Here is a 230,686-nt window from a genome sequence, read left to right on the forward strand (position 1 = left end):
CTGTCGTTTGCGGCGATCATCGGTAAACACGCGTCCGGCGGCGTGGCCGACATGCTGCGATGGTCTCAGGACGTCATCGACCTGGCAGGTGGAGATCCGACTAGGGGCGATCTCATCATCGGCGCACCGTTGGCGTGGGCGCTCGCAACGCGCAGTGTCGCGAGATGGGTTGCGGGGCTACCCGGGTGGCGTGAGGACTTTGATGAGGCGGTGGAGATGGCCCGCCAGGTCGATCCGGTGTCACACACCTATGTGGTCTATGCAACGTATGGCTTGGCGATCCCGTTCGGGGTGCTGTTGGCGGACGACCACGCGCTTGGCGTCATCGACGAGGCGCTGCAGAACGCCCGCGGTTGGGCCGATGATTCGGCGCTGCTCAACGCCCAGATGGCGCTGGGCCTTGCGCTGATGTATCGAGAGTCGCAGGCAGACCGCCAACGCGGACTCGAGGTGCTTGCGCAAGTCCGTGAATCGTCCGGCGACATGACTTTTCTGGCTCCGCTCATCAACTTGTACTTCGCGCGGGCGAGGGCCGACGAGGGCGATCTTGACGGTGCTGTGGTCCTGCTACGGGCCGCAATTGAGGATTCGCTTCGTACGGGGCAGCCCGGCACCTTTGTCTTGACCAGCCAAGTACTCGTGGAAGCGCTCATTCAGCACGGGGATGACAGCGATCTCGTCGAGGCGGCCGCCGCGATCGAGCGAGTCGCGGCCGCGATCGGCGTTGGCAGCCTCACGACGGTCGGTGTCATAGTCCTGCGGCTCCGGGCACTCCTGGCGTATCGGCTCGGCGATGAGGCCGACTATCGCCAGCATCGGCAGCACCACCGCGAGGCCGCCACCTCGATAGGCCTCGAGGGACACATGCAATGGGCCGAGTCGATGCCTGACTCCATTCAAGCCGTAGGACGCCAGAACCCCTGAAAGCCCTGTCCCGCATTGGTGGTGCGGATCGACGAGAGCTGCACGGGGTCACCCGCCTCGACCATGAGGCCGCCACCCACGATCATCGCGACGTGCCCGTCCCAGACGGCGAGGTCTCCCGGACGCAGCGATCCGCGGTCGACCGCCGCTCCGATGTCCTGCTCCTGGGCGAGCCGGGGAATCTCCAGTCCGGCCTCTCGGTAGGCCCACTGGGTCAGCGCGCTGCAGTCCAATCCGACGCCGGGCGTGGTGCCGCCCCAGTCGTAGGGCACGCCCAGCTGAGTCAGCGCGTGCCGAACCGCACTCGCCGCAACGGCGTTGGGCGCGGTTGCCTTCTGCCCGCCGGGCAGCTGGACCTCCGTACCGCTGCCGAACACGCCGGGGTCCGATGGGATCGCCGGCTCGGGGACGCCGCGGCCGATAGCTGTCCCCAGATCCGGTGACCCGCCGAACGGTGCGGCGCTTGCCCCCAAGCCTGTGCCCGAGCCGACGCCCGCGCCCGAACCCAGGCCCCACCCGCGCGCTCCCGGGATCGGCGGCGACATCGCGGTGGGGCCCGCCGGTGCGGCGACCTCGGTGGCGCGCGAGTCCAGTTCGGCGGTCAGCTCATCGACGACCGCGTTCGCCTCGTCGAGCGCCCGCCGCGCCTCGTCGGCGAGTTCCTCGGCGGCACCGGGGGAGTCCAGCGTGGTCTCCAACGCGTCGACGCGGGCCTCGAACTCCTCGATGATCGCGTCGAGCCGGACGCGTGCCCGGGCCACCGCCTCGGCCGCGCGTGCGGCGGTGGTGCCGAGATGTTCGGTGCGCAGTGACAGGGCGTCGATCTCCGCGATGGTCGCCTCGACGAACTCACGTGCCGCGTCGGCAGCTGCTCCGGTCCATCCCGGGCTCGTCGCGTCCCATGACCGCCCCGCGGCGACCGAGACGCCGCCCAGGGCATCGCGCGCATCGGCCAGCGCCGCCACCGTCTCGGACGACGCATCGCCCGTCCCCAACAGCGCCCGCACCTCGCGCAGGGGTGCCGACAACGCCGTCGCCAGCGTGCTCGGCACCGTCAGACCCCGACGGACCCGACGGCATGCCCCACACGCCGGTCGGTGTCGTCGAATGACGACGCGGCGGCGGTGGTCGACCCGCCGGCGGTCGCCAGCCGCTCGCTCAGCTCAGCCACCGCACGCGCGCTCCGCGCCAACTCGTCGCTCATTGCGGCGAGGAAGCGGGCACCGACCGGGCCGAACGCATCGGTCGACGGACTGGCTGCGACCAGCCGGGAAGCGGTGTCGGCGAGATCGGCGGCGTGGCGGGACTGGGCTGCGGCGAGGAGGCGAAGCGCGGAAGTGTCGGCGTGCACGTCGTTATGACGACGTCGGAGGCCAGACGGTTCCATTAGGGTTCCTGCGCATGGACGTCCGGGTCATCGATCATCCCCTCGCCGCGGCGCGGCTCACCACGCTGCGCGACGAGCGCACGGACAACGCGGGCTTCCGGTCGGCGCTACGCGACCTGACCATGATGTTGGTCTACGAGGCCACCCGTGAGGCCGCCGTCGAGTCGATCCCCGTTCGCACTCCGGTCACTAACACCACCGGATCGCGGCTGGCCACACCGCCGCTTCTGGTGCCGGTACTGCGCGCTGGCCTCGGCATGGTCGACCAGGCGCACGCGCTGATCCCGGAGGCCCGGGTCGGGTTCGTCGGTATCGCCCGCGACGAGACAACGCATCAGCCGACGCCGTATCTGGAGTCGCTGCCCGAGGACCTGTCGACACAGCCGGTGATGGTCCTCGACCCGATGCTGGCCACCGGGGGATCGATGGCCCACACACTGCGGCTGCTGCTCGCTCGCAATGCCGTCGACGTCACCGCGGTGTGCGTGGTGTGCGCACCGGCGGGCATTGCGGCGATAGAACGGGTGGTGCCGGGGCTGCGACTGATCACCGCGGCCATCGACGACGGTCTCAACGAGGCCGCCTACATCGTGCCGGGCCTCGGCGACGCGGGTGATCGGCAGTTCGGCCCGCGCTAAAGGCGGACCGGTCAGGGGAGAAGCATGCCGGTTGTGGGGCGTCATCACATGTTGACGACTCGCGGCGCGAGTGCACCCGGAGAGACGGTCCCGCCCTCACCAGCTCTCGACGGCGCCGATCAGCTCGGACATGAGACGTTGCGCCTTGGCGCGTGCGAAAACCAGGTCGTCGCAACGTGTTAGACCAACCTCGATGTAGGACTTGAGTTTGGGCTCGGTGCCCGACGGCCGGACCACCACACGCACGGCCGTGTCGGCGTCGCCGCCCGACAGGATCAGCGCATCGGTCTGGAACTGTCCGCGCCGCAACGAGAGATCCTCGACGGTGACCGGGTAGCCGGCCAGCCGGTCCGGGGGAGCGTCGCGCAGGCGCGCCACGGCCGTCGCGGCCGTGGAGGCGTCGGGGAAGCGGGCCGACACAGCACCCGTCACGTGCAGCCCGTGCCGCTGAAACAGTGCGTCGAGCGCGTCGGGCACCGTGCGGTCGTCGCGGCGTAGCTCGGCGACCAGATCGCACACCAGCACCGCGGCGCTGATGCCGTCCTTATCGCGTACCGCGGCGGGGTCGACGCAGTGTCCGATCGCTTCCTCGTAGGCGTAGACCAGCGTCTTGCCGGGCAGTCCGGCGTCGGCGCGGGCCAGCCACTTGAACCCGGTGAGCGTCTCGACATGCTCGGCGCCGTGGTGGGCCGCGATCGCGGCGAGCATCCGCGATGACACCACGGTGCTCGCCACCACGCAGCTCGAAGTCACGCCGGGATCGACCTGGGTGAGCACGTAATCGCCCAATAGCCAACCAGTTTCGTCACCGGAGAGCATGCGCCACCCGTTCGCGGTCGGGATGCCGACGGCGCACCGGTCGGCGTCCGGGTCCAGTGCGATCGCGACGTCGGCGTTCACCTCGGCGGCCAGCGCGAGGAGCTGGTCGGTGGCGCCGGGTTCCTCGGGGTTGGGGAAGGCGACGGTGGGGAAGTCGGGGTCGGGGTCGTACTGGGACTCGACGACGTGCACGTCGGTGATGCCCGCCTGGCGCAGCGCCTGCAGCGCGATCTCGCCGCCGACGCCGTGCATGGGGGTCAGGGCCACCCGCACGGCGCCGTCACCGCGGCGCACCGAGGCTGCCCGGCGGATGTACTCGTGGATCACATCGGCGCCCGTGGGGTCGACCTCGGCGCGCGCGATGTCGGCTGGCGCGGCCGACATCGCCGCCTCGATATCCCGGTCGGTCGGGCTGATGATCTGCATGCCGCCCGCGGCGAACACCTTGTAGCCGTTGTCGGTCGCCGGGTTGTGCGAGGCGGTGATCTGCACGCCCGCGACGGCGTCGCGGTCCCGGACGGCGAACGCGACCACCGGCGTCGGAACCGCGTCAAGGAGCAGTGTGACGGAGAAGCCCTCGGCGGCAAGGACTTCGGCGGCGGCAAGGGCGAAGTCATCGGAGTGGTGTCGTGCGTCGCGGCCGACCACCACCGCCGATCCGCCCCCGGGATCATCCTTGAGCACCTTGGCCAGTGCCCAGGTCGCCCTCATCACGGTCTCGACGTTCATACCGCCCGGTCCGTCGCGCATGGGGCCGCGCAGGCCGGCGGTGCCGAACGTCAGTGGTTGGTCGGTCATGGGGCTCATTGTGCCGAGCGGGGCTCGGCGTCGGAGCGCTCATCGCCGTCGGCCAGCTTGCGCAGTACCGGCGCGACGAGCATGAGCAGGTCGAACTCGAGGTCGGTCAGGGTGTCGCGCATCGCGGTGTTGAGCCACTGGTCGCGTTCCGCGCGGTCGGCCTCCAGCAGGGACATGCCGTCGGGAGTCACCTCGATGAGTTGGCGGCGCCGGTCGTCGGCATCGGTGCGACGCGCCACCAGGCCCCGCGTCTCGAGTGTGTTGATGGCGTCGGTGAGGGACTGGACACGCACGTGCAGGCGGGTGGCGAGTTCGGCGGGAGTCGTCACCCCGGACCGGCTGACCTCGCCGAGGACCTGCTGCTGGCTGAGGGTGAGGCCGTTGTCGCTGCGGTGCCTGCGGAGTTGCCGGGTCAGGGCCATGATCGACTCCCGCAATTCGGTGGCGTTCTCGGTGCTGGGACGCATTACCAAGTTATACCTTGGTAATAGTTCAAAGAACACCAGTTTGTGATCGTGATTTAGCAAGTGCATACTTTGCACTTATGGGAAGGTGGCTGCTGTTGGTGGTGGTCACGGTCGCGGTGACCGTGCCATTGGAGTTGATCGGCGTTCCCTCGGCCGCACTGTTCGCGGCGCTACTGGTGGGCATCGCGCTGGCACTGCTGTCGCTGGCGCCGGCCGGCGTGCCGCGCAAGGCGGGCGTCGCGGCCCAGGGCGTCTTGGGCGTGTACATCGGCACGATGGTCCATCGCGACGCGATCGACGCCCTGGGCCCGCACTGGCCGATCGTGCTGGGCGTCGCCGTTGCCACGCTCGTCCTCAGCGTGGGTGCCGGCGTGCTCCTCGGTCTGCAGCGTGACATCTCGCCACTCACCGGCTCGCTCGCGATGGTGGCGGGCGGGGCGTCGGGACTGGTCGCCATCGCCCGCGAACTCGGCGGCGATGACCGTGTGGTGGCCGTGGTGCAGTACCTGCGCGTCGCGCTCATCACCGCCTCGATGCCCGTCGTCGTCACCCTGGTCTACCACGCCGAGAAGGCTCCGCATGCCGCCGCGCCCAGCCAAACCGATTCCCTGCCTTGGTATCTCAGCATCGCCATGCTCACGGTCATCGTGCTGGTCGGCGTGCTGGCAGCCCGGTTGATCCGACTGCCCGGCGCCGGGCTACTCGGTCCGATGGCCGTCACCATCGTCCTGGAACTCACGGGTGCGTCGCTGGGGTTGGCGGTGCCGCTGGTGCTGGTGCAGGTCGGTTACGCCGTGATCGGCTGGCAGGCGGGTGTCGCCTTCACCCGCGAGGCGGTGCGGGCCATCGGCCGGGCGTTGCCCGCCGCGATCGGTCTCATCGTGGTCCTCAACGTGGCCTGCGCGGGGCTGGGCGTGCTGTTGTCCCGCGTGGCCGGCATAAGCCTGCTCGACGGATACCTGGCCACCAGTCCGGGCGGCATCTACGCGGTGCTGGCGACCGCAGTGGAGACCGGCTCGAATGTCACGTTCATCATTGCCGCGCAGGTGGTGCGTGTGCTGCTGATGCTCTTCGCGGCGCCATTCCTGGCGCGTGGCCTCGTCTCGCTCAACAGGCGCTTCGCCAAGACGGACTACACGCCGGCGAGCACCTCGCGCAGCAGGGAACCCATTCGGGTCGCCGACTGACGGCCAGCCTCGAGCACCTCGGCGTGCGAGAGCGGCTGGCCGGTCATACCCGCCGCCAGGTTCGTCACCAGTGAGAGTCCCAGAACCTCCGCGCCTGCCGCGCGCGCCGCGATCGTCTCGTGCACCGTGGACATCCCGACCAGGTCGGCGCCGAGTGTGCGCAGCATCCGGATCTCGGCGGGCGTCTCGTAGTGCGGGCCGGGCAGCCCGGCATAGACACCCTCGGTGAGCGTCGGGTCGACCGTGCGCGCGAGGTCACGCAGCCTTGGTGAGTACGCATCCACCAGGTCGACGAACTGCGCGCCGATCAACGGTGAGCGGGCCGTGAGGTTGAGGTGATCGCTGATGAGCACCGGTTGGCCGACCGAGAAGTCCTCGCGCAGACCGCCCGCGGCGTTGGTCAGCACGACCGTCGTGACCCCTGCCGCGCAGGCGGTCCGCACGGGATGCACGACGTGGCGCAACTCGTGACCCTCGTACGCGTGGCTGCGGCCCAACAGCACCAGCACCCGCTTGCCGCCCACGGAGAGAACCTGCACCTGACCGCCGTGACCGGCCGCGGTCGGCGCGCTGAAGCCGGGAAGATCGGCCATGGCGACGACGGCCGAGGGCTCGCCCAGCTCGGCGGCCGCGGGCGCCCAGCCCGAGCCGAGCACCACGGCGACGTAGAACCGGTCGGCCCCCGTGCGGCGACGAATCTCGGCTGCCGCCGCGTCGGCGTCGGCCTGGGGATCCGATGGCACACCAGTCACGGACAGGGAGCCTATCCGTCGGTGAGATACTGCGAGCATGTCCCGTGCCAGCGCGTCGAGCACCGTCGAGGAAACCGTCCGACGTTATCGCGGCGACCTGGTCGAGCTCTCGCACTCCATTCACGCCGAACCGGAACTCGCGTTCGAGGAGCACAAGAGCTGCGCCAAGACCCAGGCACTGGTCGCCGAGCGTGGTTTCGAGATCACCGCGGCACCCGCCGGACTCGACACCGCGTTTCGCGCCGTCTACGGCAATGGCTCGCTGGTCATCGGCGTCTGCGCCGAGTACGACGCGCTGCCCGAGATCGGTCACGCGTGCGGCCACAACATCATCGCGGCGTCGGCGGTCGGTACCGCGCTCGCGCTGGCCGACGTCGCCGGTGAACTCGGCCTGACCGTCGTGCTGCTCGGCACGCCCGCCGAGGAGGCAGGCGGCGGCAAGGTGCTGATGCTCGAGGCGGGTGCCTTCGACGACATCAGCGCCGCGGTCATGCTGCACCCCGGCCCGCTCGATATCGCCCGCGCGCGGTCACTGGCGTTGTCCCAGGTGGCCGTCGGCTACACGGGCCGTGAGGCGCATGCGGCGGTCGCGCCCTACCTGGGCCTGAACGCCGCCGACGCCATCACCGTGGCGCAGGTCGCGATCGGTCTGCTCCGACAGCAGATGGCCCCCGGGCAGATGGCGCACGGCATCGTCACCAACGGCGGCCAGGCGACAAATGTCATCCCCGGCCACACCCAGATGCACTACACGATGCGCGCCAACGACGCCGCGTCGCTGCGCGAACTCGAGGGCCGCATGTCCGACTGTTTCCTCGCCGGCGCGATCGCCACCGGCTGCGATCACCAGGTCGAGGCGGCCGAACCCGCCTATCACGAACTGACTCCCGACACCTGGCTGGCCGATGTGTTCCGCGAGGAGATGGTGCGGCTGGGCAGGACACCCGTCGGTGTCGACGTCGAGGCGGCACTGCCGCTCGGCAGCACCGATATGGGCAATGTGACGCAGCTGCTGCCGGGTATCCACCCGATCGTGGGAATCGACGCCGGGGGAGCGTCGGTGCACCAGCCGGCGTTCGCCGCGGCAGCAGCCGGATCCAGTGCCGACGAGGCCGTTGTCGAGGGAGCAGTGATGTTGGCGCGCACGGTGGTCCGGCTGGCGGAGAACCCCGCAGAACGCGACCGGGTCCTCGCCGCCCACGAACGGCGGGCCGCATCGTGAGCTTCGACCAGTACTCCACCGCATGGCTGGCGGCGCACTTCGACGACCTCGTCGCCTGGCGTCGGCACATCCACGCCAACCCCGAACTCGGGCGTCAGGAATTCGCCACCACGCAGTTCGTCGCGTCGCATCTGGCCAATGCGGGTCTCAACCCGAAGGTGCTGCCCGGCGGCACCGGCCTGACCTGTGACATCGGTCCCGACCACGGGCCACGGGTGGCGCTGCGCGCCGATATGGACGCGCTGCCGATGGCCGAGCTCACCGGTGCGCCCTACACGTCGCTGGTACCCGGTGTGGCGCATGCCTGTGGTCACGACGGCCACACGTCGGTGCTGCTCGGGACGGGTTTGACGCTGGCGTCGGTGCCGGAGCTGCCTGTGGGGGTGCGGCTGATCTTCCAGCCCGCCGAGGAGCTGATGCCCGGCGGGGCGATCGACGCGATCGCGGCAGGCGCGCTGGCGGGGGTGTCGCGGATCTTCGCGCTGCACTGCGACCCTCGGCTCGAGGTGGGCAAGGTCGCCACGATGGTCGGGCCGATCACCTCGGCGGCCGATCAGATGGAGATCACCCTGGCCTCGCCAGGCGGGCACACGTCACGGCCACACCTGACCGGTGACCTGGTCTACGCGCTGGGCACGTTGATCACCGGCGTACCGGGCGTGCTGTCGCGTCGCGTAGACCCGCGCCAGAGCACCGTCATGGTGTGGGGTGCGGTCAACGCCGGCGTGGCGGCCAACGCGATTCCCCAGTCCGGCACGCTGTCCGGAACCATCCGAACGGCCAGCCGTGAGGCCTGGGTCGCGATGGAAGACCTTGTCCGCGATATCGTTTCGTCGCTGTTGGCGCCGCTGAACATCGAGTTCAGCGTGGAGTACCGGCGCGGCGTCCCGCCTGTGGTGAACGAAGAGGTGTCCACGCGAATCCTCACCCACGCCGTCGAGTCGGTCGGCGTCGACGTGCTCGCCGACACCCGTCAGTCCGGCGGCGGCGAGGACTTCTCCTGGTATCTCGAGGAGGTGCCTGGCGCGATGGCGCGGCTGGGCGTGTGGTCGGGTCGAGGGCCGCAGCTGGACCTGCACCAGCCCACATTCGATCTCGACGAGCGGGCGCTCGCGGTCGGGGTGCGGGTGCTGGTCAACATCGTTGAACAGGCTGCCGCGATCGCGGGTTAGGTACCCGGGCCGACGTTTCCGGCCGGACGGGTGCGCAGATGGTGCACGTACTCCTCGGGGGCGCCTGCGATCTCGGCGGCGTCGGCCATCACGCCCAGATAGCGCGCCGAGGGAATGCCGCCCTCCCACGCGTCCACGACGTACAGCCACGCGAGCACGGGATCGGTGCTGGTGTCGGAGGACTCGCGATGCACTCGGCAGCGGATCTTCTTGTGGAAGCCCAGTTCGGACCCCTCCCACCGGTCGAGGTTCTCCTCGTCCTCCTTGGTCATGTCGTACAGGACGACGAAAACCTTCTCCTGCGGGTCCTCGACCAGGGTCGCCAGCGCGCCCTCCCAGCCGATGTCAGCACCGCCGAAGGTCAGCCGCCAGCCATGCAGCCACCCAGTCCCGGCCATCGGAGAGTGCGGGGCTCGCTGAAGCATCTGCTCCGGATGCATGTTCGATCCGTAAGCGGCGTAGAGCGGCACGGGGCAAGCCTAAGGGGTACACAGCACCTCTCGGGGGTAGGAGTCACCTATCGGTGGGCGAGACTTCGAGCACACGGGGTTAGATAGAGCCCGTGGTTACCCGCATCGTGATCATCGGCGGCGGCCCCGCCGGCTATGAGGCAGCGCTCGTCGCTGCGGCCCGCGGCCCAGAGGTTGCGCAGGTCACCGTGGTCGACTCCGACGGGATCGGCGGCGCCTGTGTGCTCTTCGACTGTGTCCCGTCCAAGACGTTCATCGCGTCGACGGGCGTGCGCACGGAGCTGCGGCGCGCCAATGGCCTGGGCTTCGACATCGCCATCGAGGACGCCAAGATCTCCCTTGAGCAGATCCACAACCGGGTCAAGACGCTGGCGAGATCACAATCGGCCGACATAGGGTCCAACCTCCTGAAGGAGGGCGTCACGGTCGTGCAGGGCCGCGGCGAACTCGTCGACGACGTACCCGGCATGGCGCATCACCGGGTGAGAGTCACCACATCCGACGGCAAGGTGGGCGTGTTGAAGGCCGACGTGGTGCTGATCGCGACGGGCGCCCGGCCGCGTGTGCTGCCCAACGCAGAGCCCGACGGCGAGCGCATCCTGAACTGGCGCCAGCTCTACGACCTCACCGAGCTTCCCGAGCACCTGGTGATCGTCGGCTCCGGCGTGACGGGCGCGGAGTTCTGCAACGCCTACACCGAACTCGGGGTCCAGGTCACGGTCGTGGCCAGCCGGGACCAGATCCTGCCGCACGAGGACCGCGACGCCGCGGCCGTCCTGGAGGAGACGTTCGCCGAACGCGGCGTGAAGCTGGTGAAGAACGCCCGCGCCGACTCGGTGACCCGTACCGCCGACGGGGTTCGGGTGTCGCTGGCCGACGGACGCACCGTCGAGGGCAGCCACGCGCTGATGACGGTGGGCTCGGTGCCCAACACCAGCGGACTTGGCCTGGAGCGGGTTGGCATCGAGCTGGGACAGGGCAACTACCTTTCCGTGGACCGGGTTTCGCGTACGTCGGCGTCTGGAATCTATGCGGCCGGCGACTGCACCGGTCTGCTGCCGCTGGCGTCCGTCGCGGCGATGCAGGGGCGTATCGCGATGTATCACGCGCTGGGCGAGGGGGTGTCACCGATCCGGCTGCGCACCGTGGCCGCCGCGGTGTTCACCCGGCCCGAGATCGCCGCCGTGGGGGTGCCCCAAACCGCGATCGACGACGGCACAGTGCCGGCGCGCACGCTGATGCTGCCGTTGACCACCAATGCCCGCGCGAAGATGTCACTGCTGCGGCGTGGCTTCGTCAAGATCTTCTGCCGACCGGCCACCGGCGTCGTCATCGGCGGTGTGGTGGTCGCGCCGATCGCCTCGGAACTGATCCTGCCGATCGCGCTCGCGGTGCAGAACAACATCTCCGTGACCGACCTCGCGCAGACATTGTCGGTGTATCCGTCGCTGTCTGGATCTACCGTCGAGGCGGCCCGCCGGTTGATGGCGCACGACGATTTGAACTGATACGGCTAGCCTGGATGCGTACTGACGAGTAACTAGGAGCTGCTGGCAGTGAGCGAAGCTTCCGAACGACCCATCGGCATCGTCGACCCGATTTCCGGCCCGGGTAGTGGGCAGACCCTCCTTGGCCCTGACCAGCGCGAGGCCGCCTGGGGGCGGCTCAGCCGCGAACAGTTCGACGTCGTCGTCATCGGCGGCGGAGTGGTGGGTGCGGGTGCCGCGCTGGACGCCGCGACCCGCGGGCTCAAGGTGGCGCTCGTCGAGGCGCGTGACTTCGCCTCCGGCACGTCGAGCCGATCCTCGAAGATGTTCCACGGCGGACTGCGCTATCTGGAGCAGCTCGAGTTCGGACTGGTTCGCGAGGCGCTGCACGAGCGCGAGCTCTCCCTCAAGACGCTGGCGCCGCATCTGGTCAAGCCGCTGCCGTTCCTGTTCCCGCTGACCAAGCGGTTGTGGGAACGGCCCTACATGGCCGCGGGAATCTTCCTCTACGACCAGCTGGGTGGGGCGAAATCCGTTCCCGCGCAGAAGCATCTGTTCAAGGCAGGCGCGCTGAGACTGGCCCCGGGCCTCAAGCGCAGCTCGCTGATCGGTGGCATCCGCTACTACGACACCGTGGTCGACGACGCGCGCCACACCATGACGGTGGCGCGCACCGCGGCGCACTACGGCGCGGTGGTGCGGACCTCGACGCAGGTCGTGTCGCTGCTGCGCGAGGGTGACCGGGTGACCGGGGTGAAGGTCCGCGACTCCGAGGACGGCCGGGTCACAGACGTTCATGGGCACGTGGTGGTCAACGCGACCGGCGTGTGGACCGACGAGATCCAGGCGCTGTCCAAGCAGCGCGGCCGATTTCGGGTGCGGGCCTCCAAGGGTGTGCACATCGTGGTGCCGCGTGATCGCGTCGTCAGCGAGGTCGCGATCATTCTGCGCACCGAGAAGTCGGTGCTCTTCGTGATCCCGTGGGGCACGCACTGGATCATCGGCACCACCGACACCGACTGGAACCTCGATCTGGCGCATCCTGCGGCGACCAAGGCGGATATTGACTACATCCTGCATCACGTCAACACCGTGCTGGCGACGCCGCTCACCCACGACGACATCGACGGTGTGTACGCGGGCCTGCGGCCGCTGTTGGCGGGGGAGAGCGAGGAGACCTCCAAGCTGTCACGCGAGCACGCGGTGGCGGTGCCCGCGCCCGGCCTGGTCGCGATCGCGGGCGGCAAGTACACCACCTACCGCGTGATGGGTGCCGACGCGATCGACGCGGCCAGCGAGTTCGTCCCCACCCGTGTGGCACCGTCGATCACCGAGAAGGTGCCGCTGATGGGTGCCGACGGCTACTTCGCGCTGGTGAACCAGACAGAGCACGTCGGAGCGCACTACGGCCTGCACCCCTACCGGGTGCGGCATCTCCTGGACCGCTACGGCTCGCTGATCGGGGAGGTGCTGGCGCTGGCCGACGGCAATCCCGAGCTGCTGACGCCGATCACCGAGGCTCCGGTCTACCTGAAGGTCGAGGCCGCCTACGCCGCCGCGGCGGAGGGCGCACTGCACCTCGAGGACATCCTCGCCCGGCGCATGCGGATCTCGATCGAGTACCCGCACCGCGGCGTGGACTGCGCTCGCGAGGTCGCCGAAGTGGTTGCGCCCGTGCTGGGTTGGAGTGCCGAGGACGTCGACCGCGAGGTCGCCACATATCTGGCAAGGGTGGAGGCCGAGGTGCTCTCCCAGGCGCAGCCCGATGACGAGTCCGCGGATGCGTTGCGTGCCGCCGCACCCGAGGCTCGCGCGGAGATCCTGGAACCCGTGCCGCTGAAGTGAGCCGGCGACCCGCACCACTTCCCGCGCGCGACGGGCTCGGGCCTGCCCGGGTCCGGCTGCGCGGCGGTGCCGTGCTGGTGGAGTTGGCCGACCGCTTCGGCGCGCAGGCCGCCGCGAAAGTATTTGCGGGAGAGGTGGTCTGCGCAGATGGGAGCGTCGTCACCGCCGCCACCGTGCTACCGCCGAACGCACACGTCTACCTCTACCGTGACCTGCCCGACGAGGTTGAAGTCCCGTTCGACATTCCCATCCTGTACCGCGATGACGACATCGTGGTGGTCGACAAGCCGCACTTCCTGGCGACGATGCCACGCGGCGGGCACGTCGCGCAGACGGCCCTGGTGAAGCTGCGGCGATCGCTGGATCTCCCGGATCTCTCACCCGCGCACCGGTTGGACCGGTTGACCGCAGGGGTGCTGCTGTTCACCGCGCGGCCGCAGGTGCGTGGCGCCTACCAGACCCTGTTCGCCCGTGGTGAGGTGGCCAAGACCTACCTCGCGCGCGCTGACGTCGACCCGGCGCTGGAGCTTCCCGTGACCCTGCGCAGTCGAATCATCAAGGAACGCGGCCAGTTACAGGCCTTCACCGAGCCCGGTGAGTCGAATGCTGAGACGCTGATCGAGTTGTTGGACAGCTCGGACGATGAGGGCACCTACCGGCTGACCCCACGCACGGGACGCACGCATCAATTACGTGTGCACATGGCCTCGCTCGGAGTGCCCATCCACGGGGACTCGCTGTACCCGAGCGTCATCGACGTGGCACCCGATGACTTCTCGACACCGTTGCAGCTGCTGGCTCATCGGCTGGAATTCGTCGACCCGCTTACCGGTGGCCGACGGGTGTTCGAGAGCTTGGCTCGGCTCAGATCGTGAAATTGACGCACGCGGTGCACGCCGCGGGGCAAGATGCACAGCAGCGGCCCAAGGAGTGAGCATGCGCAAGGTTTGGCTGTCTGCGGCGATGATCGCGTTGGTCGGCGGGCTGGTGCTGCCGGTGATGCCAACGGCCGGCGCCGTCTGCGGTTCGGTCGGTGGCCGCCACGTCGACGTGAGTGGATGCTCGGATCCGCTGTACGAACTCAACGACGCGCTCGCGCCGCCACCACCGCCACCACCGCCGGGCGAGGAGCCACCTCCACCGCCACCACCTCCACCGCCGGTGTACGTCCCGCCGCCGCCACCGAATGTCAACGTCTGCGCGAATGTGGGACGCCGCATCAGCGTCAGCGGCTGTATCTGATCGACATGAGTAATCGGTTGGAACCCACTCCCGGACAGCTCGCGCAGCTCGCGGCGCGGCCGCCGGATCAGCCGGTCGTGATGGTCAATCTGCTCACGTTCCGCGTGGACGGCGGTAGAGAGCGCTATCTGCGCTACGCCAGCGAGGTGATGCCGCACATTGCGCGGGCAGGAGCGACGGTGCGCTACGCCGGAGTGTCACCTGAGACGGTGATCGGCGCCGGTGAGCGACCGGGTTGGGACGCGATTCTGATCGTCGAGTACCCCTCATCACAGGCGTTCCTGGACATGATCGCCGATCCGGAATACCTCAAGGTGCACGAACACCGGACCGCGGCGCTCGAGCACGGTGACCTGATCGCGACATCGGTCTGGACCATGAAGGACTGACGATCACGGACTAACGGTCACGGCGGTTTCGCACCGTGTTCTACTGACGGGCATGGATCGTGACGCCTTCGACCGCCTCTTCGACATGACCGGCCGCACCGTGATCGTCACGGGTGGCACCAGGGGCATCGGCCTCGCGCTCGCGGAGGGCTTCGTGCTCGCCGGCGCCAACGTGGTGGTGGCCAGTCGCAAGGCCGACGCATGCGAGCAAGCGGCCAAACACCTACGCGGACTTGGCGGCCAGGCCATCGGCGTGCCCACCCACGCGGGCAGCATCGAGGACCTGGACACCCTGGTCGACCGCACCGTCGCCGAGTTCGGGGCACTTGATGTCATGGTCAACAATGCCGCCAACGCGCTGGCACAACCGCTGGGCGAGATGACTGTCGACGCGTGGACCAAGTCCAATGAGGTCAACGTCCGCGGCCCGGTGTTCCTCGCGCAGAAGGCGCTGCCGCATCTCAAGGCAAGCAAGCACGCCGCGGTGCTCAACATGGTCTCGGTCGGTGCGTTCAACTTCGCGCCGAGCCTGTCGCTGTATGCGGCGGGCAAGGCCGCGATGATGTCGTTCACCCGGTCGATGGCGGCCGAATTCGTGGGCGATGGGATCCGGGTCAACGCCATCGCGCCCGGCCCCGTCGACACCGACATGATGCGCAACAACCCACAGCAGGCCATCGACCACATGATCGGCGGAACGCTGATGAAGCGTCTGGCGACACCGGATGAGATGGTCGGCGCGGCACTGCTGTTGTGTTCGGACGCAGGCAGTTACATCACCGGGACCGTCATCATCGTCGACGGAGGCGGCACGCCGCGCTAGCCGCGCCAGTGCCGGTCGAGTTCGCTGCGGACGACCTCGACGAAGTGGTCGACGTCGGCCTCAGTGGTGTCCCACGCGCACATCCAGCGCACCTCGCCGCGGGCACGGTTCCAGTCGTAGAAGCGCACGTGTTCGCGGATCCGATCGGCCGCCTCCGTCGGCAACGTGGCGAAGATCGCGTTCGCCTGCGTCGGTTGAATGAACTCGAGCCCACAGATCGCACCATCGGCGATGCCTGCCTCAAGGGCGCGCCGGAGCCGCCGCGCCATCGCATTGGCGTGTGTGGCGCTGCGCAGACCGAGGTCGTCCTCGAAAAGGGCGAGCAGCTGGGCGGAGATGAACCGCATCTTGCTCGCGAGCTGCATCGTCAACTTGCGTAGATAGATCAGGCCGGTGGTTCTGGTCGGGTCGAGAACCACGACGGACTCCGCGCCGAGCGCTCCAATCTTGGTGCCGCCGATGCTGAGAACGTCGACCCCCGCGTCGGTCGTGAACGCGCACAACGGGACCCCGATCGCCGCGGCCGCGTTCCACAGTCGGGCGCCGTCCATGTGTAGCGCCATACCCTGTTCATGGGCGAAGTCGGCGATCGCGCGCACCTCATCGGGTGTGTACACCGTGCCGAGTTCCGTTGTCTGCGTGATGCTCACCGCGAGTGGCTGCGCGCGATGCTCGTCGCCCCACCCCCAGGCCTCGGTGGCGATCAACTCCGGGGTGAGCTTGCCGTCTGGCGTCGGCACGGTGAGCAGTTTGATGCCCGTCATCCGTTCGGGGGCGCCCGCTTCGTCGGTGTTGATGTGCGCCGACGTCGCCGCGATAACCGCTCCCCAGCGGGGGAGCAGGCTCGTGAGCGACACGACGTTGGCTCCCGTGCCGTTGAATACCGGGAACGTCTCCGCTTGGGTGCCGAAGTGCTGCCGGACGACGTCCTGCAGTTGGGTGGTGTAGGCGTCCTCACCGTAGGCGACCTGATGGCCGCCGTTCGCCGCGGCGATTGCCTCGAGGACTTCCTGGTGGACGCCGGCGTAGTTGTCGCTGGCGAACCCGCGCCAGTCGGGATCGTGGAGCGAGGCGGGGGTCATGTCCGGCTAGGCCTTTCGCTTCGTGAACGCCGCGGCCGCCTCTAGAAGCTCACCGCTGGTGGACGCAAGGATCTGGCTGCGGTTCTCCACCTGCAACGCCGCATCCAGGCTGGGTGCCTCCAGGTTGGCCCACAGCACCTGCTTGGTCGACTCCACCCCGAACTTTCCGTAGCCGCACAGTGTTTCGGCCAGCGCCAGTGCGTCCTCGACTACCGAACCCGCCGAGAGTCGTGAGACGAGCCCGAGCGCGAGCGCCTCGGCGGCATCGACCGTGCGGGCCGTGAGGATCAGGTCGAACGCCTGGCCCGCGCCGACGATGCGCGGCAGTGTGTAGCTCACCCCGATATCGCAGCCGCCCAGGCCCAACTTGATGAACTGTGTGCAGAACCTGGCCGACTCCGAGGCGATGCGAATGTCTGACGCCAGCGCCAGCGCGAAGCCACCTCCGTAGGCCGGCCCATTGACCGCCGCGATCACCGGCTGCCGCAGGCGAGACAACTTCGTGGTCAGCTCGGCGATGCGCTCCTGCCACCGCATACCCGAACGTGGAAACTCCAGGCCACCGGAGGCCGCGTCCGGGGACGGTTCGGTGAGGTCCAGCCCCGAGCAGAATCCGCGGCCCGCACCCGTCAGGACGACGACGCGGCACTGGTCGTCAGCCCGGATGTCATCGAGTGTGGCGTGCAGATCCTCGACCAGGCCGTGGTTCAACGCGTTGAGCTTGTCGGGCCGGTTCAGGGTGAGCACCGCGATGTCCGGACGCGGACGGGACAGTTCCAGTTTCGCCATTGTTTCTCCTCGGTCTGGCCCGACCCTATGCGCGACTCAGGGAGTGCTGCTGTGCCACCCCGTGATGCCGACGACGATGAGGCGCAGCTGCTTGACCGCGGTGCGTCGAACGTCCTCGATGGCGGCCGCGTCCTTGGCGTCCTCAATGGCCTCGGCGATCGAGATCATCGCGTTGACGATCAGTGTGGCCAGGATGTTGAGGTCCTCGCCGGTCCACGTGTGCAGGCCGGGGAAGCGCGTCAGGTCGATCGCCAGTTCAGAGGTGATGAGGCGGATCTCGGTGCGGATGGCGTACCGCAGCACGGTCACTCCGCTGTTGCGTTCGCGGCCGATGAGTCGCCAGTGCTCGCGGCGCTCGTTGACGCTCGCGATCACGATGTCGACCGACGATTCGATGACACGGTTCGGGTCGAGTTTGCCCGCGCGGGCGCCGCGCAGCATGTCGCGCAGCGCACGGAATGACTCGTCGATCAGGACCAGGCCGAGCGCGTCCATCGACTCGAAGTGCCGGTAGAACGCGGCAGGAACGATACCGGCCTCACGGGTCACCTCACGGAGGCTCAAAGCGCTGAAGCTGCGGTTCTCCAGGAGCGCGAGAGCGGCGTCGACGATCGCTCGTCGGGTGACCTCTTTCCGTTCCTCACGTGACAAGCCGTCCCGCCGAGAGCGAGACGACTGTGACTTAGGAGTACGACTGTTCACTGTTTGTGAACCGTACCACAACGTGCGGAAATCCCTTGACGATCTGGACTGACGAGGCGGACGGTATACACATGTTCACCGAAACTTCGAAGCCGCGCCTCCGCGATCGAGTGCTGCGCTCAGCCCTGGTCAGCGTCCTGACCGGACCCCACGGTGTCGACCGCTACACCGAGTTGGTCGAGCCCACCTGGACCCTGGGTGATGCACGCGCCAAGATCGTCGCGGTCCGGCGAGACACCCCGCGCAGCGTCACCCTGACGCTGGAATCGAACGCCGTGTTCACTCAACGCGGCACCCTGGCGGCGGGCCAACACGTCAACCTCACCGTCGAGGTCGACGGCCGCCGACGGACCCGCTGCTACTCACCCGCCAACGCCGAGAACGACCGTCTGATCGAGCTGACCGTCGGCGTACACGACGGGGGACTGGTCTCAGGGCACCTCCACCGCAATGCGCGGCCCGGCATGGTCGTCGGGCTCGAGGCCGTCGGCGGCGATTTCGTCCTGCCCGCCGAGCGGCCCAAGCGCATCCTGTTCGTCTCCGGCGGCAGCGGCATCACGCCGGTGCTGGCGATGCTGCGGACACTCGTCGCCGAACGGCACACCGATCAGGATGGCGCCGAGATCGCATTCATTCACTACGCGCGCACCCCGGCGGACGCCTGCTACGCCGACCAGCTCGCGGCCATGACCGGAGTCCGGGTCCTGCATGGGTTCACCCGGGGCGGCTCGGGAGACCTCGTCGGACGTTTCGACGCCGACCACCTGGCGCTCGCGATGCCGAACCCCGACTCGGTGTTCGTCTGTGGTCCGCCAGCATTGGTCGAGGCCGTTCGGAGGCACTGCCCGGACGCGAGGTCCGAGAGCTTCGTCCCGCCCGTGTTCGCGGCTCCGACCGCGGCATCCGGTGGCACCGTGACCTTCGCGCAGAGTGGCGTCGAGATCACCGACGACGGCCGCTCGCTGCTCGAGCAGGCCGAGGCCGCCGGGCTCACACCCGAGAGCGGATGCCGGATGGGCATCTGCCACACCTGCACCCGCCGCAAGACCAGTGGTGCGGTCAAGAACCTCATCACCGGCGCCGTGTCGACGTCCGACGGGGAGGACGTGCAGATCTGCGTCACCGCCCCGGTCGGCGACGTCGCCCTGGCGCTCTAGCCCAACCGATCTCAACCGAGAAGGAGTTCACCATGACTGCCACACTCGAACGCCCCACGCCCGAACGCCCCACGCTCGAACGCCCCGAACCCAAGACCATCACCAAGACCGTCGCCGGCAAGACCGTCACCATGACGCCCGAGACCGCGGAGGCCTTCGGCCGCGAACTCGACGCCATCAGGGAGCGTGTCGTCGCCGATCTCGGCGCGCGCGACGCCACCTACATCCGGCGCGTCATCAAGGCGCAGCGGGCGCTGGAGGTCGGCGGTCGCGGACTGCTGTTCGCGGGCGTGCTGCCGCCAGCCTGGTTGGCCGGCACCGCCATGTTGGCCGCGTCGAAGATCCTGGACAACATGGAGATCGGCCACAACGTCATGCACGGCCAGTACGACTGGATGGGTGACCCCGCGCTCACGGGCCGCAACTTCGAATGGGACTCGGCGTGCCCGAGCGATCAGTGGCGTCACTCGCACAACTACATGCACCACACCTACACCAACATCGTCGACATGGACCGCGACATCGGCTACGGCATCCTCCGGATGAGCGAGGATCAGCGCTGGAAGCCGTACTTCCTCGGCAACCCCGTCTACGCATTCCTGTTGATGGTGTTCTTCCAGTACGGCGTCGCCCTGCATGAACTGGAGACCGAGCGCATCCGCTCCGGTGAGATCTCGATCGCCGACAAGCGCGAGACCCTCACGGGCATCTGGCACAAGGTCAGCCGCCAGACCGTCAAGGACTACCTGGCGTTCCCGCTGCTCGCCGGCCCGTTCGCGCCATGGGTCTTCACCGGCAACATGACCGCCAACCTGATCCGCAACATCTGGTCGTACTCGATCATCTTCTGCGGCCACTTCCCGGACGGCACACAGGAATTCACCAAGGAGGAGACCGCGAACGAGAGTCGCGGCATGTGGTACTTCCGTCAGATCCTCGGATCGGCGAACCTCACGGGTGGAAAGCTGTTTCACATCATGAGTGGCAACCTGTCATTCCAGATCGAGCACCACCTGTTCCCCGACATCCCGGCGCACCGACACGCCGAGATCGCTCCCCAGGTGCAGGACATCTGCGAGCGCTACGGCGTGCCCTACAACAAGGGTCCGCTGCCCAGGCAGTTCGGCACCGTCATCCGCAAGATCTTCAAGCTGGCCCTGCCGAACTAGGCCCTACCGCCGAACGTGAAGTTGTTGACGAATCCACGCAGGCGTCTCGCCAACAACTTCACGTTCGGCGGTCAGGTCTGGCAGGAGGGGCACCAGAACGCGATGCGATCGCCTGCGTTGTCCGAGTTGATGGAGGTGCCGCACCGTCGACACGGGCGTCCGGCCCGGCCGTAGACCCACAGGTCACGCCCGGGTCGAGTGTCTCCGGTGGTGACTCGATTCACGCGGGACCGGTTGAGCCACAGCATGTCCCGGGCGCGCTGCACCACCCGCAGGGGGTCCTTGACGCGGCCGACCGGCGTGGTGGGCAGGTGTCCCATGATGAAGCACAGTTCGTTGGCGTAGACGTTGCCGATCCCGGCCATCACTCGTTGATCCAGCAGCGTCTCGGCCAGCGGCCGCTGCGGATCGGCCGTCAGGTTCGCCGCGGCGACGCGCGGCTCCCAGGCGTCGTCGAGCAGGTCGGGCCCGAGGTGCGCGACGGCCTCCATGTCGTGCTCGCGTTCGAGGATCTCGAGCACGCCGAGATCGACGCCGACGGCCCGAGTGTCGGCCGTCTCCAGGATGATCCGCACCTTGAACTCGGGTGTCCGGCGAGCCTGGCCGCCGATGAGCCAGGCGCCGTCCATCTTCAGATGCGAGTGGATGCTGGCCCCGGACTCCCCGCCGACACGGATGAAGAGGTGCTTGCCGCGACTGAGGACCTCATCGACGACACCACCCGTCAGGTCCACCGTGGCGAACTTCGGCACCCGAACGTCGCACCGGGTCAGTTCCCGGCCCACCAGCGCATCGCGCAGCTTGGCCGCGGTGCGGTAGACGGTGTCGCCCTCAGGCATGCCGCCACGCTACCGTCCTCACGCCCCGCGGATACGGTCGTGCGCACCGGAAATCGCGCGCGCGGCCTCGTCGGCGATGCGTGCGACCAGGGCAGCGGCGGTGTCGAGTTCGGTGATCAGGTCGACGGCCTCACCGGCCCAGATCGGCATGTAGTCGAGATCGCCACGTTCCACACCCTCGCGGAACTCGACCCTGGCGTCGGCGTCGGCCTGTAACCCGTCCTCGTCGTCGTGCCAGGCGTCGGTGAACCGGTTGCGCAGCGTCCTGGCGGTGAAGCGGGCCGGCCAGGGTGAGTCCCGAACGATGTCGAGCACGCGGTCGCGCACGGTGTCGGCAGCCGTCGCCGCGGTGATCGCCTTGAGTTCCTCGGCGGACAGCAGCGCCTCGGTCGTCACCTCGAAGCGGGTGCCGATCACAGCGCCTGCCGCGCCGAGCACCACCGCGGCGGCCAGCCCGCGGCCGTCGGCGATACCGCCCGCGGCCAGCACGGGCGTCGTGCCCGCCACGTCGACCACCGTGGGTACGAACGGCAGTGTGCCGCGGCCCTCGCCGTGTCCGCCGGCCTCCGCGCCCTGGGCCACAACGACATCGGCACCCAGGTCGAGCGCACGCTGGGCGTCGGCCAGTGTGGTCACCTGGATCATCAGCGGAATACCCGCCGACCGCACCGCGTCGACGAACGGTGTCGGGTCACCGAAGGACAGCATGATCGCTGCCGGCTGCTGCTCGATCGCGCAGTCGATGGCGCCGTGATCCACCGCCCACGACAACAGCCCTATGCCCCAGGGCTTCTCGGTGCCATCGCGCGCGATGGCACACTCGCGCCGCATCCAGTCGCGTGCACCACCGCCGCTGCCGATCATCCCGAGCCCACCGCCCTCGGACACCGCGGCGGTCAGAAGTCCTCCTGCGACACCGCCCATGGGTGCCAGCACTATCGGATGCTCGATGCCGAACATGTCGGTCAGTGCGGTGTGCAATGCCATCCCTGCACTGTAGGCAGGGTGGCACGCGCTCGGTTGGGGGGTCAGGCGGGAATGGAGTCCAGCTTGGCCGCCTTCTCGTGACGGTACTGGCGGTCCACGACGGCGAAGTAGAACGCGTAGGCGAAGGCGCAGCTGGTGAACAGGCTCGCCACGAAGAACAGCCACGGGCGTCGGATGCCGCGTCGGTACCCGTCGACGATCGTGAACAGCGGTAACAGGATCACGTTGATGATGGTGTAGTCCTGGCTCGCCGAGGCGGCCGCGGGATTGTCGTAGCCGAGCACGATGAACTGCTGCCAGCTGCCCGGGCCCCAGATGGGGTTGCCGCCCTCGACCGCGTACGCCGCGACGAACTGGTGGTTGAAGTAGTAGCCGAGTCCGATCGACGCCACGCCGATGACGTAGAAGGCGATCTCCAACGGCGAGAACATCGGACCGCCAGCGGGTCGCGAGAAGACCTGCGGGTTGGCCCGGACAATCCAGGCGATGACGGCGATGCCGAGAACCAGGTGAACGATGAGCGAGACCATGCCGTCAGTATCGCTCGGCCAAACGAAGGTTTTGTCACTTTTGACAAACTTTCGTGTCAGCGGAGGCGTAGGCCCCGCGGAGTGCGGGAGAAACCGCTGCCGATCAGCGCGTCGTGCACCGGGCCGCGCTGGGGGTCGACCCCAGGTTCGAGGACCGGGACGCCGTTGACCCGTTCGACCAGCATGGACTGCAGGTGCCTACCCGACACCAGGCCAGCCAGCGCGGCCGCGGCCGCCGCGTGCGCCTCGGTGTCGTTCGTGAACGACAGCAGCGACCGGCCACCGCGCTCCAGGAACCAGGCCAGCTCCCCGTCCACCAGCACGACCAGGGCGCCCGCCTTGCGGCCGGGACGGTGCCCGGACTCGTCGGTGTCCGACGGCCAGGACAGCGCCGCGCCATACGGATTGGCCGGATCGGCCGCGGCCAGCGCGACGGCGCGGTACGCCCGCCGCCCAGCGTCGACCCCGTCGATGTGGGTGCGCAGGCGGTCGACCGTCGACGCGAGCGCGAACTGCGCCCCGCCCAATGACTCGACGAAGTAGCCGCGCTGGCAGCGGCCGGCGTCCTCGAAGGCGGTCAGCACCTTGTAGAGCATGGCGAAGCCGCCCGGCACGCCCTGCGCCGCGCCCTTCGTCAGCACCCCGTACCGGTTCATCAGGAGCTCGGCGTAGAAGTGCGCGCGAACGGTGGAGGCCGGCTCGGCGGGCGGAAGTGCCGACCAGCGGCCCGCGACGGTCGGATCGGTTGAGCGGGTCTGGGCATGGCTCACGCTGTACCGGCTCAGCCGCGGCGGACGCGATCGCTGCCGATGGGTGCCGCCGCGCCGCCCCGCGCCCGCCAGTTGGGCGCGCACCGGACCGAAGGTGTCACCGGTGACCCAGCCGGCCCAGATCAGCTCCCACAGTGCCTGTTTCGCGTCGGCCTCGGATATCGATCCGTCGGTCAGCTGGCGGAAGAAGTAGCCGCCGCCTGCTCGACCGTCGTTGCCGAGCGTCGCCATGATCTCGCGGTGGGTGTCGGTGAACTCGATCTCGGCGGCCGGGGCCAAGGTCAGCGGTGCGGCGTCGGTGGTGTGGAAGGCGATCCAGCCCTCACCGGTGCCGATCTGCCCGGCACCCGACCACGTGACGTCTCCCGCGGCGAGCAGCTCGTCGAGCATCGCGGGCTGGTAGTCGCGGATGCGCTGCCCGAACACCAGCGGTTCGACGGCCGAGGCCGGGATGGGCACACCCGCGAGTTGCTCGATAACCGCCAGCAGGCCGTCGATCCCCGATGTCATGGCCGACCCGACGTGCTGCCACTCGGGCAGGAAACGCGCGTAGGCGTCGGTGCTGACGGGTTCGACCTGGGCCCGCAATGCGGCCAGGGAGCGGCGCCGAAGGATCCTGAGAACCTCACCGTCACACCATTGTTCGGAGTCCGCATGGTCCGCGAACTCACCGCGCACCAGTTTCCCGTCGACCGCCATCCTGCCCAGGACGTCGCCAGCCACGCGCAGCCCGAGGCCGAACCTCTCGGCGGCCTGCGCGGTGGTGAACGGCCCGCGGGTACGGGCGTAGCGGCCGAGCAGCTCGCCGAGCGGATCTGCGACGGTGCCGGTGAAGCTGGCCGGAACACCGACCGGCACCGGCACGCCCACACCGTCGCGCAGCAGGCCGATGTCCTCGATGGCCACCCACCACGTCTGCCCGGCGAACGACACCGTCAGCGCCCGGCGGTCCGCGCGCAGCCCCTCCAGCCAGCCGCCGACGTCATCGGTTGTGGACCGCGCCGCCACCTCGGCCTCGGTGAGCGGACCCAACAGTCGCAACAGGTCCGCGACCGCCTCGGCGTCGCGGGCGGCTCGGTCCGGCGCGAGGTGCTGCAACTGTGCGACGGTCGACTCGATGACCGCGGGTTCGAGCAGTTCGCGAAGCTCGACGCGGCCGAGCAGCTCGGCCAGCAGAACGCTGTCCAGTGACAGGGCTGCCGCGCGCCGCTCCGCCAGCGGGCTGTCGCCCTCGTACATGAACGCGCCGACGTAGCCGAACAGCAGGGAGGCGGCGAACGGCGAGGGGGTCGCGGTCTCGACCTCCAGGACCCGGATACGACGCTGCGCAACACGTTTCATCAACTCGATCAGCGTCGGCACGTCGTAGACGTCCTGCAGGCACTCGCGCACCGTCTCGAGCACGATCGGGAAGTCGGGGTACTTGCGCGCGATGTCGAGCAACTGAGCCGCGCGCTGGCGCTGATGCCACAGCGGGGAACGCTTGCCGGGGTGGCGCCTGGGCAGCAGCAGCGCCCGCGCCGAGCACTCCCGGAAACGCGACGCGAACAGTGCGGAGCCGCCGACCTCATCGGTGACGATCGGTTCGATCTCGTCGGCGTCGAAGACGAACAGGTCCGCGCCAGGGGCGGTGTCCTCTGTGTCGGGCAGTCGCACGATGATGCCGTCATCGGATGCTGTCGGCTTCTCGTCGATACCGTACCGCTCGCGCAGTCTGCGACCGACCGCCAGCGCCAGCGGACCGTGCACGCGAAGACCATAGGGGGAGTGCAGGATCACCCGCCAGTCGCCCAGTTCGTCACGGAAGCGCTCGACGATGAACGTGGCGTCGGTGGGCACGGTGCCCGTGGCCTGGCGCTGCTCGTCGAGGAGCGCCCAGAGGTTGTCGACGGCGTAGTCATTGAAACCCATGGTGCGACAACGCGCGTCGAAGTCTGCGCGCGGCATCGCCGCGAGCTTGCCGGTGAAGGCGCCGATGGCCTCGCCGAGTTCGGCGGGCCGCCCGACACCGTCACCGCGCCAGAACGGCAACCGCGCCGCCTGGCCCGGTGCGGGCACGACGAGCACCCGATCGTGGGTGATCTCGGTGATCCGCCAACTCGTCGCGCCCAGGGAGATGACATCTCCGGGCCGCGACTCGTACACCATCTCCTCATCGAGTTCGCCCACGCGGGAGGGCTTCTCGGTGTCAGCGTTGGTCGCCAGGAAGACGGTGAACATCCCGCGGTCGGGGATGGCGCCACCCGAGGTGACGGCGAGCCGCTGCGCGCCGGGCCGTGCGGTCAGCGTGCCGGCGTCCCGGTCGTAGACCAGCCTGGGCCGCAGCTCGGCGAACTCTGTGGACGGGTACTTGCCGCTCAACAGATCCAGAGTCGCCTCGAACGCACTGCGCGGCAGCGTCGCAAACGGTGCGCTGCGCCGTACCGCGTCGAACCACAGGTCGGCGTCCAGCGGTTCGAGCGCGGCGGCGGCGACGGTGTGCTGAGCCAGCACGTCGAGCGGATTGGCGGGTACCCGCATGGTCTCGATATCGCCGGACAGCATGCGCTGCACCGTCACCGCGCAGTCGATGAGGTCGGTGCGGTGCTTGGGGAACAGCACACCCTCCGATATCTCACCGACCTGATGTCCAGCCCGGCCGACCCGCTGCAGACCGCTGGCCACCGACGGCGGCGCCTCAACCTGGATGACGAGGTCCACCGCGCCCATGTCGATGCCGAGTTCGAGGCTCGAGGTGGCGACCACAGCCTTGAGCCGCCCGGTCTTCAGGTCGTCCTCGACCTGGGCGCGCTGCTCCTTGCTGACCGAGCCGTGATGGGCCTTCGCCAGCAGTGCGGGCGCGCCGAAGGACTGCCCGCTGGCCATGATGTTCGCGGGCGAACCGCCCCCGACCGCGGGGTTGGGATCATTCGACAGCTCGACGCCCGTGCGCTCGGCGTGAATCTCGTTGAGCCGCGATGTCAGTCGCTCGGCCAGGCGGCGTGAGTTGGCGAACACGATGGTGCTCTTATGCGCCTCGATCAGGTCGACGATCTGTTCCTCGACATCGGGCCAGATGGTGTTGTTCGCCAGGTTGGCCATATCGGGCACCGGCACCCGAACCGACAGATCGAAGGTCTTGGCGGCCTTGGGCGCCACGATGGTGGTCGGTGCGGTGCCGGCCAGGAAGCGGGCCACCTCCTCGGGCGGGCGGACCGTCGCGGACAGGCCGATCCGCTGCGCGGGTGTTGTGAGGATCTGGTCGAGCCGTTCCAGCGACAGGGCCAGATGCGCGCCGCGCTTGGTGGCCGCGACGGCGTGCACCTCGTCCACGATCACGGTCTCGACGCGGGCCAGCGTCTCGCGGGCCGCCGAGGTGAGCATGAGGAACAGCGACTCGGGCGTGGTGATCAGGACATCCGGCGGTTTGGTCAGCATCTCGCGACGGCGCTTGGGCGTGGTGTCGCCGGAGCGCACCCCGACGCTGATGTTCGGCGCCGGCTGGCCGAGGCGTTCGGCGACCCGGGTGATGCCGGTCAGCGGTGTGGACAGGTTGCGTTCCACGTCGACGGCCAGCGCCTTGAGCGGCGAGACGTAGAGGACCCGGGTGGCGGGCTTGTCGGGACGCTCCTGCGATGCCAGCCGGTCGATGGCCCACAGGAACGCCGCCAGCGTCTTACCCGACCCGGTGGGTGCGATGACCAGGGTGTTGTGCCCGTCGGCGATGGCCTCCCACGCCTGCGCCTGAGCCGGGGTGGGGGCGGCGAACGTGCCCGCGAACCAGTCGCGCGTCAGCTCACTGAAACGCGACATGGGGTCGGCGGACTTACGGGCCACCCACCCATGGTGCCCGCCCCCACCGACAACCCCCGCGACTTCGGCGCGCATAGGAGCGCTCACCGCTCCAAAGCGCGCCGAAATCGCTGCTAGCGGGCTCGGCAGGCGGTGGCCAGAGCGTCGGGTATGCCCGGTACGCGCACCACGGCGTCGAGCAGCGCGTGCGAGCACGCGTCGGCGACGTAGTCACGCTCGATCGTCGGGTCGAGGATCCGCTGGCGACACATCTCGAATGTGAACGCGACCCAGCCGTAGATCACCGCCCGCAGGTCACGCTCCAGCGTGGCCTCCATCGGTGCACCGGCCGCCTCGGTGATCCTGCCCATGATGCGGTTGGCCTGGCGGTCGGTGTCGAGATCATCGACGCCACGTAGCACCGGGTCCGAGCGCCCCAGTCCCATGTAGGCGGCCCATGCGCCGTGCGGGTGTTCCTCGTCGTATCTCAGATAGGCGAGCACGCCCGCCCGGAGTTGATCGAGCAGGCTCAGCCCGGGTTCCGGCGGTGTACTGGTGGCCTCGAACAGACGCTCGCCCTCGGCCCGCACGACCGCGGTGAAGAACGCACGCTTGTCGGGGAAGTAGTGGTACATGAGTGCCCGCGACACCCCGGCGAACTCGGCGATCTCATCGATGCGCACCTCGTCATACGGGCGTTGGCCGAAGACCTCGGCGCCGAGCACCAGCAGTTCGTTTCGGCGGTCCTCGGGGGAGAGGCGCCTGCGGGCGGATGTGCGCGCACCCCCGGGGTCAGCCATGGCCACATCCTATTGCTCGACACGTGTGGAACAGCTGTGTTGTCCGATGTCCGGCTGGAATGGACGATGAGACTCGGGGATGGTCAGACTGGTGCGGAGATGAATATGAATCTGCAGAAGATATACACCTCACTGTTCACCGCAGACCTCGCGGCGGCCGAAGGCTGGTACACGAAGTTGATTGGCCGTGGACCGGATCACCGGCCGATGGCCACGCTGGTGCACTGGGAGCTCTTCGACCACGGTGGGTTGATGCTCTCAAGCAGTGCCGAAATCGCCGCCAGGGGTGTGATGTTCCTTTACGTCGACGATGTGGCGGCCGAGCGTCGCAGGCTGCAGGACCTGGGAATCGCGCTCGGGGCCGACATTGAGGGTGACTACTCAACGCTGGCGCAGGTGCGCGATCCTGATGGCAACCTGATCACGCTGGCGTCGCCGCCCTCGCGGCCGTTTCCCTCGGCATAGGCGCAGGGGGTCGATGCGGCTGGTCTTGGCCGTTCAGCCCAGACTGCTCTGGTAGCGCCGCATCCCGGCAAGCCAGCGGTCGTAGTCCGCGCCCTTGCCGCGGTACATGTCGAGGACGACGGGGTGCGGCAGCACCAGGAACGTCCCGGCGCGCACGGCTTCGACGGTCAACTCCGCGACCCGGTCTGGGCCGAGAACCTCACCGGCGTTGCGGACCGCGGCGGCAGCCATCCGTGAGGCCGGGTCCGATGACTCGGTGATATCCGTCAGCAGGGGCGTGTCGACGCCCATCGGGCACACGCATGACACGCCGATACCCTTGTCGCCGTAGGTGATCGAGAGCCATTCGGCGAACCCGACGGCCGCGTGCTTGGTCACCGAGTACCCGGCCGCACCCACCTGAGTCAACAGGCCCGCCGCCGACGCAACGCCGACGAAGTAGCCGCGGCCCCGCGAAACCCATTCGGGCACCAGGACCTTCGCCGCCCTAATGTGTGCCCGAAGGTTGACGTCGATGATGCGGTCCCAGTCGCGCTCGTCATCGCCCAGGCCCGGGGCCCCGATGATGCCCGCGTTGGCGACGAACACGTCGACGGGACCGAACTGGCGGGCCGCGTCGACAAGTGTGGTGATGCCGTCCGTCGTGGCGGCATCGGCCAGGACCGCCGCCGCGGCCCCGCCAGCCGACCGGATGGCGTCGACGGTCGCCTCGATGCCAGCAGGGGCGATATCTCCGGCCACCACCGATGCGCCGGCCGCCGCGAACTGCTGTGCCAAGGCCCGGCCGATGCCTGACCCGGCGCCGGTGACGACGACGACGCTGCCCTCGAGTTCCATAGCTAGCCATCCTGTCAGTCGGGCGGGTCAGCTGCCCAGATGTGCGTTCATCTCGCACACGACCAGCGGAACCGTCAATATGGAGGACGGAGGGTTCCCGTTGGAGGGGGGCGCGGCGCGATGACGACTCCGCTTCTCGATATCGACGGCCGGGTGGTCGGCCGGCGGGAGGAACTGAGCCAATTGCGAGCCGCCGTGGCTGCGGCCGAGCGGGTGGGCGGCGGATGTGTCCTGCTCAGCGGGGCTCCCGGGGTAGGGAAGTCGACGCTCGTGCAGGCGTTCGGCGCCGAGGTCACCGCGCGCAACGGTGTGTTCGCCTACGGGCGGTATCGCGACGGTGCGCCGGCACCCTACGCGGCGCTGGGGGATGCGCTCAGCTCGATCGTCCACACTATGGAGGCCACCGCCCCCGCCGAGCGTGACCGGTGGCGGGCAAGCCTGGAGACCGGCACGTCGTCGATCGCCAGCGTGCTCCGGGAGCTGGTGCCCGATCTGGCGCGAGCCGTCGGCAACGGTTCGCGCGCGGCCGAGCTCGATGCGGCGGACGCCCGGCGCCGGCTGCACCGCGCCGCCACCCGGCTGGTGTCTGCGACCGCGGCCCATCGACCGGTGGTGCTGGCGATCGATGACCTGCAGTGGGCCGATCGCGACTCGTTGTTGCTGCTGTCCGAACTGCTGGCAGTATCGCTGCGCAACGTGTTGGTGGTCGGTGCGTATCGGGTGGGCGAGTTTGACCCGGATGCAACGGGTCTCGCGTCAGACACCCTTCGCGGCATCGAAGTGCGTCCGCTGTCCGGCGCGGATGTAGAGGAACTTCTCGTGGCGGTGAGCGGACGCAGTGTGGAGATGGGCGACGTGGCCGCCGAGTTCCACCACCGAACCAATGGCAATCCCCTGCAGATCCGGCAGCTGCTGTACCGCGCGCAACGGGAGGGCGCCCTCACCTGCGTCGGTGTGAACCGGCACTCGAGCTGGGATCTGCGCGTACTGACCTCGATCGAGGTCACCGCAACCTCCGCGGAGTTCCTCGGTCGCTACCTCGCCCAGCTGAGCCCGATTGACCGAGAAGTATTGACGTCGTTGACGTGTATCGGCGGCGAGTTCGACCTCGATGACGCCACGACCGCGGCTGCGCATCCGCCCGATGTGGTGGCGCACGCACTCTGGTCGGGGCTGGAGCTTCGACTGATCGAGGCGCTCGACAGCCATGGCCAACGGATCGCCAACGCGATCAGCAGGGACGGGCGGTACCGGTTCAGCCACGACCGGGTGGCCGAGGCGGCGGGTGCGGACATGCCAAGCGACGTTCAGCGCGAGACGCATCTGCGCATCGGTCGACGATTGGTTGGACTGGGCGATGACCGGCTGTTCGAGGCCGCCCGACACGTCGGCATCGGCGGCCAGGGGCTGACTGACGACGACGAACGCGTCCGGTTCGTCATGGTGCTGCGGCGCGCGGCGCGAAAGGCCAGGGCCCAGGCGTCATTCCCCCTGGCCCTCGCGTACTGCCGAAACGCATTGGATCTGCTGGGGGAGCAGCGTTGGACCGCGCATTACGAACTGGCCCGGGAGCTGCACCTCGACGCCGCCGACGCCGCGCTGCTGGTGGGTGACTGGGGAGCTTTGCACGCGCTGCTCGACGAGGCCGAGAACGTCTTGCCGGAGCCAGTCGACCGTGCTCGAATCGCGTACCTGCGGCTCAAGGGGCGGGTTGCGCAGAACCGTCTTCAGGAGGCGCTCGAGACCGGGCTGGCCGCGCTCGACGAACTCGGCGAGCCGCTGCCACCGGATCCGGGCAAACCGCGGATGGCCATCGCTCTGATGCGGATGAAGGTCGCGATGCGGCGCTGGACCAACGAACAACTGCTGGCGCTGCCGCCCTGCGAGGATCAGCGTGTCATCGAGATGCAGCGCATCCTCGCCGAGCTGCGCAGTATGGCCTACCTGGTGCGGCCCAACATCTTTCCCCTTGTCGTGCGTAAGCAACTAGACCTCACCCTGGCGCATGGCCACACCCCTTCCTCGCCGCTGGTGCTCGCGAGTTACGGCCTGCTGCTGGCGATTACCGGAGACCACGCGGGCAGCCAGCGCTTTGGCGAGGTCGGCCTGCTACTCAGCGAACGAGAGGAGTTCCGGGAGGCGCGGCCGCAGACACTGTTCCTGCACCTGAACTTCATCCATCACTGGAGTCACCCGCTGCGGGACGGTCTGGGCCAGCTCCGCAACGCCGTCACGGAGGCGCTCGACCAGGGTGACCAGGAGTATGCGGGATTTCTCACCGCGGTCCTGCTCTCGCAATCGTTCTGGGTGGGTCGCCCGCTGGCCGAGATCGATGCGCTGGCCGAGGCCCTCATTCCCCAGATCCGATCCCAACCGGTGCCCACCGCGCTCTGCCAGGCGATGCAGCAGCTCTGCCTCAACCTGATGGGCCGCACCGAGGATATGTACCTGCTTGCCGGTGAGAGTGGCTACGACGAGCGGGAGATACTGCCCGCGGCCCGCCGCGAGGGTGACGAGGTGGCCATGAGCGTGGCCGCGAACGTCAAACAGGGACTGCACTTCTGGTCCGGCGATCATGCCGGTGCGGTCCTGGCCACCGACGAGGCGATTGCGCACATCGACGGCATGGCCGGCACCGCGGTCTCGCTCCTGGTCCACATGATCGGCGCTCTGAGCATGATGCAGGAGGCTCCGGGGGACCGCTCGACCGCACGCTTCGTGCGCAGGGCGTTGGCCATGCACCGAAAGTGCGCGGCCGACGCACCGGAGAACTATGCGGCGTCCTATGCCCTGATTCAGGGGGCGTGGGCGCGATCCCGCGGTCAACACGTCAAGGCGGAGGGCCACCTGCACCGGGCGATCGACCTGGCCGAGGAGTATCAGCTCCCGATGATCGGTGCGCGTGCGCAGGAGGAGGCCGCCATCCTCTACGCCCAGACCGGACGGATGACGCTTCGCGATCACATGCTGCGGTCGGCGTACCAGCGCTGGCTGAGCCTGGGCGTGGTGGCGCGCACGGACTGGCTGGCGCGGGAGCATCCCTGGCTGCTGAGTCGCGATCTCGTTCAGACGAATTCGGCGGGAATAGACCCCGTCGGCGCCCATGAACTGTCACGCGCACTGTCGGGGGCACGTACCCAGGAAGGCCTGGCCAACATCATTCTCGGCTCGGTTGCCGACACCACGGGTGCGGCCCGGGTTCTGCTGCTCACCGGCGACTCCGACGATCTGTCTGTCCATGCCGTCCTGGATCACGGCGACGTTGCGATCGTCGATGGGCCGTGGACCGAGGTCGCTTATGACCGCAGCATCGTCCGCCGTGTGGTGGGCAGCGGATCGCCACTGGTCGTGGTGGCCGACACCTTGCACGCGTCCGCTCTCGTGGTTCCTATCCGTGTGCAGGACAACATCATCGGTGTGGTCTACGCCGAACACGATGATCCGGGTAGGCATTTCAACGCCGACCACGAGGAAGCTGTTGACTTTCTCTGTGCTCAGGCCGCCGCGCCCCTGTGGAACTTCCAGCTGCAGTCCCGGCTACGGGCCGCCGACGAGCACCGACAGTCCCTCATGGACGTGCAGTCGAGGTTCGTGCCCAATGAACTCCTGCGCATCCTCGACATCGACGACCTTCGCCGCGTGCACAGCGGCTATCGGGTCGAACGCGAGATGACAGTGCTGATCAGCGATATCCGTGGTTACACCACCCTGCTCGAGGAAATGGACGTGTCCGAGGCGAGCAACCTGGCGATGGGCTTTCTCCGGGCCGTCGAACTTCCGATCATCAGCTGCAACGGCGTGATCCAGGACGTACGCGGAGACGAGATCGTCGCCGTTTTCGAGTCGGAGCCCGACGCCGTCCGGGCGGGGCTGGCCATGCTGCGGTCATTGCGCGAACACAACCGGGAACGGACGGCGCTGGGCTCTGAGGAGTTGCGCGTTGGAATCGGCATCAACACCGGCGCAGTGGGGGTTGGGCTAGTCGGTGGGGTGAACCGCATGGTGCTGACCATCATCGGCGATGCGGTCAACCTGGCCGCCCGCATCGAGAGCGCCAACAAGCGTTATGGGTCCTCACTACTCATCTCGGACACCACGTGTGGGCGCCTCGCGAAGGCAGGTCAGTTCGACATCCGTCGAATGGAGCGGGTCATGGTGGTCAACCGGCGTCGACCGGTGACGATTCACGAGGTCTACGACGACGACCCGGATTCGCTCCGCGCGGCGAAGCGTTCTGCTCAACCCGTGTTCGACGAGGCCTTCGCGCTGTTCGACACGGGTGAAGTTGACCAGGCTCGTACGGTATTTCAGCGATGCATGAGGTTGCTGCCCGGTGACGCGATCGCGCCGCTGCATGTGGCGCACTGCGACGCGATCGCGCGCGGTGAGCTGTCGGGCGGACAGGATGTGGCGCTGCAGCAGAAGTGAAACGAATTTGAAGTCCGAAACATCGACTACCCACGGGCATGTTCGTCTGCGACAATCTCGAATCAAGATCTACGAGGGGAGTCGTGGGTCTAAAGGGGGGTCTTTGTCATGTACCTGAGCGCCGAGCGAATCGCCCTTGCGAACCAGGCCATTCGAGAGACATTCGAGCAGACCTGTGTTGCCTGGCAGGTCATCCCGCACTGGGATACCGGCGACCCCGCCCAGACCAGGGTGCGCAACGACAATCCGACCAAACCGGGTTTCGTGGACCTGCTACCCAAACAAGCGGACCTGAAGGTGACGCTCGCCGAGGCGATTGCGCCGACCCCGGACGCGCTGCTCGCGAAGGTGATGGCCAGTACCGTAGAACTCGCTGCCGTGGTTGACGACGCCGTCTTCCCCGAGCTTCGGATGGCCCCGCCCGCCGCGGACGTCGTCCAGATGGATGACAAACTGGTGCCGACGATCCTGAACAAGCTCATCGAAGCCCGAGCGAAGGTCGAGACGGCGGGTTACCGGTCCCCGTCGTGTCTCATCACCGAGACGCAGGGCGTCCAGGACATCAGTCAACTCGCCAGCGGATACCCCGTGAAAAAGGCGCTTCTGGATGCGGCCAACGTGTACTCGCTGCATCGGGTGCGGACCATCAAGGATCCCACGGTCAAGACGGATAAAGTCGAAGCGCTCCTTCTGGGCCGCCGCCAGTTGATCGGGAACGGGGGTGCCTCGGGCGCATCGCCGGGTGAGGAGCCGGTGGACATCGCCGTCAGTGTTGCACCCAGCCTGGAAGTCGTTGGCGACACCATCGATAACAATATCGAACTCAGAATCCGCATCAGTTATGCGACGAGAGTCAAGGACGCCGACGGCATCGTCGTGATCGTCAACAAGTAATGACGTCGACACTGCCTCAGGCACAAGCTGTTCCGCACGTCGCGAGCCCGCTCGAGGACTATCTCGCGTTGTGCAAGGAGGCCTGTGATAGCGAGATCAATCGGCTCTATGGTCCCCGTCAACACGGGTCAAGCGGCGGCCTCTACGACCTGATTCTCGACTACCCACTGCGCGGTGGGAAGGCGCTGCGGCCCGCGCTCGGCATCGCCATCTGCCTCGGGCTCGGAGGACACCTCGAGGCGATTCTGCCGACAGCCGCGACACTGGAGCTCTATCACAACGCCTTCCTCATCCACGATGACATCGAGGATGAATCATGGTGGCGGCGCGGCAAACCCACGCTGCACATCGACCATGGCATTCCCATCGCGGTGAACGTGGGCGACGCCATGCTCTCGCTGTCGCTACAACCCCTGCTCGACAACGTCGAACGCGTCGGGCTCGGACCGGCCCTGCGGATTCTGCGAGCCATCGCGACCATGACCCGGCGGACCGTCGAGGGCCAGGCCATCGAACTCGAATGGGTTCGTTCCAATGCCTGGCGGCTCGATGACGCGGACTACCTCGAGATGGTCGAACTGAAGACCAGCTGGTACTCGTTCATCACACCGCTGCAGGCTGGCGCGGTCGCCGCCGGTGCCGACCCAGATCAGTTGGCACAGCTGGAATCCCTCGGGCGACACCTCGGGGCGGCCTTCCAAATCACCGATGACCTGCTTAACCTGCGCGCGGACCCGGAGGACTACGGCAAGGAGATCGGCGGTGATCTCTGGGAGGGCAAACGGACCCTGATGCTCCTGCACGCCTTGCGATCTGCGCAGCCGAGGGATCGGGAACGCGCCGTCGCCATCATCGGCCGACGGCGGCCAAGCGCGACCGGGGAGCTTGGCCTCACCGATCTGCTGGACCGGCTCGTCACCCGCGGCGACCTCTCGTCGGCCGGACGGGTCGAACTCGCGGCTCGGCTGAACGGCGCCCACGCGGAGCCCAAGAGCCTCAACGACATTCGCTGGCTCTACGAGCTGATGCACCAGGTGGGCTCGCTCGACCACGCCAGGCGGATCGCCGCCCACCATGCGCGCGGGGCGGCTGAGGTGCTGTCCGGTATGGGCTGGCTGCCATCCAGCCAACACCGCGACGCATTGGTCGGGCTGGTCGACTACGTGCACGGGCGGACCCGATGACTCCCGAAGCCCTGGTCGGTATGCTGGCCGAACTCGAGCGGATCCGGGAACTCACCCTCGACCTCGTCGAGAGGTCGGCTCCACGGCTGCTTCCCGAACCTCCGGGTGAGTCCACCGGCGCTGAGCGGACGGCGTTCGACCTGCTCCTCGGCGTCCGTCGCGGGGTGCTCGGAAACCCCGCCGCGGCCCGCAGAATCCACGATCTTCTCGTCGCCCAGGGACACCGATACGCCACCACGCCACCCGGTGCGCAGCTGCGCGACGCGCTGATCGCCTCTGAGGCGGTTGAGAACCTCCGTCGCGTCTGGGAGACGGTGAGCCTCAACGTCCTCGACGGTCCCTCGTCGCCGACCGCGGCTCCAATGGCGTGGGCAGAGCTGCTGGCCGACGCGGTCGTCGGCACGGGCCTGGACGACTCCATCCTGGCCGGTCTGCGACCTGAGGGGTTCGGATGACACTCACCGATCCGCGCGAGGAGTTGGCAGAACAGAGCAGCTTCATCGGCTACCTGATGGGTCTGGCGGGCCTGGCCCAGCTGGTTCGCGCGTTGGCGGCCTGCGATGGCGGGCCCCGGCCCGAACCTCGCCCGCACACCGAGGATGCCGACGATTTCGTCTACGCGCTGCTTGGCGTCGCGAGCCTCGGGCAGCAGATCGAGCGCCTCGCCGAATCCGCTGCGGCACAGCAGCGCTGCGCAGCCGTCACACCGGCACCCGCCTCAGCGAACCGGAGGTGGCTGCGATGACCGCGGTGCTCTGCACCAGTGACTTCCTGCGTGCTCCGCTACTGGCGACGGCACGGGCCGAGGGTTTCAAGGAGTGGCATCACTTCGTGGTTCATGGCCGGGGCCGACGGCTCCTGATCAATTTCAGCCTCACCAGCGAGACGTCGCGTGCTAGCGAGCCCGGGCTCGGGCCACGTGTGATCGTGATTGTCGGAGACCAGCGGTGGGCCGGAGCCATCGAGAGGTACGACGACTCCGCGCTTGAGGTGTCGGCCGATCTCGGCGCCGTGAGGATCGGCGGCAACCGGCTGACCGTGGGACCCGACGGCTACCGGGTGGTGGTCGACCTTCCCGGGCACGATATTCGGGGCGAGCTTGACCTCACGTCGGTGAGCCGGCCGTTCGTGGTCAACAACCAGCCGGTGGGAGAGGGCCGGATGTGCTGGCTGTTCGTCCCGCGGTTGCGCGCGCGGGGCTGGCTGCGCATCGGCGCGCAGGAGCATCCCATCGACAACGACCTCGCCTACCACGACCACAACTGGGGTCGATTCTGGTGGGGCGACGATTTCGCGTGGACCTGGGGCACGGTCCTGCCGCAGGCGCCCGATGACCCGTGGTCGCTGGTGTTCCTGCAGATGACGGACCGGCGTCGGTTGCGCACGCTGTCCCAGGCGCTCTACGTCTGGCATCACGACAAGCCCGCGGCGATCTTTCGGCACGCCGCGGTGCGGACCCGCACCGACGGAATGCTCCGTCGCGCCGCGGACTGCACGCTGCCCGCCCCTATGGGGCTGCTTCTGGACGGCGAGGCATCCGGGGTGCCGGAGCGAGTCGAGGTCACAGCGAACCGGGCGGGTGACACGGTCTTCGCCGAGTTTCGCCCGAATTCGTACGCGCGGCTGGCTCAGCCGAGCGAGGTCTGTCTGGACCGCTCGACAGTGCTCTGCGAGACCAGCGGCACCGCTCGGGTGAGTGGCTCGATCAACGGCAGGAGCATCGACTTCCTCGGTGCTGGCGTATTCGAGTTCCTTCATGGCTGAGCGAGTTTCGTCGCTGTTGCGGCGATCGGTCGGGCACCTCGAGGCGGAGGTTCCCGACAGCTACCGCCTCATCCTCGACAAACTCGGGCCGCTGGAGGTCGACCTCGACGTCGACGGCGAACGTTTCACGCTGCGCGGCGGCAACCGGCTCGAGGTCTCCGATGGGGTGGCCAGCGCGGCGGGCGCCCGGATCGCGACATCCCGATCCACGATCCGCGACGTCCTGGATGCGAGGGTCGGGCTCTCCGACGCCGTCGATGCGGACTCGCTACGGGTATTCGGCTCACTGGATGACATCCTGCGTGCACACGACACCCTGCTGGCCTACGTCCACGCCGCAGTCCGGGCGCCATCGCAGCCCGGGCTGCTGGCCGCGCTCAGGGAGGGGTGCGCATGAGTGAGACGATCACGACCCCGGCGTCGTGCGCGCGGCGTCCCACTGTGGCCGTACTCGGAGCCGGTATCGCGGGCCTGACCGCCGCACACGAGCTGGCGGAGCGCGGTTTTGAGGTCACCGTGTACGAGTGGCGCGAGGACGAGCGCAACGGTTTGGATGGCGCGCTGCCCGGCACCTACCCGCCCGTCAAGCTCGGAGGTCTAGCCGCGTCCCAGTACTCGACGGTGGGCACACACGACGGTAGCCGCGCCGAGCTGCGCCCATTCCCCGGGCGGCGGGGCCAACCACGTACACCGGGGCGGGCGGTCGCGGGTGAACACGGTTTCCGCTTCTTCCCGGCGTATTACCTGCACACCTGGGACCTGTTTCAACGCATCCCCGTGTATCAGCGCGTGGAGACGTCGAGCGGAGGGGCCGGCTGGACTCCGACCTCGCGGACCGTCATGGACAACGTCAGGCGGGTCATCACCCAGGGCACCACCGTTAACGGCAAGCCGTCGCTGGTCTTCCCGCGTGAGGCCCCGCGCAGCCCCGCCGAATTCCTTGGGATCCTCAGCCAGCTCAAGAGTTTGGGGTTCACGCTGGAGGATGTGGGGACCTTCATGAGTAGGGTGCTGCGGTACCTCGTCACCAGCCCACTGCGCCGCGCCAGTGAACTGCAGAACCTTTCGGCGTATGACTTCTTCACCGGGCGTGAGAATGCATCGGGGCCCCCTCGGTACTCGTACACGCCGCGGTTCGATGAGTACCTGTTGGAAATGCCGAGGGTTCTGGCGGCGTTCGACTCGCGGTGGGGTGACGCTCGGACGAACCTCACCACCTACCTTCAGCTTCAGCTGCAGATGGATCGTCGTGACAACAAGGCCGACGGGGTCCTCAACGGTCCCACCACCGAATCGTGGTTCGACCACTGGTACCGCCACCTGCTCGCCCTCGGGGTGACCTTCGTCCGGGGCGCCGCCAAGTGCCTCGATGCTCCCGGTGACGACCCGAGTCAGCCACCTCATCTGCGACCCCGGGCACAGATCACGCTGGAGGACGGTACGCGGCTGACACCGGACTACACGGTCGTCGCCGTCGATGCCCCTGCGGCAGAACGGATCACCGAGACGCTCCGCGCGGCGGGCACAGGCGGGACCGTCGCCGGGTTGAACGGCTTCACCACATCGATTCCACCGTCCAACGGTCCGCTGGAGCCCGACGCCGATCGACCACAGGGCCGGCGCGATCCCTACGCGATGGACGAGATGGGACGCGTGCCCTGGGATCGGTTTCAGACGCTTGGTGGCATTCAGTTCTACTTTGACACCGAATTCCAGCTGCTCCGAGGACATGTGTACTTCTCGGGGACCGAATGGGGGCTGTCGTCGATCAACCAGCACGGCATGTGGGAGAGGCGGCCAATCCTGAACCGCGACGGTCACGTCTCGGTGCTGTCGGTCGACATCGGTGACTTCAACAACCCGTCCCGGCACCTGATCGACGGGCTCGGACGCGGCAAGGCCGCGCGCGACTGCACAGCTGACGAGCTCGCCGCAGAGGTGTGGCGTCAGATCGTCTTCGCCTTGACGAGCCAGGTCGACAACGTACCCGAGGCGCTGTTGCCGTGGCCAGCGTGGTACGCGCTCGACCGCGGCCTGGTCCTGTCCGGTGGGTCAGGCCAGGGATCGGGTCGGGTGATTCGCAACGAGACGCCGTACCTGGTTCCCATCGTCGGGGACTGGACGAATCGGCCCGGCGGCGACCCGTGGAACCCGCACGGTAGTTCCTGGGGGACAAGACCGTTCGAGGACGTCTGGCTCGAGGATCTCGAGCAGCGTAATGTCTGGCAGGCTCGGCACGGTGGCTATCAGGTGCACAACAACTCGGTGGTGTTCGCAGGCACCTGGGCCAAGACCTTCACCCGGATGACATCCATGGAGGCCGCGGGTGAGTCGGGGCGCCATGCGGTGAACGCCATTCTCGACCACTACATCTGGGTCGGCTCGGGGGGTGTTGACCGCCGGGAGAAGACCATTCTGAACTGGCAGTTTCCCTTCGGCTTCGTCGATCAGGGGTTCTCGAGCCCGATTCGGATGCCGACACCGGCCGGTGACTACTGCTATGTCTTCGACATCGAGAACAGGGAACCCGCCGACACTCGCGCTCTGCGGGCGCTGGACTCGCAGTACTGCCAGCGGTCGCTGCCCCATCCACTGGACACTCCCGTCCCCCCTTCCATAGGAGGTACACCCATGACCGGAGTTACACCGCCACCGGCCGATCACAACGAGCAGTTGCTCGCCTATCTTGCTGTCTGGCAACAGCTTCTGGAGAAGACGATGGCCATGCTTGGCGGACCATCGGTCATGGCCACTCCCGGTGCGATACCGGGCATGCCAGCCGGGATGTCGTTCCCGCCGCCGATGGCCCCAGGAACTCCCATGCCGACCGTGCCGCCGTCGCCGACGGACTACGCGCAGCAGTTGTTCGGCTACCTGCAGGCCTGGCGGCAGTATCTCGAGCGGGTGCCGGGTGCTACGACGGTGCCGCCGCAACCAGCAGCCGCGTATCCGACGACATCCCCGTCGTCGACTCCATCCTTCGGGAGCCCGCAAGGATATGGCGCACCCGATGGCGGCGGTGGACAGCCGACAGCCGTGGGTGGTTCGGGCGAGCAGACAGTGCCGCCTCCCCGCGGAGAGTCGTTGGCGCGGACCACTCGCAAGCAGTCGACGACCAAGTGGCCGCCGGAGGTCCTCATGCCGGCCACCGAGGCCGGAAGCCAGGTTCCCACCAGCCTCTTCCGGTTGGCCTCCGAGGCCCGCTTGCCGCAGGAACGCGGACCCGGCTACGAGCGCCCAGAGGCCCAGAGACCGCCCTTGAGCGATACGCCCGAGGTGCGGCCGGAGGGGCAGTCACCGCGCGCGTCGTCACTGGCTCGGGTCGAGAACGTCATTCCGGAACGCGGCGAGGGGATCAACGCGGAGGTGCACCCCCGGGACTTCCAGGGCATTCAGGACCTCCGGGGGTAACGACCGCCAATTAGCCCAGACGCTCCCGCAGTTCGCGCTTGAGGACCTTGCCGTAGCTGTTCTTGGGCAACTCGTCGACGAACACATAACGCTTGGGCCGCTTGAACCGGGCGATGCGCTCCAGCAGGTGCGTGTCCAGCGCGGCCGGGTCGGCGGTGCCGACAATGAACGCCACCACCACCTCGCCCCAGTCTTCATCGGGTGCACCGACCACGCACGCCTCGACAACGTCGGGGTGGGTGACGAGCACCTCCTCCACCTCGCGAGGGTAGATGTTGCTTCCTCCGCTGATCACCACGTCCTTGCTGCGGTCGCGCAGCGTCAGGTAGCCGCGTTCGTCGAACGATCCCATATCGCCGGTGCGCAGCCAGCCGTTCCGCAGTGTGGCGGCCGTGGCCTCGGGGTTGTTCCAGTAGCCCGACATGACGACGTCACCGCGGCAGACGATTTCGCCGATCTCGCCAACGGCCGCGGATGTGCCCGCCTCGGTCAGCACGGCAACGTCGACACCGGAGCGTGGGTAGCCGACCGACCCCAGCGTCGCGTCGTCGGCCAACCCATTGCCGGCGAGGTGATCGCGCTGGCGCAGCCCGGTGATCGTCATGGGTGCCTCGCCCTGACCGTAGAGCTGCTCGAAGATCGGACCGAACGCCGCCATCGCCCGCTTCAGGCTCTCCACATACATCGGGCCGCCGCCGTAGATCACGGTGTTCAGGTTGGCGGGGCGCGGTCGTCCCGTCGCGACTAGGCGCGCCACCATGGTGGGGGCCAGAAAGCTGCTGGTGCTCGGGTGATGCCCGCACAGGTCCAGGAACTCGTCGGGCTCGAAGGCGGCGGACTCCGGCACCACCTGCCGCGCACCGCGCAACACGTAGGGGAGGATGTACATTCCGGACCCGTGCGACATCGGGGCGCCGTGCAGCAGGCTGCAGTTCTCGTCGGGATTGTCGAAGTCGGCCAGGTGCGACACCGCCATTGCCATCAGGTTGCGGTGCGAGAGCATCGCGCCCTTCGATCGGCCGGTGGTTCCGCTGGTGTAGAACAGCCACGCCAGGGCAGCCGGATCGGTATCGCGCGGTGCCGCCGCCGGTTCGACATTGAATCGGGCGGTGTACGCGGCACCGTCGAGCGACTCAACCGCTATCGCGGTTGCCGGTGTCAGGCCCTGCGCGATCTTGGGCGACGCGAACACCATTGCCGCGTCGGCGTCCTCGAGGATCTGCACCATCTCGAGCGCGTGCAGCTTGTAGTTGACGGGGACCACGACGCACTCCGCGGCCCACGCCGCGAACATCAGTTCCACGATCTCCGGGCGGTTCTCGGTCGCGACAGCGATGCGCGTGCCCACCGGGTACACCTGGCGAAGCGATGCGGCGAGGCGTAGCGCGCGGTCACGCAGCTCCCGCCAGGTGTGCAGTTGCCGCGTCCCGAGGAATATCGCGCCGCGGTCACCGTGGCGCGTGGCGATCTGATCCAGAATGCCAAACAGGTTCATCTCGCCACCCACTCCGAGGACAACGCGAAGTCCGACAGATACTTCGTCGATGACCAGCCGCCGTCGACGACGATCGTCTGTCCGTTGATGAAACTCCCTCCGGGAGAGCACAGGAACGCGATGGTGCTCGCCAGGTCCTCCACCCGGCCCAGCCGTGGGTACGGCGTCATCTCAGTGTTGATCTTGCGGAAGCGTTCGTCCTCGAGTCGGTGTTCGACCATGGGTGTGACCGTGACGCCGGGTGCCACGGCGTTGCAGCGGATGCCCTGCGGCCCGTACTGGCACGCGATGTGTGTGGTCAGCGCCGTCAGCCCGCCCTTGGCCGCCGAGTACGCGCCGCCGCGCAGGCCGCCGACGACGGCGAAGGTGGACGTCACGTTGATGATCGCCGAACCCGACGCCATGTGCGGTATCACGTCGCGTGCCAACCGGAACGGTGCCCGCAGCATCAGACCGAGGAAGTAGTCCAGGGACTCGTCGTCGGTCTCGTGCAGCGGCTTGGGGCTGCCGACTCCCGCATTGTTCACCAGGAAGTCGATGCGGCCCCACCGCTTCACCGCAGCGTCCACCACGCGGGCGGGACCGTCATCGGCGGTCAGGTCGACGGCGAGTGTGGCGACGCGTTCGGGATCACCGATAGCCGAGGCGAGATCGGCCAGGCGGGCCTCGTCGCGCCCGGTGCCAAGCACCGCGATACCCGACTCGGCCAGTTTGACGGCTGTGCCGAAGCCGATCCCGCTGCTGGCACCCGTGACGATCGCTACCTGCATGTGTTCATCCACCTTCGTTGGTCAGCGTCGCTCGGATGTGATGCTTCAAGACCTTGCCCGCGTCGTTCCTGGGCAGGGCCTCCCAGATCGCCACCTGCTCGGGCACTTTGAACGTCGCGACACCCCGTGCTCCGAGGAATCGCCGAAGGTCGGCCACCGCGGGCCCAGGGGTGCCGTGCGCAGGAACGACCACCGCACACGCGTGCTCACCGGTGCGCGGGTCGGGAAGCCCGACCACGGCTATCTCGGCAATGTCGGGGTGTCCGACGAGAATGTCCTCGACCTCCTTGGGGGAGATGTTCTCGCCGTTGCGGATGATGATGTCCTTCGCCCGGCCCGTCACCACCAGGCAGTCGCCATCCCAGCGTCCGAGATCACCGGTGCGGTAGTAGCCGTCGGCATCGAAGGCGCCGATCTCGTCCTCGGCATGCAGGTAGCCGACCAGCATCTGCGCGCCGCGGGCCACGATCTCACCTTCGGTGGCCGAGTCGTCACCGGTCAGCGCGACCTGCGCGATACCAGGAGCGCCGTCGGTGTCCGCCGCCCGGTCGGCGTCGTGCGGTGAGCCCACAGTAGTCACGGGCACCTCGGTGGAGCCGTACACCCTTGTCACCAGCGCCCGTGCGAAATACTCTGTGGCCCTGCGGATCAGCGACGGCGGTACTGACGCGCCGCCGCAGATGAAAACCTTCAGATCGGGCAGGTCGGTGCCTGCGCGCTCTGCCGCGGCGAGAATCTGCTCCAGGAACGGTGTGGCTCCGGCCATGTGCGTGCAGCGCTGCGCCACCAGAAGCCCGACCGCCTCATCGGCGTCCCAGCGCTCCATCAGCACAGCCGTGGAACGGGCCAGCAGGGGGCACTCGAAGGCGTAGATGGAGCCGCCGATGTGCGCGATGGGGGAGGGGACCAGGAACTTGTCGCCCGGTTCGATCGACCAGTGCCGTCGGATCTGGGTGATCAACGCGTGGATCGAGTTATGGCTGTGTAGAACACCCTTGGGGCGGCCCGTGGTACCCGAGGTGTACATGATCATGCGGACGGCGTCGGGATCGAGTTCGACGACCGGCGCTGGCTGGGAGTCGGTGAGCAAGTCGTCGAAGCTGGTGTGCTCGCGCGAATCGCCGCGCACCACGACCACTTCGGGCGGGCACTGCAATGTGGCCGTCACGCGGGTCAGCATTGCCGCGTAGTCGAAGCCGCGAAACTGCGACGGGACGAAGACCATCCGGCTGTCGGCGTCATCGAGGATGAAGCGCAGTTCGTGATCGCGCAACGACGGAAGGATCGGATTCACCACCATGCCTGCCAGCGTGGCGCCCAGGTACACCACGGCTGCCTCGTGCCAGTTGGGCAGCATGAAGGACACCACGCTGGCGGTTGGCATCCGGTCGCCGAGCGCCGTCGCCAGGGCCGCAGAGCGCCGGTACAGCTCGCGGCAGTCGAGTTCCACATCGCCGTCGACCAGCACGACGCGCTCGGGGGTGTCGCGCGCGGCCAGTCGTAGCGCGTCCGCGAGTGTGCCCCGAATCCAGAGACCGGCATCGTAGGCTTGCGCGGCACGTTCGTCACTCCACCGGATCGACCGTCCGCCAACCGCTTTGCGGCCGTTGCTCACCGACGCGCCTAACCCTTCACTCGCCGCATCGTCATCGAGTACCGGAACCGCGATGAGGGATGCGTGTTCACCGTGACCTGGGCGATCTCGCCGTCGGAGGTCGTGTACGTGCGGCGCATCTCGAGTGCCGCGGTGCCCTCGTCGACCTGCAGTTCCTCGGCCAGAGCTGGTGATGCCAGCACGGCGGCGATCTCCTGGGCCACCTCCACCACGCTGACCCCGAAGAGGTCCTCGACTAGCGGAAAGATCGGACCGGTGTGACGCTGCAGCAGCCGTCCGACAGCGGCGAACGATCGGTTGATGTAGTACTCGGTGCGGCAGATGGGGACGGGGTTGTCGTCGGACTGCCTCGTGCCGCGCACCACCAGCCACTCCGAGCCGACCGGCAGACCGGTGTGCGCAGCGAGGTCCTCGTCGAGGGTCACCATGGCGTTGGACTCGATGGCGAACCGCGCGCCTGCCGCGAACGCGAGCAGATCGTTGATCGACATCACTTCCTGGGCATAGGAATTCGATGCGGCACGGGCGACCACCATGGTTCCGGCCCGTGGCCGCGAGGCGACCAGATTGTCGTCCCGAAGCCTGCGCAGTGCCTCGCGCACGGTGTAGCGACTCACACCGAACCGCTCACACAGTTCGTGCTCGGTGGGTAACTGCGTCCCCACCGGGTAGATCCCGTCGACGATCTCCTTGCGCAGGGTTCGCGCCACCTGCATGTAGCGGTGGTCTGCCGGTACCCCGACCTCGGTACTCATGCGCGATCCCGCTTCGCTTCTCGCTGGGTGCTCATGTGCGATCTCGCTTCAGTGCCATCACGCTGCCCTCACCATCGGCCGAGACGTACAGCGTGCCATCGGGTCCGGCGGCGATACCCGCGAACGGACCCTGCGGCCCGGAGAACGGCGGCATGCCGAGCAGCGGCTTCGGCACGACCCCGGGCGGCGGGCCGACGGGAAGTCCGGCGGCGATCGTCGTGCGTGCACCGGTGCCGAGGTCGACCTCGATGACGGCTTTCTGGCCGGCGTCGACGATGTACAGCGAGCCCTCCAATGCCAGGATGCCCTGCGGCCGCACCAGGCCGTCGACCACGATGTCGGTGCCCGACGGGGTGACTCGCACGACTCGTCCCGCACCCGACTCGGAGACCAGGACTTCCCCGCCCGATGTCACCGTGACGCCGATGGGATCGGCGAGTCCGGACGCGAGCACGCCGACATTGCCCGAGCCGTCGACCGACACGATGTTGCCGGTCCCGAGTTCGGCGGCGACAATACCGCCGGGGGCGAGCGCGACACCGTACAGCTGATCGAAACCGTCAGCGAGAAAGTCAGTTTCATCATGGGCGGGGCGGTAGCGGCCGATCTGGCCGCCCGACGTGGTGACGACGAACCCGCCGGGTCCCGACGGAGTGAGGCCGCGCAGGAAGCCCGGGTAGCCGGGCGAGAACAGCATGCCGACGGTGTCCAGGGAACCGTCCGCGCCGAGCGCATAGAAGTACGTGCCGTCGGCGACATAGAGCCGGCCGTCGCCGCCGACCGCGATGTCCATCGGCCAGTTCAGCCCCCCCGGCAGGGTGGTTCGGGTCTGGCCGCCAGCGAGGACCTCGGTGATCTCGCCGGTGAAGTTCGAGACGAACAGTCGCCCGTCGACCAGGGTGCAGTTGTCCAGACCGGGGTTGAGTTGGGCCAGCACGGTCTGGTCACCCGTGCGGGGGTCGATCCGCAGTACCTGGCCGCTGGCGACCTGCGTCGAGACGATGAAGCCGTCGGCGTCGAACTTGACCGAGTCGGGCACACCGAGACCGGTCGCCACGATCTCGGGCTGGCCGCGGAGAGCCCCGTTGCTCCTCGCGTCCGCGCCAGCGTCGGGGTCGATGCGCCAGATCTCATTGGCGCCCATGACGGGGAAGTACAACAACCCGTCGGGTCCGACCTCCATGGCGTTGGGGGACGGGACGTTCTCGAGCAGGATCCGTGGTGGGCCACCGCCCAAGTCGAACTCCATGAGCCGGCCGCCCTCGCGGCACTCGCCGATGAACAGTCGCCCGTTGTGGAACGTGATGCCGTTGGCCGACGGCACGTCATCGCGCAGCACACGGGTCCGACCGGAGGTGTCGCGCAGGCTGACGCGGCCGTTCATCACCTCGGTGGCGACGAGGTTGCCGTGCGTGTCGAACGCGACGTCGTCGGGCGCGACGATGTCACCGCCCTTGGCGCTGATGGTCTCGACATCGCCCGTGGTGATGTCTAGGGCGCTGATCTGGCTACCCGTGACCTGAGCGATGTAGATGCGGCCATCGGGTCCGGTGCGCAGTCCGTTGGCGCCGAACAGCCTGCTCGGCGCGGTGAGACGTTCGAGTCGCCAGCCCACCGCGACGTCCGGTTGGCAGGCGCCGAGGTAGCGGCTCGGGGTCTGCGAGACAGGGGTTCCGGTCGTCATCGCTCGGACGATAGCAAGCCGCCGTAGTCCAGACAATAAGTTTCGCAGATTGCCGAACGGGCCTTGACGTGCAGCTAGGTTAGAGAGAATCATGCTCTCCAAATGGTGCACACCACTATCTTGTCCGGACAATTAGGAGAACAACGACTGTGGCCGTGAAGGTTTACGAGCGCATCCTGCAGCTGTTCGAGGCTGAGGGCATCAACACGCTCTTCGGCATCCCCGACCCCAACTTCGTGCACATGTTCCACGCCGCCGAGGAGCGCGGCTGGACGGTTGTGGCGCCGCACCACGAGGAGAACGCCGGCTTCATGGCCGAGGCCGTGTCCCGCATGACGGGCAAGCCCGGGCTGGCCATCGGCACACTCGGACCGGGCCTGGCCAACCTCGCCGGCGCCATCATGTGCGCCAAGGTCGAGAACTCGCCGGTCATCTTCCTGGGCGGGCAGCGCGCCCGCATCACCGAGCAGCGGGTCCGCCGCGGCCGCATTCAGTTCGTCTCCCAGGCGCCGCTCCTGGCGCCGTCGGTGAAGTACTCGGCGAGCATCGAGTATGCCGATCAGACCGACGAGATCGTGCGCAACGCGCTGCGGATCGCGCAGACCGGCACCCCGGGGCCGGCCTACATCGAGTACCCCAGCCACGTCATCCTCGAGGAACTCGACGTTCCCGAGCCGCTGCCGCCCGAGGCCTACCGCCTGGTTAACCAGGGTGCCAGCGCGCAGATGATCGAGCGCGCGACCGAACTCATCCGCAGGGCCGAGCAGCCCATCCTGCTCGTCGGTCACGCAGTGCACACCAACCGCGCCGGCGAGTCCGTTGAGGCGCTGGCGAAGCTGATGAACTGTCCGGTGATTCAGACCTCCGGCGGCACGTCGTTCATCAAGGGTCTGGAGGATCGCACCTTCCCGTATGGCTTCTCACCTTCGGCCGTCGACGCCGTGGTGCGCTCGGACCTGGTGGTCGCCATCGGCACCGAGCTCGGTGAGCCCGTGCACTATGGCAAGGGCAGGCACTGGCTGGAGAACGAGGCCAACCGCAAGTGGATCAGCGTTGAACTCGATCCCACGGCCATCGGCGTCAACCGGCGCATCGACGTTCCGCTCGTCGGTGACCTGCGCGCGATCGTGCCGCAACTCGTCGACGCGCTGAAGGACTCGCCGCGTCAGGCCACGCCCGAACTCGCGGGCTGGATAAATGATGACGCAGCTCGGATCAAGGAACTCGCCGAGTCCGCTCCCGGTGGAACACCGCTGCACACCGCGCGTTTCGTGGTCGAGGCCACTCGCGCTTTTGCGGCCTTGCCTCAAGACGGCATCATGGTCCGCGACGGCGGCGCCACGGTCATCTTCCAGTGGACGTACTCACAGGCCAAGCCGCATGACGTGGTGTGGAATCAGAACTTCGGCCACATCGGCACCGGCCTGCCCTATGCGGTCGGCGCATCCGTCGCCGATGGCCGCAAGAAGCCGGTCATGCTGCTCACCAGCGACTCGTCGTTCATGTTCGCGATCGCGGAGCTGGAAACCGCTGCACGGCTGAACCTTCCGCTGGTCTGCGTCGTCGGTGTCGACAACCAGTGGGGTCTGGAGGTCGGTGTCTACAAGCGGACATTCGGCCAGGGCTCGCTGGAGACCGGCGTGCACTGGAGCAAGGACGTGCGATTCGACAAGATCGCCGAGGGCTTCGGCTGTCGCGGCGAGTACGTCGACAAGGCCGAGGATCTCGGTCCCGCGATCGACCGGGCCTACGCCAGTGGCAAGGTCACCGTCATTCACGTGCCGATCGACCCGAAGGTGAACTCGGAGGAGATGCCGAGCTATGACGAGTTCCGGACCTGGTACGCGGAGGGGACACAGTAATGCGGTGCGGACGTGAGGAGCAGTAATGCGGTGCGGACGTGAGGAGCAGTAATGCGGTGCGGACGTGAGGAGCAGTAATGCGGTGCGGACGTGAGGAGCAGTAATGCGTGAGTACCTGAAGTTCTACATTGACGGCCAGTGGGTCGATCCGGTCGAGCCGAGGACGGCTGATATCGAGAACCCCGCCACCGAACAGGTCGCGGGCCACATCTCGATCGGGTCGGCCGCCGACGTGGACAAAGCGGTGAAGGCTGCCCGACGAGCCTTCACGACCTGGTCGGTGACCACGGTCGAGGAGCGGCTCGATGTGCTGGGTGCCATCCTGGCCGAATACCAGCGCCGCGCGGGCGATCTCGCCGAGGCGGTGACCGAGGAGATGGGCGCCCCCGCGGGGCTGGCGTCGGGCCCGCAGGTCGGTCTCGGTCTCGGCCACCTCACCACGGCCATCGAGTCGCTGAAGAACTTCAGTTTCACCGAGCAGCGTGGTGACACGACCATCGTCAAGGAGCCGATCGGCGTGTGCGGGCTCATCACGCCCTGGAACTGGCCGCTCAACCAGATCTCGGTCAAGGTCTTCCCGGCGCTCGCGACGGGCTGCACGTCGGTGCTCAAACCGTCCGAGGTGGCCCCGTTCTCGGCGCAGATCTTCGCCGAGATTCTGCACACGGCAGGTGTTCCCGCGGGTGTGTTCAACCTGATTCAGGGCGACGGCCCTGGCGTGGGCGTGGCGCTGGCCAGTCACCCCGACATCGACATGGTGTCCTTCACCGGGTCCACCCGGGCCGGCGTCGAGGTGGCGCGCAATGCCGCCCCGACCGTCAAGCGGGTGGCTCAGGAACTCGGCGGCAAGAGCCCGAACATCGTGCTCGACGACGCCGCGTTCGCGGGCAGCGTGTCATCCGGAGTCGTCACGATGATGGGCAACTCGGGCCAGACCTGCAGCGCCCCCTCGCGCATGCTGGTGCCGGCCGCCCGGATGGCGGAGGCGAAGGAGATCGCCGCCGCCGCTGCGGCTTCGGTGAAGGTCGGCGACCCGAACAGCGGCGCCACCGTCGGCCCCGTCGTGTCGGGCACGCAGTACGAGAAGATCCAGGCACTGATCGCCAAGGGCATCGATGAGGGTGCCACCCTGGTCGCCGGCGGTACCGGCAGGCCCGACGGTCTGTCGACCGGGTACTACGTCAAGCCGACGGTGTTCGCCGACGTGACCAACGACATGACCATCGCCCGCGAGGAGATCTTCGGTCCGGTACTCGTGGTGATCGGCTATGACGATCTCGACGACGCCGTCGCGATCGCCAACGACACCGAGTACGGGCTGGCCGGCTACGTGTCGGGGGAGGACCTGGCCACGGCGCGCGGCGTCGCGAGTCGAATCCGCGCGGGCTGGGTGGCCATCAACAGTGCCTTCGACTTCAACTCCGCGTTCGGCGGCTACAAGCACAGCGGCAACGGACGCGAGTGGGGGGACATCGGATTCCACGAGTACCTGGAGACGAAGTCGATACTGGGCTACGGGGCGAGCGAAGCGACGGGGAATACGCACGGGGCGAGCGAAGCGACGGGGAATACGCACGGGGCGAGCGAAGCGACGGGGAATATGCACGGGGCGAGCGGATCCTAGATGGCTGACGTGCTTGACCTCAGCGGCCGCATCGTGGTGGTATCAGGCGCCGGCGGTGGAGGCATCGGCACCACGGTGACGCGCATGGCTGCCGAGGCCGGGGCCACCGTGGTCGCCGTCAGCAGGTCCAAGGACAACCTCGACACCCACGTGACTCCGCTTGCGCGGCAGGGTCTGTCGGTCATCCCGGTGTCTGCCGACGCGGCGACCGACGAGGGCATCGAGACGGTGCTCGAGGCGGTGCGCCACGTTGCCGAGACCACCGAGGCGCGGCTGTACGGGCTGGTCAACGTGGCGGGCGGCGCGGCGCCCTCGACATGGATGCCCGCGACAAGGGTCACCCGTGAGGACTGGCGGGCGCTGTTCGCCGCCAACCTAGAGACCACGTTCTTCATGAGTCAGGCTGTGGCAGCCGAACTTCGGGTGAACTCGTCACCCGGATCCATCGTGTCGATATCGTCGATCAGCGGTATCAACACGGCGCCGTTCCACATTGCCTACGGCACTGCCAAGGCCGCGATCGTCGCCATGACACGCACCATGGCCGTCGAACTCGCGCTCGACGGGATCCGGGTGAACGCCGTCGCACCGGGTGTCACGCAGACCGCGGCGTCGGCGACCTATGTCGACGACGACCCAGAGCGCGACCGCACGGCGATCGCGATGGGCAGGCGCGGCACTCCCGAGGAGCAGGCCGGCGCCATCCTGTTCCTGCTCTCGGATCTGTCGGGCTACGTGACCGGCCAGACCCTGCTGGTCGACGGCGGCCTGAACCTGAAGTGGACGCACCTCGGTGCGGACAACACCTCGCTGTTCCTGAAGGACGAGTCCTTCCGCAACTCCATCAAGCGGCCATGAGGAGATGATGCAAGTGACCGATACGCAGCCCGCGCTGACCGAGGAACTCGCGGAGCCGGTGACCATCGGCGTCGAGGCCTACATCTCGCCGGAGTACGCGCGCAATGAGCGGGACCTGTTGTGGCGCAAGGTCTGGCAGCAGGCCGGGCGCATCGAGGACATTCCCGAGGTGGGCAGCTACCTGACCTACGACATTCTCGACGACTCCATCATCGTGGTCCGCACCGGCGAGGGAAGCTCGGGTGACGCCTTTGCGGCGCACCACAACGTCTGCATGCACCGCGGGCGCAAACTCGTGGACACCCCGCAGGGTGGCAAGAACGCAGTGGGCAAGGCGCGCAAGTCGTTCGTCTGCGGTTTCCACGGCTGGACCTACGGGCTGGATGGCACCTGCACGCACATCCGCGAACAGGACGACTGGAAGGGTGCGCTGACACCTGAGCGCACCCACCTGCGTTCGGTCCGGGTCGACACGTGGGGCGGCTGGGTCTTCGTCAACATGGACCCCGACTGTGAACCATTGGCGGACTACCTGTTTCCCGCCGCGAAGATCCTCGACCCGTTCGGGTTGGAGAACATGCGCTACAAGTGGCGCAAGTGGTTGAACTTCGACTGCAACTGGAAGGTCGCGCTGGAGGCGTTCAACGAGACCTACCACGTCTTCACCACCCACCCGGAGTTCAACAAGTTCGGCGAGTTCAAGGGCTGGGCCAAGGCGCAGGGTAAGCACTCCAACATCGGCTATGACGCGCCCAAGGGTATGGACGAGACGAAGTCCAAGATCCGGCTCGGCACGGGGGATCCGCGCATCTCGACCGCGGAGATGCAGATCTACACCATGGAGGAGACCAACGCCACCACGACCAACACGCTGGTCAACGCGGCGAAGCGCCTTGTCGACGAGCTGCCGGAGGGGACACCGGCCGACGAGGTACTGCAGCACTGGCTGGCCTCGGCGCGCCGCGACGACGAGGCGCGCGGTGTGGTCTGGCCGACCATACCCGCTGACATCCTCGGACAGAGCGGGACGGCCTGGCAGATCTTCCCGAACTTCCAAGTGGGCCAGGGGCTTACCAGCGCACTGTGCTACAGCGCCCGACCCGACCCGAGCTATGACCCGAACAAGTGCATCTTCGAGGTGTCGGTGTTCGAGCTGTACCCCAGGGGCGAGGAGCCCGCGACGGAGTGGGCGTACACGCCGGTCGGTGATCCCAATTGGCTCTCCGTCCTGCCGCAGGACTTCTCGAACATGGCGGCCGTCCAGCAGGGCATGAAGTCACTCGGCTTCCCAGGCACTCAACCCAATCCGTACCGGGAACGCAGCACCGTCAACCTGCACTACCAACTGTCGAAGTACATGGGCACCGGTGCCCCGCAGGAACTTGCAGAAGGAGATCGATGACCACCGTCGAGAACTCGTGCGGGCCCACCGACACGCCAGTCGACGTCGACATCCCCGCACTGCGCGAGAAGTACCGCGTCGAGCGGGAGAAGCGGCTACGTCCAGAGGGGGCGAGGCAGTACCAGGAGCTGAAGGGTGAGTTCGCGGAGTTCGCCGAGGTCGACCCGCACACCCCGGTGACTCCACGCGCGCCGATCTCCGAGGACGTCGAGGTGGTGGTGCTCGGTGGTGGTATCGCGGGGCTGCTGGCCGGCTCGTATCTGAAGAAGGCCGGAGTGGAGGACGTTCGGATCATCGAGATGGGCGGTGACGTCGGCGGGGTCTGGTACTGGAATCGCTTTCCCGGAATTCAGTGCGATAACGATGCGTACTGCTATGTCCCGCTGCTCGAGGAACTCGACTTCGTGCCGTCCAAGAAGTTCGCCGACGGGGCCGAGATCTTTGAGCATTGCAGGCGTATCGCCAAGCACTTCGGGCTGTACGACGGTGCGCTGTTCTCGACCCAGGTCCGTGCCGTGCGCTGGGACGAGACGATCGACCGATGGCAGTTGACCACCAACCGCGGTGACGACATCCGGGCGCGCTTCGTGGTCATGGCGCAGGGCTCCTACAACCGTCCGAAGCTGCCCGGCATCCCGGGGATCCTGGACTACGTGAATGCCGGAGGCCACACCTTCCACTCCGCCCGCTGGGACTACGACTACACCGGGGGTGACGCCAATGGCGGCTTGGACAAGCTGCGCGACAAGCGCGTCGCGCTCGTCGGCACCGGCGCGACCGGCGTTCAGCTGGTGCCGCACCTCGGCCGAGACGCCCAACATGTCTACGTATTCCAGCGCACACCATCATCAGTCGACGATCGTGACAACACCCCGACCGATCCGGAATGGGTGAAGTCGCTTCAGCCGGGCTGGCAGGAGGAGCGCAAGCGCAACTTCCACAATTGGTCACCGTTCGTGGGTGTGGTGTTCGGAGCGCCGGACCTGGTCTGCGACTTCTGGACCGAGCTTGGACGCAACATGTCGGCACGCATCGCGGCCAGCGAGGACCCCGCAGCTCTGGGTATCGAGCAGATCATGGCGATCCGAGAGGAGGAGGATTACAAGATCATGGAGCGGCTGCGGCGCCGGATCGGCGGCCTCGTCGACGATCCCGACACCGCCGAGGCGCTCAAACCGTACTACCGGTTCATGTGCAAGCGGCCGTGCTCAAGCGACGAGTACCTCGCGACGTTCAACCGGCCCAACGTGACCCTGGTCGACGTCGCGGAGTCCAAGGGCGTGGACCGGCTGACCGAGCGCGGGATCGTCGCCAATGGCATTGAGTACGAGGTCGATTGCGTGATCTTCGCGAGCGGCTTCGAGATCTCGACGGAGATCAGTCGGCGGTATGCGATGGATGTCGTCGAGGGGCGCGACGGGCTGTCGCTGTTCGATTACTGGAAGGACAGCTACCAGACGCTGCACGGGATCACCACTCGCGGCTTCCCCAACCAGTTCTTCACCGGCTTCATCCAGGGCGGCGTCTCGGCCAACACCACCGCGATGTTCGAGCAGCAGGCCAAGCACATCGCCTACATCATCTCCGAGGCCATCAGCCGTGGCGCGAAGACCGTCGAACCGAGTCAGGAGGGCCAGGACACCTGGGTGAAGACCGTTCGGGATCTCTCGATCGACAACTCGGCCTTCGAACTCTCCTGCACTCCTGGCTATTACAATAACGAGGGTCGCGGTGGTGGTGAGGCCAACGGCGCCTTCCTCGGCGACTTCTACTCGCCGGGCTTCTACGAGTTCGACGATCTGCTGGCCGCATGGCGCGCCAAGGGCGACCTCGACGGACTGGAGTTGAAGACATGACGGCCTCGGTCGCGTTGTCCACCAGGGACATCCATGAGCACATCGGCACCGAGATCGTCGCGGAGAAGGCAGCACTGCTGTCCGGCGAGCACGCGGGCACGATCCGCGACCTCCTGCAGAGCCGCGGTGTGCTCGTCTTTCCGAAGCTCGGCTTCAGCGACGAGGAGCAGATCGCGTTCACCGAGACGCTCGGCACCTTCGCCGCGGAGCACACCGGCGGCAAGCTGTACAAGGTGTCGCTGGACACCGAGGTCAACAAGCAGGCCGACTACCTCAAGGGCTCGCTGTACTGGCATCTCGACGGCACGATGAACGAGGTCCCGATCCTTGCGTCACTTCTGCAGAGCGTCGCACTGGGCAACCCTGACGAAGGTGACACCGAGTTCTGCAACACCTACGCGGCCTATGACGCACTCTCGGATGCGGACAAGGCTGATCTCGAGGGCCTCACCGTGATGCACTCGGCGTGGAACACGCTGTTCTACTACGACCCGGAACCCGACGTTCGGACGCTGAGGCAGATGCAGGCGATCGGCGACCGCGAGCTGCCACTGGTGTGGACACACAGCTCGGGCCGCAAGTCCCTGGTGCTCGGCGCCACCGCCCACCACGTCGTGGACATGGACTACCGCAAGAGTGCGGAACTGCTGGTACGCCTTCGGGACTGGGCCACCGCGCCGCGTTTCGTCTACCGCCACAAGTGGTCGGTGGGCGATCTGGTGATCTGGGACAACACCGGCACCATGCACCGTGCCACGCCGTACGACCCGAAGTCGGGCCGGCTGCTGCAACGCACGAAGCTCGCAGGCGAGGAGCCGTTCGCCTGACATGAGTGAATTCACTGAGCCATCCGACCTGCGATTCGACGGACGCGTCGCCGTCGTCACCGGCGGCGGGCGGGGCCTTGGTCGCGAGTACGCCCTGCTGCTCGCCTCCCGCGGCGCCAGGGTCGTGGTCAACGACGTCGGTGGCAGCCTGACCGGTGAGGGCGGCGACGAGGGTCCGGCGCATCAGGTCGCCGCCGAGATCCGCGCTGCCGGAGGTGATGCCGTCGCCAGCACCGATTCGGTGGCCACCGCCGCGGGCGGTGAGTCGATCATCGCCACCGCGCTCGACCACTACGGCCGCATCGACGTCCTGATCCACAATGCGGGCAACGTGCGCCGCGCGCCGCTCACCCAGATGTCCTACAAGGACTTCGACGCCGTCCTCGACGTTCACCTGCGCGGTGCGTTCCACGTGGTGCGGCCCGCGTTCCCGGTGATGTGCGCGGCGGGCTACGGCCGGATCGTGCTGACATCGTCGATCGGTGGGCTGTACGGCAACCACGGCGTCGCCAACTACGCCGCGGCCAAGGCTGGTGTCCTCGGGCTGACCAACGTCGTGGCACTCGAGGGTGCGGCCGCGGGCGTGCGCTGTAACGCGATCATCCCGGGCGCTGTCACCAGAATGGCTGAGGGACTGGACACGTCGGCCTACCCGCCGATGGACCCCGCTCTGGTGGCACCGACCGTCGGCTGGCTGGCGCACGAGGACTGCACCGTCACGGGCGAGTACTTCGTGGCCATCGCGGGCCGCGTGGCTCGGGCGTTCATCGGCGAGACCCCCGGTGTGTATCGGCCGTCGTGGAGCGTCGAGGACGTCGCCGAGAACATCACCGCGATCCGCGACGACACCTCACCGCTGGTGTTCCCCGTGGTGCCCGACGGGCACGCCGATCACATCCGGTACAGCTTCGGCGCAGGGAGCCGAGAATGACTGAACCGAAGGGCCCGTTGCACGGTATCCGTGTGGTCGATCTGACCGCGATGGTGATGGGCCCCTACTGCACGCAGATCATGGCCGACATGGGTGCTGACGTCGTCAAGGTCGAGCCGCCGGCCGGTGACAACACCCGCTTCATCTCGGTCGGCCCCGCGCCCGGAATGAGCGGCGTGTTCGTCAACGTCAACCGCGGAAAGCGCAGTGTGGTGCTGGATCTGCGCACCGAGGAGGGCGCGGCGGCCCTTCGCTCGCTGATCGTGAGTGCCGATGTGTTCATCCACTCGATGCGGTCGAAGGCGATCGTCAAACTCGGCTTCGGCTACGACGACGTCGCCGCGATCAACCCCGACATTGTGTACACGAACTGCTACGGCTACGGCCGCCGAGGTCCCGAGGCGGACCGGCCGGCCTACGACGACACCATTCAGGCCGAGTGCGGCCTGCCCGCCGTGCAGGAACAACTCACCGGCGAGGCGAACTACGTCGGAACCATCATGGCGGACAAGGTCGCCGGGCTCACCGCGCTGTACGCCACGATGATGGCGCTGTTCCACCGTGAGCGCACGGGGGAGGGACAGGAGGTCGAGGTCGCCATGTTCGAGACCATGGCATCCTTCATGTTGGTCGAACATGCCAACGGCGCCATGTTCGACCCTCCACTGGGGCCGGCGGTGTATCCGCGCACGGTCGCACCGAACCGGCGGCCATATCAGACCAAGGACGGTCAGATCGCTGCGCTGATCTACAACGACAAGCACTGGAACGCTTTCATCGCCGCGGTCCAGCCCGCCTGGACCAGCGAGCTCTACGCCACGCTGGAACGGCGCGCCAAGCATATCGACGTGGTCTACGGCCTGATCGCCGAGACGTTGTTGGAGCGCACCACCGACGAGTGGCTGGCGCTGTTTCGGGAGTTGGAGATCCCGGCCGCGCCGATCCAGACCCCCGATGCGCTGTTCGACGATCCGCACCTGAACGCCGTCGGTCTGTTCGAGACGGTGCAGACGCAACACGGCCCGGTGCGCATTCCCGGTGTGCCGACGTGGTTCTCGCGTACACCGGGCCGGGTGGCCGGCTATGCGCCCGAGCTGGGCGCTGACACGCGGGACGTGTTAGCCGAACTGGACGCCCTGAGCCAGCGGCAACTCGGAGCTGTAGTTGACGGTGTTGGTGGCGCGTCGCATGTAGGCCTTCCACGAGTCGGACCCTGACTCGCGGCCACCGCCGGTCTGCTTCTCGCCGCCGAATGCTCCGCCAATCTCCGCGCCCGAGGTGCCGATGTTGACGTTGGCGATGCCGCAGTCCGATCCGTCGGCGGCCATGAAGCGTTCGGCCTCACGAATGTCGGTGGTGAATATCGCCGACGAAAGCCCCTGCGGTACCGCGTTGTTCAATGCGATGGCCTCGTCGAGATCGTCATAGGTCAGCACGTAGAGGATCGGCGCGAACGTCTCGTCGTGCACCACGGCGGTCTGCGCAGGCATCCGGACCAGGGCGGGCCGCACGTAGAAGCCGCCCGCGTCCACCTCGACATGCTCACCGCCGATGACCTCGCCGCCGTCGGCCCTGGCCTGCTCGAGCGCGCCGACCATGTCGCGGTAGGCGCGCTCATGGATCAGCGGTCCGACCAGGGTGCCCTCGGCCGCCGGATCTCCGACCGGCAGGCTGCGGTAGGCCTGCTCGATACGCTCGACGAGGGTGTCCACCACCGACGTGTGGGCGATCACGCGGCGCATGCTGGTGCAGCGCTGGCCCGCGGTGCCCGCCGCGGCGAACACGATGCCGCGAACCGCCAGATCGAGGTCGGCCGAGGGTGCGACGATCGCCGCGTTGTTGCCTCCCAGTTCCAGAAGCGCCTTGCCGAAGCGCTGTGCCACCCGCGGCCCGACCTCCCGGCCCATCCGCACCGAGCCCGTCGCGCTCAGCAGCGCCACCCGGGCGTCGTCGACCAGCAGTTCGCCGATCTCGCGGGCGCCGAGGACGAGTCGGCTGACGTCACGGGGTGCACCCACATCGTCTGCGGCGCGCTCGATCAGGGCCTGGCACGCGATCGCGGTGAGCGGGGTGAGTTCAGAAGGCTTCCACACCACGGTGTTTCCACATACCAGCGCGACGGCGGTGTTCCACGCCCAGACCGCGACCGGGAAGTTGAACGCGGTGATGACGCCGACGACGCCGAGCGGATGCCACGTCTCCATCAGCCGGTGGCCGGGTCGCTCGGATGCGATGGTCTTGCCGTACAGCTGACGCGAGAGACCAACGGCGAACTGGCAGACGTCGATCATCTCCTGCACCTCGCCCAGTGCCTCGGAGGTGATCTTCCCCGCCTCGACGGTGACGAGCGTGGCGAGATCGCTCTTGTGCTCGATCAGGAGTTCACCGAGCCGGGCCACCAGTGCGCCCCGCACGGGTGCGGGAGTGACGCGCCAGCCGGCGAATGCCGTGGCTGCGGCGGCTATGGCCTCCTGCGCCTGCGCCGAGGTGGTCTCGTCAATGGCGAACAACATGTCGTCGGTGATGGGTGTACGGGCGGGTAGGCCAGAGGTGCCCGGTTCGCGGAGGTCGCATCGCGCACCGATCGCGCCCAGCGCCGCGCGAACCCTGTCGCGCAACTCGTCGGCGGTGGGCAGGGCCGCAGCGGGCGTGGAGGTTGCCATGGTGGTCATGATGCCGCTTTCTCGTAGGGGTCGTCGCGATAGTCTCCGGCCATGACGGACACGGGTGAGGAACTCGATGAGATCGACCGGATCCTGGCGCGCGCTCTCGTGGCCGACGGGCGGGCCACACTGGCGCAGTTGGCATCGGTAGCCGGTCTGTCGGTGTCCGCGGTGCAGTCGCGGGTGCGGCGCCTGGAATCGCGCGGCGTGGTCACGGGGTACCGGGCGAGGATCAACCCGGAGGCCATCGGCAACATGCTGTCGGCGTTCGTGGCCATCTCACCCCTCGATCCGTCTCAACCCGATGATGCGCCTGCCCGGCTCGAACACATTCGTGAGATCGAGTCGTGTCACTCAGTGGCGGGGGAGGAGAGCTATGTCCTCCTGGTCCGCGTCGCCACCGCGCGAGCGCTGGAAGACCTGCTGCAGCAGATCCGAACCGCGGCCAACGTTCGCACCCGAAGCACCATCATCTTACAAACATTTTACGAAGGACGCGACTTCGTGCCGTAATTAATCCTGATATGTGCGGGGAGGGCCGTAAAGAATGCGCTAAGATCGCCGCATGACCGCCGTTCTCCCGTCCCGAACCGATCGCGCATCCGGCCCGGCCATCGGCCCCGACGACGTGCACGAGGTGCTGCGGGCCAGCATCCTCACCGACGGCCTCGACTTCGTGCTCGACGTGCAGCGTTCGTCGGGATCGCAGTTGGTCGACGCGCGCACGGGCGTCCACTTCCTGGACATGTTCACGTTCTTCGCGTCGTCGGCCCTGGGTATGAACCATCCGGCGCTGGCCGAGGATCCCGACTTCCGCGGGGAGCTGGCAGCGGCCGCGATCAACAAGCCGAGCAACTCCGATGTCTACAGCGTGCCGATGGCGCGATTCGTCGACACCTTCAAGCGCGTGCTGGGTGATCCCGCGCTACCGCACCTGTTCTTCGTTGACGGTGGTGCGCTCGCGGTCGAGAACGCGCTCAAGGTGGCATTCGACTGGAAGAGTCGGCTCAACGAGTCCCGCGGGCTTGACTCCTCTTCCTCCTCGCGTCCGGGGCACGCCGAGCTCGGCACCCGCGTGCTGCACCTGCGTGGGGCGTTCCACGGACGCAGCGGCTACACCCTCTCGCTGACGAACACCGATCCCAACAAGGTCGCTCGCTTCCCGAAGTTCGACTGGCCGCGAATCGACGCGCCCTACGTGCGGCCAGGTGCCGACATGGCCGCGCTCGAGGCGGAGTCGCTGCGACAGGCCCGCGCGGCGTTCGAGGCCAATCCGCATGACATCGCGTGCTTCATCGCCGAGCCCATTCAGGGCGAGGGTGGCGACCGGCACATCCGCGCGGAGTTCTTCGCCGCGATGCGTGCGCTGTGCGATGAGTTCGACGCGCTGCTGATCTTCGATGAGGTGCAGACCGGTTGCGGAATGACCGGAACACCCTGGGCCTACCAGCAATTGGGCGTTCGTCCGGACGTCGTCGCCTTCGGCAAGAAGACGCAGGTGTGCGGTGTGATGGCAGGCGGGCGCGTCGACGAGGTGGCCGGCAACGTCTTCACGGTCAGCTCGCGAATCAACTCCACGTGGGGCGGCAACCTCACCGATATGGTGCGGGCGCGTCGCATCCTCGAGGTGATCGAGGCTGACGATCTGATGGTGCACGCCGCCAAGGCGGGCAAGCATCTGCTGGATCGGCTCGAGAGTCTCGCCGAGGAGTTCCCGACCCTCGTGCTCGACCCGCGCGGCCGCGGTCTGATGTGTGCGTTCAGCATGCCGTCGCCCGCGCAGCGTGACGATCTCATCGGCAGGCTGTGGGACCGCCGCGTCATCATGCTGGGCAGCGGCCCGGACAGTGTGCGATTCCGGCCCGCGCTCACGGTGTCGCGCCGCGATATCGACACCGCCGTCGACACCGTGCGCGAGGTTCTCAGCGAGATGGGCTGACCGCCAGGCCGCGGATGATCGAGGCGAGCCGGGTGAGGTCCTCCCCACCAACGAGCACGCAGCCGTGGATCTCGGCGAGGCGCCGAGCCGCGGGCGTGAAGGTGTGGTTGGTGACGACCATCGTCTGGGTGCAGTCCTGCATCGGCGCTCCCGCCACCACCTCCTGAACCGCGCCCGTGCCCACCGGACGGGCTTGGCGCTTGCACTGGATGGCAATCCGATTGGGTCGGTGCCCGACGATGAGGTCGACGCCCCAGTCACCGGTCAGCGGCGTCATGATGACCGGCAGACCACACGTCCGGGCGATCCGCGCGACGTGATCCTCGAACTCGGTGCCCGACATCGCCTGCTTGGCGGCGGCCGGATCCTCCCCGGCCCCCGGGGTGCGCGCTCCGCGAAGCATTCCGACAAGGAACGCGGGCAGCGCCGGCGCGAGGACACCGACAGCCACGCTCAGCGGCACGCTCAGCCCGAACAGGTACGCGCCGAGCCCTGCCGCAACGGCCACCACCACATAGACCCTCCACACGGACCCGAACTCTAGATTCTTGGACCGACACCTCGCCGAACGTGAAGTTGTTTGCGAACTCTCGCGAGTTCTTCGCAATCAACTTCACGTTCGGCGGGAGGCGTAATGCAACTTGGGGGTTGCGCAACTCGTAGGGCAGTGCAACTATGGAGTTGCACATCAGACCAAGAGGGAGAAGACCCGTGACGAGCCTCGACATCACCCGCACGATCGACATCAACGCCCCGGCCGAGAAGGTGTGGGCGGCATTGACCGAACCCGACCTCATCGCGCAGTGGTTCGGCGACACCTGCGAGTTCGACGCCAGCCCCGGCGGAACCGGGGTCTTCGGCTGGAAGGACCACCGCAGCCACGTCGTCGTCGAGCACATCGACCCGCCCAAGACCCTGGTGTACCGGTGGGGCCGCGAGTCCGGGGTCGCCCCCGCGCCGGGGAACTCAACCGTCGTGCGCTTCGATCTCACCGAGATCGCGGGCGGGACCCGGCTATCGCTGGCCGAGACGGGTTTCGAGGAGCTGGACAACCCGCAGGCGGCACACGACGACAACACCGGCGGCTGGCAAGCCGAACTCGCCGAGCTGGTGGAATTCGTGGAATCCCGGTGACCGAGCGCTTCGGCGGCGTCGCGGAGATGCCAGCCGTCCTCGCGGTGCTCGCCGACGAGACCCGATGGCGCATTCTCACCGAGGTGGGCCAGGCCGACCTGTCGGCGAGTGCGCTTGCGGCCCGCCTGCCGGTCAGCCGCCAGGCGATCGCCAAGCACCTCGTCGTCCTCGCTGAGGCCGGGCTGGTGGAGCCCATGCGATCCGGTCGCGAGATCCGGTACCGCGCGCTGGGGGCCCGCCTGAGCGCGCTGGCCAGTGAACTCGACGGTATCGGCAGGCGCTGGGACCAGCGCCTCGCCGCCATCAAGCGCATCGCGGAACGCCCCGACGAGGGGTGACGACAGACGAAGGCCCGGCCGGGGTGTACCCGGCCGGGCCTTCGGACGTGTGTGCGTCAGGGCCGCTGATGTGACTCCTGGCGCTTCTCGGCTGCAGCGGCGCCGGCGCGGGCCGCCTCTGCCTCGGCTTCCTTCTTCGCGGCATCCCGCTGAGCCTCGGCCTTGTCCTGCTGGGCCTGGCCCTCGTTGACGAGGTCGTTTCGCCCCGTGACGGTGCCGATCACTTCCTTTGCCTTGCCCTTGACGTCCTCGACGACGCCCTTGACGGCTTCTTCTGGACCACTGTTGTTGTCGGCCATGATCACCTTTCCGTTGGTGGACTCGCAACGGAGCGTTCCCGGGCTTGCTGGCGGCTAAACGAGGACGGGCGGCGTCGGCCATGGGGTGTCGATCACACTGTCGATCAAGGCCTTTGAGGATGCCTTCTTTGATCACATGCGGGTCGCCTCGGGCGGAAAACCCGTTGGTCGAAACGGGTTTGCGAAGACATGCCGCGGGGCACTCTCGGATTCGACGCGACTTGCGCAATATGGAGGAGGTCAGGGCTTGTCAGCCTCGTTGGATGAGCACGGGGAGGCCTCCGGTCTCTGGCGCCGCGGTGACGGCGAGTACGGTTCCGATTCGGCGCACGCGCGTGGGTCACGAACATCGCATGCACGCCAAGAGAATCGGCAGATTGATCGCCGCGCGGTCGGAGCAACGACTCGCCGGTGTGTTCGTGGTTAGCCGAGACTTGGGCGAGGGTAGTCTCGCGTGGAGATCAGCAGGAGGACGCGTGGCAGACGTTGAGAACAAGGTCGAGTTTCGGGTGGCGGCCAGACTCGAGAACCTCGCAATACTGCGCACCCTCGTTGCGGCGATGAGCACGTTCGAGGACCTGGATTCCGACACCGTCTCAGACCTTCGCCTTGCCGTCGACGAGGCCTGCACGCGACTCATCCGGTCCGCACTGCCCGATTCGATCTTGATTCTCGCCGTGTGCCCGAAGGACGACGAACTCGTCATCGACGCGTCCACCACATGCACGACCGCAGACATCATGGAGCCCGGTAGCTTCAGCTGGCATGTCCTGAGCTCACTGACAGACGAGGTCAGCGCGCACAGCGATGGACAGGGTCCCAATGGGGGACAGGTCGTCGGCATCTCGATGACAACGAGACGAGTGAGATCGCTGAGGTGAAGCGGTCGTCCTCCCAGGGTTCGCAATCTCGCTCGAACTCTGAATACGCGGACGTCATCGACAAGTTCCGCGAACTCGCGGCGCTCCCCGATGACGGGCCCGAATTTCAACGGAAGCGCGACGCCATCGTCGAGCGCTGTCTCCCGCTGGCCGATCACATCGCGCGCCGCTTCGACGGTCGCGGGGAATCGCGCGACGACCTAGTCCAGGTCGCACGCGTCGGACTTGTCAACGCCGTCATCCGGTTCAACGTCGACGCCGGTTCGGACTTCGTGTCGTTCGCGGTGCCGACCATCATGGGTGAGGTTCGACGGCACTTCAGGGACAACAGCTGGTCTGTCAAGGTGCCGCGTCGGCTGAAGGAACTTCACCTGCGGCTCGGAGCGGCCACCGCCGAACTCTCGCAGCGTCTTGGGCGGGCGCCCACACCGACCGAACTCGCCGCGGAACTGGAGATGGACCGCGAAGAGGTCGTAGAGGGCCTCATCGCGGGCAGCTCGTACAACACCATGTCGATCGACGGCGGCGGTAGCGGTTCGGAGGAGGCACCGGCAATCGCCGACACGCTCGGTGACGTCGACACCAACCTGGACCGCATCGAGAACCGGGAAGCGTTGCGGCCGTTGCTTGCATCGCTTCCCGAGCGCGAGCGCACGGTGCTGGTGCTGAGGTTCTTCGAATCCATGACGCAGACCCAGATCGCCGAGCGGGTCGGCATCTCGCAGATGCACGTGTCGCGACTCCTCGCCAAGTCGCTGGCCCAACTGCGCGACCAGTTGGAGTAGTCCTGACCGCGACATCGGCGTCGAGAAGCCCGGCCGTCGCAGGCATCGTGCTGGCCGCGGGTGCCGGGACGAGGTACGGGATGCCGAAAGTCCTTGCCGAGCAAGGGCAGTGGCTGGAGTTGGCGGTCGAGGCGCTCAGTTGCGGAGGCTGCGATGACGTCATCGTGGTGCTCGGCGCAGCCGTGGTCGACGTGCCCGAGCCTGCCCGCGCGGTCGTCGCTGACGACTGGGCCGACGGCGCCAGCGCCTCCCTGCGTGCTGGGCTGGCGGCGGCAGCCGGGGCAGATCTGGCGGTGCTGCGTCTGATCGACACTCCCGACATCGGGGCTGACGTGGTGAGCCGGGTGCTGGCGGCCGCCGCGTCAACGGGCCTGGCCCGCGCCACTTTCGACGGCAGGCCCGGTCATCCCGTCGTTATCGCCGCCCGCCACTGGCCCGCGCTGCGCGCCACACTGCACGGAGACCAGGGCGCGAGGGGATTCCTGTCAGCCCGCGACGACGTGGTGGCCGTGGAGTGCGGCGACCTCGCCGCCGGGGTCGACGTCGACGCGAGGTGAGCGGAACGCGGAACGCTCAGAGCAGGCCGAGACCGGCCACTGCCGCGCGCTCCTCGAGGAGTTCGGTGACCGACTCGTCGATGTGGGTCTGGGAGAACTCGTCGATCGCCAGGCCCTCGACGATCTGCCACGCACCGTCGACCGCGCGGACCGGCAGCGACGCCACCACGCCCTCGGGGATGCCGTAGACGCCGGGGGAGGGCAGCGCCACCGAAGTCCAGTCGTGTGGATCGGTGCCGTCGACCCAGTCGCGCACGTGATCGATGGCGGCGTTGGCGGCCGACGCTGCTGACGACGTGCCGCGTGCCTCGATGATTGCCGTGCCACGCTTGGCGACCGTCGGGATGAATTCCGTTGTCAGCCAATCGGTGTCGGCGGCGTACTCGGCCCCGGGTCGGTCTCCGACCACGGCGTGGAAGATGTCGGGATACATCGTCGGAGAGTGGTTGCCCCACACCGTAACCCGCGACACATCGGTGACGTGGACGCCGGCGTGGGCGGCAAGGGCGGCGACGGCGCGGTTGTGGTCGAGCCGTGTCAGCGCGGTGAACCGCTCGGCGGGGATGTCGGGCGCATGGGCCGAGGCCACCAAGGCATTGGTGTTGGCCGGGTTGCCCACCACCACGATCCGGACGTCGCTGCCCGCCCCCGCGTTGAGCGCCTTACCCGCCTCGGCGAAGATCGCAGCGTTACCGGCCAGCAGGTCGGCGCGTTCCATGCCCTTGCTGCGGGGTTTGGCGCCGACCAGCAGGGCGACGTCGACACCGTCGAACGCGCGGACCGGGTCGTCGTGAATCTCGACGCCGGCCAGCAGGTCGAATGCGCTGTCCTGAAGTTCCATCACGACGCCCTCGGCGGCGCGCACCGCGGACGGCAGCTCCAGCAGCCGCAACGTCACGGGAACGTCCCGTCCGAGTAGCGCGCCGCGCCGATCCGGAACAGTGCGGCGTACCCGATCTGACCGGCGGCACCGGTGACGGTGACGACTTTCGGGCGGGTCATGTGTGAACGCGCAGGTTCAGCACCTCGGATGCGTAGCGCCGCACCGTGTCCTCGGACATCGCCGCGGCGTCCTCGTGGCCCGGTCTCGCGCGGCTGCGCATGAACGCCGTCTTGGGGTCGAGCGTCACCTCGGCGAGCAGTTCACCCGTCGTCGGTTCGCAGACCGCCCACGTGTAGAGCGTGTCGTCCGCCCAGCCGTCCTCGGCGTCGTGGACGTAGTCGAGGTCGGTCTCGCCCAGATCGGCGAGGGCGGGCCGATCGTCGACGCGGTCGTCGTAGCGCAGGCCCCTCAGGTACCACGTGCCGTTGTTGATCTCGACGGGATCCATCGGCCCCTCACCTTCCTCCAGATACGCCGAAACTGCGGGGAGATCGTCGAACTCGAAGGTATCGCGATCTCACCGCAGTCTCGGGGATGGTCTTGCCGGACGCTAGTCCTTGATCTCGGCCAGCACGGTGCCCTGGGTCACCGCGGCACCGGCCTCGATCGACAGCCCGGTGATGGTGCCGTCCTTGTGGGCGATGACGGGGTTCTCCATCTTCATGGCCTCCAGCACCACGATGAGGTCACCGGAAGCGACCTGCTGGCCCTCCTCGACGGCGACCTTGACGACGGTGCCCTGCATGGGTGCGGTGACCGAGTCACCCGAGGCTGCGGCGCCGCCGCCGGCACCGCGCTTGCGTGCCTTGGGCTTCTTGCGGATGACACCGGCACCGGCGCCACCGCCACCGTTGCCGAGCGCGAGATCACCGGGAAGCGAGACCTCGACGCGGCGTCCGCCGACCTCGACGACGACCTTCTGCCGGGGCAGGCTGTCCTCCTCGTCGACCGGCTCACCGGCGGTGAACGGCTCGACGGTGTTCTCCCACTCGGTCTCGATCCAGCGGGTGTGCACCGTGAAGCCGTTCTCGTCGCCGATGAAGGCGGGATCGGACACCACTGCGCGGTGGAACGGGATGACCGTGGCGAGCCCCTCGATGTTGAACTCGGCAAGCGCACGGCGGGACCGATCCAGCGCCTCCTCACGGGTGGCACCGGTGACGATCAGCTTGGCCAGCATCGAGTCGAACTGACCACCGATGACCGAACCGGTCTCCACACCGGAGTCCAGGCGCACGCCCGGACCGGTGGGCGGGGTGAAGGTGGTGACGGGGCCCGGTGCGGGCAGGAAGCCACGGCCGGCGTCCTCGCCGTTGATGCGGAACTCGAAGGAGTGGCCGCGCGGGGTCGGGTCCTCGGTGATGTCGAGCGCCTCGCCGTTGGCGATGCGGAACTGCTGGCGCACCAGGTCGATACCCGCGGTCTCCTCGGTCACCGGATGCTCGACCTGCAGGCGGGTGTTCACCTCGAGGAACGAGATCAGGCCGTCCTGGCCGACCAGGTACTCGACGGTGCCCGCGCCGTAGTAGCCGGCCTCCTTGCAGATGCGCTTGGCGGACTCGTGGATCTCCTTGCGCTGCGCGTCGGAGAGGAACGGCGCGGGCGCCTCCTCGACCAGCTTCTGGAAGCGGCGCTGCAGCGAGCAGTCGCGGGTGCCTGCGACGACGACGTTGCCGTGGGTGTCGGCGATGACCTGGGCCTCGACGTGGCGCGGCTTGTCCAGGTACCGCTCGACGAAGCACTCGCCGCGGCCGAACGCCGAGACGGCCTCACGGGTCGCCGAGTCGAACAGCTCGGGGATCTCCTCGATGGTGCGGGCCACCTTCATGCCACGGCCACCACCGCCGAAGGCCGCCTTGATGGCGACGGGCACGCCGAACTCCTTGGCGAAGGCCACAACCTCATCGGCGTTCTTGACCGGATCCGGAGTGCCCGGTACCAGGGGGGCCTTCGCACGCGCGGCGATGTGGCGAGCGGTGACCTTGTCACCCAGGTCGCGGATCGACTGCGGGCTGGGCCCGATCCAGATCAGGCCGGCATCCAGGACCGCCTGCGCGAAGTCGGCATTCTCCGAGAGGAAGCCGTACCCGGGGTGAATGGCGTTGGCGCCGGACTTCTCCGCGGCGTCCAGCAGCTTCTCGAACACCAGGTAGGACTCGGCCGAGGTCTGTCCGCCCAAGGCGAATGCCTCGTCGGCGAGCCGGACGTGGGGTGCGTCGGCGTCGGGGTCGGCGTACACGGCCACGCTGGCCAGCCCGGCGTCCTTGGCGGCACGGATCACCCGGACGGCGATCTCGCCACGATTGGCGACGAGCACCTTGGAGATCTTCGAGCTGGCGTGACTGGGCACTGGGCCTCCTGGTGGCATGTCTAAGAAACGTCTTTAAGAATGTATCTGGCGCAGTTTATGCCGCGCGACATCTGCCCGGCGAGCCGGTGCTGGTTACCGACGGGTAAGTGCTCAGCCGGTACTCGAACCCCCTGGTACTCAGCGCTTAACGCAGATGCCGCTTGATACGGGTGAGCATCGCAGACATACCCCGCAACCGCAGCGGACTGATCAGGGCAGCCAGTCCGAGATCGGAGTAGAAGTCATCGGGCACCGCGAGGATCTCATCGGCCGAGTGGTCGTCGAGCCCGGCGGCCAGGATGGCGGCGAAGCCACGCGTCGTCGGCGCCTCCGCCGGTGCGCTGAAGTACAACCGGACGTGCGCCCGATCCCCGGCGTCGACGTGCAGGAACAGCGGCGACTGGCACTCGGGCACCGGCTCCATCGCGGCCTCTTCGAGATCGCCGGGCAGCGGCGGCAGCTCATTCGCGAACTCGAGCAGCAGCTGCAGCTTGTCCTGGCCCTGCATGTCGGCGAAGTCCGACACCACCTCAGCCAGTGCGGCCGGCATGGTCATCGGTACATCTTTCGCTCGAAAGCGTCGCTCACGGCGCCTCGCCGGGCTCTTCCCCGACAGCGACGGGCACACGCACCGCGTTGCCCCACTCCGTCCAGGACCCGTCGTAATTGCGCACGCCCGGCAGGCCAAGCAGGTGCGTCAGAACGAACCACGTGTGGCTGGACCGCTCACCGATGCGGCAGTACACGACGGTCTTGTCCTCGGGTGTGAGGAAGTCGTACAGCTCCTCGAGTTCCTCGCGACTGCGGAACTGACCGCTGTCCTTGGCGGCCTTGGCCCAGGGGATCGACTTCGCGGTCGGGATGTGCCCGCCGCGCAGCGCGCCCTCCTCCGGGTAGTCGGGCATATGGGTGCGCTCGCCGGTGTACTCCTGCGGGGAACGCACGTCGATCAGGGGCTGCTCGCCCAGGATGTCGAGGACGTCCTGCCGGTAGGCGCGGATCTCGGAGTCATTGCGCTCGACCACGGGGTAACCGGTGGTCTGCTTGGAGGGCACATCGAGTGTGGTGTCCCGGCCGTGTGAGACCCACAGATCGCGTCCGCCGTCGAGCAGTCGGACGTCGGGGTGGCCGAACAGGGTGAACACCCACAGCGCGTACGCCGCCCACCAGTTGCTCTTGTCGCCGTAGATGACGACGGTGTCGTCGCGGCTGATGCCCTTGCGGTCCATCAGCGCGGCGAACTGCTCGCCGTTGATGTAGTCGCGAACGTGCGGGTCATTGAGGTCGACGTGCCAGTCGATCTTGACGGCACCGGGGATGTGCCCGGTGTCGTACAACAGCACGTCCTCGTCGGACTCGACGATGGCCAGGCCGGGACGGCCGAGGTTGCCGGCCAGCCAGTCGGCGGTGACCAGCCGTTCGGGATGGGCGTAGGCGGTCAGCGTGGGGCTGGGATCTGCAGGCAGTGGCACGAAACCGAGCGTACTCACCCCGAAATGTGGACACGCCAGATGAGGTTCCGACTTGGCGTCGCAACGTCATCTGCTGTAAGAATCTGAGGGATGAGCGGTTTGCCAGCAAAGTTTGACATCGGGATTGTCGGCCTCGGCTACGTCGGTCTGACCCTGGCCACGGTGCTCGCCGAAGCGGGCAACACAGTAATCGGTGTGGAGAAGCGGTCCGACCTGGTCGACCTGACCAACGAGGGAACTCCGCATTTCACCGAGACGGGCCTGCCAAACGCCCTTTCCGGCGTCGTTCGGCACAAGAAACTGGTCGCCGCCGAGGCCTTCGACGACACGTTCACCTGCGACACCTACATCATCACCGTGGGCACCCCGTTGTCAGCGGACGGAGTGGCCCGCGTCGACATGATCGAGACCGCTGCACGCGATATTGCTGCGAATATGCGGGATGGCGCGCTGGTGATCCTGCGCTCTACGGTCAAGGTCGGCACCACGCGCGACATCGTGTCACCGATCCTGGCGGCCAGTGGAAAGCAGTTCGATATCGCGATGTGCCCGGAGCGGACACTCGAGGGCAAGGCATTGCAGGAGTTGCGCGAGCTCCCGCAAATCGTGGGTGCCGACGATCAGGCGGTCGCAGACCGCGCCGCGGCGGTCTTCCGCAAACTCACGAACTCGATTGTGCTGGTCTCCAGCATTGAGACCGCGGAGATCCTCAAACTCGTCAGCAATACCTTCCGCGATGTGCAGTTCGCGTTTGCCAACGAGGTCGCGCGGCTGTGCGATGCGTTCGGTGTCAGCGCACACGAGGTCATCTCCTCGGGCAAGCTCGGCTACAACCGAACCAACATCCCGATGCCGGGTCTGGTCGGCGGTCCGTGCCTCGAGAAGGACCCGCACATCCTGATGGAGAGCGCGCGCAGCCGAGGCATCTCCCTGGAGATCACCTCGGCTGGCCGATTGGTCAACGAGCGGCAGCCCCAGGAGACCGTCTCCTTCATCAGCAGCGAGATCGAGCGTCGCGGTTGGACTGGACCGCTGAAGATCAACCTCCTCGGGATGGCGTTCAAGGGCCAGCCGGAGACCAGCGATCTGCGCGGGTCGATGTCGATCAGGGTTCTCGACGCGCTGAAGAAGGCCCACCCGGACGCGCAGATCGGTATCTATGACCCGGTGACGCCGGAGGACGTGCTGGCCGGTGAGTTCCCGGACGAGAACACGTATTCGCGGTTCGGTGACGCGGTCAGCGGGGCCTCAGTGGTCGTCCTCGGCAACAACCACCCGTCGCTCGGCACCATCTCACCGCGCACGATCAAGGAGTTCATGGCGCCCGACGGCTTCGTGTTCGACTACTGGAACCACTTCAGCCACCTGCCGTCGTCCGAACTGGGTGACTCCTACTTCGCCGTCGGGAACAGCGGATCGGTGCCGGCGAATGGGTAAGCGCGTCGTCGTCACCGGCGGCTGCGGCTTCATCGGCGCTTACCTCGTCAAGCGACTGGTACGCGACGGCTGGGATGTCGCGGTCGTGGACTCGATGGTGCGCGGTGACGCGAGCCGCCTCGCCGAGGTGGCCGACGACGTCGAGCTGTTCACGTCCGACGTCCGCGATCAGGCGGCGCTGGAGAAGGCATTCGCCGGTGCCGAGGTGGTCATGCACCTGGCTGCCATCAACGGCACCGAGAACTTCTACAAGCAGCCCGAACTGGTACTCGACGTCGGCATGCTCGGTGCGCTGGCCGTCGTGAACGCCGGTCGCGCAGCGGGTGTTCCGGATCTGGTCGTGGCCTCGACCGCTGAGGTGTACCAAACGCCCGCGGTGGTACCGACCCCCGAGACCATCCCGCTGATGCTGCCCGACAGCCTCAACCCCCGGTACTCCTACGGCGGCTCCAAGATTGTCAGCGAATTGATCGCCTTCAACTACGGGCGCGATCACTACCGTCAGGTGCAGGTGTTCCGGCCGCACAACGTGTTCGGACCCAACATGGGGTGGAAGCACGTGGAGCCGCAGTTCATCATGCGGGCCCTGGCGGCCAAGGACGCGCTACCGCCAGATGACCCACACGGCAAGGCGCCCTTCGACATTCAGGGTGACGGCACCGAGACGCGGTCGTTCTGCTACGTCGATGACGTCGTGCAGGGCATCCTGACGATGTACGCCAGCGGCGGACATCGCGAGATCTTCCACATCGGAAGCGATGAGGAGATCTCCATTCTGGACTTGGCGGGACGCATCGGCACGATCGTCGGCGTCGATCTCGACATCCGTCCGGGTGAGGCCCCCACCGGTGGCACGCCGCGCCGATGCGCCGACATCACCAAGATGCGATCACTCGGGTGGTCACCCGAGGTGGGTCTGGACGAGGGTCTGCAGCGCACGGTGGCGTGGTATCGCGAGCACCGCGACGACGTGCCTGCCAACGACCTGATGTAGAGCGCTCGCGTTCAGGCGGGGTTGGCGCGCCAGAGCTCGGCGATCGACAGGCCGACCTGATTGAACAGTCGCAGGGTGAGCGGCAGGCCGATGCCGATCACCGCGGACGGGTCCCCGTCGATGCCCTCGATGAACCAGCCGCCGAGACCGTCGAGGGTGAAACCGCCTGCCACGGCGACGGGTTCGCCGCTGCGCGCGTAGGCGGCCAGATCGTCGGACGACGGGCTGCCGAAGCGGACGGTGGTGACCGCATGGTCGGCGGCTTCGGCCACGATCTCGTTGTGTCGCAAGCGAATCACGCTATGCCCGGTGTAGAGCTGGGCCGTGTGGCCGGCCATCGCCTGCCAGCCCTCGATCGCGGCGGCCTCCGAAGTCGGTTTGCCCCACAGTCTTCCGTCGCGGAACAGCATCGAGTCGCAGCCGATCACCACGCAGTCCGACGCAACAGCAGAATCCAGCAGCGGTGCGACGGCCCTCGCCTTGGCCACGGCCAACGCGGTTGTGACGTGCCCGGGACCTGCGTCCCGGGGTTGTGCGGCCTCGATCGCTTCCTCGTCCACGCCTGAGACGATCACATGAGGATCGATCCCCGCGCCTCGGAGCACCTTGCGCCGCCCCGAGGAGGCCGACGCAAGGACAACCCGGGTCATCGACGGATGTGTAGGCGCTCCACGAGCGTCACGCGCTGCAGGCTCGTGATCGAGTAACGCAGCTTGTCCACCGGGTGACCCCACAGGTCGCGCTCCTGCGGACCGGGGTCGACGGGGCCGCTCCCGGACGCACCGGCGAACACCGTGACCAGTGCGGCCAGATCCTCGTCGGTCGGCTGGCCCTTGAGTATCTGGATGACGGGTGCGTGCGCCTCGGCGCCCGCACCGCTCACGGCGTCGTCGGTCTGCTCAGTCACGGCTGCCCCTTCGCTCTCTGCGCTCACAGTGGGATGTTGCCGTGCTTCTTGGGCGGAACCTGGCTGATCTTTCGTTCCAGCAGCCGCAGCGCGGTCGAGACGTAGCCGCGGGTCTGCGACGGCGGGATGACCGCGTCGACATAGCCACGTTCGGCGGCGACATACGGGTTCACCAGAGTGTCCTCGTAGTCCTGCTGCAGTTCCAGGCGCAGCGCGTCGACGTCGGCGCCGTCCTGGGCGGCCTGCTTGAGCTGCGGGCGGTAGACGAACCCGACGGCACCGCCTGCGCCCATGACGGCGATCTGCGCGGTCGGCCACGCCACCACAACGTCGGCGCCCATGTCCTTGGAGCCCATGACGCAGTACGCGCCGCCGTAGGACTTGCGGGTGATGACGGTGATCTTGGCGACCGTCGCCTCGCCGTAGGCGTAGAGCAGCTTGGCGCCACGGCGGATGATGCCGTTGAACTCCTGATCCGTGCCGGGCAGGAAGCCGGGAACGTCGACCAGCAGCACGATCGGGATGTTGAAGCAGTCACAGGTTCGGATGAACCGGGCGGCCTTCTCCGAGGCGTTGATGTCGAGGCAGCCGGCGAACTGGGTGGGCTGGTTGGCGACGATGCCGACGGGCCTGCCGTCGATACGGCCGAACCCGACGAGGATGTTGCCCGCGTAGCCCGACTGGACCTCAAGGAACTCATCGTCATCGAGGATGCGGTTGATGACCTCGTGCATGTCGTACGGCTGGTTGGGCGAGTCCGGGATGAGGGTGTCGAGTTCGACGTCCTCCTCGGTGAGGTTGTCCTCGATGGCGCCCGGGTGCGGAGGCGCGGCGTACCGCGGCGGATCCGCGTAGTTGTTGCTCGGCAGGTAGGACAGCAGGTCGCGGACGTACTCGAAGGCGTCCTGCTCACCGGACGCGACGTAGTGCGCCGTACCCGACTTGGACATGTGGGTGTGGGCGCCGCCCAGCTCCTCCATGGTGACGTCCTCGCCGGTGACGGTCTTGATGACGTCCGGGCCGGTGATGAACATCTGGCTGGTCTGGTCGACCATCACGATGAAGTCGGTGAGTGCGGGGGAGTACACGTGGCCACCCGCGGCGGCACCCATGATCAGCGAGATCTGCGGTATGACACCGGAGGCCAGGATGTTGTTGCGGAAGATTCGGCTGTAGAGGCCCAGGGAGACGACGCCCTCCTGGATACGCGCGCCGGCGCCGTCGTTGATACCGATCAGCGGGCGGCCCGTCTTGATGGCCAGTTCCTGCACCTTGACGATCTTCTCGCCGTAGACCTCGCCGAGGCTGCCGCCGAAGACCGTGGCGTCCTGGCTGAAGATGCAGACATCGCGGCCGTCGATGGTGCCGTAGCCGGTGACGACGCCGTCGCCGACCGGCCGGTTCTCGCCGAGTCCGAAGTTTGTGCTGCGGTGGCGTGCCAGCGCGTCCAGCTCGACGAACGAACCCTCGTCAAGCAGCGCGAAGATGCGCTCACGTGCGGTCAGCTTGCCCTTGGCGTGCACCTTCTCCACGGCTGTCTCGCCGACGGGGTGCAGTGCCTCCTCGGCACGCTTGCGCAGGTCGGCCAGCTTGCCCGCGGTCGTGTGGATGTCGATCTCGTGCTCGCTGGCCGGCTCCGTAACGCTTGTCATGGGTAGGCATGTTATCGACTCCGCGGCGCGACCACTGCAGCGGCCACGCCGAAGCCTCCAGAAAAGATTGCCAGGTAGACCAGGCGATGTTTGCCAGGAGTTGTATGTCACCCGGGTTTGCTGTTTCATGGTTGCAGCAATGGGTACGCCGAGATCGGCAGGCCGTGGAGCCACTGGCCCAATAGTTTCGAAAGGGAAGGGCGGCGTGCGTCCAAAACGCGAGTTCAACGGCATAGATGGGCCGCGGGTCGCGATTGCGCACGATTACTTGACCCAGCGCGGGGGTGCCGAGAAGGTCGTCCTGTCGATGAGTCGAGCATTTCCCAACGCACCGATCTACACGTTGCTGTATGACCCGGCGAACACCTACCCGGAATTCGCTGAGCGCGACATACGAGTTTCCCCGCTCAATGGGCTTGGCGTCTTCCGGAAATATCACCGGGCCGCCCTGCCGATCCTGCCGTGGGCGGCCGGGTCAATGAGTGTCGACGCAGACGTCGTCGTGACGAGTTCGAGCGGTTGGGCGCACGGATTCCGGACCACTGGCCACAAGCTGGTGCACTGCCATTCACCGGCGCGCTGGCTCTACCTCAGCGACAAGTACCTCGGTGAGGACAGCGGGCTGGCCAAGCGCGCCGTGCTGGCCGCCACGTCCACCTACCTGCGGGCATGGGATCGCCGTGCCGCCGCGTCATGCGACCGCTACCTTGCGGTGTCCACGGTCGTGCAGCAGCGCATCGCCGACGCCTATGGGATATCGGCCGACGTGCTGCCCTCACCCGTGGCGATGACGCAGTCGGGTGCCACCGAGTCCGTGCCGGAACTCGACCGCTGGCTTGCCGAACAGGACGAGCGGGTTCCGGACGAGGCGTTCTTTCTGTGCGTTTCGCGCCTCCTGCCCTACAAGAACGTCGACGCCGTCGTGGGTGCCTTCGCCGGCCGACCGCAACGCCTGGTGGTCGTTGGCCGTGGGCCGGACGCCGAACGCATCGCGGCCGCGAAGACGCCCAATGTGTTGATGCTCAGTGATCTCACCGACGCGCAGATGTCGTGGCTGTACGCGCATTGCCGCGCTCTGGTCGCCGCGAGCTACGAGGACTTCGGTCTCACCCCGATCGAGGCAGGCGTCTGGGGCAGGCCGAGTGTGGTCCTGCGCTGGGGTGGCTTCCTGGACACCGTCGCCGAGGGAATCACCGGAATCTACTTCGACACGCCCGATTCGGCTTCGATCGGCGAGGCCATCGACAGGTTCGAGGCCTTGACATTCGACCCGGCGAAGGTCCGGGCCCACGTCGAGCAGTTCACCGAGGAGCGCTACGCCGCGGCGCTGCACGCCGCGGTCGACGACATGGCGGGCCGCCGCATATGACGACAGCGTGCCACCGCACCGAACTCCTTCTGAGGGAAGAGATTGCGGGCGGGTCAAAACCCACGAAGTCATTCCACGAAATCGTGGTTGTTATGGTCGAATCGGACTTGACACAGGAGCGAGACGCGTGATTCCAGAACCGTTCGTTGCAGATCCCGAAGACAGGGCCAGAAAGCTGGCGGCGGCGCCCGGTCTGAAACTGCCGCCGGATCCCGAGTGGGAGTTGGGCCCCGACGGTCGTGTCGTGGACTACAAGATGCAGGGCATGACATTTGCGCGAAAGGCGCGCAATCGGCTCTCGACGATCTTGTTCAACATGATCGTCACCTACATCCCGTCGCACTTCGTCCGGCAGAACTTCCTGAGGTGGTTCGGCAAGTCGACCATCGGCAAGAAGTCCACGCTCATGCGTGGTGTCACGGTGTTCGATCCGGAGTTCCTCACCATCGGCAACTACACCACCATCGGCTTTCGGTGCTTCCTGGACTCGCGGGCGGGAATCTCGATCGGCGACAACGTGAATATCGCCAGCGACACCCACATCCTCGGTGGCGGTCACGACATCAACCACCCGGACTTCCTGCCCATGCCCATCCCGACCGTCATCGAGGACTACGTCTGGATCGCCAGCCGGGCGATGATCCTGCCGTCGCACATCAAGCGCGGCGCGGTCGTGGCCGCACACGCGGTGGTCACCAAGGACATCGAGGCACTCGACGTCGTGGGCGGCATTCCGGCCAAGGTGCTGACGAAGCGCAACCCGGACGCACTCAAGTACAGCAGCCCATACCGCCCGTTGTTCTTCTAATGGCAGTCGACCTCAAGGACTACCGGCTGGTCTACATCGGTCCGCGCAACCACGTCACGGCGATCGGTGACTACACCGAGGATCTGGTCGCGGCATTCCGCCCGCACTTCGGCGATGTCGCCGAGGTGCGCGTCTCGGGTCCCGGTGACGAGACGTGGGCCGATGTCCGGCGGGTCCGCAAGCAGGTGCGCGACCTCGTGGCCTCCTGGCCCGCGGGCAAGGTGCTGGTGCACTCGGAGATCGGCTGCGGCATGCTGTCGCCGTTCTGGTCGATTGCCGGTCTGGCGGGTGTGCCGGTGACGCTGACGGTGCACGATCCGCCGCAGGCGCTGTGGTTCACCGCACGCACGCGGTTCGTCGCCCGGCACAAGCTGCTGATGCACGGCTTCCACTACCCGCTGCGCCCGCTGTCGCGGTGGCTCGAGGGCCGGGTGAACGGCCGTCGCGACATCTTCGCGCTCAGCAGGACCGGTCAGGCGTCGATCGACCGCGTCTACCCGAACACGCACACCCACTACGTGCCCTACCGGGTCGCGGAGAAGACGACCATCAAGCCGCCCGAGGACCGGCCCAAGGCGATCGGATTCTTCGGACTCGTTTACCGCGGTAAGGGATTCGATCAGATCGCGCAGATCCGCAGGGAGCTTCCCGACGACATCCTCATCCGGGTGGCGGGCCGCGGCACCGAGGAGCTGCCGCCCATGGCCGGTGTCGAGATCGTCGGCGGTGTCGACGGTGCCGAGGAGGACGCCTTCTTCGAATCGGTGCGCGCCATCGTGATCCCGTACGGCAAGCGGCACTTCTACGCCGACACCTTCCCAGCCTCGTCGGTGGCAGCGCACGCGCTGGCCTACCGGACGCCGATCATCGCCACCGGCTACGGCTCGCTCGCCGAGTTCGACGCCGAGACCGGTGCGGTGGTGGTGCCGATGGGTTCAGACGACCCCAACGCACTGCCGCCCGGCTTCACGGACGCCATCGCGTCGTTCGTCAACGATGATGCGCGCGTGACCGAACTGGGCAAGACCGCCGATCGCACACGCGCGGAGAGGTCGACACCCAGGACGGCTGAGGCGTTCGCGCAGGCGTGGTCGCAGATCCTGGGTCGTCAGCACGCGAGTGACTGACTCCGCCACGCAGGGCGAGGCCGCCCCGCGCAACATCCTGAAGACCCTTGTCGCCGTGGGCTGGATGTACGGCGGCCGCGGCGTCGGCATGCTGTGGACGCTGGCCCTGGTGGGCAAGCTGAGCGTCGGGGACTACGGCAAGTACGGCATGGGCTTCGCCCTGTCGGCCGTCGTCGGGCCGCCGCTGGACAACCCGTTCAACGTCCGGGCGATGCGGGAGTCCGACCAGCACTTCCAAGCCGAACGGACCAGCAGGTTCCTGCTTGGTCTGGCCCTGATGGTCGCCGGCGCATGCCTGATCAACGTGAACTACATCCTGTGGTTCGGGCTGGTGATCGCAGGCGGCGAGATGGTCTTCAAGTCCTATCAGAGCCAGGCGGCCAGGGACGGCCATCCGCAGGTGACCTGGCGGATGGACACCATCCGTCAGGTGAGCAGCGTAACCATCGCCAGCGCATACCTTTTCGGTGTCGACGACCCCAACCTGTCGGTGGCGAGCCTGCTCTACTGCGCGCCCTATCTGGTGGTGCTGGTCCTGGCGGCACGCCGCGTCTGGGGTCATAGCCCTGGCGTTCCCGGCCCCCCGCGGCTCATCGCCGCACTGATCGGCGAGATGCTCGGCATGTGCATCTACCTTCAGGGGGACGTGCTGCTGCTGGGCTTCCTCACCGACAGCACGACGGTCGGCTACTACGCGCTCACGGTCACCGTGACGGTCGCGTTGGCCGCCATCGGACAGTCGTTCGCCATGACCTACCACGAACCGCTGCGCCGCAGCGGTGGTGATCTGTCGACCGGACCGTCGCTGCGGCACATCGTGTTTCTCGGATTGGGTACCGGGGGACTGGTGCTCATCACCGGAGTGGTGCTGCTCATGACGCCCGCGCCGACCGAACTGGCCGTGGCGATGATCATCATGGCGGCGTTCTGCGCGATGCGGACGATGAGTTCGGTGTTCGCCGTCATCCTCTACGCCCAGCGGCGCGACACCATCCGGCTCGGCGCCAACCTCAGCCTGGTCCCGGTGAAGCTGGGAGCCGTTGCCGCCCTGGCCCAATTCGGCGCGGTCGGTGCCGCGGTCGCCACGGTGGGCGCCGACGCCATCCTGCTGGTCATCTATCTCATTGCCATCTATAGACGAAAGGACCGGGCTAGCGCATGACGGACAGCGAGAAGCGGAGCGGGATCGCGCATGACGGACAGCGAGAAGCGGAGCGGGATCGCGCATGACTAGAGTCGCATTCCTGGTGTCCAAGGACCCCGTGACCGAGCACGGCGGTGACATCGAGCTGGCGCGGGTGGTGCTGCGGCTGGCTGCCGAGGCGTTCGATATCCGCGCCATCTGCCTGTCCGATGAGCCTTCCGGCGAACTCGTCACCGATGTCGTCAAGGGCGGCCTGCGCACGCTGCGGGTGGCTCAGCATCCGGTCGACAAGCTCGGGGTGCTCGCCGGCTCGATCCGCAAGCGCCGCAGCCTCGTGCACGTCAGGTTCGACACCGACGAGCTTCTCGAGGCGATCGAGGCCGCCGACGAGGACGTGTTCTTCTGCGAGCACAGCTATATGGCCGAATCCTTCATCCGGAGCAAGCACTTCGGCAAGAAGGGCTTCGTCATCAACACCATCAACACCGAGTCCCAGGTGTGGCTCTCGACGCGGGGCGTGCTGGGCAAGATCGAGGCGCCCCGGCTGCTTCGCGACGAACTCCGAGTGGCCAAGCTCGCCAACGGTGTTGGCTGCTATGAGATCGAGGAAGCGCAGATGTACCGGGACAACGGTGTCCCCGGGGCGCGATTCATGGAGGTGACCCTGCCGCCGATCGAGCAGATCGACGTGTCGCAGACGGGCCGCCGGCTGGTCTTCCTCGGTGGCCGCGACTGGCCGCCCAATGAGGAGGCCTTCCATATCGCACTTCGGTTGTGGCCGCGCATCGCCGAGGGCATACCCGACGCCGAGCTGTGCATCGTCGGCGCGAAGAAGACGGGGTCGACCGATCCGGTGTACCCCGACCGGGTCCGGGATCTGGGCTTCGTCGACGACCTGCCCGAGTTCCTCAAGACGTGCCGCGCGTTGATGGCACCGATCAGGACCGGCGGTGGAGTGCGGGTGAAGCTGCTCGACGCGGCCAGCCAGGGTCTGCCCGTCGTGGGCAGCGGCCCCGCGGTCGGGTCGCTGACAACGCTGTTCGGGATGTCCACGTTCGACGACGACGACGCCTTCGTGGCCGAGTGCCGGCGCATGTTGCTCGACCGGGATGCGGCCGTCGACGTGGGCAAGCAGCTGTACGAGGTGAACCGAAACCACTGGGAGCAGCAGCGTCCGCTCAAGGCCGTCGAGTCGCTGGTGCACGCCGCGCTCAGGTGAGGACGGCCTTCGCGCCGACCCACGGCTGCCAGGTGATGTAGCCGTGCTGGAAGTTCACCCGCACACCCCAGCCCTGCCGGATCTCATCGGAGAGGGCCAGTCCGAGCTGGGGCGTCCACGCCGCGACGATGCCGCCGCCCACGGCGAACGCCCCCGTGGCCGGTGACCACCACACGCGCATCCCCGTCGGCGAGTCCATGTCCTGATACCCGTCCTTGAACGGTGTCTTCGGGACGACACCGAACTGACGGGCCCGCTCGGCCACCGGATTCGGTGACGCGATGATGCCGGTCGGTGTCTCATACAGCGTGCTGCTGGTTCGGGCCTGAGCCCACACCGTAGGAAGCGCCCGATACACCGGGCTGAGCACCTCACCGTAGGACGGGTCGGTGATCGCGCTGAAGCGTTGGAACTCCGGCGTTTTGGGGATGCCCGCGGCGATGGCAGTCTTCATCGTCTGCTGGCTGGCCTTGGGCGTCCAGTCGGTGCGGAACACGCCGAAGACGTCCTCGGGGTTGGTGCTTCCCGTCTTGCGGTCGCGGGTGGTGTGAATCATGATCGGCCCGGCGTAGGGCATCTCCTGCCACTTGGTCATGAGATCGCCGATGAACGCGGCCTGTGTCGCCTCGTTGGCGGCCGTCATCGGCTCGCCGTACTCGCTGGCCCAGATCTTCTTCGCCCCATCGCCGTTGGCGAGCATGATCTGCCGCATGGCGATGACCTGGTTCATCGGCGAGTTGGCGATCGGGTATCCGTCGGAGAACTTGAGCGTGTACTGATACGGGTGAAACGACAGGGCGTCAAAGAATCCCTTGGCGCCCGCGGCGTACATCTGCTGGGTGAAGCTCACCGGGTTGATCAGCCACTGACCCCAGTCGGTGACCGAACCGAGCACGCCGCCGATCACTGTGGCGTTGGGGTCGGCCGCCTTCACCTTCGGGTAGGCGGCCTTCAGGAGATCGGTGTAGCCGGCCGGATCGGGTTTGGGCGCGAAGAACTGCGCCCCGTTCGGCTCGTTCCAGATCTCATACGCCGACACCTTTCCTGCGTACCTGGTGGCGACCTTCGCGGAGAAGTCACCGTACTGGGCCGGCGATGCGGGGCGTCCGGTGATGGCTGGTGCTCCGGGCACCACCGCCCACGCCGGAGTCGCGTTGATGATGCCCATGACGGCCATGTTCCGGCTGACCGCCGCGTTCACCGTGCGGTCGACGTTGGTCCAGTTCAGCTGTCCCTTAACCTGTTCGACGCCCGCCCAGGGGATCATCAGGCGCACCGCCCGCACACCCGTGCTGAGCATCTTGTCGAACGTCACGTTCACGTCGGCATCCGACATGAAGTAGGTGTCGGGATCGTGGAAACCGATGGTGGTGGGAAGCGGCGAGATTCGGGCGGTCGCCGCGACCTCGACGACGCGGGGCTGTAATGCGGGCAGGGCCAACCAAATACTCGCGACCGTCAGTAACCCGACGGTGAAACCGGCGAGGCATTGGGTGGCAATCCGACGACGCGGTCGGCGTCTGAGTCGTCGCACGGATCACCTCAGACTTCCTGGCGTCACCCAACTCGACGAGATCCGGGAGAATCACTGCAGTTACTGCGAGTATGACGGCTCTTTGGCGAAATCCGTTGGGGACTGCGGGGCGTGTCGTGATCTTTGTCGATCTTGATCGACGACGATCAGGAACACCAGCAGGATCGAGAACATCAGGGTCACCTGCTGAATGGTGGCGACCATGTGATCGAGCTGCAGTGCCACGAAGCACATTCCGATGAAGATGCCGCCGAACAGAGCGTTGGCGGTCGAGTCCGACCGAATGGCCCGCCCGCTCATGATGCAGCCGAGGGCGAGTAGGGCGATGAACACGGCGCCGACGATGAGGCCGCCGCGGTAGATCGTGATGAGCGGCACATTCGCCACGAAGTTCAGCGTGAATGCCGTGCCGCCGTCCTTGAACTCGGGCCGTCCCCAGCCGAGCCCGAACAGCCAGTGGCCCGACATCTGGCCGGGGAACGCGCGCAACGCGTCACCGCGTGCGGAGCTGCCTGCGTCGTCGGCGCCGAACGAACTGAAGACGCGCGCTCGTACGGCCGGCGTGAGCATGGCGGCCGTCGCGACGAGACCGATGGCGCCGATGGCGATACCGCGGTTGCGTGCGCGCATGCTGTGGAACAGCAGCACCAGGAACACGCCGACCAGCACGCTGAAGATGGCTGCGCGGCTCAACGTGAGCACGATGGCGACCGAGAGGATGGTCGCGATGACGATGCGTTGGGAGCCGGTCAGTAGGACGACGGCCAGCGCCAGCCCGATCATCATCCCGATACCGGCCATATTGGGGTCCACCCACAGCCCGCCGAGCCGCATGAATCGCTGAGCGCCCTCCTCGGTGTACACGAATCGGCCGGTGTCGACCGCGCCGTATCCGAACGGGCTGAAGAGCTTGATGAACCTGTGATTGGGGTCGGCCGCCACCACGGCAATGCCGAATACGGCGTTGAGCGTGACGAAGTAGACATAGATCCTGCCGAACTTCGCCAAATCGGCAGGAGGAAACCTCAGCAAAGCCACCACGGCCAACGTGGCAATTGACCACTTCACCAATTCCGCGACGTCGATCAGACTTCGCCCGGTGGCGATAACCGACATCCCCGAGACCAGTACGAAAACGATCAGTACTTTTTCCAGCGGGTGAAACGCTGTCGGTTCACCACGATGCACGACGGCCGCCAGGAGTATGCCGGCAGCAAACGGCAGGTACAGCGGAACGTGGATGCCGGGGAAATATCCGAACGGTAGGAATGCGAGCACCACAGCAAGCCCCCAGGCCAGCCACTGAGGGTGTCGTATGCCCACGTACATGCCGATGGCGACGGCGGCGAGCGCTCCGACGGCCAGTACCACCGGCGTACCGCCCGTGATCGCCAGAGCTGCAACGATCGGACACGCGACTACGATGGCGATGCCAGTTAACAGTTCGGAATGCGACCGCATCGCCCGTCTCACGGCACCAATACTCAACGTTGTGTTCGCTGAATGCAACCTCGCCCAGCGAACTCGCAGTGTGCTTTATCGCGGCACTGCCGCTAAGGTGGCTGCGTTGCGGCAAACTACAAGCGAATGGAGATCCCGTTGGCGATCGGGGATTATCTGCGAGCCTTTCGGCGGTTCTGGTGGCTTGTCCTGGTTACCGCACTCATCGGCGCGGGGATCGGCTACGCCGCCGTCTTCCTGAGCACCCCGCAGTACCAGTCGACGGCTCGTCTGTTCGTCACGACGCAGAGCGGGACCTCGGTGGGCGATGCCTACCAGAACAACCTGTTCTCGCAGGAGCGCGTGGTTTCCTACGCCGGACTGGCCACTAGTGAGCAGGTCGCGGCCCGCGCCGTCGACCAGCTGAAGATGCCCATCGCCCCGGACGAACTGCGGTCGAAGATCACCGCGGCTCCGCTGCCCAAGACCGTTCTCCTGGACATCACTGTCACCGATCCGGACCCCGGTCTGGCGCAGACGTACGCCAACGCCGTCGCCGATCAACTCGTGCAGCTGGTCAGCGAACTCGAAACCTCACGTCGCGGGGGGACGCCCGCCGCTGGCGCGATCCTGCTCGACGACGCGAACTACCCGACAGCGCCGGCCGGAATGGGTTTGCTGACCACCGTCGGCCTCGGCTTCGCGGGTGGTCTGGTGGTCGGACTGCTCCTGGCCGCGCTACTCGCCGCCAGCGACTCGCGGCTACGCGCCCGCGACTCGATCGACGCCATCGCCCGCACGCAGTCGCTGGGAAACCTCGTCGAGTACCCGCAGCGGCCCGACGTCGCGGTGGCAGACCTCCAGGCCGGCGGGCTGGCCGCTGAGCGGCTGCGGGAACTGCGGACCAACCTCCAGTTCGCTCGCACACCGGCTGGGCAACGGCCCAGGGTCATCGCGGTCACCAGCCCCTCGCGGGGTGACGGTCGGTCGACCACCGCGATCGACCTCGCCGCCACGTTCGCCGAGGCCGGTCGCTCGGTCCTCCTCGTCGACGGTGATCTGCTCAATCCCACACTCGCCGACGCACTCGCGCTGACCGAGGCCGATCGGACCCGCGCCGGCCAGCGCGGCCTTGGCACGGCACTGGCCGGCGACCACGACGTCGCCGAGGCCGTCATCAACTCCCCGGGCGGTAATGCGTTCGCGCTGCTGCCCGCCGGCCCCTCACCTGCCACCCGACGGCAGCTGTGGGGCGATGAGAACGCGCCGCGGCTGATCGACTCACTGCGCGGTGCGTATGACTACGTGGTGATCGACACCCCGCCGCTGACGACGTGTTCGGACGGCGCCGCGGTGGCAGCGCTGGGCGACGGCGCCATCGTGCTCGCCCGCATCGGACACACCAAGACCAAACCGCTGCGTGCGGCGCTGCAGGTGCTCGACGCGGCCAACGCCGGTCTGCTCGGGACGGTCGTCACCTGCGAGCCCGGACATCGACGCGAACTGTCGAAGCCGGCGCAGACCGAGGCGAAGTCAGAGGCGAAGGCCCCGAGCGCCGCGCCGAAGCCCGCCGCCGCCGAGACGCGGCAAGCGGGTGACGACGCTGCCGGGGACACCACGGAATCCGTCAACCAGGCCGGATCCACCAATCAGGCGGGGGCGCACCGGATGTCCGGTGCCAAGCGCGAAGGTCTGTGACCTGGTGGCCTGGCGGATGGTGTCCTGCGCGGTAGTGGCCGCGACCCTCGTCGGAGGATGCACGTCCGCCACACCCGAGGCGGCCGCACCGCCGGTGCAGGCTCCCGCTGTGAAGACGTTCGCGCCCCTGTTCGACGGTGCCGCCACGCTCGGCCCCCCGGATCTCACCGATGACGGACCGGGCTCGCTGGTGTCAATCGAGGTGATGCACGGCAGCGAGGAACTCGAGGACGCCGACGCGACGTACGCCCGCATCGTCTACCGCTCCACATCCGGTATCGATGACGCCCCCACGGAGGTGTCCGGTGTCGTGGCGGTCCCGCCGGGAACACCACCCAAGGGCGGGTGGCCCGTCATATCCTTCGGTCACGGCACCACCGGCGTCCTGAACAAATGCGCGCCAAGCCGTTTCCCGACGCTTCCCGGCAACGGTTTCATGATGCAGGCGATGATCCTCAACGGCTTCGCCGTCACGATGACCGACTACCAGGGTTTGGGCGTGCCAGGCTTCTATCACCCGTTCCTTGACGGGAAGACGTTCGGCAACAACATGATCGACGCCGTACGCGCGCTGCGTCGGGTGGGCGCAGACATCAGCACGCAGTGGGTGGCGTTCGGTCACTCGCTGGGCGGTATGGCCGCATGGGCCGCAGCCGACCGAGCCGGCGAGTACGGCAGGGGACTGGACCTGATGGGAACGCTGTCGATGGCACCGGCCGCGGATATGGCCGGACTGGCGGATGCGGCGTGGAACGGCACCATGACCGCGGATCAGCGCGTGGCGATGGTGTTCGTGCTGCAGTCGTTGGCGTGGTCGCATCCCGATCTGGACCTCGACCGCTATCGGCGCGGCTACACGGCGCAGAACTGGGACGCGCTGCTGGACTGCCTGCCTCCGGACCTGGACGACATTCTGCGGGTGCGCTCCAAGATGACGAACGCGGACCTGCGGCCGGAGGCGCCGGCGGACAGAGACCGCCTGCGGGATCTGTTGGCGGAGATGGCTTTACCCCAGCAGAAGCTGACCACGCCGATGATGGTGGTGTACGGGACCGAGGACACGCTCGTCGACCTGCCCTGGTTCGAGCAGGCCGTCTCCCGGGCGTGTGCGCAGGGCGATCACATCCAGATCGAGAAGAGCATCGGCCAGGGCCACAGCGACCTGGACAGTACCTACGGGCTGCCGTGGCTGCGGGACCGGCTGTCGGGCCAGGCCATCCCCAACTCCTGCACGGGCCAGGCGTGAGGCCGCCGGTCGGCGTCCCGCGCGTGCGCGACTACTGGCGCATGCTCGTCCGCAGCTGGCTGGTGATTCTGTGTGCGACTGGCCTTTCCGCGGGTGCCGCCGCCGCAGCCGGAGTGTTCCTGGTGGACCCGGTCTACGCCGCGTCGACGCAGGTGTTCGCCGTCGTGCCCGGGGACGCGCAGACGCACGCGGCCTACGAGGGTAACCGCGGGGCCAGCGTGCGGGCTCAGACCTACGCCGCGCTGGCCACATCCTCGATCGTGACACTGCGGACCATCGACGAACTCGGTCTGCAGGAGACCCCCGCCGAGTTGGCCGAGCGGATATCCGTCCGGTCGGTGCCAGACACTCTCTCGCGGTTCAATTTCCCGGTCTCCGTGCTGATGGGCGTCACGGTCACCGGCGGCGACCCCGATGGCACCGTTGCCGTCGCGAACTCCGTGACGGCCAATCTCATCGCGGCATCGGAGGAGCTGGAGTGGCACGACTCCGCAGCCGGCCCCGCGCTTTTGCTGATCGATGACGCCAAGTCCGCACCCGAGGTCCCCCGCCCCTGGTGGAGGGATGCCGGGACAGGCGCCGCACTGGGTCTGGTGCTGAGCGCTCTGGCGGTTCTCGCGCTTGGGGCGGGACGCGACAGGATCCTCGATCGCGACCAGATCGGCTACCTCGCAACCGGTTCCACCGTCGGCGAGAGGTCGGAGGACGCGCCGTGAGCAGGGCCAGAGCCGCCATCGGCATCCTCGCGGTGATCATCGTGTGCGTCCCGCTGCTCGGCGGCTGCGGACAGCGCACTATGACGCCGGCGCCGCCGGCCACCGACGTATCGAGCATGTCGGGTGTGCCGCTCGAGGGTGACTTCACCGGTTCCGGCGGTGGAACGCTGAAGCTGGCCGAAACGCTGGCCACGGTCGATCGCCGTGTGCTCAAGGTGACGTCGGTGGCAGCACGCATCGAGTACGAGTCGAAATCCGGTATCGACGGCAGCGCCCAACGGGTGTCGGGATCGGTGTTCGTGCCCAAGGGCAACCCGCCCGATGGAGGGTGGCCCATCGTCGCGATGGGGCACGGCACCACGGGTGTGCAACACGACTGCGGGCCCTCGCTGTGGCCGAACCTCCTCGGCGCCTCCGAGGCCGTCGTCACCCTGGTCAACGCCGGGTTCCTGGTCACGATGCCGGACTATCAGGGCCTTGGCCTCGACGGGACCTATCACCCGTACCTGGACTCCACGACCGTCGGCTACAACATGATCGACAGCGTCCGGGCGGCCAGGAAGCTGGTCCCCAGCGCATCCGACCGCTGGTTAGCGTTCGGCTCCTCACAGGGTGGCCAGGCCGCGTGGGCCGCCAATGAGTTGGCGGGAGACTACGGGCAGGGTATGGAGTTGGTCGGATCGGCAAGCGTCTCGCCGGCCGCCAACGTCGTGGGCCTCGCGGATCAGGCCGCCGCGGGTGAACTCACCATGGAGCAGGCCTCTGCGCTGCAGTGGGTGCTGGTGGCCCTGGCGGCCGAACATCCCGACTTGGACCTCGACGACTACCGGCGGGGGATCGTCGCGCAGAAGTGGGATGTCCTGTCGGCGTGCGCCGGTCCGCTCGTCGCGCAGCGGACGGAGATCACCACCAAGGTGACGCCCGATGATCTTCGCCCGTCCAGTCAGGATGCGACCAATCGCCTCCGCGACTACCTCGGCCAGATGAGCCTGCCGAAGACCAGGGCCGCCGCGCCGCTGCTGGTTCTGTTCGGCGAGTTGGACAAGGTTGTCGCACCGCAGTGGACGAGTGAGGCCGTCCGGCGGGCCTGCGAGTTGGGTGGTGTCGTCGAGGCGTATCTGGTTCCCGGACGCGGCCACGACGATATCGACGGTGGGGCCGCCCTGAACTGGGTCAACCAGCGCTTCGCCGGGGTCGAGGCGAAGAGTTCCTGCACGTTGGCCGACGGGCCGGTTCTGCAGCTGAGTCCCAAGCAGTGGTACGAGGAATGACGGCGGGCGCCAACGGGTCAGGTGGCCGGTGACGCGTCGCAAGCCTCTCCTGATCGCGGTGCCGCTCGTCATCGTCGCCATCGTCGCCACGGCGGCAGTCCTGCTGACCGGTCGCGCCGGGGTGGACCGAGCTGGCGATGCACCGGCGCCGGAACCGATTGCGTCCGCTGATCTTTCGGGTGACGGACCTGGCACATTGGTGAGCGCGGTCAAGATGGCCGACTTCGATCGCACGAACTTCGGCCGGTCGATTCGCTCGGCCCGGGTGCTGTACCGGTCCACCTCGGGTGACGACGGCGCGCCCACCGTGGTGTCGGGGACCGTGTTCACACCGATGGGCACCCCGCCGGCCGGAGGATGGCCGATCGTCTCGTTCGGCCACGGCACGCTGGGCTGGCAGGAGCGCTGTGGTCCGTCGCTGTCGGTGACGCTGCTGGGTCAGGTCGAGGCCGTGCAGGGCTTCATCAACCTCGGCTACGCGGTCGCGATGGCCGACTACCAGGGCCTCGGGTCGGAGGGCATTCATCCCTACAGCGACGCGAAGACGGCCGGTCTCAACATGATCGACGCAGTGCGGGCCCTGCGACGAACCTTCGACGGAGTGTCCGACCGGTGGGCCGCGATGGGGGGTTCCCAGGGTGGGGGAGCCGCGTGGGCGGCCAATGAGCAGGCCGCGATCTACGCGCCGGAACTCGATATGGTCGGTGCCGTCGGGATGTCACCCGCCGCCGATGTCACCGGGCTGGTGGACAAGGCCATCGCGGGCACCCTGACGCCGGATCAGGGACCCGTGCTGCAGGGCATCCTGTACTCACTGGCCCGACTGCATCCCGACCTGAACCTCGACGACTACCGGCACGGCGCGGCGACGCGCTACTGGGATGTGTTGTCGGCGTGCGGTGGCGCCGATGTGCACGCACGGGCGAGCGCGACCAGGGAGCTCGGGCCCAATGACTTCACACCCAGCACACCCGAGGCGGCCGACGTCCTGCGCGCCTACCTGCTGGCGTGGGCGCTGCCCCAGCGCCCGCTGTCGGCGCCGCTGTACATCGGGTTCGGCGGGCGGGACACGTTCATCGACCCGGAGTGGACCGTAGCCGCGATCGAGCGAGCCTGCGCCCTTGGCGGAGTGGTGAACTGGCAAGAGGATCCAGCCGCCGGGCACGGCGACGTGGAGTGGACGGACGGACTGCGCTGGCTCGACGATCGATTCAAGGGGAGGCCGGTTGTCAATGAATGCCCGTAGAAATCCCGATGGGGACAGCTCTATCTGGCGGCGGTTGCTCATCGAGGCCAAGTGCACCGTCAAGCGTCGGATCGCCAAACCCGGTATCGCAGTGGACGAGCCGGCGCAGCCCTACCTGGTGGTACCGATCCTGGGGCAGTCCAACGCCTTCGGCATGGGGCTTGGCCTGGATCCCGAGGGTCTCGACCGGGCGCATCCCGCGGTCCACCAATGGGCGATGAGCGGGCCGTCCAAGGGCACAGCGGTCCTCGGCGTCGACCCCCTCTTCCACGAAATCCCGGCTGGGCGAGTCGGGTTCGGTGTCACGTTCGCCAAGCGGCTGGCAGATGAGACCTCCAGGTCGGTGCTGCTGATCCCGGGGGCGCGTGGTGACACGTCGTTCACCCCCAAGAACGGCTACACCTGGGACGGCGAGGACCGCTCGACACGGGTCAATCTGTACCGGCAGGCCGTGGCCGCCATTGACGCCGCGCTGGCCAGGTTCCCGGGCAGTGAGGTGGCCGCGGTCCTGTGGCACCAGGGCGAGACCGACGTGCCGCTGATGCCACCCACCACCTACCAGGGCAAGCTCGATGGTCTCATCGCCGATCTGCGGACGCGCTACGGCGCCGACACGCCCATAGTGCTCGGTCAGATGGTGCCCGAGGAGATGGAGCGCAGCGGCAAACCCTACGACGGGATCGACGCCGTGCACCGTGACACCCCGAATCGATTGCACCGCACCGTCTTCGTTCCCGGGCCGCGGTCCGCGTTCAACAGTGAGACGGACCGGCACTACAGCGCCGCCGGTCTGCGCGAACTGGCCGACCGGATGTGGTCGGCCTACCACGGGATGTGTTCTGAGTCCCTCGCCCGCTACCGGGCCGACGCCCAGGGAATCACAGGGAACTGAGGGGAGAGGTCTGCCGATGCGCCTTCGCCTACTACTCGCGAGTTCGTTCGCCGTCGTCATCGTTGCGACGGGGTGTGGTCAGAGTGCGCCGGCCGAGGCACCCGAGGCCGGCGCCGCCGCAGGTGTGGCGCTGCCGGGCCAGCTGGGCGGCGACGTCGCGGGCTCGCTGCTGTCGGCCAGCACCATGCCGACCCTCGATCGCCGGCTCAGCACGGCAGCGTCCGTCGCGGCCCGGATCACCTATCTGTCGACATCCGGTATCGACGGCAGTATCAGGGAGGTGTCCGGAACGGTGTTCGCCCCGGCGGGTACCGCACCTGAGGGGGGATGGCCGGTGATCGCCTACGGTCACCCGACCACCGGCACGCGCCCGGAGTGCGCGCCGTCGCTGGACCCCATGCTGCTGGGCATGTCGACGACCGTCACGGGTCTGGTCAAGGCCGGCTACGTCGTGGCCGTGTCCGACTACCAGGGGCTCGGTGTCGATGGCAGCCACCACCCCTACCTGGACGCCACCACCGAGGGCTACAACCTGATCGACTCCGTACGCGCCGCACGCAAACTGGTGCCCGCCGCGTCCGGCCGGTGGGCCGCGTTCGGCGGATCCCAAGGCGGCCAGGCGGCCTGGGCCGCCAATGAACTGGCCGCCCAGTACGCGCCGGAGCTGGAACTGGTCGGCTCGGCCAGCTACTCGGCGCCCCTGGCCATCGACGGTTTCGTCGACGCGGCCGTGGATGGAACGCTCACCACTGAGCAACGGATGGTCTTGTTGCAGGTCCTTGGCGCGCTGTCCGACGAGTCGGCCGACTTCAGGCTCGACGACTACCGGCACGGTTTGGCCAAGGACCAATGGGATGTCCTCATGGCGTGCAAGGGCCCGCAGGTGCGGGAGCGCGACGAACTCGCCAACCAGGTGTCGAATGACGACGTGCGCCCCACCGACCAGGCAGCGGTCGATCGGCTTCGAGTCCGGCTTCAGGCGATGTCCCTGCCGAAGGCGCCCGCAACGGCTCCGCTGCTGATTGTCTACGGCGGCCAGGATCAACTGGTGCCGCCGGTGTGGACCGACCGCGCCATCGACGCGGCGTGCCGGCGCGGTGACATCATCGCGATCGAGCTGCAGCCCGACCGCGGCCACGCCGACGTCGACGGCGGGACGGCCTTTCCCTGGATCAATCAGCGGTTTGCTGGTGACCCGGCGCGCAATGACTGCCCGGCGTTCATCGGACCGCAGCAGTAGGGTCGGGGCGATATCTAGGGGATGGGATTGATGCGCAAAACGCTGCGGAGGGTGTTGCTGACACTCACCACTGCGGTCGGGATCATCGCGCTCGGTGTTTCCCTGCCGGTGTCGTGGAAGGCCGCGAACGAGGTGATCGGCCTGCTGTCGAGATCGGGTGCGCAGGCAGTTCCGATCGCGCATGCCGACCTCACCGGAACGGGCCCCGGCGCGCTGGTCTCCGCCGTCACGATGCCGGACCTCGCGGCCACCGTCGAGGGAATGCGTCAGCAGTCGGCGCGTGTGACGTACCGGTCCACGTCGGGGGACGACGGGTCGCCGACCGTGGTGTCCGGTGCGGTGTTCGTCCCCCTGGGACCGCCGCCGTCGGGTGGCTGGCCGATCGTCGCCTTCGGTCATGGAACCACGGGCATCGACGAACCGTGCGGGCCGTCGTTGTCGAGTTCCCTGATGGGTACATCGCCTGTCGTTGCGGGGTTGACCGGCAAGGGTTTTGCCGTGGTGATGCCGGACTACGAGGGGCTGGGTGCGCCCGGTGTGCATCCCTACACCGACGCGCGCACGGCCGGGTTCAACATGATCGACGCCGTCCGCGCGCTGGGGCACACGTTCAAGAACGTGTCGAATAAGTGGGCGGCACTGGGACACTCCCAGGGTGGGGGCGCGGCGTGGGCGGCCGACGAGCAGGCTCGCGAGTACGCGCCGGAACTCGATCTCGTCGGCGCGGTGGCGCTGGCACCCGCCGCCGATGTCAGCGGCCTGGTCGACAAGGCCGCGGTCGGCACCCTGACCCAAGACCAGCGTCTGGCGTTCACGCTCGTGGTCGAATCGCTGGCGCGCCGCTTCCCCGACGTGAACCGCGACGACTACCGACGCGGCGGGGTCGCGCAGTCCTGGGACGTGCTGACCGCCTGTGCGGGAACACTTGTCGAACAACGGCCGGCGGCGTCTGCACGGCTGGCGCCCGCCGACATCAAGCCGGTCACCGGAGAGGCCGCGGCCCGACTGCGCGAGCCGCTGGCACGGTGGGCGTTACCGAAAGAGCCGCTCTCGGCGCCGATGTACGTCGTCTACGGCAGTGCCGACACCCTGATCGACGCGCAGTGGACAACCGATGCGATCGCGCGGGCGTGCGCGCTCGGCGGCACGGTCGAATGGGATCTTCAATCCGGAAAGGGGCACGGCGACATCGACTTCGGCGAGGCGCTGACGTGGATCGTCGAGCGATTCGCCGGCAGACCCGTGGTCAATGAGTGCCCCTAGTCAGGCGGAGCATGTCGCGGCTTAGGCGATGCCTCACAACGGTGCAAGCCCTCGTCGTGGTGCTCATCGTCCTGCTGGTCGACATGGGGATCAGCGGTTATGTGCTGTTCGCGAACGCCAAGGTCGACGAGTTGCAGCGGGTGGACGCCATCATCGTGCTCGGTGGTGAGCACGACGGTCGAGAGCAGTACGCGCTGAACCTCGCGCGCGCCGGATGGGCGCCAACCGTCGTGATGTCCAATCCCTACCGCGCGGGAGACCCCGTGATGGCCCGGGCATGTCGGGAGTCACCCGACATCGAGGTGATCTGCGAGCGTCCCGATCCGATGACCACCCGTGGGGAGGCGATCCTGATGCGGCGGCTGGCGCAGGAGCGCGGCTGGTCGAACATCATGGTCATCAGCTGGCGCTATCACCTACCGCGGGCCAGGCTGGTTTTTCGCCAGTGTTTCTCTGCCGAACCGGGCGCGGCGGTCATGGTCGCGGTACCGCGGCGCTATCACTTGTCGCTACTCGGGTGGGAATACATTTTTACATACCAATGGGCTGGACTCGCGAAAGCGGTCGTGCAGGGCGAATGTTCTTGACCAGGCGATTCACTGAATATGTGGCGTTGTCTGGCAAACAGTGTCATAGTGTTACCTGGCTCGGGGGCCAGCTAACGATTACTATCTTCCAGCAAACAGGAGGTGTGGCGACTCTTGTCGGTGGCAGACGAGATTTTCGCTCCCGCCCGGACACCGTTGAGCGCGGTTAACACCCCGGCCGGACTGCAGTGGCAGCGACGGTACGTCCTCGCGTTGGTCCTCAGTGACGTGATTGTGGTCAGCGTTTCGCTGGCCTGTGCGCAGATGGTGCGCCTTGGTCGACCGATCACCGCGGGGGACCCGGCGTCGATCTACTTCCTCATCTTGTCGATGTTCGTCGCCGCCATCTGGCTCGCACTGCTCGCGGCCTACCGCACCCGATCGCCGCGCATCGTCGGCGCCGGCGTCGAGGAGTATCGGCGGGTGGTCTCCGCGACGCTGGCGACCATCGGCGTCGTCGCGGTCGCCCTGATGATCTTCCGGCCCGAGTACGCGCGTGGATACCTCGCCGTGGCCTTCCCGCTCGGACTCGCGGCGCTGCTGGTGGGCCGCAACGTCTGCAGGAGTTACCTCGCCAGGCAGCGCCGTCGTGGGCGCTGCGTCGTCACGGTTCTGGCCGTCGGTGACATCAGGGCGGTCCGCAGCCTCGTCCAGTCCCTGACCCGGGGCTGGGGATATGGCTACTCGGTCGTGGGCGTGTGCCTCACCGGGCACACCTCGGGCGGCAGCATCGACATCCCCGGTGTCGGCACACTGCCGGTGCTCGGTGACGAGGGCAAGGTGCACGACGCCATCCTCAAGACCAATGCCGACACCGTCGCGCTGACCACCACCGACCATCTCGGTCCCGAGGGTGTTCGCGAGATGTCTTGGAATCTGCACAAACTCGGCGTCGATCTGGTGGTCACCCCGGGCGTCGTCGACGTCGCCGGTCCGCGTCTGACCATGCGTCCGGTGGCAGGCCTGCCCCTGATTCACGTCGAGAAGCCTCAGTACAGCGGAACCAAGAAGGTGCAGAAGCTGGCGTTCGACTACGTCGTCTCGGTTGGTGTCCTGCTCTGCGCGCTGCCTGTCATGCTCGCCTCCGCGATCGCCATCAAGCTCACCAGCCGCGGCCCGGTGTTCTACCGGTCCGAGCGGATCGGCCTCGACGGCAAGCCATTCCAGATGATCAAGTTCCGCACGATGGTGGACGGCGCCGACAAGCAGGTCGACAGCCTGCGCAGCGCCAACGACAGCGTCGGTGGCGTGCTGTTCAAGGTCAAGGACGACCCCCGCGTCACCGCGGTCGGCAGGCTCCTGCGCAAGTACAGCATCGATGAACTGCCGCAGTTCTTCAACGTGCTGCACCGCGATATGAGTGTTGTCGGCCCCCGGCCGCCGCTGCGCCGCGAGGTCGACACCTACAACGATCAGGTCCGCCGCAGGCTTCTGGTCCTGCCGGGTATCACCGGGCTCTGGCAGGTGAGCGGACGTTCGGATCTGTCGTGGGAGGACTCGGTCCGCCTGGACCTGTCATACGTCGAGAACTGGTCGATCACCAACGACGTGCTGATCGCGGTGAAGACCGTCCGTACGGTGGCGACCGGCTCTGGCGCCTACTGACAGCAAATTTCCAGCAACGCTATCGGCGTCCCGATGCGGATAGACGCTGGATTTCTTCGCAAATGGCGTCCAGAAACGTCAATTTGATCTTGTTTACATTCCTATTTCCACGCGTCCTAGGCTAGTGACATGGCCCACGAGTTAGATCGCATCGCGCTGGACGAGACCGCACTGAAAACCGCCTGCGCGATACCGGGTCCGATGTGGCGCCGCCTCGACGTGATCGCCGAAGCCGGATCGACCAACGCCGACCTGATCGCACGCGCATCCGCGGGTGAGGACATCGCGGGAGCGGTGTTGATCGCCGAGCACCAGACCGCGGGCCGTGGCCGCAACGGCCGCACCTGGGCGGGCGTGCCCCGTGCGCAGATCGCCATGTCGATGGGCGTGCCGACCACCGACATACCGGCCGGTGCGTGGGGGTGGGTGCCGCTGGTGACGGGACTGGCCGTCGTCGACGCCGTCGCCGAGGTCGCGGGCGTCACGGCGGGCTTGAAGTGGCCCAACGACGTCCTGGCCGGCCCCGATCGGCAGAAACTCGCGGGCATTCTCGCGGAGGTGGCCTCGCCCGCGTCGGTGATCGTCGTCGGCGTTGGCCTCAATGTGTCGCTCGACGCCGACGAGCTGCCTGACCCGGCGGCGACATCCCTTCAGGTGCTCGGCGCGCACGACCGCGACCGCGCGGCACTGGTCGGTGCTCTGCTGGCGCACATGGCGCGCCGCATCGATGCGCTGCGCACGACCGGGGGAGCCGACGCCCGACTCCTCGAGGAGTACACCGCCCGCAGCCTCACGATCGGTGCACGCGTGCGCGCGACGATGCCCGGGGACCGTGAGGTGGTCGGCGACGCGCTCGCGGTCGACGAGCAGGGCAGGCTGCGCATCGACACCGGCAGTGACGTCGCCGTCGTCTCGGCGGGTGACATCGTGCATCTTCGACCCGTGTAGCGCCGCGCGCTGGGTACTGTCACACCGTGGGATACCCGGACAACGTGTTGGCGGCCGACGAACGCGTCGTGCTGCACCGCCATCCGCACTGGAAGCGGCTGATCGGTCCCGTGCTCATCCTGCTGCTGGTGACGGCCCTCGCGGCGTTCGGCGCAGCTGTGGTGAACAACACCGCCTGGGACCAGATGGCCAAGAACATCGTCATGATCGTCATCGGCGTGATCTGGCTGATCGTCGTGGGTTGGCTCACCGTGTGGCCGTTCCTCAACTGGCGGACAACCCATTTCGTCATCACCGATCGGCGGGTGATGTTCCGTCACGGCCTGCTGACCCGGGCCGGCATCGACATCCCCCTGGCGCGGATCAACAGTGTCGAGTTCCGCCACGGACTGCTCGACCGGATGGTGCGCACCGGCACCTTGATCATCGAGTCAGCAGCTCAGGATCCCCTTGAGTTCCACGACATCCCCCGCGTGGAACAGGTTCACTCACTGCTGTATCACGAAGTCTTCGACACCCTCGGCTCGGAGGAGTCGCCCAGCTGATCACGTCGCACGTGCGGCCGGAGCGGAGTCACCTTGCCGTTCTGCGTGCCAGCCGATTTGCCCAGCTGATGGTGGCGCTCGAAGTCGTCCTCGAGAACCTCGGCGATACCGCCGGCCGTCATCGTCGCCTCGATGGCCTTGTCCGGAGCGCGGCCGAACTCGTCGGGGAACACCCAACGGCGAAACGCCCAGAACCGGAACGCCATCTGCAGCAGATTGCCGATGATGTACGCCGAGATGAAGTCGGCGATGTTCTCGACCGTGAGCGACACCTCGGGCACCCGTAGCCCGAGAACGTAGCTGGAGAAGTACAGCGGGGCCATGGCCAGCACCACCCCGACACCGCTGACCCCGAAGAACAGCAGCGCCTCGTGATGCCGCTCGCGGCCGCCGCGGTCGCGGAAGCTCCATTCCCGATTCAGGATGTAGGACGCGATCACGGCGACGACGCCCGCGATGATCTTGGCCGTGACGGGCTTGGGCTCGAGGATGGTGAGCTTGAGCGTGAAGAAGATCGCGGAGTCGATGATGAACGTCGTCCCACCGACGATCGCGAACTTGATGAGTTCATGGTGCCGCTCGGCGAATGGCCGGATCACGCGGGGTAGCCGCGCAATGGTGGCATCAGCGAAAGACACAAATGGTGAGTGTACGGAAATCACGTGCCCGACGTGTACCCGTGCAGGTCGCGGCCTATACAGCAGGCCGTGCAACGGACCGTCCAACAGGCCGTCAGGATTGCCGTTGAGGGCGTGACACCATTGGCACCGTGAGCGCACCCCCTGTCGTGGCGATGATCGGTGGCGGCCAGCTGGCCAGGATGACCCATCAGGCCGCTATTGCACTCGGCCAGACCCTGCGGGTGCTGGCCGCCACACCCGGTGACCCCGCGGCTCAAGTCAGCCCCGACGTGGTGATCGGCGCCCATACCGATCTCGAGGCGCTGCGGCGGGCCGCCGCCGGTACCGCGGCTCTGACGTTCGACCACGAGCACGTCCCGACCGACCTGCTCGACATTCTGGTTGCCGAGGGCGTCAACGTTGCCCCGGCGCCACAGGCGCTGATGCACGCCCAGGACAAGCTCGTCATGCGCAGGAGGTTGGAGGAGCTCGGAGCGCCGATACCGCGCTTCGCGGAGGTCACCGATCCCGCTGACGTGGACGCGTTCGCTGCCCGTGTCGGCGGCCCCATCGTGGTCAAGACCGCCCGCGGCGGTTACGACGGCCGAGGGGTCACCCTGGCCAAGGATCTCGCCGAGGCGCGGGAGACCGCGCAGCGCTACCTCGCCGACGGTGCGCCCGTGCTGGTCGAGGAACGGGTGGACATGCGGCGCGAGCTGTCCGCGCTCGTTGCCCGGTCGCCGTTCGGGCAGGGGGCGGCCTGGCCGGTGGTGCAGACCGTCCAGCGCGACGGCATCTGCGTCGAGGTCATCGCACCCGCACCGGACCTCACCGGAGATCTGGCTGCCGCTGCGGAGCAGCTGGGTCTGCGGCTGGCGGGTGAACTCGGTGTCGTCGGCGTGCTCGCGGTGGAACTGTTCGAGACGACCGATGGCGGGCTGCTCGTCAACGAACTCGCGATGCGACCGCACAACTCCGGTCACTGGACGATGGACGGCGCAGGCACCAGCCAGTTCGAGCAGCATCTGCGGGCGGTCCTGGACTACCCGCTGGGCACCACCGGGCCGATCGCGCCGGTGACCGTGATGGCCAATGTCCTGGGTGCGCCGCAGGCGCCGACGATGGCCATGGACGAGCGGCTGCATCACCTCTTCGCACGGATTCCCGACGCGAAGGTGCATCTGTATGGCAAGTCGGAGCGCCCGGGCCGCAAGATCGGCCACGTGAATATCCTCGGTGGGGCGCACGGCGCCCTGGACGACGAGGCGTATGTGGCCGACGTGCGGGAGCGGGCGACCCGCGCCGCGCACTGGTTGTCACACGGCATATGGACGGATGGATGGGACCCGCATGGTGAGTAAGGCGCGCGTCGGCGTGATCATGGGCAGCGACAGTGACTGGTCGGTCATGGAGGACGCCGTCACCGCGCTCGCCGAGTTCGAGGTGCCCTTCGAGGTCGGCGTGGTGTCCGCGCACCGCACACCCGGACGGATGCTCGACTACGCGCGCGGCGCCGCGGCGCGGGGTATCGAGGTCATCATCGCCGGAGCCGGCGGCGCGGCCCACCTGCCGGGCATGGTCGCCTCCGCGACGCCCCTGCCCGTGATCGGCGTTCCGGTGCCGCTGGCGCGCCTGGACGGGATGGACTCGCTGCTGTCGATCGTGCAGATGCCCGCGGGCGTTCCGGTCGCGACGGTGTCGATCGGTGGCGCACGCAACGCAGGCCTGCTGGCCGTGCGGATCCTCGGCTCAGCGGATGCGGGCCTGCGCGAGCGCATGGAACGCTTCCAGGCCGACCTTGAGGCGATGGTGTTGCAGAAGGACGCTGCTCTGCGCGACCGCTTGCTCGGTGCGCCCGGCGCAGAGGGTAAAGTTACTGACGAGTAGCTAGGAGTTCACGCATGGCGATTGGCAATCCGTCCTTCGACGTCTTCAAGTTGTCCGACGAGCACAACGAGTTGCGCAGCGTTTTGCGCTCCCTGTGCGAGAAGGAGATCGCGCCGTATGCGGCCGATGTCGATGAGAAGGCCCGCTACACCGACGAGGCGCTCGCGGCGCTGAACTCATCGGGTTTCTCGGCGATCCACATCCCCGAGGAGTACGGCGGCCAGGGTGGCGACTCCATCGCGGCCTGCATCGTCATCGAGGAGGTGGCCCGGGTCTGTGCCTCCTCGTCGCTGATCCCGATCTGCAACAAGCTGGGCACGATGGGTCTGCTGCTGCGCGGCTCGGAGGAACTCAAGCAGCAGGTGCTGCCCTCGATCGGCGCGGGTGAGGCCTCAGCGTCGTACGCGCTGTCCGAGCGCGAGGCCGGTAGTGACGCCGCTGCGATGCGCACGCGGGCCAAGGCCGACGGCGACGAGTGGGTGCTCAACGGCTCGAAGTGCTGGATCTCCAACGGCGGTCACTCACAGTGGTACACCGTCATGGCCGTCACCGACCCCGACAAGGGCGCCAACGGCATCTCGGCGTTCGTCGTGCACGAGGATGACCCCGGCTTCAGTGTCGGGCCCAAGGAACGCAAGCTGGGCATCAAGGGATCGCCGACCACCGAGCTGTACTTCGAGGACTGCCGGATCCCCGGTGACCGCATCATCGGCGACCCGGGTACGGGCTTCAAGACCGCGCTGGCGACGTTGGACCACACCCGTCCGACCATCGGCGCGCAGGCCGTTGGCATCGCCCAGGGCGCGTTGGATGCGGCGATCGCCTACACCAAGGAGCGCAAGCAGTTCCGCAAGGCGATCAGCGACTTTCAGAACACGCAGTTCATGTTGGCCGACATGGCGATGAAGATCGAGGCCGCTCGCCTGATGGTCTACTCGGCGGCGGCGCGCGCTGAACGCGGGGAACCCGACCTCGGCTTCATCTCCTCGGCATCGAAGTGCTTCGCCTCCGATGTCGCGATGGAGGTGACCACCAACGCCGTCCAGCTGTTCGGCGGCTACGGCTACACCGTGGACTTCCCGGTCGAGCGCTACATGCGTGATGCCAAGATCACCCAGATCTACGAGGGCACCAACCAGATTCAGCGCGTCGTCATGTCGCGCGCGCTGCTCAAGTGACCGCCTGCTGACTACGTCAGCTCGGTGGTGACCTTCTCGGTCTGCACGCGTCGATCGCGCTGCCCGGCGTCGGGATGAGCCACCTGTACCAGTGATGCGCCCGCGGCGAACACCGCGAGCATGTTGTTGACGACATCGTCAGCGGTGTCCCATGAGGCGCTGGACAGCACACGATCAGTGCCGGTCCAGCCGCGCGACGCGGCGTGCGCCGTTGCCGCAGCGAGAGTCTCGGTCACCGATCGGCCCGCCAGGGCCGGGCCCGGGTTCGGCTCCGGGGTGATGCCGTCACCGTGCACCCGCACCGACGTGGCGTAGTCGGTGATGCCGAAGGGCAGTCCCTCGACCGGCTTGCCGAACGCGTCCAGCGACAACGCGACCACCTCACCGCCCGGCACCACTGCGGCGTCGGCCTCGTCGAGACGGTCGGCGGTGCAGCAGGCGATATCGCACTCACCACCTCCCAACACGACCTCGGCACCGATGTACCAGATGCCGAACAGGACGCCGACGGTCTGCCAGTGCGCGGGAAGTGCCAGTCCGACACGGGTTCCCGCGCCCGCGCCGAGTTCGTCGCGCAGCAGGTTGCCGGTCTTGGCGGCCCAGTTCGACAGCGTCGCGGCCGAAAGCTCGATGCGCTCACCCGTCGCGTCGTCGTAGTAGGTGATGAACGGTGCTGCGGAATTGGACGCGAGCAGCGGGTCGAGGACCGCGCCGGTGACTGTCAGCTCACGCACGCAGGATCATCCGATCCGGCGGTGAGAACCGGTGATGGCAAAGGTGCCTGGACGGGGGCCTCGCCGGCCGCCTGATCCACCGTCTGGCCGGTGTCATCGGTTCCCAGGCCCGAACCGGGGCCGGTGTAGTCATCGGCGAGCACCACTCGGACCGTTCCGGGGGGCACCGCGGTGTTCTCGACGATCTGCAGGTTGCCCAGATCCCTCGAGACGGCTTGGGCGCCAAGGTCGTCAGACTTCGCGGCCTGCACCTGACTGGTCGGCACACGCTCGGCCTCGTTGTTCCCGACGTGACCCTCGATGAAACCCTTGCCGGTCAGAATGTTCGACACCGCGGCGGCCAGGCCGTTGATGTCGGAGTCGTTGACGACTTCGGTCGTGGTCTTGTCCGGCGAGTAGGCGATGACCTCGGTCTTGCCCTCGTCCTGATCCTTGAGCAGACCGTTCACCCACTCGCGCACCGCATCGGGGTCAACCCGAACGACGCTCTGCATGCCGTCGTCACTCCAGCCGTCCTCCTGCAGAACGGGAATCGTCGCGAAGGCGACGTTGCCCGCCGCCAGTTTCTGCAACTGGTCGACGAACTCCATGATGTTCCAGCCGTCCGAGAGCACCACCGATCGCTGAACTGCCTGCTCGAGACGGTTGAGCGTGGCCGGGCTGGACAGCGTCTTGCTGGAGATCACCTGGTGGGCGAGCGAGGCCATCACCGACTGCTGACGAGTGACACGGTCGAGATCGCCACGCGGGAGGTCATGACGCTGGCGGACGAAGCTCAGCGCCTGGGGGCCGTCCAGCTTCTGCCAGCCGGCGGGGAAGTCCGCACCCGAGAGTGGTTCGTAGACGGGGTCCTTCAGGCACACGTCGACACCGCCGAGGGCATCGGTGATCAGCGAGAAGCCGAGCAGGCCGATCTCGGCGTAGTGGTCGACTGTCACCCCGGTCAAGTCGGCGACCGTCTCGATAAGCGCCTCACGGCCGGCTTCGACCGCCTTGGGCTCGGCAGTCGCCGGATCCTCACCCTCGACCTCGACGAGCTGTTTCATCTCGTCGAGTTTCACCGCGCCGAACACGCCGTTGATCTTCGTCTTGCCGAAGCCGGGCGCCGCCACGTACGAGTCGCGGGGAATCGAGATCGCGGTCGCGGACTTACCGTTGTTCGGGATTCGGATGAGGATGATGGTGTCGGTATTGGTCGCCACGTCGTCACCGGCGCGCAGCGTGGCCAACTCCTCGGGGGACAGCGGGTTGCCGTGTGCGTCGGTGCGGCTGTCCATACCGACCAGCAGGACGTCGATGGCTCCGTCCTCGCCGCCACCGCCGAGCGCCTCCGCGCTGATGTGGTTGATGCCGGACTCGAATGAACGGATCTTGCCCCAGGCGACGCCGGTGCCCACGACGACCACCGACGCTGTGACCACGGCGATGGTGCGGGCAATGCGACCTGACATCAGCCCAGGCTACTGGCGAGGTGCCCGCGAAGTGGTTAGCGCCGACCGGCGTGCCAGACTCGAGTACATGGATCAACGTGTGGTCATCACCGGTGCAGGAGGACTCGTCGGACGGGTTTTGGCAGCTGAGGCGGGTCGCCGCGGCCACGAGGTCCTTGCACTTTCATCATCCGACTGCGACGTCACCGACGCGACGGCCGTCGAGCGTCACATCTCGGCCGGGGACGTCGTGATCAACTGCGCGGCCTACACCAGGGTCGACGACGCCGAGCGTGACGAGGCCAGGGCGACGGCTGTCAACGCGACCGGCGCGGAGAACGTCGCACATGCCTGTGCGCGCGCCGGAGCCGATCTGGTGCACATCTCCACCGACTACGTGTTCAGCGGTGACTTCGGTGATGAGGCTCGTCGCCCCTATGAGATCGATGACCTGACGGGCCCACTGAGCGCCTACGGACGCAGCAAGCTCGCCGGTGAGTTCGGGGTTCTGACCGCCATGCCGGACGCGTTCATCGTGCGCACCGCCTGGATCTTCGCGGGCACCGGTTCGGACTTCGTGGCGACCATGCGGCGAAAGGCGGCGGGTGACGAGACCATCGAGGTGGTCGCCGACCAGATCGGATCGCCCACCTACGTCGGCGATCTCGTCGAGGCCCTGCTCGAGGTCGCCGAGGGCACCATTCGGCAGCCCGTGTTGCATGCCGCCAACCTGGGTGAGGCGAGTCGCTGGGAGCAGGCCCGAGCGGTGTTCGAACTCGCCGGTGCCGATCCGGAGCGTGTGCGACCCGTCGACAGCGAACGCCACCCGCGCCCCGCGCCACGGCCGCCTTACTCGGCGCTCGGGTCGCAACAGTCGACCGAAGCGGGCCTGACTCCGTTGCGGCACTGGCGTGAGGGGCTGGCAGACGCCATGTCGATGCCGCTGTCGGAGTAGCTGAAGCGTCGCGGTCACCGCGCCCCGACTCCGGTAGGTTCGTCAGCATGAGTCGACTGTCGGCAACTGTCCGCAAGCGCTTCACGGTCGGCTTCGCGGCCATTCTCGTGGCGGCGATGGTGACACCCAGCGCCAACGCGGCCCCGCCCGCGGTCCCGGCAGGGGGCTACGGCTTCGGGGACGGTGCCCAGATGACATGGCTGGGCTCTGCCGACGTCAACCGTGAACTCGATGCGGTCGCCAAGACCTCCGCAACCTGGCTTCGCGTCCTGATCCCGTGGACCAAGATCGAGACAGCCAAGGGGCGCTACGACTGGGGTCAGACCGACCTGGTGATCAACGCCGCAGCGGCGCGGGGGCTCAAGGTCCTCGGCGTCATCGCCTTCTCGCCGGACTGGGCCCGCCCGGGCGGGTCGTACTTCACCGCGCCGCCCAATGACGTCGCCGATTACGCCGACTTCTCGACGGCTGTCGTCAACCGGTACGGCGGGAAGGTGTCGAGCTGGCAGCTCTGGAACGAACCGAACCTGCCGCTGTTCTTCGGCTTCACCCCGCACAACGCGCCGCGCTACACCGAACTGGTGAAGGCCGCGTATCCGGCGATCAAGGCCGCACAGCCCAACAGCACCGTCGTCCTGGCCGGGCTCAGCAGACTCCCCGGTGACGAGTCTCCACCGGCGTTCATGGAGAAGATGTACGCGGCAGGGGCCAAGGGCAGCTTCGACGCCGCCGCGGCCCACCCCTACGTCTTTCCCTCGGGTCTGGCCGCCAACCCGGAGAACGGGTTCTCCGACCTCGCGGCGATGCACGACGTGATGGCCGCCAACGGCGACGGCGGCAAGCGGATCTGGATCACCGAGATGGGCGCCCCGACGAGTGAGGACTCCGACGGCGTCAGCCAGGAAGAACAGGCCAAGCAGATCACCGACGTGCTGTCCGCGGTCGCCGCAACGTCCTACAGCGGTCCGGCGTTCATCTACAGCATCCGAGACACCGACACGGCCAACCGTGGCGACCGCGAATCCAACTTCGGCGCGCTCCTGACGTCGGACTGGCAGCCGAAGGTCACGGCCGGCGTTCTGGCCCGCTGAGTCGACGACGCGACACGCGCTGGGTCCACGCCTATTCGGGCCGCTACCCTCAACGCCGTGAGTGGTGAATTGGTGGCCTTCGCGTGAGCGATGAAATGGTGGCTGTCGCGTGAGCGATGAAATGGTGGCTGTCGCGTGAGCGATGAAATGGTGGCTGTCGCGTGAGCGACGAGATAGTGGTGGTGACGGTGACGTACTCGCCGGGCTCGCACCTCGATCGGTTCCTCGCGACGCTGTCGCATGCCACCGACCGTCCCGTCACCGTCGTGATGGCCGACAACGGGTCCACCGACGGTGCGCCGGAGGCGGCCCTCGAGCGCTACCCCAACGTTTCACTCCTGCGGACCGGCGCGAACCTCGGCTACGGCGGCGCGGTGAACAGGGCCGTCGACTCCTATCTGCGCGATCCGTCCTACTCGGGCGACGCCGAGTTCTTCGTGGTGGCCAATCCCGACGTCCAGTGGGGCCCGCACAGCATCGACGAGATGCTCGAGGCCGCCGCCAGGTGGCCACAGGCCGGCGCACTCGGACCGCTTATCCGTGACCCCGACGGCACGGTCTATCCATCGGCGCGCCACCAGCCGAGCCTGATCCGCGGAGGCATGCACGCCGTCGTCGGTCCGTTCTGGAAGCGCAACCCGTGGACTGCCGCGTACCGCCAGGAAAGACACGAGCCCAGCGAACGCACTGTCGGCTGGCTGTCGGGATCGTGCCTTTTGCTACGGCGGGCCGCCTACGATCAGGTGCAGGGCTTCGACGAGCGCTACTTCATGTACATGGAGGACGTCGACCTGGGAGATCGTCTCGCCGCGGCGGGTTGGTCGAACGTCTACGTACCGTCGGCGGAGATATTGCACGACAAGGGACATGCGACCGGACGCGACCCGGCCCGCAACTTGGCTGCCCATCACACCAGCACCTACACTTTCCTGGCCGATCGGCACCCGGGTTGGTGGCAGGCGCCGTTGCGATGGAGCATCCGGTCGGCGCTCGCCGTGCGAGCGGGTCTGGTGGTCCGCAACTCTCGGCGCAAACTGGCGAAAGGACTGCGTTGACCGTGGCAACTCCCGTAGATCCCGCACAGACGGACGCCGTCATCCTGGTCGGAGGGCAGGGCACCCGCCTTCGGCCGCTGACGCTTTCGGCGCCCAAGCCCATGCTTCCCACGGCAGGTCTGCCGTTCTTGACCCATCTGCTGAGCCGTATCGCCGCGGCGGGCGTCAAGCACGTCGTGCTCGGGACGTCGTACAAGGCCGAGGTGTTCGAGGCCGAGTTCGGCGACGGATCGGCCCTGGGCCTGGACATCGACTACGTCTTCGAGGAGGACCCGCGCGGTACTGGCGGTGGCATCGCGAACGTGGCACCGAAGTTGCGCTACGACACCGTGCTGGTGTTCAACGGCGACGTACTGTCCGGAGCCGATCTGAACGCGTTGCTGGCCAGCCACCACGAACGCAAGGCTGACGTGACGCTGCATCTGGTTCGCGTCGGTGATCCACGCGCATTCGGTTGTGTGCCAACCGATACCGATGGCGTGGTGACCGCGTTCCTGGAGAAGACGCAGGATCCGCCCACCGATCAGATCAACGCCGGCTGCTATGTCTTCCGACGCGAGGTGATCGACCGGATTCCCACCGGGCGGTCGGTGTCGGTCGAGCGCGAGGTGTTCCCTGCGCTGCTGGCCGACGGTCTCAAGGTCTGCGGCTACGTCGACGCCACCTACTGGCGCGATATGGGTACCCCGGAGGACTTCGTCCGCGGTTCGGCTGATCTGGTGCGCGGTATCGCGCCGTCACCCGCGCTCAACGGACACCGCGGCGAGGAGCTGGTGCACGAGGGTGCGGCCGTCGGCCCCGGCGCCCTTCTCATCGGCGGGACGGTCGTCGGGCGCGGAGCGGAGATCGGCCCCGGGGCCCGCCTGGACGGTGCGGTGATCTTCGACGGTGCCCGCATCGAGGCCGGCTCCGTCATTGAGCGCTCCATCATCGGGTTCGGCGCCCGCATCGGGCCGCGCGCCCTGATCCGGGACGGCGTCATCGGCGACGGCGCCAACATCGGTGCGCGCTGCGAATTGCTGCGTGGTGCGCGGGTGTGGCCGGGAGTCACCATTCCCGACGGTGGCATTCGCTACTCGACGGACGTCTGAGATCGCACGTCGCGGCGTGCGGCGGCGACCAATTGGGTCAGGCCGTAGTCCGATCCCTCGGGTAACGCGTCCAGACTCCACCACCGCAGGTCCAGTGACTCGTCGCTGCGCGTGATCTCTGCGCCTTGCGGCGCATGGACGACGAACTGCATGTCGAGGTGGCGGGTCGGCACGCCAAGCGAACAGGTCAACGCGTGCACGTGCATCGCGGTGGGCATCGCCTCGATGGTCAGCCCCGCTATCCCGGACTCCTCGGTCGCCTCCCGCAGTGCGGCGGCGGCGATATCGGGATCGCCGTCCTCGCAGTGCCCGCCGAGCTGCACCCAGCGGCCGAGTCGGGGGTGAAGCGTCAGCAGGGTGCGGCTGGCGGTGTGGTCGAGCACGAGGGCCGAGGCCGTGATGTGTCCCGGTTCGCACGACCGCAGGCAGGCATCGGGACGCGCGAGGACGAACGCCATGATGGCGTGCCGCAGCGAGTCCTGTGCCGGATCGGCTGGGGACCAACGGCTCAGCGTGTCGACCACCGACCCGTGCAGGCTCATCGGATTACCAGCAGGCCGTCGGTGGGGACCGGTGACCGCGGTGTGGTCGGCTCGGCGGGGTGGCCGATCGCGATGGCACCCAAGGGCTCCCAGTCGTCGGGGACCTCGAGTTCGGCGCGCACCAGGTCCGCGGCGAATATCGTTGACCCGATCCAGCAGCTGCCCAGGTCTCGGACGGCGAGCGCAACCAGCAGGGCCTGCACCGCCGCACCGACCGCGACCGTGAACATGGTGTGCTCGGCGGCGGTCCGTTCGGCGTCGGGGTAGTCGTGAGCACCGTCGGGCACCATGAACGGTATGACGAGTTCGGGTGCGTCATAGAGGATCTGGCCACGTGCGACGCGACGCTCCACGGCGTCCGTGGGTCGGCCGTCGCCGCTCAGGTCGGCGCGCCACTTCTGGCTCATCCTGTCCAGCAGGCGGTGGCGCCTCTCGGTGTCACGGACCCACACGAACCGTACGGGCCGGGTGTGGTGCGGGGCAGGTGCGGTCAGCGCCTCGCCGATGGCGGCCTCGATGGTGGCTTCATCGACCGGCTCGGCGGCGAAGCTGCGCACCGACCGGCGCATCAGCTGCGCCTGTGTGCGGCCCAGCGCCAGTGCCTCCTCGGTACCGAGCCAGAACAGGTCCTCCTCGCCGGCGCGCACCAGCGTGCGGCCGTTGGACCCGTCGTCGGCCGGGTTCAGTCCGCGGACCACCGCCACCGGGATCGCGGTCAGCTTGCCCTTGACCAGATCGGCGGCGGCGGCGATCTCGTCGGCGACAGCGACCTCGGTCACCACGAGTTCATTTCCGTGCGCGTCGCGGGCGCCGGCATAGCCATGCAGCACCGCCAGCCCCGCCGCGCCGATCGCCACGTCGGTCTGGCCGTTGCGCCAGGCGCGTCCCATGGTGTCGGTGATCACGATGCCCACTGTGACGTTGAGCATGTCGCGCAACCGGTCTCGTAGGGTCGCGGCGCTGCCGTCGGGATCGGTTGGCAGCAGCGCAAGTTCGCGTGCGTCGACATTGGACCCGTCGACTCCGGCGGCGGCCTGTACCAGACCGATCGCGTTCTCGGTGATCAACGTCTTGCCCTTGCGTGCCAGCACGCGCACCGCTTCGGCGTCGATCAGCCTGCGCCGCAGAGCATCGCGCTCCTCGGGGTCGGTCGGCGCGGGGACGATCCTGCCCTCACTCTTCGACAGCACCTTGCTGGTGACCACCACCACGTCGGCATCGCGCAGCCACGGCGCCGCGCCTGCTATCGCCGCCGCCACGTCGTCGCCGGGCCGGAATTCGGGAAGCCCCGTGATGGGCAGGATCTCGACGGCCCCGGCCGTGCCGTGATCGACGGTCACCGCTCGTCCATCGAGATGCCGGCCAGCTCGAGACCGCTGCGCACCATCTCGGCGGTCACGCCGGGTTCGGTCATCAACAGCGGTATGGATCGCACGTCGACGCCCTCCACCGTCGCGTTATCGCCCTCGTCGATCAGCCAGCCATCCAGGATCCCGGTGCCGCTGCGTGCACCGAAGTGCGCGCCGACGGCCTCCGAGCTGGTCTCGACGTCGATCACCGAGAGGCATTCGTCGGCCATGCCGCGCAGGGCGCGACCTGCGACGATGGGGGAGTAGCCGATGACAGGCGCGGCGGTGGAGCGCAGCGCGCCACGGATACCGGGCACGGCCAGGATGGCACCGATACTGACCACCGGATTGGACGGCGCGATCATCACCACGTCCGCCTCGGCGATGGCCTCGAGCACGCCGGGAGCGGCCGCCGCCTTGTCCGCGCCAACGAACGCGAAGCCGTGCGTGGGTATCTGCGCGCGGTAGCGCACCCACCACTCCTGAAAGTGGATGGCGCGTCTGCCGCCGTCGGCGTCTTCGGGATCCGTTACGACCACGTGGGTTTCACTGCGGTCATCGCTGGCGGGCAAAAGGCGGGCGCCGGGCTGCCAGCGCGCGCACAATGCCTCGGTGACTTGCGAGAGCGGATAACCCGCGCGCAGCATCTGGCTACGAACCAGGTGCGTTGCCAGATCGCGATCGCCGAGTCCGAACCAGTCGGGCTGCACACCGTAGGCCGCCAGTTCCTCCTTGGCGTTCCACGTCTCGTCGCGGTGGCCCCAACCCCGTTCCGGGTCGATGCCGCCACCCAGGGTGTACATGCACGTGTCCAGGTCGGGGCATATGCGCACGCCGTGCATCCAGGCGTCGTCTCCGACGTTCACCACCGCCGTGAGGACGTGCTCGGCGGACTCGTCAGAGGATTGCTCAACGGGTGGTGAGCTACTGAACTGGCCGAGCCCCAGCAAATGTTGAACCCCCAACAGGAAGCGCGCGCCACCCACCCCGCCGACCAGAACCGTCACCTTCACATCGACCGACACTAGGCGTTGACGCCTCTTGGCCGCCTCCCGCGGGGGGTATGTGACCGACACGCCGGATTACCGACGCGCCGAACTTTGGTCACAGGATGATATGAATTCCTGTCCTGGCGCTTGACCAGCGCAGCTAACTCGGTGTCTAATCACATCAGTGTCATTTCGCGGTTGGCCGGCCGGTTCCGGTGTCGCAGACCGAGATTCGATCACTTGTTCGAATTGATTTGGCCGCACTTGCAGGGGGTGGGGCTCCAATGAGCGATCTACGAGACCAGGTGAGGAGGCGAGAAATGTCTTATGAGCGCGTCGATTTCGACAGCAGCATTCGTTTTGACAGTCGGATGCTCGGCTCAGTAGGCAACGAACCGCACACCAATACGGGACCGGCCCAGCACGTGATACCGGGTCGTCCCCAGTTGAGTTTGGTGCCGGAGCGGATGGATGCCGAACGGTCGACCATCGAAGACGAGGAATGGCAAGAACGCGCCTTGTGCGCGCAGACGGACCCCGAGGCGTTCTTCCCCGAGAAGGGCGGCTCGACCCGTGAGGCCAAGCGCATCTGCCAGGGATGCGAGGTCAAGGACGAGTGCCTTGAGTCCGCACTGGCCAATGACGAGCGTTTCGGCATCTGGGGCGGGCTGTCCGAGCGCGAGCGCCGTCGCCTCAAGCGCGGCATCATCTGAGTTTTGAGCCCGCGAGGGCTCACCTCGGAAATGACGCTGTCGGCGCGATCGCTCATCGCGCTTCAGCGGCTCAGTCGTCGTCGATCGTCGGGTCAATGATCGACGGTTCGACTCCCAGGTAGGTGGCTACCTGCGCCACCAACACTTCATGCAACAAATCGGCGAGATCGTCGGTGTCCTTGGCTCGCCGCTCAATCGGCTTGCGGAACACCACGATTCGTGCTCGTGTCGCATTTCCCCGCGTGTCCACGCCCGCCGGGATCAACCGGGCCAACGCGATGGGGCCGTCGGCGATCACCTCGGGTGGCCACTGCACGCTCTCGGGATCCCGCGGTGAGATCCGCGGAATCTCATCGACCGCGACGTCAAGGGTCGACACCCGCTCGGTCCACCGGCGCTCGATGGGCTCGTACGCCTCCAGGACCGCCATGTCGAATCGTTCGGCCCGGCTGCGCCAGCCCGGCACCGTGGCGGGCAACAGTGGTCCGCGCATCTCCCTACGGCGGCGCGGCCCCAAACGACTGGACTCGGCCATTGGTCGATCGTAACGGTTGGAGATCGGCCGACCCCTGGCGCGCGTGTCCGTCTGCTCGCGACGGCGTCCCGCGATAGCCTCTGCTTCGTGAACGTTCCCCGTCGCTGCTGCAGGCCTGGGTGCCCGCACTATGCCGTGGCGACGCTGACCTTCGTCTACTCGGACTCGACTGCGGTCGTCGGACCCCTCGCCACCGTTTCCGAGCCGCACTCCTGGGATCTGTGCGTCGTCCACGCCGGCCGCATCACGGCGCCGGTTGGATGGGAGCTGGTTCGGCACGCAAGCCCGTTACCCGCGCACAGCGACGACGATGACCTCGTCGCGCTCGCCGACGCGGTACGGGAGGGGCGCGACGGCGGCCTTCAGGTCAACGGTGTCGTGGCCGGATTCTCCGACCCGACCACCGGGGTCCAGGGCGGTGCGCTGATGGCGCCCCCGGCCCAGCGCCCGGAGCAGAACGGCCGCAGGCGCGGCCACCTCCGCGTGCTGCCCGACCCCGCGGACTAGTTTTCGGCGGGGTCGGAGCGAAGCGACCCGGGATCGATTTCGGCAAACGGATTCGCAGCGGCCCGGTGTGACCGGCAGCACCAGACTTCGCTAGCCGATAGGCTGACCCCAGGTGCATTCCCGCGAGGGGATGCGGAGACCGTTACGGGAATCAAGGAGCTCTATGTCTCGGCCCGCTGCGGCTGTAAACCGTGTGATCAAGGCCTACGACGTGCGCGGGCTGGTCGGCGAGGAGATCGACGAGCAGTTCGTGTTCGACGTCGGCGGCGCGTTCGCCCGGCTGGTGCGTGACGAGTCCGCTCCGGGTGCGCGCCAGGTCGTGATCGGCTACGACATGCGGTCGAGTTCGCCCTCGCTGGCGACCGCGTTCGCCGAGGGTGTGGTCGCCCAGGGTCTCGACGTGGTCAGGATCGGGCTCGCCTCCACCGACCAGCTCTACTTCGCGTCGGGCCTGCTCGACTGTCCGGGCGCCATGTTCACCGCGAGCCACAACCCGGCCGCCTACAACGGCATCAAGCTGTGCCGCGCCGGCGCGAAGCCGGTCGGCAAGGACACCGGGCTGACGACCATCAGCGATGAGGTCATCAACGGCGTGCCCGCCGCGGACGGTGCTGCGGGCACCATCTCAGATCGCGACGTACTGGCCGAGTACGCCGACTTCCTGCGTTCACTGGTGAACATCGAGAGCGGCAGGCCGTTGCGGGTGGCCGTCGACGCCGGTAACGGCATGGGCGGTCACACCACCCCGGCGGTCCTCGGCACCATTCCCGGGATCACCCTGCTGCCGTTGTTCTTCGAACTCGACGGCACGTTCCCCAACCACGAGGCGAATCCGCTCGACCCCGCGAACCTGGTCGACCTGCAGGCGCACGTGCTGGCGACCGGAGCCGATATCGGGCTGGCATTCGACGGCGACGCCGACCGCTGCTTCGTCGTCGACGAACTGGGCCAACCGGTGTCGCCGTCGGCGGTGACCGCACTGGTGGCCGGCCGCGAACTGGGCCGCGAGATCGGCGCCACCGTCATCCACAACCTGATCACGTCGCGGGCGGTGCCCGAGCTGATCGTCGAACGCGGTGGCACAGCCGTGCGTTCGCGCGTCGGTCACTCCTACATCAAGGGGTTGATGGCCGAGACCGGCGCGATCTTCGGCGGCGAGCACTCCGCGCACTACTACTTCCGTGACTTCTGGGGTGCGGACTCCGGCATGCTCGCGGCGCTACATGTGCTGGCCGCGCTCGGCGAACAGGATCGGCCGCTGTCCCAGATCATGGCCGACTATCAGCGCTACGAGGCATCCGGCGAGATCAACTTCACCGTGTCGGATGCCGCCGCACGCGTGGACGCGGTCCTGCAGTCCTACGCGGGCAACATCGTCGCCATCGACCACCTCGATGGCGTCACCGTCGATCTCGGCGAGGGCAGTTGGTTCAACCTGCGGACGTCCAACACCGAACCGCTGCTGCGGCTCAACGTGGAGGCGCGCACCACCGCCGAGGTCGACCAGATCGTCGCGCACGTGGGTGCGCAGATCTCGGCGACGCCGGGTCCGGGCGGGTCCACCCCGTGAATGCGGACTCGCGTTCGCGCGCGGCCGGCATTGACCTCGACGACGTCGACGGCCTGATCGACGCCGACCGCGACGGTCTGCTTCGTGCCGCCGCCATGGCAGGTGCCCAGATGCGGGCGACCGCGGCGGCGCTCGAGGAGGGCGTGTTCGAACCGCTGCGGTCCGGGCAGCCGCCGCGCACCGTGATCTGGGTGGCCAGCCACGGCGCCGCGGAGTCAGCGGGAGAGATCCTGGCGGCTGTACTCGGCGGCTCCACGGCCGCGCCGATCGTCATCGCCCCCGAGGTGCCACCGTGGATCGGGGCGCTCGACGTACTGGTGGTGGCCGGTGACGACGCCGCCGACCCGGCACTGGTCGCCGCGGCCGCCACAGGTGTCCGGCGCGGGGCGAGGGTTCTGGTCGTCGCACCCGAGGAGGGCCCGCTGCGCGATGTCGCGGCCGGTCGGGCGGTGTTGCTGCCGCCGCGGCTGCGGGTTCCCGACGACTTCGGTCTGGCCCGCTACCTGGCCGCGGGGTTGGTCGTCCTGGACGTCGTCGACCCGGGCATGAAGGTCGATGTCGCGGCGCTGGCCGACGAACTCGACGCCGAGGCGCTGCGCAACAGCGTCAGCCGCGAGGTGTTCACCAACCCCGCCAAGACCCTGGCGGACCGGATGTCCGATGGCACCGTCGTGCTGGCCGGCCATGACGCGTCCACGCTGGCTCTGGCCCGCCACATCAGTGCGGTGCTGCTGCGGGTGGCGCATCTGCCCGTCGCGTCGGTGAGCCTGTCCGACGTCATGGTCGTCCTGCACGCCGGGGTGACCGGCGGCGCCAACTACGAGACCTCCCTGTTTCACGATGAGGAGATCGACGGCCCGCTGCCGGCTCGGGTCCGCACCATCGTGTTGACCACCGACGGGGACCGGCCCGGCATAATGACAAGGCTGGGTGGTTTCGACGACGCGACCACGATCAGCGCCGAGGACATCGGGGATGTCGCGGCGCCGCCGCCGAGCGGACGTACCGAACAGCAGTTGGCGATGTTGGCAGTGCGGCTCGAGATGGCGGCCGCATACCTGAGACTTGTTCGAGGTTAGGCGAGTGGACCTGCTACGTGGCGCGGTGCGGACCTATGCGTGGGGTTCGCGCACCGCGATTGCCGATTTCACTGGAAGGCCAAGCCCGACAGCGCATCCCGAGGCTGAACTGTGGCTGGGCGCGCATCCGGCGGATCCGGCCTACCTCGACGGCGATGGCACCGAGCACTCGCTGCTGGACGTGATCAGCGCCGACCCGGAGGGGGAGCTGGGGGCCGCCACCCGGCAGCGCTTCGGCGACGCGCTGCCGTTCCTGGCCAAGGTGCTGGCCGCCGACGAACCACTGTCCCTGCAGGCCCACCCGAGTGCGGATCAGGCCGCGGAGGGATTCGCTCGCGAGGATCGTCTCAACCTCCCGATCAACGCACCCAACCGCAACTACCGCGACCGCAGCCACAAGCCCGAGCTGATCGTGGCGATCGGGCAGTTCGAGGCGTTGGCCGGGTTCCGGCCGGCCGCGGGCAGCGCCGAACTCATGGCTGCGTTGGACGTCCCCGAACTCGACCCGTACATCGGCCTGCTGCTGGGGCAGGCGGATGCCGATGGCCTGCGCACGCTGTTCACCACCTGGATCACCGCGCCCCAGCCCGATCTGGACGTGCTGGTGCCCGTGGTGCTCGATGGAGCGATCAACTACCTCCGTTCCGGCCAGACCACGTACGAGGCCGAGGCGAAGACGGTGCTGGAACTGGGGGAGCGCTACCCCGGTGACGCGGGCGTGCTGGCCTCGATGCTGCTGAACCGGATCAGCCTCGCGCCGGGTGAGGGCATGTACCTGCCCGCGGGCAATCTGCACGCCTACCTGCACGGCATGGGCTTTGAGGTTATGGCGAACTCCGACAACGTCCTTCGCGGCGGCCTGACGCCCAAGCACGTGGATGTGCCCGAGCTGTTGCGGGTGCTTGACTTCACCCCGACCACGGAGTCGTTGATCGTCCCGCGCGAGATCGGCGACGGCCTCGAACTCGTCTATGACACACCGGCACCGGAGTTCGCCGTTTCGGTGCTGAGCGTGGACGGCGACCACCTGGGCCACCAGGTCGACGCGCCGTCCCGGCACGACGGACCGCAGGTGCTGTTGTGCATCGAGGGATCGGTTGCCGTGCATGCGAAGTCGAACATCCTGACCCTGGACCGGGGTTCCTCCGCGTGGGTGGCCGCTGACGACGGGCCGATCCGACTGGTTGCCGAACGGCCCAGCAGATTGTTTCGGGTCACCGTCGGCGTCTAGCGCGCAACCCGTTTCTCGGCGTGGCCGGGACCCTACTCAGTAGGGTTCGTTCACACGGCCAGAGAAGGCGGGGAGTCATGACGGATCGGTGGCGGATCAAATCGGTCGAGCAGTCGATCGCTGACACCGACGACCCCGACACCCGCCTCCGCAAGGACCTGACCTGGCGCGACCTCACCGTCTTCGGGGTATCCGTCGTCATCGGCGCGGGCATATTCACCATCACCGCGTCGACGGCCGGCGACCTGACCGGGCCCGCCATCTCGGTGTCCTTCGTGATCGCCGCGATCACCTGCGGCCTGGCGGCGCTGTGCTACGCCGAGTTCGCCTCGACGGTGCCCGTCGCGGGCAGCGCCTACACGTTCTCCTATGCCACCTTCGGTGAGTTCACCGCGTGGATCATCGGCTGGGACCTGATCCTCGAGTTCGCGGTCGCCGGTGCCGTCGTCGCCAAGGGGTGGTCGTCGTATCTGGGCACGGTGTTCGGCTTCTCCGGCGGAACCATGGACCTCGGACCCGTCACCCTGGACTGGGGCGCGCTGCTGATCATCGGGGCCCTATGCCTGCTCCTGGCGCGCGGCACGAAGGTCTCGGCCAACTTCAGCCTTGCCATCACCGCGATCAAGGTGGCGGTGGTCCTGCTGGTTGTCATCGTCGGGGCGTTCTACATCAAGGCGGCCAACTACTCGCCCTTCATCCCGCCGGCACAGTCCGGCGGTGAGGCCGGCGGAGGAATCGATCAGTCGGTGTTCTCCCTGATCACCGGCGCCGAGGGCAGCACGTATGGCTGGTATGGGCTGTTGGCCGGGGCATCGATCGTGTTCTTCGCCTTCATCGGGTTCGACATCGTGGCCACCACGGCGGAGGAGACCAGGAACCCGCAGCGTGACGTGCCGCGCGGCATCCTGCTGTCGCTGGCCATCGTGACGACGCTCTACGTCGCGGTGTCGGTGGTGCTGTCGGGCATGGTGCCCTACACCGAACTCACGACCGGACCGGACGGTCAGGCCAACCTCGCATCAGCGTTCTCCGCCAACGGCGTGGAGTGGGCGGCCACCGTCATCTCGATCGGGGCGCTCGCCGGGCTCACCACCGTGGTGATGGTGTTGCTGCTCGGTCAGATCAGGGTGCTCTTCGCGATGTCGCGCGACGGGTTGTTGCCGCGCGGGTTGGCCAAGACCGGACCGCACGGAACGCCGGTGCGCATCACCGTGCTGGTTGGCGTGGTGGTCGCGGTGGCGGCGTCGGTGTTCCCGATCGAACGGCTCGAGGAGATGGTCAACGTGGGGACGCTGTTCGCGTTCGTGTTGGTCTCGGCGGGCGTCATCGTGCTGCGCCGCACTCGGCCCGACCTCAAACGCGGGTTCCGGGCCCCGTGGGTTCCGGCGTTGCCGATCGTGTCGATCATCGCCTGTGTGTGGCTGATGCTGAACCTGACGGGCCTGACGTGGATCCGGTTCGGCGTCTGGATGGTGCTGGGCGTGTTCGTGTATTTCCTATACGGCCGGCGTCATTCACTGCTGGGGCGGCGTGAGGCCGCAGCGGTCGAGTCCTGATCGTCGATCTCGTCCTCGGCGATCCAGTCGTCGAGCCGCTTCTTCCAGCCTGCGGCGACCGGCAGCAGTCCGCGGGGCACGGCGATGATCATCAGCAGCAGGATCAGCCCGAGCACAATCAGCCGGATATCGGGCCAGCTCTGCAGCCGGGCCTGCACGAACGTCATGATGACAGTCCCGACGATCGGGCCCATCACCGTGCCGAGCCCGCCCACCACGAGCATGGTGACCAGAAGCGTCATCGGGGCCAGTCCCATCAGGCTCGGTGAGACCACGCCGAACACGTACGCGTACAACGCCCCGGCCACGCCCGCGAAGAAACCGGACAGGCCGAACACCACCATCTGATACGTCCGGGGGCTGATCCCGCGGGCGGCCGCGAGCTGTGAGTTGTCGCGCAGGGCGACCAGGCCGCTCCCCAGCGGGGAGCGCACCACGAAGTACAGCGCGACGCCGGTGAGCACCGCCACGCCGAGAGCGATCCAGTACGACGCCCGTTCTCCTGCGACGCTGTCGAGACCCTGCAGACCGAATCCGGGGTAGCCGGACAATCCGTACGAGCCGCCGGTGACCCCGCTCTGGTCGGAAATGATCAGCAGCCGTACCACTTCGGCGAAGCCGAAGGTCATCAGCGATACGTAGATGCCGCGAAGGCGCAGCGCAGGCAGCGAGAGCAGCACTGAAACCGCAAGTGCGGCGAAGCCGCCCAGAAGTATCGAGGCCACCGCGGGTAGTGAGGTGTGCAGGCTCAGCACCGCTGCGACGTAGGCGCCGATGGCGTATATCGCGAGTTGGCCGAAGTGCCAGACGCCGGAGAATCCGAGCACCAGGTTCCAGCTCTGGTTCAGCGTCAACCAGATCGCCCCGAGCGTGGCGACCACGACCCAGCTGCTGTTGGGCACGATGAACGGCAACGCGACCGCGGCCAGCAAGCCAACGGCAAGCGCGATTCGTTGTGGCCGTGGCCATCCCATCGTGGTGGCGGACCATGTGCGGGCCTTGGCGGTGGGGTTGGTGGTGGCGGGGGTGGTCTCCGTGCTCACAGCCGTGCCTCCTGGGGTTTGCCGTCGATACCCCAGGGGCGGAAGACGAGGACGACGAGGATCACCGCATACAACACGGGCAGCGCATAGGTCGAACTCCAGTAGATGGAGACGGCTGCCTGCACGAACCCGATGATGTAGGCGGCGATGATGGTGCCGCGCACACTGCCAAGGCCCGCGAAGATCGCCACGATCAGGGCCTGCAGCAGTGGCAGGTCACCGGAGTTGGGGTAGACGAAGTAGATCGGCGCGAGCAGCACCCCGGCGATGCCGGCCAGCGCGGCGGCCAGCCCCATGGCGATGACATAGACCCGGCGGGCCGGAATGCCCATCAGGCGTGCGGCATCGATGTTCTGTGCGACGGCCGTGATCGCCAGGCCGTAGCGCGAGCGGGTCAGGAAGAGCCCGAGACCCAGCAGCATCGCGATGGCAAGTGCCGCCATCAGCAGCGAGTGATAGGTGATCGACACGCCGGCGAAGAGGTCGAGTCGGCCGGTGATGAGTTCAGGGAACGGCTTCTGCCGCGGACCGAAGATCGCCAGCACGACGCTCTGGACGATGGTGGCGATCGCGAATGTCGAAATGAACGCGGTCATCTCGAAATCCACCCCGGCGCGCCCCAGTAGTGGACGCACCGCGCTGTAGAACGTGAGCACACCGAGCAGGAAGGCGACGAACGCCGCCAACACCAGAGCCGCCCACACCGGTAGCCCCAACTGGGCGACGAACACGTAGGCGGCCATACCGCCGACCATGACCATGACGCCCTGGGCCATGTTGAGCACCCGCAGCGTGCCGTAGACCAGGCTCATGCCGATGGTGATGAGCGCGAGCATGGACCCCTGCACGACGGTGCTGACTAGGGTCTGAAGCAGCAGATTCACGAGTCCACTCCGAGGTATGTGGCCGCTACGGCCGGGTCGGACAGCACCTCTTTGACGGTCCCGGTGGCGCGCACCGCGCCGTTCTCGACGAGGGTCAGCCGGTCGGCCAGCTCGCGGACACGCGAAAAGTTCTCCTCGACAAGCAGAATCGTCATACCGGACCGGTGAATCGCGGCGATCTGCCGGTACACCTCGTCCACCAGCACCGGTGCCAGTCCGAGGCTGGGTTCATCGATCATCAGCATCCGGGCGTCGGCCATCAGGCCGCGCCCGATCGCCAGCATCCGGCGTTCGCCGCCGGACAGGGTGCGGGCGCGCTGGCTGGACCGCTCGGCCAGTCGGGGGAAGATGTCGTACACCCGGTCGAGGTGCTGAACGCGTTCGGCCCGCCCGCCCTTGCGCAGGAACGCACCGAGTGTGAGGTTCTCCAGCACCGTCATATCCGGGAAGAGCAGGTCGCCCTGCGGGATGTGCACTAGGCCGCGCGCGGCGATGTGCTCGGTGCGCAGGCGCGTGATGTCCTGTCCGGCAAGGCTTATCTTGCCCGAAGCCGGTGTGATGAGCCCGCTCACCGCGCGCAGGATCGTCGTCTTGCCATGGCCGTTCGGCCCGATCAGGACCGAGAACTCGCCGGGGTTCACGCGCAGGTCCACCCCGTGCACGACTGTCGTCGCGTCGTAGCCGGCGTGCAGGCCGGCGATATCGAGCAGTGCGTCAGGCATCGGCGGTACCGTCCTCGGCGGTGGGGGCCTTGGCATCCGCTGGAGCCTCGCCGAGATAGACCCGGACGACCTCCTCGTGCGCGACGACCTCGGCGGGTGTGCCTTCGAAGAGGGTCTTGCCCTGGTTCATGATGAGCACCCGGTCGGACAGCGTCATCAGCGCGCGCATGACGTGCTCGATGAGCACGATTGTCACCGAGCGCTCCTTGATGGCGGTGAGCAAGGCGATCAACTCGTCGATCTCGGCCAGGCTCAGACCGCCGAAAGGTTCATCCAGGAACAGCATTTCGGGCTCGGTGGCGAGCGCCGAGGCGATCATCAGCTTCTTCTTGTCGAACACCGGCAGCGGTCCCGCCAGGCGGTCCGCCTTGTCGGCAAGCCCGACGAACTCGAGTTCGCTCCAGGCGCGCTGCAGTGTCTTCGGATCCTTGCGCAGCGCCGACCACCAGCGCCTGCCGTCGCCGAACTGCGCGCCGACGACGGCGTTGGCAAGCACCGTCTGCGTGTCGAAGACGGAGGGATGCTGGAACGTGCGGGCAATGCCGCAGTGGCAGATCTGGGTGACGCTGGCGTGGGTGACCGACTCGCCGCGGAACCGGACCTCGCCCGAGGTGCCCTTCGTCATGCCCGTGACGACGTCGAAGAACGTGGTCTTGCCTGCGCCGTTGGGCCCGGCGATGCCGAAGACCTCACCGGCGTTCACCGTGACCGACACACCGTCCACCGCGGTCAGGCCGCCGTATCGTTTTGTGACCGAGACGGTTTCGAAGATGGGTGCGGTCATGTGCTCAGCGGACCCACGTCGGCAGGGCGAAGCTGCCCTTGCTGTAGGGCTGCGGCGACAACAGCACCTGCTTGCCGTCCTGAATCTGGTAGGTCAGGTGCGGCATGGCCAGGCTGGGGTCGTCCACTTTGTCCGGGTAGGGGAGCGCGGTGAGTTCCTTCTGGTCGAACCGGTAGGTGCCGACGACACCGCGGAAGATGCTGGCCTTCAGGAACTCCGTGACCTTCGCGAAGTCGTAGGGATCGCCGGCCTGGGCGGCGGCGCGGGCCCACAGTCGCACGGTGTCGTACTGCGCGCCCGACTGGCTCATGCCGGGAACGGCGTCGAAGGTCCGCTCGTAGCGGCCGCGGAAGTCATCACCCATGGCGTCGGGCAGCGTGCCGATGGTCGTCGACCACAGCACCCCGTTGGCCGCTCCCTTGGCCAGGTCGAGGTACTCCGGCACGCTCGGGCCGTACTGCTGATACAGCAGTGAAGGGGTTGGGCCGCTGGCGAACTGCGTGGCGAAACTGGCCAGGTCACCGGCGAGGTAGTCGGTGATGAAGATCAATGCCGGCGGATTGGCGCGGATGCGGGCCAACTGGGGACCCCAGTCGGCGTTCGGCGCGGTGACCTCGTCGTACAGCGTGACGTCCCAGCCGAGCTTCTTGATGCCGTCCTGGAAGACCCGGGCGATCGAGACGCTGTAGGAGTCATTGCTGGAGATGACTGCGGCGGTGTTGGAGTGTGGCGTCCACGCCTTGGTGCGGATCCACTCCTGCATGAGCTGGATGAATCCCTCGGCGTACCAGACCTCGGTGGGGCAGCACTGGAAGATGTTGGTGATGCCCTTGTCGACGACGAAGTCGGTATTGGCCTGCAGGGTGTTGGTGTGCAGCAGTGGCACACCGGCATTCGCGTAGATGTTGTACTCGGCCGACGTGGTGGAGGTGTAGCCGGCGAACGCCGCGGCCACCCGTTCCTGCGAGATCAGTCGCTGCGCGGCCTGGATGAAGTTCTCCGGTGCCTGATCGGCGATGTCCGCGGTGACCAGCTCGACCGGCCGGCCTGCCAACCCGCCCGCGGCGTTGATGTCCTCGATCGCCAGCTGGGCGCCGCGCACCATCTCCAGACCGTCACCGGAGTACGGCCCGGTGATGGGGGCGACGCTGCCGATTCTGACGGTCTCGCCGGATCCGCCCGCCGACATGCTGGCACCGCCTTGGGGCTTCATCACCCAGGAGGCGGCTCCGCCGACGACGACGCCACCGGCGCCCGCCGCCGTCAATCCCCGGACGAAGTTGCGTCTGGAGACTCCGCGCGGCCGGCCGGGAACGGGCGTGTCCGACATGTTGGTCTCCTTCGTATACAGGGCATCGCCGCAGTGCTAACAGCGGCTGTCAGTACAGCGAACGGGTGCGATTCGTGCATCCGTCATCTGACGGACAGCCCTGCCGGGGCGGAAGACGGACAGCCCCTGCCGGGGCGGAAGAGAGATCGGGCGTCGCTACTCGGCAACGCACCACGACGGCATGCGAAACCGTGCCAACGACCCGAACGGTTCCGGCGACAGCGCGCGGTGGGTGCCGTCCTGGATCTGGTAGATCATGTGCGCCTGTCCCATCGACGGGTCCGGGGTGGCGTCGGGATAGGACAGCGTGGCGTGGTTGCGCTCGCCGAAGTAGTACACCCCGTTGACCCCGCGGTGCGGCCAGCGCCGCAGGTAGCGGACGACGTCCTCGGTGCCACGGGTCGCCGTCGCCGACCATGCCGCGGCAAGCAGGTTGACCTGGTCGTAGGCGGCACCGGCCTGCGACCAGCCCGGTGGCCGGCCGAAACGGGCCGAGTACTGGCTGCGGAAGCGCTGACCCAACACGTCGTCGTAGGTCCCGGTGGTGGTGGACCAGATCACCCCGTCGGCAATGGTGCCGAGGGTGGTCTGGAACTGCGGGATCGACGGGCCGTACACGCAGTAGACGAGGGCGGGCAGGCCCAGGGTGACGAACTCGCGCTGGAAGGCGGCGACCTCCTGGTCGAGGAAGTGGGTCACCATCACCACCTCGGGTTCCAGCCTCGCCACCCGCGCCGCGACACCGGACCAGTCGGTGGTGCCGATCGGTACCCGGATCAGGTCGTCGACCGACCACTGGGCGCTTCCCGCGATGGCCAGGAAGTGCTCGTTGGTCACCCGGGTGCTCGACGTGGCCGCCTCGATGCTGACGATCCGGCGCGTGCGCGGCTGCCACAGCCCACGGGTCTCGAGGTCGGTGAGCAGCCGCATCAGCCCCACGCCGTAGGCGGTCTCCGAGGCGCACGTCTGCAGCACCGCGCCGAAGCGGGTGGGGTCGGCCTCGGTCTGCTCGACCTGCTCGGCGAACGTGGCGGTGTGCAGGAACGGCTTTCCGTAGTCGGCGGCGAGGTCGATGACCGCGGAGTGTTCCGCGCTGGCGTAGCTGGTGGTGATCGCGTCGACCTCACCGGCGAACAGTCGGTCCATACCGCGTTCCACGCTGTCCCAGCTGAACACGTCGACGTCGGCGGTGACCAGCTCGACGCGGCGGCCGGAGACACCACCGGTGGCGTTCAGTTCCTCCACGGCCAGGGTGGCTCCGTGCAGCACCTCGACACCGTCGGCGCGTGCGGCCCCGGTGGGAATCAATGTCCCGACCAGGAATGGCCGCTTCCGTGGATAGGCGGGCCGCAGCGGGGCCACCTCGGTGCGCGGCACCGCGTTGGCTATCGACTCCAGCTCGACCACCCCGATGCCGGGCCTGCCGTCCACACCACCGGGTATCGGCAAGCGCAGCAGACCGGAGTCGACGGCCAGAGCTGCCAGCCCGCCGCGGGTGTCCTGGTCGAGTTTGGTGAGCAGTCGCTCGATCTGTGTGGACAGGGTCCGGGCGCTGGTGCCCAGCCGCTCGGCGATCCCCGAGTTGGTCAGTCCCAGCGCCAGCAGCGTCAGCACGTCCACCTCGCGGACGGTGATGCCGCGTGGCATCTCGACCTCGGCGACGCGCAACGACACCCGTTCGCCTGCGGCCGAGCCAGGCGACCCGCGAGCCCCGGAGCTGGAATCGGTGGCGCACCGCTGGCGGACGAGGTGAACGGCCAGCCAGGTGTCGTCGTGGCGGTAGAGGAAGCGCAACGACTCGCGGGTGCTCAGGAAGAACGCCCGCCCGTAGCGGATCACGTCCGGCGGCACCGTGCCGTCGGCGACAGGCACGCGTGATCCCGGCTCGAGCGTGAGCTCAGCGACGACCCGCGACATCTGTCTCCATCCAGCGGTTAATACCAGGGCAGACGCAAAGTCCCTGGTAGCCGGAGTTTACGCCCACGCCTCGGTGTAGTCGCGGAGCAGCCAGCGGCCCTGGCATGGATTGCCGACCGAGATGTGCGCCCGGCGGTGTGCGGGGTCGAAGATCACCCCGGTTGCCGTCGTCCACCGGTCGATTGGGTCGGCGTCGGGATCGGGATGACAGCAAATGCCCGCCGGGTCACCTGCGTGGTCGGCCAGGATGCGCTGCCAGTCGGCCACCCCGCCGTTCGGGCTGGCGTGGACCAGATCCCTTATCCGCTGCAGCCGGAACAACGAGTCGGCCATCAGCTTCAGCCCCATGTCAGTGCCGCCCAGGTCGCGCAGCGGCGCCACCGAGAAGTGGTTGGTGTGCAGCAGCAAGCCGTTGTCGTCGGGCAGCTGCCACGAGATGGCGTCGAACTCGCCGGGGCGGGTCTCGGCGTCCACGGCCAGGCCGTCACCACTGCCGATCAGGTAGTTCGCCGACGATGAGCGCGGTACCGATTGCAGGAGCGTGGCCGCCGCAGTCGGGGTACGGCAGTCCAGCAGCGCCCGCAACATGACGTGGTAGGGCACCCCGGGTGCGCCGGTGTCGGTGGCGGACACCAGTGCGTTGGTGGCGATCACCAGGCCAGACGAGTTCATGCCGAACTTGGCGAGCAGCCCGGCCTCGACGACCGTCATGAAACTCGGGCCGTCATCAGGCGTGGCCTCGACCAGCACGACGGTGTCGGCCGAGAACGTCAGCCAGTCCCAGTTCTGGCCGAATAATCGCGTGCCATCGTCGGACACCGCCGAGAACGACGTGCACTCCAGCACCGGCGGCAGCTGGGCGCCTGCGGCGCGCACCTTGGCGGCGAACAGGATCTCGGTGCGCAGGTTCATCGCCAGCACGTCGGCGAACTCCAGGCCGCTGCCGTCGGCGATACCGCGCATTTCCTCGAGCGAGGCGGGATGGAAACTCTCGATCGGTGCGACGAACGCCTGCGCCTCATCGCGCACCCGGTCCCAATCCCAGGTGGCGTAGTGGGCGTAGACTTCGGCGTAGGCGTCCCGGGTGCGGTGCACCCGCGTCGGCGCCTGTTCGCCGTACTGGGCGCCGCGTTCGCGTGCGCCGCCCCTCACGGTGACGATGGGAAGGTCAGCCTGATTACTCATGACGCGAGATAGCCTCCGTCGACGGTGATTTCGGTTCCGGTGATGTAGCTGCTGTCGGATCCGGCCAGGAACAGGCAGGCCGCCGCGACCTCATCGGCGGTGCCCAACCGGCCCAGCGGCAACCGGCCCAGCAGTGCGTTCGCCGCGTCCGGGTTCGACGTCACCGTGGTCATGGCGGTGTCGATCACGCCGGGCACCACACTGTTGACCCGGATGCCCGCCGGGCCCCACTCGACGGCGAGCTGGCGGACCAGCGCGGACACCGCGCCCTTGCTGGCGGCGTAGGCGGCACCGGGTTCGGTCAGGTCGCCGCGCCCGGCGCCGACCGAGCCAAGCACCACGATCGACCCGGGGTTGCCCGCGGCGATCATCCGTGCGGCGACGGCCTGCGCCGCCAGGAACGTGCCGCGGGCGTTGACGCTCATGGTGTGGTCCCAGTCGGCGGGGTCCACCGTGACGGTGGGCGCAACTCGGTAGATCCCCGCGCAGTGCACCAGCGCATCCGGTGCGCCGCCCCAGGACGAGGTGATCGCATCCATCGCCGACGACACCTGGGCAGCGTCGGTGACGTCGGCGATGTGGCCGGCGCCGAGTGTCCGGTCGATCCCGGCGACCGTCCAACCCAGGTCGTGGGCCCGACGGGCCACCGCGAGGCCGATCCCCGAGCCTGCGCCCGTGACTACGATTCTGCGCATCAGTTCACCTGTACCCCGCCGTTGACGCCGATCGTCTGACCGGTGACATACGCGGCGTCGTCGGACAGCAGCCAGGCCACGGCACCGGCCACGTCGGCGCCATCGCCGTGTCTGCGCAGCGGGACCTCGGCCCGCAGTGCCAGCAGTCGCTCGTCGGCGCCCACGCCGGCGGCCCGCGCCTGCGCGGCCACTTCCTCTTCGTGCATCTTGGTCATCATGTAGCCGGGTGCCACGGTGTTGACCGTGATACCGCTCGGGCCGAGTTCCAGAGCCAGGCACTGTGACAGGCTGCGCAGCGCCGCCTTCGACATGATGTAGGGGCTGCCGCCGACCACCGGCCGGTCGGCGAACAGTGAACCGACGTTGACGATGCGGCCCGACCTCTGCTCCTTGAGGAGCGGGATCGCTGCGCGGCACAGTCGTATCGGCCCAAGCAGATTCACCTCGAGGGTGCGCTCGACATCGGCCATCTCGATGGCATCCAGATCGCCGCTCGGTCCGCCGACACCGGCGTTGTTGACCACGGCGTCGATCCTGCCGTAGGACGCCATCGCAGTACGGACAAGCGCGTCGCCGGCCTCGGCGGCGGCGATGTCGGCGACGGTGGCGCGTACCCGGCCGTCGAACGCGCCTGCCGTGAAGATGTCGCCGACGGCAGGGCTGATATCAGCGGCCACGACACACCACCCGTCGGTGAGCAGACGCTCCGCGATGTCGCGGCCGAGGCCGTCGGCGGCGCCGGTGACGATGGCGCAACGGTGCGCGGTGCCGGTCACGGGACCAACCGCGCGACGTCGCGGGTGGGCGCGATCCACGCCCCGGTGTTGCGCATATCGGTCAGCAGCCGGTCGAGCAGAGCCAGCCGTGACGGACGGCCGATGAACTGCGGATGCATCGTGAGCATGTAGTGCGCACCGAGTGCGGCTATGCCGTCGAGCTCGTCCTTCCACAGCTCGTAGACCTCGCCGACGGTGCGGATGGTCTTGTTCCAGGTGTCCCCGGCGAACCAGAAGTGCGGCGCGTCGTCGAGCAGCCAGGACACCGGAACCTCGACGATGCCAGCCGGATGGCGGTACGGCCGGATGTCATCCATGAGGTTCGACGAGTACTCGAATCCGTGCGCCGCCAGCAGGTTCAGGGTGTGCGGGCTGAAGTCCCAGGATGGCGACCGGTAACCGACAACGTCGGCGCCCAGCCCGCGCAGCACCTCGAGACCGCGGATCAGCTCTGTCTCCTCCTCGTCGCGGGTCAGCGCGGTCGGGGAGCGGTGGGTGTAACCGTGGTGGCCGATCTCGTGGCCGGCGGCGATGATCTCCCTGACCCGGTCACCGTGGCGCTCGGCGTCGCCGCCGGGAACGTAGAAGGTCGCGGTGACCTGGTGTCGTTCGAGCAGATCGAGCAGCAACGGGATAGCCACCTTCGGCCCGTAGGTGCCCTGCGAGAGCACACCGGGCCGGTTCGCGTTCGCCGGATCCTCGCCGATCCACACCTCCTCGGCGTCGAAGTCGAACGTGATGCTGGCGCCGTAGGGGGCACCGTCGGGCCATTGCGGCAACGGTCGTGCTGACATCCCGCGATTGTCGTCGGCAGCTCGCAGGCGGTCATGCGTCATTCGACGTAGCGGGTCGCGGTCGACGGCTCCGTCGAATGACGCATGACGATCCAGCTACCGCTCGGCTGTACTGGGGGCAGCGGCGATCCGGCCGCTGCAACCGAGAGGTGGCGCAGGTGAATCGAACACAGCAGCAACCCCAGTGGACCGTGAGTATCGACGCCGGGGGGACGTTCACGGACGCCGTCGCGCGGGCCGATGACAGCCGGGTGCTGGTCGCCAAAGTGGCGTCTACGCCCGATGATCCGTCGCGAGGTCTGGCGAACGCGGTCGCCGCCCTGGCAGCTCAGGGGATGCCGGTCGGCGACGTCTCGCTGCTGTGCCACGGGACGACGGTCGCCACCAACGCCATTCTCACCGGCAATCTCGCACGGGTGGGTTTGGTCACCACTCGCGGGTTTCGCGATGTCATGGGGTACCGGCAGTCGAGCCGGCCCAACGTCTACAGCCTGACCCCCGAGCGTCCGGACGACCTCGTGCAGCGGCATGCCCGCATCGAGGTCGACGAACGCCTCACCAGCACGGGCGAGGTGGTGGTGGCCCTCGACGACGCCGAGATCGACCGGGTGGTCGCCGAAGTCGCCGCGTTGGAGGCGGAGGCCATCGCGGTCAGCCTGTTGTTCAGCTACCTCGACGACACCCACGAACGACGGCTCGGTGCGGCGCTGCGGCGCGCGCTGCCGGGCACGCCGGTCACGCTGTCCAGCGAGGTGGCCCGCGAGTTCCGGGAGTATCCGCGGACGGCGACCACGGTCATCAACGCCGCCCTGCGCCCCGTCATCGGCGGCTACACCGACCGGGCGGCCGACGCGGTGGCCGCGACGGGGCTGCGGGCGCCGTTTCTGGTGATGCAGTCCAACGGCGGCAGTGTGCCCGCGGGCCGGGCCGAGGAGCACGCGCACAGGTTGGTGCTGTCCGGTCCGGCGGGCGGTGTCGCGGGGCTGGTGGCCACCGCCGCGCAGCACGGGCTCGACAACGTCATCAGCCTGGACATGGGTGGCACCTCGACCGACGTGTGTCTGGTGCGGGAGCAACGGATTCCGTTCACCACCACTCAGGAGGTGCGCGACCACGTGCTGCTCGCGCCTGCTGTCGACATTCACACCATTGGGGCGGGCGGCGGCAGCATCGCCTGGACCGACCAGACCGGCCGTCTGCGGGTCGGCCCGCAGTCGGCCCGCGCGGTGCCCGGCCCGGCGTGCTACCTGCGCGGCGGCACCGAACCCACCATCACCGATGCGCACGTGGTGCTCGGCACCCTTGGCACCGGTGAACTGGCCGGCGACCTAGTGCTCGACCGGCCCGCCGCGGCGGCCGCGGTGGATCGCGTCGGCGCGGTGCTCGGGATGTCGACCGACGATGCGGCGGAGGCGATCCTGGCGATCGGCCTTGCGCACATGGTGCGGGCGGTCCGCAAGGTCAGCGTCGAGCGGGGCTTGGACCCCCGGGAGTTCACCCTGGTGCCGTTCGGCGGGGCGGGCCCACTGCACGCCGGGCTGCTGTTGCGTCATCTGGGCCTGCGCAGCGTGCTGGTGCCGAGCCGGCCGGGGTTGCTCTCCGCCGACGGCCTGCTGGTCGCCGGGCTGCGCCTCGACCACGCCCAGACGGTGCTTACTCCGTTCGGGCCGGACGCGGTGCCGGGCATCGCCGACTGGTTCCGTGACGCTGCGGAGACGGCGACCAAACAGATCGTCGAAGACGGTGTGCCGAGCGCCGACGTTGTGGTCAGCGCCTCGGTGGACTGCCGCTACCTCGGCCAGGGGTACGAACTCAATGTGGCGCTCGACGACTGGGATGACGTTGCCCTGCAAGCCATCCCGGATCGATTCCATGCAGCGCACGAGCAGCTCTACGGTCACGCCAACCGCGACGAACCGGTCGAGGTCGTGACTCTGCGCGTCGCCGCGGTCGGCGCGCAACGGGGTCCCGAGTCGGCCGCCGGCGAGCACGGTGGCGGCGAGCGCACCGACGCCGTGCTGGCCCGCCGGACGGTGCGGATCCCGGGTTTCAGTCCCCAGGAGGTGCCCGTCTACCAGCGGTCGTCGCTGCGGTTCGGCGATGTGTTCGACGGTCCGGCGATCGTCGCGCAGATGGATTCCACGACGGTGCTGTGCGCCGGTCAGCGCGCCGAGGTCGTCGCCGGCGGCGATCTCCTCATCACGGAAAGCGAAGTGGCATGAACCCCGCAACCTTTGACGTCGACACCGTCACCTTCGAAGTGGTTGCGGCCGCACTGCATTCGGCGGCCGAGGAGATGGGCAGCGTGCTGAAGCGGTCCAGCTACAGCCCGATCATCCGGGACATGGACGACTTCTCCTGCGCGCTGTTCACCGCGACCGGTGACCTGGTCGCCCAGGCCGACTACATCCCGGCTCAGCTGGGCGCGATGTCGCTGGTGGTCAAGGCGACCCTCGACCGCTGGCAGGGGCGTATCCGGCCCGGGGACGCCTACATCTCGAATCACCCCTACATGGGGGCGATGCATCTGCCCGACGTCAACGTGATCGCCCCGATCTTCCTGGGCGATGTGCTGGTCGCGTGGTCGGGCACCGCGGCCCACCACATCGACGTCGGTGGGGTGAACCCGGGCAGCGAGGGCCCCGAACTGGAGGACCTGTTCGGTGAGGGTCTGGTGCTGCCGCCGGTCCGGCTGTCGATCGCCGGGGTGGAGAACGAGGACCTGATCGCTGTCATCACGCAGAACATCCGCGACCCGCGCAGCACGGTCAGCGATCTTCGCGCCCAGCGCGCGGCGTGCACCCTCGGTGACGCGCGGGTGGCAGAACTCGCGGCGCTGTACGGCGCACCGGCGGTGCTCGAGGTGATGCAGCGGATGCTGGACTCGGTCGAGCGCGGGGTGCGTATCGCCCTGCGGGAACTGCCCGACGGGACCGGCGAGGCCGAGGGTTTCCTCGACGACGACGGCCGCGGCGGGGCGCCGACTCGGGTGCACGTGCGGGTCACCAAGACCTCCGACCAGCTCGCGATCGACCTGTCGGGGTGCGACCGTCAGGTGGCCGGGGCGATGAACGTGCCGTGGGCCAGCGCGCGGGCGGGCATCGTGTACGCCGTGCGCGCTGTCGTGGCTCCCGACCTAGGCGCCAACGACGGGCTGCTGCGCGCGGTGGACGTCAACGCACCGCTGGGTATCGTGCTCAACCCGGAGTCGCCGGCCGCGGTGTCGGTGCGGCACAACACCTGTCAGCGTTTCGCCGACACCCTCATCCGGGCGATGGCCGCCATCTGGCCGGACAAGAGCGTGGCCAGCAGCACCGTCAGCTTCTTCTGCATCAACGTCGGATCGGTGAGTCCGGTGACCGGCCGTCCCTCGGTGATGGCCGACGTGGTGGGCGGCGGTACCGGTGCCACGTCGTTCTCCGACGGGGTGGACGGGGTTGACACCTACATGTCCAACGTTGGGGTCATGCCGACCGAGGTGGTTGAGACCAACTACAGCGTGCGGGTGCTCAAGACCGAGTTCATCCCCGGCTCACAGGGTCTCGGCACCTTCAACGGTGGTCTCGGATTGCGCCGCGAGTATCAGATCATCGGCGTCCCGCAGCGGGTCACGTTCTATTCCGAGCAGACGCACGAGGACTTCGCGCCGTGCGGGGCACACGGTGGTGGCGACGCCGTCGCGACCCGGGTCACGGTCATCGCGCCGGACGGCACCGAGCTGACCGGCCTGCCGGACAAGGCGTCGCTGACGCTGCAACCGGGCACGGTGGTGCGGGTCGAGACCGCAGGCGGCGGTGGCTACGGCGATCCCGCCGGGCGCTCGGCGCAGGCCCGCGGCTACGACGACCGCAACGGGAGGGTGTGACGCCACCCCGCCTCTTTACAAAACCTGCCTCAATGTCTAGACACCGTACAAAGTCGGCTCTATAGTCAACTCCAGATAGTGATCGCACTCACGTGGAGGTGACTCGAACATGACCGCACAGGTCGACGTCGACGCAGGCGTCCCGGTTGAACAGTGGCGCGACAAGAAGCGCTACCTGTGGTTGATGGGGCTGATCGCGCCGACGGCGCTGTTCGTGATGCTGCCGGTGGTGTGGGCGTTCAACCACTGGGGGTGGCACGCCGCGGCCCAGGTGCCGCTGTGGATCGGCCCGATCCTGCTCTACATCGTGTTGCCGGCGTTGGACATGCGGTTCGGGCCCGACGGGCAGAACCCGCCCGATGAGGTGATGGAGCGGCTGGAGAACGACAAGTACTACCGGTACTGCACCTACATCTACATCCCGTTCCAGTACGCCAGCGTGATACTCGGCGCCTACCTGTTCACCGCGTCGGACCTGAGCTGGCTCGGATTCGACGGCGGTCTGAGCTGGCCGGCCAAGATTGGCCTCGCGCTGTCGGTCGGCATGCTCGGCGGGGTGGGCATCAACACCGCTCACGAGATGGGCCACAAGAAGGACGAGCTCGAACGCTGGCTGGCCAAGATCACGTTGGCCCAGACCTGCTACGGCCACTTCTTCATCGAGCACAACCGCGGTCACCACGTCCGGGTTGCCACACCGGAGGATCCCGCGTCGGCGCGCTTCGGCGAGACGTTCTGGGAGTTCCTGCCGCGCAGTGTCTGGGGGAGTCTCAAGTCGTCGTGGGAGATGGAGGCCGCGCGCCTGCGCCGGGCCGGCAAGTCGCCGTGGCACTGGTCCAACGACGTGCTCAACGCCTGGGCGATGTCGGTGGTGCTCTACGGCGCGCTCATCGCGATCTTCGGTGTCGCACTGATCCCGTACGTGGTGATCTCCGCGGTGTTCGGGTTCGCGTTGTTGGAGACCGTCAACTACCTCGAGCACTACGGCCTGCTCCGGCAGAAGACCGCCAGCGGACGCTACGAGCGCTGCGCGCCCGAGCACAGCTGGAACTCCGACCACATCGTGACCAACCTGTTCCTGTACCACCTGCAGCGGCACAGCGATCACCACGCCAACCCGACGCGGCGCTACCAGACGCTGCGCAGCATGGCGGGGGCACCGAACCTGCCCAGCGGGTACGCGTCGATGATCGGCCTGACCTACTTTCCGCCGCTGTGGCGCAAGGTGATGGACCACCGGGTGCTGGCGCACTACGACGGTGACATCAGCCGGGTGAACATCCATCCGCGGATGCGCGAGCGGGTGCTGGCCAAGTACGGCCCAGCCGACGAGCGCTCGCGCGAGGAGCAGACGGGCGCCGACGAGCGCTCGCGCGAGGAGCAGACGGGCGCGGCCAAGTGAGCGCCTACCACTGCCCGGGCTGTGACTATACCTACGACGAGGCGAAAGGCGCTCCGCGGGAGGGGTTTCCGGCGGGCACCACGTGGGACCAGATTCCCGAGGACTGGTGCTGCCCGGACTGCGCGGTGCGGGAGAAGGTCGATTTCGAAGAGACGGGAGTGAGGAAATGACTGACTACAAGTTGTTCGTCTGCGTGCAGTGCGGATTCGAGTACGACGAGGAGAAGGGCTGGCCGGAGGACGGCATCGCCCCGGGCACGCGGTGGGATGACATCCCCGAGGACTGGAGCTGCCCGGACTGTGGCGCGGCCAAGGCGGATTTCGAGATGATCGAGGTCGCCAGGTCGTGACGGCCTTGGCGCCGTCGGCGGTGCGACGAGCTAGTCTCGCGCGTGTGAGCAACCCGAGTGAGAGGCGTTCGGCATCACGAGTGCCCTATGCCGAGGCCTCGCGGGTGCTCCTGCGTGACTCGATCCTGGACGGCATGCGCGACATGCTGCTGGCCAGGGACTGGTCGTCGATCACGCTGTCCGACGTCGCCCGCGCCGCAGGCATCAGCAGGCAGACCATCTACAACGAGTTCGGCTCCCGGCAGGGCCTCGCCCAGGGGTATGCCCTGCGACTCGCCGATCGCCTGGTCGACGCTGTGGCCGACGCGATCGTCGGGAACGTCGGCAACATCCACGCGGCGTTCCTGGAGGGTTTCCGGGCGTTCTTCGCAGAGTCGGCGTCCGATCCGCTGGTGATCTCGCTGCTGACCGGTGTGGCCAAGCCCGATCTGCTCCAAATCATCACCACGGACAGCGCGCCGATCATCTCTCGCTGCTCCGAGCGCCTGACCGCGACCTTGATGAACAGCTGGGTGCGGGCCAGTGAGGAGGACTCCGGCGTGCTGGCCCGGGCGATCGTCCGGCTGGCGATGAGCTACGTGTCGATGCCCCCGGAAGCCGATCACGATGTGGCCCGTGACCTGGCCCGGCTCATGACGCCGTTCGCCGAGCGCTACGGTGTTATCGATACCCCTTAGCTGTCAGAGCGCCTGAGCGCCTGTCCCGCGAGCCCGCAGGCTATGGGTATCTGCATGGGTACCTGCACTGCTGTCGCGACGCGCGTATCCGTGCCCTCACAGGCAAATGACGAATGAAAAGGGGCTCTACATGACTGAGCTGAAGGCGGACGTCCGCAACGGCATCGATTTCAAGGTTGCCGATCTGTCCCTCGCGGAGTTCGGCCGCAAGGAGATCCGGCTGGCCGAGCACGAGATGCCGGGTCTGATGGCACTGCGCCGGGAGTACTCCGAGGTGCTGCCGCTCAAGGGTGCGCGAGTCTCGGGCTCGCTGCACATGACGATTCAGACCGCGGTGCTCATCGAGACCCTCGTGGTCCTCGGTGCCGAGGTCCGCTGGGCGTCGTGCAACATCTTCTCCACCCAGGATCACGCCGCGGCCGCGACTGTCGTCGGCCCGCACGGCACCGTCGAGGAGCCCAAGGGCGTCCCGGTGTTCGCGTGGAAGGGCGAGAGCCTCGAGGAGTACTGGTGGGCCGCCGAGCAGATGCTGACGTGGCCCGGCGAGCCGGCCAACATGATTCTCGACGACGGCGGTGACGCCACCATGCTGGTGCTGCGCGGCGCGCAGTTCGAGAAGGCCGGTGTCGTGCCTCCCGGCGAGGACGACGACTCCGATGAGTACAAGGTGTTCCTCGCGCTGATCCGTGAGCGCTTCGAGACCGACAAGACCAAGTGGGGCAAGATCGCCGAGTCGGTCCAGGGCGTCACCGAGGAGACCACCACCGGCGTGCTGCGCCTGTACCAGTTCGCTGCCGCGGGCGAGTTGGCCTTCCCGGCCATCAACGTCAACGACTCGGTCACCAAGAGCAAGTTCGACAACAAGTACGGCACCCGGCACTCCCTGATCGACGGCATCAACCGCGGCACCGATGTCCTGATCGGTGGAAAGGCCGCGCTGGTCTGCGGTTACGGCGACGTCGGCAAGGGCTGCGCCGAGGCGCTCAAGGCTCAGGGTGCCCGCGTCGCGGTCACCGAGATCGACCCGATCAACGCGCTGCAGGCGCTGATGGACGGCTTCGAGGTCAAGACCGTCGAGGAGGCCATCGGCTGGGCGGACATCGTCATCACGGCGACCGGCAACCAGGGCATCATCACCCTCGAGCACATGAAGTCGATGAAGCACCAGGCGATCCTGGGCAACATTGGCCACTTCGACGATGAGATCGAGATGGCGCGGCTCGAGCGCGACGGCGACGTCCGCCGGATCAACATCAAGCCGCAGGTCGACGAGTTCGTCTTCCCCGACGGCCACTCGATCATCGTGCTGTCCGAGGGACGCCTGCTGAACCTGGGCAACGCCACCGGCCACCCGTCGTTCGTGATGAGCAACAGCTTCTCCAACCAGGTCATCGCACAGATCGAACTGTGGACCAAGAACGACGAGTACGACAACGAGGTCTACCGACTGGCCAAGCACCTCGACGAGAAGGTCGCCAAGATCCACGTCGAGGCGCTCGGTGGTTCGCTGACCAGGCTCACCAAGGAGCAGGCCGAGTACATCGGTGTGGATGTCGACGGCCCGTACAAGCCGGAGCACTACCGCTACTAGAGCTTTACCCGAGCAGTCACAGAATCGCCCATTTCCGTATGGATTTGGGCGATTTTGTGACTGCTGACGAAGGGGTGCGACGCAACGCGTAGCGCGAGAACTCGGCACAACCAGGATTCATCCGATTGTGCCGAACGCGTGCCTCACGGCCGAACGGCCATTAACATAATGCCCTGGGTCAGTGTTTCTGCAGGTTGGCGTGCGAGCCGGGGAGTCGCCATGGACGTGATCGAGAGTCTGCGCAGACTGTTGCGTGTCGAGTTGACGATTGCCGAGTGGATCGGGACGGCCGCGATGCTCGGCGCCCCGTATCTCGTCCTCGGTGTCGCCTACGTCGCCACCCACGTCAGCCGGTTCAGCGGGCTCGACGGGCTGCACCTCGTGGTGTCGGTGATCGGAAGTGTGCTCGCCTGGCCGCTGCTGCTGTTCGTTGACGCGTGTGCGGTCTAGGGGGCGACGTGTCGGTCAACCCGCTCGGTGAACTGTCACTACAGGATTGCCGCATCACCGCGCGGCGACGCACCGCCCGCTGGACCGACGATGAAGTCGCCGCGTCGGATGCGATGGACTTCTGGGCGTTCGCCGGGGGAGCAGCCAACGTCATCATGCAACTGTCGTTACCGCCGGTGGGGTACGGCGTCGTCGAGAGCAAGGTCGACTCGGGAAATCTACTGAAGCATCCGTGGAAGCGCGCTCGGACGACGTTCCAGTACCTCGCGGTGGCCGTCATCGGGTCGGACGACGACCGCGCCGCGTTCCGGGCGGCGGTCGACGGCGCTCACCGCCACGTGAAGTCGACGGCCGACAGTCCGGTGCGCTACAACGCCTTCGATCGCGACCTGCAGATGTGGGTGGCGGCATGTCTGTTCGTCGGTCTCGAGGACACCTACCAGCTCCTGCGGGGTGAGATGACCGCCGAGCAGTCCGAGCAGTTCTACCGCTCGGCGTGGCCGCTGGGCACCACCCTGCAAGTCACTGAGGAGCAGTGGCCGGCGACCCGGGCGGATTTCGACACGTACTGGACTGCCGCGTGCCGCCGCGTCAGCATCGATGCGACCGTGCGCGGCTACCTGATGGATCTGATCGGTCTCAAGATGATCAATCCGATTCTGCGGCTGCCGTTTCGGCCGTTGCTGAAGTTCCTCACCGCGGGCTTCCTGGCCCCCGTCTTCCGCGACGCACTCGGGCTCTCCTGGGGGAGGGGTCGGCAGTGGTGGTTCGAGCAGCTGTTCCTGTTCGTCGCCTTCGTGAACAGATTCCTACCCGTCTTCGTGCGACAGGGCGGTAGCTACGTGCTGCTCGCTGACGTGCGGCGGCGGGTCCGTGCCGACCGAAGTCTGGTGTGAGACATGGTGACCCGGGAGCGCCGCCAACCCGTTCGGGCGCGCGTGCGCCGGCTGCTTGGTCGCAAGGTCAGCATCGAGGCGATGATCGAGTTCGGGCTGTGGATGGCGATCCCACACATCCTGATCGGCGTGGTGTGGAGCTTCTTGAACTACGAGACGGTGACCGCGATCGAGAAGCAGCTGGAACCCGTGTTGCCCGCAGGCGCGGACCTGATGGCGTTCGGCCTGACCACGGGGCTGTGGCCGTTGCTGCTTCTCACCTCGGGGTTGTGCGGAGTGTGAGGCGAAGACCTCGGCCGCGCAGGCGATCTCCGAGGTTGTCATCGAACCGACCACATACCGTGGCCCATTTGTTACTGTTCGCAAATGGGTCGGGGGATGCGGTCGCTCGCTGTGCTCGTTCTTCTCGCTCTGGCAACGCTTTTCGCGCCTGCGGCACCCATGGCCCACGCCGAACCCGACCCGACCAATGACGTCCGCGACCCGAAGTACAACGAGGACGAGTACGTCGCGTTCTACACGCCACCCGAGCCGCTCGGGCCAGGACAGCCCGGCGATCTGATCCGCACCGAACCGTCCCGTCTGGTACTCGAGCCATCCGGTCAACTCGGCGCGATCATGGCCACGGGTACGCGAATCATGTACCGCAGCATCGATGCTCGCGGCAACCCGATGGCCGTCACGGGAACCTACTTCGAGCCCTACAACGACTGGCCCGGTCAGGGGCCGCGGCCCCTGATCGTCTACGGCCCGGGCACGCAGGGGCAGGGGGACCAGTGCGCGCCGTCGCGGCAGTTCAACCAGGGCATTCACTTCTCGCCCTATCTCGACATCGCGTTCAACTACGAGGAGCTGTTCGTCGCGACGATGGTGGCGCGCGGGTTCGCCATCGTGATGACCGACTATCAGGGCCTCGGCACGCCCGGGTTGCACACCTACGTCAACCGGGTGGCTCAGGGCAACGCCATGCTCGACGCCGGTCGGGCGGCCATGCGATTGCCGGACACCACTCTGGATCCCGATGGCCCGCTGGCCTTCTGGGGTTACTCGCAGGGTGGGGGCGCCGCGGCGGCCGCAGCCGAGCTGGCGCCGTCCTACGCGCCCGAACTCAAGGTGGTGGGTTCCTATGCGGGCGCGCCGCCGGCGGATCTCAAGGAGCTGTTCCCCTACGCCGACGGCAGCGCTCTGGTCGGGGTGGTGGCCTATGCGCTGAACTCCGTGATCACCACCTATCCCGAGTTCGAGGATGTCATTCGGGCGAAGCTGACTCCGCGCGGTGTGGATCTGCTGCAGAAGGTGCAGGATCAGTGCATCGCCGAGACCATCACCAAGTTCATGTTCCGGCATCTGCAGCCCTACTTCACCGAGGACATCTTCGAGGTGGTCAACCGGGAGCCGTTCGCGACGTTGTTCGACATGCAACGCATCGGCAAGCTCAAGCCGACGTCGCCGGTGCTGATCAACATCAACCGGTACGACCCGCTGGTGCCGTGGACCGGCGCAAACCAACTCGGCCGCGACTGGTGTGCCCAAGGTGCGGACGTCGAGTTCCGCACCAACGAGCAGCCGCCGTTCCTGAACAAACTGGTGGTCAACCACGCCCTGCCGATGCTGGTCGACGGGGAGCCTGCGATGCAGTGGATCGCAGACCGGTTCAACGGCCTGCCGACCACGCCGAACTGCGGGACGTACTAGCGCTATCCGTGCGAGTGTTGCGTTGGGGCGGTGAAGAGTTCGTAGGTATGTCCGTTGTCGGCATCGCGGACGTAAACCCGGCGTCCGCCGTCGAGGGTGGTGGCACTTCGATCCCAACCCCCGTCGGGGCCGGAGCCGTAGTCGACGGCCGGCCATTTTGAGAGGCGGTCCAGCACGGCCTGGAATGTGTCCTCGTCGACGAGGAAGCCGTAATGGCCCGCGAGGGTCTGGCCACGCTGAGCGAAATCAAAGGTCAGCGACTCATTGACGGCGACTTGAACAAACGGTCCGCTGGGCGGTGACACCGACAACCCCATCACCTCCGCGAAAAACGTTGCTGCCGAATGGCTGTCATTCGCCGTCACGATCGTGTGGTCAAGAATGATGGTCATTGCGCACTCCTGTCTAACCAGATTGCTTGCGATGCGCATACAACAATACATGCAAATCGCATATAATTGCCGTCATGTCACCCGCTATCGACGGTCATCCGCGGCGTGCGGCCTCGCCATCGGCGCAGGGCCGCATCGAGGACGGAGGCCCAGCGCTGTTCCGGCTGGTGCGCTACTGGTCCCGCCGATGGATCAATCAGGCTCTCGCGGGCGCGCCTGGGCCGCCAGAGGCTGAGATGCGCCGTATTCAAATCATTCAGGTCATCGAGGCGGTTGCCGCCAGCTCGGACGCGTCCGACGAGGTCACCGTTAGCGCGGTCGCGTCCCAGCTTGGGCTGGACCAGTCCGGGGCCAGCCGAATGATCAAGGACGCCCTCGCATCGGGTTACCTCGCTCGCATTGACTCTGCGCGGGATCGGCGACGGGTGGTTGTGAAGCTCACCGCAGAGGGTCGGTCGCTGCACGCTGAGGCGCTGCGCTGGCAGCGGCAGTGCTTCGACAGGCTCACCGCGACGTGGAACGACAATGATCGGCGCCAGTTCGCCGTCTACCTTCAACGGCTTGCCGACGAAACCGCCTGATTCGCCGAGGTGCGCCCTTGACCGGGTGCTGAACGTGCGTTTAATCTACCGAACGGGCGTTCAATCGACGTGATGGTCGGCCGCTCGTTTCCCGGGGGGCGTGGTCAGCGGCGTCGTCACTAGCTCGAACGGCTCGAACGGATGGATAACCACATGGCGATGACAGTGCCGAACTTCACCCCGCTGCAGGCGAGCCTGTGGCTGACGCTGTGTGGCAGAGCGCTCGACAACCGCTTGCCCCACCCCATCCTGGGCGACGAGATGGCCGACGAGATCGTGCGGAAAGTCGACTACGACTACAAGAAACTCGGCATCCCCACTAGCAGCGCGATCTACATCGCGCATCGGGCCAAGAAGCTCGACGAGATCGCTCAGCGGTTCATTGACCGCCACCCGAACGCGGTCGGCCTGGACCTCGGCGCCGGGCTGGACAGTCGGGCGCTCCGCGTCACCCTGCCGCCCGCCGCGGACTGGTATGACATCGACTTTGCGGAGGTCATCGCCGCCCGACGGCAGCTGTTGCCCGATCGTGCCACTCCGCATGGCATCGGAGCCGACCTGACCGACTCCACCTGGCTAGAGGCCCTTCCCGCCGACAGGCCCGCCGTCGTGGTGGCCGACGGTCTGATCGCGTTCCTCTCCGAGGAGGAGATGATCTCCCTGGTGAATCGGATCATCGACCACTTCCCCAGCGGGGAGATAGCCTTCAACGGCTACAGCAAGTTCGCCGTCTGGGCCCAAAAGCGCTTTGGCGGTGCCGAATCCATCAGGGATATCACCAAATTCCCCGGATTCGACGACCCGCGGTATCCCGAACGCTGGAACCCCAAGCTGAAGCTGGTCAAGGAGATCCTCTGCACCCGCGAGCCGGAGGTTGCCGAGTTTCCCCTCGGCCTGCGTCTGATGAACCGCCTGACCGCACCCAGTGTCGCCGTGTCCCGAAGGGGGAATGTGGTCCTTCACTACCGGTTCTAGTCTGAACCCGCCGCCGATCTCGCACTCGATCGCTACGCTCGCGGCGTGCCTATTGCGAACGTGAGGCACCCGGCCACCGACGTGCGGCTCGCGCGTCGCCGATCACGATCGGAGGGGGCATGACCGCCACACGTGAAGCCGCTGATTCCGTGCTCACCGGGCTGTCTGGGATCCGGAACTGGCAGGAGGACTTCTATCGCGATCTGCACGAGCACCCCGAGCTGTCGCATCAAGAGTTCGCCACGGCAGGCACCGTCGCGGAGCGGCTGCGCGGATCGGGATTTCAGGTGCACGACGGGGTGGGCGGGACCGGCGTCGTCGGGATACTCGCGAACGGGCCGGGTCCGACTGTGCTGCTGCGTGCGGACATGGACGCGCTGCCCGTGTTCGAGAAGACCGGGCTGGACTACGCCAGCACCGTCCGGGTCACTGACGCCGACGGCAATGACGTGCCGGTGATGCACGCGTGTGGGCACGACGTCCATGTGACCGCTTTGCTCGGGGCCGCGCAGCTGCTGGCCGAAGGGGCCGAGCACTGGGGCGGCACCCTGGTTGCGCTGTTCCAGCCGGCAGAGGAGACCGCCGACGGTGCCCGTGCGATGGTCGACGACGGTCTGGCGGCGCTGCTGCCGACCGTCGATGTCGCCTTCGGACAACACGTCTTGCCGGTGCCGGCGGGCATGGTGGGCATCCATGCCGGCCCGTTCCTGGCCACTGCCGACAGCATGCGGATCACCGTGCACGGCCGCGGCGCACATGGATCGATGCCCCAGTCCGCCGTCGATCCGGTGGTGCTCGCGGCCATGATCGTCATTCGGTTGCAGACCGTCGTCGCACGGGAGATCGCTCCCGTCGAATCAGCGGTGCTCACCGTCGGCAGCATTGCGGCCGGCAGCAAGAGCAACGTCATACCTGACCACGCCGTACTGCAGCTGAACATCCGCACGTACAACGAGCAGACCCGCACCACAATTCTCGATGCGATCCGCCGGATCGTGACCGCGGAGTGTCAGGCGTCGGGTTCGCCGCGCGAGCCAGAGTTCGAGTTGTTCGATCGATTTCCCTTGACTGACAACGATGTTGACACCACGAAACGTCTAGCTGAGGCATTCTCCACGTTCTTCGGCGATCGGAGCATAGAGCTGCCGCAGGGCATGGGCAGCGAGGACTTCAGTGAGATTCCCAACGGGTTGGGTGTGCCGTACTCGTACTGGGGCTTCGGTGGAATCGACGCGGCAGCGTTCCAGAAGGCCGCCGAACTGGGCCGGATCAATCAGGACATTCCGGTCAACCACTCGGCGACCTTCGCCCCGGTGATACAACCCACGCTGGATACCGGCACACAAGCCCTCGTCATTGCCGCGATGGAGTGGCTGGCCCGCTGACCGGGGTCCGTTGTCGCAGCGGGGTGCTCGCGCTCCTCGAGCCTAGGATCGACCCAGGATCCGGTGATGCAGGAGGTTTCGGTGACGGCAGCGCCCAACGACGTCGATGCGGTGGTTCACATCGCCGAAACCCACATCGCGGCAGGCAATCACCGGCAGGCCGAGGAGACGGTCCGGGCGGCGCTGGCCGTCGACCCGAATCATCCGCGGCTGTTGACGGCCTACGCTCGCGCCAAGCTGGGGCAGTCCGACTACGCGGCGGCCGCGAGCACCGCGCACACTGCTCTCTCGGTCACCCCGGACTACGAGCACGCGATGCGCGTCTACAGTCGCGCGCTCGAATTGCTGGGCCGGATTCCCGATGCGCTCTGGATGGCGTGGCGAACGGCGACGGCACATCCACACAGCCATCTGGCGCACCACAACTACGCGCGCCTGCTGGCGGGCACAGGGCGCCCGGCCGAGGCGATGACGGCCATCAACGAGGCGCTGCGCCTGAATCCGTCCGACGGTGACGCGCTGAACCTCCGCGGGGACATCCACGTCGCCCTCGGCCAGGTCGATCTGGCTGAGGCCGATTACCGGGAGGCGTTGCGGCTGAATCCCGAAGATGCCAGCGCCGTCCACAATCTGGCGATGCTCACCTACTCGCGGGGCGGGCGATGGAACGCGGTCCGCGGCTTTCTCGGGGCAGGACGGCTCGACTCGGCCTACGGCGAGGTGGCGCGCCAGAACGTGGGTGTGGTGCTCACCGGTGTGCTGCGCCGGTCGACCTGGCTGGTGTTGATCGTCGCGATCGCGGTGATCGCGACGTACAACCTGCGCGACGACGGGGGCGCCACGGTCATCCCACGGATCGTCGCGGGTGTGGGGGCCGTACCGCTCCTGGTGGTCTTCGCGCGGATGATTCGCGAGGTACCGAGACAGACGCTGACATCGGTTCTGCGGCAACGCCAAATCCTCGCGATCAGGATCCTGCAGCTGTCAGCTGGCGTTGTGTTCGGTGTGCTCACCGCTGTCCTCGGCGCGATGACGGTGCCAGCGGTGGCGGCGTCGATCCTGCTTCTGTCGCTGCCCGTCGTCGTCATCGTTGGTGGTCTGACGACTGAGCGGCTGTGGTGAGCGACGGACGCGGGGTGGCGCCGGTGCTGCGCCTGTGCGTGGCTAGCGGCGAGGCTCGCTGACCTCGGAGACGTCCAAACATCCATAGGCTTCAAGCTTTCCCGTGCGGACCATGCTCGAGTGTTGAACCATCTATTCGCCACGGGTGTGAAGAGCAGGCCGACTTAGTTCAGGCCGAGGGCCTCGTAATACGACGCTGCGCCCGCAAGTGCGCGATGTGCTTTGCCTGGGTGATGGTTCCGTTGACGACATCGAGAAGGCGGCCGAGGCCGGGATCCATGTCATTGACGATGAGTCATTGTCCCTCGTGGACGACGGGGGCTTGTGCAGGTCGTGGAAGTGAAAGCTGATGTCACGTGGGGTCTGGACTTCGTGTCTCGTCAGTGGGCTGGTTGTCCAGGGGCAGCTCTTCGACGTGCTCGACCACCTCGGCCAACTCCGAAACCGGTGCCCCGCCGAGTACTTCATACTTGTCGGGACGCTCCATGCTAGGTAGGTCAGAGACTTCGTCGAACTGCCTGCCGAGGTAGAAGAGGTCGGCCATGCCTCCGGCAATGACTCCAACTCGAAACGGATGGCCACGCCACACGCAGGTCGTCTCCACAGTAATTAGGCGCTGAATGGCGCCCATGTTGACGATCGCTTCACCTCTTACCCAACTCTTCTTGGAGATCTGAAAATCGGGAGGCAGCGGATCGTCGTCGGACAGGAGGCGAATGCGATCCCGCAGGCGGTGTGCAAGGTAGACACGCCCGTCGTATGTGGCGTAGGTGCCGCTTGCGTGGAGTCCGTGTCTTGTGTTCTCCACGGTCATACGCTCCTTCCTGCTTGCAGTGGCGTGGCGAGGAATGCCTATGTGGGGCCGATCGCCCTCGCGAGCAGCTGACTGTAGGACAGCCGACCCAGCAGTTGGAAGCACGCGTCTGATTCAGTGGCTAGTCGGACCAAGCCGTTCTTGTTACCTCGCTCGTACCAGTAGACCTCCCAGGCGCCGTCCGAGGACTGCTCGACGCACCACGAATAGTCTGCGTGGCCACCGAGCGCCAAGACCTCCGAGGCGATACCGATCGTTGCGAGAACCCGTGCCAGCTCAGTCAGATTCACAGCGGAACCTCTCTTAGCTCAGCGGATGCGGGAGCCGCGTCGACGGGCGCCGTTAGCAACTTTCGCAAGACCTAGCTCTTACGCACGCCGCGTCTCCTCCACTCGAATGTCTTTCAGGTCCTCAGGAGCGAATAGGCCGGTCCAACCCATATAAGGTTCCCCGTCCAATCCGAGTTCCTTGGCCACGGCGGAAGGGCCGACGAACTCCACCCCAATCCGGCCGTCCGGCAATTGCTGATGCAGCGATACCGTATGGCCGCCGAGGATCCCGGAGACGACAACATCGACTACACCATCGAGAACGGAGATCGGTACTTTCGCCCACGGTTCGCAGTGCCCCTGTCCCGCTGGCGACTCGCCTCGAGCGAATGCGTCTGGCATGTCGACTTCGGCCTCGGCGCACAACGCCACCCAGTCGTTGCCGCCGAACAAGATCCGAAAACGCATGCCTCGGTACTCTGCGATTGCTCCGGTTACTGGCACCGCGTTCATTTGGTCCCCTGCCGCTATTGAACGTTGTCTGAAACGGCCCTTTGCAATCGATCAACTGCCTCGATTCACGGGTTCCGCTACCTCGGAACGCCGCGATCTGAACCGGGCTTCATGAATAGTCTCTGATCTTGTTTGCGATCACGGCACGATTCCACGAACTCCACTGCCTGGGTTGGATCACCGAGAAAGCGCTCGTATTCGTCGTCGGTCAGCTTGTAGTACTCCATGTAGTCCACTAGTTGATTGCTAACCGGGATCGCTGCGTAGTGCAATCCTGACTGCGTCTCTACGCCCAGGGAGTACCTATCTTCCCTTGATACGAAGGCTTTTTCGAACTTCATCGTGTCACTCTCAGTCCATATCCGTGATCGTCAGATCATCTGGTGGTACCTCAGCGCCATCAATAACAGCTTCCGACGTTCCTGTCGGCAAGAACCCGCCAGGAAGCCATTGGTCGCTGGCGCCGGCCTCGTTGCCTGACGGAACCCTCAGATCGTATTCACCCGGATCGGGAATGTCGACGCGCACCAGGCCATCGGTGTCGAAGAACCCCGTAGGTAGACCGAGAGCTTCCTCCAAGGCGCGGCGGTCGCCTCCGGTTGATTGCATCAAGGTGTCGAGTTCACGGGTGGGGAACACGAATGTGGTGCCATCTCGGTGTCCAATGCCGAAATCCTCCAGAGCTTCTGAAGTGGTGAATCGACTGGCGCCTGCATCGAACTTTTCGAGGTGATGTTCGATGAACTCGCTTGGTAGATATTCTGAAGGCTCGGGCCGACTGCCCTTGTCGATTGCCAGAATCTCGTCGCGCTGTTCGTCGGTCAGGACATTGTGGTCCCAAGGAGATGATTGGTCGCCGGTGTGCCCGTGGCCCTCGGTGGGGCCATCTGCTGATCGATGGGAAGCGTCGGTCGGGTGATCGCGATCGGATGGTCCGTCTTGGTGCTCGCCGGTCCCCGAGGGTTCTCCGTTGCCAGCAAATTGCTCTCCAGCGTCGCGGAGGGGAGGCGGCGGTTCGTGTGTGCCGCCGGGCTCGTGACGCCGCCCGTCGTCATGTGTTGTCGGTGATTGCTCAGGGGGATGGTCGCCCGTCGCAGGTCGATCGTCCGAACGCCCGTTGTAGCCATCGGAACTGGGCCGGTGACTCTCACTCTGCGCACTCGGCGTCTCGAGGCCGCCTCCACCGCCGCTCTGTTGCCCAGTCGCGTGCCCGTTTCCGGATGCCTCCGGAGTCGTCGGCGTGTGGCTCGGCGTAGCGGGCGCTGACGGATCCGAGATACGCGGCGAGTCAACAGAACTCGGACCAGCTGACGACGCAGGGCTGGTCGGAGAATCCACACGTCCCGGTCCTGGTCCAGAGTCCGACGGACTGACGGGCTGCCCTGGCGAATCAGGCGGCGGACCATCGCCGCCACCGGACCCAGGTCCGTGACCATTGCCGCCAACGGGGGTGCCGGACGGTCCCGGCGGATCAGACGGCCCGGTCGGGACACCGCTACCTGAGCCAGGTGGGTTTGTCGGCGCGTCAACACCATTGGGCATGGACGGGCCGACGATCGAGTCGGGGACGGCCCCAGGTCTGAACTCGGGAGCCCCCGGAAGCCTGGACCCCGCCCCGGGGAGGTCGTCCAATCCGGGCAGGGCGCGGTTGCCGCCCCCGACACCCGGCAGATCCCCGAGCCGGGGGAGTCGACCCTCCTCGAGCAGGCGGTTGGTGTACCGCAGACCCTTGGCCACGGTGCCCGTCTTCGACAGCGCACCGCCGGGGACGAACAGCGACCCGATGTTGAACGCCGCCTCGCCCGCGGCCCTGCCCGGATGGTCACCAGACCACTTGTCCCAGGCCACGAACTCCTTGCCCATGTTCGCCAGCACGCCGGGCAGCGACGAGGGATCCTGGGCCACCGACAGGGCCACGTCGGCCATGCCCTTCCACGTGTCGGGGTCGGCCATCGACACCACCCCCGAGACGGTGTTGATCAGACCGGTGGCCACGCCGACCTGGAAGTCGGTGTACAGCGTGACCGTGTCGGCGAGCGTGTTCCCCACGTCATCGCCGAAAGTCTCGACCAGGATTGGCCGTATCCACTTCTGGAATGCGGTCGCTGCGTCGCCAATGAGGGTCGCCAGCTCTCCGAGGAGTCCGACCACGCCCTTGACCTGGTCCTGGAAGTTCTCCAGCACATCGCCGACGTCCCGGGCGACTTCGCGAAGGATGTCGTCACCGTCGCCGGTGAGGAACCCCGTCACCGTGTCCCACAGGCCGTCGAGCGAAATCCGGTCCAGCAGCCGGCGGATGGCGTCCTGAGTGTTCTGCACGCCGGTCGCGAAGTCGTCGACCGACGTCGCGATTGTCGACGCAGATTCGGACATTGACGACACGTAGTCACCGAGGTCTGTGAGGGCCTGAGCGATACCGCCGCCCTCGGGGATGTTCTGCGCCGACGTTGCGGCCTTGATGGCCGCGATGTCGTCGTCGAACGCCGACAGGCCGGTCGCGAGGTTGCGCCACTGCGCGGCGGTCAGACGCAACAGTGACGGATCGCCGGACGGCCACGTCATCGCCGCGCTGGCGAACAGCCCGAACCCGGGAATCATCCGCAGAAACGGTTGAATCAGCGTCCATTTGGTCGGCGGGGAGACGTTGGCCGAACTCGGCCCCATGGGGGCGCTGCCCGCCGTCGTCTTGCTGGGCTCGGAACCCACGCCACCCGTGGGCCCAGATCCGCCGATGGTCGACGCGGCATCGGCGTTCTGGTAGTTGTAGCCCGTCGCCTCCAACATGTAGCCGACAGCCTTGAACGAGTTGGCGGCGTCGGCCAATGCGTCGGCGAAGCCCTGCGCCTGACGCCCGTAACTCATCCCGAAGTTGGCCCCAGCCGGATCCATGCCGGAGGCGATCCCGCTGCCCAACGCCGCACCCAATGCGTCGGACAGCATGCCCAGCTGCGCACCGATCGACCCCATCCGCTGGCCAGAACGAAGCAGGACCTCCGGCTCAACCTCGATGCGGCCGCCGGCGCCGGCTACTCCCACATCTGCCCGTTCTTGCTGACCGCGTCCGAGTAGTTCGTGTGCGCGGCCTGGGCGATCTTCCTCAACTGCTCCAGCGCCGTCTTCATCTGCTCGGCACCCGTCTCCCACTGCTGCTGCGCCTGCGCTTGGGAATCCGACGCCTCCCCATGCCATGTCGCCCGCAATGCCGCCATGGTGTGGTCGATGTCGTCGAGGCACTCGGAGACGTCCTGCTCGAATCTCGTCATGTGATCGATGGCCGCCTGCAGCTGCGCGAAGTCCACCACCAGCATCGTCATCGCCTCCTACTCGCCAGGCCGCTCATCGTCGTGTTCGTTCTCGGCATCCTGGGCGGCCTGCTGCGCCAGCCCGGTCGCCAACTGCACGGCCTGCTGCGCCAGCCCTGCGACGGCCTGCCCGGCCTGTGTGAGTGGTGCGACGGCGGCCTGACCGAGCTGCGAGGCCGACGACATCGCCTGCTGCGCCCCACCGCCGGACTGTGCCGTCGGATTGGCACCACCAGCACTGCTCGCGCCATCGCCCTGCCCGACCACGCCCTGAGCTGCGCCCGGGTCACTCGCTGCGCCAGCGCTCTGGCCACTCGCGGCGCCACTTCCGCCCGCCGACCCACCAGATCCCTGCATGGTCGAGCCGAGCGCCTCGGCGCCCGACTCGTCGGTCTTGGCGTACTCCCTGCCTGCGATCGTCAACAGCTCCGACATCCGCTGCAAGCCCTCCACGACCTGCTCCGCGCCGCCGTGCCACTGCTCCCACGCGGGCCCGTAGGCCGACGCGGCCCCGCCCTTCCACCCCGAACCCAGCAACTGCGTCGTCTCGTCGTCCACGCTCGACAACCCGTCCTGCAGCCGCTGTGCGGCGTCCTCCAGACGTGCTGATGCCGAGTTCAACTCCGAGACGACAACTTCGACCGACTGCCCCACCCGACAGACCTCCCAGTCCCTTGACGGTCAGCTGATCAGAGCCTATCGGCGGTGAAGGGGGGGTCGGATGCACCAGTTACGCTTCCCGGCGTGCTCATCGTGATCGAGGGCGTCGACGGTGCTGGCAAGCGCACGCTCACTGACGGGCTGCGCTCGAGCTTCGAGGCGGACGGCAAGACCGTCACGACGCTGGCGTTCCCGCGCTACAAGCAGTCGGTCCACGCCGACGTCGCCGCCGAGGCCCTGCACGGTCAGCACGGTGACCTGTCGGAGTCGGTGTACGCCATGGCGATGCTGTTCGCGCTCGACAGGGCCGACGCCCGCGACCAGATCGCACAGCTGCGCGCCGACTATGACGTCGTCATCCTCGACCGCTACGTGGCCTCCAATGCGGCCTACAGCGCGGCCCGGTTGCACCAGGGCGTCGACGGCGAGGTGGTCGAGTGGGTGCGCAATCTCGAGTTCGACAGGTTCGCGCTGCCGACGCCGGACTGGCAGGTGCTGCTTGCGGTGCCGACCGAGCTGGCCGCCCAACGAGCGGAGCGTCGGGCCGAGCTCGAGGCCGACCGGGCCCGTGACGCCTACGAGCGCGACGACGGTCTGCAGCGCCGCACCAACGAGGCGTACGCCGCGCTCGCCGAGGCTGGCTGGTGCGGTCGGTGGGCTGTCGCGGGCCCCGATACCACCCCCGCCGAACTCGCCCGGGAACTCGCGCGCTGATCAAACGGGCAAAACACCCGGTGTGGTAACCGAGGTTTATCGCGATCTGGTGACAACATGGACGCCATGAGGCAAAGGATTCTGGTCGTCGACGACGATCCATCGCTGGCCGAGATGCTGACGATCGTGCTGCGCGGTGAGGGATTCGACACCGCGGTCGTCGCCGACGGCACCCAGGCGCTCACCGCGGTACGTGAGTTGCGGCCGGATCTGGTGCTGCTGGACCTGATGCTGCCCGGCATGAACGGCATCGATGTGTGCCGCGTGCTGCGCGCCGACTCCGGTGTGCCGATCGTCATGCTGACGGCCAAGACCGACACCGTCGACGTCGTGCTGGGCCTGGAGTCCGGTGCCGATGACTACGTGATGAAGCCCTTCAAGCAGAAGGAGCTCGTCGCACGGGTGCGCGCACGGCTGCGCCGCAACGACGACGGTCCCGCCGAGATGCTGTCGATCGCCGATATCGACATCGACGTGCCCGCGCACAAGGTGACTCGGGCCGGTGAGCAGATCTCGCTCACCCCGCTGGAGTTCGACCTGTTGGTGGCGTTGGCGCGCAAACCACGGCAGGTGTTTACTCGGGATGTGCTGCTCGAACAGGTGTGGGGCTATCGTCACCCGGCTGACACGCGCCTGGTGAACGTGCATGTCCAGCGGCTGCGGGCCAAGGTCGAGCAGGATCCCGAGAACCCGCAGGTGGTGCTGACCGTTCGAGGAGTGGGATACAAGGCCGGACCCCCGTGATCTGGGGCTCGAGGCGGCGCATCCGCGGCCGTTGGGGGCCATCCGGCCCGCTTCTGCGCGGAATGGGTGCGCTGAGTCGGGCACTTGGATTCGCATGGCGCCGCTCGTTGCAACTCCGGGTGGTGACACTGACGCTCGGGCTGTCGCTGGCGGTCATCCTGGTGCTGGGTTTCGTGCTGACCAGTCAGATCACCGATCGCATCCTCGAGGTGAAGGTCCGCGCCGCGACCGAGGAGATCGATCGCGCCCGGACCACGGTGAGCGGGATCGTCGGTGGCGAGGAGGCCCGCTCGCTCGACAGCAGCCTGCAGTTGGCCCGCAACACGCTCATCGACCGCAAGGCCGACTCGGGTGCCGGTCTCGCCGGTGCCTTCGACGCCGTCCTGGTGGTGCCCGGCGACGGTCCCCGCGCGGCGACTGCCGCGGGACCCATCAGCCAGATACCCGAACCGCTGCGCGACTTCGTCAAGGCCGGCCAGGTCAGTTACCAGTACGCCACCGTGAGCGCCGACGGCTTCTCGGGTCCTGCCCTGATCGTCGGCAGCCCGACGTCGTCGTCGGTGACCAATCTCGAGCTGTACCTGATCTTCCCGTTGAACAACGAGGAGAACACCATCGCGTTGGTGCGCGGCACCATGGCCACCGGTGGCGTCGTGCTGCTGGGCCTGCTGGCCGCCATCGCCCTGCTGGTGGCCCGCCAGATCGTGCTGCCGGTGCGGTCGGCGTCGCGGATCGCCGAGCGGTTCGCCGAGGGGCACCTGACCGAGCGCATGCCAGTGCGCGGCGAGGACGACATGGCGCGATTGGCGGTGTCGTTCAACGATATGGCCGAGAGCCTGTCGCGGCAGATCACTCAGCTCGAGGAGTTCGGAAATCTGCAGCGACGCTTCACGTCTGACGTCAGCCACGAGTTGCGCACGCCGTTGACCACGGTGCGCATGGCCGCCGACCTGATCCACGATCACAGCGACGACCTCGAGCCCGCCCTGCGCCGCGCCACCGAGTTGATGGTCAGCGAGCTGGACCGATTCGAGACGCTGCTGGCCGATCTGCTCGAGATCTCGCGACACGACGCCGGTGTGGCCGAGCTGTCAGTCGAGTCCGAGGATCTGCGGTCGGTGGTGGAGAGCGCGCTGGACAACGTCGGCCATCTCGCCAAGGACGCCGACGTCGACCTCATCGTGGACCTGCCCGCCGAGGCGGTCATCGCCGAGGTCGACGCGCGCCGTGTGGAACGGATTCTGCGCAACCTCATCGCCAACGCCATCGATCACGCCGAGCGCAAGCCGGTGCGGATTCGGATGGTCGCCGACGAGGACACCGTCGCCGTCACGGTTCGCGACTACGGTGTCGGGCTGCGCCCGGGCGAGGAGAAGTTGGTGTTCAGCCGATTCTGGCGATCCGATCCGTCCCGGGTGCGCCGCTCCGGGGGCACCGGGCTGGGCCTGGCCATCAGCATCGAGGACGCCCGGCTGCACCAGGGCCGGCTTGAGGCGTGGGGCGAGCCCGGCAAGGGCGCATTGTTCCGGCTCACCCTTCCGCTGGTGCGCGGGCACAAGGTCACCACCAGCCCGCTTCCGCTCAAGCCCACGGGCCCGGACCGGCCACCGCGCCGACCGGCCCGGGAACACCAGGACGTGGGGGAGCGCACGTGACGCGGCTGCTGGCGGCGGTCCTCCTGCTGGCCACGACAATGCTCGCGGGCTGCGCTGGTGTGCCGAGTTCCTCTGCGCCGCAGGCGATCGGGACGGTCGACCGACCGGCCCCGCCGAGCCTGCCGACGCCCACCCCCGGCATGGACCCCGACGTCCTGCTGCGCGAATTCCTCAAGGCCACCGCGGATCCGGCGAATCGTCACCTGGCCGCGCGTCAGTTCCTCACCGAGTCGGCGTCGCAGTCCTGGGACGACGCGGGCAGCGCGCTGCTGATCGACCGCGTCGTGTTCGTCGAGACCCGCGGACCCGAGCGGGTGACGGTGACGATGCGCGCCGACATCCTCGGCTCCCTGTCGGACATGGGGGTTTTCGAGACCGGCGAGGGTGCGCTGCCCGACCCCGGCCCGATCGAGTTGATCAAGACGCCCGGCGGCTGGCGCATCGACCGGCTGCCCAACGGGGTCTTTCTGGACTGGCAGCAGTTCCAGTCGACCTACAAGCGCAACACCCTGTACTTCGTCGACCCGACCGGCAAGACCGTCGTGCCCGACCCGCGCTACGTCGCGGTGTCCGATCCCGACCAGTTGGCCACCGAGTTGGTGACCAAGCTGGTCTCCGGGCCCCGCCCGGAGATGGACAACACCGTTCGCAACCTGCTCGCCGCGCCGCTGCGACTGCGTGGTCCCGTCACCCGGGCCGACGGCGGCAAGACCGGCGTGGGCCGCGGCTACGGCGGCGCCAGGGTCGACCTGGAGAACCTCTCGACCACCGACCCGCACAGTAGGCAACTGCTTGCCGCCCAGGTGATCTGGACGCTGTCCCGGGCGGGCGTCAACGGGCCCTACGTCATCAACGCCGACGGTGCGGCGCTCGACGACCGGTTCGCGGAGGGCTGGAGCACCTCCGACGTGGCAGCCACCGACCCGGGCGCCGATCCGGGGGCCGCCGCCGGTCTGCACGCACTCGTGGGCGGCTCGCTGGTGTCACTCGACGGACAGCGGGCGCCACGAGTGCCCGGGTCGTTCGGCCAGATACCCGACCAGAAGGCTGCAGCACTGTCACGCAGCGGCCAGGAGGTCGCGTCGGTGGTGACGTTGCGGCCGGGCGCCCCCGACATGGTGTCGTCGCTCTGGGTCGGCGCGGTGGGATCCGATGCCGCCCAAGCCATCGACGGACGCATGCTGACGCGGCCCAGTTGGTCTCTCGACCTCGCGGTCTGGGTGGTCATCGACGGCGCCAACGTCGTGCGCGTCATCCAGGAGGCCGCCTCGGGTCAGCCCGCCCGCATTCCCGTGGACGCCGCCGCCGTCGCCACGCGCTTCCCCGGCCCGATCAACGAACTCCAGCTGTCGCGCGACGGCACCCGTGCGGCGATGGTGATTGAGGGCCAGGTGATTCTCGCCGGCGTCGAGCAGACCCAGGGCGGGCAGTACGCCCTGACCTATCCGCGGCGGCTGGGCTTCGGGCTCGGCACCACCGCGGTGTCGTTGGCCTGGCGCACCGGCGATGACATCGTCGTCAGCCGCACCGATCCCAAGCACCCGGTGTCCTACGTCAACCTCGACGGGGTGAACTCCGACGGCCCCAGCCGCAATCTGCTGGCCCCGGTGTCGACCGTGGCGGCCAACCCGTCGACGGTGTACGTCGCCGATCAGCGTGGTGTGCTTGCCCTTTCGGGTTCGGCAGCCGAGGGTGACCTGGCGTGGGCCGAGGTGCGGCCGCTGATGACGCCCGGCGCGATACCGGTCCTGCCGGGCTGACCTCGGCGCGGCGGGACTACCGGGCTTCTTGCGCGGCTCGCTGCCTGTCGACGAACTTGATCGACATCCGCTGCAGGAACCCCGGTGCGAAACGTGCCACCCGCCATGCGGTGCGGGCCTGCCGCGGCCACACCAGAAGCGCCTTGTTGCGCTCGATGGCCGTCAACGTGTCGCGCGCCAGATCGTCGGCCGAGGCGAATGTCGCGCTGCGCTGTCCCATCCGGTAGAAGTCGCGGCCCACGAACCCGCCGATCGCACCCTTGTCCAGGATCGGGGTCTCGACCGCGGTGGGGCAGATGGCGAGCACGCCGACGCCGCGGCCCGCCGCCTCCGACCGCAGGGCCAGCGACAGCCCCACGACGGCGTGCTTGCTCATGACGTAGCTGGTGATCTGACCGGCGGCGGCCAGGCCCGCCATCGAGGCGGTGTTGACGATGTGCCCGTGGCCCTGGGCGACCATCACCGGGTAGGCCGCCGCCACGCCGTGCACGACTCCGCGGATGTTCACATCGATGACGGCGTTCCACTGGTCCAGGGTCAGCAGCTCGGTGTCGCCGCCGAACGTGATCCCGGCATTGTTGAACATCAGGTCCAGCCGCCCCGCACGGCTCACCACCTCGTCGACGGCGGCCTGCACCGCGACCGGGTCCGTGACGTCCAGCCGCGCCGACCGGGCACCGAGCGCTTCAGCGGTGCGGGCGGCGGCGTCACCGTCGATATCGGTGCACACCACCTCCGCACCCGCACCGGCCAGCGCTCGGCACAGGGCCGCACCGATGCCGGATCCGGCGCCGGTGACGATGGCCTGTTTTGCTCCTCGCGTCCGCGCCGCCTGCCTGGCGTGAAACGAACGTTTCACGCCGTGCCCATCAACCGCTTCACGTGACCCATCACGTCGGGGTAGCGCTTCATGTGAGCGCCGCCGTTGATGTCGAGCACCTCGCCGGTGATCCAGGACGCCTTCTCCGAGCACAGGAAGACCACCGCGTCGGCGATGTCCTCCGGCTGGCCCGCCCGTCCCAGCACGGTGTTCTCGATGTACTCATCGACGACGCCGGGCACCATGGCGGCGCCCTCGGTCAGCGGGGTGTGCACGAATCCGGGCGCGATCGCGTTGACGCGAATCCCGCGCGCCGCCAGCTCCATCGCGGCCACCTGCGTCAGCATCGACAGCCCTGCCTTGGCCGCACAGTAGGCGCTCATACCGACCGCCGGCTGGCGGCCGTTGAGCGATGAGATCCACACCAGCGCACCGTTGTCGACCAGGTGCCGGCCCGCGTACTTGGCCACGATCAGCGATCCGGTCAGGCACACGTCGATAACCGACCGGAACTGGTCGACGGGCATGTCGACGATGAGGCTCACGTTGGAGAACCCTGCGGTGGTGACGACGACGTCGAGCGGTCCGGCCGCCTCGAACAGCGCGGCCACCGAGTCCTCGTCGGTGACGTCGACGGTGGCCGACGTGTGGGGGGCGCCGAGTTCCTCCACCCGCGCCGCGGCACCGTCGCCATTGAGGTCGGCCAACACGATCCGGTAGCCCTCGGCCGCCAGCGCCCTAGCCGACGCCCAACCGATGCCCGACGCGCCGCCGATGACTAGCGCGGTGCGCCCGCCGTTGTTCCCCACTGTGCCTCCATGTAGTCGATCTAAGGAATTCGCAACTGTAAGTCGTACAGCATCGCCTGCGGACCGGTTCTCGCCGATGGGTGTCAGACGCGGTCGCCACACTGCTCCCATGCTGGCCGACCTGGTCCTGCCCCTGGAGTGCGGCGGATGCGGCGCGCCGTCGACCCGGTGGTGTCGATCGTGTGCGCACACCATCGCGACCAGGGCCACCGAACCCGTCCTGATCACCCCACGACTGGACCCGGGCGTGCCGGTCTTCGCGCTCGGGCGCTACGCGGGCCCGCGGCGCCAGGCCATCCTGGCCGTCAAGGAGCACGGGCGCACCGACCTCCTCGGCCCGCTCGGCGACGCGCTGGGCGCCGGGTTGCGCAGGCTGCTCATCTGGGGCGTCGTATCCACGCCGCTGGTCGCGGTGCCCGCGCCCACCCGGGCGACTGCGGCTCGCCGGCGTGGCGGGGATCCGGTGGCCCGAATGGCGCGGGTCGCCGCCGCACCGGGTGTCACGATCGTCGACGCCCTGCGGATGCGGGCCTTCACCAAGGACTCGGTGGGCCTGTCCGCGGGTGCTCGGCAGCGCAACGTCGACGGTCGAATCCGGTTGCGAAAGTCGGCGCTGGGCGAGGGTTTGGGCGAGGTAGTGCTCGTCGATGACGTCGTCACCACGGGTGCCACCGTGACCGAGAGTGTCCGTGTCCTGCAAACGACCGGCGCGCGCGTCGTGGCTGTTCTCGCCATCGCCCATGCCTGAGTGTCGACCGTGCCGTCACGGCGGCGTCAAGCGCACGTGAAGAACTCGAAACAGGTATGCGAAATTTGTGGCACTCATGGGTGAACTCGGACTACCGTCGGTGCCAACCAACCGTGAGTGGTTCACGGCGGCGTTGAGCAGATACAGCGCCACATCGCGTACAGCGGTAGGAGGTGAGAATTCGACACCTTGCGCCGGTGGGCGACGACCTACTGAACCCGTCCGGCGCGTTTCCCGACTAGCCCACACGTCCTCATGCGTGCGATGCGAAGAGAAACGAGTTGCTAAGTATGTCAATACATTCCGTGCAATCCAGCCAATCGACGATGGTTGTCGACGATGACCCGCCTGTGGCAGCGCCCAGCGCTGAGGTCGTGGTCAAGGGACGCAACGTCGAGATACCCGACCACTTCCGCACCTATGTCGCCGAGAAGTTGGCACGACTCGAGCGCTTCGATCGCACCATCTACCTGTTTGACGTCGAACTCGACCACGAGCGCAACCGGCGTCAGCGGAAGAATTGCCAGCACGTGGAGGTCACCGCCCGGGGCAGAGGTCCTGTGGTTCGGGGCGAGGCATGTGCGGACAGCTTCTACGCTGCGCTTGAGGCAGCGGTCTCCAAACTCGAGAACCGACTTCGTCGCAGCAAGGACCGGCGCAAGATCCACTACGGCGACAAGACGCCGGTCTCGGTCGCGGAGGCGACCAAGATCATCGCGCCGGAGGCCTTCCTTCCCCCGGAGTCCAGCGAGCCGTCAAGTGAGCGCGACGGTGCCGCCGTCGACCACGAACCCGGCCACATCGTGCGGACCAAGGAGCACCCGGCCAAGCCCATGAGCGTGGATGACGCGCTCTACGAGATGGAACTCGTCGGACACGACTTCTTCCTGTTCCACGACGAGCAGAGTGACAAGCCCACGGTGGTGTACCGCCGCCACGCCTACGACTATGGGCTGATCCGCCTGTCCTGATCCCGACCAGACACAAAGGTCCCCGGCACTCAGGTGTCGCGGGACTTTTGTGTCTGGTCGCGCGGTGAATCCGCCGACGGCGGCGAGTCACCTACGATGGATGGCGTTTGACGAAACACGTGGTCCATTGTGGAGGCCGCCGAACCCGCAGGGGATATTGCTGTGCTGACGAAGTTGCTCCGAATCGGCGAAGGCCGCATGGTCAAGCGTCTCAAGAAGGTCGCCGACTACGTCAATTCGTTGTCCGATGACATTGAGAAGCTGACTGACGCGGAGCTGCAGGCCAAGACCGCCGAGTTCAAGAAGCGCATCGCCGACGGCGCGGAGCTCGATGAGCTGCTGCCCGAGGCCTTCGCGGTTGCCCGTGAGGCGGCGTGGCGCGTGCTGGGCCAGCGCCCATTCGACGTGCAGGTCATGGGTGCTGCCGCGCTGCACTACGGCAACGTGTCGGAGATGAAGACCGGTGAGGGCAAGACCCTGACCTCTGTGCTGCCCGCCTACCTCAACGCACTGGGCGGCAAGGGCGTGCACATCGTGACCGTCAACGACTACCTGGCCAAGCGCGACCGCGAGATGATGGGCCGTGTTCACCGGTTCCTCGGGCTCGAGGTCGGCGTGATCCTGTCGCAGATGACACCCGACGAGCGGCGCGCCGCCTACGCCGCCGACATCACCTACGGCACCAACAACGAGTTCGGCTTCGACTACCTGCGCGACAACATGGCGCACTCCGTCGAGGACATGGTGCAGCGCGGCCACAACTTCGCCGTCGTCGACGAGGTCGACTCGATCCTCATCGACGAGGCCCGCACCCCGCTGATCATCTCCGGTCCCGCCGACGGTGCGTCGAACTGGTACCTCGAGTTCGCGCGGCTGGCTCCGCTGATGGAGAAGGACACGCACTACGAGGTCGACATCCGCAAGCGCACCATTGGCGTGCACGAGGCGGGTGTGGAGTTCGTCGAGGATCAGCTCGGCATCGAGAACCTCTACGAGGCCGCCAACTCGCCGCTGGTGAGCTACCTCAACAACGCCATCAAGGCCAAGGAACTCTTCTCCCGCGACAAGGACTACATCGTCCGCAACGGTGAGGTCATCATCGTCGACGAGTTCACCGGTCGCGTGCTGGTGGGGCGCCGCTACAACGAGGGCATGCACCAGGCGATCGAGGCCAAGGAGCACGTCGAGATCAAGGCCGAGAACCAGACGCTGGCCACGATCACGCTGCAGAACTACTTCCGTCTCTACGACCGGCTCTCGGGCATGACCGGCACCGCCCAGACGGAGGCGGCGGAACTGCACGAGATCTACGGCCTGGGCGTGGTGTCGATTCCCACCAACAAGCCGATGATCCGCGCCGACCAGTCCGACCTCATCTACAAGACCGAGGAAGCCAAGTACATCGCCGTCGTCGACGATGTGAGCGAGCGCTACGAGAAGGGCCAGCCGGTCCTGATCGGCACCACCAGCGTGGAGCGCTCGGAGTACCTGTCCAAGCAGTTCACCAAGCGGCGCATCCCGCACAACGTCCTCAACGCGAAGTTCCACGAGCAGGAGGCCGGGATCATCGCCGAGGCCGGCCGGCGCGCCGCGATCACCGTGGCGACCAATATGGCGGGTCGCGGTACCGACATCGTGCTCGGCGGCAACCCCGACTTCCTGGCCGACAAGCGGCTCCGCGATCGTGGCCTCGACCCCGTCGAGACCCCCGAGGACTACGAGGCTGCCTGGGACGAGGCGCTGAAGCAGGTCAAGGCCGAGGTCGAGCGGGAGGCCGAGGAGGTCATCGAAGCCGGTGGCCTCTACGTGCTGGGCACCGAACGCCACGAGTCGCGGCGCATCGACAACCAGTTGCGCGGCCGCTCCGGACGCCAGGGCGATCCGGGCGAGTCGCGGTTCTACCTGTCCCTGGGTGACGAACTCATGCGGCGCTTCAACGGCGCGACGCTGGAGTCGCTGCTGACGCGGCTGAACCTGCCCGAGGACGTGCCGATCGAGGCGAAGATGGTGACCCGCGCGATCAAGAGCGCGCAGACCCAGGTCGAGCAGCAGAACTTCGAGATCCGCAAGCAGGTCCTCAAGTACGACGAGGTGATGAACCAGCAGCGCAAGGTCGTCTATGCCGAGCGCCGGTTGATCCTCGAGGGTGAGGACGTGCAGGAGCAGGCCCACCGGATGCTCGTCGACGTCATCACCGCCTACGTCGACGGCGCCACCGCGGAGGGGTACTCGGAGGACTGGGACCTCGAGGCGTTGTGGACAGCGCTGAAGATGCTCTACCCGGTGGGCATCGACCACCACGATCTGATCGACTCCGGCGCCGTCGGCGAACCCGGTGAGCTGACCCGCGAGGAGCTGCTGGACGCGCTCGTCAAGGATGCCGAACGCGCCTACGCGGTGCGCGAGGCGCAGTTGGTCGAGATCGGCGGCGAGACCGCGATGCGCTACCTCGAGCGCAGCGTGCTGCTGAGCACCATCGACCGCAAGTGGCGCGAGCACCTCTACGAGATGGACTATCTCAAGGAGGGCATCGGGCTGCGCGCGATGGCCCAGCGCGACCCGTTGGTCGAGTACCAGCGTGAGGGCTACGACATGTTCATGGCCATGCTCGACGGCCTCAAGGAGGAGTCGGTCGGCCTGCTGTTCAACGCCCAGGTGCAGCCCGGCGTCGGCGAACCGGCCAACCAGGTCGCGCCCGTCGCGCCACCGCCGAACCTCGCCCAGTTCGCGGCCGAGGCCGCGGCCAAGGCGCAGGAGTCCGCTGGCGGAGGCGTGGCCACCAAGGAGGCGCCACCTGCCTTGCGCGTCAAGGGGATCGACGATGGCGACTCGCGCCCCATGACCTACGTTGGCCCGTCCGAGGACGGTTCGGCCGAGGTCCAGCGCCGGGGCGGCGGCAAGCACGCGGCTCCCGAGGGCACCACTCGGCGCGAGCGTCGCGAAGCTGCTCGCAAGCAGGGTCGCGGTGGCCCCAAGGCCCGCCGGGGCTGACTCAGCCAACTTGAAGCGCCACGACGACCCACCGGCCGCCGACCACCTCGACACGACCGGCGATGGCCCGTACCCGGTCCCCGCGCGTGTAGGTGGCGAACACCTCGGCCGCAGTCGTCTCACCGTCGGCGACGGCCACTGCCTGTAACCGAACTCGCCGCAGCACGGCAGCACCGTCGACCGGGCGGGTGCGGGTCAGCAGCGCCACGGTGTCGACCAGCGACGGCGTGAGCACCGTACGCAGCTGAGTGACGGGCCGGCGCCGGTCGGCCACCTCAAGGACCCGGCGAAGTGCACCAGCGGCGAAAACCGCAGCCGCCCTGGGCGGCCCGATGTCGGGCGCGGGCACAGGTGCTGGCCGCAAGTGTCGTGGCGTGCGTCGGTGCAGAGCGGCCGGCGACGGCGGGGGACAGGCGCCTGGCACCACCGGCGGTGGCTCATAGTCGATGACGGGCGACGTCAACGGTGTGCGTCGGGTCGGGATGCGCGATGTGGTCACGGCAGCTCTCCAGCAGTCGGTGCAACAGGGACGGCATCTGCTGGAGAGTCGCAGATACCCTTATGATCCCACGATTGACAGGCACGCCGACGCGCCTTTGTACTGCGCACAGGGGGATTCGGCCGCTACCGTTGCGATGGTTCGTCCGATCCGTTCGTGCGAGACAGACATGGGGAGGTCGGCGCTGCCAATGGTGACCAGGTTGTCGGCCTCCGATGCGTCGTTCTACCAATTGGAGAACACGTCGACGCCCATGTACGTCGGGACGCTCTCGATCCTGCGCAAGCCCCGCAACGGGCTGAGCTACGAGACGCTGCTCGAGACCGTCGAGAAGCGCCTGCCGCAGATCCCCCGCTACCGGCAGAAGGTGCGCGAGGTGTCGCTCGGCCTGGCGCGGCCGGTCTGGGTCGACGACCGCGAGTTCGACATCACCTATCACATCCGACGGTCGGCGCTGCCGACTCCGGGCAGCGATGCGCAGTTGCACGAACTCATCGCCCGGCTGGCGTCACGGCAGCTCGACAAGTCCCGACCGCTTTGGGAGATGTACCTCGTCGAGGGGCTGACCAAGAACCGCCTCGCGATCTACACCAAGACCCATCAGTCGCTCGTCAACGGCATGACGGCACTCGAGATCGGCCACGTCATCGCCGATCGCACCCAGAGGCCGCCGGAGTTCGGCGAGGACATCTGGATTCCGGGGCGTGAACCGGGCGACACGCAGTTGCTCCTCGGTGCGGTCGGGGAGTGGATCACCCGGCCGACCGCTCAGATGGCCGCGGTGCGCTCCGCGGTCACCGACGTCGTCACCAATACCGGGGCGCTGGTTCAGGCGGGTCGGCGATTCGCCGACGTGGCGCGCACATTCGCCCGCGGTACCGCACCGAACAGCCCGTTGAACGCCACCGTCTCACGCAACCGCCGCTACACCGTGGCCAGCCACCAGCTCGAGGACTATCGCCAACTACGGGCGCGCTACGACTGCGATGTCAACGACGTCGTGCTCGCCGTCGTGGCGGGTGCACTGCGCAGCTGGCTGATGTCGCGGGGCGAGCCCGTGACATCGGCGCTGACGGTCCGTGCCATGGCGCCGACCTCGGTGTACCCCGACGCCGAGATCGACGCGGTCGGGCCAGGTCAGGCCATCAGCGAGGTGGCGCCATTCCTGGTGGACCTGCCGGTCGGCGAGGGTAACGCGGTGGTGCGGCTTTCGCAGATCTCCCATGCCACCGAATCGCACTCGACGGCCGCCAGCCTGGTGGACGCGAGGACCATCGTCACGCTCTCGGGATTCGCCCCGCCGACGTTGCACGCCATGGGAATTCGGGTTGCCACAAGTTTCTCGGCCCGCCAGTTCAACCTGTTGATCACCAATGTGCCCGGTGCGCAGAAACAGATGTATGTCGCGGGCACCAAACTGCTGGAGACCTACGCCGTGCCGCCGCTGCTGCACAATCAGGGACTGGCGATCGGCGTGACGTCGTATAACGGCATGCTCTACTTCGGCATCAACGCCGACCGCGACGCGATGAGCGACGTCGACGTTCTCCCGGATCTGCTGCGCGAGTCACTCGACGAATTGCTGGAGTCATCGCGATGACATAAGCCCGTTGTGTTCAACTGGCTTAGTGGCTACTGAAAAGAACGCCCCGAAATCCGCAGACAATCCCATCGCAGCGAGTATGAAGTCAGCGACTGGTGAGACGATCCCGCACCCGATTCTCGACATCGAGGTCGACGAGGAGGCGCAGAACCGGCGCCGCGGCGTCGACTGGGTGGTATTCGGTGTCACCGCGGTCCTTGCCGTCGGGTTCCTGGTGTGGGGCGGGATCAGCACGGCATCGCTGGCCTCGGCATCGGGTGGCGCGCTGGACTGGGTGATGAACAACATCGGCTGGCTGTTCGTCCTGACCGCATCCGGTTTCGTGCTGTTCGTGCTGTGGCTGGCGCTCAGCCGGTTCGGCAACATTCCGCTGGGCCGCGACGACGAGGAGCCGGAGTTCCGGACGGTGTCGTGGATCGCCATGATGTTCAGCGCGGGTATGGGCATTGGCCTGATGTTCTACGGCGTTGCCGAGCCGCTGACGCACTACGTCACCCCGCCGCCGGGCACCGGAGCGCCCGGAAACGAGGACGCCGCGCAGACGGCGATGGCCACCACCCTGTTCCACTGGACGTTGCACCCGTGGGCGATCTACGCCGTCGTCGGGCTCGCGATCTCCTACGGCGTCTACCGCAAGGGCCGCCTTCAGCTGATCAGCGCGGCCTTCGAGCCACTGCTGGGACCCCGCGTCAACGGTGGGTGGGGCAAGGTCATCGACATGCTGGCGATCTTCGCCACGCTGTTCGGCTCGGCGGCGTCGCTGGGGCTGGGCGCGCTGCAGATCAGCAGTGGTCTGCAGATCGTCGGCGGCATCGGCGAGACCGGCAACGCCGTCCTCATCGGAATCATCGCCATCCTCACCGCGGCGTTCGTGTTGTCGGCGGTGTCGGGCGTGGCCAAGGGAATCCAGTGGCTGTCCAACATCAACATGGTGCTGGCGCTGACGCTGGCACTCTTCGTTTTCGTCGTCGGTCCGACGGTGTTCATCCTCAACCTGATTCCCACGTCGGTGGGCAGCTACTTCCAAGACCTCGCGATGATGTCGGCCCGCACCGGCGCCGAGGGTGGCGACGTCGACACCTGGCTGCAGAGCTGGACGATCTTCTACTGGGCCTGGTGGCTGTCGTGGACGCCATTCGTCGGCATGTTCATCGCCCGGATCTCCCGCGGCCGCACCATCCGTCAGTTCGTCGCCGGCGTGCTCCTGGTCCCGAGCGTGGTGTCACTGATCTGGTTCTGCGTCTTCGGCGGAGCGGCGATTCGCGAGCAGCAGTCCGGTGTTGACCTGGCCGGTCAGGGCACCATCGAGGGTCAGTTGTTCGCTCTGCTGGAGCAGTATCCGCTGGCCACCGTCACCAGCGTCCTGGTGATGGTCCTGGTGGCGATCTTCTTCGTGTCCGGTGCGGACGCGGCGTCGATAGTGATGGGTTCACTCTCAGAGCGTGGCTCCATCGAACCGTCGCGTCGCACCGTGGTGTTCTGGGGTGTGGCCACCGGCGCGGTGGCCGCGGTCATGCTGCTGGTCGGCGGCTCCGACGCACTCAACGGCCTGCAGACCATCACCATCATCGCGGCGGTGCCGTTCGTGTTGGTGATGGTGGGTCTGGCAGCTGCGCTGGTGAAGGACCTGCGGGTCGACCCGCTGATGGTGCGCAGGCGCTACGCGTCGGAGGCCGTCGACAGTGCGGTCGTCGCGGGTGTCATCGAGCACGGCGACGACTTCCGCATCGCGGTCGAGAAGGACCCAGGCGACCACTGAACTCGTGTGAGCGGGCCGGCACGTCTACCCTCACGAGGTGCGCGTCTACATTCCGGTGACTCTGGCCATGCTGCAGGGACTGGTCGCAGACGGGACGTTGCACGCGCGCAGCGGGACGGCCTTCGCGGTGACCCCGACGCTGCGGGAGTCCTACGCCGAGGGTGACGACGACGAACTCGCCGAGGTCGCGCTGCGCGAGGCGGCTCTGGCGTCGTTGCGTCTGCTCGCCATCGAGGGCACCGAGTCGGGGTTCCCGGTGCGTCGCGCGGTGCTCGTCGCCGACGTCGCCGATGCCACCGACCGGCCCGATCTCGATGACGCGGTGGTTCGGCTGGCCGGTCCGGTGAGCATGTCCGATGTCGTGGCGGCCTATGTCGACAACTCGACGGCGGAGCCGGCGGTCGCTGAGGCGGTCGAGGTCATTGACGACGCGGATCTGGGCGACGAGGATGCTGAGCTGACTGTCGGGGATGCGCAGGACCATGACCTGGCCTGGTACGCCACCCAGGAGCTGGCATTCCTGCTCGAATTGCTCTGACACCTAGCTACGGGACCGTAAGTTACGGTACCGTAGGTTAACCGTGCGGGAGCCGAGGATCTGGTCCAGGAACTCCGCACATCGCAATCGTGAGCATGGAGCCGAAATGGCCAAGAACACCATCAAGATTTCGGCCAATGTGGTCGACACCGCCCGTCCCAGCGTGGCCGGCGCGAAGGAGCGGCCGGGATGGCACGCTCTGCGGACCATCGCCGCGCGCATCACCACGCCGCTGCTTCCCGATGACTACCTCAAACTCGCCAACCCGTTGTGGTCGGCGCGGGAGCTGCGTGGTCGCGTCCTCGAGGTGCGCCGCGAGACCGTCGACTCCGCGACGCTCGTCATCAAGCCGGGGTGGGGTTTCTCCTTCAACTACGAACCGGGCCAGTACGTCGGCATCGGCGTGCTTGTCGACGGACGCTGGCGGTGGAGGTCCTACTCGCTGACCTCCAGCCCCGTGCACGGAGCCGACCCGGCAGCGGCATCCAAGTGGGGTGGGCGCACCATCACCATCACGGTCAAGGCCATGCCGGAGGGCTTCCTGTCGACTCATCTGGTCGGCGGGGTTGAGCCCGGCACGGTCGTGCGGCTGGCCGCCCCGCAGGGCAACTTCGTCATGCCCGATCCCGCACCGGCATCGGTGCTGTTCCTCACCGCAGGGTCTGGCATCACACCGGTGATGTCGATGCTGCGGACCCTCGCCAAGCGGAATCAGCTCGGCGATATCGTCCACGTGCACTCGGCGCCAACGGAATCCGACGTGATGTTCGGTGCCGAGCTGGCCGCGCTGCACGATGCGCACCCGGGCTACCGGCTGCAGGTCCGCACGACGCGGACTGAGGGCCGGCTGGATCTGTCCAAGCTCGACGACGTGGTGCCTGACTGGCGGCAGCGCCAGACCTGGGCGTGCGGCCCGGAGGCGATGTTGAACGACGCCTCGCAGACGTGGGCCGCCGAGGGTGTCGAGGTGAACCTGCACCTCGAGCGGTTCGCCGCTTCGAGGGCGGCCGCACACGGCGCGGGCGGTGTGGTCACATTCGAGCGCAGCGGCAAGACCGTCAGCGTCGACGGGGCGACATCGCTGATGGACGCCGGCGAGGACGCTGGGATCCGGATGCCGTTCGGCTGCCGCATGGGGATCTGCCAGTCGTGTGTCGTGAGCCTGGTCGACGGACACGTCCGCGACCTTCGCACCGGTGCCGAGCACGAACCCGGCACCCGGGTGCAGACCTGTGTTTCCGCAGCTTCTGGGGATTGCACGCTGGATGTCTAGGATTTACTGGCTAGTAACCTACGGGGCCGTAGGTTACGCTATCGTAGGTAATTGGAAGGAGGTGCCGAATGGCAATCACTGATGTGCCGGAATTTACGCATCTGACCGACGCTGACATTGAGAGTCTTGGTGTCGAGCTCGACGCGATCCGCCAAGACATTGAGGACTCCCGCGGTGAGCGGGACTCGCGCTACATTCGCCGCACCATCGCCGCCCAGCGGGCGCTGGAGGTCGCGGGCCGGCTGACGCTCGCCGCGAGTTCGAAGCGCTCGGCGTGGTGGGCGGGGACTGTGACCCTGGGCGTGGCCAAGATCATCGAGAACATGGAGATCGGCCACAACGTCATGCACGGCCAGTGGGATTGGATGAACGATCCCGAGATCCACTCCTCGACGTGGGAGTGGGACATGAGTGGGGCCTCCAAGCACTGGCGGTTCACTCACAACTTCATGCATCACAAGTACACGAACATCCTCGGGATGGACGACGACGTGGGCTACGGAGTCATCCGGGTCACGCGCGATCAGCGGTGGAAGCCGTTCAATCTCTACGGCAACCTGCTGTTCAACACGCTGCTCGCCATCGGGTTCGAATGGGGAGTCGGGTTGCAGCACTTGGAACTCGGCAAGATCTCCAAGGGCCGAGACGATCGCAAGGCCACGCTCAAGCGCGTGCAGGAGTTCGGTGTCAAGGCCGGCCAGCAGGTCGCCAAGGACTACGTGTTCTATCCGGCGCTGACCTCGTTGTCGCCGGGCGCCACGTTCAAGTCCACGTTGACGGCCAACGCGGTCGCCAACGTGATCCGCAACGTGTGGGCGAACGCCGTGATCTTCTGTGGTCACTTCCCCGATGGCGCAGACAAGTTCACCAAGACCGACATGGTGGGCGAGTCCAAGGGGCAGTGGTACCTGCGGCAGATGCTCGGCAGTGCCAACTTCGACGGCGGTCCTGCGCTGCGCTTCATGAGTGGCAACCTGAGCAATCAGATCGAGCATCACCTGTATCCGGACCTGCCCAGCAATCGGCTGCACGAGATCTCCATCCGAGTGCGCGAAGTGTGCGACAAGTACGACTTGCCCTACACCACAGGACCTTTCCTGGTTCAGTATGCAAAGACTTGGCGCACCATCGCCAAGCTCTCGTTGCCGGACAGGTTCCTGCGGGACACCGCCGACGATGCGCCGGAGACCCGCAGCGAGCGGATGTTCGCCGTGCTGGAGCCGGTGGACAACGGGCAGCGGCGTGGGCTCAAGTCGGCGATCGCGGCAGTGCGCGCGCGTCGCCGGGGCAAGCGGTCCGCGCAGCAGGGTCCGCACGTGGCTGCCTAGTCACCCAGGACACGATTCACCCTCGAGACTGCGGGGAGATCGCGATTCTCAACGAATCGACGATCTCCCCGCAGTTTCGTTTCTGGGGGAATTCCCAGCATTCCCACGCAAAGGGTCCAGTGCGCTTTCAGGCACCAGTTCTACGTTTGGCCGATGAACAGGACTGGCGTCCTCGCGCTGAGCGCGCTGTGCGCATCGTTGGTGTCGATGGCGACGTTCGGAGCCGGCACCGCGTACGCGGACGACTACGCGGGACAGAAGTACAGTGACGTGTCGGCGGCGCTCAGCAAGGCGGGGCAGACCGGCGTGATCGCGACGCGCTCCGGTGACGAGCTAGCCGACAGTGACTGTGTTGTCACGCATTCCGAGAAGGCGGCGTGGCTCAAGGGCGATTCCTTCGCACCCGTCACGGGCACGGTCCTGCTGTTCTTGAACTGCAACGCCGATGTCGCGAGTGCGACCAAATCCGGAAACTCGGCCGCGTCACCGGAGGGCCGCGCGGCAATCGCCAAGGCCAAGCAGGACGCCGCTGCCGCTGCGGCGAAGCAGAAGGCCGCGACCGCCAAGTCCTGACCCCAGTGTCCGAACCCGCTCGGATCAGTCCGCGATGTAGTCGAAGGTGTCCGGGTTCGGGCCCTGACGCCCCTTCTCACCCCGGTCCAGCATGGTGATCGCGTGCGCGTCATCGGGGCTCAGCTCGAAGTCGAACAGGTCGAAGTTCTCCTTGATGCGTTGCGCAGAAACCGATTTCGGGAACACCACGTCACCCCGCTCGATATGCCAGCGAAGCACCACCTGCGCCGGTGTCTTACCGGTCGCCTTGGCGATCCCATCGACCACCGGGTCGTCGAGGACCTTGCCCCGCGCGATCGGCGACCAGGCCTCGGTGATGATGTTGTGCGACGCGCCGTAGCGGCGCACCTCGGCATTGCCGAAGTACGGGTGCAGTTCGATCTGGTTGACCACCGGCACGGTGTCGGTCTCCCTGGCGAGGCGTTCCAGGTGCGCGGTCTGGAAGTTCGACACCCCGATGCTGCGGGCCCGGCCGTCACGCTTGAACTCCTCGAGCGTGCGCCAGGTGGAGACGAAATCGCCGCCGTACCGGGTGGGCAGTGGCCAGTGAATCAGGAACAGGTCGACGTAGTCGGATCCGAGCGCTGCCAACGTGGCGTCGAATGCGCGGCGAGCGGCGTCGGGCTCGTGGGATCCGTTGTTGAGCTTGCTGGTGACGAATACGTCTCCGCGGGCGAGGCCTGCGTCGCGGATGCCCTGGCCGACACCGGCTTCGTTGCCGTACATCTGGGCGGTGTCGACGTGCCGGTACCCGACCTCCAGCGCCGTCCGCACCAGGCCGGCGGTCGCGTCGGGCTCGATCTGGTAGACGCCGAATCCGAGCTGGGGGATGTTGGCGCCGTCGTTGAGTTCAATCATTCCTACGTTGCTCACACGTCCAGCCTGCCCCATCGCACGCGACTACAAAACGGGTCAGTCCGGTTTCCTGGCGTTCAGGTGGTCCACTCAGGCGTCCGCAGCACGGCAAGCAGCCGTCGCGCGGCGATCACGCGGTCTGCGGCGGGTCCGGTGAGCGCGTCCAGTGCACACTCCGGGTCGGCGGGCGGGCCGGCGTGCCCGCATCCGCGCGGGCAGTTCTCGATGGCCTCGGCCAGGTCGGAGAACGCCAGCATGACATCGTCGGGCTTGACGTGGGCCAGGCCGAAAGACCGCACGCCCGGGGTGTCCACCACCCAGCCCGACGGCGGCAACGGCAGCGCCACCGACTGCGTGGAGGTGTGCTTGCCCTTGCCGACGCCGGACACCACACCAACGGCGCGGCCCGCCCCGGGGATCAGGCGATTCACCAGCGTCGACTTGCCGACACCGGAGTGGCCGAGGAACACGGTGACCTTCCCGGCGAGCAGCTCCGCGACATTGTCGATCCCGTCACCGTGCCCCGTCGTGACCACGGTCAGGTCCAGGCCCCGAAACTGTGCCGCGAAGGGCTCCGGGTCGGTCAGGTCGCTCTTGGTGAGGCACAGCACGGGTGTCAGGCCTCCGGCGTAGGCCGCGATGAGGGAGCGCTCGACGAAGCCCGTCCGCGGGGGAGGGTCGACGAGCGCCACGACGATGAGCAGCTGATCGGCGTTGGCCACGACGACGCGCTCGGTGGGATCGGTGTCATCGGCGGTGCGGCGCAACACAGTTCGCCGTTCCCCGCGCCGCACGATGCGCGCCAGGGTGTCGGGCCGCCCCGACAGGTCCCCGACGATGTCGACCTCGTCCCCGACGACTATTGGCGTACGCCCGAGCTCGCGGGCCCGCATCGTGGTGACGACGTGCTCGGGGTCGCCGCCGAGCGCGCACCCCCAGCGGCCGCGGTCGACAGTGACCACCATCGCCGCTTCGGCGTCGGCGTGATCGGGTCGGGTCTTGGTGCGCGGCCGTGAGCCCCGTCCCGAGCGCACCCGGACGTCTGACTCGTCGTAGTCGCGGCCTCTCAAGGAGTCTCGCGAATCTGGCCGGTCAACATGTCCGCCCACATTCGGGGGAAGTCGGGCAGTGTCTTGGCGGTGGTGGCGATGTCCTCGACCTCGACGCCGGGCGTGCGCAGCCCGACAATGGCGCCTGCGGTAGCCATCCGGTGGTCGGCGTAGGAGCGCCACACGCCGCCGTGCATCGGCCGGGACACGATCGCCAACCCGTCGTCGGTCTCCTTGCAGTGACCGCCTAGGCGGTTGATCTCGGCCGTGAGCGCCGCCAGCCGATCGGTCTCGTGGCCGCGCAGGTGCGCGATGCCGCGCAATCGTGACTCCGATCCCGGGGTGGCCAAGGTGGCGATGGCCGCAACCGAGGGCGCCAGTTCGCCGACCTCGTGCAGGTCGGCGTCGAAGCCGCCGATGACGTCGGGGCCCGTCACCTCGAGATGGGCATCCGTGCGGCGCACGGTCGAACCGATCTTCTCGAGCAGCTCGATGATGGCCGCCGCGGGCTGCACGCTGACACTGGGCCAGCCCGTCACCCGCACCGCGCCACCGGTCACCATCGCGGCGGCCAAGAACGGTATTGCGTTGGACAGGTCTGGCTCAATGGCCCAGTGCCGTGCGGCGATCGGGCCGGGCGCGACACGCCATCGGTTGCCCTGGCTGTCGTCCACATCGACACCCGCGGCGCGCAGCATCGACACCGTCATCGCGACGTGCGGTGCGGAGGGCACTCGGTCGCCGGTGTGCACCACGGTCAGTCCGTCGGTGAACGTGGCACCAGAGAGCAGCAGACCCGACACGAACTGTGACGACGCGGACGCGTCGATCTCCACGGTGCCGCCCGGTACGACCCCGGTGCCGCGTACGGCGAACGGCAGAGCGTCGCCGTCGAGTTCGACGCCCAGCAGGCGCAGCGCGTCCAGCAGGGGAGCGATGGGCCGGGAGCGGGCCTGCTCGTCACCGTCGAAGGTGACGTCGCCAGACCCGAGTGCGGCGAGAGGGGGGACGAAGCGCAGCACCGTGCCGGCCAGGCCGCAGTCGATCTGTGCACCCGAAGGCGGGCTGATGGTGCCGCTCACCGTCAAATCGGCGCCGGGACCGTCGACGCTCACCCCGAGCGCGCGCAGGGCCCCGATCATCAGGTCGGTGTCCCGACTGCGCAGTGCGCCGGCGATGGTCGAGGTGCCCTGGGGGGTGGCCAGAGCGGCGAGTACCAGCGCGCGGTTGGTCTGGGATTTCGATCCCGGCACGGTCACTGTCGCCCGCACAGGGGCCGGGACGGTCGGTGCAGGCCAGTTCGTCACGGTGACCATCCTGCCCTGTCGGCGTTCTCTGCCACCATGGGATACATGTGTGGGCGATTCGCAGTGACGACCGACCCGGCGTTGCTTGCCGAGAAGATCAAGGCGATCGATGAGGCGACGGCGGCGGCCAACGAGAAGAGCAAGGACAAGAGCGGCGACACCAGCGCCAACTCCAGTGCCAACTACAACGTGGCTCCCACGACGACCATCAGCACCGTGGTCAAACGCCACACCGACCCCGACGACGAGTCGACGCGGCGTATCCGGCTGATGCGGTGGGGCCTCATCCCGCCGTGGGCCAAGACCGCCGACGACGGCGGCCCCGACACCAAGGGCCCACTGCTGATCAATGCCCGATCGGAGAAGATCACCACGTCACCGGCGTTTCGCACGTCGGCGAAGTCCAAGCGCTGTCTGGTGCCCATGGACGGCTGGTATGAGTGGCGGCCCAACGGGGAGTCAACCGCGAGGAAGAAGGCGGCGAAGACGCCGTTCTACATGTACGCCGGCGACGGTGAGCCGTTGTTCATGGCGGGGCTGTGGACCACGTGGCGACCCAAGGACGCGCCGAGGGACGCCGCGCCCCTGCTGAGCTGCACCATCATCACCACCGATGCCGCGGGACCGCTGGCCGACATCCACGATCGCATGCCGCTGACCATCAGCGAGGCCGACTGGGACCGCTGGCTGGACCCTGATTCGCCCGTCGACGAGGGCCTGTTGCGCGGTCACGGCGACCTCGACCGGATCGAGATTCGTGAGGTGTCGCGGCTGGTCAACAGCGTCCGCAACAACGGTCCGGAACTGATCGAGCCCGCCGAGCCGGAGCAGCCGACGCTGCTCTAAGGCGCCGCGAACAGTTTCTGCATCTTCGCGGAGATCCACTCGCCAGCGATCACCGTGTTCAGCTGCTGCTCGTCGCGCCGCTGTCCGGGCGGCGTCATCGGTTCGACGACGGCATCGTGGTTGGGTTGGTAGAAGAACGGGATGGACAGCCGGGATGAGGTGTCTCCGGGCTGGGGGTTGATCACCTGATGCATGGTCGACACCCACTGCCCACCGGTCCACAGGGCCATCAGGTCGCCGATGTTGACCACGAAGCTGCCCCGGATGGCGGGGACGTCACGCCACTCGCCGGTGGGCAGTCGAACCTGCAGGCCGCCGAGGTCGTCCTCCTGGTACAGGACGGTCAGCCCGCCGAAGTCGGTGTGCGGCCCGCGTCGCATCTGGCCCGTGTGTGGGGCCGTGACCTGGGGGTAGTAGTAGTTGGCGGTGAGCGAGGACACGTGGCGGTCGAACTTGTCCTCGAAGAACCCCTCGTCGCACCCGAGCGCGATGGCGAACAGGCGTGTCAGGTTGGCAGACAGCTCGGTCATCATGTTCGTGTACTCGTGCCAGGTGTCTTTGAAGTCCGCGGGTTCGGAGGGCCAGATGTTCGCGAGTTTCCAAGAGGCCCAGTAGTTTCCGAGTTCGGCGCGTCGCTGTTCGCTGAGGTCTCCGGTGACGTGTGTGCTGAACCCCTCGCACAGGTCTGGCGGACTCTGTTGGTCGATGCTCTGCGCCGTCGTGCCACTGAAGCGCCGGAACCCGGACACTCCCGGGCGGTTGGCGACGAGGTCCTTCGCGGCGTCGTCGAGAGTGAAGAACGCGTTCGTCGTGGCGTACATCTGATCGACTAGTTCGGTCGGTACGCCGTGGCCGACCACGATGAAGAATCCGGAGTTCTCACACGCCTGGCCGATCGCGCTGGCCAGGGCCCGGCGGTCGGTGCCGCGCTGACCGACCGATAGATCGATGACGGGTACGAAACCGTCGACCATGGTGACTGCCTGCCCTTTGTCCATCTCGAGTCCTGCTCCTCTGCGCTTGTCAGCGATCCTATCGAACGCTGTACCAGCCATCGAACGATGTTCGATAACTAGATCAACGTACTACACTTCACCTGCCGGTCGCGGGGATCGACGCTTGATGAGGTGGTGCGCAGCTAATGGCCGAGGACGACCCAGGGAGCGACACCGAAGTCCGCAGCGTCTGGTTGCGGCGTCGCCGCACGGCGCGGGGCGAGCAGCCGCTCACGCTTCCCCGCATCGTGGAAGCAGCCGTCGACCTACTCGACGACGAGGGGATCGACCGGCTCACCATGCGTCGGCTCGCCGAGCGACTCCAGGCCGGCGCGCCATCGCTGTACTGGCATGTTGACACGAAGGACGACGTCATCGACCTAGCGGTGGACGCGATCTTCGGTACGGCGTCACCAGCCGGGGCCGGGGGCGGGAGATCCTGGCGCGACGAGGTCACCGAGGTGCTCACCGGCTGGCGGGCCGCATTGCTTCGCCATCCGTGGGCTGCGGCGTTGCCGGCCCGGCAGCGGCCGACGATCGGCCCGAACTTCCTCGCCGGGATGGAGGCCCTGCAGGCGGCATTGACGCGAGCGGGATTTGAGGGACGCGGTTTATCGGCCGCGACCTGGGTGCTCTACAACCACGTCATGGGATCCGCGGCGTCTCAGTCAGCGCTGCGGATCTCGCCCGAGGAGCGGCGGGTGGGGCAGGAGCAACTGCTCGCCCAGCGTGACCGCTACCCGACACTCGCAGGCAACGGCTACCTCTACGACGACGATTTTGACGGCAGCTACCGGACCGGTCTGGACTACCTTCTCGACGGGCTCGAGGCGCAGCTCGACCGGTAGCAGCGGTGCTCGGCTATGGACCGGTGTAACCGGGAGGGTTGGGCGTATCCACCCACAGGTCGACGCCGAGGTCGGAGCCAGGCACGCAGTCGTACACCGACAGGTCGGTGACGCCGGAGTCCAGCAGCACGTCCTCGCACAGCAGGCTCTGGCCGGTGTACTCGCGGGCCGGCCTGGTGATGACGGCGTACGCCGCATCGGAGTACACCTCTGGCTTGCGAGCCCGGGCCATCGCCTCGTCGCCGCCGAGTAGGTTCTGCACGGCCGCGGTGGCCACCAGAGTGCGGGGCCACAGGGTGTTCGACGCGATGCCTGCCTCCCGCATCTCCTCGGCAATTCCCAAGGCGCACAGGGTCATCCCGAACTTGGCCATCATGTAGGCCGTCGGTTTGAGCCATTCGGATTCCAGCCGCAGCGGCGGCGAGAGCGTCAGGATGTGTGGATTGTCCCGACCCTTCATATGAGGGATGCAGGCCTGCGACACGGCGTACGTGCCGCGGACCTGGATGCCGTTCATCAGGTCGAATCGCTTGAGCGGTACCTCGTCGATCGAGCCGAGGTTGATCGCCGAGGCGTTGTTGACGCAGATGTCGATACCGCCGAACTGCGCGACGGCCTGGGCCACCGCATCGGCCACCGAGTCGCCGTCGCGCACGTCGCCCACGATCGGCAGCGCCTGGCCGCCGGCCTGCTCGATCTCCTTGGCGGCCGTGTAGACGGTGCCCTCCAGCTTGGGGTGTGGTTCGGCAGTCTTGGCGATCAGCGCGATGTTGGCACCGTCGGCCGCGGCACGCTTGGCGATCGCCAAGCCGATTCCCCGGCTGGCGCCGGAGATGAACATGGTCTTCCCAGAGAGCGACATGAGCTCACCCTAGAACTATCCGGATGCTCGAATGTCGGCGATCGCGGCATCGGTGAGGCCAACGAGATCCTGCGGCGCGAGCGCGACGTCCCAGCCCCGCTTACCCGCACTGCACAGCACGCGGTCCCACTGCAGCGCCGACGCGTCGATCACGGTGGGTAGCGGTTTGCGCTGGCCCAGCGGTGAAATACCGCCGACGACGTATCCGCTGGACCGCTGTGCGGCGGCGGGTTGCGCCATCGTCGCCCTGGGTGCCCCGAGCGCGGCCGCGGCGGCCTTGAGCGACAGCTTCGCCGGTACGGGCAACACCGCCACCGCCAGCCCGGTCGGCAGCTCGATGATCAGCGTCTTGAGGATCTGATCGGCCGACACCCCGGCCATCGTCGCCAGTTCGGCGACCGCCTCGTCGCCGAACGACGTACTCCTCGGGTCGTGCTGGTATCGCAGCACCTCATGCGCGGCACCCGCCGCGACCAGTGCCGAGATCGCCGGCGTCGCTGCCCGTGCCACGTCGTACACCCTAATCGGGGCGTGGGAACAAGCACCCCGGCACCTGCTGTTATCTCGATGTGGCCGACACAGTCCGGCACGCCCTCGGATCCAGGCCCTAGGATCGACGGAAGGAGCCAAACGTGGCCATTGCTTGCCTCGAACGACCGGTGGGGATGGTTGAGCTGTTCGGTGCCGCGAGAGAAGGGACGGTTTCCATCGCGATGACCGATGTCGACGGGGCGGGGCCCGCCGTCGAGGAGACGGACGCAGAGCTGACTGCGCGGTTCGAGCGGGACGCCATACCGCTGCTCGACCAGCTGTACGGCGGCGCTCTGCGGATGACACGCAATCCCGCGGATGCCGAGGATCTGCTGCAGGAGACCATGGTCAAGGCGTACGCCGGCTTCCGGTCGTTCCGCGCGGGCACCAACCTCAAGGCCTGGCTGTACCGGATCCTGACCAACACCTACATCAACAGCTACCGCAAGAAGCAGCGTCAGCCCGCGGAGTACCCGACTGACGAGATCACCGACTGGCAGCTGGCGGCCAACGCCGAGCACACGTCGACGGGCTTGCGGTCTGCCGAGGTGGAGGCTCTCGAGTCGCTACCAGACACGGAGATAAAGGCTGCCCTGCAGGCCCTTCCGGAGGATTTCCGGATGGCGGTCTACTACGCCGACGTCGAGGGCTTCCCGTATAAGGAGATCGCAGAGATCATGGACACCCCGATCGGAACGGTCATGTCCCGGCTTCATCGTGGTCGCAAGCAGCTTCGTGAGCTGCTCGCCGATGTCGCACGAGATCGCGGGTTCCTGCGCGGAGAACGGCTCGACACAGCGACTGAGGAGGTGTCGTCGTGAGCGAGGATTTCAATCGCCCAGAGGATCAGACCTTCCGACCGCCGGTTGGACCCGTGGATCCCGAGCACCCGGAGTGCGCATCGGTGATCGCCGAGGTCTGGACGCTGCTGGACGGTGAGTGCACCGCCGAGACGCGCGACAAACTGCGCCATCATCTCGAGGAATGCCCGGCCTGCCTGCGCCACTACGGCGTGGAGGAGCGGGTCAAGACACTGATCGCCAACAAGTGCAGTGGTGAGAGGGCGCCGGAGGGCTTACGTCAACGGCTGCGCATCGAGATCAGCCGCACCACGATCATTCGAGGTTAGGGATCATTCGAGGTTAGGCGCCAGGGCAAGCCCTGGCGCCCGGCCATCAAGCGTTGGGACGCTTGCCGTGGTTGGCCTTCGAATGCTTACGGTCACGCTTCTTGCGGCCTCGCTTGGCCATGATGGTCCTCCATTGACTGAGTTTGGTTACTGACATTGTGTCATGGCACCGGTAGTGCATTACAAACCCGGTGTTGTGGTTCGATGGACCCCCAGGCAGTGCGTAGTCCCCGGACACGCCCCAGACGAGCGGAGTGAAGATGGCCGAGGACGTTCGCGCGGAGATCGTGGCCAGTGTGCTTGAGGTCGTGGTGAGCGAGGGCGATCAGATCGGCGAGGGAGACACCCTGGTGCTCCTGGAGTCCATGAAAATGGAGATTCCGGTGCTCGCCGAGGTCGCGGGCACGGTGACGTCGGTCAGCGTGTCGGTGGGCGACGTCATCCAGGCCGGCGACCTCATCGCCGTGATCGGCTAGGCGGCGCCGGCTCCGCCGTCGCGAAGGGCGCAGCGTGTCCACTCTCGGTGACCTGCTCGCCGAACACACAGTCCTGCCCGGCAACGCCGTCGATCACCTCCACGCTGTGGTGAGCGAGTGGCAACTCCTGGCCGACCTGTCCTTCGCCGACTATCTGATGTGGGTGCGCCGCGATGACGGCGTGCTGGTGTGCGTGGCTCAGGTGCGGCCCAACACGGCGCCCACCGTGCTGCTCGCCGACGCCGTGGGCACGGAGAGCGATGCCGACGTCATGCCCGTCGTCGCGGCAGCCTTCAGATCCGGTCACATCGGTCGCGAGAGCGATGTCACACAAGGGGTTTCGCACGACGGCAGCTGGCTCAACGTGGAGGCCGTACCGGTCCAGCACGGTAACCAGGTGGTCGCCGTCCTCACCCACCAAACGGCCTTGGCCGACCGCCGCAAGGCCAGCCCGCTGGAACGGGCCTACCAGGACTGCGCGCGCAACCTGCTGCACATGCTGTCGGAGGGCACCTTCCCCAATGTGGGAGACCTGGCGACGTCGCGGTCCAGCCCGCGCGTCGGCGACGGATTCATCCGCCTCGACGTGAACGGCAACGTCGCCTTCGCCAGCCCCAACGCGATCTCGGCGTACCACCGGATGGGCCTGGCGGCCGAACTCGAGGCGCACAACCTCGTCGCCGTGACGCGACCGCTGATCGGTGACCCGTTCGAGGCGCAGGAACTGGCCGACCACGTGCGGGACTCGCTGGACGGCGGCTCGAGCATGCGGATGGAGGTCGACGCAGGCGGCGCCACAGTGCTGTTTCGGACGCTGCCACTCGTGGTGCACGGTTCGGCGGCAGGCGCTGCGGTGCTGATTCGAGACGTCACCGAGGTGAAGCGGCGCGACCGCGCCCTGCTGTCCAAGGACGCCACCATCCGTGAGATCCATCACCGCGTGAAGAACAACCTGCAGACCGTTGCGGCCCTGTTGCGGCTGCAGGCGAGACGCACGAACAACGCCGAGGGGCGTGAGGCCCTGATCGAGTCGGTCCGTCGCGTGTCGTCGATCGCGCTGGTGCACGACGCCCTGTCCATGTCGGTGGACGAGGAGGTCAACCTGGACCAGGTGGTGGACCGGATCGTGCCGATCATGAACGACGTCGCGACCGTTGACACCCCGATCCGGATCGTGCGGGAGGGGGATCTCGGCGTGCTCGACGCCGATCGGGCCACCGCGATGGTCATGGTGATCACCGAGCTGGTGCAGAACGCGATTGAACACGCCTATGACTCGAACACTGGCGAGGGATCCGTGACGATTCGGGCGGAACGGTCGGCCCGGTGGCTCGATGTCGTGGTGCACGACGACGGGCGCGGTTTACCGGACGGTTTCAGCCTGGAGAAGTCCGACCGACTGGGGTTGCAGATAGTCCGGACGCTGGTGTCCGCCGAACTCGACGGCTCGCTGGGTATGCACCAGGCTCCCGATGGTGGAACGGACGTCGTGTTGCGCGTGCCGATCGGCCGAAGGACAAGACTTCAACAATAGGAATTGCGTGAATTCGAACACATTCCACACAGACTTACGGCCCCGGTTTTCACCGGGGCCGTAAGTCTGTGTGTCGTCTGTGTATGCGTTTTAGACGCTGGTGCGGGTCTTCGTCCGCGCATTGCGCCGCTTGAGTGCGCGGCGCTCGTCCTCGCTCATGGCGCCCCAAACGCCGGCGTCCTGGCCGGAGTCCAATGCCCAGGTCAGGCACTCGGTCGTCACTGGGCAGCGGTTGCAGACGAGCTTCGCGTCGGCGATCTGTGCGAGTGCCGGGCCGCTGTTCCCCACGGGGAAGAACAGTTCCGGATCCTCGTCACGACAGACCGCATTATGCCGCCAATCCATGCTCTAACTCCTTACCGTGTGCGCGGCAAAGCGCACTAGATTTGTTGTTCGGCTGTTAACTCGTGCAACTGAATGTTTCTGCACTGTTGCAATCGATCGTTTCACAGGCTGAACAGATGTCAATAGAGGCGCGTTAACACGTGGTCAATGTCACTGCGACCCCGGGTTACCGGGACCATCACTCCGTTGTACTACACTCACACTCAGGTACGCCCTGAATCGGTTCCTTTGAGAGTGAATCCGCAGGTCATGGGCTTTTCGCCGGGGGAGCGACGACGGCCAACGCATCCGGCACCGACACGAATCGCATCCTTTCGCGCAGTCCGACGTAATCACCGTCGATCTGACATGCCGCAGGAGTGTCGGCCGTCACCTCGATCCACGGCAGGTCGTCGTCACGCACCAGATGCGGTGCCTCGATGCGCGGCTTGCGGGACACCATTCGTCCGACCAGGCGCAGATTGGACCAGATGTTCATGCTGGTCGTCGCGAACACCCCGAGGCCGGTCTCAAAGGTCGTCGTGGGATTCGTCCACACCGGCCGGGTGTTCGCATACGTCCACGGGCTGGAGTTGGACACGAATGCGAAGTGCACGCCCGTCACGGGAGCACGGTCCGGCAGGTGCAGCGTCAGGGTGGGGTGCTTGCGGGCACTGGTGAAGAACTCGCGGATCGCGACGCGGATGTAGCGCGCAGCGGTCACCTTGCGCCCCTTCTCGCGCTGCGCCTCCACGGCGGCCACAACGTCGCCGTCCACGCCCATGCCTGCGGTGAACACCGCCCACCGCTCACCGCAGTCCATCAGCCCGATCCGCCGCCACGGGGCACCGCTGCGTCGCGCCGTGAGGAGGTCGACGAGCTGATTGGTCGCCTCGATGGGGTCGGGGCTGATGCCAAGGGCGCGGGCGAAGACGTTGGCTGAGCCACCGGGCACGATTCCGACGGCGGGCCCGGGGGCGGCCGGGTCAGGCCAGGGGCCGCCACACTCGCCGAGCAGGCCGTTGACGACCTCGTTCACCGTGCCGTCGCCGCCGTGCACGATCACGACGTCGAAGCGGTCACGGGCCGCCTGTTGGGCAATCTCGACGGCATGGCCGCGGTGATCGGTGTGGGCGACGGTCAGGGTGACCCTGCTCTCCAGCGCGTGAGCCAGCAGATCGCGCCCGGCAGGCGTTGTCGAAGTCGCATTCGGATTGACGATCAAGACGGCGCGCACGGGGTCTGAGCCTATCCAAGTGGCGCCGATGAAGCCCTCTACGCTGGCCACCGTGATTGTTCCCTCCCCGACAACGGTGCGTCAGGCTGCTGCGATTGTGACGCTCGAGGGCGTTGCCGCGATGGTGATAGCGGTGGTCGAAGCGGTGGGGTACTTCCGCGGATCGGGCTCGATCGCGGGGTTCAACCCGCTGGGTACCGCGGGCTGGTTCGTCATCATGGGTTCGGCCGTGCTCGCGGCAGGGTGGGCCCTGTGGACGGGGCGCCGCTGGGGTCGCGGAATCGCGGTGTTCGCCCAGCTGCTGCTGTTGCCGGTCGCGTGGTACATGGGCGTCGGGTCGGGGCAGTGGGTGCTGGCGGTGCCCGTCGCGCTCGCCGCCGTGCTCACCCTTGGGCTGTTGTTCAGCCCGTCGGCGTTGGAGTGGCTGGGTCAGGATTCGGCGAGTGCCGACAACTCCGGGCCCGACACGCGATAGGTGATCCACTCGCTCTGCTGCTTGCCGCCGACGGCGTCGTACAGCGCAATGGCGTTGACGTTCCAGTCGAGCACCGCCCACTCCAGTCGGGTGTATCCCGCCGAGGCGCATTCGCGGGCCAGTGTCGCCAGCAGTCCGCGCGCCACGCCGTGGCGCCGGAACTCCGGGCTCACGAAAAGGTCCTCCAGGTAGATGCCCGCTACACCATCCCAAGTGGAGAACGTGCGGTACCACAGCGCGCATCCGGCGGGGGCGCCGTCGACCTCGGCGATGTGCGCCGACGCGCTCGGTTGGTCGCCGAACAACGCTGCGGTGAGCTGAGTTTCGGTCACGGTGCACTGGTCGGCGGACTTCTCGAACGCGGCCAGCGCGTGGATCATCGAGAACAGCTCGCTCTCGTCCCCTGGCCGTGCCGGCCGGATGGTTAGTGCCATCTCTCGACTCCCAACGCCGTCAATATGGTCTTGAACTTCGTGATGGTCTCGGCGACCTCGTCGTCGGGATCGGACTCGGCGACGATGCCCCCGCCGGCACGCGCGATGGCCGTGCCCCGGTCGGCCGACAGTTCGGCACACCGGATCGACACCACCCACTTGCCGTCACCGCCCGCATCGCACCAACCTACCGCCCCGGCGTAGAAACCCCGATCGCCCTCCAGCTGGTTGATCAACGCCGCCGCGGCAGTCGAGGGCACCCCGCCGACGGCGGGTGTCGGGTGCAGGGCGAGCGCGAGATCCAATGCGGTGAAGGACTTCTCGCGGATCCGCCCGCTGATCGGTGTGCTCAGGTGCCACACCGCCGACGTGCTGCTGAGCTCGGGCCGCGGTGCGATGCGCAGGTCGACACACAGTGGTTCCAGCGCCTCACGCATCTGGTCGACGACGAGTTGGTGCTCGTGCAGGTTCTTCGCCGATGCCGCCAGCGCGGCACCGTTGGCGGCATCGGTCGTGGGGTCGGGGGAGCGCGGCGCCGATCCCGCGAACGGTCGGCACGTGACTACCTCGCCGCGCCGGGCCACCAGCAGTTCCGGACTGGCGCCGATCAGCGCCGTACCCGCGAACGCCGCACCGGCGGCGGTCAGATCGACGAGATACGCACTGGCAGTGTGGTCTCGGGCCAGTCGTCGCAGTAGGACACCAACGTCGATGGGTGCGTCGGCCTCGAGTGCAAGCGCCCGCGCCAACACCACCTTGTGCAGTTCGTCGGCGGGATCGGCGAGGCGGCGCAACGCCTCGGCGATTCGGGCCCGGTGCACATCGGGAGACGGACGCTGCCCGGTGATTCGGATATTGGGGAGGTCGCCGTGAGACTCGTCGGGCAGCGCTGTCGTGAACCGCACCGACTCAGGTCGCATCAGGGCCGCGGGATGGTTCAGGTCGAACGGCAAGGCGCCCAACACGATCGGAGTATCACCGGAGGCCAGCGCGGCCCTGGCGTCGGCGAGTCGCGGGTACGGGGAGTGCACACCGTCGGCGATGACAGCGCCGTCGGGGCCCGCGAGCACGAACGACGGCTCACCCATCACGCGGGCAGACACGGGTTGGTGTGACCGGTCAGGCCGAGTGCGCTGATCTGGCGGATGCCGTGCTCATGCCCACACACCGCGATCGATGCGGGCACCATTGAGACCCGGATGCCTTGGGGCACTGGTAGTTCCACCCATCTGGCCAGCATGGCGCGGGAGAAGTGGCCGTGGCCGACGAAGATGACGTCACGGGACACCATGTGCTCGCGTGCCAGCCCGATGGCACGGTCGGCGCGCACGGTGATCTCCTCGACGCCCTCGCCCCCCGGGCAGCCGTGTGTCCACACCAGCCAATCGGGCACCTGCTCGCGGATCTGCGGTGTGGTCAGGCCCTCGTAGTCGCCGTAGTCCCACTCGGAGAGCAGCGGGGTGACCTCGTCGACCCTGAGGCCTGCGAGTTCGGCGGTGACCAGCGCGCGGTGGCGTGGGCTGCAGATCACCAGGGGATCGCGCAGGCGCAGATCGGCCAGGGCATCGGCGGCGAGCCTGGCCTGATCGCGGCCGACGTCAGTCAGCTCCAGGTCGGTGCGTCCGGTGTGGCGGCCCGAGAGGGACCATTCGGTCTCGCCATGACGCAGTAGCAGCAGGCGATGCCGATCAACAGTCACACCCGCGATTGTGCCGCACGCCCGTCCCGGGGGTTTGCGTGCTTGGATGGACGACGTGACTCGGGTACTTGCAGTCGCCAATCAAAAGGGTGGGGTTGCCAAGACAACGACGGTGGCGTCGTTGGGTGCGGCAATGGTCCAGAGTGGTCGACGGGTGTTGCTCGTCGACCTCGACCCGCAGGGCTGTCTGACGTTCTCGCTGGGCCAGGACCCCGACAAGCTCGCCGTGTCGATCCACGAGGTGCTGCTCGGGGAGGTGGAGCCCGGCGCGGCCCTGGTGCCGACGGCCGAGGGTATGACGCTGCTACCCGCCAATATCGACCTGGCCGGCGCCGAGGCCATGCTGCTCATGCGCGCCGGACGCGAGTACGCGCTCAAACGGGCCCTGGCCAAGATCGCGTCCGACTTCGACGTGGTGATCATCGACTGCCCGCCGTCGCTGGGCGTGCTCACGCTCAACGGGTTGACCGCCGCCGATGACGTCATCGTTCCGCTGCAGTGCGAGACGTTGGCGCACCGGGGTGTCGGGCAGTTCCTGCGGACCGTCGACGACGTCCAGCAGATCACCAACGCCGACCTCAAGATGCTCGGTGCGCTGCCCACGCTGTACGACTCGCGCACCACCCACAGTCGTGATGTGCTGCTCGACGTCGCCGACCGCTACGGCCTCGTGGTGTTGAGTCCGCCGATCCCGCGCACGGTGCGGTTCGCCGAGGCCAGCGCCTCGGGCGCGTCGGTGCTGACGGGGCGGAAGAACAAGGGCTCCGATGCGTATCGGGAACTCGCCAACTCCCTGCTCAAGCACTGGAAGACGGGCAAGGCGTTGCCTGCATACACGCCGGAGGTGTAGCGGGCGCCGGTCAGCCGACCAGGGCCACCAGCGTGCCGCCGCGCTGTTCGAGCAGCGTCGCACCCGCGACGTCGGGCACCACGGGATCCTGCTGCGGTTGGCGGATGAGCTCGATGTGACGTTCGCCCTGCCCGGTCTGCGGGTCGAAAACGTCGTAGCCGCGGGTCACGGGCACCAGCAGCCTGCCCGCCATCATCGTCGCCGGGCCCACGGGAGCCTGTCCGTCGACGGCGTTGACGGTGAACTTGTACCGCAGGGCGTTGGCGTCGAACACCATCACGCTGTCACCGGTCCACCAGGTGATCAGGTCACCGGTGCGGGTGGTGGTGGCCTGCGGGGAGGCCGGCTTCGGCAGCAGCGTGCTCGCGATGGTCGTGCCGGTCTCGTCAATGACGTTGACCGTCGGCTTCGGCGTCGGCAGGTAGACGGCCGTCAGCGTCTCCGACACGGCGATCACCTGGGCGTTGGAGTCGACCGGGACACCGGGCAACGGCACGGTCTTCGTCTCGGGCTGATCTTCCTCGTCGGCGGGCCGCAACAGCGTCAGTCGCATGTCGGTCTCCCGGGGGCAGTCCTCGATCACCGATACGGCAGAGGAGCTGGCTGCCACCGAGGCCAGACGGCACAGGGGCTGGGCAGGCACGTTGGGCTTGATCCGGGCGTCGAGCTCGCCGTAGCTGATCATCCGGACCATGTCGGACCGCCACAGCTCAAGCCGGTTGTCGCCGGCCGACAGCACCGTGGTGCCGTCGGATGACAGTCTGACCTCGGGGTCGGCGTAGGCGGTGCGGGTGGCATCGCGGCGGCCGGTTTTACCGTTGATGGTGGTGACCTGACCGCAGCCGCGGTCGTCGGGGTAGACCGCCACCGCGTTCTGGTACACCGACGTCACACCGCACAGGTCGGCGCCACGGGAGTAACTCCACAGCACGTCTCCGGTGGCGGGGTCGCGCCCGTCCACCTGGCGTCCGTCACCGGTCACCACTGACCCGCCCGCCAGCACCGGCTGGGTTGTCCGTGGGCTGGCCGCAGTCCAAGCCTGCCGCAGGGTGGTCGGTACGTCGCGGGCTGACTTGAGCGCGGGCACCGCGGAGGCGGCCGGGCGGCTCTCGGTGGCCCGCGCGTCGCTGGTCCACCAGATCATTCCCGCGGCGATGGCGATCACCGCGGCAATCGCGACGGCCGCCAGCACGTCACCTCTCGTGCGTCGTTCCGGTTTGACCATCGGTCAGTGCGCGCTAGCCGGCGCTTGGCGCGGCGGCGTTGCTGCGACGGCGACGCCTGCGGCGGCCACTGCTGCGGCTGGCACCGGCTGCCGACTCGTCGGATGACTCGGCTGCGGGCGCGCCGTCACCGGAGGCCTCCGCCTGCTCGACGTGACCCGATGCGGTCTTGCCCGCGCGGGTGCGCTGACGGGTGCGGTCGCGGTTGCGTGCGGGCCTCTCGGCGGCCGCGTCGCGCTCGCGGGGCTCGCGCTTGGGCCTGTCGGTCGCGCGCGTCGCCTTGCCGATCGATCCGGTCGCGTCGGCGGGAATCTTCAGCTCGGTGTACAGGTGCTCCGAGCTGGAGTAGGTCTCGACGGGGTCGGGGTTGTTCAGGCCCAGTGCCTTGTCGATCATCGTCCAGCGGGGCAGCTCGTCCCAGTCGACCAGTGTGACCGCGATACCGGTCTTGCCTGCGCGCCCGGTGCGGCCGATGCGGTGCACGTAGGCCTGCTCGTCCTCGGGAATCTGGTAGTTGATGACGTGCGTGATGTCGTCGATGTCGATACCGCGGGCGGCGACGTCGGTGGCGACGAGTACGTCGACCTCACCGGTGCGGAACGACTTGAGTGCCTTCTCGCGGGCGCCCTGGCCGAGGTCACCGTGCACCGCGCCGACCTTGAACCCGCGCTCGGCGAGTTCGTCGGCGACCTTCTGGGCGGTGCGCTTGGTGCGGGTGAAGATCATGGTCGCGCCACGGCCGTCGGCCTGCAGGATGCGGCTGACCATCTCGACCTTGTCCAGCGCGTGGGCGCGGTAGGCGAACTGCTCGGTGCTGTCGTGGGTGGCCGCCGAGTGCGGCGCCTCGGCACGAATGTGCGTCGGCTGGTTCATGAAGGTGCGTGCCAGCGTGATGATCGGGTCGGGCATCGTCGCCGAGAACAGCATGGCCTGACGCTCGGCGGGGATCTGCTTGAGGATCCGCTCGATGTCGGGCAGGAAGCCCAGGTCCAGCATCTCGTCGGCCTCGTCGAGTACCAGCATGCTCAGCCCGCCGAGCTGCAGGTGGCCCTGTTGGGCCAGGTCGAGCAGGCGGCCGGGGGTGCCGATGACGACGTCGACGCCCCTCTGCAGGGCCTCGATCTGGGCCTCGTAGGGGCGCCCGCCGTAGATGGAGGTGACGGACAGCTTGCGGTCACCGGCGCGGAGGTACTTGGCGGCCCCGGCGATGTCCTCGTAGACCTGCAAACAGAGTTCACGGGTGGGAACGACGACCAGCGCTCGCGGGATGCCGCTCAGTTCGCGGTTGGTGTCGGTGGTGATGCGCTGGAGCATCGGCACACCGAACGCAAGGGTCTTGCCCATACCGGTGCGGGCCTGACCGATGAGGTCGTCGCCCGCGAGCGCCATGGGCATGGTGAGTTCCTGGATGGCAAAGGGGTGTTCCTTGCCGTCTTCGGCCAGGGCCCGGACAATCTCCTCGCGGACGCCGAGGTCGGCAAAGGATGCTTGGGATTCGGGTGTGGTGTCCGGCGTGGTTTCCGGTGTTTCTGGTGTGGTTTCAGTCATGGGTGTTCGACAGAGCCTTTCGGGGTCAAAACTCGTAAGTCCTCGCGGGGTGTTCACGCGCGCACGAGTTTCGACGAAGGAGCACCGGGGCCCTGGCCTGAGGGAGGCGGGCCAACTGCGTGCACGCACATTTCTTTGGTCGCGTCCCGCGCTTCGCAGGTCGCTTCCGCCTACATCATAGCTGGTCGCGTTCGCGATCCGTCCCGTCCGGCGCCGCCGTCTACAGTTGGCGCATGACTCCGACGCAGCCCGCGGCGACACCAGAGCAGGCGGCAGACTCCAATGATTCGGGTGTTTCGGCGCTGCATCCGGGCGTCACCGAACTCTTCGCGCTGCTCGCCTACGGCGAGGTGGCGGCGTTCTACCGGTTGACCGATGAGGCGCGGATGGCGCCGAATCTCGCGGGCCGCATCAACATGGCGAGCATGGCCGCCGCGGAGATGAACCACTACGAGGTGCTGCGCGACGCGCTGGAGCGCCGCGGTGTCGACGTGGTGCGCGAGATGACGAAATATGCACCGGCGCTTGAGAATTACCACCGATTGACCACTCCGAGCACGTGGCTCGAGGCGTTGGTCAAGACCTACATCGGCGATGCGCTCGCCGCTGACTTCTACCTCGAGATCGCCGACACGCTGCCCGCCGAGGTGTCTGACGTCGTGCGCTTGGTGCTCGCGGAGACCGGGCATTCGCAGTTCGTGGTCGCCGAGGTGAAGGCAGCGGTGACCGCCAGCGACAAGCAACGGCACCGGCTGGCGCTGTGGTCACGCCGTCTTCTCGGTGAGGCGATCACACAAGCGCAGTTCGTCCTCGCCGACCACGACGAACTGGTCGATCTCGTCGTGTCCAGTGGCGAGGGTCTCGGCCAAATGAGCGAGTTCTTCGATCGGTTGCAGAACACCCACAACACCCGGGTGCGCGAACTCGGCTTGGCGTGATCTCAACGCGCAGCGCGATCTCAACGCGCTGACAAAGCGCTACCTGGTGCAGGTGGCGATCATCGAGTTGTTGTTCTGCGCCGCGATCACCGCGCCAGCCCCGTCGGCGATCGAGCAGTTCAACTGGCCGGTGATGCTGGTCGCGGTCACCGAGCTCAGGGTGACGCCGGGATCGAGGATCACGGTCTTGTGCCACGGCAGCGCCACGTTGAGGTCGGTCTGCAACGCGCCCTGCTGGTCGGTGTAGATCACCGTGACCAAGTCGATCAGCGAGCGATTCCCGGTGACCGAGTAGGTCACGGCGTTGGGCACCGGCGCTGCGATGGCCGGAGCCGGAGCGGGTGCCGGTGTCGGTGCCAGGGTCGCCGAAGGTGTCGGTGCGACGGTGGTGATGGTCTCGAGCGGTAGCGAGGCGCTGGGCGCGGGGCGCGCGGTCGAGAACGAGGGCTCCGGGAGTCCGGTCGACGTCGCGGGCGCGCTGGTGGTGGCCGCAGGCGGATTGACCGTCGCTGACACTGCGCCGCTGTCGCCCCCACCGAGGATGACCACTGTGCAGATAACCGCGATGAGCAGGATGGCGCCGGCCACCCCGGCTACCCAGATCCACCGGCGGTCGATGGGCTCGTAGTACTCGTAGATCTCGGAATCGTCGTAACCGTCGTCATACGTGTCGCCATAGGCGTCGTCGTATGAGGCGCCGCGGCGATCGTCGTAGGCCGGGTCGGCGCCGGGCCCTGCGTAGCGGCTCTCGTCGATCAGCTGTGTGGTCTGCTCGGAACGGCCATATCGCGAGCTGTAGGACCCGTACGAGCCATACGACCCGTACGCGCTGTCACCTGAGCCGCCGGGCGAGCTGCCGTAGTCGCCATACCGCTGGTCGAGCTGCTGGGGCGTCGACCGTGAGGACGCGTGTGACGTGGAGCGTGACGCGGTGGTCGAACGGCGTGTGCGCGGTGGATATGACCTGCTCATGGCCCTTCCCGGGGTTGGCTCGTCCTGGTGGGATCGTTGCTTTGTCTGATGCTAACGAGACAGAAGTGACGCCTGAGGTTGACGCGCCTGCGCCGAGGTCACGGTCCGGACTCAGTTGGCTCGGGGTGCCGGACGGGCCGTGGGTCGGGCCCCGGATCAGCGGATGAGGGGGTGTTCGCGGAGCGCGAAGCCACCGGGGCGCCGAGGATCCCGTTCGTCCACTAGCCTTCTCGGCAGACAACGCATTCGAACGGAAGGGTTCAGCGGTGGAGGTAAAGATCGGTGTTGCCGACAGTGCGCGCGAGCTGGTATTCAGCAGCGCGCAGACACCCAGTGAGGTGGAGACGGCGATTACTGATGCGCTGGGCAAGGACTCCGGCGTGTTGAGCCTGACCGATGACAAGGGTCGGCGTTTTCTCGTCCAGACCTCGAAGATCAACTACGTCGAGATCGGTGTCGCGGACTCGCGCCGGGTCGGCTTTGGTGTCGGCGTCGTTGGCGCCGAGGCCGTCAAGGGCGAGTAGCGCTCAAGAGCGGGTGAGTGGCACGTGTGACAGTCCGCCCCAGGCGAACTGCACCGTGCCCTCGACCGCGGCGTTCTTGGAGATCGGCCGGTCGCTGTTGAGCCAGTAGCGGGCGCAGTCGACGCTGATTGAGACCAGTCCGACGGCGATCATCCTGGCGCGATGGGCCTCGAGGCCCGAATCGCTGCTGATCAAGTCGAATACCGCATCCGTGCAGGACTCAGTGGCCGTGCGGACCTGCGCGGCGACCTGCGGTTCGGTGACGTAATCGTTCTCGAAGATCAGCCGGTAGCCCTGACCGTCGTGCTCGATGAAGTCGAAGAACGCGCCAACCGCCGCGTGGAGGCGTTGGCGATTGTCGGTGGTGGTGCGCAGCGCCTGCCGCACGCCGGACACCAGGTTGTCGACGTGGCGCTGCAGCACCGCGAGGTACAGCTCGAGCTTCGACGAGAAGTGTTGGTAGAGAACCGGTTTGCTGACGCCGGCGCGATCGGCGATTTCGTCCATACCCGCGGCGTGATAGCCGCGGTCGACGAAGACCTCGCTGGCGGCGATGAGCAGCTGACCGCGACGTTCGTCGCGCGGCAGCCGGTTGCCGCGCCGATTACCGCTCGGGGGTCGGCTCGCACCGTCACCGTTGCCGGGTTGCGAGGATCTCCTCTCGGCGGTGTTGGCGAGATCGCTCATCACGTCCTCAATCTGCGGCCACTGGACGTGCCCGTGGTTGGTTTGGTTGGTCCATGATCGGTGGGCCCTAGACCTGCCCGATCATCGCTCCGACACTACTACCCCCGCGCGGACCATCGCGTGAACTACCACCGTGGCGCCACCGGGGTGGCGCGCCGAAGCCATCTGTCTCCTGGTCTGTGCCATTCTGGTTCGGTGACCTACGACCCGGGGCGTCGCGGGGGCGGTCGCGCCCCCGCCGTGCGCAACGAGTGGCGAGAGCCGCTGCGCGCCCAGCGCGACCCGGTCGCCGGCGACTCCGGACGCGTTCGCTCAAACCGCGACGAGCATCAGCAGCTGCGCAAGCAGACGTGGCTGGGCCGCTTCATCTCCACCTACGGCTGGCGTGCCTATGCACTGCCGGTTCTCGCGCTGCTGACCGTCGTGGTCCTCTACCAGACCATCACCGCTCCGCCGGCGGTCGAGAACGCGGAGGCGGAGGGCCCGCTGCAGGGGCCGCCGACATTCGACACGGCCAGCACCGCGATCGTCGGCGCACCGCCGAAGGGGCTGACCCAGTTCGACGCCAATCTGCCGACCGGCATCCTGCCCGACGGAGGGCCGTTCACCGAGGCCGGCGCCAAGACCTGGCATGTCGTGCCGGGTACCTCGCCTCGGGTGGGCGAGGGCACGACACGGGCCTTCACCTACACCGTCGAGGTCGAGGACGGTATCGACACGGCGTCGATCGGTGGCGACGAGGCGATCGCGCGAATGGTCAGCGAGACGTTGGCCAATCCCAAGAGTTGGACGCACAACCCGCAGTTCTCCTTCGAGCGGGTGGATGCGAGCCACCCGGGTGAGCCGGACTTCCGCGTCTCGCTGACCTCGCCAATCACCGTGCGGGAGGGCTGCGGGTACGACATTCCGCTGGAGGCGTCGTGCTACAACCCGGCCTACCTGCAGTCACAACCCCGCGTCTTCCTCAACGAGGCGCGGTGGGTGCGCGGCGCCGTGCCCTTCCAGGGTGACATCGGCTCCTACCGGCAGTACCTGATCAACCACGAGGTCGGCCACGCCATCGGATATCAGCAGCACGAACCCTGTGGTGCCGACGGCGGGCTGGCCCCGGTGATGATGCAGCAGACGTTCTCCACCAGCAACGATGACGGTGCCAAGTTCGACCCGGGCTCGGTCCCGGCTGACGGCAAGACGTGCCGTTTCAACCCGTGGCCCTATCCCATCGCCTGATCGACCCGATCCCCCGGGAAGGTCTGCCATGCGATTACCGTTGAAGGTCAATGCCTGGTGTGATGGTCATCAGGTTTGTGACTTCGATACAAGGAGTTTCCGGTGTCCACATCGCTGCCGCCGCTGGTGCAACCCGCGGCAGAGCTGACCCGCGAAGAGGTCGCGCGCTACAGCCGTCACCTGATCATTCCCGACCTCGGCGTGGACGGGCAGAAACGGCTGAAGAACGCTCGCGTCCTGGTGATCGGCGCCGGCGGCCTCGGGTCGCCCACCCTGCTGTACCTGGCCGCCGCCGGTGTCGGCACCATCGGCATCGTCGATTTCGACGTGGTCGACGAATCCAACCTGCAGCGCCAGATCATTCACGGCCAGTCCGATATCGGCCGGTCCAAGGCTCAGAGTGCCCGCGACTCCGTCAAGGAGATCAACCCGCTGGTCGAGGTGCGGCTGCACGAGGTCCGGCTGGAGCCGGAGAACGCCGTCGAACTGTTCTCCCAGTACGACCTGATCCTGGACGGCACCGACAACTTCGCGACGCGCTATCTGGTCAACGATGCCGCGGTACTGGCGGGCAAGCCGTATGTGTGGGGCTCGATCTACCGGTTCGAGGGCCAGGTCTCGGTGTTCTGGGAGGACGCCCCCGACGGACCCACCGGAGAGAAGCAGGGACTCAACTACCGCGACCTCTATCCCGAGCCGCCACCGCCGGGAATGGTGCCCTCGTGTGCCGAGGGCGGGGTGCTGGGCATCCTGTGCGCCTCGATCGCCTCGGTGATGGGCACCGAGGCCATCAAGCTGATCACCGGTATCGGCGAACCGCTGCTGGGCCGGTTGATGGTCTATGACGCGCTGGACATGACGTACCGCACGATCAACATCCGCAAGGATCCGGCGACGCCCAAGATCACCGAACTCATCGACTACGAGGCGTTCTGCGGGGTCGTCTCGGATGCGGCCGCCGAGGCCGCCTCCGACTCCACCATCACCCCGCGCGAGTTGCGCGATCTGATGGACTCGGGCAAGAAGGTGGCACTCATCGACGTGCGTGAGCGCGTCGAATGGGATATCAATCACATCGAGGGCGCCGAACTCATTCCGAAGTCGGCGATCGAGGCTGGCGAAGGCCTGGCTCGGCTGCCACACGATCGAGTCCCAGTCCTCTACTGCAAGACCGGCATCCGGTCGGCCGAGGCGCTAGCTGCCGTGAAGAAGGCCGGTTTCACCGATGCGCTGCACCTGCAGGGCGGAATCGTGGCATGGGCGCGGCAACTCGAACCCGACATGGTGATGTACTGACCGCGAGTTAGCCGGTCAACGGCCTAGGCTGACCCCTGTGACTGTCGACGGCCCGCCCGATCATGTGCTGACGGCGTTCGGCCTAACCGGGCTTCGGCCGGTCCCACTCGGTATGAGTTGGGAGGGAGGCTGGCGCTGCGGCGAGGTCGTGCTGTCCATGGTCGCCGAGCCCGCCCGCGCCGCATGGTCGGCCAAGGTCCGCGAAACCCTGTTCGTTGACGGCGTGCGGCTGGCGCGTCCGGTCCGCTCCACCGACGGCCGGTACGTCGTCGCCGGGTGGCGCGCCGACACATTCGTGACCGGCAGCCCCGAGCCCCGCCACGACGAGGTCGTCTCGGCCGCGGTGCGTCTGCACGAGGCGACGGCGAAACTCGAACGCCCACGGTTCCTGACCCAGCCGCCTGCGGTGCCGTGGACCGAGGTCGATGTGTTCATCGCCGCCGATCGCGCCGCATGGGAGGACCGTCCGCTGCACGCGCTGCCCCCCGGCGCGCAGGTGGCACCGGGATCGGCGGACGGGCAGCGGTCCGTCGAACTCATCAAGGCGCTCGCCGCGCTGCGCAAGCCCACCCGCGCGCCGAGCCAGCTCGTGCACGGGGACCTTTACGGCACGGTGCTCTTCGCCGGCACCGCAGCCCCCGGCATCACCGACATCACGCCGTACTGGCGGCCGGCGTCCTGGGCGGCCGGTGTCGTCGTGGTCGACGCGCTGGCCTGGGGTGAGGCCGACGACGGTCTGGTGGAGCGGTGGTCACCGCTACCGGAGTGGCCGCAGATGTTGTTGCGTGCATTGATGTTCCGACTCGCCGTTCATGCGCTGCACCCGCGTTCGACGGCGGCGGCGTTCCCGGGCCTCGCCCGCACCGCGGCACTCGTCCGATTGGTGTTGTAGACCGTCAGAACTCATGGCGGACGTCGCGCAACGGCACCCGGCCGTCGTGGGCGAGCACACCCTCGGCGCGCAGCAGCTCCAGCTGCCGGGTGCTCAGATGTGGCGCCGGTCTGCCCGACGCGGTGATGACCCGGTGCCACGGCAGGTCCGAGGAGTCGGTGCGCATGATCCACCCGACGATCCGCGGACTGGAAAGCCCTGCCGCGTCCGCGATGTCACCGTACGTCGACACCCGGCCCGCCGGGATCGACGCGACCAGCGCGCGGACCTGCTCGATCTGCTCGTCGGTGATCGCGGCCATATCAGCCCAGGTGCTCGCGGATCAGCGTCGCCGTCTCGGCTGGCAGTGCCAGCGGGACCATGTGGTCGCAATCCCATTCCAGCAGTGTGAAACCCGAGCCCACAGCCCCGTCCAGCGTGGCGATCAACTCGTCTCCTGCATATGGCGGTGCGGTGCGCTTCGCCCGGACGAGTGTCATCGGAGTGCCGTGCCGCGGCAGCATGGCCGGTCGGGTCAGCTCACTCCAGTAGGACAGCATCGCGGGCACGCTGAGGCGCCAGCCGACGCGTCCGTTCGGAAGGTCGATCAGATGCTCGTCGAGTTCGCGGTCGAGTTCTGTCGGCGCGACCTCACCCCATGAGCCGTCCACCTTCTCGGCGCGCGCCTCATCGCGGTCGGTGTAGTCGGGGGAGGCGTACATGTCATCGGCGATCTCGCGCATCCACCGGCCGTCCAGGCCAACGGCGGGGTCCAGCAGCACCAGGGCGCCGACCAGATCGGGTCGTGTGGCAGTGAGATTCAGCGCTATCGCCCCGCCGAAGGAGTGCCCGACCACCACCACCGGACCTGATGCCCGGGTCTCGAGCAGGGCGGCCAGCCCGGCGACGTTGGCGTCGATCGTCCACGGCGCATCCCATGACGAGCGGCCGTGGCCCAGCAGGTCGGGGGCCAGCACGCCGACGTCCGGTAGGTGCGTGTCGGCCAGGCTCTCCCAGCGCCGCCCGTGGCCTGTCAGGCCGTGGATGAGAAGCACCCGGACCTCGTCGGCGGGTCCGAAGTGGTAGGCGTGCAGGGGCGTGGTCACCCCTCGATGCTGCCAGCCTGCACCGAAGCGAGATTGTCGGACCCCCGTGGTGTCATTTCCTCGTGCACGCCTCCCACACCGCCCTGACGCCCGACGCGTTGGCCGATCCCGGTCTGCGCGGCACCGTGCGGATCCTCGGCGGCCCCGGCACCGGTAAGAGTTCGCTGCTGGTCGGCACGGCGGCGACACACATCGGTGCGGGCACCGAACCGGAAGGCGTTCTGCTGCTGACGGGTTCGGCCAGGCTCGGCGCCACCGCCCGCGCCGCGGTGACGGCCGCGCTGCTGGGCGGCGGCGGTCGAACGGCGGTGCGTGAGCCGCTCGTGCGTACCGTGCACTCCTACGCGTTCGCGGTGCTTCGGCTGGCGGCGCAGCGCAACGGCGATCCGCCGCCGCGGCTCATCACCAGCGCCGAGCAGGACGGCGTGATCCGAGAGATGTTGGCAGGCGATGTCGAGGACGGCGACTCGGCCTCCGTCGACTGGCCCGCGACATTGCGCCCCGCGCTGGGCACCCTGGGTTTCGCCACTGAACTGCGCGACCTGCTGTCACGGTGCACCGAGCGCGGTGTCGATCCCATTGCGCTGCAGCGTCTGGGCAGGCGGGCCGGCCGGCCCGAGTGGGTGGCCGCGGGTCAGTTCGCCCAGACCTACGAGCAGATCATGCTCTTGCGCTCGGCCGTCGGCATGGCGGCGCCGCAGGCCACGGTTCCGGCGCTCGGGGCGGCCGAACTGGTCGGTGCGGCTTTGGACGCCTTCGCGGCCGACGCTGAGCTGCTCGCCACCGAGCGGGGCAGGATCCGGCTGCTGCTCGTCGACGACGCGCAGCACCTCGACCCGCAGGCAGCCCTGCTGGTGCGCGTCCTGGCTGCGGGCGCCGAACTCACCGTCATCGCAGGCGATCCCAACCAGTCGGTGTTCGGCTACCGCGGCGCCGATCCCGCGCTGCTCGACGTCGGTGCCGATCCCGCCATCGTGCTCACCGAGTCGCATCGCTGCGCACCCGCGATCGCCCGGGCGGTGACGGGTATCGCCGCTCGCCTGCCCGGCGTTGACGAGGGCAGACAACTCACCGCAGCCGAGGACCGCAGCGGCTCGGTCGCGGTGCGTATCGCGGCGACCGCACACGCCGAGTCCGGCATCGTGGCCGATGCTCTCCGTCGCGCGCATCTGGTCGACGGCGTGCCGTGGTCACAGATGGCGGTGATCGTGCGATCGGTTCCGCGGGCGGGGGCAGCGCTGGCGCGGGCGCTGACCGCTGCCGGGGTACCCGTGGAACAGGTGACCACGTCCGTTCCGCTGTCTGAGCACCCGACGGTGGCCGCGCTCCTGACGGTGCTCGACACCGTCGCGGGCGGGCTCGACGGCGATGCGGCGCTGGCCCTGCTGACCGGCCCGATCGGCCGCGTCGACCCGGTGTCGCTGCGACAGCTGCGCCGTACGCTGCGCCGCGCCGACAACCACACGCCGCCCCGCGACTTCGGCGAGCTGCTGGTGGCCGCCCTCGACCAGCACGCTCCCGATCTGCCCGATCAACTCGCCCGTCCGGTACAGCGGGTGCGCGCAGTCCTGGCCGCGGCCAGGCGCAGTGACCGCGCGGGGCAGGATCCGCGGTTCGTGCTGTGGCAGGCCTGGCATCACTGTGGTCTGCAGCGCCGGTGGCTCACCGCGGTCGAACGCCGGACGGCCGCGGGCGCGCAGGCTGGCCGCGACCTTGACGTCGTCACGGCACTGTTCGACGTTGCCGAGCAGTACGTCACGCGCACCACGGGAGCCTCGGTCACCGGCCTCGTCGATCACGTCCGAGCGATGTCTCTGCCCGCCCCCGTCCGTGACGACGGCGGCTCGGGTGAAACGGTCGCGATGCTGAGCGCGCACTCGGCGCTGGGCCGCGAGTGGGAGTTCGTGGTCATCGCCGGACTGCAGGAGGGGCTGTGGCCCAACACCGTTCCACGCGGCGGGGTGCTCGGGACCCAACGGCTCGTCGACATCCTCGACGGTGTGCTCGATGCGGGCGAGGAGCGGCCCGCGACCCGGGTGTCGGCCACCGCGCCGCTGCTCGCCGAGGAACGCCGACTGCTGGTGGCCGCCCTGGGACGGGCCCGTAGCCACGTCCTGGTCACCGCGGTCGACAGCGACGAGGGCGATGAGGCGATGCTGCCGTCGTCGTTCTGCGACGAGCTCATCGCGCTGGCCACCGAACGCCCGGACGTCGACGCCGAACCGGTGCGCGCACCCCGGGTGCTGGCTCCCGCGGCGCTCATCGGCAGGCTACGTGCCGTGACGTGTGCACCGGCCGACGCCGTGGACGCGCATTCCCGTGCCTGTGCCGCAACGCAACTGGCTCGCCTCGCGGAGGCAGGCCTGCCGGGAGCGGGCCCCGCGCAGTGGCAGGCCGCCACCTCACTTTCGACCGACGCCCCGCTGTGGGACGGCGAGGACCACGTCGTGACGCTGTCACCGTCGACGCTGCAGACCCTCACCGACTGCCCATTACGCTGGCTGCTGGAACGACACGGTGGGCAGGACGGGCGCGACGTGCGGTCGGCGCTCGGGTCGGTTGTGCACGCCCTGGTTTCCGATACGACCAGGAGCGAGGACCAGATGCGCACCGAGTTGGAGACCCTGTGGTCGTCGCTGCCGTTCGAGGCGCAGTGGTACTCCGACAACGAACTCGGGCGGCACCGCGAGATGCTGTCGGCATTCACGCAGTGGCACGCCCGCACCCGCGGTGAGCTCACCGAGGTCGGCACCGAGGTCGACGTGGACGGTGTCATCGCCGATGCCGACGGGTCCGGGCCGGCGGTGCGGGTCCGTGGCCGCGTCGATCGGCTGGAACGCGACGCCGAGGACCGGCTCGTCGTCGTCGACGTCAAGACCGGCAAGTCCCCGGTCAGCAAGGACGATGCGCAACGTCACGCGCAGCTGGCGACCTATCAGCTGGCCATCGCGGAAGGCTTGCTCCCGGAAGGTGATCAGGCCGGCGGGGGACGCCTGGTCTACCTCGGCAAGATCGGAGCGTCGGGGCCCGCCGAGCGCGATCAGGATCCGATGTCCGATGATGGCCGAGCACAGTGGCAGGAGTCCGTGCAGGATGCCGCCGCTGCGACCAAGGGGCCGCACTTCGTCGCCCGCGTGAACGATGGCTGTGCGCACTGCCCGGCGCGGGCGATGTGTCCGGCCCGCGCCGCGGTGGAGGGCCGGGAGTGACGCCGCGCTTCAGCCCGTTCGAACTCGCCGACGCGCTGGGCATCTTCGCGCCCACCGAGGAGCAGGCGGCCGTCATCGCCGCACCGCCAGGGCCGCTCGTCGTGATCGCCGGTGCGGGCGCAGGCAAGACCGAGACCATGGCGGCGCGGGTCGTCTGGCTGGTGGCCAACGGCTACGCCACGCCGGGTGAGGTGCTCGGCCTGACCTTCACACGAAAGGCCGCCAGTCAGCTGCTGAGGCGGGTGCGGACTCGCCTGGCCCGGCTGGCGGGCGCGGGCCTGGTTCCCGGTGGGGCGGGCGCCGACGAGCACGCGACCGTGAGCACCTATCACGCCTTCGCCGGCACGCTGCTACGCGAGCACGGACTGCTGCTGCCGGTCGAGCCGAGTACCCGCCTGATCAGCGAAACTGAGCTGTGGCAGTTGGCGTTTCGGGTGGTGTGCGAGCATCCCGGTGAGCTGGAGACGGAGAAGTCGCCCGCGGCCATCACCGCGATGGTGCTGCGACTGTCGGGGCAGCTGGCCGAACACCTCGTCGACACCGCCCAGCTGCGCGACACCCACCTGGAGCTGGAACGGCTGGTGCACACCCTGCCTCCGGGTCCGCGGCAGCGCGACACCGGCCCCAACCAGTCGCTGCTCAAGATGCTGGCCACCCAGACCGAGCGCACCGATCTGATCCCGCTCATCGATGCGCTGCACGCGCGGATGCGCGCCGACAACGTCATGGACTTCGGCATGCAGATGGCCGCCGCGGCGCGCCTCGCGGCGGGGTTCCCCCAGGTCGGGACCGAACTGCGGGCGCGCTACCGGGTCGTGCTGCTCGACGAGTACCAGGACACCGGACACGCTCAACGCGTGGCGCTCTCGGCGCTGTTCGGTGGCGGTGTCGACGATCAGCTGGCGCTCACCTCGGTCGGCGATCCGATCCAGTCCATCTACGGCTGGCGTGGCGCCTCGGCCACGAACCTGCCGCGGTTCACCACCGACTTCCCGCGCTCCGACGGCACGCCCGCGCCCACGCTGGAGCTGCGCACCAGTTGGCGCAATCCGCCCGGCGCGCTGCACCTGGCCAACGCGGTCTCCGCCGAGGCTCGCCGGCGCTCGGTGTCGGTGCGTGAACTGCTGCCGCGGCCCGACGCACCCACGGGTGCCATTCGGTGCGCCCTGCACGCCGATGTGTCCGTCGAACGCGATTGGGTGGCAGACCAATTGGCGAGGGTCTACCACGATGCCAGGGAGACTGGCGACGCCGCGCCCACCGCGGCGGTGCTGGTGCGCCGCAACGCCGATGCCGTGCCCATGGCCGATGCGTTGACCGCGCGGGGCGTACCCGTCGAGGTGGTCGGTCTGGCCGGTCTGCTCGCCGTGCCCGAGGTGGCCGACGTGGTGGCGATGCTGCGACTGACCGCCGATCCCACCGCGGGCACCGCCGCGGTGCGGGTGCTGACCGGGCCGCGGTGGCGACTGGGTGCCGCAGACCTGGCTGCGCTGTGGCGGCGCGCGGTTGAACTCGACCGCGCCGACCATGGCGCCCAGATCGGGTCGGTGGAGCAGATCGTCGCGGAGGCCGCTCCCGACGCGGACCGGGCAAGCCTGGCAGACGCCATCAGCGACCCGGGTCGCGCCGAGCGCTACTCGGCCGAGGGGTTCCGGCGCATCGTCGCGCTCAGCCGCGAGCTGACGGTGCTGCGAGGGCAACTGCACCATCCGCTTCCCGATCTCATCGCCGAGGTCCGCCGGATTCTGGGAGTTGACGCGGAAGTTCGCGCCGTGCAGCCCATCTCGGCAGGGTGGACCGGCGCTGAGCACCTCGACGCGTTCGCGGACGTGGTGGCCGGATTCGGGGCGCGGTCCGCGACGACGGTCGCCGCACTGCTGGCCTACCTCGATGTCGCGATGGATGTGGAGAACGGTCTGGCGCCCGCGGATATCGTCGTCGCTCGGGACCGGGTGCAGATTCTCACGGTGCACGCCGCTAAGGGGCTGGAGTGGCAGTTCGTCGCCGTGCCGCATCTGAGCGCCCGGGTGTTCCCCTCGACGGCCCTGGCGAGGACCTGGCTGAGCGATGCCGGTGACCTTCCGCCACTGCTCAGAGGGGACCGTGCGACGCTGTCCGAGCACGGTGTGCCCGTCTTGGACACCACCGACGTCAACGATCGGAAGGCGTTGTCGGACACCATCACCAGTCACAAGCGCACCCTCGACCAGCGGCGCACAGACGAGGAGCGTCGCCTGCTCTACGTGGCGCTGACACGTGCCGAGGACACCCTGCTGCTGTCGGGTCACCACTGGGGTGCCACCGAGTCCAAGCCGCGGGGCCCGTCGGACTTCCTGCTCGAGATCAAGGACGTCATCGAGGCCGCAGACCGCGACGGCACCCCGTGCGGTGTCATCGAGCACTGGGAACCGCAGCCCGCCGATGGCGAGCCGAACCCGTTGCGCGACCAGGTCGTCGAACGGCAGTGGCCGGCCGGACCCGTCGGATCGGATGGGCTCGAGATCGGTGCGGACCTGGTCGACCGCGCCATATCGGGCGAACTCCCGGACGTCGCGCGCGAGGAGGCCGGGCACGTTGAGGACCTCGACGGGTGGGCGGCCGATGTCGACGCGCTGCTCGCCGAGCGTGAGAGAGCGGCGCATCGACCCCCGCCGGCGCTGCCCGCTCAACTCTCCGTCAGTGCGCTGGTGGACGTCGGACGTGATCAGGACGGGGCCCTGCGCCGACTGCAGCGTCGGGTACCGAGTCGGCCCGATCCACATGCCTTGCTGGGCACCGCGTTCCACGACTGGGTGCAGCGGTTCTTCCGCGCCGAGCGGTTGTTCGACCTCGAGGATCTGCCCGGCGCGGTGGACGGCGAACTGGGCCGCGCCGAGGCGGAGCAACTGGCCGAACTGCAGGCCGCGTTCACACTGTCGGCGTGGGCCGCACGCACACCGACGGACGTCGAGGTTCCCTTCGACATGGTGATCGGCGCGACGGTGGTGCGTGGCCGCATCGACGCGGTGTTCCTCGACGAGGACGGTGGCTTCACCGTGGTGGACTGGAAGACGGGTGACCCGCCTGGATCCGAGGAGGAGCTACGGCACAACGCCGTTCAGCTCGCTGTGTACCGACTCGCCTGGGCCGCCACGCACGGCGTGGCACCAGAGTCGGTGCGCGCGGCGTTCCACTACGTGCGCAGTGGCAGGACGGTGGAACCGGAGGCGCTGCCCGACGCCGACGAACTCGCCGCGCTGCTCGTCGTCCCCTAGCGTCCTGCCCTAGCGCAGGCGTCTAGCGAGGTGCGTTGCGGTAGGCCTTGAGCGCCTGGGTGATCATCGGGAACTGCAGGGGTAGCCGCGCGATCATCGCGATGCGGGCCGGCCAACCCTTGTTCCAGAACACCCGGATGCTGTTGATGTTCGCCGGGTAGACGGCGAGAAACAGCGCCACGGCCGCGGCCGCACCGATGCGACGCGTGCGCGGTACGAGCAGCAGGGCGCCGGTCGCCACCTCGGCGACGCCCGATGCATGGGTGTAGAACCGCGCCCCGCCGGGCAATTCGGCGGGAACGATGGTGTCGAACGGCTTCGGCGCGACGAAGTGCAGCGCCCCCATGCCGATGAGCATTGCGCCCATGCGTTGGGCGGGAAGCTGGCTGGGGGTGTCGCCGAGCGATGGTGTGAGTGAGGTCATGGTTACATTGTGCTGTGCTAAGCCACAGCGCGATGGTGGGTCCTCGTGGCCAAGGGTAGGTTGCGTCGCCGACTGGCGAGGCTCGACCAGAACCTGACGTCGCGGCCGGACTCCGACCTCGTCGAGATCCTCAACATCCCCGAGCCGTTCGTCAGTCCGGCGCGCAGGATCGCCATGCGTGTCGTCTACGCGCTCGGCGCGCTGTTCGCAGCGGTGCTGATCGTGTACCTCGACCGGCACGGCTACCGCGATATCGAGAGCGCCCCGGACGCCAACGACCCGCTGTCGTTCCTGGACTGCCTGTACTACGCCACGGTCTCGCTCTCGACCACCGGCTACGGCGACATCACCCCGGTCACCCCGTCCGCGCGGCTGGTCAACGTCCTGGTGATCACGCCGTTGCGGGTCGCGTTCCTGATCGTGCTCATCGGTACCACCGTCGAGACGCTGACCACGCAGTCGCGCCAGGCACTCAAGATCCAGCGTTGGAGGAAGTCCGTGCGCAATCACACCGTCGTCGTCGGCTACGGCACCAAGGGAAGAACGGCCGTGGCCGCGATGATCAGCGACGGGGCCCTGACCAAGGACATCGTCGTCGTCGACGAGGACGCGGCCTCGCTGGAACGCGCCAAGGGCGCCGGTCTGGTGACCGTGCGCGGCACCGCCACCGACAGCGAGGTGCTGCGGCTGGCCAGCGCACAGCACGCCGAGACCATCATCGTCGCCACCAACCGGGACGACACGGCGGTCCTGGTCACGCTGACCGCGCGTGAACTGGCGCCGAAGGCCAAGATCATCGCCGCCGTGCGCGAGGCGGAGAACCAGCATCTGCTGCAGCAGTCCGGCGCCGACACCACCGTGGTCACCTCCGAGACCGCGGGCCGCCTGTTGGGTATCGCCAAGAAGACTCCGAGCGTTGTCGAGGTCATGGAGGACCTGCTGACGCCGGAGGCGGGCTTCGCGATCAGCGAGCGCCCCGTCGAGGCCAAGGACGTTGGGGCGTCGCCGCGGCACATGCGCGACATCGTGTTGGGAGTGGTGCGCGACGGCAAGCTGATCCACGTCGACGATCCGAAGGTCGACGCCGTCGAATTCGGTGATCGGCTCCTGGTGGTCAAGACCGCGGACTCGGACCACTGAGCAGGCCATGACGGGAACAAAGCGATGACCGACTTCGAACTGCGTAACGTCCCGCTACTGTCGCGGGTCGGAGCCGACCGCGCCGACGTGTTGCGCACCGACGTCGACGCCGCGGTGGCGGGATGGTCCGACGCGTTGTTGCTGCGGGTCGACCACCGCAGCCAGGTGCTCATCTCGGGTGGCCGAGTGGTGCTGGGACAGGCCGCGAAGTACGCCGCGAAACCGGATGATCACGCGGTGTTCCTTGGGCGTCTCGAGGACGGCAGGCACGTCTGGGCGGTGCGGGCGGCACTGGAGGCGCCCGAGGATCCCGAAGCCGAATCCGAGGTACTTGACCTGCGCCGGGCGGGCTCCGTATTCGATGACGTCAGTGCCCAACTGGTGTCGACCGCGACCGCGCTGCTGAACTGGCATGACCAGGCGCGGTTCAGCGCAGTCGACGGGTCGGCGACCAAGTCGACCAAGAGCGGCTGGTCGAGAGTCAATCCGGTCAACGGACACGAGGAGTTCCCGCGGATCGACCCCGCCGTCATCTGCCTGGTGCACGACGGTCACGACCGGGCGGTACTGGCCCGCCAGACGATGTGGCCCGAGCGGCTGTTCTCGTTGCTCGCCGGGTTCGTCGAGGCGGGGGAGTCCTTCGAGTCCTGCGTGGTGCGCGAAATCGCCGAGGAGGTCGGGCTTTCCGTGCGCGACGTGCGCTACCTGGGCAGCCAGCCCTGGCCCTTCCCGCGGTCCCTGATGGTCGGATTCCATGCGATCGGCGATCCGGAGCAGGAGTTCTCGTTCAACGACGGCGAGATCGCCGAGGCCGGCTGGTTCACCCGCGCGGAGGTCCGCGCCGCACTGGCTGACGGCGACTGGAGCAGCGACTCGCCATCACGGCTGTTACTGCCGGGGTCGATCTCGATAGCCCGGGAGATCATCGAGTCCTGGGCGGCGCTGGACTGAGCCGGCCGCCGTGACCGACGTTCTACGCCGAGAGCTTGGCCCTGACCTCGCGCGCGCTCGGGTTGGTCAGCGTCGAACCGTCGGCGAACTTCACCGTCGGCACCACGTGATTGCCACCGTTCACTGAGCCCACGAATTCGGCTGCCGCGGGGTCGGCCTCGATGTCGACCTCAGTCCAGCGGATTCCCTCGGACTTCAGGGCCATCTTGAGGCGGGAGCAGAAGCCACACCAACTCGTGGTGTACATGGTCAATTCAGCGCTCATAGGTCCTTCAACATATCGGAGGCCGCGAACATGCCCGACATGGCCGGTGCCGGGCGGAATGTGTCGCATCACCCTGCCAAGATGGTCGGCATGCCCAGTGAGGTTTCAGAGGCGTCCCCCGACGCCTCGGCGACTGATCCCTCGGCGACGGCGCGTGCGGTTCCCCTGAGCGACCTCGACGACGAACAGCGCGAGGCGGTCCAGGCGCCGCGCGGTCCCGTCTGCGTGTTGGCAGGTGCCGGTACGGGCAAGACCCGCACCATCACCCGGCGCATCGCCCATCTGGTCGCGGCGGGTCACGTGGCTCCCAGTCAGGTACTGGCCGTCACGTTCACCTCGCGTGCCGCGGGCGAGATGCGCGTCCGGTTGCGTGCGCTGGACACCGAGGCGGGCGGTGTGGGGACCGGAGCAGTGCAGGCCATGACGTTTCACGCCGCCGCGCGCCGGCAGCTGCAGTACTTCTGGCCGCGCCTCGTCGGTGACACCGGCTGGGAGCTGCTCGACAGCAAGTTCGCCGTCGTCGCCCAGGCGGCAAACCGGGCGGCCATGCAGGTCAGCACCGATGACGTCCGCGACCTTGCGGGTGAGATCGAGTGGGCGAAGGCATCGTTGATCAGCCCGGAGGGCTACCCGGCCGCCGTCGCCAAGGTGAGCCGCGACATCCCGTTCGACGCTGCCAAGGTCGCCACCGTCTACGCCGGCTACGAGAAGGCCAAGGCGCGCCGCGAGGGCACCACACTGCTCGACTTCGACGACCTGCTGCTGCACACCGCGGCCGCCATCGAGAACGACGCCGCCGTGGCGCAGGAGTTCCGGGACCGTTATCGCTGCTTCGTCGTGGACGAGTACCAGGACGTCACGCCGCTACAGCAGCGGGTGCTCGACGCGTGGCTGGGGGAGCGCGATGACCTGACGGTGGTGGGTGATGCCAACCAGACCATCTACTCGTTCACCGGTGCCACCCCGAACTACCTTCTCGACTTCTCCCGGCGCTTCCCGGACGCCACCGTGGTGCGGCTGGAACGCGACTACCGGTCCACGCCCCAGGTGGTGTCGTTGGCCAACCGGGTCATCGCGGGGGCGCGGGGCCGGATGGCGGGCAGTCGGCTGCACCTGATCGGGCAGCGCGACGCGGGCCCGGAGCCGTCGTTCAGCGAGCATTCCGACGAGGTCGCCGAGGCCACCGCCGTCGCGAAGAAGATCAAGAAGCTCATCGAAACCGGCACACCGCCTTCGGAGATCGCCGTGCTGTATCGGATCAACGCGCAGTCGGAGGTCTACGAGGAGGCGCTCACCGAGGCGGGTGTGGCCTTCCAGGTCCGCGGTGGCGAGGGCTTCTTCAGCAGGCAGGAGATCCGGCAGTCGCTGCTGGCGCTGCACCGCGCCGCCGAGCGGGGTGTCGAGATGAGCGGCGCCGACCTACCGCCAACGGTGCGCGAGCTCCTCGAGCCGCTCGGCCTCACCGCCGAACCGCCACCGGGCACCAAGGCGCGGGAGCGCTGGGAGGCGCTCACGGCGCTCGCCGAACTCGTTGACGAGGAAGTGGTGCAGCGGCCAGCACTGGATCTGCGCGGGCTGGTTGCCGAGCTGCGGCAGCGCGCCGACGCGCGGCACGCCCCGGTGGTTCAGGGCGTGACACTGGCGTCGCTGCACGCCGCCAAGGGCCTGGAGTGGGACGCGGTGTTCCTGGTTGGCCTCGCCGACGGCACGCTGCCCATCTCGCATGCACTGTCGAAGGGCGCGGACAGCGAGGCCGTTGAGGAGGAGCGTCGCCTGTTCTACGTCGGCATCACCCGAGCCAGGGTTCACCTGGCATTGAGTTGGGCGCTGGCGCGCGCACCGGGCGGCAGGCAGGGCCGCAAGCCGTCGCGGTTCCTCAACGGTGTTGCCCCGCAGGCCTCCGCCGACGTCGTAGCCGGCAAGCCGCGTCGGCAGCGCGGCCCGGCACCACGGTGCCGCGTCTGCAATTCCGCGTTGAGCACGCCGGCGTCGATCATGCTGCGCCGCTGCGAGGACTGCCCGTCGGATATCGATGAGGCGCTGCTGGCCGAACTGAAGGACTGGCGGCTGCGCACCGCCAAGGAGATGGGCGTGCCTGCCTACGTGGTGTTCACCGACAACACGCTGATCGCCATCGCCGAGACGTTGCCCGCCGACGATGCGGGTCTGGTCGCGATCCCCGGCATCGGTGCGCGCAAGCTCGAGCAGTTCGGCCCCGACGTTCTGGAATTGGTGCGATCGCGGTCCTGAGGCCGGCGCCTCAGCCAGACTCTCCCGCCGAGACCGACGAAACGGCGCCTCCCGGCACCCCGACAACAGCCATTTCGTCAGTCTCGCCACTGGACGTGCTCCCATTACTGCCAGCTTTCGCAAAGATCATGCCAAAACTGCTGGTCAGAAAATCGCTTGTCAGTTTCCAGTGCTAGCCTCTAACCTCGAGAGGCACCCTGTGGGGTGCACTACCGAGCACGTGCGAGAGGAGGTCCCGAATCATGATTGACAGCAACGCATTCAGCGGCGTAAGCATTTCCGGCGTTTCGTGGGCTTCCCATGCGCCCGCAGCGGCGCGCGCCGCTGCGGCGGCGGTTGCGCCGCGTAAGCGCCGTAACGCCGCTGCGACGCTCGCGTCCGTGAATCGGGGCTCCACCTAGGACTGCCCACGACATGCCTCATGGCCACGGACCCGAACTCAACGGATCCGTGGCCATAGTTATTCGGGAAGCCGAATCACCTGGTCGGCGGATCCATCAACACAGATGACCGCCGAATTACGACCAGGAAGCAGGAGAGTCATGTCGGACCGAACATGCCGCGAGAGGCTGTCGGTGCCTTGTCACGAGGAAGAACCTGATCTGTGGTTCGCCGAGAGCCCCGTGGAGTTGGAGCGGGCCAAGGCGTTGTGCACGGGTTGCCCCCTTCGGCGGGAGTGCCTCGATGCCGCCCTGGAACGGCAGGAGCCGTGGGGCGTTTGGGGTGGGGAGATTATCGACCGCGGGACCATAGTGGCGCGCAAGCGTCCGCGTGGCCGTCCGCGCAAGCACCCCGTGGCTGCCTGATCGACCCGAGGCTGACCCGTCCAAAGACGTTGGCCGCCTGGCGCTTCAAGCGCTAGGCGGCCTCGTCGGCGAAGCCTGGGATGAGATCGGTGGCGATCGCCCGGACGGGAACGGTCGCGTCGAGCTGGCAGGACATCGCGACCACCGAGGCGATCACGCGCATCGGGATCGCCAGCTTGGGCGGGATGTCCATCTGGCGTGCGGTCTTGATCTGTGCCACCGCGCGGTCCATGTTCGCCGCAGTCAGCCTCTGCAGCCACTTGCGGGTGTAGTGGAAGGACTCCACCGAGATGGGTTCGACGTACTGGCGCAGCATCTCGTCGAGTTCACGGGTGGACACCTGCTCACCCTTCTGGATGAAACCGACCCGCTCCATGGTCGTCAGCAGATTGTCGTAGTCCTTGGCCGCGCCATAGCGCAGGGCATAACCCAGCTCGATCGGCAGCCCACCTGGTAGCGGCGCCACCGCACCGAAGTCGATAACGCCCATCTTGCCGCCCGGCATCAGCATGAAGTTGCCCGGATGCGGGTCGCCGTGCATCAGCTCCAGTCGTCTGGGGGCGTCGTGGGTCAGCTCGAACAGCCTGGTGCCCAAGAGATCTCGTTGTTCTTGTGTGCCACTGCGGATGATCTGCGACATCGGGATGCCCTCGATCCACTCCGCGATCACCACCTTGGGTGAGCTGGCGACGATCGCGGGCACCACGAAGTGTGGGTCATCGCGGTAGGCCTTGGCGAAGGCACGCTGGTTGTCGGCCTCGAGCCGGTAGTCGAGTTCCATCTCGGTGCGTTCGATGAGTTCGTCGACCACACCCTGGATGTCGACGCCGGGGGCCAACTGCTTGAACACCGAGACCATCCGCTTCATGGTCTTCAGGTCGGCGCGCAGGGCCCCGTCGGCGCCGGGGTACTGAATCTTGACGGCGACCTCGCGGCCATCGGACCACACGGCCTTGTGCACCTGGCCGATGCTGGCCGATGCGACGGGGTCGTCGTCGAACGATGTGAAGCGCTCACGCCACTTGGTGCCGAGCTGGGAGTCCAGCACCCGGTGCACCTTGTCGGCGGGCAGCGGGGGAGCCTCGCGCTGCAGCTTGGTCAGGGCCTCGCGATAGGGCGCGGCGAACTGCTCGGGGACGGCGGCCTCGATGACCGACAGCGCCTGGCCGACCTTCATGGCCCCACCCTTGAGTTCGCCAAGGACGGTGAACAGCTGATCGGCCGCCTTCTCCATCAGTTCAGCGGTGACCTCGTCCTTCGATGAGCCGGTGAGTCGCCTGCCGAGGCCCAGAGCGGCCCGGCCAGCGAAACCGACGGGGAGCGAAGCCAGCTTGGCGTTGCGGGCCGCCCGCCCGCGCTTGATCTCTGACACCCGACCATCATCCATGACGACGCTGAGTTGCCACTCCGGCGTGCCGAACATCGGGCAAAAGTGGCAACGCTTGATGTCAACATTCGCAGTGCGGGTGCCGAGACCACCGGCGGCTGATGGTCGATCCGGTGTGAACATCGAGTTCCAGGGTGGTGTCCAGCGTCGGTGGTGGTTCGCCTGCCAGGCGTGTGTCGCCCGCGTTGCGGTGGACGGCGTCGATGACGCGGTTGACCTCGTTGAGTGCGAGCGCGGCGGTGGCCAGCATGGTCGCCCGATCGGCGCTGCCGACGGCGTGCCGCAACTGCGCGGCCACCGCGGGCCATGCGGCGTCGCGATCGCTACGGTGCAGGTCGGCGCAGTGCAGGCAGCTTGTCAGCCCGGGGATGACGAGTGGCCCCACCAGCCCCGAGCCATCGCGGATCCGGACCGGCAGGTGCGGCACCCGCGCGTCGTGCAGATCCCGGACGACCTGCGGGTCGGTGACCAGATAGTCCGACAGAACGACCAGATCGGTGCTTCCGGGCCGCACACCAGCGTGACTGAGGTTGCTGCGCCGCACGCGCGTCCCGGAGCACCGCAACGCACCGGCCAGCAGGTCCGACAGCGGCCCGCGCCCGTGGATGCGGATGGATGCCGAGCGCGTCTGGGGTGTGTCGACCGTCACAATCCCGGACTGCGTCAGCGACGTGAGGAGGTCGGCGACCCCGACATCGTCGACGGCACCGCGGTTGCGGGCCAGCGACATCAGGTCGGGCAATCCGATGCCGGACTGCATGGCGCGCAGGAGGTCGGCCAGCGCGGCGGCAGACAGACCGTCCGGTGGGCGGACCAGGATTGCGCGACGCGGATCCCATCCGACCTGGACGGCGCCATCGGGCCGCATCAACACCGGCATGACCGGATTGAGCGTGTAACGCTGCACCCGCCGACTGTGTCACGGTCGGCGGTAGAGCCGCTTTAGTTATCCACAGGCGGTGGGCCGGTGCCGTTGTCGGTGTCACGGTCCTTGCCGAGGTCGGCGATCGCCTGGTCGATGGCATCGGTGTCACCGCCGATGATCCGGTCGATGAACCCGGCGGGCTCGTCGAGGTCGTCGGCTCCTGGCAGCAGGTCGGGGTGCTGCCACACCGCGTCGCGGGCGTCGGCGCCAACGGCGTCGGTCAGTCGCTGCCAGAGTGTGGCGGCCTCGCGCAGCTTGCGGGGCCGCAGCTCCAGTCCGACCAGCGTCGCGAATGTCTGCTCGGCGGGGCCGCCGGTACCGCGGCGTCGACGCAGCACCTCCGACAGTGCCGCCGTGCCCGGGATGCGGTCGCCGAGGGCCGCGGTGACGACGGTCTGGACCCAGCCCTCGATCAGGGCCAGCATCGTCTCGAGCCGTTCGAGGGCGACAACCTGCTCGGGTGTTGCCTTGGGCTCGAACATGCCCTGGCTGAGCAGTTCCTCCATCTTCGACGGGTCGGTCAGCGCCGAGGGGTCGATGCCGCGGGCGAGGTCCTCGATGGCGCTGGTGTCCACCTTCATGCCCTTGGCGAACGCCTCGACGGCGTTGAGCAGCTGGCTCGACAGCCACGGCACGTGACTGAACAGGCGATGGTGGGCGGCCTCGCGCGCCGCCAGGAACGTCATGATCTCGCTGCGCGGCTGCTCGAGTCCCTCGGCGAGCGCCTCGATGGCATCGGGCATGAGCGCGGCGACGCCCTTCGGTCCCAGCGGCAGCCCGATGTCGGTGGAGGTCAACACCTCCTTGGACAGCGTGCCGAGGGCCTGTCCGAGCTGCGACCCGAAGGCCATCCCGCCCATCTGCGACATCATCGCCATCAGCGGTCCGGCCATCGCCCTGGCCTCCTCGGGCAGCGTGGACGCCCACACCGACGCCATCTGTTGGGCGACGGGATCACACAGCCGCTTCCAGGTGTCGAGGGTGTTGTCGATCCAGTCGCTCGGCGTCCAGGCCACCGCCCTGGTGGTGCCCGCCGGGAGCGGGGTCGCACCGTCCAGCCAGGTCTCGGCGAGACGGACGGCGTCCGAGATCGCGCTGGTGGTCTGCTCGGGTATCGGCTTGACGAAGCCGATCGAACTGGACGCCAACTGGCGGGCCAGGTCGTAGTTCACGGGACCCGACTGCGCGCCGCCGCCCATCCCGCCTGCGCCACTGAACATCTCGCCGAGCTTGGAGAAGATCTGGCCCAGGTCGGACATGTCGAATCCGGCGCCGCCGAACCCGAACGGATCCGCCCCCGCAGCAGAATCGGGGTCCTTCTTGGGCTTATCACGGTCGGGGTCGTCTCCGGAGTTGAACCCGAAGGGCAGGTCAGCCATGCCTTCAACCGTACTCACCGTGACCACACCACGCGGGTAGGCGGGTCACGCTGAGAGTGAACCAACCACAGAGCCCTAATGTGGGCAGCGTGAACAGGCGGATTCTGACCCTGGTGGTGGCGCTGGTGCCGATCGTGGCGTTCGGCTTGCTGCTGTCCGCCGTGACGGTTCCCTTCGTCGGGTTGGGTCCCGGGCCGACGTTCGACACCCTCGGTGAGGTCGAGGGCAAGGAGGTCGTCGACATCGAGGGCACGGTGGTCCACGACACCACCGGGCACCTCAACATGACGACGGTGTCCCAGAGCGACGGCATCACGCTCGGGCAGGCGCTGGCGTTGTGGATCTCGGGCCGCGACCAGCTCGTGCCCAGGGCCCTGGTCTACCCGCCGGACAAGTCCAAGGACGAGATCGATGACGCCAACAACAAGGACTTCAAGCGCTCCGAGGACAGCGCCGAGTACGCCGCGCTGTCCTACCTGAAGTACCCGTCGGCGGTCACTGTCGAGTCGGTCACCGACCCGGGACCGTCAAAGGGGAAGCTGCAGGCCGGAGATGCCATCGACATGGTCAACAACAAGAACGTGGCCAACGTCGAGGAGTTCACCACGATGCTGAAGTCCACCAAGCCCGGTGACCAGTTGATCGTCGACTACCGGCGCAAGAACGAGCCGGCGGGCACCACCACCATCACCCTCGGTGACAATCCCGACCGGGACTACGGCTACCTGGGCGTCGGCGTGCTCGACGCGCCGTGGGCCGAGTTCAAGATCGACTTCAACCTGGCCAACATCGGCGGACCGTCCGCGGGGCTGATGTTCAGCCTCGCCGTCATCGACAAGCTGACCACCGGAGAGCTCAACGGCGGCAAGTTCGTCGCAGGCACCGGCACCATCAGCGATGACGGCAAGGTCGGCTCGATCGGCGGCATCACCCACAAGATGCTGGCGGCCCGCGAGGCAGGCGCAACGGTGTTCCTGGTGCCCGCCGACAACTGCGCCGAGGCCCGCACGGCGCATCAGGATGGCCTCCGACTGATCAAGGTGGACACCCTCAGCACGGCGGTCGACGCGTTGAAGACCTATTCCGCTGGTGGCGAACCCCCCGCATGCTGAGAAGTCTCTTCGGACCCAGTGCGTAGAGTTGGGGCACGTCGACTGGTCGACGCCACCAAACATGTACAAAGCATGGCCTTGAAGTACTGAGACTGGAGTTGACGAGTGGGGATGCGGCCCGCGGCAAGGATGCCCAAGCTGACGCAACGTAGCCGGATTCTGATTGGCGCAGCGCTGATCGCTGTCGTGCTGCTGTTGATCGGGCCGCGCTTCATCGACGCGTACGTCGACTGGCTGTGGTTCGGCGAACTCGGCTACCGCTCGGTGTTCACCACCGTGCTGGTCACCCGGTTGGTCGTCTTCGTGGTGGCGGCGCTGGTGGTCGGACTCGTCGTGTACGGGGCGCTGACGCTGGCCTATCGCACCCGGCCCGTTTTCGTGCCTGCCGCAGGACCCAATGACCCCGTCGCCCGGTACCGCACCGCGGTGATGTCGCGGATGCGGCTGTACACGATCGGCTTGCCGGCGTTCATCGGTCTGCTCGCCGGTGTTGTCGCGCAGACGTACTGGGTGCGGGTGCAGCTATTCCTGCACGGCACCGCGTTCGGCGTCTCGGATCCGCAGTTCGGTCTCGACCTCGGCTTCTACGCTTTCGACCTGCCGTTCTACCGCCTGGTCCTGAGCTACCTGTTCGTCGTGACGTTCCTGGCGCTCATCGCCAACCTGCTCGGGCACTACCTGTTCGGTGGTATCCGGCTGGCCGGCCGCACCGGCGCACTGAGCCGGGCCGCCCGCATCCAGCTGATCTCGCTGGGCGGCACGCTGATCCTGCTCAAGGCCTTCGCCTACTGGCTCGACCGCTACGAACTCCTGAGCCACACCCGCGGCGGCAAACCGTTCACGGGCGCCGGTTACACCGACATCAACGCGGTGCTTCCGGCCAAGCTCATCCTGCTGGCCATCGCTGTGATCTGTGCGGTCGCGGTGTTCTCTGCGATCTTCCTGCGGGACTTGCGCATCCCGGCGATCGGCGTGGTGCTGCTGCTGCTGTCGTCGTTGATCATCGGTGCGGGCTGGCCGCTGATCGTCGAGCAGTTCAGCGTCAAACCCAATGCTGCGCAGAAGGAATCGGAGTACATCAGCCGCAGTATCACGGCCACCCGGCAGGCCTACGGCCTGACCGACGAAACGGTGACGTACCGCGACTACAGCGGCGTCTCCAACACCTCCGCCGAGCAGGTGGCGGCCGACCGGGCGACGACCTCCAACATCCGGTTGCTCGATCCGACCATCGTCAGCCCCGCGTTCACACAGTTCCAGCAGGGCAAGAACTTCTACTTCTTCCCCGATCAGCTGGCCATGGACCGCTACGTGGGCCCGGACGGAAACCTGCGCGACTACGTGGTCGCCGCACGTGAGCTGAACCCCGACCGCCTCATCGACAACCAGCGCGACTGGATCAACCGTCACACCGTCTACACCCACGGCAACGGCTTCATCGCCTCGCCTGCCAACACGGTGCGCGGTATCGCCAACGATCCCAACCAGAACGGCGGCTACCCGGAGTTCCTGGCCAGCGTGGTCGGTGCGAACGGCAGTGTGGTCTCGCCTGGTCCGGCTCCGCTGGATCAGCCGCGGATCTACTTCGGCCCGGTGATCGCCAACGCCGCCGAGGACTACGCGATTGTCGGTAAGAACGGCATCGACCGCGAGTACGACTACGAGACCAACACCGAGACCAAGAACTACACCTACGGTGGCTCGGGCGGCGTCCCGATCGGCAACTGGATGACGCGCAGCGTCTTCGCGGCGAAGTACGCCGAGCGCAACTTCCTGTTCTCCAACGTGATCAACGAGAGCAGCAAGATCCTGTTCAATCGGGACCCGGCCAAGCGCGTCGAGGCGGTGGCCCCGTGGCTCACGACCGACACGAGCATGTATCCCGCGATCGTCAACAAGCGGATGGTGTGGATTGTCGACGGCTACACCACGTTGGACAACTACCCGTACTCGGAGCTGACGTCGCTGTCGAGTGCGACCGCGGACTCCAATGAGGTCGCGTTCAATCGGCTGGTTCCCGACAAGCAGGTGTCTTATATCCGCAACTCGGTGAAGGCCACCGTCGACGCCTACGACGGCACTGTGACGCTGTACGCCCAGGACGAGACGGATCCGGTGCTGCAGGCGTGGATGCAGGTCTTCCCGGGCACGGTGCAGCCCAAGGCCGACATCAGCCCCGAACTACAGGACCACCTGCGCTACCCCGAGGACCTGTTCAAGGTGCAGCGGGCGCTGCTGGCCAAGTACCACGTCGACGATCCGGTGACGTTCTTCTCCACATCCGATTTCTGGGATGTCCCGCTCGATCCGAACCCGACCGCGAGCAGCTACCAGCCGCCGTACTACATCGTCGCCAAGGACGTTGCCGCGAACGACAATTCGGCGGCATTCCAGCTGACGAGTGCGATGAACCGGTTCCGGCGTGACTTCCTGGCCGCCTATATCAGCGCCAGCTCGGATCCCAAGAACTACGGCAAGCTCACCGTGTTGACCATCCCGGGACAGGTCAACGGTCCCAAGCTGGCGTTCAACGCGATCAGCACCGACACGGCGGTCAGCCAGGACCTCGGCGTCATCGGCCGGGACAACCAGAACCGCATCCGTTGGGGCAACCTGTTGACCCTGCCGGTGGGTGCCGGCGGCCTGCTGTACGTCGCGCCGATCTACGCCTCGCCGGGCGCCAGTGACGCGGCCTCGTCGTACCCGCGCCTCATCCGTGTGGCGATGATGTACAACGACAAGGTCGGTTACGGACCCACCGTCCGCGACGCCCTCGACGAGATCTTCGGTCCCGGTGCGGGTGCGACGGCCACCGGCCCCGCCCCCGCGGTAGGGCCGCCGGGCAGTACACCACCGCCGGCCTCGCAGCAGGGCAACGCCGCACCGCCGGCCGCCACGCCGCCTGCACCGGACGGCCGCCCCGAGGTGCCAGCACCGGCTGCCGTACCGCCGGGTGGTCCGGTGCAGCTGTCGGGTGCGAAAGCCGCGGCGCTTCAGGAGGTCAATGCCGCGCTGGACGGTGTGCAGAAGGCGCAGCACGACGGCACCTTCTCCGAGTACGGTGAGGCGCTGCAGCGGCTGGATGACGCGATGGCCAAGTATCGGGACGCCAAGTAGCCAAGTAGCTGTAGCTTGCGGATTGGCGCGCTTTAAGCTGCGCGAGTGCGTTATCGCTTGCTGGGGCCGCTGCGCGTAACGCGTGGTGACGTGCCGGTGGACATCGGTCCGCCCAAGCAACGGGCCGTGCTCGCGGTACTGCTGCTGGCGCAGGGGCGCGTCGTGTCGGTCGATCGTCTGATCGATGCGGTGTGGGGCGAGGACGTCCCGGGCAGCGCGACAGCCAGCCTGCAGGCGTATGTCTCCAACCTGCGCAGGGCGCTGCGCGGTGGTGCCGAAGCCTCCGACGTGGCGTCGCCGATCGTGCGGCAGTCGCCGGGGTACTACCTCGACGTCGCGCCCGAGGACGTCGACGTCGCGGAGTTCACCACCCGCTGTGCCCGGGCTGGTGCGGCGATCGACGAGGCGCGCTGGGACGACGCGCTGTCGCAGGCCGACGCCGCGATCGCGCTCTGGCGCGGCCCGTTTCTGGCGGATCTGCGGGACGAGGAATGGGTGGGTCGTGAGGCGGCCCGCGTCGACGAGTTGCACAGAGACTGTCTGGACAGCAGGATCACGGCGCTGCTGGCGCTCGGGCGGGCGCCTGCCGCGCTGGCGGAGGCAGCGGAACTCAGTGCGGCCCATCCGTTGTCGGACCGCGCATGCTGGCTGCACGTGCTGGCCCTTTACCGGTCGGGCCGGACCTCGGATGCCCTCGGGGCGTACACGCGTCACGCCCGCGTGCTCGACGACGAACTCGGCCTGGAGCCCGGGGCGGAGCTGCGCGATCTGCAGACTGCCGTTCTGCGTCAGGCACCCGAGCTCGCCGCCTGGCCGCGGTCACCGGAGTGGACGGGTGCCGTCGAGCTCAACGCCACGCCAACCCCCGCCGTGCCCTCGGCCCCGGTGGCGGCGAGTGCTCAGCCGCAGTTGACGCTTATCGGTCGGCATCGCGAACTGGCCACGGTGGCAGAGGTTCTCGCCGATGCGGCGGGCGGGGACACGCGCTGGCTGGTGCTGTCCGGTCCGCCCGGTATCGGTAAGACCAGACTGGCTGAGGAGGCGGTGGCGCTCGCGGCGGCCGGCGGTGGGCAGACGATGTGGGTCAGCTGTCCCGATGAGCGCGCCACCCCGCCGTGGTGGCCGATGCGCCAACTGGTGCGTGCGCTCGAAGCCGACGTCGACGAGGTGCTGGAGATCGCCGCGCACGCGGACCCGGACACCGCGAGATTCCAGGTGTACGAACGGATTCAGCGTCTGGTGGAGTCATCGTCGGGGTTACGTGCCATCGTGGTCGACGACGTGCAGTGGGCGGACTCGGCCTCGGTGAGCTGTCTGGCCTATATCGCTGGCGCCCTGCGCGATCACCCCATCGTGATGATCCTGACGATGCGAGACGGCGAGCCGACACCCGAACTGGGGCGGCTGTTGGGGACAGTGGCCCGCGGTGCGCGCAACCGCCATGTGGAGGTGCCTGCGCTGTCCACGCGCGAGGTCGCTGCGCTGGCCACCCAGATCGCCGACGAGGTCGTCACCGATGCCGAGTCGGCGATGCTGGCCGAACGCACGGCAGGCAACCCGTTCTTCGTCTGCGAGTACGCCCGCCTGCCGCGTGACGAGCGAGCGGGCAGTGAGATTCCCATGGCTGTGAAGTCGGTGCTGGATCGGCGGCTGGCAGGCTTGGACCCGGCTGTGTTGCAGGTGCTCCGAACCGCGGCCGTGATCGGCGACGCGGTCGATGTGCCGGTACTGGCGGCGTCCACGCGGTTGGACATCGACACCCTTGCCGACTATCTCGACGAGGCAGCCGACGAGCGCATCGTGGTGTCCTCGCACGCCGGCGACGGTTACGCGTTCGCGCACGGTCTGCTGCGCCAGCAGTTGGTGGACAGCATGCCCGCGCTGCGCCGACAACGCTTGCACGCCAAGGTCGCCGAGGTGCTGGCCGATAGTGCCGAGGACGGGGCCGTGACCCGTCGCGCGCAGCACCTGGTGTCCGCGCAGCCCCTCGTCGAGCCGGTTGTGGTGGTCGACGCATGCCGTCGGGCAGCGGAGGAGGCAACCCAGCGCTGGAGTTCGGACATCGCCGGAAAGTGGTGGCAGGCGGCGCTGGACGCCTATGACCGGCTGCCGGCCTCGGCGCGTGACGACGGTGAGCGCGACGCCATGACGGTGGCGATGCTCGATGCCTACTCGCGCGCTGGCCGGGGTCGGTTGGTGCTGGCCGCTGTCGAGCGCTACCTGGTGGAGGCGTTGCGCGCCGAGCGGGCCGTGACGGTGGGCCGGGTGGCCAGTGCGTTGTTGCGTGCCAGTGGGGGCTGGCCGTGGTTGGCGCCCGGGCACGACCCGGGCAACCTGCTGGTGCTGCTGGAGCGTGCGGCCGTCGTCGCCGAAGTCGATGCCGGTGCGGGCGCGCGGGTGCTCGCGACATTGGCCGTCGGGCACTGCTATCACCCCGACCCGGCGGTGGCCGCGGGCTACCTGCAGCGGGCCGAGGAGTTGGCGGGGTCGGCGGGTGACGCCGAGGTGCTGGCCGACGTCCTGATGGGGCGTCTCATCACCTACTCCGGGGTGGCGACCCTCAGTCAAGAGACGCTGGTCTGGGCTGACCGTCTGAATGGGCTGCGGCACAGCAGGTTTCGGGAGGATGGCGTGATCGCCAACTCGGTCAGCACCATGGCCGAGATGAGTCTCGGGGACGTCGACGCGGCGGCCCGTCGGCTGGCGGCGGGCATCGAGGGCAGCGAGGATCTGCAGCTGCCTGTGCTGCGCGCCCAACTGCGGTGGATGGAGGCAGTGTTGGCCGGGTGGCGCGGCGACTTCGCCGAGGCCGAGCGCCATCACGGCATCGCCGCGCACGTGCACGAGCAGACCGAGCTCTACGAGGCGGGGAGCGGTCTGTTGGCGGCGGTGTCGTTGCTGCGGGATAAGGGTGGGCCGGTTGACCCGGCCTGGCCGACCGTCGCCGCACCCGCCGAGAGCGGCGGCCAGGGCATCGTGGGACTGGTCAAGACGGCGTTGATGACGGTGAACCGGGACGGCCCGCGCGCCGACGACGCGGCGGTGGAGATCCTGGAGGCCTGGGTCGCCGACCGCGGCCGCCCGCACGCGTGGACGACGCTGGGCCATGCGGTACTGCTTGCCCATCTCGCCGCGGACCGGCAACTGGCCCGGTTCTGCGTGCCGCTGCTCGAGGAACTGGAGCCTTTCGGTGACCGCATCGCGGTGATCGGTCAGGTCGGCACCGCGGGGCCGGTCGCGTTGGCCACCGCGCGGCTGCGTGCGCTGGCCGGGGATCGTGAGGGTGCCCGGGATGACCTCGAGCGCGCGGTGAGTATCGCGAAGCGCACGGGCGCGGCGCCGACGCTGGTGCGATGTGCGCTGCTGTCGGCCGAGCTGATCGAGGACGACGCGCAGCGGCGCGCGGCGGCTGCGCAGGTCGCCGTCGAGGCACGTCGCCTCGGCATGGTCGGGATGGCCGAGGCCGCCGACAACCTGGTCTGACGCCGACTTGGGCATTCCTTGGCCGATCGGCGGCGGGCGGGCCCCAGGACGCCAAGTTTTCACCAAGTGCGCTCGGTGATGCTTGCCGCCAATGTCAACCGACTTGGTGAGAGGGCTCTCGACGACCGTGACAAACACAGAACAGGCCACCACAGCACAGACCGGCACCGAACCCAGTGTGGAGGAGGCCCTCTACGGCTCCCTGGACGGGCTGCGGGAGTGGGTCGCAGCACCCGTCGCGTTACCCGGTGAGCGGGTGTACGAGCGGGCCATGCCCTGGAATCTCGCTGTGCCCGTGCACCCGGCTGCGGTGGTGCTGGCAAGTTCGGCGACTGACGTGGCCGCCGTCATGCGATTCGCGGCGGCGCGGGGCTTCCGCGTGGCGGTGCAGGCCACGGGGCACGGCGCGGTGGGGATTGGTGCCGACACCATCCTGGTGCTCACCTCGGGGCTGTCGGGCTGCGTCGTGGACGTTGTCGAGCGCACGGCACGGGTCGGGGCCGGGGTCATCTGGCAGCAGGTGATCGACGCTGCGGTCCCGCAGGGGCTGGCGCCGCCGTGCGGATCGGCACCGGGGGTCGGTGTCGTCGGCTACCTCACCGGCGGCGGGATCGGTCCGCTGGTGCGGACCGTCGGGCTGTCATCTGATCACGTGCGGGCGTTCGAACTGGTCACCGGCGCGGGGGAGGTGCTGTGGGTTACGCCCCATGAGCACGCCGACCTGTTCTGGGGTGTACGCGGCGCCAAAGCGATGCTGGGCATCGTGACGTCCATCGAGTTCGAGTTGCTGCCGATCACCGAGTTCTATGGAGGCGCACTGTACTTCGACGCAGCGGACACGGCCGCCGTGCTGCACGGGTGGCGGCAGTGGTGTGGCGACCTACCCGAGACGGTGAACACGTCGATCGCTCTGCAACAGCTGCCGCCGCTGCCTGGGATTCCGGAACCGTTGGCGGGCAAGTACACCGTGGCGCTGCGCTACACCGCACTCGGTGACCCGGCGGAGGCCCAGCGACTGCTGCAGCCGATGCGCGAACTGGCCACCCCGGTGATGGACACCGTCGGCGTCCTGCCGTTCGCGGCGATCGGCATGGTGCACGCCGACCCGGTGGACCCGATGCCGACCAACGAGGACCAGGCCCTGCTGCACGAGCTGACGGCCGGGGCGGTGGATGCCATCCTGACCGCGGCAGGCCCGACGTCGGGGTCGCCGCAGACGATTGTGGAACTGCGTCTGCTGGGCGGGGCGTTCGCCCGCGAACCGGACCACCGCAGTGCGTTCTGCCACCGCGACGCGGCCTACTCGCTGTCCGTGATCGGGGTGCTGGCTCCGCCGGTGGCCGACAGCGTGCCCGCGCACGCCGCGGCCCTGGTGGCCGACGTCGCGCAGTGGTCCACCGGTGGGCAGATGCCGAACTTCGCGCCGTCGAGCGATCCGGACCGGGCGGCCCGCTGCTACGGCCCGGACACACTGCACTGGTTGGCTGCGCTCGCCAAGCTCTACGATCCGGCCGGAATACTGGCCTGAGCACCCGATTTGGTGTGGCCCTGCGTCTTCTGTAACCTTGTATTTACCCGACGCGGGGTGGAGCAGCTCGGTAGCTCGCTGGGCTCATAACCCAGAGGTCGCAGGTTCGAATCCTGTCCCCGCTACTAGGTGATGTCGCAGGACATCGGAATAGCCGCGGACCTACTTCAGGTCCGCGGCTTTTTCGATTTGGGTCCTTTGGGTGCGCCGGTGGGTTGGTAGTCCCTGGTGGGGTCGAGGGTGAAGTCTCGTAGGACTCCTCTGGTGGCGACATTGATGACGGTGGTGTGGAGGTCCTGGATCAGGATCAGGACGCGGGTTCGGTGGTGGTGGCGGCCGACGGCGATGTGGTGCAGTCGGCCGTTGACGCGCAGGGTGATTGCTCCGGCTTGGTCGACGCGGTCGGTGCGGACGCGGTTGTGGGTGTCGATGCGTGTGGTGGGGTTGGCTTTGAGGCGGCTGGTGTAGATGACCGCTGGGGTGGCTTTATGCGGTAGGGAGCGGTGTGGGCGGTGGTGGTAGTCGTCGACGGAGGCGTTGAGTTGGTCTTGGAGTTCGGCGACGGTGCTGGCGCCGGGGTTGTCTGGTGAGTCATTTCTTCAACGTTGGGTGGAAGCGTCCGCCTTTTCCTCCGGCCAGGCGGGTTATGAAGACCATGCCGTTGTCGGTCGGTGTTGAGTAGGGGATGCCATGTTGGGCAACGGTTTTGGTGAACTCGTTGACGACGGCGATGCACGTCTGGACCGCGATAATGGAAGGGCGTGTCACATGGTCTGTGTAAGTCCTGTTGAGGCAAGGATTGCAGGACGTGACGACAGGCAAGGATGTGGATTCATCGCTGGTTGAGGCGGGTTCCACCGTGGAGATGGCCGAGGCGCTGCGGGCCTCGAGTGCGGTCGATGATCTGCTGGCTCAGATCGATACCGGCGAGGTAGCTCTGACCGGTGAAGGCGGGTTGCTGCCGGGGTTGATCAAGTTGGCCCTGGAACGCGGGCTGGCTACTGAGCTGACCGATTACCTCGGATACGAGAAGGGCGACCCGATCGGGCGGGCACTGCCCAACGCCCGTAATGACTCCTCACCCAAGACGGTGCAGCCCGGTGCCCTGGACGTGCCCCGGGACCGCGACGGCTCGTTCACCCCGCAGCTGGTACCCGCGGTCGGCGCTCGGAAGATCCTACGACCACGCCCTGGCTGCGGGCGCAAGCCTCCGCTCGTGTCAAGGCCAGGACCGCACTCGTGATTGCTGTTGTCAGCGGTCACGAGTGCGGTCCGTTGAGTCAAACCGATGAGCGGGCGGGGCCGAGGGAGCTACGCCGACGCTGCGCGCATGTGCCAGGACGGAAGCAGCAGCAGTCCGGTGAGGAAGGACAGAATCGCGAATGAGTAGAAGAGCACCTCCGGACCGAAGAAGCCTGGGATGAGTCCGCCGAGCACCGAACCGACGGCACCGAGCCCATTCACGAATCCCACGGCGGCACCGGCATGCTCCTTGGTTCCGAAGTCGACTGCGGCAGCACCGGAAATCACGGAGTCGGCGGCGTACATCGAGAGTCCGATCACTCCGAGCATGATGGCGATCATCGCGACGTTCCCCGTCGACGTGAGCGGGATGAAGGCTGCCGCCGCGATTCCCAGAATGACCGTGCTGATGACCGTTGCGGGGATGCGACGCGATTGGAACAGACGATCCGAGACCCAACCGACGAGAATGGGGCCGACGACGCCACCTACACCGAACGCGACCGGAACGATGATGGCCTGGAGGTTGCTGACCTGCGGGGCTCGCTTGAGAACGATGATGGGCCCCCACAGGAGAATCGCGTACCTGGACGGCTTGAGCAAGAAGTACGCGATGCCCAGTCGGAGCACCATCTTATCGCGCGCGGCGACCATGAAGGAATCACGAATACCCCGAAGCAATCCGACCTTTGCCGGTTCCTCCGTGATGATCGATTCGTCGGGTCCGTCGACGATCACGACCGTTGGATCGATCACGGCGGCCGTGGGTTGTCCTTGGCGTTGTGCTACCCACTCATCAAGGTCGACGTCGCCCACGCCCGCAGCCTCCGGGGTATCGCGCTGGGCGATCGCCGTGATGACAAGGACGACGGCTACGACGACAGCCGTGGAGATGAACGATGCGCGCCACGTGTGGAAGACGCTGTAGGACCACCATCCGGCGAAGGGGCCCGCGACCAGTCCGCCCAGCGCATAGTTCGTCGTCCACCAGCCAAACACCCGACCGCGCTCGCTGACGGCGAAGAACGCAGAAACGTTCTTGCACAGGGGAGCCCAGCCCGACGACTGCGCCAATCCTTGAGCGACCATGAGGAACGCGAAGCCGATGATGGCCGTCGTCACGCCGAGCAGTGCAGCGGCTGCCGCCGATACCGCCAGCCCGACGAGCAGAACACGGCGCGGCCCGTAGCGGTCCGCCAACGTTCCCCACACGAACTGGCCGACGGCGTACGCCGTCAAGTAGGTGGCGTCGAGGACGCCCATCACCGGTTCCGTCATTGCCGCCATGGTCGGATCGGCGAGGATGCCGACCTTGGCAGCGGAAAACGCCTGCCGGGTGAAGTACAGAGCGAAGTACACGAGCCAGGTGATCGCAAAGATCTGGATACGCCAGCGGCGCAATCGATCTACGGTCGTGTTGATGATCTGTTGCGGGTGGGACGACGTTGTCATGGAAAGCCCCTTATTAGTTGGTTGATTGGCGGTGACACGGGTCGTGACGTCGGGTCGACCAAGGCAAACCCCGGACTACGAGCACCGGGCGACGTACTGAGACCACGCGAGGTACTTACGCCCCAGCGCGCACGAGGCGAGCTGAGATTGCTTCGAGTCGCCACGCGACGGAAGAACGATCGGATAGCTTCCGCCTACGACCAGCCCCGCAATGGTCGTTCCGGGTTGACGTGCCGCCATCTTCACGATGCCGTTTGCGGACTCGATGTTCGGGCACACGACGAGATCAGCGGCTCCGGCCACGGGTGATTCAATACCCTTGATGGAGGCCGCATCTCGAGATAGCGCGACGTCGAGTGCGACGGGACCCAAGGTGTCGGCTCGGGCGCTGATGCGCTCACACACGACGGCTGCCTCGACTGATGACGGCATGGATCGATTGACCGTTTCGGCTGCCGAGAGCACCGCCACCTTGGGGCGCTGTATGCCCAGCGCCTGGAGGAGGTCGATCGCGTTGTTGGCGATCACCTCCATCAGATCCGGTGACGGAGCGACGTTGATCGCTCCGTCGGTCACGTAGAGCGTCTTGTGGTAGCTCGCTTCGGGCATGTAGATCGCAAAGACATGACTGAGACGACCTGACTCCTCCGAGGAGCATCGGTTGCGGAGGACGGCACGCATCAGGACATGTGTCTTGACGTTGCCCTTGATCACCAGCCCGACGTCCCCTGCCTCGGCCATCGCCGCCGCCCGATCGGCGGCAGCGGCGTCGTCGTCGACGTCGTGAAACACCCAGTCAGGCGGTTCGATACCGGAGCCTCGCAAGAGGTTTGTGAATCGTCGCCGGTCGCCTATGACGACGGGGGTGATCAGACCAGCCGCGTACGCACCATGAACGGCGTGCAGTGACGTCGCGCTGAGCGGCTGCACTACTGCTGCCATGGCCGGACCGAGATCCACCGGCGGGGGATCTTGCAGTGGCGTCGGCCCGCTCGATGCCGTCATGCCAGATCAGCTTGGGCCCGCGTGACCCAAACTCGATGTAGGACTGCTTCGTATGACGACAGCTCATCGGTGACTGCGGTCCCATCCTTCGCGGCATCGTCCCAACGCCGGAGTTGGGCTGCTTCTTCGTGGAACGGTTGGGATTGAAACTCCGCTACCTCCGCTGGTGTCATGGGCCCACCCTGGCGAGCGAGCGACCGGACCGAGGCGGGGCTGAGGCTGTCGCCGTAGGTGGGGTCAGTCGCGACGAGGTAGCGCTTCGCCGGAACGTGTTGACCGACCAGGTAGGCCGCACGCTCTGAGATGTGTTCGGCGCAGAACAACCCGCCGATGCGTTCGTGCACACCATCGCCGTAGTGCGCGAGAACGGCTGGTGCACGGCCGATGTCGTGCAGGAGGGCCGCGGCGATCATTACGTCGTCGCGGCCGTCGTCTCGCGCGCGCTGAGCGGTTTGCAACGCGTGCTGCAACTGGTTGACGGCTTCGTCTTCATAGGGGCTTTCCTCGGCGAGCCGCAAGATGTCGACGGTGGCGGTAACCGAGAAGTGTGGGCTGGACAATGGATCTGGCCTCTCTGTGGCGGGGAACACGCACACACTTAACTCGCACCAACTTGACTAGTCAAGTGTGGAAGTCACTTCGCCTGCGATGCGCAGAAGTTCCGCACGGGAGGACATCGCCCGACTGATAGACCGGCCGGCCGCGAAGAATGTCCGAGGGCGCCGCCTTGCGCGCCCACCTCGATCGAGTGACCGGATCGGAGTGTGGATCGAAGTCGATTGCGTCGCGCCACTGGGCGGCACTCGTTGGATGCGTACGGACGTCGTCAAGCCGAGCGGATCCTTCGACGTTGCCCGTGCGGTAAAATCTCGCCCGAGTCGCGAGGCCTGCCGGGCAATGAGAAGGTCGGCGCACGGGGTGGCTCGTGGACTGTCACGGCGCGGAGTTGCAACAGAGGGGTGTCAGTTGGCCGACGGAGCCTTGCCGCGGTATCAAACGATCGCGAATCTCCTCGAGCAGGAGCTGGCACTCTTGGACCCGGGGTCGCAGGTCGCGTCGGAGAACGAGTTGGCGAGGCGCTTCGCGGTGAATCGGCTTACTGCTCAGTCCGCTCTGGAGGAGCTGGAGCGCAGATACGTCGTCCGGCGCAGCAAGGGCAAGGGAACGTTCGTGGCGCGCCGGCTTCCGTATGTCGTCAGCCCAGGGTCCTCGCCGAGTTGGAGCGCAAGCGTCAGGGCTGCGGGGGGTGATCCGAGCATCTCCACGATCTCCCTACGCGAGCGCCCAGCCTCGCAGGCTATCGCCGATCAGTTGAGAATCGAACGGGGTCAGCGGGTATTCATTCTCGTCCGACGGCGGTTCGTCGACGGACTGATCGCGGCGTGCACCACCAGCTATCTGCCCGGCGATCTGTTGCCGCGCTTCCGTTCACGGCTTGAGGACGGTGCCTCGTTGCACGGTGTGCTCGCGGATTGCTACGGCATCGAGCCGATCCGAGCCTGGGTCAAAGTGGAATTGAGGCCAGCGCCCTCCGACGTGGCTGTGCATCTCGAGCTGCGCGGGGCGCCGATGATTCATCGACTGTCGGCCGTCCTGGAAGAACCCCGTTCGCGAGGGCGAGTGATCGAGTTCGGTGAAACGTGGCTACGACCCGACACGGTGGACCTCATCATCGAGATGAAGTGAGCGTCCACCGCCGAGATGGGTCGGCCGCGACGTTGAAGTGCTCGGTCTTCCGGTGCCTGCGGGACGAACCGCGTGCGGGGACCGAATCACTTGTTAGAGGTGTCTCGGTTCGGTTTGCTGAATAGTGGAAAGCTCGTCCGTTCGAGGCGCTGTCGAAAGCAGTTGCTCGCCGACCGCGCACGTATCCGTCCATCGCCGGCGTGGGAAGGCGCACGGGGCGTGGGGCCGGGAGAGGTGCTCTTCGTCCTCGATTCGCACGGCCCCGTTGATATCACGATCCCTCGGTGATTGGGAGTCTTCTGAATGCCTAGTGCGACGACAAGCACCCGCCGTTCCACTTGATTAGTCAAGTATGGCACGCTAGCGTTGTCATCTCCGGCTGGCGGTCGGCCGGCGCCGCTCCTGCTGAACGGTAGCCGTCCAGGGGCCGCTGAAACAAGAGGACGAGTTGCTGATGACGTCGCAAGATCCAAACGTCGCACTGGTTGGGCCCGGAGCCATCGGCACGACCGTGGCGGCGGCGCTGCACGAGGTCGGTCGTACGCCGACGATCTGCGGACGCACGGCGCACGGACGTTTAGAACTGCGCGATGACGACGGATGTGTCGTCGTGCCAGGCCCCGTCCGGATAGATCCGACGGAGGTCAACGATACCTTCGACCTGGTGTTCGTCGCGGTGAAGTCAACTCAGGTGGAAGCAGCAGCTCCCTGGTTGTCGGCTCTGTGCACTGCCAAGACCGTTGTGTGCGTGCTGCAGAACGGTATTGAACAACGATCGCTCGTCGAGCCGCTGGTGGCAGGCGGCCCGGTGCTGCCCGCGGTCGTGTGGTTTCCTGCCCAACGAGGACCCGATGCCTCGGTGTGGCTTCGCAGTGAGCCGCGCCTGAGCCTGCCGGACACGGCAGCGGCGAACGTCGTGCTCGCCGCCCTCCGCGGCACTCGAGTCTCGGTCGACGTCGCCGCGGACTTCGCATCGGTTGCATGGCGAAAGCTTCTTCAGAACGCGGTCGCTGGCCTGCAGGTTCTCACCGGGCGTCGTGCCGGCATGTTCGCCCGCACCGACATCACCGCGCTGTCCCTGGCCTACCTGAAGGAATGCGTGGCCGTTGCACGTGCCGAGGGTGTGTCACTGGGCGACGAAGTGCCCCAGGAGATCGTCGACAAGTTCCACGCTCTTCCAGCCGACATGGGCACCTCCATCCTGGCCGACCGGGAGGCGGGCCGGCGTCTCGAATGGGACAGCCGGAACGGAGTCGTGCAGAGGCTCGGGCGCTCCCACGGTATTCCCACACCGATCAGCGATCTGCTCGTGCCGCTCCTGGCGGCTGCCAGCGACGGGCCCGGCTAGTCGCGGACCCTTCTTGCCCGTCAATCACACTGAGTAGGGTCAGGAGCCTGCATTGAATCTCGACCTCACCGGCCGTGTCGCCCTCATCGCGGGAGGCAGCAAGGGAATCGGCCGCGCGATCGCCTTGGAGTTCGCCGGGCTCGGTGCGTCGGTCGCCATTGGCGCGCGCGGTCGAGAAGCGTTGGAGGAGACGGCAAGTGAGATCGGAGACGTCGCTGGAGATCCGTACGTCTTCCAAGGCGACCTGTGTGCGACGGCAAGCATCGAACAGATGACGGACGAGGTCGCCACGCACTACGGTCGCATCGACATCCTCGTCAACAACGTCGGGGACTCGATCATGGGCCACGACTGGCGCACCGGAGACGACGAGTGGTCCGCCATGCTGGAGACCTCGCTCATGAGCACCGTCCGCTGTTCACGGGCCGCGATCCCGCACCTGCTGAAGAGCAAGTACGCGCGGATCGTCAACATCTCGTCGGTCAACGGGCACCAGCCACCGGCCGGCCGCGGTGACTACAACGCCGCCAAGGCGGCTGTGCTCGCGTTCTCCAAGACCATGGCCAATGAGTTGGCTCCCACGGTGACCGTGAACAGCATCTGCCCGGCCCGCATCGACACGCCGCTATGGCGGCGGATGGCCGAGACCATGGTGGACGACTCGCGGACGACGGTTGACTCAGTATTGGCCAGCGTGGCCAAGGTGGACATTCCGATGGGCCGATTCGGGATGCCAGAGGAGGTCGCGGCACTGGCAGCCTTCCTCGCATCAGATCACGGCGCGTGGATCACCGGCGTGGCCTACAACATCGACGGAGGCTACACCAAGGCAGCGGTCTGAGTCATCCGACGGCGGTAGGCCCACACGCGGTTCTGCCCTCCCAGAACATAAGTGGTCGAGGCAAGCGCACCGCAACCGTGGAGGACGCGTGGTGGGACGGAGTGGAGGTGCGTGCGAGCCATGCCTCCATGCGGGAGTTAGCCGAGACGGCGCATACTCGGAGTCACATGAACGACACCGTGGTCACCTTGCATTCCCGTCGCGCGCTGGTAGGTGGGCGGGAGATGGCGTACCCGTTCGTGACCATTCGCGGCGGCATCGTCGAGGAAGTGTCGCGACACAGCCCCCGCCGCAATCAGGTCACCGAGATTCGATCACTCGATCTCATTCCCGGTGTCATCGATCTGCACAGCGACACCCTCAGTCGGAGGCGACAACCCCGACCAGGCACTCGGTTCCCCCTCGGATCCACCGTCGCGCAGGCTGACACGGAGGCGATCTCTAACGGAGTGACGACACAGTGCCTGTGCGTCACGATCGATCGAGACCTGACCGTGTGGGGAGACGTCGCAGATCCCCTGGAATGGCTAAACGCCCTTGAAAGCCAACGAAGTCGGCTCAGGACGGATTGCTATCTGCACGTGCGGTTCGAACTCAGCGCGGAGCTACTCCCGCTACCCGGACGACTCCTCGACAGCGGAGCTACCCGGATGGTCTCCTACATGGTTCACGCTCCCGGCGTCGGGCAGTACGCCCATGACCGCTTGGCGTGGCAGGAGCTCTACCTGCGCTCGCACCCTGGTGCCCCCGAAGAGAGAGCACGCCTAGCCTCCGCGCGCCGGGTGCGCGCCCAGGACACCTCTGCTGCGAGATTGCGTGTTGCCGAGGCCGCACGCACCGCCGGGATCCCGCTGGCATCGCACGACGACGTCACGCCCGCTGATGTCGTGGCGGCAGCAAGCGTGGGGGCCTCGATCTCGGAATTCCCCCTGACCATCGAGGCGGCGATCGAAGCTCGCCGGCTCGGCATGTCGGTGGTGGTCGGAGCCCCGAACGCATGGCAGGGCCGGTCGCACCTCGCCTGGCTGTCTGCGCGCACGGCAGTCCGCGCGGGCATGGTCGACGCAATGGTCTCCGATTACCATCCAAGTTCGATGCTGGAGGCTGCGTACAGCATCGTGCGAGACCAATGTGTCTCTTGGGCTGATGCGCTCAACCTCGTGACCCGGGGACCGGCGCGACTCGCCGGGTTCAGCGACCGTGGCGAGATCGCCGAGGGTCTTGTCGCCGACATCGCCGCGGTGGATGTCACAGCAGGCACGCCGTTGGTACGACAGGTGTGGCGCAACGGGGCTCCGCAACTGGGACTCGTATGAGAACACCTCACCCACCTGCGAGAACCGGATGACGGCTCGCTCTATGCGGTTTCGACTATGGCGCCGATAGGCAGATGACGGGTTCTGCGTGACCGCGATCACGGGCAGTGTGCAATGTGACACCATTCACGTAGCCATCAGGAGAGCCCAACGTGGGATCGACCTCGTTCACCGTCAACGGTCGCACTTACTCAGCGCCCGAGTCGCCGGCCGTCGTCATTTGCATCGACGGCAGCGAGCCTGACTATCACGTCGCGGCGATGAAGGCCGGACGCATGCCGTGGTTGACCCGCACGCTGGATGGACCCTCGAGCAATTGGCCTGCGCACTGTGCGATGCCCGCGTTGACCAACCCCAATAATGTCTCGATCGCCACTGGGCATCCACCGGTCGTGCACGGCATCAGCGGCAACTACCTCTTCGACCCGGAGACCGGTGAGGAGACGTTGATGAACGACAAGCGTTTCCTGCGTGCACCGACCATCTTCGCCGCTGCCAACGAAGCCGGGCTCGACGTCGTCGTCGTGACGGCGAAGAACAAGCTCCGACGAATCCTCGGCGCGGGCTTGGTCGAGGAGGGACCGAGCCTTGATGGCGGTCCGGGGTTCGTGGCACCGTCACGGACTGGCATCTGCTTCTCAGCAGAGAGCGCCGACGACGCGACCTTGGCGGAGAACGGCATAACGGACGTGCCTGCCCTCGTCGGCAAGCCCCAACCAAGCGTCTATTCAGCTGATCTGAGCGAGTTCGTCCTTGCGGCGGGCGTCGCTATTCTCGCTTCACGACCCGTCGATCTGATGTTCCTGTCGCTCAGCGACTTCGTCCAACACAAGCACGCACCGGGTACCGACGTCGCCAATGACTTCTACGCGATGATCGACTCCTACGCCGCACGACTCGATGAGCTCGGGGCGACGGTGGTGCTCACCGCCGACCACGGCATGAGCGCCAAGAGCGACGACGCAGGCCACCCTCGCGTCGTGTACGTCGAGGACGAAGTGCGCCGAATCTTGGACATTGCAAGATCTTCCAGCGATGGCGAGGGCGACGACGGAGTGCGTGTCATTCTGCCGATCACGGATCCGTACACGGTTCACCATGGCGCGCTCGGCTCATTCGCCAGTATCTACGCGCCCGTCGGCGCGGATCGCAACTCGCTGATCACCGCCCTCCGCGCCCTGGGCGGCATCCAGGCGGTACATACCCGGGACGAGGCTGCCCGTCTGTATGCCCTTCCACCCGATCGGATCGGCGACATCGTGGTGCTGGCCGAGGCCGGAACGGCTCTGGGGCGGTACGCAGAATGGCATGACCTGAGCGGTCTCGACGCCCCCCTGCGCTCGCACGGTGCGTTGGGGGAGTTGCAGATTCCCTTCATCGTCAATCGCGAACTGCCGAGACCGCCCGCACTCGACGAGCCTTACGGCGACCTCGCCTACGTGCACAACTACGACGCCTTCTGGGTGGCGACCACCCTCACCGCACAGCAGCAGAAGACAACATCCCCCGTCGAAGCAATGGTCAGCACTACAGAGGATCGGTGAAACAACGATGTCCAGCACGTTCCAGAAGCCCTCGGAATTCGATCCTGTCGAAGTATCCGAACAGACGTACTCGCGCCTCAAGTGGCGCATGCTGCTGGCCGCGATGTTCTGTTACCTGTTCTTCTACACGGGCAGACAGACTTTCGGGTTCGCCATCCCTGGCCTCCAGGCGGATCTGGGGCTCAGCAAGACCACGCTCGGCGCAATCAGTGGCGCCATGCTGTGGTCCTATGCGCTCGGACAGATGATCAACGGCAACCTCGCGGACAAGTGGGGCGGCCACCGCCTGATGACCGCGGGCGCGGTGGTTTCGACGATCCTGAACTGGTGCACGAGTTTTGCGGTCGGCGCCAAGACGCTCGCGGTGCCGTGGGCAGCTAACGGATTCGTCCAGGCAGCAGGCTGGCCGTCCGGTGGTCGCGTCATCTCCAACTGGTGGGGGTCGCACGAACGCGGAAAGAGCTTCAGCTTCTACACCTTCGCAGCCGGCATGGCGTCGGTTCTCGCTTTCGTCACCTCGACCCTCGTGGTCGACACCTTCCACCTCTCGTGGCACTGGATCTTCCGAATCCCGGTCCTGCTCATGCTCGTCGGCGGCATCACCTTCTATCTCGTTGCCCGTGAGAGTCCGAAGGCCGCCGGTGTCACGCCGCCGGCGTCGCACACGGCGCGAGATGTCATCGACGAGGAGCCACAGGTCGATGGCGAGGATCAGGAGCGGTCGCTGACCCGGTACCGGTTGGTACTACGCAACCGGAAAATCTGGTCCACGGGCGTCGCGATCGGTTTCCAGAACGCCGCGCGTTACGGATTGTTGATCTGGGTGCCGGTGCACTTCCTGGGTTCCGACTGGAAGTCGGGCGACGGCGGGATCAGCCCGCTGTGGATCACGGTGGCACTGCCTTTCGGTATGGCCGTCGGGGCGTTGACGAACGGCCAGTTGTCCGACCGGTTCTTCGGCTCGCGACGCGACCGGCCCATCATGCTGTTCATGCTGGCCGGCGGCATCTGTGCCGTGACCCTGTGGCTGGCCGACCTGGGCACCTACGGCGCAATGGTGGTGCTGTTCCTCGCCGGATTCTTCGTCTATGGACCGCAGTCGTCGTTCTGGGCTCTGTGCCCGGATCTCGTGGGCAAGCGGATGGCCGGCACGGCCACCGGAGTGGTCAACTGCTTCTCGTACGTCTTCGCAGGCGCCGCCGAGCCGCTCATCGGTCACCTGATCGACGGCACCAAGGACACCTCACTGGTCTTCCCCATCGTCGCCACCAGCTGTGTGCTGAGCGCTGCCGCCGCATTCACGATCAGACGGTGACCCGCTCGACGGCGCGACCACGCCAAACAATCAGTTTCACAACAGATGCCGCGACCGTGTTCCGGACATCCACGACAGTTTCAACCGAGGAGAGAAGTACATGCCCGTAGTGCCCTTGAACGCGATTCTCAAGCCCGCGTTCGACGAGAGGTACGGCGTCCCCGCGATCAACGTGTTCAACGACTTGACGATGGAGGCGGTGCTGGCCACGGCCGTCGCGGAACGTTCTCCGCTCATCGTGCAGACGTCGGTCAAGACCGTCCGCAGCGCCGGAGCCGCGACCCTGTTCGCGATGTGGGAGGCGATGACCGCGGGCATCGAGGTGCCGGTGTCGCTTCATCTCGATCACTGCCCGGACCGCACGGTGATCACCGAATGCCTTGAACTCGGCTGGAACTCGGTACTCTTCGACGCATCCGAGCTTCCGGTGGCCGAGAACCGGCGTCAAACGATCGAAGTCGTCGCCGAAGCCCGCCTGCACGGCGCTCACGTCGAAGGCGAGATCGAGTCGATCACCGGAGTCGAGGACGACCACGGGTCCGACGAGGAGGGTCAACGCCAGACATTGGAAACCGTGCTCGACTTCATCGAGGGCACCGGTGTGGACGTCTTCGCCCCCGCCATCGGGAACGCGCACGGCGTGTACAAGCAGGAACCCGTACTCGACTTCGCGCGCGTGGAGGACATCGTCGAGGCGACGAGCGTCCCCATCGCACTGCACGGCGGCAGTGGGCTGACGGAGCCCGACTTCACCCGCTTGATCTCGCTCGGGTGCGCGAAGGTGAACATCTCCACGGCCCTGAAGATGACGTACATGCGGGCCGGCC

General features: G+C 67.4%; 214 protein-coding genes, 1 tRNA gene and 3 pseudogenes (2 of these 218 only partly in view). 130 read left to right on the plus strand and 88 right to left on the minus strand.

The window, feature by feature from the left end; all coding sequences use genetic code 11:
- Nucleotides 1-924, plus strand: the 3' portion of a protein-coding gene (locus tag ABIA65_RS25625; RefSeq protein WP_354525303.1) for an ATP-binding protein. Its footprint begins 2,187 nt before the window's first position; the window shows 924 of its 3,111 coding nt (coding positions 2,188-3,111); its start codon lies beyond the left edge, outside the window; its stop codon occupies nt 922-924.
- On the opposite strand, the gene ABIA65_RS25630 is transcribed toward ABIA65_RS25625, so the two are convergent.
- Complete coding sequence (locus ABIA65_RS25630; RefSeq protein WP_354525304.1) at nt 897-1,976, minus strand: C40 family peptidase; 1,080 nt, start codon at nt 1,974-1,976, stop codon at nt 897-899. The two genes, ABIA65_RS25625 and ABIA65_RS25630, sit on opposite strands and share 28 nt — an antisense overlap.
- 2 nt (nt 1,977-1,978) lie before the next feature.
- Nucleotides 1,979-2,275: a hypothetical protein gene (locus ABIA65_RS25635; RefSeq protein WP_354525305.1), complete on the minus strand. Its 297-nt coding sequence runs from the start codon at nt 2,273-2,275 to the stop codon at nt 1,979-1,981.
- 50 nt (nt 2,276-2,325) lie between these two features.
- On the opposite strand from ABIA65_RS25635, the gene upp reads away from it, so the two are divergent.
- The gene (gene upp / locus ABIA65_RS25640; protein WP_354525306.1) at nt 2,326-2,949 is read left to right on the plus strand and encodes a uracil phosphoribosyltransferase; all 624 of its coding nucleotides are present in this window, start codon (nt 2,326-2,328) and stop codon (nt 2,947-2,949) included.
- A 96-nt stretch (nt 2,950-3,045) separates the two neighbouring features.
- Here upp and ABIA65_RS25645 read toward each other — a convergent pair whose 3' ends face one another.
- Both ABIA65_RS25645 and ABIA65_RS25650 read right to left on the minus strand, forming a co-directional pair.
- Nucleotides 3,046-4,566: a phospho-sugar mutase gene (locus ABIA65_RS25645; RefSeq protein ID WP_354525307.1), complete on the minus strand. Its 1,521-nt coding sequence runs from the start codon at nt 4,564-4,566 to the stop codon at nt 3,046-3,048.
- Between the two features lie 5 nt (nt 4,567-4,571).
- Nucleotides 4,572-5,033, minus strand: coding sequence for a MarR family winged helix-turn-helix transcriptional regulator (locus ABIA65_RS25650; protein WP_241400538.1), 462 nt, complete (start codon nt 5,031-5,033; stop codon nt 4,572-4,574).
- A 77-nt stretch (nt 5,034-5,110) separates the two neighbouring features.
- On the opposite strand from ABIA65_RS25650, the gene ABIA65_RS25655 reads away from it, so the two are divergent.
- Complete coding sequence (locus tag ABIA65_RS25655) at nt 5,111-6,220, plus strand: AbrB family protein (RefSeq protein WP_354525308.1); 1,110 nt, start codon at nt 5,111-5,113, stop codon at nt 6,218-6,220.
- Here ABIA65_RS25655 and ABIA65_RS25660 read toward each other — a convergent pair.
- Nucleotides 6,166-7,011, minus strand: coding sequence for a purine-nucleoside phosphorylase (locus ABIA65_RS25660; protein WP_354525309.1), 846 nt, complete (start codon nt 7,009-7,011; stop codon nt 6,166-6,168). The two genes, ABIA65_RS25655 and ABIA65_RS25660, sit on opposite strands and share 55 nt — an antisense overlap.
- On the opposite strand from ABIA65_RS25660, the gene ABIA65_RS25665 reads away from it, so the two are divergent.
- Complete coding sequence (locus tag ABIA65_RS25665) at nt 7,010-8,194, plus strand: M20 family metallopeptidase (RefSeq protein WP_354525310.1); 1,185 nt, start codon at nt 7,010-7,012, stop codon at nt 8,192-8,194. The genes ABIA65_RS25660 and ABIA65_RS25665 overlap by 2 nt on opposite strands.
- A complete protein-coding gene (locus ABIA65_RS25670; protein ID WP_354525311.1) occupies nt 8,191-9,366 on the plus strand; it encodes an amidohydrolase in 1,176 nt (391 codons plus the stop codon). Before ABIA65_RS25665 ends, ABIA65_RS25670 begins: the two co-directional genes overlap by 4 nt.
- Here the strand turns inward: ABIA65_RS25670 and ABIA65_RS25675 are convergent.
- The gene (locus ABIA65_RS25675) at nt 9,363-9,836 is read right to left on the minus strand and encodes a gamma-glutamylcyclotransferase family protein (RefSeq protein ID WP_241400534.1); all 474 of its coding nucleotides are present in this window, start codon (nt 9,834-9,836) and stop codon (nt 9,363-9,365) included. The two genes, ABIA65_RS25670 and ABIA65_RS25675, sit on opposite strands and share 4 nt — an antisense overlap.
- A gap of 92 nt (nt 9,837-9,928) precedes the next feature.
- On the opposite strand from ABIA65_RS25675, the gene ABIA65_RS25680 reads away from it, so the two are divergent.
- The 6 genes from ABIA65_RS25680 (at nt 9,929) to ABIA65_RS25705 (ending at nt 15,622) form a co-directional block, all read left to right on the plus strand.
- The gene (locus tag ABIA65_RS25680; RefSeq protein WP_241400533.1) at nt 9,929-11,344 is read left to right on the plus strand and encodes an NAD(P)H-quinone dehydrogenase; all 1,416 of its coding nucleotides are present in this window, start codon (nt 9,929-9,931) and stop codon (nt 11,342-11,344) included.
- 78 nt (nt 11,345-11,422) lie between these two features.
- Nucleotides 11,423-13,168: a glycerol-3-phosphate dehydrogenase/oxidase gene (locus ABIA65_RS25685; protein ID WP_241405800.1), complete on the plus strand. Its 1,746-nt coding sequence runs from the start codon at nt 11,423-11,425 to the stop codon at nt 13,166-13,168.
- Complete coding sequence (locus tag ABIA65_RS25690; protein ID WP_354525312.1) at nt 13,165-14,043, plus strand: pseudouridine synthase; 879 nt, start codon at nt 13,165-13,167, stop codon at nt 14,041-14,043. The genes ABIA65_RS25685 and ABIA65_RS25690 overlap by 4 nt, the downstream gene beginning before the upstream one ends.
- Nucleotides 14,044-14,104: 61 nt before the next feature.
- Nucleotides 14,105-14,410: an RNA-binding protein gene (locus ABIA65_RS25695; RefSeq protein ID WP_354525313.1), complete on the plus strand. Its 306-nt coding sequence runs from the start codon at nt 14,105-14,107 to the stop codon at nt 14,408-14,410.
- 5 nt (nt 14,411-14,415) lie between these two features.
- Complete coding sequence (locus ABIA65_RS25700) at nt 14,416-14,799, plus strand: DUF1330 domain-containing protein (RefSeq protein WP_354525314.1); 384 nt, start codon at nt 14,416-14,418, stop codon at nt 14,797-14,799.
- 52 nt (nt 14,800-14,851) lie between these two features.
- The gene (locus tag ABIA65_RS25705; protein WP_354525315.1) at nt 14,852-15,622 is read left to right on the plus strand and encodes an SDR family NAD(P)-dependent oxidoreductase; all 771 of its coding nucleotides are present in this window, start codon (nt 14,852-14,854) and stop codon (nt 15,620-15,622) included.
- Here ABIA65_RS25705 and ABIA65_RS25710 read toward each other — a convergent pair.
- From ABIA65_RS25710 to ABIA65_RS25720, 3 genes are read right to left on the minus strand one after another with little or no spacing between them, the layout of a single operon-like run.
- Entirely contained in the window at nt 15,619-16,704 is a 1,086-nt protein-coding gene (locus ABIA65_RS25710; RefSeq protein ID WP_354525316.1) for a threonine aldolase family protein, read from the minus strand. The two genes, ABIA65_RS25705 and ABIA65_RS25710, sit on opposite strands and share 4 nt — an antisense overlap.
- Nucleotides 16,705-16,710: 6 nt before the next feature.
- Nucleotides 16,711-17,493, minus strand: a complete 783-nt coding sequence (locus ABIA65_RS25715; protein ID WP_354525317.1) for an enoyl-CoA hydratase/isomerase family protein — start codon at nt 17,491-17,493, stop codon at nt 16,711-16,713.
- Nucleotides 17,494-17,529: 36 nt separating this feature from the next.
- Nucleotides 17,530-18,195 (minus strand): TetR family transcriptional regulator, encoded by a 666-nt coding sequence (locus ABIA65_RS25720; RefSeq protein ID WP_354525318.1) that lies wholly within the window; start codon nt 18,193-18,195, stop codon nt 17,530-17,532.
- 71 nt (nt 18,196-18,266) lie between these two features.
- Between ABIA65_RS25720 and ABIA65_RS25725 the strand changes: the two genes are divergently transcribed.
- Both ABIA65_RS25725 and ABIA65_RS25730 read left to right on the plus strand, forming a co-directional pair.
- Nucleotides 18,267-19,352, plus strand: a complete 1,086-nt coding sequence (locus ABIA65_RS25725) for a ferredoxin reductase (protein WP_354525319.1) — start codon at nt 18,267-18,269, stop codon at nt 19,350-19,352.
- 32 nt (nt 19,353-19,384) lie between these two features.
- Nucleotides 19,385-20,521: a fatty acid desaturase family protein gene (locus ABIA65_RS25730; protein WP_354525320.1), complete on the plus strand. Its 1,137-nt coding sequence runs from the start codon at nt 19,385-19,387 to the stop codon at nt 20,519-20,521.
- Between the two features lie 71 nt (nt 20,522-20,592).
- Here the strand turns inward: ABIA65_RS25730 and nei2 are convergent, their stop codons facing one another.
- The 5 genes from nei2 to ABIA65_RS25755 all read right to left on the minus strand — a co-directional run bounded on the left by nei2 (nt 20,593) and on the right by ABIA65_RS25755 (nt 28,218).
- Complete coding sequence (nei2, locus tag ABIA65_RS25735) at nt 20,593-21,360, minus strand: endonuclease VIII Nei2 (protein WP_354525321.1); 768 nt, start codon at nt 21,358-21,360, stop codon at nt 20,593-20,595.
- 18 nt (nt 21,361-21,378) lie between these two features.
- A complete protein-coding gene (locus ABIA65_RS25740; RefSeq protein WP_354525322.1) occupies nt 21,379-22,347 on the minus strand; it encodes an NAD(P)H-dependent flavin oxidoreductase in 969 nt (322 codons plus the stop codon).
- Between the two features lie 41 nt (nt 22,348-22,388).
- Nucleotides 22,389-22,877 carry a DUF2834 domain-containing protein gene (locus ABIA65_RS25745; RefSeq protein ID WP_241400522.1) on the minus strand — a complete coding sequence of 163 codons (489 nt, stop codon included), beginning with the start codon at nt 22,875-22,877 and terminating at the stop codon, nt 22,389-22,391.
- Between the two features lie 56 nt (nt 22,878-22,933).
- Complete coding sequence (locus ABIA65_RS25750) at nt 22,934-27,439, minus strand: ATP-dependent helicase (RefSeq protein WP_354525426.1); 4,506 nt, start codon at nt 27,437-27,439, stop codon at nt 22,934-22,936.
- Between the two features lie 113 nt (nt 27,440-27,552).
- Nucleotides 27,553-28,218, minus strand: coding sequence for a TetR/AcrR family transcriptional regulator (locus ABIA65_RS25755; protein ID WP_354525323.1), 666 nt, complete (start codon nt 28,216-28,218; stop codon nt 27,553-27,555).
- Between the two features lie 105 nt (nt 28,219-28,323).
- Between ABIA65_RS25755 and ABIA65_RS25760 the strand changes: the two genes are divergently transcribed.
- The gene (locus ABIA65_RS25760) at nt 28,324-28,683 is read left to right on the plus strand and encodes a VOC family protein (protein ID WP_354525324.1); all 360 of its coding nucleotides are present in this window, start codon (nt 28,324-28,326) and stop codon (nt 28,681-28,683) included.
- Nucleotides 28,684-28,716: 33 nt separating this feature from the next.
- Here the strand turns inward: ABIA65_RS25760 and ABIA65_RS25765 are convergent, their stop codons facing one another.
- The gene (locus tag ABIA65_RS25765; RefSeq protein ID WP_354525325.1) at nt 28,717-29,520 is read right to left on the minus strand and encodes an SDR family oxidoreductase; all 804 of its coding nucleotides are present in this window, start codon (nt 29,518-29,520) and stop codon (nt 28,717-28,719) included.
- Nucleotides 29,521-29,640: 120 nt separating this feature from the next.
- Between ABIA65_RS25765 and ABIA65_RS25770 the strand changes: the two genes are divergently transcribed.
- The 8 genes from ABIA65_RS25770 to ABIA65_RS25805 all read left to right on the plus strand — a co-directional run bounded on the left by ABIA65_RS25770 (nt 29,641) and on the right by ABIA65_RS25805 (nt 41,201).
- The gene (locus ABIA65_RS25770) at nt 29,641-33,948 is read left to right on the plus strand and encodes an AAA family ATPase (RefSeq protein ID WP_354525326.1); all 4,308 of its coding nucleotides are present in this window, start codon (nt 29,641-29,643) and stop codon (nt 33,946-33,948) included.
- 108 nt (nt 33,949-34,056) lie between these two features.
- On the plus strand, nt 34,057-34,842 hold the full coding sequence (locus ABIA65_RS25775; RefSeq protein ID WP_354525327.1) for a hypothetical protein: 786 nt from the start codon (nt 34,057-34,059) through the stop codon (nt 34,840-34,842).
- The gene (locus ABIA65_RS25780; RefSeq protein ID WP_354525328.1) at nt 34,842-36,026 is read left to right on the plus strand and encodes a polyprenyl synthetase family protein; all 1,185 of its coding nucleotides are present in this window, start codon (nt 34,842-34,844) and stop codon (nt 36,024-36,026) included. Before ABIA65_RS25775 ends, ABIA65_RS25780 begins: the two co-directional genes overlap by 1 nt.
- Complete coding sequence (locus ABIA65_RS25785) at nt 36,023-36,481, plus strand: hypothetical protein (protein WP_354525329.1); 459 nt, start codon at nt 36,023-36,025, stop codon at nt 36,479-36,481. Before ABIA65_RS25780 ends, ABIA65_RS25785 begins: the two co-directional genes overlap by 4 nt.
- Entirely contained in the window at nt 36,478-36,771 is a 294-nt protein-coding gene (locus tag ABIA65_RS25790) for a hypothetical protein (protein WP_354525330.1), read from the plus strand. Before ABIA65_RS25785 ends, ABIA65_RS25790 begins: the two co-directional genes overlap by 4 nt.
- Nucleotides 36,768-37,790: a hypothetical protein gene (locus tag ABIA65_RS25795; RefSeq protein WP_354525331.1), complete on the plus strand. Its 1,023-nt coding sequence runs from the start codon at nt 36,768-36,770 to the stop codon at nt 37,788-37,790. Before ABIA65_RS25790 ends, ABIA65_RS25795 begins: the two co-directional genes overlap by 4 nt.
- The gene (locus ABIA65_RS25800; protein ID WP_354525332.1) at nt 37,783-38,187 is read left to right on the plus strand and encodes an SCP-2 sterol transfer family protein; all 405 of its coding nucleotides are present in this window, start codon (nt 37,783-37,785) and stop codon (nt 38,185-38,187) included. Before ABIA65_RS25795 ends, ABIA65_RS25800 begins: the two co-directional genes overlap by 8 nt.
- Nucleotides 38,184-41,201, plus strand: coding sequence for an FAD-dependent oxidoreductase (locus ABIA65_RS25805; protein ID WP_354525333.1), 3,018 nt, complete (start codon nt 38,184-38,186; stop codon nt 41,199-41,201). Before ABIA65_RS25800 ends, ABIA65_RS25805 begins: the two co-directional genes overlap by 4 nt.
- A 10-nt stretch (nt 41,202-41,211) precedes the next feature.
- Here the strand turns inward: ABIA65_RS25805 and ABIA65_RS25810 are convergent, their stop codons facing one another.
- The 5 genes from ABIA65_RS25810 to ABIA65_RS25830 are packed head-to-tail and all read right to left on the minus strand — an operon-like array spanning nt 41,212 to nt 47,520.
- Nucleotides 41,212-42,696 (minus strand): acyl-CoA synthetase, encoded by a 1,485-nt coding sequence (locus ABIA65_RS25810; protein ID WP_354525334.1) that lies wholly within the window; start codon nt 42,694-42,696, stop codon nt 41,212-41,214.
- A complete protein-coding gene (locus tag ABIA65_RS25815; protein WP_354525335.1) occupies nt 42,693-43,466 on the minus strand; it encodes an SDR family NAD(P)-dependent oxidoreductase in 774 nt (257 codons plus the stop codon). The genes ABIA65_RS25810 and ABIA65_RS25815 overlap by 4 nt, the downstream gene beginning before the upstream one ends.
- 4 nt (nt 43,467-43,470) lie before the next feature.
- Nucleotides 43,471-45,045, minus strand: coding sequence for an AMP-binding protein (locus ABIA65_RS25820; RefSeq protein WP_354525427.1), 1,575 nt, complete (start codon nt 45,043-45,045; stop codon nt 43,471-43,473).
- Nucleotides 45,046-45,089: 44 nt separating this feature from the next.
- On the minus strand, nt 45,090-45,836 hold the full coding sequence (locus ABIA65_RS25825; protein ID WP_354525336.1) for a GntR family transcriptional regulator: 747 nt from the start codon (nt 45,834-45,836) through the stop codon (nt 45,090-45,092).
- 31 nt (nt 45,837-45,867) lie between these two features.
- Complete coding sequence (locus ABIA65_RS25830) at nt 45,868-47,520, minus strand: SMP-30/gluconolactonase/LRE family protein (protein WP_354525337.1); 1,653 nt, start codon at nt 47,518-47,520, stop codon at nt 45,868-45,870.
- 149 nt (nt 47,521-47,669) lie between these two features.
- On the opposite strand from ABIA65_RS25830, the gene ABIA65_RS25835 reads away from it, so the two are divergent.
- The 8 genes and pseudogenes from ABIA65_RS25835 (at nt 47,670) to ABIA65_RS25870 (ending at nt 58,097) form a co-directional block, all read left to right on the plus strand.
- Entirely contained in the window at nt 47,670-49,382 is a 1,713-nt protein-coding gene (locus tag ABIA65_RS25835) for a thiamine pyrophosphate-binding protein (RefSeq protein WP_241400506.1), read from the plus strand.
- Nucleotides 49,383-49,485: 103 nt separating this feature from the next.
- A pseudogene (locus ABIA65_RS25840) lies at nt 49,486-50,910 on the plus strand (aldehyde dehydrogenase family protein); the annotation flags it as partial.
- Nucleotides 50,911-51,006: 96 nt separating this feature from the next.
- Nucleotides 51,007-51,864 carry an SDR family NAD(P)-dependent oxidoreductase gene (locus ABIA65_RS25845; RefSeq protein WP_354525338.1) on the plus strand — a complete coding sequence of 286 codons (858 nt, stop codon included), beginning with the start codon at nt 51,007-51,009 and terminating at the stop codon, nt 51,862-51,864.
- Between the two features lie 7 nt (nt 51,865-51,871).
- Nucleotides 51,872-53,266, plus strand: a complete 1,395-nt coding sequence (locus ABIA65_RS25850) for an aromatic ring-hydroxylating oxygenase subunit alpha (protein ID WP_502919616.1) — start codon at nt 51,872-51,874, stop codon at nt 53,264-53,266.
- Complete coding sequence (locus tag ABIA65_RS25855) at nt 53,263-55,122, plus strand: flavin-containing monooxygenase (RefSeq protein ID WP_354525340.1); 1,860 nt, start codon at nt 53,263-53,265, stop codon at nt 55,120-55,122. Before ABIA65_RS25850 ends, ABIA65_RS25855 begins: the two co-directional genes overlap by 4 nt.
- The gene (locus ABIA65_RS25860) at nt 55,119-55,949 is read left to right on the plus strand and encodes a TauD/TfdA dioxygenase family protein (RefSeq protein WP_241400501.1); all 831 of its coding nucleotides are present in this window, start codon (nt 55,119-55,121) and stop codon (nt 55,947-55,949) included. The genes ABIA65_RS25855 and ABIA65_RS25860 overlap by 4 nt, the downstream gene beginning before the upstream one ends.
- 1 nt (nt 55,950) lies before the next feature.
- Nucleotides 55,951-56,880: an SDR family NAD(P)-dependent oxidoreductase gene (locus tag ABIA65_RS25865; protein WP_354525341.1), complete on the plus strand. Its 930-nt coding sequence runs from the start codon at nt 55,951-55,953 to the stop codon at nt 56,878-56,880.
- Complete coding sequence (locus ABIA65_RS25870; protein ID WP_354525342.1) at nt 56,877-58,097, plus strand: CaiB/BaiF CoA transferase family protein; 1,221 nt, start codon at nt 56,877-56,879, stop codon at nt 58,095-58,097. Before ABIA65_RS25865 ends, ABIA65_RS25870 begins: the two co-directional genes overlap by 4 nt.
- On the opposite strand, the gene amaB is transcribed toward ABIA65_RS25870, so the two are convergent.
- Nucleotides 57,999-59,552, minus strand: a complete 1,554-nt coding sequence (amaB, locus tag ABIA65_RS25875) for an L-piperidine-6-carboxylate dehydrogenase (protein ID WP_354525343.1) — start codon at nt 59,550-59,552, stop codon at nt 57,999-58,001. The genes ABIA65_RS25870 and amaB overlap by 99 nt on opposite strands.
- A gap of 42 nt (nt 59,553-59,594) precedes the next feature.
- On the opposite strand from amaB, the gene ABIA65_RS25880 reads away from it, so the two are divergent.
- Nucleotides 59,595-60,056 (plus strand): Lrp/AsnC family transcriptional regulator, encoded by a 462-nt coding sequence (locus ABIA65_RS25880; RefSeq protein WP_241400497.1) that lies wholly within the window; start codon nt 59,595-59,597, stop codon nt 60,054-60,056.
- 52 nt (nt 60,057-60,108) lie between these two features.
- Nucleotides 60,109-61,482 (plus strand): L-lysine 6-transaminase, encoded by a 1,374-nt coding sequence (gene lat, locus ABIA65_RS25885; protein WP_354525344.1) that lies wholly within the window; start codon nt 60,109-60,111, stop codon nt 61,480-61,482.
- On the opposite strand, the gene ABIA65_RS25890 is transcribed toward lat, so the two are convergent.
- Nucleotides 61,466-62,011, minus strand: a complete 546-nt coding sequence (locus tag ABIA65_RS25890) for a restriction endonuclease (protein WP_354525345.1) — start codon at nt 62,009-62,011, stop codon at nt 61,466-61,468. The two genes, lat and ABIA65_RS25890, sit on opposite strands and share 17 nt — an antisense overlap.
- Nucleotides 62,012-62,193: 182 nt before the next feature.
- Between ABIA65_RS25890 and ABIA65_RS25895 the strand changes: the two genes are divergently transcribed.
- Both ABIA65_RS25895 and ABIA65_RS25900 read left to right on the plus strand, forming a co-directional pair.
- Nucleotides 62,194-62,616, plus strand: coding sequence for an SRPBCC domain-containing protein (locus ABIA65_RS25895; RefSeq protein WP_354525346.1), 423 nt, complete (start codon nt 62,194-62,196; stop codon nt 62,614-62,616).
- A 26-nt stretch (nt 62,617-62,642) separates the two neighbouring features.
- Complete coding sequence (locus ABIA65_RS25900) at nt 62,643-62,954, plus strand: ArsR/SmtB family transcription factor (protein WP_241405796.1); 312 nt, start codon at nt 62,643-62,645, stop codon at nt 62,952-62,954.
- A 56-nt stretch (nt 62,955-63,010) separates the two neighbouring features.
- Here ABIA65_RS25900 and mbp1 read toward each other — a convergent pair whose 3' ends face one another.
- Entirely contained in the window at nt 63,011-63,253 is a 243-nt protein-coding gene (gene mbp1 / locus ABIA65_RS25905; protein WP_241400493.1) for a microaggregate-binding protein 1, read from the minus strand.
- Between the two features lie 476 nt (nt 63,254-63,729).
- Here mbp1 and ABIA65_RS25910 point away from each other — a divergent pair, with 476 nt between their 5' ends.
- The 3 genes from ABIA65_RS25910 to ABIA65_RS25920 are packed head-to-tail and all read left to right on the plus strand — an operon-like array spanning nt 63,730 to nt 65,476.
- A complete protein-coding gene (locus ABIA65_RS25910; RefSeq protein WP_354525347.1) occupies nt 63,730-64,134 on the plus strand; it encodes an ATP-binding protein in 405 nt (134 codons plus the stop codon).
- Nucleotides 64,131-64,919: an RNA polymerase sigma factor SigF gene (locus ABIA65_RS25915; RefSeq protein ID WP_241400491.1), complete on the plus strand. Its 789-nt coding sequence runs from the start codon at nt 64,131-64,133 to the stop codon at nt 64,917-64,919. The genes ABIA65_RS25910 and ABIA65_RS25915 overlap by 4 nt, the downstream gene beginning before the upstream one ends.
- Before the next feature lie 2 nt (nt 64,920-64,921).
- Nucleotides 64,922-65,476, plus strand: coding sequence for a nucleotidyltransferase family protein (locus ABIA65_RS25920; RefSeq protein ID WP_354525428.1), 555 nt, complete (start codon nt 64,922-64,924; stop codon nt 65,474-65,476).
- Between the two features lie 16 nt (nt 65,477-65,492).
- On the opposite strand, the pseudogene ABIA65_RS25925 reads toward ABIA65_RS25920, so the two are convergent.
- From ABIA65_RS25925 to ABIA65_RS25945, 5 genes and pseudogenes are all read right to left on the minus strand, one after another.
- A pseudogene (locus ABIA65_RS25925) lies at nt 65,493-66,478 on the minus strand (malate dehydrogenase).
- The gene (locus ABIA65_RS25930; protein WP_241400488.1) at nt 66,475-66,807 is read right to left on the minus strand and encodes a hypothetical protein; all 333 of its coding nucleotides are present in this window, start codon (nt 66,805-66,807) and stop codon (nt 66,475-66,477) included. Before ABIA65_RS25930 ends, ABIA65_RS25925 begins: the two are co-directional and overlap by 4 nt.
- 102 nt (nt 66,808-66,909) lie before the next feature.
- Nucleotides 66,910-68,709, minus strand: a complete 1,800-nt coding sequence (locus ABIA65_RS25935; protein ID WP_241400487.1) for an acetyl/propionyl/methylcrotonyl-CoA carboxylase subunit alpha — start codon at nt 68,707-68,709, stop codon at nt 66,910-66,912.
- A 145-nt stretch (nt 68,710-68,854) separates the two neighbouring features.
- Nucleotides 68,855-69,265: a SufE family protein gene (locus tag ABIA65_RS25940; RefSeq protein WP_241400486.1), complete on the minus strand. Its 411-nt coding sequence runs from the start codon at nt 69,263-69,265 to the stop codon at nt 68,855-68,857.
- 28 nt (nt 69,266-69,293) lie between these two features.
- On the minus strand, nt 69,294-70,181 hold the full coding sequence (locus ABIA65_RS25945; RefSeq protein WP_241400485.1) for a sulfurtransferase: 888 nt from the start codon (nt 70,179-70,181) through the stop codon (nt 69,294-69,296).
- A gap of 99 nt (nt 70,182-70,280) precedes the next feature.
- On the opposite strand from ABIA65_RS25945, the gene ABIA65_RS25950 reads away from it, so the two are divergent.
- Together ABIA65_RS25950 and ABIA65_RS25955 are read left to right on the plus strand one after the other, a co-directional pair.
- Nucleotides 70,281-71,618, plus strand: a complete 1,338-nt coding sequence (locus ABIA65_RS25950) for a nucleotide sugar dehydrogenase (protein ID WP_371746844.1) — start codon at nt 70,281-70,283, stop codon at nt 71,616-71,618.
- The gene (locus tag ABIA65_RS25955; RefSeq protein ID WP_241400483.1) at nt 71,611-72,612 is read left to right on the plus strand and encodes an NAD-dependent epimerase/dehydratase family protein; all 1,002 of its coding nucleotides are present in this window, start codon (nt 71,611-71,613) and stop codon (nt 72,610-72,612) included. The genes ABIA65_RS25950 and ABIA65_RS25955 overlap by 8 nt, the downstream gene beginning before the upstream one ends.
- Before the next feature lie 11 nt (nt 72,613-72,623).
- Here ABIA65_RS25955 and ABIA65_RS25960 read toward each other — a convergent pair whose 3' ends face one another.
- The 3 genes from ABIA65_RS25960 to ABIA65_RS25970 are packed head-to-tail and all read right to left on the minus strand — an operon-like array spanning nt 72,624 to nt 75,171.
- Nucleotides 72,624-73,262 (minus strand): Maf family protein, encoded by a 639-nt coding sequence (locus tag ABIA65_RS25960; protein ID WP_354525348.1) that lies wholly within the window; start codon nt 73,260-73,262, stop codon nt 72,624-72,626.
- The gene (locus ABIA65_RS25965) at nt 73,259-73,519 is read right to left on the minus strand and encodes an acyl-CoA carboxylase subunit epsilon (RefSeq protein ID WP_371746843.1); all 261 of its coding nucleotides are present in this window, start codon (nt 73,517-73,519) and stop codon (nt 73,259-73,261) included. The genes ABIA65_RS25960 and ABIA65_RS25965 overlap by 4 nt, the downstream gene beginning before the upstream one ends.
- Nucleotides 73,520-73,542: 23 nt before the next feature.
- On the minus strand, nt 73,543-75,171 hold the full coding sequence (locus ABIA65_RS25970; RefSeq protein ID WP_241400481.1) for an acyl-CoA carboxylase subunit beta: 1,629 nt from the start codon (nt 75,169-75,171) through the stop codon (nt 73,543-73,545).
- Between the two features lie 205 nt (nt 75,172-75,376).
- Between ABIA65_RS25970 and ABIA65_RS25975 the strand changes: the two genes are divergently transcribed.
- The 5 genes from ABIA65_RS25975 to ABIA65_RS25995 all read left to right on the plus strand — a co-directional run bounded on the left by ABIA65_RS25975 (nt 75,377) and on the right by ABIA65_RS25995 (nt 80,838).
- Nucleotides 75,377-76,540, plus strand: coding sequence for a glycosyltransferase (locus ABIA65_RS25975; RefSeq protein ID WP_241400480.1), 1,164 nt, complete (start codon nt 75,377-75,379; stop codon nt 76,538-76,540).
- A gap of 127 nt (nt 76,541-76,667) precedes the next feature.
- On the plus strand, nt 76,668-77,348 hold the full coding sequence (locus ABIA65_RS25980; RefSeq protein ID WP_241400479.1) for an acyltransferase: 681 nt from the start codon (nt 76,668-76,670) through the stop codon (nt 77,346-77,348).
- Nucleotides 77,348-78,475, plus strand: coding sequence for a glycosyltransferase family protein (locus ABIA65_RS25985; RefSeq protein ID WP_241400478.1), 1,128 nt, complete (start codon nt 77,348-77,350; stop codon nt 78,473-78,475). Before ABIA65_RS25980 ends, ABIA65_RS25985 begins: the two co-directional genes overlap by 1 nt.
- Nucleotides 78,468-79,637, plus strand: coding sequence for a lipopolysaccharide biosynthesis protein (locus ABIA65_RS25990; protein ID WP_241400477.1), 1,170 nt, complete (start codon nt 78,468-78,470; stop codon nt 79,635-79,637). Before ABIA65_RS25985 ends, ABIA65_RS25990 begins: the two co-directional genes overlap by 8 nt.
- Nucleotides 79,638-79,701: 64 nt before the next feature.
- Nucleotides 79,702-80,838: a glycosyltransferase gene (locus tag ABIA65_RS25995; RefSeq protein WP_354525349.1), complete on the plus strand. Its 1,137-nt coding sequence runs from the start codon at nt 79,702-79,704 to the stop codon at nt 80,836-80,838.
- Here ABIA65_RS25995 and ABIA65_RS26000 read toward each other — a convergent pair.
- Together ABIA65_RS26000 and ABIA65_RS26005 are read right to left on the minus strand one after the other, a co-directional pair.
- Complete coding sequence (locus tag ABIA65_RS26000; RefSeq protein WP_354525350.1) at nt 80,831-82,372, minus strand: cellulase family glycosylhydrolase; 1,542 nt, start codon at nt 82,370-82,372, stop codon at nt 80,831-80,833. The genes ABIA65_RS25995 and ABIA65_RS26000 overlap by 8 nt on opposite strands.
- A gap of 60 nt (nt 82,373-82,432) precedes the next feature.
- Complete coding sequence (locus ABIA65_RS26005) at nt 82,433-83,845, minus strand: O-antigen ligase family protein (RefSeq protein WP_354525351.1); 1,413 nt, start codon at nt 83,843-83,845, stop codon at nt 82,433-82,435.
- 114 nt (nt 83,846-83,959) lie between these two features.
- Here ABIA65_RS26005 and ABIA65_RS26010 point away from each other — a divergent pair, with 114 nt between their 5' ends.
- The 12 genes from ABIA65_RS26010 to ABIA65_RS26065 all read left to right on the plus strand — a co-directional run bounded on the left by ABIA65_RS26010 (nt 83,960) and on the right by ABIA65_RS26065 (nt 97,069).
- On the plus strand, nt 83,960-85,510 hold the full coding sequence (locus tag ABIA65_RS26010) for a tyrosine-protein kinase domain-containing protein (protein WP_354525352.1): 1,551 nt from the start codon (nt 83,960-83,962) through the stop codon (nt 85,508-85,510).
- Nucleotides 85,488-86,756: a lipase family protein gene (locus ABIA65_RS26015; RefSeq protein WP_241400472.1), complete on the plus strand. Its 1,269-nt coding sequence runs from the start codon at nt 85,488-85,490 to the stop codon at nt 86,754-86,756. Before ABIA65_RS26010 ends, ABIA65_RS26015 begins: the two co-directional genes overlap by 23 nt.
- Nucleotides 86,753-87,472, plus strand: coding sequence for a YveK family protein (locus ABIA65_RS26020; RefSeq protein ID WP_354525353.1), 720 nt, complete (start codon nt 86,753-86,755; stop codon nt 87,470-87,472). Before ABIA65_RS26015 ends, ABIA65_RS26020 begins: the two co-directional genes overlap by 4 nt.
- Nucleotides 87,469-88,743 (plus strand): alpha/beta hydrolase, encoded by a 1,275-nt coding sequence (locus tag ABIA65_RS26025; protein WP_241400470.1) that lies wholly within the window; start codon nt 87,469-87,471, stop codon nt 88,741-88,743. Before ABIA65_RS26020 ends, ABIA65_RS26025 begins: the two co-directional genes overlap by 4 nt.
- A gap of 28 nt (nt 88,744-88,771) precedes the next feature.
- Entirely contained in the window at nt 88,772-89,989 is a 1,218-nt protein-coding gene (locus ABIA65_RS26030; RefSeq protein WP_354525354.1) for a lipase family protein, read from the plus strand.
- Complete coding sequence (locus ABIA65_RS26035) at nt 89,976-90,881, plus strand: sialate O-acetylesterase (protein ID WP_354525355.1); 906 nt, start codon at nt 89,976-89,978, stop codon at nt 90,879-90,881. Before ABIA65_RS26030 ends, ABIA65_RS26035 begins: the two co-directional genes overlap by 14 nt.
- 16 nt (nt 90,882-90,897) lie before the next feature.
- Entirely contained in the window at nt 90,898-92,121 is a 1,224-nt protein-coding gene (locus ABIA65_RS26040; RefSeq protein WP_354525356.1) for a lipase family protein, read from the plus strand.
- A gap of 30 nt (nt 92,122-92,151) precedes the next feature.
- The gene (locus ABIA65_RS26045) at nt 92,152-93,384 is read left to right on the plus strand and encodes a lipase family protein (RefSeq protein WP_354525357.1); all 1,233 of its coding nucleotides are present in this window, start codon (nt 92,152-92,154) and stop codon (nt 93,382-93,384) included.
- Nucleotides 93,385-93,425: 41 nt separating this feature from the next.
- Nucleotides 93,426-93,971 (plus strand): YdcF family protein, encoded by a 546-nt coding sequence (locus ABIA65_RS26050; protein ID WP_354525358.1) that lies wholly within the window; start codon nt 93,426-93,428, stop codon nt 93,969-93,971.
- A 120-nt stretch (nt 93,972-94,091) separates the two neighbouring features.
- Nucleotides 94,092-95,576, plus strand: coding sequence for a sugar transferase (locus tag ABIA65_RS26055; protein ID WP_241400464.1), 1,485 nt, complete (start codon nt 94,092-94,094; stop codon nt 95,574-95,576).
- Nucleotides 95,577-95,705: 129 nt separating this feature from the next.
- Nucleotides 95,706-96,524, plus strand: coding sequence for a biotin--[acetyl-CoA-carboxylase] ligase (locus tag ABIA65_RS26060; RefSeq protein WP_502919617.1), 819 nt, complete (start codon nt 95,706-95,708; stop codon nt 96,522-96,524).
- 26 nt (nt 96,525-96,550) lie between these two features.
- Complete coding sequence (locus tag ABIA65_RS26065; protein ID WP_241400463.1) at nt 96,551-97,069, plus strand: PH domain-containing protein; 519 nt, start codon at nt 96,551-96,553, stop codon at nt 97,067-97,069.
- On the opposite strand, the gene ABIA65_RS26070 is transcribed toward ABIA65_RS26065, so the two are convergent.
- Nucleotides 97,024-97,707, minus strand: a complete 684-nt coding sequence (locus ABIA65_RS26070) for a GtrA family protein (RefSeq protein WP_241400462.1) — start codon at nt 97,705-97,707, stop codon at nt 97,024-97,026. The two genes, ABIA65_RS26065 and ABIA65_RS26070, sit on opposite strands and share 46 nt — an antisense overlap.
- A 131-nt stretch (nt 97,708-97,838) precedes the next feature.
- Here ABIA65_RS26070 and ABIA65_RS26075 point away from each other — a divergent pair, with 131 nt between their 5' ends.
- The 3 genes from ABIA65_RS26075 to ABIA65_RS26085 are packed head-to-tail and all read left to right on the plus strand — an operon-like array spanning nt 97,839 to nt 100,754.
- Nucleotides 97,839-99,050 (plus strand): 5-(carboxyamino)imidazole ribonucleotide synthase, encoded by a 1,212-nt coding sequence (locus tag ABIA65_RS26075; RefSeq protein WP_354525359.1) that lies wholly within the window; start codon nt 97,839-97,841, stop codon nt 99,048-99,050.
- Entirely contained in the window at nt 99,040-99,576 is a 537-nt protein-coding gene (purE, locus tag ABIA65_RS26080) for a 5-(carboxyamino)imidazole ribonucleotide mutase (RefSeq protein WP_241400461.1), read from the plus strand. Before ABIA65_RS26075 ends, purE begins: the two co-directional genes overlap by 11 nt.
- 14 nt (nt 99,577-99,590) lie before the next feature.
- The gene (locus tag ABIA65_RS26085) at nt 99,591-100,754 is read left to right on the plus strand and encodes an acyl-CoA dehydrogenase (protein WP_354525360.1); all 1,164 of its coding nucleotides are present in this window, start codon (nt 99,591-99,593) and stop codon (nt 100,752-100,754) included.
- Between the two features lie 11 nt (nt 100,755-100,765).
- On the opposite strand, the gene ABIA65_RS26090 is transcribed toward ABIA65_RS26085, so the two are convergent.
- Nucleotides 100,766-101,488: a TIGR03089 family protein gene (locus ABIA65_RS26090; RefSeq protein WP_241400459.1), complete on the minus strand. Its 723-nt coding sequence runs from the start codon at nt 101,486-101,488 to the stop codon at nt 100,766-100,768.
- Nucleotides 101,476-102,939: an LCP family protein gene (locus ABIA65_RS26095; RefSeq protein WP_241400458.1), complete on the minus strand. Its 1,464-nt coding sequence runs from the start codon at nt 102,937-102,939 to the stop codon at nt 101,476-101,478. The genes ABIA65_RS26090 and ABIA65_RS26095 overlap by 13 nt, the downstream gene beginning before the upstream one ends.
- A gap of 67 nt (nt 102,940-103,006) precedes the next feature.
- Here ABIA65_RS26095 and rfbD point away from each other — a divergent pair, with 67 nt between their 5' ends.
- The 4 genes from rfbD (at nt 103,007) to manB (ending at nt 107,110) form a co-directional block, all read left to right on the plus strand.
- Nucleotides 103,007-103,873: a dTDP-4-dehydrorhamnose reductase gene (gene rfbD / locus ABIA65_RS26100; protein ID WP_241400457.1), complete on the plus strand. Its 867-nt coding sequence runs from the start codon at nt 103,007-103,009 to the stop codon at nt 103,871-103,873.
- Between the two features lie 47 nt (nt 103,874-103,920).
- On the plus strand, nt 103,921-104,964 hold the full coding sequence (locus tag ABIA65_RS26105; RefSeq protein ID WP_354525361.1) for a cellulase family glycosylhydrolase: 1,044 nt from the start codon (nt 103,921-103,923) through the stop codon (nt 104,962-104,964).
- Nucleotides 104,965-105,125: 161 nt separating this feature from the next.
- Nucleotides 105,126-106,019 (plus strand): glycosyltransferase family 2 protein, encoded by an 894-nt coding sequence (locus ABIA65_RS26110; RefSeq protein ID WP_241400455.1) that lies wholly within the window; start codon nt 105,126-105,128, stop codon nt 106,017-106,019.
- A gap of 2 nt (nt 106,020-106,021) precedes the next feature.
- Nucleotides 106,022-107,110, plus strand: coding sequence for a mannose-1-phosphate guanylyltransferase ManB (gene manB / locus ABIA65_RS26115; RefSeq protein WP_241400454.1), 1,089 nt, complete (start codon nt 106,022-106,024; stop codon nt 107,108-107,110).
- Here manB and ABIA65_RS26120 read toward each other — a convergent pair.
- From ABIA65_RS26120 to cofD, 3 genes are read right to left on the minus strand one after another with little or no spacing between them, the layout of a single operon-like run.
- Nucleotides 107,092-107,652, minus strand: a complete 561-nt coding sequence (locus ABIA65_RS26120; protein ID WP_241400453.1) for an NUDIX hydrolase — start codon at nt 107,650-107,652, stop codon at nt 107,092-107,094. The two genes, manB and ABIA65_RS26120, sit on opposite strands and share 19 nt — an antisense overlap.
- Complete coding sequence (locus ABIA65_RS26125) at nt 107,649-108,992, minus strand: coenzyme F420-0:L-glutamate ligase (RefSeq protein ID WP_354525362.1); 1,344 nt, start codon at nt 108,990-108,992, stop codon at nt 107,649-107,651. The genes ABIA65_RS26120 and ABIA65_RS26125 overlap by 4 nt, the downstream gene beginning before the upstream one ends.
- The gene (gene cofD / locus ABIA65_RS26130; protein ID WP_241400451.1) at nt 108,989-110,014 is read right to left on the minus strand and encodes a 2-phospho-L-lactate transferase; all 1,026 of its coding nucleotides are present in this window, start codon (nt 110,012-110,014) and stop codon (nt 108,989-108,991) included. The genes ABIA65_RS26125 and cofD overlap by 4 nt, the downstream gene beginning before the upstream one ends.
- 443 nt (nt 110,015-110,457) lie before the next feature.
- Here cofD and ABIA65_RS26135 point away from each other — a divergent pair, with 443 nt between their 5' ends.
- Nucleotides 110,458-110,703, plus strand: a complete 246-nt coding sequence (locus ABIA65_RS26135) for a WhiB family transcriptional regulator (protein WP_241405792.1) — start codon at nt 110,458-110,460, stop codon at nt 110,701-110,703.
- Nucleotides 110,704-110,773: 70 nt separating this feature from the next.
- Here ABIA65_RS26135 and ABIA65_RS26140 read toward each other — a convergent pair whose 3' ends face one another.
- Nucleotides 110,774-111,196 carry a metallopeptidase family protein gene (locus tag ABIA65_RS26140; protein WP_241405791.1) on the minus strand — a complete coding sequence of 141 codons (423 nt, stop codon included), beginning with the start codon at nt 111,194-111,196 and terminating at the stop codon, nt 110,774-110,776.
- A gap of 129 nt (nt 111,197-111,325) precedes the next feature.
- On the opposite strand from ABIA65_RS26140, the gene ABIA65_RS26145 reads away from it, so the two are divergent.
- The 5 genes from ABIA65_RS26145 to ABIA65_RS26165 all read left to right on the plus strand — a co-directional run bounded on the left by ABIA65_RS26145 (nt 111,326) and on the right by ABIA65_RS26165 (nt 117,181).
- Entirely contained in the window at nt 111,326-111,745 is a 420-nt protein-coding gene (locus tag ABIA65_RS26145) for a DUF3499 domain-containing protein (RefSeq protein WP_241400450.1), read from the plus strand.
- 163 nt (nt 111,746-111,908) lie between these two features.
- The gene (locus tag ABIA65_RS26150) at nt 111,909-113,315 is read left to right on the plus strand and encodes a phosphomannomutase/phosphoglucomutase (RefSeq protein ID WP_354525363.1); all 1,407 of its coding nucleotides are present in this window, start codon (nt 111,909-111,911) and stop codon (nt 113,313-113,315) included.
- A complete protein-coding gene (locus ABIA65_RS26155) occupies nt 113,312-114,394 on the plus strand; it encodes a TobH protein (RefSeq protein WP_354525364.1) in 1,083 nt (360 codons plus the stop codon). Before ABIA65_RS26150 ends, ABIA65_RS26155 begins: the two co-directional genes overlap by 4 nt.
- 4 nt (nt 114,395-114,398) lie before the next feature.
- The gene (gene manA / locus ABIA65_RS26160; RefSeq protein ID WP_354525365.1) at nt 114,399-115,625 is read left to right on the plus strand and encodes a mannose-6-phosphate isomerase, class I; all 1,227 of its coding nucleotides are present in this window, start codon (nt 114,399-114,401) and stop codon (nt 115,623-115,625) included.
- 77 nt (nt 115,626-115,702) lie between these two features.
- Nucleotides 115,703-117,181: an amino acid permease gene (locus ABIA65_RS26165; RefSeq protein WP_241400446.1), complete on the plus strand. Its 1,479-nt coding sequence runs from the start codon at nt 115,703-115,705 to the stop codon at nt 117,179-117,181.
- Here ABIA65_RS26165 and ABIA65_RS26170 read toward each other — a convergent pair.
- From ABIA65_RS26170 to ABIA65_RS26215, 10 genes are all read right to left on the minus strand, one after another.
- On the minus strand, nt 117,136-118,224 hold the full coding sequence (locus tag ABIA65_RS26170) for a branched-chain amino acid ABC transporter permease (protein WP_354525366.1): 1,089 nt from the start codon (nt 118,222-118,224) through the stop codon (nt 117,136-117,138). The two genes, ABIA65_RS26165 and ABIA65_RS26170, sit on opposite strands and share 46 nt — an antisense overlap.
- Nucleotides 118,221-119,108 (minus strand): branched-chain amino acid ABC transporter permease, encoded by an 888-nt coding sequence (locus tag ABIA65_RS26175; protein ID WP_354525367.1) that lies wholly within the window; start codon nt 119,106-119,108, stop codon nt 118,221-118,223. The genes ABIA65_RS26170 and ABIA65_RS26175 overlap by 4 nt, the downstream gene beginning before the upstream one ends.
- Nucleotides 119,105-119,830 (minus strand): ABC transporter ATP-binding protein, encoded by a 726-nt coding sequence (locus ABIA65_RS26180; protein ID WP_354525368.1) that lies wholly within the window; start codon nt 119,828-119,830, stop codon nt 119,105-119,107. The genes ABIA65_RS26175 and ABIA65_RS26180 overlap by 4 nt, the downstream gene beginning before the upstream one ends.
- Nucleotides 119,823-120,614, minus strand: a complete 792-nt coding sequence (locus ABIA65_RS26185) for an ABC transporter ATP-binding protein (RefSeq protein WP_354525369.1) — start codon at nt 120,612-120,614, stop codon at nt 119,823-119,825. Before ABIA65_RS26185 ends, ABIA65_RS26180 begins: the two co-directional genes overlap by 8 nt.
- A 4-nt stretch (nt 120,615-120,618) precedes the next feature.
- Complete coding sequence (locus ABIA65_RS26190; RefSeq protein ID WP_241400441.1) at nt 120,619-121,944, minus strand: ABC transporter substrate-binding protein; 1,326 nt, start codon at nt 121,942-121,944, stop codon at nt 120,619-120,621.
- A 156-nt stretch (nt 121,945-122,100) separates the two neighbouring features.
- The gene (locus tag ABIA65_RS26195) at nt 122,101-123,861 is read right to left on the minus strand and encodes an ABC transporter substrate-binding protein (RefSeq protein ID WP_354525370.1); all 1,761 of its coding nucleotides are present in this window, start codon (nt 123,859-123,861) and stop codon (nt 122,101-122,103) included.
- 57 nt (nt 123,862-123,918) lie between these two features.
- Nucleotides 123,919-125,046, minus strand: a complete 1,128-nt coding sequence (locus ABIA65_RS26200) for a C45 family autoproteolytic acyltransferase/hydrolase (RefSeq protein ID WP_354525371.1) — start codon at nt 125,044-125,046, stop codon at nt 123,919-123,921.
- On the minus strand, nt 125,043-125,741 hold the full coding sequence (locus tag ABIA65_RS26205; protein ID WP_354525372.1) for an SDR family NAD(P)-dependent oxidoreductase: 699 nt from the start codon (nt 125,739-125,741) through the stop codon (nt 125,043-125,045). The genes ABIA65_RS26200 and ABIA65_RS26205 overlap by 4 nt, the downstream gene beginning before the upstream one ends.
- Complete coding sequence (locus ABIA65_RS26210; RefSeq protein ID WP_354525373.1) at nt 125,741-126,517, minus strand: SDR family NAD(P)-dependent oxidoreductase; 777 nt, start codon at nt 126,515-126,517, stop codon at nt 125,741-125,743. The genes ABIA65_RS26205 and ABIA65_RS26210 overlap by 1 nt, the downstream gene beginning before the upstream one ends.
- Entirely contained in the window at nt 126,514-127,311 is a 798-nt protein-coding gene (locus ABIA65_RS26215; RefSeq protein WP_241400436.1) for a polysaccharide deacetylase family protein, read from the minus strand. Before ABIA65_RS26215 ends, ABIA65_RS26210 begins: the two co-directional genes overlap by 4 nt.
- A gap of 158 nt (nt 127,312-127,469) precedes the next feature.
- On the opposite strand from ABIA65_RS26215, the gene ABIA65_RS26220 reads away from it, so the two are divergent.
- The 11 genes from ABIA65_RS26220 to ABIA65_RS26270 all read left to right on the plus strand — a co-directional run bounded on the left by ABIA65_RS26220 (nt 127,470) and on the right by ABIA65_RS26270 (nt 138,236).
- Nucleotides 127,470-129,533, plus strand: coding sequence for a hydantoinase/oxoprolinase family protein (locus ABIA65_RS26220; RefSeq protein WP_354525374.1), 2,064 nt, complete (start codon nt 127,470-127,472; stop codon nt 129,531-129,533).
- Nucleotides 129,530-131,176 (plus strand): hydantoinase B/oxoprolinase family protein, encoded by a 1,647-nt coding sequence (locus ABIA65_RS26225; RefSeq protein WP_354525375.1) that lies wholly within the window; start codon nt 129,530-129,532, stop codon nt 131,174-131,176. The genes ABIA65_RS26220 and ABIA65_RS26225 overlap by 4 nt, the downstream gene beginning before the upstream one ends.
- A gap of 109 nt (nt 131,177-131,285) precedes the next feature.
- Complete coding sequence (locus ABIA65_RS26230) at nt 131,286-132,578, plus strand: alkane 1-monooxygenase (RefSeq protein ID WP_354525376.1); 1,293 nt, start codon at nt 131,286-131,288, stop codon at nt 132,576-132,578.
- Entirely contained in the window at nt 132,575-132,748 is a 174-nt protein-coding gene (locus ABIA65_RS26235) for a rubredoxin (RefSeq protein WP_241400432.1), read from the plus strand. The genes ABIA65_RS26230 and ABIA65_RS26235 overlap by 4 nt, the downstream gene beginning before the upstream one ends.
- Nucleotides 132,745-132,927, plus strand: a complete 183-nt coding sequence (locus ABIA65_RS26240; protein WP_241400431.1) for a rubredoxin — start codon at nt 132,745-132,747, stop codon at nt 132,925-132,927. The genes ABIA65_RS26235 and ABIA65_RS26240 overlap by 4 nt, the downstream gene beginning before the upstream one ends.
- 134 nt (nt 132,928-133,061) lie before the next feature.
- Nucleotides 133,062-133,604 (plus strand): TetR family transcriptional regulator, encoded by a 543-nt coding sequence (locus tag ABIA65_RS26245; RefSeq protein WP_371747133.1) that lies wholly within the window; start codon nt 133,062-133,064, stop codon nt 133,602-133,604.
- A 130-nt stretch (nt 133,605-133,734) separates the two neighbouring features.
- The gene (ahcY, locus tag ABIA65_RS26250) at nt 133,735-135,195 is read left to right on the plus strand and encodes an adenosylhomocysteinase (RefSeq protein ID WP_241400430.1); all 1,461 of its coding nucleotides are present in this window, start codon (nt 133,735-133,737) and stop codon (nt 135,193-135,195) included.
- Nucleotides 135,196-135,414: 219 nt separating this feature from the next.
- Nucleotides 135,415-135,645: a hypothetical protein gene (locus ABIA65_RS26255; RefSeq protein ID WP_241400429.1), complete on the plus strand. Its 231-nt coding sequence runs from the start codon at nt 135,415-135,417 to the stop codon at nt 135,643-135,645.
- A gap of 8 nt (nt 135,646-135,653) precedes the next feature.
- Nucleotides 135,654-136,541, plus strand: coding sequence for an oxygenase MpaB family protein (locus ABIA65_RS26260; RefSeq protein WP_241400428.1), 888 nt, complete (start codon nt 135,654-135,656; stop codon nt 136,539-136,541).
- Nucleotides 136,542-136,544: 3 nt separating this feature from the next.
- Complete coding sequence (locus tag ABIA65_RS26265; protein WP_241400427.1) at nt 136,545-136,823, plus strand: hypothetical protein; 279 nt, start codon at nt 136,545-136,547, stop codon at nt 136,821-136,823.
- An 84-nt stretch (nt 136,824-136,907) separates the two neighbouring features.
- On the plus strand, nt 136,908-138,236 hold the full coding sequence (locus ABIA65_RS26270) for a lipase family protein (RefSeq protein ID WP_502919618.1): 1,329 nt from the start codon (nt 136,908-136,910) through the stop codon (nt 138,234-138,236).
- Nucleotides 138,237-138,238: 2 nt separating this feature from the next.
- Here the strand turns inward: ABIA65_RS26270 and ABIA65_RS26275 are convergent, their stop codons facing one another.
- Nucleotides 138,239-138,628 carry a VOC family protein gene (locus tag ABIA65_RS26275; protein ID WP_354525377.1) on the minus strand — a complete coding sequence of 130 codons (390 nt, stop codon included), beginning with the start codon at nt 138,626-138,628 and terminating at the stop codon, nt 138,239-138,241.
- Nucleotides 138,629-138,702: 74 nt separating this feature from the next.
- Between ABIA65_RS26275 and ABIA65_RS26280 the strand changes: the two genes are divergently transcribed.
- From ABIA65_RS26280 to ABIA65_RS26295, 4 genes are all read left to right on the plus strand, one after another.
- Nucleotides 138,703-139,209, plus strand: a complete 507-nt coding sequence (locus tag ABIA65_RS26280; RefSeq protein WP_354525378.1) for a MarR family winged helix-turn-helix transcriptional regulator — start codon at nt 138,703-138,705, stop codon at nt 139,207-139,209.
- Between the two features lie 153 nt (nt 139,210-139,362).
- Nucleotides 139,363-140,184 (plus strand): class I SAM-dependent methyltransferase, encoded by an 822-nt coding sequence (locus ABIA65_RS26285; RefSeq protein WP_241400424.1) that lies wholly within the window; start codon nt 139,363-139,365, stop codon nt 140,182-140,184.
- Nucleotides 140,185-140,303: 119 nt separating this feature from the next.
- Nucleotides 140,304-141,569: an amidohydrolase gene (locus ABIA65_RS26290; RefSeq protein ID WP_354525379.1), complete on the plus strand. Its 1,266-nt coding sequence runs from the start codon at nt 140,304-140,306 to the stop codon at nt 141,567-141,569.
- A gap of 81 nt (nt 141,570-141,650) precedes the next feature.
- The gene (locus tag ABIA65_RS26295; protein ID WP_354525380.1) at nt 141,651-142,691 is read left to right on the plus strand and encodes a tetratricopeptide repeat protein; all 1,041 of its coding nucleotides are present in this window, start codon (nt 141,651-141,653) and stop codon (nt 142,689-142,691) included.
- Between the two features lie 352 nt (nt 142,692-143,043).
- Here ABIA65_RS26295 and ABIA65_RS26300 read toward each other — a convergent pair whose 3' ends face one another.
- The 7 genes from ABIA65_RS26300 to ABIA65_RS26330 all read right to left on the minus strand — a co-directional run bounded on the left by ABIA65_RS26300 (nt 143,044) and on the right by ABIA65_RS26330 (nt 148,243).
- Nucleotides 143,044-143,505, minus strand: a complete 462-nt coding sequence (locus ABIA65_RS26300) for a hypothetical protein (protein ID WP_354525381.1) — start codon at nt 143,503-143,505, stop codon at nt 143,044-143,046.
- 38 nt (nt 143,506-143,543) lie between these two features.
- The gene (locus ABIA65_RS26305) at nt 143,544-143,795 is read right to left on the minus strand and encodes a hypothetical protein (protein ID WP_241400420.1); all 252 of its coding nucleotides are present in this window, start codon (nt 143,793-143,795) and stop codon (nt 143,544-143,546) included.
- A gap of 78 nt (nt 143,796-143,873) precedes the next feature.
- Nucleotides 143,874-144,242: a hypothetical protein gene (locus ABIA65_RS26310; RefSeq protein ID WP_354525382.1), complete on the minus strand. Its 369-nt coding sequence runs from the start codon at nt 144,240-144,242 to the stop codon at nt 143,874-143,876.
- 122 nt (nt 144,243-144,364) lie between these two features.
- The gene (locus tag ABIA65_RS26315) at nt 144,365-144,628 is read right to left on the minus strand and encodes a hypothetical protein (protein WP_241400418.1); all 264 of its coding nucleotides are present in this window, start codon (nt 144,626-144,628) and stop codon (nt 144,365-144,367) included.
- 10 nt (nt 144,629-144,638) lie between these two features.
- Nucleotides 144,639-147,323 carry a WXG100-like domain-containing protein gene (locus tag ABIA65_RS26320; RefSeq protein WP_354525383.1) on the minus strand — a complete coding sequence of 895 codons (2,685 nt, stop codon included), beginning with the start codon at nt 147,321-147,323 and terminating at the stop codon, nt 144,639-144,641.
- Nucleotides 147,314-147,601 carry a WXG100 family type VII secretion target gene (locus ABIA65_RS26325; RefSeq protein WP_241400416.1) on the minus strand — a complete coding sequence of 96 codons (288 nt, stop codon included), beginning with the start codon at nt 147,599-147,601 and terminating at the stop codon, nt 147,314-147,316. The genes ABIA65_RS26320 and ABIA65_RS26325 overlap by 10 nt, the downstream gene beginning before the upstream one ends.
- A gap of 6 nt (nt 147,602-147,607) precedes the next feature.
- A complete protein-coding gene (locus ABIA65_RS26330; RefSeq protein WP_354525384.1) occupies nt 147,608-148,243 on the minus strand; it encodes a WXG100 family type VII secretion target in 636 nt (211 codons plus the stop codon).
- Between the two features lie 90 nt (nt 148,244-148,333).
- Between ABIA65_RS26330 and ABIA65_RS26335 the strand changes: the two genes are divergently transcribed.
- The 4 genes from ABIA65_RS26335 to lpqB are packed head-to-tail and all read left to right on the plus strand — an operon-like array spanning nt 148,334 to nt 153,122.
- Nucleotides 148,334-148,963, plus strand: a complete 630-nt coding sequence (locus ABIA65_RS26335) for a dTMP kinase (protein ID WP_241400414.1) — start codon at nt 148,334-148,336, stop codon at nt 148,961-148,963.
- Nucleotides 148,964-149,020: 57 nt separating this feature from the next.
- A complete protein-coding gene (gene mtrA, locus ABIA65_RS26340; protein WP_241400413.1) occupies nt 149,021-149,707 on the plus strand; it encodes a two-component system response regulator MtrA in 687 nt (228 codons plus the stop codon).
- A complete protein-coding gene (mtrB, locus tag ABIA65_RS26345) occupies nt 149,704-151,362 on the plus strand; it encodes an MtrAB system histidine kinase MtrB (RefSeq protein ID WP_241400412.1) in 1,659 nt (552 codons plus the stop codon). Before mtrA ends, mtrB begins: the two co-directional genes overlap by 4 nt.
- On the plus strand, nt 151,359-153,122 hold the full coding sequence (gene lpqB, locus ABIA65_RS26350; RefSeq protein ID WP_354525385.1) for an MtrAB system accessory lipoprotein LpqB: 1,764 nt from the start codon (nt 151,359-151,361) through the stop codon (nt 153,120-153,122). Before mtrB ends, lpqB begins: the two co-directional genes overlap by 4 nt.
- Nucleotides 153,123-153,138: 16 nt before the next feature.
- Here lpqB and ABIA65_RS26355 read toward each other — a convergent pair whose 3' ends face one another.
- Together ABIA65_RS26355 and ABIA65_RS26360 are read right to left on the minus strand one after the other, a co-directional pair.
- Nucleotides 153,139-153,981, minus strand: coding sequence for an SDR family NAD(P)-dependent oxidoreductase (locus tag ABIA65_RS26355; RefSeq protein ID WP_241400411.1), 843 nt, complete (start codon nt 153,979-153,981; stop codon nt 153,139-153,141).
- On the minus strand, nt 153,978-154,751 hold the full coding sequence (locus ABIA65_RS26360) for an SDR family NAD(P)-dependent oxidoreductase (protein WP_354525386.1): 774 nt from the start codon (nt 154,749-154,751) through the stop codon (nt 153,978-153,980). Before ABIA65_RS26360 ends, ABIA65_RS26355 begins: the two co-directional genes overlap by 4 nt.
- 112 nt (nt 154,752-154,863) lie before the next feature.
- Between ABIA65_RS26360 and ABIA65_RS26365 the strand changes: the two genes are divergently transcribed.
- From ABIA65_RS26365 to secA, 3 genes are all read left to right on the plus strand, one after another.
- A complete protein-coding gene (locus tag ABIA65_RS26365; protein ID WP_354525431.1) occupies nt 154,864-155,499 on the plus strand; it encodes a ComF family protein in 636 nt (211 codons plus the stop codon).
- Between the two features lie 290 nt (nt 155,500-155,789).
- Nucleotides 155,790-156,470 carry a ribosome hibernation-promoting factor, HPF/YfiA family gene (gene hpf, locus ABIA65_RS26370; RefSeq protein ID WP_241400409.1) on the plus strand — a complete coding sequence of 227 codons (681 nt, stop codon included), beginning with the start codon at nt 155,790-155,792 and terminating at the stop codon, nt 156,468-156,470.
- A 162-nt stretch (nt 156,471-156,632) separates the two neighbouring features.
- Nucleotides 156,633-159,461, plus strand: coding sequence for a preprotein translocase subunit SecA (gene secA, locus ABIA65_RS26375; RefSeq protein ID WP_241400408.1), 2,829 nt, complete (start codon nt 156,633-156,635; stop codon nt 159,459-159,461).
- A gap of 1 nt (nt 159,462) precedes the next feature.
- Here the strand turns inward: secA and ABIA65_RS26380 are convergent, their stop codons facing one another.
- Nucleotides 159,463-159,960 carry an Rv3235 family protein gene (locus ABIA65_RS26380; protein WP_241400407.1) on the minus strand — a complete coding sequence of 166 codons (498 nt, stop codon included), beginning with the start codon at nt 159,958-159,960 and terminating at the stop codon, nt 159,463-159,465.
- Nucleotides 159,961-160,150: 190 nt separating this feature from the next.
- Between ABIA65_RS26380 and ABIA65_RS26385 the strand changes: the two genes are divergently transcribed.
- The 6 genes from ABIA65_RS26385 to ABIA65_RS26410 all read left to right on the plus strand — a co-directional run bounded on the left by ABIA65_RS26385 (nt 160,151) and on the right by ABIA65_RS26410 (nt 167,034).
- Nucleotides 160,151-161,560: a WS/DGAT/MGAT family O-acyltransferase gene (locus tag ABIA65_RS26385; protein ID WP_354525387.1), complete on the plus strand. Its 1,410-nt coding sequence runs from the start codon at nt 160,151-160,153 to the stop codon at nt 161,558-161,560.
- 82 nt (nt 161,561-161,642) lie between these two features.
- Complete coding sequence (locus ABIA65_RS26390; RefSeq protein ID WP_354525388.1) at nt 161,643-163,322, plus strand: BCCT family transporter; 1,680 nt, start codon at nt 161,643-161,645, stop codon at nt 163,320-163,322.
- 37 nt (nt 163,323-163,359) lie between these two features.
- Complete coding sequence (locus ABIA65_RS26395; protein WP_502919619.1) at nt 163,360-163,860, plus strand: DUF6912 family protein; 501 nt, start codon at nt 163,360-163,362, stop codon at nt 163,858-163,860.
- A 106-nt stretch (nt 163,861-163,966) separates the two neighbouring features.
- A complete protein-coding gene (locus tag ABIA65_RS26400; RefSeq protein WP_354525389.1) occupies nt 163,967-165,133 on the plus strand; it encodes a ferredoxin reductase in 1,167 nt (388 codons plus the stop codon).
- A gap of 68 nt (nt 165,134-165,201) precedes the next feature.
- Nucleotides 165,202-166,461: a fatty acid desaturase family protein gene (locus ABIA65_RS26405; RefSeq protein ID WP_354525390.1), complete on the plus strand. Its 1,260-nt coding sequence runs from the start codon at nt 165,202-165,204 to the stop codon at nt 166,459-166,461.
- Nucleotides 166,462-166,614: 153 nt separating this feature from the next.
- Entirely contained in the window at nt 166,615-167,034 is a 420-nt protein-coding gene (locus ABIA65_RS26410) for a hypothetical protein (protein ID WP_241400402.1), read from the plus strand.
- A 24-nt stretch (nt 167,035-167,058) separates the two neighbouring features.
- Here ABIA65_RS26410 and ABIA65_RS26415 read toward each other — a convergent pair whose 3' ends face one another.
- Genes ABIA65_RS26415 through aroA form a run of 3 tightly spaced genes read right to left on the minus strand, consistent with a single transcriptional unit; the run spans nt 167,059 to nt 170,254 of the window.
- On the minus strand, nt 167,059-167,907 hold the full coding sequence (locus ABIA65_RS26415; protein ID WP_241400401.1) for an aldo/keto reductase: 849 nt from the start codon (nt 167,905-167,907) through the stop codon (nt 167,059-167,061).
- Between the two features lie 59 nt (nt 167,908-167,966).
- Nucleotides 167,967-168,959 carry a ribosome small subunit-dependent GTPase A gene (gene rsgA, locus ABIA65_RS26420; protein ID WP_241400400.1) on the minus strand — a complete coding sequence of 331 codons (993 nt, stop codon included), beginning with the start codon at nt 168,957-168,959 and terminating at the stop codon, nt 167,967-167,969.
- Nucleotides 168,956-170,254 (minus strand): 3-phosphoshikimate 1-carboxyvinyltransferase, encoded by a 1,299-nt coding sequence (gene aroA, locus ABIA65_RS26425; protein WP_354525391.1) that lies wholly within the window; start codon nt 170,252-170,254, stop codon nt 168,956-168,958. Before aroA ends, rsgA begins: the two co-directional genes overlap by 4 nt.
- Nucleotides 170,255-170,290: 36 nt before the next feature.
- Between aroA and ABIA65_RS26430 the strand changes: the two genes are divergently transcribed.
- On the plus strand, nt 170,291-171,091 hold the full coding sequence (locus tag ABIA65_RS26430) for an SOS response-associated peptidase (protein WP_354525392.1): 801 nt from the start codon (nt 170,291-170,293) through the stop codon (nt 171,089-171,091).
- On the opposite strand, the gene ABIA65_RS26435 is transcribed toward ABIA65_RS26430, so the two are convergent.
- Entirely contained in the window at nt 171,088-172,089 is a 1,002-nt protein-coding gene (locus ABIA65_RS26435) for an isopenicillin N synthase family dioxygenase (RefSeq protein ID WP_354525393.1), read from the minus strand. The genes ABIA65_RS26430 and ABIA65_RS26435 overlap by 4 nt on opposite strands.
- Nucleotides 172,090-172,232: 143 nt before the next feature.
- Between ABIA65_RS26435 and ABIA65_RS26440 the strand changes: the two genes are divergently transcribed.
- The gene (locus ABIA65_RS26440; RefSeq protein WP_354525394.1) at nt 172,233-172,934 is read left to right on the plus strand and encodes a TetR/AcrR family transcriptional regulator C-terminal domain-containing protein; all 702 of its coding nucleotides are present in this window, start codon (nt 172,233-172,235) and stop codon (nt 172,932-172,934) included.
- A gap of 13 nt (nt 172,935-172,947) precedes the next feature.
- Here ABIA65_RS26440 and ABIA65_RS26445 read toward each other — a convergent pair whose 3' ends face one another.
- Nucleotides 172,948-173,796 carry an SDR family oxidoreductase gene (locus ABIA65_RS26445; RefSeq protein WP_241400395.1) on the minus strand — a complete coding sequence of 283 codons (849 nt, stop codon included), beginning with the start codon at nt 173,794-173,796 and terminating at the stop codon, nt 172,948-172,950.
- 15 nt (nt 173,797-173,811) lie between these two features.
- Nucleotides 173,812-174,306, minus strand: a complete 495-nt coding sequence (locus ABIA65_RS26450) for an aminoacyl-tRNA deacylase (protein WP_241400394.1) — start codon at nt 174,304-174,306, stop codon at nt 173,812-173,814.
- Nucleotides 174,307-174,509: 203 nt separating this feature from the next.
- On the opposite strand from ABIA65_RS26450, the gene ABIA65_RS26455 reads away from it, so the two are divergent.
- Nucleotides 174,510-175,148, plus strand: a complete 639-nt coding sequence (locus tag ABIA65_RS26455) for a sigma-70 family RNA polymerase sigma factor (protein ID WP_241405785.1) — start codon at nt 174,510-174,512, stop codon at nt 175,146-175,148.
- Nucleotides 175,145-175,456, plus strand: coding sequence for a mycothiol system anti-sigma-R factor (gene rsrA / locus ABIA65_RS26460; RefSeq protein WP_241400393.1), 312 nt, complete (start codon nt 175,145-175,147; stop codon nt 175,454-175,456). The genes ABIA65_RS26455 and rsrA overlap by 4 nt, the downstream gene beginning before the upstream one ends.
- A gap of 46 nt (nt 175,457-175,502) precedes the next feature.
- On the opposite strand, the gene ABIA65_RS33530 is transcribed toward rsrA, so the two are convergent.
- On the minus strand, nt 175,503-175,577 hold the full coding sequence (locus ABIA65_RS33530; RefSeq protein WP_011728008.1) for a 50S ribosomal protein bL37: 75 nt from the start codon (nt 175,575-175,577) through the stop codon (nt 175,503-175,505).
- Nucleotides 175,578-175,716: 139 nt separating this feature from the next.
- Here ABIA65_RS33530 and ABIA65_RS26465 point away from each other — a divergent pair, with 139 nt between their 5' ends.
- Both ABIA65_RS26465 and ABIA65_RS26470 read left to right on the plus strand, forming a co-directional pair.
- Complete coding sequence (locus tag ABIA65_RS26465) at nt 175,717-175,932, plus strand: biotin/lipoyl-binding carrier protein (protein ID WP_241400392.1); 216 nt, start codon at nt 175,717-175,719, stop codon at nt 175,930-175,932.
- 34 nt (nt 175,933-175,966) lie between these two features.
- Nucleotides 175,967-177,466, plus strand: coding sequence for a two-component system sensor histidine kinase PdtaS (locus ABIA65_RS26470; RefSeq protein ID WP_241400391.1), 1,500 nt, complete (start codon nt 175,967-175,969; stop codon nt 177,464-177,466).
- A 90-nt stretch (nt 177,467-177,556) separates the two neighbouring features.
- Here ABIA65_RS26470 and ABIA65_RS26475 read toward each other — a convergent pair whose 3' ends face one another.
- The gene (locus ABIA65_RS26475; protein ID WP_241400390.1) at nt 177,557-177,811 is read right to left on the minus strand and encodes a WhiB family transcriptional regulator; all 255 of its coding nucleotides are present in this window, start codon (nt 177,809-177,811) and stop codon (nt 177,557-177,559) included.
- Nucleotides 177,812-178,058: 247 nt separating this feature from the next.
- Nucleotides 178,059-179,027 carry a diacylglycerol/lipid kinase family protein gene (locus ABIA65_RS26480; RefSeq protein WP_241400389.1) on the minus strand — a complete coding sequence of 323 codons (969 nt, stop codon included), beginning with the start codon at nt 179,025-179,027 and terminating at the stop codon, nt 178,059-178,061.
- A 52-nt stretch (nt 179,028-179,079) separates the two neighbouring features.
- Between ABIA65_RS26480 and ABIA65_RS26485 the strand changes: the two genes are divergently transcribed.
- Nucleotides 179,080-179,502, plus strand: a complete 423-nt coding sequence (locus tag ABIA65_RS26485) for a hypothetical protein (RefSeq protein WP_241400388.1) — start codon at nt 179,080-179,082, stop codon at nt 179,500-179,502.
- Here ABIA65_RS26485 and ABIA65_RS26490 read toward each other — a convergent pair.
- Genes ABIA65_RS26490 through ABIA65_RS26500 form a run of 3 tightly spaced genes read right to left on the minus strand, consistent with a single transcriptional unit; the run spans nt 179,457 to nt 181,635 of the window.
- A complete protein-coding gene (locus ABIA65_RS26490; RefSeq protein ID WP_354525395.1) occupies nt 179,457-179,936 on the minus strand; it encodes a GNAT family N-acetyltransferase in 480 nt (159 codons plus the stop codon). The two genes, ABIA65_RS26485 and ABIA65_RS26490, sit on opposite strands and share 46 nt — an antisense overlap.
- Entirely contained in the window at nt 179,927-181,027 is a 1,101-nt protein-coding gene (locus tag ABIA65_RS26495) for an isochorismate synthase (protein ID WP_354525432.1), read from the minus strand. The genes ABIA65_RS26490 and ABIA65_RS26495 overlap by 10 nt, the downstream gene beginning before the upstream one ends.
- On the minus strand, nt 181,024-181,635 hold the full coding sequence (locus ABIA65_RS26500; protein ID WP_354525396.1) for an acid phosphatase: 612 nt from the start codon (nt 181,633-181,635) through the stop codon (nt 181,024-181,026). The genes ABIA65_RS26495 and ABIA65_RS26500 overlap by 4 nt, the downstream gene beginning before the upstream one ends.
- 46 nt (nt 181,636-181,681) lie before the next feature.
- Between ABIA65_RS26500 and ABIA65_RS26505 the strand changes: the two genes are divergently transcribed.
- A complete protein-coding gene (locus ABIA65_RS26505) occupies nt 181,682-182,485 on the plus strand; it encodes a ParA family protein (protein ID WP_354525397.1) in 804 nt (267 codons plus the stop codon).
- A gap of 10 nt (nt 182,486-182,495) precedes the next feature.
- Here ABIA65_RS26505 and ABIA65_RS26510 read toward each other — a convergent pair whose 3' ends face one another.
- The gene (locus ABIA65_RS26510; protein ID WP_241400384.1) at nt 182,496-183,710 is read right to left on the minus strand and encodes an Rv3212 family protein; all 1,215 of its coding nucleotides are present in this window, start codon (nt 183,708-183,710) and stop codon (nt 182,496-182,498) included.
- Between the two features lie 13 nt (nt 183,711-183,723).
- Nucleotides 183,724-185,256 carry a DEAD/DEAH box helicase gene (locus ABIA65_RS26515; RefSeq protein WP_241400383.1) on the minus strand — a complete coding sequence of 511 codons (1,533 nt, stop codon included), beginning with the start codon at nt 185,254-185,256 and terminating at the stop codon, nt 183,724-183,726.
- A 233-nt stretch (nt 185,257-185,489) separates the two neighbouring features.
- On the opposite strand from ABIA65_RS26515, the gene ABIA65_RS26520 reads away from it, so the two are divergent.
- Nucleotides 185,490-186,194, plus strand: a complete 705-nt coding sequence (locus ABIA65_RS26520) for a ferritin-like fold-containing protein (RefSeq protein ID WP_241400382.1) — start codon at nt 185,490-185,492, stop codon at nt 186,192-186,194.
- Between the two features lie 39 nt (nt 186,195-186,233).
- Here ABIA65_RS26520 and ABIA65_RS26525 read toward each other — a convergent pair whose 3' ends face one another.
- The gene (locus ABIA65_RS26525; protein WP_354525398.1) at nt 186,234-187,166 is read right to left on the minus strand and encodes a hypothetical protein; all 933 of its coding nucleotides are present in this window, start codon (nt 187,164-187,166) and stop codon (nt 186,234-186,236) included.
- A 266-nt stretch (nt 187,167-187,432) separates the two neighbouring features.
- On the opposite strand from ABIA65_RS26525, the gene ABIA65_RS26530 reads away from it, so the two are divergent.
- Nucleotides 187,433-187,690: a DUF3107 domain-containing protein gene (locus ABIA65_RS26530; protein WP_241400380.1), complete on the plus strand. Its 258-nt coding sequence runs from the start codon at nt 187,433-187,435 to the stop codon at nt 187,688-187,690.
- 3 nt (nt 187,691-187,693) lie between these two features.
- Here ABIA65_RS26530 and fasR read toward each other — a convergent pair whose 3' ends face one another.
- Nucleotides 187,694-188,377 (minus strand): HTH-type transcriptional activator FasR, encoded by a 684-nt coding sequence (gene fasR / locus ABIA65_RS26535; RefSeq protein ID WP_241400379.1) that lies wholly within the window; start codon nt 188,375-188,377, stop codon nt 187,694-187,696.
- Between the two features lie 195 nt (nt 188,378-188,572).
- Between fasR and ABIA65_RS26540 the strand changes: the two genes are divergently transcribed.
- The 3 genes from ABIA65_RS26540 (at nt 188,573) to ABIA65_RS26550 (ending at nt 191,795) form a co-directional block, all read left to right on the plus strand.
- The gene (locus ABIA65_RS26540) at nt 188,573-189,607 is read left to right on the plus strand and encodes a DUF3152 domain-containing protein (protein WP_241400378.1); all 1,035 of its coding nucleotides are present in this window, start codon (nt 188,573-188,575) and stop codon (nt 189,605-189,607) included.
- Between the two features lie 114 nt (nt 189,608-189,721).
- Nucleotides 189,722-190,903, plus strand: a complete 1,182-nt coding sequence (gene moeZ, locus ABIA65_RS26545) for an adenylyltransferase/sulfurtransferase MoeZ (RefSeq protein ID WP_241405783.1) — start codon at nt 189,722-189,724, stop codon at nt 190,901-190,903.
- Nucleotides 190,904-190,940: 37 nt separating this feature from the next.
- On the plus strand, nt 190,941-191,795 hold the full coding sequence (locus ABIA65_RS26550) for a TIGR02569 family protein (RefSeq protein WP_241400377.1): 855 nt from the start codon (nt 190,941-190,943) through the stop codon (nt 191,793-191,795).
- Between the two features lie 4 nt (nt 191,796-191,799).
- On the opposite strand, the gene ABIA65_RS26555 is transcribed toward ABIA65_RS26550, so the two are convergent.
- A complete protein-coding gene (locus tag ABIA65_RS26555; protein WP_241400376.1) occupies nt 191,800-192,096 on the minus strand; it encodes an MGMT family protein in 297 nt (98 codons plus the stop codon).
- A gap of 1 nt (nt 192,097) precedes the next feature.
- Nucleotides 192,098-192,880, minus strand: coding sequence for an alpha/beta fold hydrolase (locus tag ABIA65_RS26560; RefSeq protein ID WP_354525399.1), 783 nt, complete (start codon nt 192,878-192,880; stop codon nt 192,098-192,100).
- A 62-nt stretch (nt 192,881-192,942) separates the two neighbouring features.
- Here ABIA65_RS26560 and ABIA65_RS26565 point away from each other — a divergent pair, with 62 nt between their 5' ends.
- Both ABIA65_RS26565 and ABIA65_RS26570 read left to right on the plus strand, forming a co-directional pair.
- Entirely contained in the window at nt 192,943-196,089 is a 3,147-nt protein-coding gene (locus ABIA65_RS26565; protein ID WP_354525400.1) for a PD-(D/E)XK nuclease family protein, read from the plus strand.
- Entirely contained in the window at nt 196,086-199,343 is a 3,258-nt protein-coding gene (locus ABIA65_RS26570; RefSeq protein ID WP_354525401.1) for an ATP-dependent helicase, read from the plus strand. The genes ABIA65_RS26565 and ABIA65_RS26570 overlap by 4 nt, the downstream gene beginning before the upstream one ends.
- Before the next feature lie 22 nt (nt 199,344-199,365).
- On the opposite strand, the gene ABIA65_RS26575 is transcribed toward ABIA65_RS26570, so the two are convergent.
- A complete protein-coding gene (locus ABIA65_RS26575; protein WP_241400372.1) occupies nt 199,366-199,767 on the minus strand; it encodes a DoxX family protein in 402 nt (133 codons plus the stop codon).
- 45 nt (nt 199,768-199,812) lie between these two features.
- On the opposite strand from ABIA65_RS26575, the gene ABIA65_RS26580 reads away from it, so the two are divergent.
- Together ABIA65_RS26580 and nudC are read left to right on the plus strand one after the other, a co-directional pair.
- On the plus strand, nt 199,813-200,907 hold the full coding sequence (locus ABIA65_RS26580; protein WP_241400371.1) for a potassium channel family protein: 1,095 nt from the start codon (nt 199,813-199,815) through the stop codon (nt 200,905-200,907).
- Nucleotides 200,908-200,931: 24 nt separating this feature from the next.
- Nucleotides 200,932-201,858, plus strand: coding sequence for an NAD(+) diphosphatase (gene nudC, locus ABIA65_RS26585; protein WP_354525402.1), 927 nt, complete (start codon nt 200,932-200,934; stop codon nt 201,856-201,858).
- Nucleotides 201,859-201,880: 22 nt separating this feature from the next.
- Here nudC and mrx1 read toward each other — a convergent pair whose 3' ends face one another.
- Nucleotides 201,881-202,123 carry a mycoredoxin Mrx1 gene (gene mrx1, locus ABIA65_RS26590; protein WP_241400369.1) on the minus strand — a complete coding sequence of 81 codons (243 nt, stop codon included), beginning with the start codon at nt 202,121-202,123 and terminating at the stop codon, nt 201,881-201,883.
- A gap of 81 nt (nt 202,124-202,204) precedes the next feature.
- Here mrx1 and ABIA65_RS26595 point away from each other — a divergent pair, with 81 nt between their 5' ends.
- Together ABIA65_RS26595 and ABIA65_RS26600 are read left to right on the plus strand one after the other, a co-directional pair.
- Nucleotides 202,205-204,373, plus strand: coding sequence for an ATP-dependent DNA helicase UvrD2 (locus ABIA65_RS26595; protein ID WP_241405782.1), 2,169 nt, complete (start codon nt 202,205-202,207; stop codon nt 204,371-204,373).
- A 542-nt stretch (nt 204,374-204,915) separates the two neighbouring features.
- Nucleotides 204,916-205,179 carry a WhiB family transcriptional regulator gene (locus ABIA65_RS26600; protein WP_241400368.1) on the plus strand — a complete coding sequence of 88 codons (264 nt, stop codon included), beginning with the start codon at nt 204,916-204,918 and terminating at the stop codon, nt 205,177-205,179.
- Between the two features lie 52 nt (nt 205,180-205,231).
- Here the strand turns inward: ABIA65_RS26600 and ABIA65_RS26605 are convergent, their stop codons facing one another.
- From ABIA65_RS26605 to ABIA65_RS26615, 3 genes are all read right to left on the minus strand, one after another.
- Nucleotides 205,232-206,566 carry a macrolide-binding ATPase MABP-1 gene (locus ABIA65_RS26605; protein WP_354525433.1) on the minus strand — a complete coding sequence of 445 codons (1,335 nt, stop codon included), beginning with the start codon at nt 206,564-206,566 and terminating at the stop codon, nt 205,232-205,234.
- 61 nt (nt 206,567-206,627) lie between these two features.
- Entirely contained in the window at nt 206,628-207,473 is an 846-nt protein-coding gene (locus ABIA65_RS26610; protein WP_241400367.1) for a TOMM precursor leader peptide-binding protein, read from the minus strand.
- Nucleotides 207,474-207,508: 35 nt separating this feature from the next.
- Complete coding sequence (locus ABIA65_RS26615; RefSeq protein WP_502919620.1) at nt 207,509-208,870, minus strand: zinc-dependent metalloprotease; 1,362 nt, start codon at nt 208,868-208,870, stop codon at nt 207,509-207,511.
- 89 nt (nt 208,871-208,959) lie between these two features.
- Here ABIA65_RS26615 and ABIA65_RS26620 point away from each other — a divergent pair, with 89 nt between their 5' ends.
- The 6 genes from ABIA65_RS26620 to ABIA65_RS26645 all read left to right on the plus strand — a co-directional run bounded on the left by ABIA65_RS26620 (nt 208,960) and on the right by ABIA65_RS26645 (nt 218,607).
- On the plus strand, nt 208,960-209,982 hold the full coding sequence (locus tag ABIA65_RS26620) for a YlbL family protein (RefSeq protein WP_241400365.1): 1,023 nt from the start codon (nt 208,960-208,962) through the stop codon (nt 209,980-209,982).
- Nucleotides 209,983-210,087: 105 nt separating this feature from the next.
- Complete coding sequence (locus tag ABIA65_RS26625) at nt 210,088-213,099, plus strand: UPF0182 family protein (protein ID WP_354525404.1); 3,012 nt, start codon at nt 210,088-210,090, stop codon at nt 213,097-213,099.
- A 45-nt stretch (nt 213,100-213,144) separates the two neighbouring features.
- Nucleotides 213,145-216,582 carry an ATP-binding protein gene (locus ABIA65_RS26630; RefSeq protein WP_354525405.1) on the plus strand — a complete coding sequence of 1,146 codons (3,438 nt, stop codon included), beginning with the start codon at nt 213,145-213,147 and terminating at the stop codon, nt 216,580-216,582.
- A 127-nt stretch (nt 216,583-216,709) separates the two neighbouring features.
- Nucleotides 216,710-218,110 (plus strand): FAD-binding oxidoreductase, encoded by a 1,401-nt coding sequence (locus tag ABIA65_RS26635; RefSeq protein ID WP_502919621.1) that lies wholly within the window; start codon nt 216,710-216,712, stop codon nt 218,108-218,110.
- 51 nt (nt 218,111-218,161) lie between these two features.
- Nucleotides 218,162-218,235: transfer RNA gene (locus ABIA65_RS26640), tRNA-Met, on the plus strand.
- 162 nt (nt 218,236-218,397) lie between these two features.
- Complete coding sequence (locus tag ABIA65_RS26645) at nt 218,398-218,607, plus strand: hypothetical protein (protein ID WP_354525406.1); 210 nt, start codon at nt 218,398-218,400, stop codon at nt 218,605-218,607.
- Between the two features lie 94 nt (nt 218,608-218,701).
- Here the strand turns inward: ABIA65_RS26645 and ABIA65_RS26650 are convergent, their stop codons facing one another.
- Nucleotides 218,702-218,878, minus strand: coding sequence for a hypothetical protein (locus tag ABIA65_RS26650; RefSeq protein ID WP_354525407.1), 177 nt, complete (start codon nt 218,876-218,878; stop codon nt 218,702-218,704).
- 40 nt (nt 218,879-218,918) lie between these two features.
- Between ABIA65_RS26650 and ABIA65_RS26655 the strand changes: the two are divergent.
- Nucleotides 218,919-219,287 (plus strand): annotated as a pseudogene (locus tag ABIA65_RS26655) (transposase); the annotation flags it as partial.
- Nucleotides 219,288-219,421: 134 nt separating this feature from the next.
- Here the strand turns inward: ABIA65_RS26655 and ABIA65_RS26660 are convergent.
- From ABIA65_RS26660 to ABIA65_RS26670, 3 genes are all read right to left on the minus strand, one after another.
- Nucleotides 219,422-220,804 carry an MFS transporter gene (locus ABIA65_RS26660; RefSeq protein ID WP_354525408.1) on the minus strand — a complete coding sequence of 461 codons (1,383 nt, stop codon included), beginning with the start codon at nt 220,802-220,804 and terminating at the stop codon, nt 219,422-219,424.
- 75 nt (nt 220,805-220,879) lie between these two features.
- Nucleotides 220,880-221,809, minus strand: a complete 930-nt coding sequence (locus ABIA65_RS26665) for a phosphate acyltransferase (protein WP_354525409.1) — start codon at nt 221,807-221,809, stop codon at nt 220,880-220,882.
- Entirely contained in the window at nt 221,806-222,369 is a 564-nt protein-coding gene (locus tag ABIA65_RS26670) for an HD domain-containing protein (RefSeq protein ID WP_354525410.1), read from the minus strand. Before ABIA65_RS26670 ends, ABIA65_RS26665 begins: the two co-directional genes overlap by 4 nt.
- A 406-nt stretch (nt 222,370-222,775) precedes the next feature.
- Here ABIA65_RS26670 and ABIA65_RS26675 point away from each other — a divergent pair, with 406 nt between their 5' ends.
- The 7 genes from ABIA65_RS26675 to ABIA65_RS26705 all read left to right on the plus strand — a co-directional run.
- The gene (locus ABIA65_RS26675; protein ID WP_354525411.1) at nt 222,776-223,495 is read left to right on the plus strand and encodes a GntR family transcriptional regulator; all 720 of its coding nucleotides are present in this window, start codon (nt 222,776-222,778) and stop codon (nt 223,493-223,495) included.
- A 454-nt stretch (nt 223,496-223,949) separates the two neighbouring features.
- A complete protein-coding gene (locus ABIA65_RS26680) occupies nt 223,950-224,843 on the plus strand; it encodes an oxidoreductase (protein ID WP_354525412.1) in 894 nt (297 codons plus the stop codon).
- Nucleotides 224,844-224,895: 52 nt separating this feature from the next.
- The gene (locus ABIA65_RS26685; RefSeq protein ID WP_354525413.1) at nt 224,896-225,684 is read left to right on the plus strand and encodes an SDR family NAD(P)-dependent oxidoreductase; all 789 of its coding nucleotides are present in this window, start codon (nt 224,896-224,898) and stop codon (nt 225,682-225,684) included.
- A gap of 167 nt (nt 225,685-225,851) precedes the next feature.
- A complete protein-coding gene (locus ABIA65_RS26690; RefSeq protein WP_354525414.1) occupies nt 225,852-227,000 on the plus strand; it encodes an alpha-D-ribose 1-methylphosphonate 5-triphosphate diphosphatase in 1,149 nt (382 codons plus the stop codon).
- Nucleotides 227,001-227,152: 152 nt separating this feature from the next.
- Nucleotides 227,153-228,544, plus strand: a complete 1,392-nt coding sequence (phnA, locus tag ABIA65_RS26695) for a phosphonoacetate hydrolase (protein WP_354525415.1) — start codon at nt 227,153-227,155, stop codon at nt 228,542-228,544.
- 7 nt (nt 228,545-228,551) lie between these two features.
- Complete coding sequence (locus ABIA65_RS26700) at nt 228,552-229,859, plus strand: MFS transporter (RefSeq protein WP_354525416.1); 1,308 nt, start codon at nt 228,552-228,554, stop codon at nt 229,857-229,859.
- Between the two features lie 100 nt (nt 229,860-229,959).
- Nucleotides 229,960-230,686, plus strand: the 5' portion of a protein-coding gene (locus ABIA65_RS26705) for a class II fructose-bisphosphate aldolase (protein WP_354525417.1). It continues 134 nt past the right edge of the window; the window shows 727 of its 861 coding nt (coding positions 1-727); the start codon lies at nt 229,960-229,962; the stop codon falls past the right edge of the window.

The organism is Mycolicibacterium sp. 624 (genome assembly GCF_040548615.1).
GTDB lineage: Bacteria > Actinomycetota > Actinomycetes > Mycobacteriales > Mycobacteriaceae > Mycobacterium.

Coding starts and splice junctions, on each gene's coding strand:
- ABIA65_RS26120 (WP_241400453.1), bottom strand. CDS start 107,652: ATGAGCCTGCACGGGTCGGTGGTCGACACGCTGAGCCGTTGGTCCCCA.
- ABIA65_RS26205 (WP_354525372.1), bottom strand. CDS start 125,741: ATGCGCAGAATCGTAGTCACGGGCGCAGGCTCGGGGATCGGCCTCGCG.
- ABIA65_RS26430 (WP_354525392.1), top strand. CDS start 170,291: ATGTGTGGGCGATTCGCAGTGACGACCGACCCGGCGTTGCTTGCCGAG.
- ABIA65_RS25810 (WP_354525334.1), bottom strand. CDS start 42,696: ATGAACCTGTTTGGCATTCTGGATCAGATCGCCACGCGCCACGGTGAC.
- ABIA65_RS26180 (WP_354525368.1), bottom strand. CDS start 119,830: ATGCCTGACGCACTGCTCGATATCGCCGGCCTGCACGCCGGCTACGAC.
- ABIA65_RS26605 (WP_354525433.1), bottom strand. CDS start 206,566: ATGGATGATGGTCGGGTGTCAGAGATCAAGCGCGGGCGGGCGGCCCGC.
- ABIA65_RS26265 (WP_241400427.1), top strand. CDS start 136,545: ATGGTGACCCGGGAGCGCCGCCAACCCGTTCGGGCGCGCGTGCGCCGG.
- ABIA65_RS25660 (WP_354525309.1), bottom strand. CDS start 7,011: ATGCTCGCAGTATCTCACCGACGGATAGGCTCCCTGTCCGTGACTGGT.
- ABIA65_RS25985 (WP_241400478.1), top strand. CDS start 77,348: ATGGCAGTCGACCTCAAGGACTACCGGCTGGTCTACATCGGTCCGCGC.
- ABIA65_RS26410 (WP_241400402.1), top strand. CDS start 166,615: ATGAACAGGACTGGCGTCCTCGCGCTGAGCGCGCTGTGCGCATCGTTG.
- ABIA65_RS26200 (WP_354525371.1), bottom strand. CDS start 125,046: ATGAGTAATCAGGCTGACCTTCCCATCGTCACCGTGAGGGGCGGCGCA.
- ABIA65_RS25830 (WP_354525337.1), bottom strand. CDS start 47,520: ATGACGACCGGAACCCCTGTCTCGCAGACCCCGAGCCGCTACCTCGGC.
- ABIA65_RS26225 (WP_354525375.1), top strand. CDS start 129,530: ATGAACCCCGCAACCTTTGACGTCGACACCGTCACCTTCGAAGTGGTT.
- ABIA65_RS26275 (WP_354525377.1), bottom strand. CDS start 138,628: ATGACCATCATTCTTGACCACACGATCGTGACGGCGAATGACAGCCAT.
- ABIA65_RS26040 (WP_354525356.1), top strand. CDS start 90,898: ATGCGCCTTCGCCTACTACTCGCGAGTTCGTTCGCCGTCGTCATCGTT.
- ABIA65_RS26490 (WP_354525395.1), bottom strand. CDS start 179,936: ATGGCACTAACCATCCGGCCGGCACGGCCAGGGGACGAGAGCGAGCTG.
- ABIA65_RS25785 (WP_354525329.1), top strand. CDS start 36,023: ATGACTCCCGAAGCCCTGGTCGGTATGCTGGCCGAACTCGAGCGGATC.
- mbp1 (WP_241400493.1), bottom strand. CDS start 63,253: ATGGCCGACAACAACAGTGGTCCAGAAGAAGCCGTCAAGGGCGTCGTC.
- ABIA65_RS26575 (WP_241400372.1), bottom strand. CDS start 199,767: ATGACCTCACTCACACCATCGCTCGGCGACACCCCCAGCCAGCTTCCC.
- ABIA65_RS25805 (WP_354525333.1), top strand. CDS start 38,184: ATGAGTGAGACGATCACGACCCCGGCGTCGTGCGCGCGGCGTCCCACT.
- ABIA65_RS26150 (WP_354525363.1), top strand. CDS start 111,909: ATGTCTCGGCCCGCTGCGGCTGTAAACCGTGTGATCAAGGCCTACGAC.
- ABIA65_RS26660 (WP_354525408.1), bottom strand. CDS start 220,804: ATGACAACGTCGTCCCACCCGCAACAGATCATCAACACGACCGTAGAT.
- ABIA65_RS25665 (WP_354525310.1), top strand. CDS start 7,010: ATGTCCCGTGCCAGCGCGTCGAGCACCGTCGAGGAAACCGTCCGACGT.
- ABIA65_RS26255 (WP_241400429.1), top strand. CDS start 135,415: ATGGACGTGATCGAGAGTCTGCGCAGACTGTTGCGTGTCGAGTTGACG.
- ABIA65_RS25800 (WP_354525332.1), top strand. CDS start 37,783: ATGGCTGAGCGAGTTTCGTCGCTGTTGCGGCGATCGGTCGGGCACCTC.
- ABIA65_RS26215 (WP_241400436.1), bottom strand. CDS start 127,311: ATGTCAGCACGACCGTTGCCGCAATGGCCCGACGGTGCCCCCTACGGC.
- ABIA65_RS25760 (WP_354525324.1), top strand. CDS start 28,324: ATGAATCTGCAGAAGATATACACCTCACTGTTCACCGCAGACCTCGCG.
- lat (WP_354525344.1), top strand. CDS start 60,109: ATGACCGCCGTTCTCCCGTCCCGAACCGATCGCGCATCCGGCCCGGCC.
- ABIA65_RS26680 (WP_354525412.1), top strand. CDS start 223,950: ATGACGTCGCAAGATCCAAACGTCGCACTGGTTGGGCCCGGAGCCATC.
- ABIA65_RS26390 (WP_354525388.1), top strand. CDS start 161,643: ATGAAGTCAGCGACTGGTGAGACGATCCCGCACCCGATTCTCGACATC.
- ABIA65_RS25745 (WP_241400522.1), bottom strand. CDS start 22,877: ATGGTCTCGCTCATCGTTCACCTGGTTCTCGGCATCGCCGTCATCGCC.
- ABIA65_RS26190 (WP_241400441.1), bottom strand. CDS start 121,944: ATGTCGGACACGCCCGTTCCCGGCCGGCCGCGCGGAGTCTCCAGACGC.
- ABIA65_RS25780 (WP_354525328.1), top strand. CDS start 34,842: ATGACGTCGACACTGCCTCAGGCACAAGCTGTTCCGCACGTCGCGAGC.
- ABIA65_RS25730 (WP_354525320.1), top strand. CDS start 19,385: ATGACTGCCACACTCGAACGCCCCACGCCCGAACGCCCCACGCTCGAA.
- upp (WP_354525306.1), top strand. CDS start 2,326: ATGGACGTCCGGGTCATCGATCATCCCCTCGCCGCGGCGCGGCTCACC.
- ABIA65_RS26615 (WP_502919620.1), bottom strand. CDS start 208,870: ATGGCTGACCTGCCCTTCGGGTTCAACTCCGGAGACGACCCCGACCGT.
- ABIA65_RS26700 (WP_354525416.1), top strand. CDS start 228,552: ATGTCCAGCACGTTCCAGAAGCCCTCGGAATTCGATCCTGTCGAAGTA.
- mrx1 (WP_241400369.1), bottom strand. CDS start 202,123: ATGAGCGCTGAATTGACCATGTACACCACGAGTTGGTGTGGCTTCTGC.
- ABIA65_RS26325 (WP_241400416.1), bottom strand. CDS start 147,601: ATGACGATGCTGGTGGTGGACTTCGCGCAGCTGCAGGCGGCCATCGAT.
- rfbD (WP_241400457.1), top strand. CDS start 103,007: ATGGATCAACGTGTGGTCATCACCGGTGCAGGAGGACTCGTCGGACGG.
- ABIA65_RS25970 (WP_241400481.1), bottom strand. CDS start 75,171: ATGACAAGCGTTACGGAGCCGGCCAGCGAGCACGAGATCGACATCCAC.
- ABIA65_RS26165 (WP_241400446.1), top strand. CDS start 115,703: ATGACGGATCGGTGGCGGATCAAATCGGTCGAGCAGTCGATCGCTGAC.
- ABIA65_RS26185 (WP_354525369.1), bottom strand. CDS start 120,614: ATGACCGCACCCATCTTCGAAACCGTCTCGGTCACAAAACGATACGGC.
- ABIA65_RS26455 (WP_241405785.1), top strand. CDS start 174,510: ATGACCGATGTCGACGGGGCGGGGCCCGCCGTCGAGGAGACGGACGCA.
- aroA (WP_354525391.1), bottom strand. CDS start 170,254: ATGGTCACCGTGACGAACTGGCCTGCACCGACCGTCCCGGCCCCTGTG.
- fasR (WP_241400379.1), bottom strand. CDS start 188,377: ATGAGCGATCTCGCCAACACCGCCGAGAGGAGATCCTCGCAACCCGGC.
- ABIA65_RS25900 (WP_241405796.1), top strand. CDS start 62,643: ATGCCAGCCGTCCTCGCGGTGCTCGCCGACGAGACCCGATGGCGCATT.
- ABIA65_RS25940 (WP_241400486.1), bottom strand. CDS start 69,265: ATGACCATGCCGGCCGCACTGGCTGAGGTGGTGTCGGACTTCGCCGAC.
- hpf (WP_241400409.1), top strand. CDS start 155,790: ATGTCAATACATTCCGTGCAATCCAGCCAATCGACGATGGTTGTCGAC.
- ABIA65_RS25750 (WP_354525426.1), bottom strand. CDS start 27,439: ATGTCGCGTTTCAGTGAGCTGACGCGCGACTGGTTCGCGGGCACGTTC.
- ABIA65_RS26035 (WP_354525355.1), top strand. CDS start 89,976: ATGAATGCCCGTAGAAATCCCGATGGGGACAGCTCTATCTGGCGGCGG.
- ABIA65_RS25725 (WP_354525319.1), top strand. CDS start 18,267: ATGTTCACCGAAACTTCGAAGCCGCGCCTCCGCGATCGAGTGCTGCGC.
- ABIA65_RS25770 (WP_354525326.1), top strand. CDS start 29,641: ATGACGACTCCGCTTCTCGATATCGACGGCCGGGTGGTCGGCCGGCGG.
- ABIA65_RS26510 (WP_241400384.1), bottom strand. CDS start 183,710: ATGGTCAAACCGGAACGACGCACGAGAGGTGACGTGCTGGCGGCCGTC.
- ABIA65_RS26515 (WP_241400383.1), bottom strand. CDS start 185,256: ATGACTGAAACCACACCAGAAACACCGGAAACCACGCCGGACACCACA.
- ABIA65_RS25650 (WP_241400538.1), bottom strand. CDS start 5,033: ATGCGTCCCAGCACCGAGAACGCCACCGAATTGCGGGAGTCGATCATG.
- ABIA65_RS26520 (WP_241400382.1), top strand. CDS start 185,490: ATGACTCCGACGCAGCCCGCGGCGACACCAGAGCAGGCGGCAGACTCC.
- ABIA65_RS25710 (WP_354525316.1), bottom strand. CDS start 16,704: ATGACCCCCGCCTCGCTCCACGATCCCGACTGGCGCGGGTTCGCCAGC.
- ABIA65_RS25860 (WP_241400501.1), top strand. CDS start 55,119: ATGACGGCCTCGGTCGCGTTGTCCACCAGGGACATCCATGAGCACATC.
- nudC (WP_354525402.1), top strand. CDS start 200,932: ATGACCGACTTCGAACTGCGTAACGTCCCGCTACTGTCGCGGGTCGGA.
- ABIA65_RS25855 (WP_354525340.1), top strand. CDS start 53,263: ATGACCACCGTCGAGAACTCGTGCGGGCCCACCGACACGCCAGTCGAC.
- ABIA65_RS26060 (WP_502919617.1), top strand. CDS start 95,706: ATGGCCCACGAGTTAGATCGCATCGCGCTGGACGAGACCGCACTGAAA.
- ABIA65_RS26315 (WP_241400418.1), bottom strand. CDS start 144,628: ATGAAGTTCGAAAAAGCCTTCGTATCAAGGGAAGATAGGTACTCCCTG.
- ABIA65_RS25775 (WP_354525327.1), top strand. CDS start 34,057: ATGTACCTGAGCGCCGAGCGAATCGCCCTTGCGAACCAGGCCATTCGA.
- ABIA65_RS26240 (WP_241400431.1), top strand. CDS start 132,745: ATGACTGACTACAAGTTGTTCGTCTGCGTGCAGTGCGGATTCGAGTAC.
- ABIA65_RS26140 (WP_241405791.1), bottom strand. CDS start 111,196: ATGCGCGGACCACTGTTGCCCGCCACGGTGCCGGGCTGGCGCAGCCGG.
- ABIA65_RS25705 (WP_354525315.1), top strand. CDS start 14,852: ATGGATCGTGACGCCTTCGACCGCCTCTTCGACATGACCGGCCGCACC.
- ABIA65_RS25870 (WP_354525342.1), top strand. CDS start 56,877: ATGACTGAACCGAAGGGCCCGTTGCACGGTATCCGTGTGGTCGATCTG.
- ABIA65_RS26405 (WP_354525390.1), top strand. CDS start 165,202: ATGGCAATCACTGATGTGCCGGAATTTACGCATCTGACCGACGCTGAC.
- amaB (WP_354525343.1), bottom strand. CDS start 59,552: ATGACCACCATGGCAACCTCCACGCCCGCTGCGGCCCTGCCCACCGCC.
- ABIA65_RS26465 (WP_241400392.1), top strand. CDS start 175,717: ATGGCCGAGGACGTTCGCGCGGAGATCGTGGCCAGTGTGCTTGAGGTC.
- ABIA65_RS26085 (WP_354525360.1), top strand. CDS start 99,591: ATGGCGATTGGCAATCCGTCCTTCGACGTCTTCAAGTTGTCCGACGAG.
- ABIA65_RS26310 (WP_354525382.1), bottom strand. CDS start 144,242: ATGCGTTTTCGGATCTTGTTCGGCGGCAACGACTGGGTGGCGTTGTGC.
- ABIA65_RS25695 (WP_354525313.1), top strand. CDS start 14,105: ATGCGCAAGGTTTGGCTGTCTGCGGCGATGATCGCGTTGGTCGGCGGG.
- ABIA65_RS25740 (WP_354525322.1), bottom strand. CDS start 22,347: ATGGCATTGCACACCGCACTGACCGACATGTTCGGCATCGAGCATCCG.
- ABIA65_RS25755 (WP_354525323.1), bottom strand. CDS start 28,218: ATGGCTGACCCCGGGGGTGCGCGCACATCCGCCCGCAGGCGCCTCTCC.
- mtrA (WP_241400413.1), top strand. CDS start 149,021: ATGGACGCCATGAGGCAAAGGATTCTGGTCGTCGACGACGATCCATCG.
- ABIA65_RS25765 (WP_354525325.1), bottom strand. CDS start 29,520: ATGGAACTCGAGGGCAGCGTCGTCGTCGTCACCGGCGCCGGGTCAGGC.
- ABIA65_RS26595 (WP_241405782.1), top strand. CDS start 202,205: ATGGTCGGCATGCCCAGTGAGGTTTCAGAGGCGTCCCCCGACGCCTCG.
- ABIA65_RS25845 (WP_354525338.1), top strand. CDS start 51,007: ATGGCTGACGTGCTTGACCTCAGCGGCCGCATCGTGGTGGTATCAGGC.
- ABIA65_RS25795 (WP_354525331.1), top strand. CDS start 36,768: ATGACCGCGGTGCTCTGCACCAGTGACTTCCTGCGTGCTCCGCTACTG.
- ABIA65_RS26010 (WP_354525352.1), top strand. CDS start 83,960: ATGGAGATCCCGTTGGCGATCGGGGATTATCTGCGAGCCTTTCGGCGG.
- ABIA65_RS26095 (WP_241400458.1), bottom strand. CDS start 102,939: ATGTCAGGTCGCATTGCCCGCACCATCGCCGTGGTCACAGCGTCGGTG.
- ABIA65_RS26475 (WP_241400390.1), bottom strand. CDS start 177,811: ATGGATTGGCGGCATAATGCGGTCTGTCGTGACGAGGATCCGGAACTG.
- ABIA65_RS25700 (WP_354525314.1), top strand. CDS start 14,416: ATGAGTAATCGGTTGGAACCCACTCCCGGACAGCTCGCGCAGCTCGCG.
- purE (WP_241400461.1), top strand. CDS start 99,040: ATGGTGAGTAAGGCGCGCGTCGGCGTGATCATGGGCAGCGACAGTGAC.
- ABIA65_RS26555 (WP_241400376.1), bottom strand. CDS start 192,096: ATGGCCGCGATCACCGACGAGCAGATCGAGCAGGTCCGCGCGCTGGTC.
- ABIA65_RS26230 (WP_354525376.1), top strand. CDS start 131,286: ATGACCGCACAGGTCGACGTCGACGCAGGCGTCCCGGTTGAACAGTGG.
- ABIA65_RS26600 (WP_241400368.1), top strand. CDS start 204,916: ATGTCGGACCGAACATGCCGCGAGAGGCTGTCGGTGCCTTGTCACGAG.
- ABIA65_RS26285 (WP_241400424.1), top strand. CDS start 139,363: ATGGCGATGACAGTGCCGAACTTCACCCCGCTGCAGGCGAGCCTGTGG.
- ABIA65_RS26135 (WP_241405792.1), top strand. CDS start 110,458: ATGGATGCCGAACGGTCGACCATCGAAGACGAGGAATGGCAAGAACGC.
- ABIA65_RS25825 (WP_354525336.1), bottom strand. CDS start 45,836: ATGAGTACCGAGGTCGGGGTACCGGCAGACCACCGCTACATGCAGGTG.
- ABIA65_RS25930 (WP_241400488.1), bottom strand. CDS start 66,807: ATGGATCCCGTCGAGATCAACAACGGCACGTGGTACCTGAGGGGCCTG.
- ABIA65_RS26435 (WP_354525393.1), bottom strand. CDS start 172,089: ATGGACAAAGGGCAGGCAGTCACCATGGTCGACGGTTTCGTACCCGTC.
- ABIA65_RS26525 (WP_354525398.1), bottom strand. CDS start 187,166: ATGAGCAGGTCATATCCACCGCGCACACGCCGTTCGACCACCGCGTCA.
- ABIA65_RS25715 (WP_354525317.1), bottom strand. CDS start 17,493: ATGGCGAAACTGGAACTGTCCCGTCCGCGTCCGGACATCGCGGTGCTC.
- ABIA65_RS25955 (WP_241400483.1), top strand. CDS start 71,611: ATGGGTAAGCGCGTCGTCGTCACCGGCGGCTGCGGCTTCATCGGCGCT.
- ABIA65_RS26105 (WP_354525361.1), top strand. CDS start 103,921: ATGAGTCGACTGTCGGCAACTGTCCGCAAGCGCTTCACGGTCGGCTTC.
- ABIA65_RS26280 (WP_354525378.1), top strand. CDS start 138,703: ATGTCACCCGCTATCGACGGTCATCCGCGGCGTGCGGCCTCGCCATCG.
- ABIA65_RS26270 (WP_502919618.1), top strand. CDS start 136,908: ATGGGTCGGGGGATGCGGTCGCTCGCTGTGCTCGTTCTTCTCGCTCTG.
- ABIA65_RS25880 (WP_241400497.1), top strand. CDS start 59,595: ATGACGGACACGGGTGAGGAACTCGATGAGATCGACCGGATCCTGGCG.
- ABIA65_RS25790 (WP_354525330.1), top strand. CDS start 36,478: ATGACACTCACCGATCCGCGCGAGGAGTTGGCAGAACAGAGCAGCTTC.
- ABIA65_RS25960 (WP_354525348.1), bottom strand. CDS start 73,262: ATGACCCGGGTTGTCCTTGCGTCGGCCTCCTCGGGGCGGCGCAAGGTG.
- ABIA65_RS26245 (WP_371747133.1), top strand. CDS start 133,062: ATGCGCGACATGCTGCTGGCCAGGGACTGGTCGTCGATCACGCTGTCC.
- nei2 (WP_354525321.1), bottom strand. CDS start 21,360: ATGCCTGAGGGCGACACCGTCTACCGCACCGCGGCCAAGCTGCGCGAT.
- ABIA65_RS25645 (WP_354525307.1), bottom strand. CDS start 4,566: ATGACCGACCAACCACTGACGTTCGGCACCGCCGGCCTGCGCGGCCCC.
- ABIA65_RS26440 (WP_354525394.1), top strand. CDS start 172,233: ATGGCCGAGGACGACCCAGGGAGCGACACCGAAGTCCGCAGCGTCTGG.
- ABIA65_RS26195 (WP_354525370.1), bottom strand. CDS start 123,861: ATGTCGCGGGTCGTCGCTGAGCTCACGCTCGAGCCGGGATCACGCGTG.
- ABIA65_RS26445 (WP_241400395.1), bottom strand. CDS start 173,796: ATGTCGCTCTCTGGGAAGACCATGTTCATCTCCGGCGCCAGCCGGGGA.
- ABIA65_RS26505 (WP_354525397.1), top strand. CDS start 181,682: ATGGACGACGTGACTCGGGTACTTGCAGTCGCCAATCAAAAGGGTGGG.
- ABIA65_RS26385 (WP_354525387.1), top strand. CDS start 160,151: ATGGTGACCAGGTTGTCGGCCTCCGATGCGTCGTTCTACCAATTGGAG.
- ABIA65_RS25655 (WP_354525308.1), top strand. CDS start 5,111: ATGGGAAGGTGGCTGCTGTTGGTGGTGGTCACGGTCGCGGTGACCGTG.
- ahcY (WP_241400430.1), top strand. CDS start 133,735: ATGACTGAGCTGAAGGCGGACGTCCGCAACGGCATCGATTTCAAGGTT.
- ABIA65_RS26300 (WP_354525381.1), bottom strand. CDS start 143,505: ATGACCGTGGAGAACACAAGACACGGACTCCACGCAAGCGGCACCTAC.
- ABIA65_RS26290 (WP_354525379.1), top strand. CDS start 140,304: ATGACCGCCACACGTGAAGCCGCTGATTCCGTGCTCACCGGGCTGTCT.
- ABIA65_RS26690 (WP_354525414.1), top strand. CDS start 225,852: ATGAACGACACCGTGGTCACCTTGCATTCCCGTCGCGCGCTGGTAGGT.
- ABIA65_RS25815 (WP_354525335.1), bottom strand. CDS start 43,466: ATGCAGGTAGCGATCGTCACGGGTGCCAGCAGCGGGATCGGCTTCGGC.
- ABIA65_RS25865 (WP_354525341.1), top strand. CDS start 55,951: ATGAGTGAATTCACTGAGCCATCCGACCTGCGATTCGACGGACGCGTC.
- ABIA65_RS26665 (WP_354525409.1), bottom strand. CDS start 221,809: ATGACGGCATCGAGCGGGCCGACGCCACTGCAAGATCCCCCGCCGGTG.
- ABIA65_RS26045 (WP_354525357.1), top strand. CDS start 92,152: ATGCGCAAAACGCTGCGGAGGGTGTTGCTGACACTCACCACTGCGGTC.
- ABIA65_RS25995 (WP_354525349.1), top strand. CDS start 79,702: ATGACTAGAGTCGCATTCCTGGTGTCCAAGGACCCCGTGACCGAGCAC.
- ABIA65_RS26400 (WP_354525389.1), top strand. CDS start 163,967: ATGGCCAAGAACACCATCAAGATTTCGGCCAATGTGGTCGACACCGCC.
- ABIA65_RS25850 (WP_502919616.1), top strand. CDS start 51,872: ATGCAAGTGACCGATACGCAGCCCGCGCTGACCGAGGAACTCGCGGAG.